This window comes from Streptomyces achromogenes (genome assembly GCF_030816715.1).
Lineage (GTDB): Bacteria > Actinomycetota > Actinomycetes > Streptomycetales > Streptomycetaceae > Streptomyces > Streptomyces achromogenes_A.
This window is the reverse complement of the sequence record NZ_JAUSYH010000001.1, coordinates 2,973,912-3,204,597: the sequence shown is the minus strand read 5'-3', so window position 1 is coordinate 3,204,597 and position 230,686 is coordinate 2,973,912. Positions and strand designations below refer to the sequence as shown.

The 230,686-nt window shown below is 71.4% G+C and carries 189 protein-coding genes, 4 tRNA genes and 4 pseudogenes (2 of these 197 only partly in view); 129 read left to right on the top strand and 68 right to left on the bottom strand.

Annotated features, from left to right (window positions below; translation table 11 throughout):
- Positions 1 to 101, top strand: partial view of a hypothetical protein gene (locus QF032_RS40890; RefSeq protein ID WP_444875848.1) — the 3' end only. Its footprint begins 259 nt before the window's first position; the window shows 101 of its 360 coding nt (coding positions 260-360); its start codon lies off the left edge, out of view; its stop codon occupies positions 99 to 101.
- A 25-nt stretch (positions 102 to 126) separates the two neighbouring features.
- Here QF032_RS40890 and QF032_RS14385 read toward each other — a convergent pair.
- From QF032_RS14385 to QF032_RS14340, 10 genes and pseudogenes are all read right to left on the bottom strand, one after another.
- Positions 127 to 1,465 (bottom strand): annotated as a pseudogene (locus tag QF032_RS14385) (hypothetical protein).
- Between the two features lie 155 nt (positions 1,466 to 1,620).
- Complete coding sequence (locus QF032_RS14380) at positions 1,621 to 2,655, bottom strand: glutamate ABC transporter substrate-binding protein (RefSeq protein ID WP_307043003.1); 1,035 nt, start codon at positions 2,653 to 2,655, stop codon at positions 1,621 to 1,623.
- Positions 2,656 to 2,669: 14 nt separating this feature from the next.
- Positions 2,670 to 4,064, bottom strand: coding sequence for a hypothetical protein (locus QF032_RS14375; protein ID WP_373430339.1), 1,395 nt, complete (start codon positions 4,062 to 4,064; stop codon positions 2,670 to 2,672).
- 382 nt (positions 4,065 to 4,446) lie between these two features.
- Positions 4,447 to 5,418 carry an N-acetylglucosamine kinase gene (locus QF032_RS14370; RefSeq protein ID WP_307056156.1) on the bottom strand — a complete coding sequence of 324 codons (972 nt, stop codon included), beginning with the start codon at positions 5,416 to 5,418 and terminating at the stop codon, positions 4,447 to 4,449.
- Complete coding sequence (locus tag QF032_RS14365) at positions 5,409 to 6,674, bottom strand: 6-phospho-beta-glucosidase (RefSeq protein WP_307056155.1); 1,266 nt, start codon at positions 6,672 to 6,674, stop codon at positions 5,409 to 5,411. The genes QF032_RS14370 and QF032_RS14365 overlap by 10 nt, the downstream gene beginning before the upstream one ends.
- An 89-nt stretch (positions 6,675 to 6,763) precedes the next feature.
- Positions 6,764 to 7,657 carry a carbohydrate ABC transporter permease gene (locus QF032_RS14360; protein WP_307056154.1) on the bottom strand — a complete coding sequence of 298 codons (894 nt, stop codon included), beginning with the start codon at positions 7,655 to 7,657 and terminating at the stop codon, positions 6,764 to 6,766.
- A gap of 4 nt (positions 7,658 to 7,661) precedes the next feature.
- Complete coding sequence (locus tag QF032_RS14355; RefSeq protein ID WP_307042995.1) at positions 7,662 to 8,606, bottom strand: carbohydrate ABC transporter permease; 945 nt, start codon at positions 8,604 to 8,606, stop codon at positions 7,662 to 7,664.
- A gap of 2 nt (positions 8,607 to 8,608) precedes the next feature.
- The gene (locus QF032_RS14350; RefSeq protein ID WP_307056153.1) at positions 8,609 to 9,958 is read right to left on the bottom strand and encodes an ABC transporter substrate-binding protein; all 1,350 of its coding nucleotides are present in this window, start codon (positions 9,956 to 9,958) and stop codon (positions 8,609 to 8,611) included.
- Between the two features lie 111 nt (positions 9,959 to 10,069).
- Positions 10,070 to 11,281, bottom strand: coding sequence for an ROK family transcriptional regulator (locus QF032_RS14345; RefSeq protein ID WP_307042991.1), 1,212 nt, complete (start codon positions 11,279 to 11,281; stop codon positions 10,070 to 10,072).
- A 215-nt stretch (positions 11,282 to 11,496) separates the two neighbouring features.
- Positions 11,497 to 12,609 carry a mechanosensitive ion channel family protein gene (locus tag QF032_RS14340; protein ID WP_307042989.1) on the bottom strand — a complete coding sequence of 371 codons (1,113 nt, stop codon included), beginning with the start codon at positions 12,607 to 12,609 and terminating at the stop codon, positions 11,497 to 11,499.
- A gap of 324 nt (positions 12,610 to 12,933) precedes the next feature.
- On the opposite strand from QF032_RS14340, the gene QF032_RS14335 reads away from it, so the two are divergent.
- Positions 12,934 to 13,470 (top strand): HNH endonuclease, encoded by a 537-nt coding sequence (locus tag QF032_RS14335; RefSeq protein ID WP_307042987.1) that lies wholly within the window; start codon positions 12,934 to 12,936, stop codon positions 13,468 to 13,470.
- A gap of 109 nt (positions 13,471 to 13,579) precedes the next feature.
- Here QF032_RS14335 and QF032_RS14330 read toward each other — a convergent pair whose 3' ends face one another.
- The 4 genes from QF032_RS14330 to QF032_RS14315 form a co-directional block, all read right to left on the bottom strand.
- Complete coding sequence (locus QF032_RS14330; protein WP_306952263.1) at positions 13,580 to 14,323, bottom strand: ABC transporter ATP-binding protein; 744 nt, start codon at positions 14,321 to 14,323, stop codon at positions 13,580 to 13,582.
- Positions 14,320 to 14,898: a hypothetical protein gene (locus QF032_RS14325; protein WP_307042986.1), complete on the bottom strand. Its 579-nt coding sequence runs from the start codon at positions 14,896 to 14,898 to the stop codon at positions 14,320 to 14,322. Before QF032_RS14325 ends, QF032_RS14330 begins: the two co-directional genes overlap by 4 nt.
- Positions 14,895 to 15,821, bottom strand: a complete 927-nt coding sequence (locus QF032_RS14320; protein WP_307042984.1) for a hypothetical protein — start codon at positions 15,819 to 15,821, stop codon at positions 14,895 to 14,897. The genes QF032_RS14325 and QF032_RS14320 overlap by 4 nt, the downstream gene beginning before the upstream one ends.
- 432 nt (positions 15,822 to 16,253) lie before the next feature.
- Complete coding sequence (locus QF032_RS14315; protein WP_307056152.1) at positions 16,254 to 16,673, bottom strand: hypothetical protein; 420 nt, start codon at positions 16,671 to 16,673, stop codon at positions 16,254 to 16,256.
- Positions 16,674 to 17,167: 494 nt separating this feature from the next.
- On the opposite strand from QF032_RS14315, the gene QF032_RS14310 reads away from it, so the two are divergent.
- The 4 genes from QF032_RS14310 (at position 17,168) to QF032_RS14295 (ending at position 22,066) form a co-directional block, all read left to right on the top strand.
- Complete coding sequence (locus QF032_RS14310) at positions 17,168 to 17,359, top strand: hypothetical protein (protein ID WP_307050089.1); 192 nt, start codon at positions 17,168 to 17,170, stop codon at positions 17,357 to 17,359.
- Positions 17,360 to 19,537, top strand: a complete 2,178-nt coding sequence (gene malQ, locus QF032_RS14305; protein ID WP_307056151.1) for a 4-alpha-glucanotransferase — start codon at positions 17,360 to 17,362, stop codon at positions 19,535 to 19,537.
- 112 nt (positions 19,538 to 19,649) lie between these two features.
- Entirely contained in the window at positions 19,650 to 19,934 is a 285-nt protein-coding gene (locus tag QF032_RS14300; RefSeq protein ID WP_306952268.1) for a hypothetical protein, read from the top strand.
- Positions 19,935 to 20,134: 200 nt separating this feature from the next.
- A complete protein-coding gene (locus QF032_RS14295; protein WP_307056150.1) occupies positions 20,135 to 22,066 on the top strand; it encodes a hypothetical protein in 1,932 nt (643 codons plus the stop codon).
- Positions 22,067 to 22,081: 15 nt separating this feature from the next.
- Here the strand turns inward: QF032_RS14295 and QF032_RS14290 are convergent, their stop codons facing one another.
- A complete protein-coding gene (locus QF032_RS14290) occupies positions 22,082 to 22,663 on the bottom strand; it encodes a MarR family winged helix-turn-helix transcriptional regulator (protein WP_307056149.1) in 582 nt (193 codons plus the stop codon).
- A 108-nt stretch (positions 22,664 to 22,771) separates the two neighbouring features.
- On the opposite strand from QF032_RS14290, the gene QF032_RS14285 reads away from it, so the two are divergent.
- A complete protein-coding gene (locus QF032_RS14285; protein ID WP_307056148.1) occupies positions 22,772 to 23,710 on the top strand; it encodes an EamA family transporter in 939 nt (312 codons plus the stop codon).
- A 158-nt stretch (positions 23,711 to 23,868) separates the two neighbouring features.
- Here QF032_RS14285 and pepN (QF032_RS14280) read toward each other — a convergent pair whose 3' ends face one another.
- Positions 23,869 to 26,436, bottom strand: coding sequence for an aminopeptidase N (gene pepN, locus QF032_RS14280; RefSeq protein ID WP_306952271.1), 2,568 nt, complete (start codon positions 26,434 to 26,436; stop codon positions 23,869 to 23,871).
- Positions 26,437 to 26,627: 191 nt separating this feature from the next.
- Here pepN (QF032_RS14280) and QF032_RS14275 point away from each other — a divergent pair, with 191 nt between their 5' ends.
- Positions 26,628 to 27,194 (top strand): DUF1203 domain-containing protein, encoded by a 567-nt coding sequence (locus QF032_RS14275; RefSeq protein ID WP_373430338.1) that lies wholly within the window; start codon positions 26,628 to 26,630, stop codon positions 27,192 to 27,194.
- Here the strand turns inward: QF032_RS14275 and QF032_RS14270 are convergent.
- The gene (locus QF032_RS14270; RefSeq protein WP_306952272.1) at positions 27,181 to 28,200 is read right to left on the bottom strand and encodes an aspartate-semialdehyde dehydrogenase; all 1,020 of its coding nucleotides are present in this window, start codon (positions 28,198 to 28,200) and stop codon (positions 27,181 to 27,183) included. The two genes, QF032_RS14275 and QF032_RS14270, sit on opposite strands and share 14 nt — an antisense overlap.
- Positions 28,201 to 28,515: 315 nt before the next feature.
- On the opposite strand from QF032_RS14270, the gene QF032_RS14265 reads away from it, so the two are divergent.
- The gene (locus QF032_RS14265) at positions 28,516 to 29,058 is read left to right on the top strand and encodes a sigma-70 family RNA polymerase sigma factor (protein ID WP_307042973.1); all 543 of its coding nucleotides are present in this window, start codon (positions 28,516 to 28,518) and stop codon (positions 29,056 to 29,058) included.
- Position 29,059: 1 nt separating this feature from the next.
- Positions 29,060 to 29,896, top strand: coding sequence for a hypothetical protein (locus QF032_RS14260; protein WP_307056147.1), 837 nt, complete (start codon positions 29,060 to 29,062; stop codon positions 29,894 to 29,896).
- Positions 29,897 to 30,128: 232 nt separating this feature from the next.
- Here the strand turns inward: QF032_RS14260 and QF032_RS14255 are convergent, their stop codons facing one another.
- Positions 30,129 to 33,443, bottom strand: a complete 3,315-nt coding sequence (locus QF032_RS14255) for a S8 family serine peptidase (protein WP_307056146.1) — start codon at positions 33,441 to 33,443, stop codon at positions 30,129 to 30,131.
- A gap of 250 nt (positions 33,444 to 33,693) precedes the next feature.
- On the opposite strand from QF032_RS14255, the pseudogene QF032_RS14250 reads away from it, so the two are divergent.
- Positions 33,694 to 34,147, top strand: a pseudogene (locus tag QF032_RS14250) (NUDIX hydrolase); the annotation flags it as partial.
- A gap of 310 nt (positions 34,148 to 34,457) precedes the next feature.
- Here the strand turns inward: QF032_RS14250 and QF032_RS14245 are convergent.
- Both QF032_RS14245 and pepN (QF032_RS14240) read right to left on the bottom strand, forming a co-directional pair.
- Positions 34,458 to 35,522 (bottom strand): hypothetical protein, encoded by a 1,065-nt coding sequence (locus QF032_RS14245; RefSeq protein ID WP_307056145.1) that lies wholly within the window; start codon positions 35,520 to 35,522, stop codon positions 34,458 to 34,460.
- A 265-nt stretch (positions 35,523 to 35,787) separates the two neighbouring features.
- A pseudogene (gene pepN / locus QF032_RS14240) lies at positions 35,788 to 38,380 on the bottom strand (aminopeptidase N).
- 150 nt (positions 38,381 to 38,530) lie between these two features.
- Between pepN (QF032_RS14240) and QF032_RS14235 the strand changes: the two are divergent.
- Positions 38,531 to 39,175 (top strand): DsbA family protein, encoded by a 645-nt coding sequence (locus QF032_RS14235; RefSeq protein WP_307042963.1) that lies wholly within the window; start codon positions 38,531 to 38,533, stop codon positions 39,173 to 39,175.
- A gap of 48 nt (positions 39,176 to 39,223) precedes the next feature.
- Here the strand turns inward: QF032_RS14235 and QF032_RS14230 are convergent, their stop codons facing one another.
- From QF032_RS14230 to QF032_RS40610, 7 genes are all read right to left on the bottom strand, one after another.
- Positions 39,224 to 39,457 (bottom strand): hypothetical protein, encoded by a 234-nt coding sequence (locus QF032_RS14230; RefSeq protein WP_307042961.1) that lies wholly within the window; start codon positions 39,455 to 39,457, stop codon positions 39,224 to 39,226.
- Between the two features lie 168 nt (positions 39,458 to 39,625).
- Positions 39,626 to 40,516, bottom strand: a complete 891-nt coding sequence (locus QF032_RS14225) for a TauD/TfdA dioxygenase family protein (protein ID WP_307042959.1) — start codon at positions 40,514 to 40,516, stop codon at positions 39,626 to 39,628.
- Positions 40,517 to 40,605: 89 nt separating this feature from the next.
- Positions 40,606 to 41,946, bottom strand: a complete 1,341-nt coding sequence (locus QF032_RS14220; protein ID WP_307042957.1) for an LLM class flavin-dependent oxidoreductase — start codon at positions 41,944 to 41,946, stop codon at positions 40,606 to 40,608.
- A 151-nt stretch (positions 41,947 to 42,097) separates the two neighbouring features.
- Positions 42,098 to 42,835, bottom strand: a complete 738-nt coding sequence (locus QF032_RS14215) for an ABC transporter ATP-binding protein (protein ID WP_307056144.1) — start codon at positions 42,833 to 42,835, stop codon at positions 42,098 to 42,100.
- Positions 42,811 to 43,653 carry an ABC transporter permease gene (locus QF032_RS14210; protein WP_307056143.1) on the bottom strand — a complete coding sequence of 281 codons (843 nt, stop codon included), beginning with the start codon at positions 43,651 to 43,653 and terminating at the stop codon, positions 42,811 to 42,813. Before QF032_RS14210 ends, QF032_RS14215 begins: the two co-directional genes overlap by 25 nt.
- Positions 43,654 to 43,658: 5 nt before the next feature.
- On the bottom strand, positions 43,659 to 44,714 hold the full coding sequence (locus QF032_RS14205) for an ABC transporter substrate-binding protein (RefSeq protein WP_307056142.1): 1,056 nt from the start codon (positions 44,712 to 44,714) through the stop codon (positions 43,659 to 43,661).
- Positions 44,715 to 44,974: 260 nt separating this feature from the next.
- Positions 44,975 to 45,067: a putative leader peptide gene (locus QF032_RS40610; protein WP_373430337.1), complete on the bottom strand. Its 93-nt coding sequence runs from the start codon at positions 45,065 to 45,067 to the stop codon at positions 44,975 to 44,977.
- 273 nt (positions 45,068 to 45,340) lie between these two features.
- On the opposite strand from QF032_RS40610, the gene QF032_RS14200 reads away from it, so the two are divergent.
- Positions 45,341 to 45,916 (top strand): biotin transporter BioY, encoded by a 576-nt coding sequence (locus QF032_RS14200; protein ID WP_307056141.1) that lies wholly within the window; start codon positions 45,341 to 45,343, stop codon positions 45,914 to 45,916.
- 113 nt (positions 45,917 to 46,029) lie between these two features.
- Here QF032_RS14200 and QF032_RS14195 read toward each other — a convergent pair whose 3' ends face one another.
- Positions 46,030 to 46,752, bottom strand: a complete 723-nt coding sequence (locus tag QF032_RS14195) for a hypothetical protein (RefSeq protein WP_307042948.1) — start codon at positions 46,750 to 46,752, stop codon at positions 46,030 to 46,032.
- 265 nt (positions 46,753 to 47,017) lie between these two features.
- Between QF032_RS14195 and QF032_RS14190 the strand changes: the two genes are divergently transcribed.
- Complete coding sequence (locus tag QF032_RS14190) at positions 47,018 to 48,832, top strand: serine/threonine-protein kinase (RefSeq protein ID WP_307056140.1); 1,815 nt, start codon at positions 47,018 to 47,020, stop codon at positions 48,830 to 48,832.
- Positions 48,833 to 48,971: 139 nt separating this feature from the next.
- Here QF032_RS14190 and QF032_RS14185 read toward each other — a convergent pair whose 3' ends face one another.
- Positions 48,972 to 50,510: an amino acid permease gene (locus tag QF032_RS14185; RefSeq protein ID WP_307056139.1), complete on the bottom strand. Its 1,539-nt coding sequence runs from the start codon at positions 50,508 to 50,510 to the stop codon at positions 48,972 to 48,974.
- A 217-nt stretch (positions 50,511 to 50,727) separates the two neighbouring features.
- On the opposite strand from QF032_RS14185, the gene QF032_RS14180 reads away from it, so the two are divergent.
- Together QF032_RS14180 and QF032_RS14175 are read left to right on the top strand one after the other, a co-directional pair.
- Positions 50,728 to 51,213: a ribose-5-phosphate isomerase gene (locus QF032_RS14180; RefSeq protein ID WP_307042942.1), complete on the top strand. Its 486-nt coding sequence runs from the start codon at positions 50,728 to 50,730 to the stop codon at positions 51,211 to 51,213.
- A 98-nt stretch (positions 51,214 to 51,311) separates the two neighbouring features.
- Positions 51,312 to 52,118 carry an Fpg/Nei family DNA glycosylase gene (locus QF032_RS14175; protein ID WP_306952288.1) on the top strand — a complete coding sequence of 269 codons (807 nt, stop codon included), beginning with the start codon at positions 51,312 to 51,314 and terminating at the stop codon, positions 52,116 to 52,118.
- A 60-nt stretch (positions 52,119 to 52,178) separates the two neighbouring features.
- Here the strand turns inward: QF032_RS14175 and QF032_RS14170 are convergent, their stop codons facing one another.
- Positions 52,179 to 53,447 (bottom strand): GNAT family N-acetyltransferase, encoded by a 1,269-nt coding sequence (locus QF032_RS14170; protein ID WP_307056138.1) that lies wholly within the window; start codon positions 53,445 to 53,447, stop codon positions 52,179 to 52,181.
- A gap of 162 nt (positions 53,448 to 53,609) precedes the next feature.
- Between QF032_RS14170 and QF032_RS14165 the strand changes: the two genes are divergently transcribed.
- Positions 53,610 to 54,794 (top strand): PP2C family protein-serine/threonine phosphatase, encoded by a 1,185-nt coding sequence (locus QF032_RS14165; RefSeq protein WP_306952290.1) that lies wholly within the window; start codon positions 53,610 to 53,612, stop codon positions 54,792 to 54,794.
- 49 nt (positions 54,795 to 54,843) lie between these two features.
- Positions 54,844 to 55,320 carry an HD domain-containing protein gene (locus QF032_RS14160; protein WP_307042937.1) on the top strand — a complete coding sequence of 159 codons (477 nt, stop codon included), beginning with the start codon at positions 54,844 to 54,846 and terminating at the stop codon, positions 55,318 to 55,320.
- Between the two features lie 147 nt (positions 55,321 to 55,467).
- On the opposite strand, the gene QF032_RS14155 is transcribed toward QF032_RS14160, so the two are convergent.
- A complete protein-coding gene (locus QF032_RS14155; RefSeq protein ID WP_307056137.1) occupies positions 55,468 to 56,700 on the bottom strand; it encodes an acyltransferase family protein in 1,233 nt (410 codons plus the stop codon).
- A 412-nt stretch (positions 56,701 to 57,112) separates the two neighbouring features.
- Here QF032_RS14155 and QF032_RS14150 point away from each other — a divergent pair, with 412 nt between their 5' ends.
- Entirely contained in the window at positions 57,113 to 57,307 is a 195-nt protein-coding gene (locus QF032_RS14150) for a hypothetical protein (RefSeq protein ID WP_030779494.1), read from the top strand.
- A 99-nt stretch (positions 57,308 to 57,406) separates the two neighbouring features.
- Here QF032_RS14150 and QF032_RS14145 read toward each other — a convergent pair.
- A tRNA-Gly gene (locus tag QF032_RS14145) sits at positions 57,407 to 57,477 on the bottom strand.
- Positions 57,478 to 57,644: 167 nt separating this feature from the next.
- Between QF032_RS14145 and QF032_RS14140 the strand changes: the two genes are divergently transcribed.
- The 5 genes from QF032_RS14140 (at position 57,645) to clpX (ending at position 62,623) form a co-directional block, all read left to right on the top strand.
- Positions 57,645 to 57,721: transfer RNA gene (locus tag QF032_RS14140), tRNA-Pro, on the top strand.
- 198 nt (positions 57,722 to 57,919) lie between these two features.
- Positions 57,920 to 59,308, top strand: coding sequence for a trigger factor (gene tig, locus QF032_RS14135; protein ID WP_307056136.1), 1,389 nt, complete (start codon positions 57,920 to 57,922; stop codon positions 59,306 to 59,308).
- A 317-nt stretch (positions 59,309 to 59,625) separates the two neighbouring features.
- Positions 59,626 to 60,237 carry an ATP-dependent Clp protease proteolytic subunit gene (locus tag QF032_RS14130; protein WP_307050085.1) on the top strand — a complete coding sequence of 204 codons (612 nt, stop codon included), beginning with the start codon at positions 59,626 to 59,628 and terminating at the stop codon, positions 60,235 to 60,237.
- A gap of 233 nt (positions 60,238 to 60,470) precedes the next feature.
- Positions 60,471 to 61,151 carry an ATP-dependent Clp protease proteolytic subunit gene (locus QF032_RS14125; RefSeq protein WP_057574660.1) on the top strand — a complete coding sequence of 227 codons (681 nt, stop codon included), beginning with the start codon at positions 60,471 to 60,473 and terminating at the stop codon, positions 61,149 to 61,151.
- Between the two features lie 182 nt (positions 61,152 to 61,333).
- Entirely contained in the window at positions 61,334 to 62,623 is a 1,290-nt protein-coding gene (clpX, locus tag QF032_RS14120; RefSeq protein ID WP_057574661.1) for an ATP-dependent Clp protease ATP-binding subunit ClpX, read from the top strand.
- A gap of 104 nt (positions 62,624 to 62,727) precedes the next feature.
- Here clpX and QF032_RS14115 read toward each other — a convergent pair whose 3' ends face one another.
- Complete coding sequence (locus tag QF032_RS14115; RefSeq protein WP_307056135.1) at positions 62,728 to 63,741, bottom strand: hypothetical protein; 1,014 nt, start codon at positions 63,739 to 63,741, stop codon at positions 62,728 to 62,730.
- Positions 63,742 to 63,877: 136 nt separating this feature from the next.
- Here QF032_RS14115 and QF032_RS14110 point away from each other — a divergent pair, with 136 nt between their 5' ends.
- The 11 genes from QF032_RS14110 (at position 63,878) to QF032_RS14060 (ending at position 79,623) form a co-directional block, all read left to right on the top strand.
- Entirely contained in the window at positions 63,878 to 66,529 is a 2,652-nt protein-coding gene (locus QF032_RS14110; protein ID WP_307056134.1) for a valine--tRNA ligase, read from the top strand.
- A 127-nt stretch (positions 66,530 to 66,656) separates the two neighbouring features.
- Entirely contained in the window at positions 66,657 to 68,189 is a 1,533-nt protein-coding gene (gene folC, locus QF032_RS14105; protein WP_307056133.1) for a bifunctional tetrahydrofolate synthase/dihydrofolate synthase, read from the top strand.
- 7 nt (positions 68,190 to 68,196) lie between these two features.
- The gene (locus QF032_RS14100) at positions 68,197 to 68,562 is read left to right on the top strand and encodes a DUF4233 domain-containing protein (RefSeq protein ID WP_307056132.1); all 366 of its coding nucleotides are present in this window, start codon (positions 68,197 to 68,199) and stop codon (positions 68,560 to 68,562) included.
- Between the two features lie 106 nt (positions 68,563 to 68,668).
- Positions 68,669 to 69,082, top strand: coding sequence for a nucleoside-diphosphate kinase (ndk, locus tag QF032_RS14095; protein WP_107443950.1), 414 nt, complete (start codon positions 68,669 to 68,671; stop codon positions 69,080 to 69,082).
- A 231-nt stretch (positions 69,083 to 69,313) separates the two neighbouring features.
- A complete protein-coding gene (locus QF032_RS14090; protein ID WP_054244925.1) occupies positions 69,314 to 70,333 on the top strand; it encodes a rod shape-determining protein in 1,020 nt (339 codons plus the stop codon).
- Positions 70,334 to 70,537: 204 nt separating this feature from the next.
- Positions 70,538 to 71,476 carry a rod shape-determining protein MreC gene (gene mreC / locus QF032_RS14085; RefSeq protein WP_307056131.1) on the top strand — a complete coding sequence of 313 codons (939 nt, stop codon included), beginning with the start codon at positions 70,538 to 70,540 and terminating at the stop codon, positions 71,474 to 71,476.
- A 15-nt stretch (positions 71,477 to 71,491) separates the two neighbouring features.
- A complete protein-coding gene (gene mreD, locus QF032_RS14080) occupies positions 71,492 to 72,163 on the top strand; it encodes a rod shape-determining protein MreD (protein WP_307042924.1) in 672 nt (223 codons plus the stop codon).
- 142 nt (positions 72,164 to 72,305) lie between these two features.
- The gene (mrdA, locus tag QF032_RS14075) at positions 72,306 to 74,555 is read left to right on the top strand and encodes a penicillin-binding protein 2 (RefSeq protein ID WP_307056130.1); all 2,250 of its coding nucleotides are present in this window, start codon (positions 72,306 to 72,308) and stop codon (positions 74,553 to 74,555) included.
- Positions 74,552 to 75,751, top strand: a complete 1,200-nt coding sequence (rodA, locus tag QF032_RS14070) for a rod shape-determining protein RodA (protein ID WP_306952300.1) — start codon at positions 74,552 to 74,554, stop codon at positions 75,749 to 75,751. Before mrdA ends, rodA begins: the two co-directional genes overlap by 4 nt.
- A gap of 92 nt (positions 75,752 to 75,843) precedes the next feature.
- Positions 75,844 to 77,538 (top strand): CYTH and CHAD domain-containing protein, encoded by a 1,695-nt coding sequence (locus tag QF032_RS14065; protein WP_307056129.1) that lies wholly within the window; start codon positions 75,844 to 75,846, stop codon positions 77,536 to 77,538.
- A 135-nt stretch (positions 77,539 to 77,673) separates the two neighbouring features.
- Positions 77,674 to 79,623 carry a TIGR03960 family B12-binding radical SAM protein gene (locus QF032_RS14060; protein ID WP_307042919.1) on the top strand — a complete coding sequence of 650 codons (1,950 nt, stop codon included), beginning with the start codon at positions 77,674 to 77,676 and terminating at the stop codon, positions 79,621 to 79,623.
- A gap of 50 nt (positions 79,624 to 79,673) precedes the next feature.
- Here the strand turns inward: QF032_RS14060 and QF032_RS14055 are convergent, their stop codons facing one another.
- Entirely contained in the window at positions 79,674 to 80,426 is a 753-nt protein-coding gene (locus QF032_RS14055) for a collagen-like triple helix repeat-containing protein (RefSeq protein ID WP_307056128.1), read from the bottom strand.
- Between the two features lie 200 nt (positions 80,427 to 80,626).
- Between QF032_RS14055 and QF032_RS14050 the strand changes: the two genes are divergently transcribed.
- From QF032_RS14050 to QF032_RS14000, 11 genes are all read left to right on the top strand, one after another.
- A complete protein-coding gene (locus QF032_RS14050; RefSeq protein WP_307056127.1) occupies positions 80,627 to 81,778 on the top strand; it encodes a glycosyltransferase in 1,152 nt (383 codons plus the stop codon).
- 129 nt (positions 81,779 to 81,907) lie between these two features.
- Positions 81,908 to 83,056 carry a hypothetical protein gene (locus QF032_RS14045; RefSeq protein ID WP_307056126.1) on the top strand — a complete coding sequence of 383 codons (1,149 nt, stop codon included), beginning with the start codon at positions 81,908 to 81,910 and terminating at the stop codon, positions 83,054 to 83,056.
- 48 nt (positions 83,057 to 83,104) lie between these two features.
- Complete coding sequence (locus QF032_RS14040) at positions 83,105 to 83,869, top strand: TIGR03936 family radical SAM-associated protein (RefSeq protein WP_307042911.1); 765 nt, start codon at positions 83,105 to 83,107, stop codon at positions 83,867 to 83,869.
- Positions 83,870 to 84,146: 277 nt separating this feature from the next.
- Entirely contained in the window at positions 84,147 to 88,355 is a 4,209-nt protein-coding gene (locus tag QF032_RS14035) for an Rne/Rng family ribonuclease (protein ID WP_307056125.1), read from the top strand.
- Positions 88,356 to 88,789: 434 nt separating this feature from the next.
- On the top strand, positions 88,790 to 89,905 hold the full coding sequence (locus QF032_RS14030) for a DegT/DnrJ/EryC1/StrS family aminotransferase (RefSeq protein ID WP_306956099.1): 1,116 nt from the start codon (positions 88,790 to 88,792) through the stop codon (positions 89,903 to 89,905).
- The gene (locus tag QF032_RS14025; RefSeq protein WP_079040904.1) at positions 89,902 to 90,921 is read left to right on the top strand and encodes a Gfo/Idh/MocA family protein; all 1,020 of its coding nucleotides are present in this window, start codon (positions 89,902 to 89,904) and stop codon (positions 90,919 to 90,921) included. Before QF032_RS14030 ends, QF032_RS14025 begins: the two co-directional genes overlap by 4 nt.
- A 103-nt stretch (positions 90,922 to 91,024) precedes the next feature.
- Positions 91,025 to 93,613, top strand: coding sequence for a glycosyltransferase family 4 protein (locus QF032_RS14020; RefSeq protein WP_307042907.1), 2,589 nt, complete (start codon positions 91,025 to 91,027; stop codon positions 93,611 to 93,613).
- 20 nt (positions 93,614 to 93,633) lie between these two features.
- A complete protein-coding gene (locus QF032_RS14015) occupies positions 93,634 to 95,217 on the top strand; it encodes a glycosyltransferase family 4 protein (RefSeq protein WP_307042905.1) in 1,584 nt (527 codons plus the stop codon).
- A complete protein-coding gene (locus QF032_RS14010) occupies positions 95,214 to 96,866 on the top strand; it encodes a glycosyltransferase family 2 protein (RefSeq protein ID WP_307042903.1) in 1,653 nt (550 codons plus the stop codon). The genes QF032_RS14015 and QF032_RS14010 overlap by 4 nt, the downstream gene beginning before the upstream one ends.
- A gap of 9 nt (positions 96,867 to 96,875) precedes the next feature.
- The gene (locus QF032_RS14005; protein WP_307042901.1) at positions 96,876 to 98,159 is read left to right on the top strand and encodes a nucleotide sugar dehydrogenase; all 1,284 of its coding nucleotides are present in this window, start codon (positions 96,876 to 96,878) and stop codon (positions 98,157 to 98,159) included.
- Between the two features lie 253 nt (positions 98,160 to 98,412).
- Entirely contained in the window at positions 98,413 to 99,564 is a 1,152-nt protein-coding gene (locus tag QF032_RS14000; RefSeq protein WP_307042898.1) for an acyltransferase family protein, read from the top strand.
- Between the two features lie 86 nt (positions 99,565 to 99,650).
- On the opposite strand, the gene QF032_RS13995 is transcribed toward QF032_RS14000, so the two are convergent.
- Complete coding sequence (locus QF032_RS13995; protein ID WP_306952315.1) at positions 99,651 to 100,250, bottom strand: acyltransferase; 600 nt, start codon at positions 100,248 to 100,250, stop codon at positions 99,651 to 99,653.
- Between the two features lie 441 nt (positions 100,251 to 100,691).
- Here QF032_RS13995 and rplU point away from each other — a divergent pair, with 441 nt between their 5' ends.
- The 6 genes from rplU to QF032_RS13965 all read left to right on the top strand — a co-directional run bounded on the left by rplU (position 100,692) and on the right by QF032_RS13965 (position 108,787).
- On the top strand, positions 100,692 to 101,012 hold the full coding sequence (rplU, locus tag QF032_RS13990; RefSeq protein ID WP_007381993.1) for a 50S ribosomal protein L21: 321 nt from the start codon (positions 100,692 to 100,694) through the stop codon (positions 101,010 to 101,012).
- A gap of 14 nt (positions 101,013 to 101,026) precedes the next feature.
- Complete coding sequence (rpmA, locus tag QF032_RS13985; RefSeq protein ID WP_003990207.1) at positions 101,027 to 101,281, top strand: 50S ribosomal protein L27; 255 nt, start codon at positions 101,027 to 101,029, stop codon at positions 101,279 to 101,281.
- Positions 101,282 to 101,401: 120 nt separating this feature from the next.
- The gene (obgE, locus tag QF032_RS13980) at positions 101,402 to 102,838 is read left to right on the top strand and encodes a GTPase ObgE (RefSeq protein WP_307042894.1); all 1,437 of its coding nucleotides are present in this window, start codon (positions 101,402 to 101,404) and stop codon (positions 102,836 to 102,838) included.
- Positions 102,839 to 103,617: 779 nt separating this feature from the next.
- Positions 103,618 to 105,117, top strand: coding sequence for a bifunctional cytidylyltransferase/SDR family oxidoreductase (locus QF032_RS13975; protein WP_307042892.1), 1,500 nt, complete (start codon positions 103,618 to 103,620; stop codon positions 105,115 to 105,117).
- 157 nt (positions 105,118 to 105,274) lie between these two features.
- Positions 105,275 to 107,362: a hypothetical protein gene (locus QF032_RS13970; protein WP_307042890.1), complete on the top strand. Its 2,088-nt coding sequence runs from the start codon at positions 105,275 to 105,277 to the stop codon at positions 107,360 to 107,362.
- 195 nt (positions 107,363 to 107,557) lie between these two features.
- On the top strand, positions 107,558 to 108,787 hold the full coding sequence (locus QF032_RS13965; protein ID WP_307042887.1) for a glycosyltransferase family 2 protein: 1,230 nt from the start codon (positions 107,558 to 107,560) through the stop codon (positions 108,785 to 108,787).
- 36 nt (positions 108,788 to 108,823) lie between these two features.
- Here QF032_RS13965 and QF032_RS13960 read toward each other — a convergent pair whose 3' ends face one another.
- The gene (locus QF032_RS13960; RefSeq protein ID WP_306952323.1) at positions 108,824 to 110,224 is read right to left on the bottom strand and encodes a polysaccharide pyruvyl transferase family protein; all 1,401 of its coding nucleotides are present in this window, start codon (positions 110,222 to 110,224) and stop codon (positions 108,824 to 108,826) included.
- A 256-nt stretch (positions 110,225 to 110,480) separates the two neighbouring features.
- Here QF032_RS13960 and proB point away from each other — a divergent pair, with 256 nt between their 5' ends.
- The 5 genes from proB to QF032_RS13935 all read left to right on the top strand — a co-directional run bounded on the left by proB (position 110,481) and on the right by QF032_RS13935 (position 115,541).
- Positions 110,481 to 111,587 (top strand): glutamate 5-kinase, encoded by a 1,107-nt coding sequence (gene proB, locus QF032_RS13955; RefSeq protein ID WP_306956100.1) that lies wholly within the window; start codon positions 110,481 to 110,483, stop codon positions 111,585 to 111,587.
- 153 nt (positions 111,588 to 111,740) lie between these two features.
- Positions 111,741 to 112,250 (top strand): hypothetical protein, encoded by a 510-nt coding sequence (locus QF032_RS13950; RefSeq protein WP_307042885.1) that lies wholly within the window; start codon positions 111,741 to 111,743, stop codon positions 112,248 to 112,250.
- A 96-nt stretch (positions 112,251 to 112,346) separates the two neighbouring features.
- Positions 112,347 to 113,633, top strand: a complete 1,287-nt coding sequence (locus QF032_RS13945) for a glutamate-5-semialdehyde dehydrogenase (RefSeq protein ID WP_307056124.1) — start codon at positions 112,347 to 112,349, stop codon at positions 113,631 to 113,633.
- Between the two features lie 131 nt (positions 113,634 to 113,764).
- Positions 113,765 to 114,337 (top strand): SCO2584 family spore wall biosynthesis protein, encoded by a 573-nt coding sequence (locus QF032_RS13940; protein ID WP_444875762.1) that lies wholly within the window; start codon positions 113,765 to 113,767, stop codon positions 114,335 to 114,337.
- A gap of 136 nt (positions 114,338 to 114,473) precedes the next feature.
- On the top strand, positions 114,474 to 115,541 hold the full coding sequence (locus tag QF032_RS13935) for an SCO2583 family membrane protein (RefSeq protein ID WP_307042883.1): 1,068 nt from the start codon (positions 114,474 to 114,476) through the stop codon (positions 115,539 to 115,541).
- A gap of 51 nt (positions 115,542 to 115,592) precedes the next feature.
- Here QF032_RS13935 and QF032_RS13930 read toward each other — a convergent pair whose 3' ends face one another.
- The gene (locus tag QF032_RS13930) at positions 115,593 to 116,750 is read right to left on the bottom strand and encodes a M48 family metallopeptidase (RefSeq protein WP_307042881.1); all 1,158 of its coding nucleotides are present in this window, start codon (positions 116,748 to 116,750) and stop codon (positions 115,593 to 115,595) included.
- Between the two features lie 127 nt (positions 116,751 to 116,877).
- Between QF032_RS13930 and QF032_RS13925 the strand changes: the two genes are divergently transcribed.
- The 7 genes from QF032_RS13925 (at position 116,878) to QF032_RS13895 (ending at position 121,378) form a co-directional block, all read left to right on the top strand.
- Positions 116,878 to 117,039 (top strand): hypothetical protein, encoded by a 162-nt coding sequence (locus QF032_RS13925; protein ID WP_266717635.1) that lies wholly within the window; start codon positions 116,878 to 116,880, stop codon positions 117,037 to 117,039.
- Positions 117,040 to 117,184: 145 nt separating this feature from the next.
- Positions 117,185 to 117,349 carry a hypothetical protein gene (locus tag QF032_RS13920; RefSeq protein WP_307042879.1) on the top strand — a complete coding sequence of 55 codons (165 nt, stop codon included), beginning with the start codon at positions 117,185 to 117,187 and terminating at the stop codon, positions 117,347 to 117,349.
- A 97-nt stretch (positions 117,350 to 117,446) separates the two neighbouring features.
- Positions 117,447 to 118,073: a nicotinate-nucleotide adenylyltransferase gene (gene nadD / locus QF032_RS13915; RefSeq protein WP_107443980.1), complete on the top strand. Its 627-nt coding sequence runs from the start codon at positions 117,447 to 117,449 to the stop codon at positions 118,071 to 118,073.
- A gap of 16 nt (positions 118,074 to 118,089) precedes the next feature.
- On the top strand, positions 118,090 to 119,922 hold the full coding sequence (locus QF032_RS13910) for an LCP family protein (RefSeq protein ID WP_307056123.1): 1,833 nt from the start codon (positions 118,090 to 118,092) through the stop codon (positions 119,920 to 119,922).
- Between the two features lie 149 nt (positions 119,923 to 120,071).
- On the top strand, positions 120,072 to 120,518 hold the full coding sequence (rsfS, locus tag QF032_RS13905; RefSeq protein WP_107443982.1) for a ribosome silencing factor: 447 nt from the start codon (positions 120,072 to 120,074) through the stop codon (positions 120,516 to 120,518).
- Positions 120,515 to 121,186, top strand: coding sequence for a histidine phosphatase family protein (locus tag QF032_RS13900; protein ID WP_307042875.1), 672 nt, complete (start codon positions 120,515 to 120,517; stop codon positions 121,184 to 121,186). The genes rsfS and QF032_RS13900 overlap by 4 nt, the downstream gene beginning before the upstream one ends.
- A gap of 119 nt (positions 121,187 to 121,305) precedes the next feature.
- Positions 121,306 to 121,378: transfer RNA gene (locus QF032_RS13895), tRNA-Ala, on the top strand.
- Between the two features lie 92 nt (positions 121,379 to 121,470).
- On the opposite strand, the gene QF032_RS13890 is transcribed toward QF032_RS13895, so the two are convergent.
- On the bottom strand, positions 121,471 to 122,262 hold the full coding sequence (locus QF032_RS13890) for a helix-turn-helix transcriptional regulator (RefSeq protein ID WP_307056122.1): 792 nt from the start codon (positions 122,260 to 122,262) through the stop codon (positions 121,471 to 121,473).
- Positions 122,263 to 122,764: 502 nt separating this feature from the next.
- On the opposite strand from QF032_RS13890, the gene QF032_RS13885 reads away from it, so the two are divergent.
- From QF032_RS13885 to QF032_RS13875, 3 genes are all read left to right on the top strand, one after another.
- On the top strand, positions 122,765 to 124,186 hold the full coding sequence (locus QF032_RS13885; RefSeq protein WP_307056121.1) for an MFS transporter: 1,422 nt from the start codon (positions 122,765 to 122,767) through the stop codon (positions 124,184 to 124,186).
- A 245-nt stretch (positions 124,187 to 124,431) separates the two neighbouring features.
- Positions 124,432 to 124,665, top strand: coding sequence for a hypothetical protein (locus QF032_RS13880; RefSeq protein WP_003976229.1), 234 nt, complete (start codon positions 124,432 to 124,434; stop codon positions 124,663 to 124,665).
- 132 nt (positions 124,666 to 124,797) lie between these two features.
- A tRNA-Ala gene (locus tag QF032_RS13875) sits at positions 124,798 to 124,870 on the top strand.
- Between the two features lie 143 nt (positions 124,871 to 125,013).
- Here the strand turns inward: QF032_RS13875 and QF032_RS13870 are convergent.
- Both QF032_RS13870 and QF032_RS13865 read right to left on the bottom strand, forming a co-directional pair.
- Positions 125,014 to 126,624: an NADH-quinone oxidoreductase subunit NuoF family protein gene (locus QF032_RS13870; RefSeq protein WP_306952331.1), complete on the bottom strand. Its 1,611-nt coding sequence runs from the start codon at positions 126,622 to 126,624 to the stop codon at positions 125,014 to 125,016.
- Positions 126,621 to 127,937, bottom strand: coding sequence for a cytochrome b/b6 domain-containing protein (locus QF032_RS13865; protein WP_307056120.1), 1,317 nt, complete (start codon positions 127,935 to 127,937; stop codon positions 126,621 to 126,623). Before QF032_RS13865 ends, QF032_RS13870 begins: the two co-directional genes overlap by 4 nt.
- Before the next feature lie 427 nt (positions 127,938 to 128,364).
- Here QF032_RS13865 and leuS point away from each other — a divergent pair, with 427 nt between their 5' ends.
- The 9 genes from leuS (at position 128,365) to QF032_RS13820 (ending at position 140,445) form a co-directional block, all read left to right on the top strand.
- The gene (gene leuS / locus QF032_RS13860; RefSeq protein ID WP_307056119.1) at positions 128,365 to 131,250 is read left to right on the top strand and encodes a leucine--tRNA ligase; all 2,886 of its coding nucleotides are present in this window, start codon (positions 128,365 to 128,367) and stop codon (positions 131,248 to 131,250) included.
- A 242-nt stretch (positions 131,251 to 131,492) separates the two neighbouring features.
- A complete protein-coding gene (locus tag QF032_RS13855; protein ID WP_307042868.1) occupies positions 131,493 to 132,227 on the top strand; it encodes a hypothetical protein in 735 nt (244 codons plus the stop codon).
- A 259-nt stretch (positions 132,228 to 132,486) separates the two neighbouring features.
- Positions 132,487 to 133,332, top strand: coding sequence for a DegV family protein (locus tag QF032_RS13850; protein ID WP_307042866.1), 846 nt, complete (start codon positions 132,487 to 132,489; stop codon positions 133,330 to 133,332).
- 560 nt (positions 133,333 to 133,892) lie between these two features.
- A complete protein-coding gene (locus QF032_RS13845) occupies positions 133,893 to 134,774 on the top strand; it encodes a helix-hairpin-helix domain-containing protein (protein ID WP_373430336.1) in 882 nt (293 codons plus the stop codon).
- A gap of 113 nt (positions 134,775 to 134,887) precedes the next feature.
- Positions 134,888 to 137,563 (top strand): ComEC/Rec2 family competence protein, encoded by a 2,676-nt coding sequence (locus QF032_RS13840; RefSeq protein WP_307060252.1) that lies wholly within the window; start codon positions 134,888 to 134,890, stop codon positions 137,561 to 137,563.
- Positions 137,564 to 137,567: 4 nt separating this feature from the next.
- A complete protein-coding gene (locus QF032_RS13835) occupies positions 137,568 to 138,500 on the top strand; it encodes an arylamine N-acetyltransferase family protein (protein WP_307056117.1) in 933 nt (310 codons plus the stop codon).
- Between the two features lie 72 nt (positions 138,501 to 138,572).
- Positions 138,573 to 138,818 (top strand): hypothetical protein, encoded by a 246-nt coding sequence (locus QF032_RS13830; protein ID WP_306952340.1) that lies wholly within the window; start codon positions 138,573 to 138,575, stop codon positions 138,816 to 138,818.
- A 45-nt stretch (positions 138,819 to 138,863) separates the two neighbouring features.
- Positions 138,864 to 139,853: a DNA polymerase III subunit delta gene (gene holA / locus QF032_RS13825; RefSeq protein WP_306952341.1), complete on the top strand. Its 990-nt coding sequence runs from the start codon at positions 138,864 to 138,866 to the stop codon at positions 139,851 to 139,853.
- 196 nt (positions 139,854 to 140,049) lie between these two features.
- Entirely contained in the window at positions 140,050 to 140,445 is a 396-nt protein-coding gene (locus tag QF032_RS13820) for a nuclear transport factor 2 family protein (RefSeq protein WP_307042861.1), read from the top strand.
- A gap of 194 nt (positions 140,446 to 140,639) precedes the next feature.
- On the opposite strand, the gene rpsT is transcribed toward QF032_RS13820, so the two are convergent.
- Complete coding sequence (gene rpsT, locus QF032_RS13815) at positions 140,640 to 140,906, bottom strand: 30S ribosomal protein S20 (protein WP_057574704.1); 267 nt, start codon at positions 140,904 to 140,906, stop codon at positions 140,640 to 140,642.
- Positions 140,907 to 141,125: 219 nt separating this feature from the next.
- Here rpsT and lepA point away from each other — a divergent pair, with 219 nt between their 5' ends.
- From lepA to hemW, 5 genes are all read left to right on the top strand, one after another.
- Positions 141,126 to 142,994, top strand: a complete 1,869-nt coding sequence (lepA, locus tag QF032_RS13810) for a translation elongation factor 4 (RefSeq protein WP_306952343.1) — start codon at positions 141,126 to 141,128, stop codon at positions 142,992 to 142,994.
- Positions 142,995 to 143,289: 295 nt separating this feature from the next.
- Positions 143,290 to 145,164, top strand: coding sequence for an AMP-dependent synthetase/ligase (locus tag QF032_RS13805; RefSeq protein ID WP_307056116.1), 1,875 nt, complete (start codon positions 143,290 to 143,292; stop codon positions 145,162 to 145,164).
- Between the two features lie 269 nt (positions 145,165 to 145,433).
- The gene (locus tag QF032_RS13800) at positions 145,434 to 147,506 is read left to right on the top strand and encodes a SpoIIE family protein phosphatase (RefSeq protein WP_307056115.1); all 2,073 of its coding nucleotides are present in this window, start codon (positions 145,434 to 145,436) and stop codon (positions 147,504 to 147,506) included.
- 241 nt (positions 147,507 to 147,747) lie between these two features.
- Positions 147,748 to 148,926 carry a Dyp-type peroxidase gene (locus QF032_RS13795; protein WP_307056114.1) on the top strand — a complete coding sequence of 393 codons (1,179 nt, stop codon included), beginning with the start codon at positions 147,748 to 147,750 and terminating at the stop codon, positions 148,924 to 148,926.
- A 154-nt stretch (positions 148,927 to 149,080) separates the two neighbouring features.
- On the top strand, positions 149,081 to 150,313 hold the full coding sequence (hemW, locus tag QF032_RS13790) for a radical SAM family heme chaperone HemW (protein WP_307056113.1): 1,233 nt from the start codon (positions 149,081 to 149,083) through the stop codon (positions 150,311 to 150,313).
- 48 nt (positions 150,314 to 150,361) lie between these two features.
- Here the strand turns inward: hemW and QF032_RS13785 are convergent, their stop codons facing one another.
- Positions 150,362 to 151,171, bottom strand: coding sequence for a DUF3097 domain-containing protein (locus tag QF032_RS13785; protein ID WP_306952348.1), 810 nt, complete (start codon positions 151,169 to 151,171; stop codon positions 150,362 to 150,364).
- A 33-nt stretch (positions 151,172 to 151,204) separates the two neighbouring features.
- The gene (locus QF032_RS13780) at positions 151,205 to 151,933 is read right to left on the bottom strand and encodes an MBL fold metallo-hydrolase (RefSeq protein ID WP_307056112.1); all 729 of its coding nucleotides are present in this window, start codon (positions 151,931 to 151,933) and stop codon (positions 151,205 to 151,207) included.
- A 160-nt stretch (positions 151,934 to 152,093) separates the two neighbouring features.
- On the opposite strand from QF032_RS13780, the gene hrcA reads away from it, so the two are divergent.
- From hrcA to QF032_RS13755, 5 genes are all read left to right on the top strand, one after another.
- On the top strand, positions 152,094 to 153,110 hold the full coding sequence (hrcA, locus tag QF032_RS13775) for a heat-inducible transcriptional repressor HrcA (RefSeq protein ID WP_306952350.1): 1,017 nt from the start codon (positions 152,094 to 152,096) through the stop codon (positions 153,108 to 153,110).
- A complete protein-coding gene (dnaJ, locus tag QF032_RS13770) occupies positions 153,111 to 154,247 on the top strand; it encodes a molecular chaperone DnaJ (RefSeq protein ID WP_307042848.1) in 1,137 nt (378 codons plus the stop codon).
- A gap of 196 nt (positions 154,248 to 154,443) precedes the next feature.
- On the top strand, positions 154,444 to 155,535 hold the full coding sequence (locus tag QF032_RS13765; protein ID WP_306952352.1) for a nitronate monooxygenase: 1,092 nt from the start codon (positions 154,444 to 154,446) through the stop codon (positions 155,533 to 155,535).
- Complete coding sequence (locus QF032_RS13760) at positions 155,532 to 156,278, top strand: 16S rRNA (uracil(1498)-N(3))-methyltransferase (RefSeq protein ID WP_307042846.1); 747 nt, start codon at positions 155,532 to 155,534, stop codon at positions 156,276 to 156,278. Before QF032_RS13765 ends, QF032_RS13760 begins: the two co-directional genes overlap by 4 nt.
- Before the next feature lie 66 nt (positions 156,279 to 156,344).
- A complete protein-coding gene (locus tag QF032_RS13755; protein WP_307042844.1) occupies positions 156,345 to 156,737 on the top strand; it encodes a VOC family protein in 393 nt (130 codons plus the stop codon).
- Here QF032_RS13755 and QF032_RS13750 read toward each other — a convergent pair.
- Complete coding sequence (locus QF032_RS13750) at positions 156,679 to 157,074, bottom strand: hypothetical protein (RefSeq protein WP_306952355.1); 396 nt, start codon at positions 157,072 to 157,074, stop codon at positions 156,679 to 156,681. The genes QF032_RS13755 and QF032_RS13750 overlap by 59 nt on opposite strands.
- A gap of 76 nt (positions 157,075 to 157,150) precedes the next feature.
- Between QF032_RS13750 and QF032_RS13745 the strand changes: the two genes are divergently transcribed.
- From QF032_RS13745 to QF032_RS13725, 5 genes are all read left to right on the top strand, one after another.
- Positions 157,151 to 157,636, top strand: a complete 486-nt coding sequence (locus QF032_RS13745; RefSeq protein ID WP_307056111.1) for a hypothetical protein — start codon at positions 157,151 to 157,153, stop codon at positions 157,634 to 157,636.
- Positions 157,637 to 157,681: 45 nt separating this feature from the next.
- Positions 157,682 to 160,882, top strand: a complete 3,201-nt coding sequence (locus QF032_RS13740; RefSeq protein ID WP_307056110.1) for a S41 family peptidase — start codon at positions 157,682 to 157,684, stop codon at positions 160,880 to 160,882.
- Positions 160,883 to 161,036: 154 nt separating this feature from the next.
- Positions 161,037 to 161,390, top strand: coding sequence for a histidine triad nucleotide-binding protein (locus QF032_RS13735; RefSeq protein ID WP_307042835.1), 354 nt, complete (start codon positions 161,037 to 161,039; stop codon positions 161,388 to 161,390).
- 6 nt (positions 161,391 to 161,396) lie between these two features.
- Positions 161,397 to 162,302: a ribonuclease Z gene (locus QF032_RS13730; protein ID WP_307056109.1), complete on the top strand. Its 906-nt coding sequence runs from the start codon at positions 161,397 to 161,399 to the stop codon at positions 162,300 to 162,302.
- A 20-nt stretch (positions 162,303 to 162,322) separates the two neighbouring features.
- A complete protein-coding gene (locus QF032_RS13725; RefSeq protein ID WP_306952360.1) occupies positions 162,323 to 163,312 on the top strand; it encodes an adenosine deaminase in 990 nt (329 codons plus the stop codon).
- A 160-nt stretch (positions 163,313 to 163,472) separates the two neighbouring features.
- Here QF032_RS13725 and QF032_RS13720 read toward each other — a convergent pair whose 3' ends face one another.
- A complete protein-coding gene (locus tag QF032_RS13720) occupies positions 163,473 to 164,255 on the bottom strand; it encodes an IclR family transcriptional regulator (protein ID WP_307042831.1) in 783 nt (260 codons plus the stop codon).
- Between the two features lie 105 nt (positions 164,256 to 164,360).
- Between QF032_RS13720 and QF032_RS13715 the strand changes: the two genes are divergently transcribed.
- The 11 genes from QF032_RS13715 to QF032_RS13665 all read left to right on the top strand — a co-directional run bounded on the left by QF032_RS13715 (position 164,361) and on the right by QF032_RS13665 (position 175,207).
- A complete protein-coding gene (locus QF032_RS13715; protein ID WP_307042829.1) occupies positions 164,361 to 165,308 on the top strand; it encodes a 5-dehydro-4-deoxyglucarate dehydratase in 948 nt (315 codons plus the stop codon).
- Positions 165,305 to 166,594 (top strand): glucarate dehydratase family protein, encoded by a 1,290-nt coding sequence (locus QF032_RS13710; RefSeq protein WP_306952363.1) that lies wholly within the window; start codon positions 165,305 to 165,307, stop codon positions 166,592 to 166,594. The genes QF032_RS13715 and QF032_RS13710 overlap by 4 nt, the downstream gene beginning before the upstream one ends.
- 341 nt (positions 166,595 to 166,935) lie before the next feature.
- Entirely contained in the window at positions 166,936 to 168,009 is a 1,074-nt protein-coding gene (locus tag QF032_RS13705; protein ID WP_306956103.1) for a carbohydrate kinase family protein, read from the top strand.
- A gap of 123 nt (positions 168,010 to 168,132) precedes the next feature.
- Entirely contained in the window at positions 168,133 to 169,191 is a 1,059-nt protein-coding gene (locus QF032_RS13700; protein WP_306952364.1) for a PhoH family protein, read from the top strand.
- A gap of 12 nt (positions 169,192 to 169,203) precedes the next feature.
- Positions 169,204 to 169,701 (top strand): rRNA maturation RNase YbeY, encoded by a 498-nt coding sequence (gene ybeY / locus QF032_RS13695; protein ID WP_057574725.1) that lies wholly within the window; start codon positions 169,204 to 169,206, stop codon positions 169,699 to 169,701.
- Entirely contained in the window at positions 169,698 to 171,002 is a 1,305-nt protein-coding gene (locus QF032_RS13690; RefSeq protein ID WP_307056108.1) for a hemolysin family protein, read from the top strand. Before ybeY ends, QF032_RS13690 begins: the two co-directional genes overlap by 4 nt.
- Positions 170,999 to 171,358, top strand: a complete 360-nt coding sequence (locus QF032_RS13685; protein WP_307056107.1) for an MmcQ/YjbR family DNA-binding protein — start codon at positions 170,999 to 171,001, stop codon at positions 171,356 to 171,358. Before QF032_RS13690 ends, QF032_RS13685 begins: the two co-directional genes overlap by 4 nt.
- A gap of 115 nt (positions 171,359 to 171,473) precedes the next feature.
- Positions 171,474 to 171,827 carry a cytidine deaminase gene (locus QF032_RS13680; protein WP_107444017.1) on the top strand — a complete coding sequence of 118 codons (354 nt, stop codon included), beginning with the start codon at positions 171,474 to 171,476 and terminating at the stop codon, positions 171,825 to 171,827.
- A 265-nt stretch (positions 171,828 to 172,092) separates the two neighbouring features.
- Positions 172,093 to 172,569: a hypothetical protein gene (locus tag QF032_RS13675; protein ID WP_306952367.1), complete on the top strand. Its 477-nt coding sequence runs from the start codon at positions 172,093 to 172,095 to the stop codon at positions 172,567 to 172,569.
- Between the two features lie 172 nt (positions 172,570 to 172,741).
- The gene (locus tag QF032_RS13670; protein ID WP_307056106.1) at positions 172,742 to 174,067 is read left to right on the top strand and encodes a beta-xylosidase; all 1,326 of its coding nucleotides are present in this window, start codon (positions 172,742 to 172,744) and stop codon (positions 174,065 to 174,067) included.
- A gap of 102 nt (positions 174,068 to 174,169) precedes the next feature.
- Positions 174,170 to 175,207, top strand: a complete 1,038-nt coding sequence (locus QF032_RS13665) for a WxL protein peptidoglycan domain-containing protein (RefSeq protein WP_307056105.1) — start codon at positions 174,170 to 174,172, stop codon at positions 175,205 to 175,207.
- A gap of 44 nt (positions 175,208 to 175,251) precedes the next feature.
- Here QF032_RS13665 and QF032_RS13660 read toward each other — a convergent pair whose 3' ends face one another.
- Both QF032_RS13660 and QF032_RS13655 read right to left on the bottom strand, forming a co-directional pair.
- Positions 175,252 to 175,590 (bottom strand): P-II family nitrogen regulator, encoded by a 339-nt coding sequence (locus QF032_RS13660; protein WP_057574732.1) that lies wholly within the window; start codon positions 175,588 to 175,590, stop codon positions 175,252 to 175,254.
- Positions 175,587 to 176,897, bottom strand: coding sequence for an ammonium transporter (locus QF032_RS13655; RefSeq protein WP_306952370.1), 1,311 nt, complete (start codon positions 176,895 to 176,897; stop codon positions 175,587 to 175,589). The genes QF032_RS13660 and QF032_RS13655 overlap by 4 nt, the downstream gene beginning before the upstream one ends.
- 173 nt (positions 176,898 to 177,070) lie before the next feature.
- Here QF032_RS13655 and era point away from each other — a divergent pair, with 173 nt between their 5' ends.
- The gene (gene era / locus QF032_RS13650; protein ID WP_306952371.1) at positions 177,071 to 178,024 is read left to right on the top strand and encodes a GTPase Era; all 954 of its coding nucleotides are present in this window, start codon (positions 177,071 to 177,073) and stop codon (positions 178,022 to 178,024) included.
- A gap of 78 nt (positions 178,025 to 178,102) precedes the next feature.
- On the opposite strand, the gene QF032_RS13645 is transcribed toward era, so the two are convergent.
- From QF032_RS13645 to QF032_RS13630, 4 genes are read right to left on the bottom strand one after another with little or no spacing between them, the layout of a single operon-like run.
- Positions 178,103 to 179,362, bottom strand: coding sequence for an MFS transporter (locus tag QF032_RS13645; RefSeq protein WP_307056104.1), 1,260 nt, complete (start codon positions 179,360 to 179,362; stop codon positions 178,103 to 178,105).
- Positions 179,359 to 180,681 carry a GH1 family beta-glucosidase gene (locus tag QF032_RS13640; RefSeq protein ID WP_307056103.1) on the bottom strand — a complete coding sequence of 441 codons (1,323 nt, stop codon included), beginning with the start codon at positions 180,679 to 180,681 and terminating at the stop codon, positions 179,359 to 179,361. Before QF032_RS13640 ends, QF032_RS13645 begins: the two co-directional genes overlap by 4 nt.
- Before the next feature lie 58 nt (positions 180,682 to 180,739).
- Entirely contained in the window at positions 180,740 to 181,006 is a 267-nt protein-coding gene (locus QF032_RS13635; protein WP_307042812.1) for a protealysin inhibitor emfourin, read from the bottom strand.
- Between the two features lie 21 nt (positions 181,007 to 181,027).
- Positions 181,028 to 182,098 (bottom strand): M4 family metallopeptidase, encoded by a 1,071-nt coding sequence (locus tag QF032_RS13630; RefSeq protein WP_306952375.1) that lies wholly within the window; start codon positions 182,096 to 182,098, stop codon positions 181,028 to 181,030.
- 344 nt (positions 182,099 to 182,442) lie between these two features.
- Between QF032_RS13630 and leuA the strand changes: the two genes are divergently transcribed.
- The 3 genes and pseudogenes from leuA to QF032_RS13615 form a co-directional block, all read left to right on the top strand.
- The gene (gene leuA / locus QF032_RS13625; protein ID WP_307056102.1) at positions 182,443 to 184,164 is read left to right on the top strand and encodes a 2-isopropylmalate synthase; all 1,722 of its coding nucleotides are present in this window, start codon (positions 182,443 to 182,445) and stop codon (positions 184,162 to 184,164) included.
- A gap of 184 nt (positions 184,165 to 184,348) precedes the next feature.
- The gene (locus QF032_RS13620; protein ID WP_306952377.1) at positions 184,349 to 185,044 is read left to right on the top strand and encodes a TerB family tellurite resistance protein; all 696 of its coding nucleotides are present in this window, start codon (positions 184,349 to 184,351) and stop codon (positions 185,042 to 185,044) included.
- 65 nt (positions 185,045 to 185,109) lie between these two features.
- A pseudogene (locus tag QF032_RS13615) lies at positions 185,110 to 185,511 on the top strand (LuxR C-terminal-related transcriptional regulator); the annotation flags it as partial.
- Between the two features lie 16 nt (positions 185,512 to 185,527).
- Here the strand turns inward: QF032_RS13615 and QF032_RS13610 are convergent.
- Together QF032_RS13610 and QF032_RS13605 are read right to left on the bottom strand one after the other, a co-directional pair.
- A complete protein-coding gene (locus QF032_RS13610; RefSeq protein WP_307056101.1) occupies positions 185,528 to 186,475 on the bottom strand; it encodes a hypothetical protein in 948 nt (315 codons plus the stop codon).
- Positions 186,423 to 187,025 (bottom strand): SigE family RNA polymerase sigma factor, encoded by a 603-nt coding sequence (locus QF032_RS13605; RefSeq protein ID WP_307042809.1) that lies wholly within the window; start codon positions 187,023 to 187,025, stop codon positions 186,423 to 186,425. The genes QF032_RS13610 and QF032_RS13605 overlap by 53 nt, the downstream gene beginning before the upstream one ends.
- An 80-nt stretch (positions 187,026 to 187,105) precedes the next feature.
- Here QF032_RS13605 and QF032_RS13600 point away from each other — a divergent pair, with 80 nt between their 5' ends.
- Positions 187,106 to 187,567: a protein-tyrosine phosphatase family protein gene (locus QF032_RS13600; protein ID WP_307056100.1), complete on the top strand. Its 462-nt coding sequence runs from the start codon at positions 187,106 to 187,108 to the stop codon at positions 187,565 to 187,567.
- Here QF032_RS13600 and QF032_RS13595 read toward each other — a convergent pair.
- Positions 187,548 to 188,012, bottom strand: coding sequence for a GNAT family N-acetyltransferase (locus QF032_RS13595; protein ID WP_307056099.1), 465 nt, complete (start codon positions 188,010 to 188,012; stop codon positions 187,548 to 187,550). The two genes, QF032_RS13600 and QF032_RS13595, sit on opposite strands and share 20 nt — an antisense overlap.
- 185 nt (positions 188,013 to 188,197) lie before the next feature.
- Between QF032_RS13595 and QF032_RS13590 the strand changes: the two genes are divergently transcribed.
- From QF032_RS13590 to QF032_RS13555, 8 genes are read left to right on the top strand one after another with little or no spacing between them, the layout of a single operon-like run.
- On the top strand, positions 188,198 to 188,944 hold the full coding sequence (locus QF032_RS13590) for an SCO2525 family SAM-dependent methyltransferase (RefSeq protein WP_307056098.1): 747 nt from the start codon (positions 188,198 to 188,200) through the stop codon (positions 188,942 to 188,944).
- A gap of 44 nt (positions 188,945 to 188,988) precedes the next feature.
- On the top strand, positions 188,989 to 190,833 hold the full coding sequence (locus QF032_RS13585; RefSeq protein WP_307056097.1) for an SCO2524 family protein: 1,845 nt from the start codon (positions 188,989 to 188,991) through the stop codon (positions 190,831 to 190,833).
- Between the two features lie 3 nt (positions 190,834 to 190,836).
- A complete protein-coding gene (locus QF032_RS13580; protein WP_307056096.1) occupies positions 190,837 to 191,757 on the top strand; it encodes an SCO2523 family variant P-loop protein in 921 nt (306 codons plus the stop codon).
- A complete protein-coding gene (locus QF032_RS13575; protein ID WP_307056095.1) occupies positions 191,754 to 192,740 on the top strand; it encodes an SCO2522 family protein in 987 nt (328 codons plus the stop codon). Before QF032_RS13580 ends, QF032_RS13575 begins: the two co-directional genes overlap by 4 nt.
- A gap of 1 nt (position 192,741) precedes the next feature.
- Positions 192,742 to 193,710, top strand: coding sequence for an SCO2521 family protein (locus QF032_RS13570; protein ID WP_307056094.1), 969 nt, complete (start codon positions 192,742 to 192,744; stop codon positions 193,708 to 193,710).
- A 41-nt stretch (positions 193,711 to 193,751) separates the two neighbouring features.
- Entirely contained in the window at positions 193,752 to 194,750 is a 999-nt protein-coding gene (locus QF032_RS13565) for a hypothetical protein (protein WP_307056093.1), read from the top strand.
- A gap of 49 nt (positions 194,751 to 194,799) precedes the next feature.
- Positions 194,800 to 195,549: a DNA repair protein RecO gene (gene recO / locus QF032_RS13560; protein ID WP_057574747.1), complete on the top strand. Its 750-nt coding sequence runs from the start codon at positions 194,800 to 194,802 to the stop codon at positions 195,547 to 195,549.
- A 31-nt stretch (positions 195,550 to 195,580) separates the two neighbouring features.
- A complete protein-coding gene (locus QF032_RS13555) occupies positions 195,581 to 196,417 on the top strand; it encodes an isoprenyl transferase (protein WP_307042800.1) in 837 nt (278 codons plus the stop codon).
- 102 nt (positions 196,418 to 196,519) lie between these two features.
- Here the strand turns inward: QF032_RS13555 and QF032_RS13550 are convergent, their stop codons facing one another.
- Genes QF032_RS13550 through QF032_RS13535 form a run of 4 tightly spaced genes read right to left on the bottom strand, consistent with a single transcriptional unit; the run spans position 196,520 to position 199,642 of the window.
- Positions 196,520 to 196,930, bottom strand: a complete 411-nt coding sequence (locus tag QF032_RS13550; protein ID WP_307042798.1) for a Fur family transcriptional regulator — start codon at positions 196,928 to 196,930, stop codon at positions 196,520 to 196,522.
- 59 nt (positions 196,931 to 196,989) lie between these two features.
- Positions 196,990 to 197,892 carry a metal ABC transporter permease gene (locus QF032_RS13545; protein WP_306952388.1) on the bottom strand — a complete coding sequence of 301 codons (903 nt, stop codon included), beginning with the start codon at positions 197,890 to 197,892 and terminating at the stop codon, positions 196,990 to 196,992.
- Positions 197,892 to 198,668: a metal ABC transporter ATP-binding protein gene (locus QF032_RS13540; protein ID WP_306952389.1), complete on the bottom strand. Its 777-nt coding sequence runs from the start codon at positions 198,666 to 198,668 to the stop codon at positions 197,892 to 197,894. The genes QF032_RS13545 and QF032_RS13540 overlap by 1 nt, the downstream gene beginning before the upstream one ends.
- Positions 198,669 to 198,685: 17 nt before the next feature.
- Positions 198,686 to 199,642, bottom strand: coding sequence for a metal ABC transporter substrate-binding protein (locus QF032_RS13535; RefSeq protein WP_307042797.1), 957 nt, complete (start codon positions 199,640 to 199,642; stop codon positions 198,686 to 198,688).
- A 218-nt stretch (positions 199,643 to 199,860) separates the two neighbouring features.
- On the opposite strand from QF032_RS13535, the gene QF032_RS13530 reads away from it, so the two are divergent.
- Positions 199,861 to 201,243 (top strand): glycine--tRNA ligase, encoded by a 1,383-nt coding sequence (locus tag QF032_RS13530; protein ID WP_306952391.1) that lies wholly within the window; start codon positions 199,861 to 199,863, stop codon positions 201,241 to 201,243.
- Between the two features lie 69 nt (positions 201,244 to 201,312).
- Here QF032_RS13530 and QF032_RS13525 read toward each other — a convergent pair whose 3' ends face one another.
- Positions 201,313 to 201,693 carry a hypothetical protein gene (locus QF032_RS13525; protein WP_306952392.1) on the bottom strand — a complete coding sequence of 127 codons (381 nt, stop codon included), beginning with the start codon at positions 201,691 to 201,693 and terminating at the stop codon, positions 201,313 to 201,315.
- Between the two features lie 175 nt (positions 201,694 to 201,868).
- Between QF032_RS13525 and QF032_RS13520 the strand changes: the two genes are divergently transcribed.
- Complete coding sequence (locus tag QF032_RS13520; RefSeq protein WP_307056092.1) at positions 201,869 to 202,711, top strand: helix-turn-helix domain-containing protein; 843 nt, start codon at positions 201,869 to 201,871, stop codon at positions 202,709 to 202,711.
- Complete coding sequence (locus QF032_RS13515; RefSeq protein WP_307056091.1) at positions 202,693 to 202,896, top strand: DUF397 domain-containing protein; 204 nt, start codon at positions 202,693 to 202,695, stop codon at positions 202,894 to 202,896. Before QF032_RS13520 ends, QF032_RS13515 begins: the two co-directional genes overlap by 19 nt.
- On the opposite strand, the gene QF032_RS13510 is transcribed toward QF032_RS13515, so the two are convergent.
- Complete coding sequence (locus QF032_RS13510) at positions 202,875 to 203,987, bottom strand: endonuclease/exonuclease/phosphatase family protein (protein WP_307056090.1); 1,113 nt, start codon at positions 203,985 to 203,987, stop codon at positions 202,875 to 202,877. The genes QF032_RS13515 and QF032_RS13510 overlap by 22 nt on opposite strands.
- A gap of 202 nt (positions 203,988 to 204,189) precedes the next feature.
- Between QF032_RS13510 and QF032_RS13505 the strand changes: the two genes are divergently transcribed.
- Together QF032_RS13505 and QF032_RS13500 are read left to right on the top strand one after the other, a co-directional pair.
- Positions 204,190 to 205,200 carry an aldo/keto reductase gene (locus QF032_RS13505; protein WP_307056089.1) on the top strand — a complete coding sequence of 337 codons (1,011 nt, stop codon included), beginning with the start codon at positions 204,190 to 204,192 and terminating at the stop codon, positions 205,198 to 205,200.
- Positions 205,201 to 205,225: 25 nt separating this feature from the next.
- Positions 205,226 to 205,822, top strand: coding sequence for a TetR family transcriptional regulator (locus QF032_RS13500; RefSeq protein WP_307056088.1), 597 nt, complete (start codon positions 205,226 to 205,228; stop codon positions 205,820 to 205,822).
- Positions 205,823 to 205,936: 114 nt separating this feature from the next.
- On the opposite strand, the gene QF032_RS13495 is transcribed toward QF032_RS13500, so the two are convergent.
- From QF032_RS13495 to QF032_RS13485, 3 genes are all read right to left on the bottom strand, one after another.
- Positions 205,937 to 206,959, bottom strand: a complete 1,023-nt coding sequence (locus QF032_RS13495) for an AraC family transcriptional regulator (protein WP_307042785.1) — start codon at positions 206,957 to 206,959, stop codon at positions 205,937 to 205,939.
- Positions 206,960 to 207,267: 308 nt separating this feature from the next.
- The gene (locus QF032_RS13490; protein WP_307056087.1) at positions 207,268 to 207,489 is read right to left on the bottom strand and encodes a hypothetical protein; all 222 of its coding nucleotides are present in this window, start codon (positions 207,487 to 207,489) and stop codon (positions 207,268 to 207,270) included.
- Positions 207,490 to 207,638: 149 nt separating this feature from the next.
- Positions 207,639 to 209,093, bottom strand: a complete 1,455-nt coding sequence (locus QF032_RS13485) for an MFS transporter (protein ID WP_373430335.1) — start codon at positions 209,091 to 209,093, stop codon at positions 207,639 to 207,641.
- A 212-nt stretch (positions 209,094 to 209,305) separates the two neighbouring features.
- On the opposite strand from QF032_RS13485, the gene QF032_RS13480 reads away from it, so the two are divergent.
- A complete protein-coding gene (locus QF032_RS13480; protein ID WP_307060248.1) occupies positions 209,306 to 210,187 on the top strand; it encodes a helix-turn-helix transcriptional regulator in 882 nt (293 codons plus the stop codon).
- A 76-nt stretch (positions 210,188 to 210,263) separates the two neighbouring features.
- Here QF032_RS13480 and QF032_RS13475 read toward each other — a convergent pair whose 3' ends face one another.
- Entirely contained in the window at positions 210,264 to 211,709 is a 1,446-nt protein-coding gene (locus QF032_RS13475) for an MFS transporter (protein WP_307056086.1), read from the bottom strand.
- Positions 211,710 to 211,818: 109 nt separating this feature from the next.
- Between QF032_RS13475 and dusB the strand changes: the two genes are divergently transcribed.
- Entirely contained in the window at positions 211,819 to 212,961 is a 1,143-nt protein-coding gene (gene dusB, locus QF032_RS13470; RefSeq protein WP_307042778.1) for a tRNA dihydrouridine synthase DusB, read from the top strand.
- Positions 212,962 to 213,107: 146 nt separating this feature from the next.
- On the opposite strand, the gene QF032_RS13465 is transcribed toward dusB, so the two are convergent.
- From QF032_RS13465 to QF032_RS13455, 3 genes are all read right to left on the bottom strand, one after another.
- Positions 213,108 to 215,153, bottom strand: coding sequence for a CDP-alcohol phosphatidyltransferase (locus QF032_RS13465; protein ID WP_307056085.1), 2,046 nt, complete (start codon positions 215,151 to 215,153; stop codon positions 213,108 to 213,110).
- Positions 215,154 to 215,355: 202 nt separating this feature from the next.
- Entirely contained in the window at positions 215,356 to 217,305 is a 1,950-nt protein-coding gene (locus tag QF032_RS13460; RefSeq protein WP_307056084.1) for an amylo-alpha-1,6-glucosidase, read from the bottom strand.
- Positions 217,302 to 218,867, bottom strand: coding sequence for an MGH1-like glycoside hydrolase domain-containing protein (locus tag QF032_RS13455; protein ID WP_373430334.1), 1,566 nt, complete (start codon positions 218,865 to 218,867; stop codon positions 217,302 to 217,304). Before QF032_RS13455 ends, QF032_RS13460 begins: the two co-directional genes overlap by 4 nt.
- 137 nt (positions 218,868 to 219,004) lie before the next feature.
- Here QF032_RS13455 and QF032_RS13450 point away from each other — a divergent pair, with 137 nt between their 5' ends.
- The 6 genes from QF032_RS13450 to QF032_RS13425 all read left to right on the top strand — a co-directional run bounded on the left by QF032_RS13450 (position 219,005) and on the right by QF032_RS13425 (position 228,723).
- The gene (locus QF032_RS13450; RefSeq protein WP_307056083.1) at positions 219,005 to 220,204 is read left to right on the top strand and encodes an ROK family protein; all 1,200 of its coding nucleotides are present in this window, start codon (positions 219,005 to 219,007) and stop codon (positions 220,202 to 220,204) included.
- A 434-nt stretch (positions 220,205 to 220,638) separates the two neighbouring features.
- On the top strand, positions 220,639 to 223,386 hold the full coding sequence (ppdK, locus tag QF032_RS13445; RefSeq protein WP_373430333.1) for a pyruvate, phosphate dikinase: 2,748 nt from the start codon (positions 220,639 to 220,641) through the stop codon (positions 223,384 to 223,386).
- A 404-nt stretch (positions 223,387 to 223,790) separates the two neighbouring features.
- The gene (locus QF032_RS13440; RefSeq protein ID WP_307056082.1) at positions 223,791 to 224,219 is read left to right on the top strand and encodes a hypothetical protein; all 429 of its coding nucleotides are present in this window, start codon (positions 223,791 to 223,793) and stop codon (positions 224,217 to 224,219) included.
- A 63-nt stretch (positions 224,220 to 224,282) separates the two neighbouring features.
- Positions 224,283 to 224,969 carry an ABC transporter ATP-binding protein gene (locus QF032_RS13435; RefSeq protein WP_373430470.1) on the top strand — a complete coding sequence of 229 codons (687 nt, stop codon included), beginning with the start codon at positions 224,283 to 224,285 and terminating at the stop codon, positions 224,967 to 224,969.
- Positions 224,966 to 227,263, top strand: a complete 2,298-nt coding sequence (locus QF032_RS13430) for an FtsX-like permease family protein (protein WP_307056081.1) — start codon at positions 224,966 to 224,968, stop codon at positions 227,261 to 227,263. Before QF032_RS13435 ends, QF032_RS13430 begins: the two co-directional genes overlap by 4 nt.
- 278 nt (positions 227,264 to 227,541) lie before the next feature.
- Positions 227,542 to 228,723 (top strand): serine hydrolase domain-containing protein, encoded by a 1,182-nt coding sequence (locus tag QF032_RS13425; protein WP_307056080.1) that lies wholly within the window; start codon positions 227,542 to 227,544, stop codon positions 228,721 to 228,723.
- Positions 228,724 to 228,757: 34 nt separating this feature from the next.
- Here the strand turns inward: QF032_RS13425 and QF032_RS13420 are convergent, their stop codons facing one another.
- The gene (locus QF032_RS13420) at positions 228,758 to 229,579 is read right to left on the bottom strand and encodes a MerR family transcriptional regulator (RefSeq protein ID WP_306952408.1); all 822 of its coding nucleotides are present in this window, start codon (positions 229,577 to 229,579) and stop codon (positions 228,758 to 228,760) included.
- 305 nt (positions 229,580 to 229,884) lie between these two features.
- On the opposite strand from QF032_RS13420, the gene QF032_RS13415 reads away from it, so the two are divergent.
- On the top strand, positions 229,885 to 230,686 hold the 5' portion of the coding sequence (locus QF032_RS13415) for an oxidoreductase (protein WP_307056079.1). The gene runs 137 nt beyond the window's last position; only the first 802 of its 939 coding nucleotides appear in the window; it begins with the start codon at positions 229,885 to 229,887; its stop codon lies off the right edge, out of view.

Here is a 230,686-nt window from a genome sequence, read left to right as displayed (position 1 = left end):
CGGGACCCCCGGCCGACACGACGGGGGCCAGACCGCAGGTGTCGCAGTACAGCTCGCCGCCGCCCACGTCCTCGTACGACCCCTCGCAGCCCGGCCGCTGACACGCCTGCCCTGCCTGACTCATGGCTACTGCTCCCCCCTGTGGTCCTGAGGCCCGCCCTGCTCCGGCACGCGTGGCGCGCTGAGCAGTTCGGCGGCCGCCTGCTGGAAGCGCAGGACGGCCTGTTCGGCGACGCGCAGATCGCAGGGTGCGCTCCACAGCATGCGGCGCGCCGCGTCGTAGCGCTCGATGAGGAACGGGTCCTCGGCGAGCCCGTGACGGGCGACCTTCGCCTTGTACGCGTCGAGGCGGCCGCGCAGCTCCGCGCGGACCGCCAGCGGCTGGGTGACCGCGCCCAACGACTCGCGGGCGCGCAGCAGTTCGTCCTCCGCCTTCTGCTCCAGGGACTCCAGGAGCGGGGACAGGCGGTGCCACTGGGCGTGCCGGCGGTACTCGGCGGCCGTCGCGAGCTGCTCCTGCAACGCGGTCGGCGGGCCGCTGACCACCGGCACCTCGGTGGCGGCGATCTTCGCCAGCACCTCGCCGCGTGCGGCGCGCGGCCTCGGCGAGGGTGCGGTCGGCGCGGCTGAGGACGTCCCGCAGCCGTACCAGCCGCTGCTCGGCGTCCTGCCGGACCGTCAGGACCGCGTCGATCTCCCGGCGCACGTCGTCCAGGGCGCGTGCCTCGCGGTCGTACACCGTGGTGTCGGGACGGCCGCCGCCGGGCGCCGAACTGCCCTGCGCCGGCGTCCAGTAGGCGAGCGGGTCCGACACCACCCGCTCGCGCAGGTCGGTCAGCGTGCGGGTGATGCGTTCCAGGTCGTCGCCCGCCGGGTGTTCGCCCGGGCGGACGCCTACGGAGTGCGCCAGTCGGCGGGTGCGCTGGAGCTCCGCGGCCAGGAGGTCTATCCGGGCGGGCAGCGCCGACCACACCGCGTCGGCGGCCACGACCATGTCCAGCGACGACGCGTACAGCTCGTTCATCCGGTCGACGAGCGTCGTCAGGGAGAAGCTCTGGCTGAGCCTGCCCGTGCCGTGCAGCGTGGGCGCGTTGGCCGTCGCGGCCGTGGGACCCGCGAGCGATCCGGCGACGGTGACGGACTCGCCGCGCAGCAGTTCCGTCAGCTCCGCCAGGTCCTCGCGGCTGGACCAGCGGCGGCGTGAGCGGATCTCGCGGGCGCCGCGCAGGGCGGCCGTGTACGCGTCGAAGTAGGCCCACAGCAGGGTGATCGACGTCTCCGCGGACGCCCAGCGCTCCTTGGTGACGCCGGTGAGCTCGGCGCCCTCGAGGAGCCTGCGGCCCGCGTGGTCCTGCAGGGCGAGGAGCGAGGTCTCGATCGCCTCGTGTTCCGCGCCGAGCCGCGCCAGCGCACGGTCGACCTCGTCCCGGTCCATGACCGGCCCGGGGGGTCCCGTGACGCCCATCGATCACCTCTCGCTGCTGTGTCGGTCCGCTGCTCTGTCCGTTGCCTGCCCTGCCCCGCCTGTCCCGCCCCGCCTGTCCTGCCCCGTCCGTCCCCGCCCGTCCTCCTCGGCCGTCCGCCGGCGGTGGCTCCGGCGTGCCGCCCGGTGGTGGTCCCTCAGCTCGTGCGCAGGTACTGCGGCGGTGCGGGCGGCCTCGACGTGGCCGCGTCACCGCCCAGTGTGGCCGACAGCCACTTGTCGTACGACGCCTGCCAGCCGTTCGCGCTGTACGCCACCAGGATCTGGTTGACCCGGCGTACCAGATCGCTCGCGTCGCTCTTCATCGCCACGCCGTAGTACTCGGTCGTGAACGGGGCCCCCTTGAGCTCCACCGTCGGGTCCTGCGCGGCCTGACTGGCCGCGAGCGCACCGTCGGTGACCACCGCGTCGGCCTCGCCGAGCTGCAACCGCACCAGACAGTCGAGCTGATTGGGGACGGTGGCGATGGTGGCGCCGGCCGCGAGCTTGCCGGCCTTCTGGTCGTCCGCCAGCCTGGTGTAGGCCGTCGAACCGGCCGCCGCGCAGATCTTCTTCTTCGCCAGCGTCGCGTCGTAGCCGTCCACGGACGAGGACTTGGGGGCGAGGACCTGCTGGCCGGTCTTGAAGTACGGCGCGGAGAACGCGACGTCGCCGAGCCGGGCGCAGGAGATCGTCATGGTGCGCACGACCATGTCGACCCGGCCCTCCTGGATGGCCGGGACGCGCTGGTTGGTCGGGATGGCCTTGAACTGGACCGCCTTCGGGTCGCCGAGGATGTCCTGCGCGATCCGGTGGACCAGGTCGATGTCGAAGCCCTCGAGTTCCGCGACGGAGTTGTTGGGATCGCGGTAACCCCAGCGGTAGCTGTTCTGGTCGACGCCGACGATCAGCTTGCGCTTCTCGCCCTGCCGGGCCTTGATCGCGGCGATCGTCGTGCCGTCCGCGCTCGAGGGCGCCAGCGTCTGCTTCTCCGGGTCCGTGCAGGTCGCGTCGGCCGCCGGGGTGCCCGAGGCGACGCCCCGTCCGCCCCGGCCGGCTCCCGCGCCGGCGGCCGGTCCAGAGCCGGTCCACGGCAGCAGCAGCACCAGGGCCAGCGCGAGGGCGCACAGGCCTGCCATCGCGCCGACTCCGCCCCAGCCCCTCAGACCCGCCCGCACACGTCGCACACGCATCGTCACGCCCCCCATCACCGGTACTCCGACAGCCTGCGGCCGATGCCGAGGACCGCGCCCGCCGCGCCCAGCACGGCGAGCACGGCGGCACCGATCGGCAGCCCCGTCATCGCGTTCAGACCGCCGCTCGCCGCCTTCCGGAACTCGTCCCGCTCGTGCCCCAGTGCCGTGGCGAGATTGTCGTCGACGCTGTCGAAGCACGCGCCGGTCGCGTTCTTCCCGCCGATCACGAGGGCCAGGGCCTGTTCGTAGTTGCCGTTGTCGTCCTGCGCGCGGGCCGCGGTGTGGCGCTCCTTCCACTCCGCCATGTTGCTCTCGGCCGACGCGACCGGCTTCTCGCCGGCCTCGTCGTCGGCGAGCTTCGCCGCCTGGGCGAGGCCCTTGCCGAGGTCGTTCATGTCGGTGGTGAAGTCGTGGTCGTACTTGTCGAGCGTCACGTCCTTGCCGTCGGCGGTCACCTTCACCGTCTCGGCGCCGCGCGCCACCAGGGTCAGGTTCTCGTTCCCCCGCGCCTTGAGGGAGGCGATCCGCGCGTCGTGCAGCACGTTCAGGGAGCGGACGCCGTGGTCGTAGGAGTCGTCGAGCCCGGCGCGGGCCACACTGTGACCGACCACCAGCCACAGCAGGACGACCGTCGTGGTGGCCGTCGCTGCGACCAGGCCGTGGTTCAGGACCCGGTTCGTACGGCGGTAGTTGCGGTGCTGCGCCCAGGCCAGGCCCGCCAGCGCGACCACGCCGAGCGCGATCGCCGCCCACGGGTAGGGGGTGGCGTCGCCGTAGTCGTCCTGGAGCCGCCGGTTCTCGCTGTCGTAGAGCTCCTGGGCCGCCGGGAGCATCTCGTCCTGCATCTTCTGGTTGGCGTAGCGCAGGTAGGCGCCGCCCACCGGGAAGCCCTGCCGGTTGTACGTCCGCGCCCGCTCCACCAGGCCCTTGTACTCGGGCAGCATCGTGTTCAGCTTGACGATGTACTCCGTGGAGGCGGAGTCGGCGTCGGCGCTGTTGGCGGCGTGGACGAGCTTCTCGGCCGCGTTGTCGATGTTGTCCTCATAGCGCTGCCGGGACGTCGCCGTCTCCTGGCCGCCCGCCAGGAAGCCGTCGGAGGCGGCCGTGTTGGCGCCGGCCAGCGAACGGTAGATGTCGGCCGCGTCCGAGCTCAGCGGCTGGCTCTTGTGCAGCACGTCGTCGGCGGCGGCCGCGCGGTCGGTGGTCTGCCACGCCGTCACCGCGCCGAAGGCGAGGACGAGCAGGGCGAGGACGGCGCCGATGACACGCAGCCGCCCGGGCTCGGTGGTCGCCGCGGCACGGGCCCGGTCGACGCCCTCGGCGAACGCCGTCCGGCGCGGGCCGGAAGGCGTCGGCACCGGCGCCTTGACCGGCTGTGGTGCCGTGCTGGTTGCCGGATCTGCCACTGTTCGACCTCCCCCATGGTCATCTCCCGCCGGTCAGTATCCCTGGCGGGAGCGGTACTGCACACCGGCCTTCACTGGATCTTGATCAGATCGCAGTCACCCCTGCCCATGAATACGCCTGGGGCGGGTGTTCGGTTCCTTCCCGGGGGCGTGCGTCGGTTTCGGTGCGCGGGGCGTCGTGGCTGGTCGCGCGCCCGGCGCCCGCGGCAGAGCCGCGAGCCCGGCGACACGGCCCGCGCCCCCGGCGGGGGAGGCTCGGCCTTCGCGTGGCGGGGGTGCCCGACTCCGCAGGGCGAGGGCGAGGGCGACGCGGCCTGCCGAGGACGGGGGCGACGCGGCCTGCCGAAGGCGGGGGCGACGCATTCTGCCGAGGGCGGAGAGCTCACCCTTCGAAGAAGGCGCGTGTTCGGTCCTGCGCCGCCACCTCCGCTCCCGTCCGGTCCAGGCCCAGCAGCGCCGCCCCCAGCACGGGCCGCGCCCGCACCACGTGCGCGACCGCCTTCGGGGCCCGCGCGGCGAGGAGCTCCCGGACCCGGTCGTCCAACTGCCGGTGTCCCGCGGTCAGGACGCCGCCGCCCAGCAGCACCGGCGTCTCCTCCTCCAGCAGCTCCAGACGGGACAGGGCCACCGCCGCCATCGTCACCACCTCCTGGGCCAGCCGGTCGACGATCGTGCGCGCCACCGGATCGCCCTCCGCGGCCGTCGCGAAGAGGACGGGGGTCAGCTCGTGGCGGCGGGACGGCGGGACGCGTTCCAGGTGCAGGGCCTCGATCAGCGCGTACATGGACGGGAGCCCGAAGTGGGCCGGGAGCGCACGCGCCAGGTCCGTCGGTCCGCCCCTGCCGTCCGCCGCCCGCGCCGCGTGCCAGAGGGCCTCCTCGGCCAGGCCCCAGCCGCCGCCCCAGTCGCCGGACACGCGGCCCAGGGCCGGGAAACGGGCGGTGCGGCCGTCGGGGCGCATGCCCACGCAGTTGATGCCGGCGCCGCAGACCACGGCCACGCCCCGGGGCTCGGCCACGCCCGCCCGCAGGATCGCGAACGTGTCGTTGCGGACGTCCACCGACGCGCCCCACGCGCGCGTGTGCAACGCCGCCGCCAGTCGCTCCTCCTCCACGGGCAGGTCCGCGTTGGCCAGACAGGCCGAGACGTGCGACGCCGCCGTCACCCCGGCCGCCCCGTACGCGCGCGTGACGGTGTCACCGAGGGCGTCCATCGCCGCCGTCACGCCCACCGCGGGAGGACGGAAGCCTTCGCCGCGGGCCGTGGCGAGGACCTCCCCGTCGGCCGCGACCACCGCGACGTCCGTCTTGCTGTTGCCCGCGTCGATCGCGAGGACGCTTGCCGTCAGGCCCACGCGAGGTGCTCCCGGTTGTGTGCGATCAGCCGGTCGGTCAACTGCTCGGCGTACGCGAACTGGCCGATCAGGGGGTGGGCGAGGAGCGCCTTGAACACCCGGTCGCGACCGCCGTGCAGGGCGGCCCGCAGGGCCAGGTCCTCGTAGGCCGTCACCTGGGCCGTCAGACCCGCGCAGAGCGGATCGAGCGGCGTCACCGGGAGTGGGGTCGGTCCCTTCCGGCTCACGGCCGCCTGGACCTCGATCACCGCGTCGTCCGGGAGGAAGGGCAGTGTGCCGTCGTTGCGGGTGTTCACCACCTGGTAGGGGCTGCCCGTGCCGGTCAGCAGCGCCGCGGCCAGGTCCACCGCGGCCTCCGAGTAGTAGGCGCCGCCACGCTTCGCGAGCAGCTCCGGCTTCTCGTCCAGCGCGGGATCGGCGTACAGCGACAGCAGCCGGCGTTCCATCTCCGCCACTTCGGACGCCCGCGAGGGCTTGGCGCGCAGTTCGCGGACGACCTCGTCGTGCGCGTAGAAGTAACGCAGGTAGTAGGACGGGACCAGCCCGAGACGGTCCAGGAGCGGGCGGGGCAGCCGCAGGTCGGCGGCGATCGTGTCGCCGTGGCCGGCCAGCAGGCGGGGCAGGACATCCTCGCCCTCGGGGCCGTGCAGCCGTACCCCGGTCTCCCAGGTGAGGTGGTTGAGGCCCACGTGGTCCAGGTGGACGTCCGCGGGGGCTACGCCGAGCAGCGCGGCGAACTTGCGTTGGAGGCCGATCGCCACGTTGCACAGGCCGACGGCCTTGTGGCCGGCCTGGAGCAGCGCGCGGGTGACGATGCCGACCGGGTTGGTGAAGTCGATGATCCAGGCGTCCGGGTTGGTCCGGCGCACCCGCTCGGCGACGTCCAGGACCACCGGGACCGTGCGCAGCGCCTTCGCCAGGCCGCCCGCGCCGGTCGTCTCCTGTCCGACGCAGCCGCACTCCAGGGGCCAGGTCTCGTCCTGCTCGCGGGCCGCCTGGCCGCCGACGCGGAGCTGGAGCAGCACGGCGTCGGCGCCCTCGACGGCCCGGTCGAGGTCGTTCGTCGTCACGATCGTGCCGGGGTGGCCCTGGCGGGCGAGGATGCGCCGCGCCAACCCGCCCACCAGCTCCAGGCGTTCTTCCGACGGGTCGACGAGGACCAGTTCCTCGACGGGCAGCGTGTCGCGCAACCGGGCGAAGCCGTCGATGAGTTCGGGGGTGTAGGTCGAGCCGCCGCCGACCACGGTGAGTCTCACTGGGAGTTGCCTCGCTTCGCTGTGCCGGGGTCGGAGATCATCGGCCGGGGGTACGGGGGTTGTCCCGTGGGAAGACATCGCATGCCTTGTCAACCCTTCACTCCGGTGAGGGTGACGCCTTCGACGAACGCCTTCTGGGCGAAGAAGAACACGAGGATCACGGGGGCCATGACCAGCACGGTGGCCGCCATGGTGAGGTTCCAGTCGGTGTGGTGCGCGCCCTTGAAGGACTCCAGGGCGTAGGAGAGGGTCCACGCGTCCGGGTTCTCCGAGGCGTAGATCTGCGGGCCGAAGTAGTCGTTCCAGGCGGTGAAGAACTGGAAGAGGGCCACGGCGGCGATGCCGGGCTTCGCCATCGGCAGGACGACCTTCAGCAGGGTGCGAAGGTCGCCGCAGCCGTCCACCTTCGCCGCGTCCAGGTACTCGCCGGGGATGGTCAGCAGGAACTGTCGCAGCAGGAAGATCGAGAAGGCGTCGCCGAACGCCAGCGGGACGATCAACGGCCACAGGGTGCCGGACAGGTCCAGCTGCTTGGCCCAGAACAGGTACATCGGGATGACGACCACCTGCGGGGGCAGCATCATCATCGAGATCACCAGCATGAGCGTCAGGTTGCGGCCCCGGAAGCGGAACTTGGCCAGCGCGTACGCGACCGGGAGCGACGACACCACGGTGAGGACGGTGCCGAGGCCGGCGTAGACCAGGGTGTTCCGCCACCAGGTGAGGAAGCCCGGGGTATCGAAGACCTTCCGGTAGTTGGCCCATTCCCAGGTGTGCGGGATCAGGTCCCGGCTGAGCGCCTGCGAGTCGCTCATCAGGGAGGTCAGGAACACGAACACGAAGGGGAGGGTGAAGAAGAGGGCGGCGGCCACGCCGAGGGAGTGCACCGCGATCCATTCCAGCAGCGCCCTGCGGCGGGCGGCGCGCTCGGCGGGCGTGGCGCGTGCCGTCAACTCCGCCGGACGGTCGAGTACTTGCGTCATGGGGTCAGTCACCTGCCTGGATGAGCCCGCCCCGGCGCCGCATCAGCAGCGCGGTGAACGCCATCGACAGGGCGAACAGGACCAGGGCCACGACGCACGCCGAGCCGTAGTCGAAGCGCTGGAAGCCGAGGTTGTAGACGAGCTGGGGGAGAGTGAGGGTGGAGTGCTCCGGGTAGCCGGGCTCGAACATGGTGCCCGCGCCCTGGATCACGCCCGAGGCGACCTTTCCGGCGACCAGGGGCTGGGTGTAGCACTGCATCGCCGCGATCACGCCGGTGACGACCGCGAACATGATGATCGGCGAGATGTTGGGGAGGGTGACGAACCGGAACCGCTGCCACGCCGAGGCGCCGTCCAGTTCGGCCGCTTCGTACTGCTCCTTCGGCACGTCGAGCAGCGCGGCCATGAAGATGACCATCAGGTCGCCGACCCCCCACAGGAACATCAGGGTGAGGGCGGGCTTGGACCAGTCCGGGTCGTTGAACCAGCCCGGAGCCGGGATGCCGACGCTCTCCAGCAGTGAGTTGACGGGTCCGGTGCCGGGGTTGAGCAGGAACGCGAAGGCCATGGTCGCCGCCACCGGCGGGGCGAGGTAGGGCAGGTAGAACAGCGTGCGGAAGACGCCGGTAGCGGTCTTGATCTTCGTGATCAGCATGCCGATCCCGAGTCCGAACAGCACGCGCAGGGTCACCATGATCACGACCAGCCACAGGGTGTTGCGCAGCGCCGGCCAGAAGAAGGGGTAGTGCGCGAAGACGTACGTCCAGTTCTTCGTGCCGCTCCAGGTCGGCGGCCGGAAGCCGTCGTAGTGCATGAACGAGAAGTAGACGGTCGAGATCATCGGGTACGCGAAGAAGACCGCGAAGCCGATCAGCCAGGGCGAGAGGAAGGCGAGGGTGCGCAGGGCCGAGCGCCGGTGCTTCGCCCTCAGCGTGTGGGTCGTCGCCATCGCTACTTCGCCTGCGCGATGTCCGTGTCGATCTGTGCGGCGGCCTTCTTCAGCCCGGCCGCCAGGTCGGTGACCTTGCCGCTCTCGTAGTCGTAGCCGAGTTGCTGGACGGTCGTCAGGTAGACGCCGCCGTTGACCGAGGCCGGGGCGGTGGTGGAGTTCGGGTTCGCGGCGATGTCCAGGAACGTCTTGAACCGCGGGTCGTACTTCAGGTCGGGGGACTTCAGGGCGGCCAGGGTGGAGGGCACGTTGTGGATGGCGTTGGAGAAGGCGACGACCGCGTCGGTGTCGGTGGTCATGTACTTCACCAGCTCCCAGGCCGCGTTCTGCTTCCTGCTGGTGGCGGCGATGCTGGCGATGGTTCCGGTGATGTAGCCCCTGCCGTACCGGTCCGCCTGGTCGTCCGGGACGGGCAGCGGGGCGACGCCGATCTCGAAGGCCGGCTCGGCCTCCAGCGCCATGCCCAGGCGCCACTCGCCGTCCAGCTGCATGGCCACCTGGCCGGTGTGGAAGGGGTGCTTGGGGCCCCACTCGTCGCCGAGTCCGGCGCGGAAGGTCTCCAGCTTCCTGAACCCGCCGAGCTCGTCGACCAGCTTCTTCTGGGTGGTGAAGGCCGCCGCTACGGCCGGGTCGGTGGCGATGGTCGACTTGCCGGACGCGTCGAAGTAGGTCGGGCCGAACTGGCCCATGTAGTGCTCGGTGGTCGTCTCCCAGCCGTGGTAGTCCGGCATGAAGCCGAGCTGCTTGTACGTGGCGCCCTGGGTGATCGTCAGCTTCTTGGCGTCGGCCTCGAACTCGGACCAGGTCTTCGGGGGAGCGGTGATGCCGGCCTTCTCGAACGCCGTCCGGTTGTAGTAGAGGCCGTAGGCGTCGCCCAGCAGCGGGACGGCGCAACGGTCGCCCTCGAACTGGGTGTACTGGTTCATCGCCTTCGGGAACGTCGTCTGCGGGTCGATGTTCGCCTTCTCGAAGAAGGGGTTGAGGTCGACCAGGGCGCCCGACGAGCAGAACGTGCCGACGTTGTTGGTGGTGAAGGACGAGATCACGTCGGGCGCTGTGCTGCCGCCGGCCCGCAGCGCCTGGTCGATCTTGTCGTCGGTCATGTTGCCGACGACCTTCACGTGGATGTTCGGGTGCGTCTTCTCGAACCCGGCGACCAGCGCCTGCACGGCCTTCACCTCGCTCGGCGCGCTCCAGGCGTGCCAGAAGGTCAGGGTCGTCTCCTTCGACGCGTCGTCGCTCGCGTCGGTGGCGGACTGGCCGGTACAGGCGGTCGTGCTCAGCAGCAGGGCGGTCGAAGCGGTCAGGGCGAAAGCCGCTTTTCGGACGACCTCGGGTATGCGTGTGGGCATGGCGGAGCCTTCCAGGGACAGGACGGGGCAGGACGGGGTGAGGTGCGGTGAGGACGCGGGACAGGGGTCTGCCGCGTCAGGTGCGGGTGCGGTGCGGGTTGCGGGTGTGGCTCAGCGCGAGGTGTCGAAGACCTCGTCGCGGGTGGCGGCCAGCGCGCTCTCCAGCGCGCCGCGCAGCACGGGCTGTTCGGTGACGTCGCCCATGACCAGCTTCGGCCGGGACGCGGCCAGCTCCTCCAGCTCGTCCTGGACGAGGGCGCGCAACACCTCGCCGCCGGCCGTCAGGGAGGCGCCGCTGAGGACGACGAGTTCGGGGTCGAGCACGGAGACCAGCGAGGCGAGACCGGTCGCGAGCCGGGTCGCGTAGGTCTGCAGCAGCAGCCGGTGCAGGGCGGTGTCCTCGGCGGCGGCCCGCCGCACGAGCGCGGCGGCGACCTCGGCGTACGGCCCCTCGGGGACGTCGTCGATGCCGAGCTCCCGGGCCAGCCGGGGAACGGCCTGCGAGCCCGCGAGCTCCTGGTAGCCGCCGCTGTTGGCCTTGGTCACCTGACGGACCAGGGGCGCGCCCGGAACCGGCAGGAAACCGACCTCGCCCGCGCCGCCGGTCCAGCCGCGGTGCAGCCGCCCGCCGAGGACCAGGGCGGCGCCGAGGCCGCCCTCGTTCCACAGCAGGACGAAGTCCTCGTGCCCGCGCGCCGCGCCGAGCCGCTGTTCGGCGACGGCGGCGAGGTTGACGTCGTTCTCGTACTCGACCGGCATCGGCAGGGCTGCGGCGAGGTCGTCGAGCAGCGCGGGGGAGTGCCAGCCGGGCAGGTGGGAGGCGTAGCGCAGGCGACCGGTGGTGGGGTCGAAGGCGCCGGGGGTGGCGACGACGAGCCGGCGCACGTCGTCCCGGGTGAGACCGGCGGCCTTGACGGCGCCGTCGAGGGCGTCGGTGACCTGCCGTACGACGGCTTGGGCGGTGTTCCTGCCGGGTGTGGGCACCTCGTGCGCGCCCACGGTCCGGCCGGTGACGTCGGCGACCGAGGCGAGGACGCGTTCGGGGGTGACGTCGAGCCCCGCGGCGTACCCGGCGGCCGGGTTGACCGCGTAGAGCTGGGCGTTGGGGCCGGGCCGCCCGGCGGTGGTGCCGGTCGCGAGGACCAGCCCCGCCGCCTCCAGGCGGGCCAGGAGCTGTGAGGCGGTGGGTTTGGACAGGCCGGTGAGCTTGCCGATGCGGGTGCGCGACAGCGGGCCGTGCGCCAACAGGAGGTCGAGCGCGGCGCGGTCGTTCATGGCGCGCAGGACGCGCGGGGTGCCCGGCGTGCCGGCGGTTCCTGCCATGGGATCGACACCTGCCTCTCTGAACTGCCCAGCTTCTCAAGTCCGCCGGACGCACGTCCACATCCGGTCACTGTTAGGAAAGTTTCCTATCGACTGGCAGGAACGTAGACCCGCCGAGAAGGGGACGTCAAGGGCCGAAACGGCAAACGCTCCCGGGGCGACGGAGTCGTTACCCGGGAGCGTCCTGCCTGGAAGGAAGGTGCCGAAGCGTTCCGCTACGTCGGCGACGGGGTGGTCGTCCCCGCGCGGGGCTGGGCGATCGGCGTCGCCGCCGCCGACTGCGGGGAGTCCGCGTTGGCCAACGCGGAGGGGGCCGCGACCGCCGCCGACGGGTCCGCCGGATCCTCCGTCGCGGGGGCGGTCGCGCCGCCCACGATGCGGATGTCGGCCGCGTCGAAGGCGCGCTTGACCCGCCAGCGCAGCTCCCGCTCGACCGCCAGGGACTTGCCCGGCATCGTCTTCGCGGAGACCCGGACCACCATCGAGTCGAGCAGGACGCTGTCCAGGCCGAGGACCTCGATCGGGCTCCACAGGAGCTCGTTCCAGGGCTCTTCCTTGCTCATCTTCTCGGCGACCTCGTCCAGGGTGGCCTTCACCCGGTCGAGGTCCTCGGACGCCTTGACGGTCACGTCGACGCCGGCCGTCGCCCAGCCCTGGGAGAGGTTGCCGATCCGTTTGACCTCGCCGTTGCGGACGTACCAGATCTCCCCGTTGTCGCCGCGCAGCTTGGTCACCCGCAGGCCCACCTCGATGACCTCGCCGGAGGCCACGCCCGCGTCGATCTGGTCGCCGACGCCGTACTGGTCCTCGAGGATCATGAACACGCCGGAGAGGAAGTCGGTGACCAGGTTGCGTGCGCCGAACCCGATCGCGACACCCGCGACACCGGCCGAGGCCAGCAGCGGGGCCAGGTTGATCTCGAAGGTGCCCAGCACCATCAGCGCGGCCGTGCCCAGGATCAGGAAGCTCGCCACCGAGCGCAGCACCGAGCCGATCGCCTGCGAGCGCTGACGCCGCCGCTCGTTGTTGACCAGCAGCCCGCCCAGCGCCGTGCCGTCGACCGTGGCGACGGTGCGGTTCATCCGGTCGATCAGCTTGGTGATCGCCCGCTGCACCACCACTCTCAGCACCACCGCGATCACCAGGATCAGCAGCACCCGCAGACCGATCGCCAGCCACGTCGACCAGTTCTGCTCGACCCAGCTGGCCGCGTTCGTCGCGCTCTCCTGGGCGTCCTGGAGTGACGGGACCGTCACCGCGGACGGCGACTCCGAGGGAGTCGGCGACGGCGACGCGTCGGCGGCCAGCAGGACGGCGGGCAAGGACACGGCAGGTACCTCCAGGCGCTGCACTGCTCCGTCCGGCGCGGCGGTCGAGGGCGACGCGCCCGGCCAGGTCACGGAAAGGTCACCGGACGGACAGAACCACCACACTAACGGGGCATCGTGCGTGGTTCTGCGCGATCGGTGAAGGAGAGACGGTCCTCACCCGTGCTTGAACAGGCCACGATCCTGGGGAGACAACAGGGTGTGGTCGAAAACACTCCCAGCCCGTTACCGGGACATGGTGGCGCGGTCAGCGGGCGAGAGGGGAGACTGACCACAGATCGTCCCGGCGCGAGCCACGCGCCGCCGACGCCCAAGGAGGCATCCGTGCCGCACGTCCTGGTCCTCAACGCGTCGTACGAACCACTCGGCGTCGTACCGCTCCGCCGCGCGCTCGTCCTCGTCCTGGAGAACAAAGCGGTCTCCCTCGAGGAATCCGGCGCCTTCCTGCACAGCGCGACCGTCACAGTCCCCGCACCCAGCGTGGTCCGGCTCAAGCGATTCGTCAGGGTTCCCTACCGTGGACCCGTCCCGCTGACCCGTCGGGCGCTGTTCGCCCGGGACGGGGGCCGGTGCATGTACTGCGGTGGCGTCGCAACCAGCGTCGACCACGTCGTCCCGCGCAGCCGCGGGGGCAAGCACGTGTGGGACAACGTCGTGGCGTCCTGCCGCCGCTGCAACCACACCAAGGCCGACCGGCACCTCGTCGAGATCGGCTGGCGCCTGCGTCACAAGCCCGCCCCGCCCTCCGGCCTCGCCTGGCGCATCATCGGCACGGGCCACCGGGATCCGCGCTGGCTGCCGTACCTGCAGCCCTACGGCGCGGACGACGCCCTGGCCAGGATCGACGGCGTCTCCGCCTAGCCGCTCCGGTACCCCGGTGCGGTTGTGAGCGCTGTCGGGGCCGCCCGCGGAGCCTGCCCGGGCCCCGGCGGTCGGCCCGGCAGGCGGTCCGGCGGTCGGGGCCCGGGCGTCAGGCGGCGACGTTGTGGCTTCTCAGCAGCGCGGTGTACGCCCCTTCGGCGGCGCGCCCCTCGAGGGTTCCCGGCGGAGTGTGGGCCAGGAACGTGTGGGTGGTTCCGTGGTGCAGGACGGAACCGCCGTACATGACCGTGACGTGGTCCGCCTCCTCCGCGAGGTCGGCGACGTCGTGCGTGGACAGCAGGACGCGCACGTCACCGGTGAGCCCGCGCAGGATGTCGCGGAACACGCGGCGCTGGTAGGGGTCCATTCCGGCGGTCGGCTCGTCCAGCAGCAGGACCCGGGCGCCGTGCACCAGCGCCCCGGCCACGCCGACGCGCCGCAGCTGGCCGCCGGAGAGCTGGCTCGTGCGGGCGTCGATCTTGTCGGTCAGCTCCACCCGGGCAAGGGCCTTGCGGGCCTGCTTCCAGGCGTCCGTGCGGTTCATGCCCTTGAGCCAGCCGATGTAGGCGACGTACTCGCGGGCCGTGAGCGTCGGCATGGGCACGATGTCCTGCGGCATCCAGGCCACGGCCTGCCGGTACGCCGCGGTGCCGGCCGGCGCCCCGTCCAGGGCGACGCGCCCCTTCTGGGGGGTGGTCACCGAGGCCGCGAGCTTCAGCAGCGTCGACTTGCCGGCCCCGTTGGGACCGAGCAGTACGGTGAGGCCTTCCGGCAGGCTGTAGGAGAAGTCCTGGAGGACGGGCTGCTTCCAGCGCCGGTAGCCGTAGGTGCAGTTGCGGAGTTCGAGTGTCACGCTGTTTTCCTCGACGAGCGGATCTGGGCGGCGAGTCCGAGGGCGAACACCACCAGGGAGGCGGCTGCTGCGAACAGGTCGTCCGCAGGGAGCGCGATGACGGTCCACGAGCGCGGGACGTTCCCGCGGAACCCGATGACGGCGACGGTGACCAACCATCCCACGGGGAGCATCACGGCTCCTTGGCCGACCCAGGCGCGGCCGAGCAGCATGAGGCCGGTCAGGAACAGGGCGTTGCGCCCTCCGGTCGTGGCCGTCCCCGTTCCCTGCAGGGCGGCGACGAAGACGCTGCACAGTACTGCGGTCGCCACGACCGCGGTGACGAGCAGGTTGTCGAGCCGGGTGACGGACCGTACTCCGGAGACCTCGGCCGCGGGCAGCCGGGACTCCAGCATCGCCATCAGGATGGCGAACAGGGGCACCGGGACGAACAGGGCCAGCGCGACCCTGGGACTGCCGGTGATGGCCGGCAGCAGCACCGTGGTGTCCTGGACGGCGTAGAGCGCGGCGGTGAAGACGACGAGGGCGAGCGGCAGCAGCGTGTGTCCCCGCCGGGCCTTGAACCACCACCTCACGACGGGTTCGCCTGGCAGGTGTCGAGCTGCTTCTTGATCCACTTGGTCTGCTCGGCCGCGGGTTCGGCCAGCACCCGGGTGACGTCGGCCTTGATCTGCTTCTCCAACTGCCGGTCCTCGGGGTTCATGCCCTCCTGCTCCCGGCGCATCTGGTAGGCCTCCGCCTGCCCGGTCTTCGTGGCGGCCCACAGCCAGGCCGAGTGCGCGGTACGGACGTCGACCTCCTTGCAGCGGAACTTCAGCGAGCGCACCACGACCTGGTACACCGCGTCGCCCCGCTGTATGGGCACGGTCAGCATCATGCGCCATTCGGTGTCCGTGGACGCCTTCTGGTGGCGGCCGTCGACGTAGCCGTCGGTGATCAGCTGGGGCCGGGCCGAGGTCGCCCCGGCGTCCCGCAGCACGCTCAGCGCCTTGGCGCTGCCGCTCTGCGCCTTGGAGAGATAACGCTCGTTGAACTCCGGCACGCACATGCGCGGCGCGCTGCCGGTGCACGCCATCGCCACGTTCCCGGTGGTGATCGGCGGAGTGGCCGACCAGTCGGCGGTGATGCGGTAGGCCCCGAAGACGCCGCCCACGGCGACCGCGGCCGCGAGGGCGACCCGGAGCAGGCGCCACCCGAAGGGCAGCCAGAGGAGGAGCAGTCCGACGGCGATGCCGCCGGCCAGCAGTATGGGGGCCGCCGCCGTGACGAACCGGGGCACCTCGCCGAAGCCGATCGTGTCGAACTGCCCGGACACATGGCGGGGCCAGTACGGCAGCATCGCCCGGGTGAAGGCGACGACGAGCCAGTCGGCCACGGCCAGGATCGGCGTGGCGATGATGCGGGGAACCCAGCAGCCCACGGCGAACCCCACGATCGCGTGTGCGACGCATATCACCATCGCCGCGAGTGGCAAGCGCAGGCTGTCGAGGCTGGGCATGGTCGCCGACCGTGCGAGTGAGACCGCAGGGGGAAGAAGGAGAACAAGCCACGAGAGCGCGATCACCGGGGCCAGGATGTTGGCCGCGATCCGATAGCGGGAACGGGCCGGAGCCAAGGCCCATATCCGTGCGCTTTTCAGACGGCCACTCTCCCAGCAGGCAAGTCCTGCGGCCGTCGCATAAGCCAGCGCGTAAAGCGTCGTAAGCGGCTCTGCGACAATGCTCGGCGCGTAATGGAAATAACTCGAGAGAGGGGCTGTCTGGCCTACGACATAGTAAAGGAATGTCAGTAGGAGAATAATGGGTGCAGCCCATCGCACACTACCGCTGCGCAGAGTGGTGCTGAATTTCATGCAGTCTCACCGAACCACTTGTCGGCCGGAGAGGGGCGCCCCGTGCGGGACGCCCCTCAGGGCTGGTCTGTCAGCCGTCTAGTCGGCCTTGGTGGTGTCCACCGACACCGTGCGCACGCTCAGCTGCGGGCCGAAGGTGGAGCCGCCGATCTTCATGATCTTGAAGTAGTAGTCACGCATGCCGGACGGCAGGTCGGTCCACTCGCCGTTGCTCGTACCGCCGTTGAAGCAGGCGGTAAAGGTCTTGCTGTCGTAGGCCGCGTCGGGCTGGAACGAGATGTCGTTCCAGATCTGCACGTCGGTGCTCTTCGAGCCGTCGGTGGTGCAGCCGGTGAACCTCACCTGCGAGTAGAGCTCGTCCGACCAGCGCCGGGACTCGAAGCTGGCGCTGGCACCGGTTATGGAGCTGCTCCAGTTGGCCTCGGCGATGGGGGCCATCGCCAGAGTGATCACGGCGGCCGTGCCGACGATCGTGGTGATGCGCGTACCGCGCTTCATGCTTTCCCCTGTTCTTTGTGCGTGAAGCACGGGGTCAGGCACTTGTGAAGTTGAGAACACACTTCCCCCACATCCCCCGTCCCCCGTGCGGCTGAGGGTTCTTCAGCCTGTGTCTGGAAAGTATCAGTCCACTTCGTGAAAGGTCAACTTCTTCCAAAGGGGGCGCTGTTGCTTTCCTCGCCGTCGTTCGAGTTGTCTAAAGTGGGGCGATTTTTCACCGTCTGGATTGTGTCGGGGTGTTCCGAATTTCCCCATTGATCTTGCCGAGTCGGCGGCGGCGTCGGACGCGGTTCGCCGCGTCGCAGATGTGAACCCGGCGCGTCCGCCGCCATGGCGCGGGGATGTGGCAGCGTGTGACGCGGCGCGTCGGCAGCGGACGTTCGGCACGACGTCCAGTGGGATGTTCAGCGGGGCGTTCGAGGGGACGTCTGGCCCGGCGTTCGCTGGGTAGGGCTGCGGTAACCGATGTCGTATCCGATGAGGAGGCCACCGTGATCGCGCCGCCCCGGTCCAAACGCCCGGCGGAGCTCTCCGCCGCCCCCGAAGACGTCCGTCTGTGCGCTTTCAGCGCCGAAGGAACCTGCGCCGAACCCCCACTGACCAGCGAACCCCCGCTGCCCGACGCCGAGCCCCTGACCAGCGAGCCGCCGCTCGCCGCCGCGGACTCCGACTCCACGAGGCCGTAGATGACCGCACCCCCCGGGGAAGAGCTCGCCCGGCTCGCCGCGCTGCACGGCGTGGCCACCTCCTACCAGCCCTCCGTGGACCGCACGGTCACGGCCTCCGCCGCCGCCGTCACCCGCGTCCTGGCCGCCCTGGGCGTGGACGTGGGCGCGCCGCGGGCCGTGCGCGCCGCGCTCGCGGCCCGGGAGGCGGAGTTGCGCGAGCGGCTGCTGCCGCCGACCGTGGTGTGCTGGAGCGGCAGCCCGCCCGAGGCGCTCGCGGCCCTCCCCGAGGGCAGTCGGCTGCACGTCGAGACCGAGCAGGGCGAGAGCCACGACGGCGTCGGGGAACTCCCGCTCGGGGTGCACCGGTTGACGGTCACCGCACCCGACGGGCGGACCGGCGCGTCCCACCTCGTCGTCGCCCCGGCCCGCCTGCCCACGCCCGCGGGACGGTCGTACGGGCTCCTGGTCCAGCTGTACTCGCTGCTCTCGCACCGCTCCTGGGGCATGGGCGACCTGGGTGACCTCGGGGAACTCACCGGCTGGGCCGGGCGGACGCTCGGCGCCGGATTCGTGCAGGTCAACCCCCTGCACGCGGCCGTGCCCGGCTCTCCGACCGATCCCTCCCCCTACCGGCCCTCCTCCCGGCGCTTCCCCGACCCGGTGCACCTGCGCGTCGAGGACGTCCCCGAATACGCGTACGTCCCGGACGACGCCCTGCGCGCCGCGCTGCTCGAGCGGGCCGGCCGACTGCGCGAGGCCGTCCTGGGCAAGGGCGAGCTGATCGACCGGGACGCGGTGTGGCGGGTCAAGCGGGAGGCCCTGGAACTCGTCGCCCGCGTGCCGCTCGGCCCCGGCCGGCGGGCCGCCTACTGTGACTTCCTCGCCGAGCAGGGCCGGGCGCTGGAGGACCACGCCACCTGGTGCGCCCTCGCCGAGGTGCACGGCTCGCAGTGGCGGCAGTGGCCGTCCGCACTGCGCGACCCCCGTTCGGCGGAGACCGCCCGCGCGCGGGGCGAGCTGATGGACCGCGTCGACTTCCACTCGCGGCTCGCCTGGCTCACCGACGAGCAGCTCACCGCCGCCCAGCGCGTCGCGCGCGAGGCCGGCATGCCCGTCGGGATCGTGCACGACCTGGCGGTCGGCGTGCATCCCGAGGGCGCCGACGCGTGGGCGCAGCAGGAGTACTTCGCCGCCGGCATGTCGGTGGGCGCCCCGCCGGACGCCTTCAACGCCCGCGGCCAGGACTGGGGTCTGCCGCCCTGGCGCCCCGACCGGCTGGCCGCCTCCGGCTACGCCCCCTACCGGCGGCTGCTGCGGGCGCTGTTCCGGTACGCCGGCGCGCTGCGCATCGACCACGTCATGGGCCTGTTCCGCCTGTGGTGGGTCCCGCAGGGCGAGCCGCCGACCGAGGGAGCCTACGTCCGCTACGACGCCGAGGCCATGCTCGCCGTCCTGGTGCTGGAGGCGTCCCGGGCCGGCGCGGCGGTGATCGGCGAGGACCTCGGCACCGTCGAGCCGGGGGTGCGGGAGGCACTGCGCGAGCGCGGGGTGCTCGGCACCTCCGTCCTGTGGTTCGAACGGGACTGGGAGGGCGACAGACGTCCGCTGTCCCCCGACCGCTGGCGGGCCGACTGCCTGGCCACCGCGACCACGCACGACCTGCCGTCCACGGCCGCCCGGCTCACCGGCGAGCACGTCGAACTCCGCGACCGGCTGGGCCTGCTGACCCGGCCGCTGGAGGAGGAGCGCACCGAGGCCGCCAACGACACCGCCGAATGGCTGGCCGAGCTCAGCCGCCTCGGGCTCCTGGCCGGCACCGGCGGCGGCAGCGACGCCTCCTCGGAGGAGGCCGAGGTCCAGGCCGTCCACCGCTTCCTGCTGCGCAGCCCGGCCCGCATGATCGGCGTCTGGCTGCCGGACGGCGTCGGCGACCGCCGCCCGCAGAACCTGCCCGGCACCTGGGACCAGTACCCGAACTGGCGACTGCCGATCGCGGACGCCGAGGGCCGCCCGGTCACGCTGGAACAACTGGCGGCCTCCCCGCGACTGCACGCGCTGATGGACGTCCTGCGGGCACCGGATCAGGAACGCCCGGCCGACGACACGGGCGGCGAGCCGTCCGGCGACACGGTGGAACAGCCGTTCGGCGGCCTGCGGGGCGAACCGTCCGGCGACGACGCCCGGGAGGGGACGTGACGACTGTCCCGCGCTTCCTCGGCGACGCCCGGGAGGGGACGTGACGGTCGCCCGCGCCTCGGACGGCACCCCGGACGCGCGCGCCCGGACGCCGTTCGCTAACTTGGGCACCGTGGACAAGAAGAACGCCCTGCGCGCCGGCGCCCTGGCTGCCGGTACGACGCTGATGATGCTGCTCATGTCGTCCCCCGCGCTCGCGGTGAGCCGCGACGACGGCGACGACCCCGGCCCGGGTCTCAGCGTCGTCGAGACGCTGGGCCTCTACGTCGTGGCCCCGCTCGCCCTGTTCGCGCTGATCGCCGGACTGGTGTGGGTCCTGGACAGGTCGAAGGACCGGGGCGACGACACCAGCTCCAACATCTCCGTCCGGGGGAAGGCCAAGGCCGCCAAGGCCTGAGGCTCCCGTTCTCGGCACGCTCCCCGAGGGCGCCGGTCCCACCGCACGTGCGCACAGACCGTGCACGGCGGGACCGGCGCTCTCGCTGTGCGTCCGGCCCGAAGGGCGGCGGGCCGCAGTGAGGAAATTCCGTCGACAGGCCGAGACCTGCCGGGCAGGCTGGTGCGCATGACCTACGGAATCGAGTTCCCCACCGCCCGGTGAGCCCCCCGGACGATCTCCCGCCCGCGCTGTACGAACAGGCGCTGAGCCTGCGGCGGCAGTCCCCGGAGGGCCTCCCGCCGGGCCGCGGTTTCGACCTCCCCGGCTCCCCGGCCGAAGCCCGTGCGGAGGATCCCACGCTGTCCCACAAGGAGGCGGCGGTCGTCGTCCCGGGAGCACTGGACCCGCTGCCGGCGGACGCGGTGGCCCTGCACCGCCGGTTCGCCGAACTCGGCGTCCGGGCCTGCCACCGCAGGGCGGTCCTGTACGCCGTCGCGGCGCTGCCGCTGCCGGCCGAGCACCGCCCGGCGGCCCGCTCGCTGGCCCGGCAGCTGACCAGGACCGGCACCACCGTCCCCGCCGTCACCGTCGGCCTCGCCCTGCTCGCCCGCGTGGGCGAACCCGAGGACGTCCCGCACGTCTTCGTGCTCGGTCTGGTGCGTTCCCTCACCGGCGCGGCGCTGCAGGCTCTGGACGTCCTCGACCGCCGGGCCGGCGCCGTCGTCAGCCTGCTGTCGTCGGCCGGTCGCCACGAACTCCGGCCGCTGGTGAGGGCGTTGGCGGCATCGGTATCGGTATCGGCATCGGTGGAGGCGGACGACGCGGCCGTCCGCCGGGAGCTGACGGCCTTCCCCGCCGGTCCGCGCTTCCTCGACGCCGGGACCGCCCGGCGCGTCGCGGAGGCCGCCCGGCTGCCCGACCTGCTCGCCGCGCATCCCGCCGACCCGGAGTTGCTCGCCCGGGCCGGTCTGCTGCTCGTCCGGATCGCGTGCGAGGGCGACGCGCCGGGCGAACTCCTCGGCTACCGGGACGCGCCGGGCGTGTACGAGACCGTCGTCGGCCGGGCCGGTCTGCTGACCCCGACCCTCGAACACCACGCCATGCTGCTTTCGCTCGCGCTGAGCCTGAGCAGCGGGACCGGAGCGCTGCTCGACTGGCCGCCCGGCCGTCGCGAGAGCCTGCTGGCAGCCCTCGGCCGGCTGCTGGCCCGACCGGCGTGGACCTCCCTGACGGACCCCGACGGCACGTGCGACCCAGCCGGCGGGTCTGCGGACGCCGCCCGGACCGGTGCGGCCGGCGTGGGCCCGGACACCGGCGTGGATCCGGACACCGCCGCTGCCTGGCGGCGGCGGGCCGGCTGGATCCGGCGTACCGGACGGCGGCCGTTCACCGGTGCGGCCACGGCCGGCGGCGGGCTGCGCATCGAGATCGTGGCCGGTGACCCGGAGGGCGGGCGGGCATCCCTGGAGACCCGTGTCCTCGTGGACGGGCGGCCGCTCGTCCCGGCGCTGTTCCCGTTCGGTCCGGCGCACGGTCCGGAGATCCTGCTGGACGAGGGGCTGCTCCGGGCGGACACCGAGCCTCGGCGGGTGCGGCTCGCGGAGGCCTGGTGCACCGAGGGGTGCTGCGGTGCGCTGCACGTCACCGTCCGCCGCGACGGCGACGAGGTGGTGTGGGAGGACTGGCGGCGTCCGGCCCTCCCCGGCAGCCGTGGGCCCGCGCCCGCGGTCCCCGCCCTCCGCTTCGACGCGGCCGCCTACGACGCCGAGGTCACCCGGGCCGAGACCGACGGCGACTGGTCCTGGCGGGCTCGCAGGACGGCCCGCCTGGTCAAGGCCGGGCTGACGGCACGTCCGGAGCTGCTCACCCGGTGGGACGCGCGCCGGGGCTGGATCGGCACCGGCTTCGACGACCCGGACACCGTCAAGGTGAACTTCTGGTACCAGCCGGGCCTCGCCGCCGGGCGCCCGGAAGGGGACCCGCTGGTGTTCCAGTGGGCCGTTCCGGACGACGGGGCGCCACCGCGGGAGCAGGCCGAGGCCGCCCTGCGGCGGCTGGCCGAGGAGGACCCGAAGCACTACAGCCGGGTCAGCGGCGGCACCCGCGAGCGGGCCGAGGAACTCGGCTTCGCCTGGCCCTTCGACAGCTGACCGGATCGGACGTCGTCAGCTTCGGGGGGTCTCCGTGGACAGCAGCAACTCCCGTAGCAGGTCGGCCAGTCGGCCGGCCTGTTCGGCGTTCAGGGCCGCGGCGAGGGCGTCCGTCTGGACGGCGAGGCCCGCGCCGACGGCACGGTCGGCGAGTTCCAGCCCGTGCTCGGTCAGCGTCACCTGGAGGCCGCGGCGGTCGTGCGGGTCGGGGGAGCGGCGCAGCAACCCGGCCCGTTCCAGCTTGTCGAGGCGGCCGGTCATACCGCCGGTGGTCAGCATCAGCGTCGCCGACAGCTGGCGCGGCGAGAGGGTGTAGGGCTCGCCGGAGCGGCGCAGAGTGGCGAGGACGTCGAACTCGCCGCGGGCGATGCCCAGTGCCGCGTACACCTGTTCCATGCGGTCGCCCATCGCGCGGGCGATCCGGCCGATGCGGCCGAACACCTCCATGGCGGAGGTGTCGAGATCCGGCCGCACCGTCGCCCACTGCTCCGCGATCGCGTCGACGGGGTCCCTGCGCGAGGGGTCCCTGCGCGAGGGGTCCTTGCGTGAGGGGTCCCTGCGCGAGGGGTCTGCGGGCGTGGGGCGCTGGCTGCTCATGGGCTGAGTATCCGCCCGTCCTCGGTGACCCGCAAGAAAGTGGCTTGCGAACTAGCGAATGACCGACAAGCGGCTTGCAAGTAAGTAGCTTAGTGCTAAGTTATTTGCATGAAGAGGTCAGCGACCGTCCTGCTCACCGCCCTCGCCCCGGTCTCCTGGGGCACCACCTACGCCGTCACCTCCGAGTTCCTCCCGGCCGACCGCCCCCTGTTCACCGGCCTGATGCGGGCGCTGCCCGCCGGGCTGCTGCTGCTCGCGCTCGGCAGGGTGCTGCCGCGCGGGGTCTGGTGGGGGAAGGCCGCGGTGCTCGGCGCGCTGAACATCGGCGCCTTCTTCCCCCTCCTCTTCCTCGCCGCCTACCGGCTGCCCGGCGGCATGGCGGCCATCGTCAGCTCGGTCGGCCCGCTGTTCGTGGTCGGCCTGTCGGCGGTGCTGCTGAGGCAGCGGCCCACCACGCGCACCCTGCTCACCGGCGTGGCGGCCGTGTTCGGCGTCAGCCTCGTCGTGCTGAAGGCGGCCGGGGCGCCGGACGCGCTCGGGGTGGTCGCCGCGCTCGCCTCCACGGCCTCGATGTCGGCCGGCACGGTGTTGACGAAGAAGTGGGGCCGTCCCGAGGGGGTCGGCCCGCTCGCCCTCACCGGCTGGCAGCTGACCGCGGGCGGTCTGCTCATCGCCCCGCTCGCCCTGTTCGTCGAGGGCGCCCCGCCCGCGCTGGACGGCCGTGCGGTCGCCGGCTATTTCTACCTCGCCCTGGCGAACACGGCCGTCTCGTACTGGCTCTGGTTCCGCGGCATCGGCCGCCTCAGCGCCACCCAGGTCACCTTCCTCGCCCCGCTCTCGCCGCTGACCGCGGCTGTCGTCGGCTGGGCCGCGCTCGGCCAGTCGCTGACCCCCGTGCAGCTGACGGGCATGGCGCTGGCGTTCTCCGCGACGGTGGCGGGACAGCTGACGCCGCGACGGCCGGCCGCGCCGGCCGCGACCCGCCCCCGCGAGGACCTCGGGACCGCCGCCGACCGCCCACCCGCGCGGACGGCCGCGGGGAAGTGAGATCCGCTGCGATGAGGTGAGCAAGCGGCGGGGGCGCCCGGTGATCTCACCGGGCGCCCCCGCCGTCGTCCGCGCGCCGTCGTCAGCGGCCGACGCGCGCGCTGCGTCCCGTACGCGCCGTGTTCGGCACGCGCCGCGGTCCGCCGTACCGCTGGCGGCTACCGCGCGTCGGCCGCCTGGGCCTTCAGCGCGCGCTCCACGCCGGAGCGGGACTCGGAGACGAGGCGGCGCAGGGCCGCGTTCGGCTCGGCCGAGGCCAGCCAGGCGTCCGTGCTGTCCAGGGTCTCCTGGGACACCTGGACCGCGGGGTAGAGGCCGACCGCGATCTGCTGGGCGATCTCGTGCGAACGGGACTCCCAGATGCCCTTGACGACCTCGAAGTAGCGGTCGGTGTACGGCGCGAGCAGCTCACGCTGGTCGGTCTGGACGAAGCCGCCGATGACCGCCTCCTGCAGGGCGTTGGGCAGCTTGTCGTCCTCGACGACCTGCGACCACGCCTCCGCCTTGGCCTCCGGCGTCGGACGCGCGGCCCGCGCGCTCGCCGCGTGCCGCTCGCCGGCCGCCGTGCGGTCGCGCTCGTACTCGGCGGCGATCTCCGCCTCGTCGAACCGGCCGACCGCCGCGAGCCGCTGCACGAAGGCCCAGCGCAACTCGGTGTCGACGGCCAGGCCCTCGATCGTCTGCGAACCGTCCAGCAGGGAATCCAGGAGGTCCAGCTGCTCGGGCGTGCGGGCGGTGGCCGCGAACGCGCGCGCCCACGCCAGCTGGTGGTCGCTGCCCGCGGCGGCGGACCGCAGATGGGCGAGCGTGGCGTCCGTCCAGCGGGTCAGCAGGGCCTCGCGGGCCGTCGGGTCGGCGTACAGGTCGACGGCGAGCTTGACCTGACGGTGCAGCGACTGGACCACGCCGATGTCCGACTCCTTGCCGATGCCGGACAGCACCAGGGACAGGTAGTCGCGGGCGGGCAGTTCGGCGTCCCGGGTCATGTCCCACGCCGACGCCCAGCACAGCGCGCGCGGCAGGGACGCCTCGAAGTCGCCGAGGTGCTCGGTGACGAAGGCGAGCGACTGCTCGTCCAGGCGGACCTTGGCGTACGACAGGTCGTCGTCGTTGAGCAGGACGACGTCCGGACGGCGCTTGCCGACCAGCTGCGGGACGGCCGTCAGCTCGCCGTCGATGTCCAGCTCCACGCGCTCGTCGCGCAGCAGCTTGCCGCTGTCGCCGTCGAGGCCGTACAGGCCGACGGCGATCCGGTGCGGACGCAGGGTCGGCTCGCCCTTCGCGCCGGCCGGGAGCGCCGGGGCCTCCTGACGGACGGCGAACGAGGTGATGACGCCCTCGGCGTCCGTCTCGATCTCGGGCCGCAGGACGTTGATGCCGGCCGTCTGCAGCCACTTCTGCGACCAGGTGGCGAGGTCGCGGCCGGAGGTCTCCTCCAGCGCGCCGAGCAGGTCGGACAGCCGCGTGTTGCCGAAGGCGTGCCGCTTGAAGTACGCCTGCACGCCCGCGAAGAACTCGTCCATGCCGACGTACGCCACGAGCTGCTTCAGGACGGACGCGCCCTTGGCGTAGGTGATGCCGTCGAAGTTGACCAGGACGTCGTCCAGGTCGCCGATCTCGGCCATGATCGGGTGCGTCGAGGGCAGCTGGTCCTGGCGGTAGGCCCAGGTCTTCATGGAGTTGGCGAACGTGGTCCACGAGTGCGGCCAGCGCGAGTCCGGCGCGTACGCCTGGCAGGCGATCGAGGTGTAGGTGGCGAACGACTCGTTCAGCCACAGGTCGTTCCACCACTCCATGGTGACCAGGTCGCCGAACCACATGTGGGCCAGCTCGTGCAGGATCGTCTCCGCGCGCAGCTCGTACGCGGCGTCGGTCACCTTGGACCGGAACACGTACTGGTCGCGGATGGTGACCGCGCCCGCGTTCTCCATCGCGCCCGCGTTGAACTCCGGCACGAACAGCTGGTCGTACTTCTGGAACGGGTACGCGTAGTCGAACTTCTCCTGGAACCAGTCGAAGCCCTGCCGGGTGACCTCGAAGATCGCGTCCGAGTCGAGGAACTCGGCGAGCGAGGGCCGGCAGTAGATGCCGAGCGGCACAGACTGCCCGTCCTTCTCGTACACGCTGTGGACGCTGTGGTACGGGCCGACGACGAGCGCGGTGATGTAACTGGAGATCCGCGGCGTCGGCTCGAACACCCAGACGTCGTCCTTGGGCTCCGGCGTCGGGGAGTTGGAGACGACGGTCCAGCCGGTCGGCGCCTTCACGGTGAACTGGAAGGTCGCCTTGAGGTCGGGCTGCTCGAAGGACGCGAAGACTCGACGGGCGTCCGGCACCTCGAACTGGGTGTAGAGATAGGTCTGTTCGTCGACCGGGTCGACGAACCGGTGCAGACCCTCACCGGTGTTCGTGTACGCGCAGTCCGCCACGACCCGCAGGACGTTGCGCCCCTCCAGCAGGCCCGGCAGCGCGATCCGGGAGTCCTGGAACACCTCTTCCGGGGCCAGCTCCTCCCCGTTGAGCGTCACCTCGTGGACGGCCGGGGCCACCAGGTCGATGAAGGACGCGGCACCCTTTTCGGCCACGTCGAAGCGCACGGTGGTCACGGACCGGTAAGTGCCGCCCTCCCGCGCGCCGGAGAGGTCGAGATCGACCTCGTACGAGTCAACGGTGAGCAGCTTCGCCCGCTGCTGCGCCTCTTCGCGAGTCAGGTTTGTGCCAGGCACGCGGTCATCTCCTCGATATGTGTCGGTCGCGTCATCCTTCCACGGGAGGGCCGCCCCGGGCGACGGCCTTCCGGGCGGGCGGCGCCCGCTTCCGCCGCCCGCCGCCGACGGCCCGTCTTCGCCGTTCCCGCCCCACTTCGACGTCCGAAATCCGCCGGTCCGGTTGCCCGCGCCGGAGGAGGGTGGGGGGCATGGTGAATGCGACGGGAACTCGGGCAGAGCAGGCGTTCGTGGTGCGGGCGATGTCCGCGAACGCACTGCGTGAGGTACGGGGACGGGACGACGCGGGGCGGCCGGTGGCGCCGTTCGTGGACGCCGAGGGCGATGCGCCGCTGCGGTGCTGTCTGCGGCGCAGTGCCGTGGGGGAGCGCATCGCGCTCGTGTCGTACGCGCCGCTGCGCCGCTGGGCGGCCGAGACGGGGGCCGAGCCCGGGGCCTACGACGAACAGGGGCCGGTGTTCGTCCACGCCGAGGCCTGCCCCGGCTTCACGGGAGACGGCGCCCCAGGGGGTGGCTTCACCGGAGCCGGGTCCACGGCAGCCGGGCCCTCGGGGGCCGGGGCCGGTCACCCCTTCGGGCAGGCTCACCGGGTCGTGCGGCGGTACTCCCCCGAGGGCCGCATCCTGGGCGGCGCGCTCGTCGGGGCAGGCGGGCTCGACACGGCGTTCCGGGAAGCGTTCGACGACCCGGCCGTGGCGTTCGTCCACGTCCGGGCCGTCGAGTACGGCTGTTTCCTCTACGAGGTCAGGCGGACCTGAGCTCGTCCGCCACCAGCTCCGCGATCTGCACCGCGTTCAGCGCGGCGCCCTTGCGCAGGTTGTCGTTGGAGATGAACAGGGCGAGGCCGTGCTCGACGGTCTCGTCCCGGCGGATGCGGCCCACGAAGGACGGGTCCTTGCCGGCCGCCTCGAGCGGCGTCGGGATGTCGGTGAGGACCACGCCGGCCGCCTCGGACAGCAGCTCCGTCGCGCGCTCCGCGGACAGCGGGCGGGCGAAGCGGGCGTTGACCTGCAGGGAGTGCCCGGAGAACACCGGGACCCGGACACAGGTGCCGGAGACCCTGAGGTCCGGGATCTCCAGGATCTTGCGGGACTCGTTGCGGAGCTTCTGCTCCTCGTCCGTCTCGCCCAGGCCGTCCTCGACGATCGAGCCGGCGAGCGGGACGACGTTGAAGGCGATGGGGCGCTTGTAGACCTGCGGCTCGGGGAAGTCGACCGAGCCGCCGTCGTGGGTCAGCTTGTCGGCCTCCGGCCCCACCTTCTGCGCCTGGCCGTGCAGCTCCGCCACGCCCGCCACGCCCGACCCGGACACCGCCTGGTACGTGGCGACCACCAGCGCCTCCAGTCCGGCCTCCGCGTGCAGCGGCTTCAGCACCGGCATCGCGGCCATCGTGGTGCAGTTCGGGTTGGCGATGATGCCCTTGGGGCGGTTCGCGATCGCGTGCGGGTTCACCTCGGAGACGACCAGCGGAACCTCGGGGTCCTTGCGCCAGGCGGAGGAGTTGTCGATCACGACCGCGCCCTGGGCGGCGACCTTCTCCGCGAGCGCCTTCGACGTCGCGCCGCCCGCCGAGAACAGGACGATGTCCAGGTCCGCGTAGTCGGCCGTCGCCGCGTCCTCCACCGTCACGCCGTCCAGGACCGTCCCCGCCGAGCGGGCCGACGCGAACAGGCGCAGCTGCGTGACCGGGAAGTCCCGCTCCTTGAGGATCCTGCGCATGACCGTGCCGACCTGACCGGTGGCTCCGACGATTCCGACCCTCACGGCGACTCCCTCTGTCCGTCCCATTTACGTGCGTGTTGCCTGGCCGAGGCCGTTCCATGATGCGGCCGACCCCGGCCCGCCTGTCCAATTCTTTGCCCCGCATGCCCGAGGGCTGGGACGCCCCGCCGGGCACGCCGGTTGCGGAACTCTCTCCCGCACCCCGCTGAACTGGAGGAATTCGCCCCGCGCCGACTCCGCACCGCAAGCTGTGCTGTCGCACGCGCCGGTGTGACGTACGCCTCTGCGAGATCCCCCAGGGCTCCGGCGAACGTTTCCGCGGCCCACGGCGTCGTAGAGGAAACGCGGTAGGGAGGGGTGGCTGTGCTGCGCAGAAGAGCCCACCGCGTCCAGGGGGACGGGACCGTGTCCGGCGACGACCCCCTGGACGCGGCGCAGGAACGCCGGGTGCGGGCGGTGCTCGCACTGGGCGGGGTGCCGCAGGCGGACCTGCCGGACGGGGTGCAGCAGGTCCGCCTGCGGTTGCTGGAACGCGCGGCGAAGGGTTACGAGGCGCCGCGCGACGTCTCCGCGTGGGCGGCGGTCGTGGCCTCCAACCTGGCCATGGACTGGCATCGCGCCAAGCGCCGTCAGGAACGGCTGGGGGAGCGGCTCGCCTCGCTGCGCCAGCACGAGCCGGCCTCGGGCGAGGACACCAGCGTGCTCTCCCTCGCCGTCGCCCAGGGTCTGGACGAGCTGCCCGACGCGCAGCGGCAGGTCCTCGTCCTCCGGTTCTACGCCGACCTGCCGGTGCGTTCGATAGCCCGGGAGCTGGGCGTTCCGGAGGGCACCGTCAAGAGCCGTCTGCACACGGCGGTCCGGGCCCTGCGCGCCCGCCTGCACGAGGACGAGGTGGTGTGACGTGACCGCGGAACACGACGGCCGCGCCGGTCTGGACGCGCTGATGGCCGCGATCGTCGACGAGCCGCTGCCGGAGGAGAGCCGCGCGGACGACGCATTCATGGCGGAGCACCGCTCGGCGACGGCCGACCTCGCGCTGCTGCGCGAACAGCTCGGCGTCCTCGCGGACGCCCTCACGGCGCAACCGGAGGTCCGGGCGGAGCAGCGGACCGCCCCGGCCCACCGGCCCGGGCCATTCCGGCGCCTCCGGCCGCCCCGTGCGTCCCGGTTCCCCTCGCCGGCCCGGCCCACGCCGGCGGCCCGGCTGCGGCCTCTCGTGCTGCGGGCCGCGGGCGTCGCCGCCGCCGGCGCGATGGTCTTCGGGGTCGGGTGGGCGGTCGTCCAGGTGGGGGACGGGGCGTCCGACGGCGCCGACTCGAAGGCGAGCGCCGCGAACGACGCGGGCGCGGGCGCCGACGGATCGGGGGCGAAGGGCACCGAGGACTCGGGCAGCCCCCTCGGCGACCCCGGGTACCTCGTCTGCACCCGGCTCGTGGTGGAGGGCGAGGTGACGGCCGTCCGCCCGCTGCCCGGCACGACCCGCGAGCGCGTCACGCTGCGCGTCACGCACGCGTACCGGCCGGCCGTGAGCGCGCCCGAGGCGGGCTTCGAGATGGAGCACGACATGGACCCGCTGCTGGCGGCGGGCGACCACGTGCTGGTCGCGCTGGGGTCGGGGTCGGCCACGCCCGACGTCTGGGCGGTCGGCGAGGCCGACATCGCGCCCGAGCGGACCGCGCTCGCCCGTGCACTGCCCGAGACGGAAGGCCTCACCTGCGACGGAACCCCGTCCGGGTGACCGGGTGACCGGACGGCCGGACGGACGGCCCGCCGGGAGGGGCGGGACGCGCAGCGCGTGCCCCGGCGGGGGCCGGTCGACGGCGGGCGGCATCCGCCGGACAGACGGGCCGCCGGACGGGCCCCGGGGTGTGGCGCGTGCCCCGGCGGAGGGCCGGTCGACGGGGAAAGGGCGGGAACGGCGAGGGGCGGGCGCCCTTTTCGGACGCCCGCCCCCACTGCCGTGCACGGTGTTACGGGGTGACCTTCTCGATCGCCACGCTGCCGGAGCCCGCGACGGTGCCCCGCGCGTTCACCAGCTGGACCTGGCCGAAGAAGGCCCGGCCCTCGGGCGCGGCGGCCGCGGCGGTGACGGTCGCCTTGACCGACGCCGAGGCGCCCGTGGCGAGCTTCACCGGCGTCGACGCGTCGACGGCGACGGTGCCCAGGGAGGACGAGAAGAACACGTCCAGGTAGTCGTACGCCGTCGTGCCGGCCGGGACGGAGTACCCGGCGACCTCGATGGTGTACGTGCCGGCGGCCGGCGACGGGATGGAGACCGCCTCCTCCGAGTCACCGTCGGCCTGCTGCGCGACCTGGTTGCCGGCCGCGTCGAAGACCGTGAGGTCCAGGTCGGCGGAGGCGTCCGAGACGTTGCCGATGGAGACGTCGAGCGACTTGGCGCCGGCCGGAACCTCGACCGTGGTGGTCTGGGTCGTGCCGTTCGCGATGGTCGGACGGGTCGCCTTGGACGAGCCGAGCGGGCCGCCGGCCAGCTTGCCGTCGATCGCGGCGAAGTTGTTCGTGACCTTCCAGGAGACGGCGGCCGGGGTGCCGACCTTCGCCTCGGGCACGGTCACGGTCGCCGGGTCGAAGGCGGCGCCGTAGACGGTCGCGTCCAGCTTGTACGGGTTGTCCAGCAGCGGCGAGGTGCGGCGCGACTCGACCTCGATCTCCCAGACCCCGGCCTGCGGGTTCTGGTACGAACGGGCGTCCGGCCGGCAGCCGTTGGTGTCGGGGTAGTTGCTGTAGCAGTAGATCGTGGAGCTGTCCTCGACCGCGACGCCGTACGGGTGGATCGAGATGAACCGGGTCTGGCTCTTGTCCTTCAGCCCGCCGATCGCGACCTCGAAGGACTTGGCGCCCTCGGGCACGGTCAGGAAGTACGACTGGAAGCTGTTGCGCTGCACGGTGTTCGACACGGAGAACGTGTGCTTCACCGGCGTCGAGACGACGACCGTGTTGAGGATCTGCTTGTCGACGCCCTCGGTCTTCGGGTCGTCGACCGTAAGGATGGCGCTGGCGATGCCCGCGGCCTTCGGCTTGGCCTGGATCCTGACGGTCACCGGCTTGTTCAGCGGCAGCTTCACGTCGTCGTCGCCGACGATCCGGAAGGTGCCGGCCGCGTTGTTCTCGAGCTCCAGCTCGTGGCGGACCGCCTTGTCGGGGCCGGACGTACGGGTGATGGTGACGTCGTACGTCTTCTTCTGCCCGGCCTTCAGACCGCTCTCGCGGTCGTAGACGCCGGTGCCGAAGCCCGGGGTCTTCAGGGCCTGATCGAGCGCGGTGTCGACCGGGGCCTTGACGGTGTAGTCGTGGGCGGTGGCGCCCTTCCTGATGGACTTCCAGGCGTCCACGATGTCGATGGCGCCCGCGCCCTCCTCGTACGCCTGCACACCCTTGATGTGGTGGGCGGTCGAGGTCAGCGCCGTGCGCAGGATCGCCGGGGTGAGCGCGACCTTGTGCTGCTTGGCGGCCGAGATCAGCAGCGCCGAGGCGCCCGCGGCCTGCGGGGAGGCCATCGAGGTGCCCTGCAGCATGGAGTAGCCGGCCGGCAGCGGGTAGCCCGCGTCGGCGACCGGGGAGCCCGGCAGCCAGGTCTGGGTGGTGTTGATCGAGGCGCCGGGCGCGACGAGCGTCGGCGTGAAGCCGCCGTCCTCACGCGGGCCGCGCGAGGAGAACGGCAGCAGCGCGTACTTCTTCGTCACCTGCGAGCCGTAGTTGGCGGCCCAGGTCTCCTTGGAGATGGCCGCGCCGACCGAGATCACCTTGTCGGCCAGACCGGGGTCGCCGATGGTGTTCGCGCCGGGGCCCTCGTTGCCCGCGGAGATCACGAGCTGGACGCCGTAGGTGTCGATGAGGCGCGTGTACAGCTCGGCGCGCGCGTTGTTGCCGTCGTTCAGACCCGGCAGACCGCCGATCGACATGTTGACGATGTCGACGCCGCGGTTGACGACCAGGTCGATCATGCCCTCGGTGAGGGCCACGTTGGTGCAGCCCGGGCCGAAGACGCAGGCGCGGGAGGAGACGAGCTTCGCGCCGGGCGCGGCGCCGTCCATGTTGCCGCCGAACAGGCCGTTCGCGGCGGTGATGCCGGCCACGTGGGTGCCGTGCTCGCTGGCGATGAGGCCGATGTTGGCGAAGTCGGCCTTCTTGCCGACCCAGTCGCCGCCGAACGGGTCCATCGGCACGTCCTTGCGGATCTGCACGACGAACGGCTGGCGCTCGACGACGTCGGTCGCCGGGTTGTCGGTGCCGAAGTAGCCGACCTGGTAACCGTCCTTGTACGGCTTCATCGCGGTGTCGTCGCCGAAGTCGCCGTTGTTGTTCACGTCGACGGTGACGGTGCCGGCGGCCGCGTCGTACAGGACACCCCACACGTCGGTGGTGTCGCCGTCGCGGTTGACGTCGCCCTTGGCGTCGCCGCCGGCGGTGGCGGACTCGCGGAACAGGTTGACCTGGTACGAGCCGGGCTTCGCGGTCCAGGTGCGGCCGCCGAAGGCGAAGCTGGGGCCGGACACGGAGGTCGTCATCGGGCGCCAGGAGGCGTCGCTGTCGAGGATCGGGTCGGTGGCCGTCACCCAGTCGACGATCTTGCGCTCGCCCGTGGTGGTCTTCTGCAGCGCGGGGTGGCCGAGGTCCACGCCGGAGTCGAGGATGCCGATGGTGACGCCGCGGCCGTCCGCCTTCGGGTTCTTCTTCACGAAGTCGACGGCGCCCGTCTCGAAGGACGGGTTGTACGGGTTCTCGGCGGGCGTCTTCCGGCTCGGCGCCGGGTAGGTCTTCGTCTTCGCGGCGGACCTGCCGGCCTTGGCGGTGTCCGCGCTGGGCGCCGGGTCGTCGAGGACGATGTCCTGGCGCAGGTCGATGGCGTGCACCGAGGACAGCTTGGCGGCCGCGGCGATCGCGGAGTCGGCCTTGCCGGTCGGGACGGTGGCGCGGACGTAGCCGAGCTTGTCGTAGGACTGGCCCACGGAGCCGCCCTTGACCGCGTCCAGCTCCTCGGCGACCTGCTCGGTCTGGCCGGGGGCGGTCGCGACCATCAGCGTGACGTTCTTGTCGCCGGCGGCCTTGGCCTCGGCGAGGAGGTCGGCGTCGTCGGAGCCGAGCTTGTCGTGGGCGGACTTCACGCCAGGGTCTGCCGCGGCGGGGGTCTGGCCGGCGTCGGCGGAGAAGGCCATGGGTATCGGTCCGGCCGCGGACAGCGCGGCCACGAGGCCCGCGGCCACGGCTATCCGGGCCACGCGTCTTGCGCCCGATATCGGTTCACGCTCGGGGGTGAGGGTCATCGGCATCCCTTGTAGGTAAAGGAACGAGCGACGCGTGATCAGGCCGTTCCTGCCTGATCACGGTCCTCCGGAATGCGCTCCCGGATGACCGCAAAGCTTTGCCTAAGAGTCAGTTGTTTGGGGAGAGTTGACCGAATCGATATGGATGCATGGGGAAAACCCTCTACGAGCCGACTGTGCGCTGGCTGTCCGGCGGCTGTGGGACCGGAAAACCCCTGCCCGGGCGGACGGGTCCGGCTACCGTCCCGGTATGCGCAAGAGGTTGAGGGTGGCGGCCTACGCCGTCTGCGTCCGCGACGGCCGGTTGCTGCTCGCCCGCTCGCCGGCTCCCGACGGCACCCCTGAGTGGGTGCTCCCCGGCGGCGGTATGGAACACGGCGAGGACCCCCTCGACACCGTCGTGCGCGAGCTCGACGAGGAGACCGGCTACCGCGTCGAGGTGACCGGCCTGCTCGGCATCGACTCCGCCCGCCACACCTTCCGCCGCGAGGGCCTGCGGGGCCCCGTGGACCATCACGCCGTCCGCGTCCTCTACGAGGGGCGGGTCGTCGGCGGGGAGCTGCGCCACGAGGTGAACGGCTCCACCGACATGGCCGCCTGGCACGACCTGGACGCCGTCGCCTCCCTCACCCGGGTCCGCCTGGTCGACACCGCGGCTGGCACTGTGGCGGCAACGCCCGGCGAACGGCCGGAGCGCCGCGCCGTCCGAGGAAGCCGCGCGGTCCGAGCAGGTCATCGCGCCCGGGGAGGGCGTGGCATCGGGGGAGGCTGTGGCGTCCGGGGAGGCAGTGCCGCCGAAGGAAGCCGTGCCGCCCGCGGAATGAGAGGGCGGCCGAGGGCCCGTCGCCGCTCCGGCCGGCGGCGACCCCGGGGTGCACCTCGAGCCGCTGCGCAGGGCGCACGGCGTCCGGGCCGGCCTCGACCCGGCTGGTTGCCGACACTGCGGGCAGCCTGGCGGAACGCTGTTCCGCCAGGCTGCCCGAACCAGGAATCCCCTCCTTCACCAGAGGGGCTTCAATGCCGGGGAAGCACCACGACATACGCGGCCGGGTCGCGGTCGCCCGATGCCATCAGGGCCGTGCGGATCACCGCCGCCTGCTGCTCGCTCGCGTCCCGCAGCTTCCTCGGCGTGACGTACACGACGGTGATGCCCAGACGCTCCAGGTGTTCCCGCTTGCGCGCGTACTCGGACCACAGCGCGTCGTCGTCCTGGCGCGGGGCCCGGGTGTCAAGCTCCACGGCCACCGCCTGGTCCGGCCAGTAGGCGTCCAGGCCTCCGAGGCGGGGGCCGCCGGGCAGGCGCAGGTCCACGTTCCACACCGGGTCGGGCAGGCCGTGCTCGCGCACCATCGCGTACAGGCGCTCCTCCGCGATCGCGCGTCCCTCCGCGAGCAACGCGTCGACGGCGTCCACCACATGCGGCCGGCTCAGCAGCTTGGCGTCGTTCAGCTCCCGCACCACGGACGCCGGTTCGCAGTGACCCCCGCGCACCGCCTCCGACAGCAGCCGCCGCACCAGGCCCGCGTCCGTCAGCCCGGCCACCGCGTCGGCCAGGGCGCGCGGCACCGGCGCCACCGGGACCCCGGTCGCCTGCTCGGGAGCCGGCAGCGAGGCCGTGCGGACGACGTGCGCGCAGCCCGTCGAGCGCAGCCGGCGCAGCCGCGGCACCAGGACGTCGACGTGCTCCAGCGACGTCAGCGGCGGGGCGGATGCCAGACCGTGCAGGTTCAGTGCCGCCAGACCCGTGATCATCGCGTCCCGGTACACCGGCCGGTGCGGGTCCCCCGAGGCGGGCTGGGACGGCACCCCGGGCGTGGAGGTCTGGCGGGCCGCGTACATCAGCACCGCGTGCAGCCGCTCCTCGCTGGTGGGCGGTCCCGGGTGGAGCAGGTACACGCCGGGCAGCACCTGCTGCCAGGGCCCGCCGGGACGGCACTGCTCGTCGGCCTCGGCGGCCGCCACACCCTGCGAGCGGAGGCGGGCGGCGGTGGCGACGCGGCGGTGGACGTCGGAGAGGCGGCGGCGGACGGGGCGGGGGGACGCCGAGGGGACGCGGGGGAGCGGGGTGTTGTGGTTCATGCAACGGGGATTCCGCACCGAGCAGGCCGATTAACCGCCGTTACACGCCTGTCGACAAATCGGGACAAGTTCGCCCTAAAGGACGGGTGTTCGGGTGCCGACTAGGGGCCGAAAACCCCTGGTCCCGAATGAAGGGGCCAGGGGTTACGGGTCGGATTGACTGAATTCCGTAACGGTGACCGTCGGCGGAATTCATGGCCAAAGGCAAGGCCCGTGGGGGGAAGCGCTCGGACCGGACGCACGGACGGGGCTCGCGGAACGCGCCCTAGTCGTCCGAGGATCCCGCTTCGGCCCGTGCGTCGCACGCCTGTCCGCGCAGGCCCCGTGCGTGGTCGTCCCACGCCTCGAGGACCAGCCGGCGCAGCGCCGGGGGCGCCGCGTCGTGCGCGGCCAGCCAGATGTCCGTCTCCACCAGCGTCTGCGGGGAGTCCTGCAAGGACGGGAACAGGCCCTTGACGATAGTCATCGCGATCTGGATGGAGCGCTCGGACCAGACCCGCTCGATCGCCGCGAAGTACTTGTCCCGGTACGGCGCCAGCAGCTCCCGCTGCGAGGGCTGGCCGAACCCGGCGATCGTCGCCTCCACCAGGGCGTTGGAGAGGGCGTCGGACTCCACCACCTGCGCCCACGCCTGCGCCTTCACCGCCGCCGAGGGGCGGGCGGCGAGGCAGCGGACCTGGTGGCGCTTGCCGGACGCGGTGTCGTCACGGGCCAGTTCGGCCGCCAGCGCCTTCTCGTCCGCGTACCCGTGTGCGGCCAGCGGCTCCAGGAACGTCCAGCGCAGTTCCTGGTCCACCTCCAGCCCCTCGATCGCCGACGTGCCGTCCAGCAGGCCCTGCAACAGCTCGAAGCCGGCCGGGCTCTCGGCCCTGCCGGCGAAGAAGCGCGCCCAGGCCAGCTGGTGCTCGCTGCCCGGCGCGGCGGCGTACAGCTCGCGCTCGGCGCCCTCGGCCAGCAGCCGCGCGCCGGTCTCCCGCAGCGGCGGAGCCACATAGTGCACCAGCGCCGACTCCGCCCACGCGTGCAGCATCTGCAGCACGCCGATGTCCGACTCGCGGCCCGCGAAGCGCAGCACCAGCCCGATGAAGTCCCGCGCGGGCAGCAGCGCGTCCCGCGTCATGTTCCACAGCGCCGACCAGCACAGCGCGCGGGCCAGCGGGTCGGTGATGTCGCCCAGGGAGGAGCGCAGGGCGTCCAACGAGGTCTCGTCGAAGCGGGTCTTGCAGTACGTCAGGTCGTCGTCGTTGACCAGGACCAGCTCCGGGGCCTCCTGGCCGGCCAGGTCCGGCACGGTCGTGCGCGGCCCGTCGACGTCCGCCTCGGCGCGCGCGTACCGCACCAGACGGCCCTCCTCCCGGCGGTAGAGACCGACGGCCACCCGGTGCGGCCGCAGCTCCGGATGGGACTCCGGGGCCTCCTGGAGCACCGCCAGCTCGGCGACCCGGCCCGCCGCGTCCAGCAGCACCTGCGGGGTCAGCGAGTTCACGCCCGCCGTCTGCAGCCAGGACCGCGCCCACGCGCCCATGTCCCGGCCGCTGGTCTCGCCGAGGACCGACAGCAGGTCGCCGAGGCCGGTTGTTGCCGTACGCGTGCCGCTTGAAGTAGCGGCGGGCGCCCTCCATGAACGCGTCCTGACCGACGTAGGCCACCAGCTGCTTGAGCACGCTGGCGCCCTTGGCGTAGGTGATGCCGTCGAAGTTGAGCTTGGCGTCCTGAAGGTCGCGGATGTCGGCGGTGATCGGGTGCGTGGAGGGCAGCTGGTCCGCGCGGTAGGCCCAGGCCTTGCGGCGGTTGGCGAAGGTGATCCAGGCGTCGGAGAAGCGCGTCGCGCCGACGCTGGCGAAGGTGCCCATGAAGTCGGCGAAGGACTCCTTCAGCCACAGGTCGTCCCACCACACCATGGTGACGAGGTCGCCGAACCACATGTGGGCCATCTCGTGCAGGATGACGTTCGCCCGCGCCTCGTAGGAGGTCTTCGTCACCTTCCCCCGGAAGATGTACTCCTCGCGGAAGGTCACCAGGCCCGGGTTCTCCATCGCGCCGAGGTTGTACTCGGGCACGAACGCCTGGTCGTACTTGCCGAAGGGGTACGGGTAGTCGAAGTGGTCGTGGAAGAAGTCCAGGCCCTGCCGCGTGATCAGGAAGACGTCGTCGGCGTCGAAGTAGGGGGCCAGCCCCTTGCGGCACATCGCGCCGAGGGGGATCTCCAGCGTCGTGCCGTCGCCCAGGTCGCGCGTGTACGTGTCCGTCACGTAGTGGTAGGGGCCGGCCACGACACAGGTGATGTACGTCGAGATCGGCTTCGTCTCCGCGAACCGCCAGACCCCGTCCGCGCGCTCGCCGGCGCCGTTGCTCCACACCGTCCATTCCTCGGGCGCGCGCACCTCGAAGCGGAAGGGGGCCTTGAGGTCGGGCTGCTCGAAGGTGACGAAGACCCGGCGCGCGTCGGCGGGCTCGTACTGCGTGTAGAGGTAGACCTCGCCGTCCTCCGGGTCGACGAAGCGGTGCAGGCCCTCGCCCGAGCGGGAGTACGCGCACCGGGCGTCCACCACCAGCTCGTTCTCCGCCGCCAGGTCCTCCAGCAGGATCCGGGCGCCGTCGAAGACCTCGCCGGGGTCGAGGTCGCGGCCGTTGAGGGAGACGGACGTCACACTCGGCGCGATCAGGTCGGCGAAGGTCGACGCGCCGGGCTCGTTGCAGCGGAACCGGATCGTGGTGACCGACCTGAAGGTGCGTGGCGCGTCCCCGGAGTGGTCGTCGACCGCCGAACGGACGTCGAGGGACACGTCGTATCCGTCGACGGACAGCAGGGCGGCCCGCTCCCGGGCCTCGTCGCGGGACAGGTTCTCACCGGGCACGGGCGGTACTCCCTCACTGCGTGGCGCATGGGTCTGCGGACAGGAGCGATCCTGCCATGCGCCCCTGACACGGGGCGGCAGGGAATGTGCGGCACGGGTCGCGGTGTTGAGAGGGAAAGCTGTGTCTGCTGAGGATCTCTAGGGAGAGACATGTCGGAGAAGACCCCCGTCGACTTCTGGTTCGACCCGCTGTGCCCGTGGGCCTGGATGACCTCCCGGTGGGTGCTGGAAGTCGAGAAGGTCCGTGACATCGAGGTCCGCTGGCATGTGATGAGCCTCGCCGTCCTCAACGAGAACAAGCTCGACGAGCTGCCCGAGGAGTACCGCGAGATGCTGGCGGTCAAGGCCTGGCAGCCGGTGCGCGTGGTCACCGCCGCCTGGCAGCTGCACGGCGAGGACGTCCTCGGCCCGCTGTACACCGCTCTCGGCACCCGCATACACAACAACGGCGAGGGCCCGACCGTGGAGGCCATCGCCGGCGCGCTGAAGGACGTCGGCCTGCCCGCCTCCCTGATCGACTACGCCGAGCAGTCGGACTTCGAGTTCGACGCCCAGCTGCGCGCCTCCCACAAGGAGGGCATCGAGAAGGTCGGCCAGGACGTCGGCACCCCCGTCATCGCCGTGCCCGGACCCGACGGCGAGCAGATCGCCTTCTTCGGCCCCGTCGTCACCCCCGCCCCCCAGGGCGAGGAGGCCGGCCGCCTGTGGGACGGCACCCTCGCGGTGGCCTCGGTCCCCGGTTTCTACGAGATCAAGCGCACCCGTACCAAGGGCCCCGACTTCAGCAACCTGTGAGGCCGTGACGCCCCGCGGGCGGAGGCGGGCACCCGGCCGGCACGGACGCTAGGTGGCCGCCGGCTGCGGAGGCGTCCGGAACTCCTCCGGGAGGTCGAAGCCGGCCCGCCAGTTGAAGTAGGACTGCACCCGCACGCAGCCCTGGCGGGTGCAGCGCCAGTACTTGTGGACGTCCGCGCTGTCCACCTGCCCGAGGGCGTAGACGCGCTCGGCGGCGTGCAGGCGCCGGAAGTGCTGCTCGGTGTCCCCGCAGTTGGGGCAACGCCTCTTCGGAAGACCCATGCGGGCCACTGTCGCCCGCGACGGCGTCCGCCGGGAACCCCCCGCGCCGTCCGGGCGTCGCGACTCGCCCGGTCGCCGTACGGGAGCGGCAGGGGGAACGGCACGGAAACGGCACGGGAGCGGCCCCGCGAGTCCTGTCCTCGCGGGGCCGCTCCCGGCACGGCGCGGTTACGCCGCGACGGACGTGTAGTGCGCCGCGTCCCCCTCGATCGAATAGCTCTCCTTGCCGTCGACGCCGACCGGGATGTCGCCGGCGGCGGTCACCCGGTGCAGCCGGCGCGGCTGCTTGTCGTAGTTGTCGACGGCGTAGTGCTGGGTGATGCGGTTGTCGAACAGCACCAGCTGGTGCTCCGACCAGCGGTGGCGCAGGACGTTCTCCGGCCGCACGACGTACGACTGGAGCAGGTCGAGGATCCGGCGCGACTCGCCCACCGACAGCCCCACGATCCGCTGCGCGAACCCGCCGATGAACAGGCCGCGTTCACCGGTCAGCGGGTGGACCCGGACCACGGGGTGGGCGGTGCGGAACGTGATGGACGTGAACTGGGCGCGCTGGGCGTCCCGTTCCTCGTCGATCTCCTCCGCGGGAACCGCGTAGTCGTAGTCGTTGGTGTGCTCGGCCCACAGTGTGTCGGCCAGCGCGCGCAGCGGTTCGGGCAGCTGACGGTAGGCGGCGGCCGAGCTGGCGATCAGGGTCTCGCCTCCGTACGGCGGGATCGTGATGCTGCGCAGGGTGCTGGCCTGCGGCGGGTTGAGGACGAACGTGACGTCGGTGTGCCAGTGGTTGGCGACGCCCCGCTCGCTGTCGACGGGCAGCACGTTCGGAGCGCCGTCGACGGCGGGCACGGTGGGGTGGGCGGTGGTGACGTCGCCGAACTGACGGACGAAGGCCTGCTGGCTGTCGTCGTCGAGGTCCACGTCGTCGAAGACCAGCGCCTTGTGGACGTTGAGCGCCTCGCGCAGGGCGGCACGGGTGTCCCCGTCGAGAGGTCCGGAGACGTCGACGCCGCTGACATGGGCGCCGATGTTCGCGGAGAGCTTGCGCAGGTGGAGGGACATGGAAGGGGGTCCTTTCAGACGGTGGCGAGTCGGACGGCGACGAATCGGGCGGCGACGAATCGGGGGGCGACGAGTCAGACGGTGGCGAGTCAGACGGTGGCGAGTGCGGGGGCGACGTGCTGGTTGGCGGGACGCGGCAGGCCGTACCGCTCGCGCAGGGTGGTGCGCGCGCCGTACCCGGTGCGCAGCAGTCCGCGGGCGCGCAGGATCGGGACGACGTGGTCGACGAAGGCGTCGAGGCCGGAGGGAAGGACGGCGGGCATGATGTTGAAACCGTCGGCGGCGCCCTGCCGGAACCAGGTCTCGATCGTGTCGGCGACCTGCTCCGGCGTCCCCGCGAAGGTGAGATGCCCGCGGCCGCCGCCGAGCCGCCCGATCAGCTGCCGCACGGTGAGGCGCTCGCGCCGGGCCAGCTCCACCACCAGCGTGTAGCGGCTCTTCGCGCCCTCGATGGCCTCCTCGGGCGGCAGGACGGCAGGCAGCTCGGCGTCCAACTCCAGTGTGCCGGGCTCCAGTTGCAGCAGCGATTCCAGCCGCCCGACACCGTGCGCGTACACGATGTGGTCCTCGAGGACGCGTTCGTGCGCCCGCGCCTCCGCCTCCGTGGAGCCGATCACCGGCACGATCCCGGGCAGCACCTTGATGTGGTCCGGATCGCGGCCGCCCGCCGCCGTGCGGGCCTTCAGGTCGGCGTAGAAGGCCTGCGCGTCGGCGAGGGTCTGCTGGGCCGTGAACACCGCCTCCGCGTACCGGGCGGCGAACACCTTGCCGTCCTCGCTCGAGCCCGCCTGCACCAGCAGGGGGTAACCCTGCGGCGAACGCGGGACGTTGAGCGCTCCCTCGACGCTGAAGTAGGTCCCCCGGTGCCGGGGCGGGTGGATCTTGCGGTCGTCGCCCCAGACGCCGGCCGCCTTGTCGGCGACGATCGCGTCGTCCTCCCAGCTGTCCCAGAGCTTCAGCGCCACGTCGAGGAATTCGGCGGCCCGGGCGTACCGCTCGGCGTGCGCGGGCTCGGCGTCGAGACCGAAGTTGCGGGCGGCCTCCGCGCCTGCCGTGGTGACGATGTTCCAGCCGGCCCGGCCGCCGCTGATGATGTCCAGCGAGGCGAACTTGCGGGCCAGGTTGTAGGGGGAGTTGTAGGAGGTCGACGCGGTGGCGATGAGACCGATGTGCTCGGTCGCCGTCGCCAGCGCGGTGAGCAGCGTGAGCGGCTCCAGCGAGCCGGCCGGCCGCTGCGCCAGGTCGCCCCACAACTGGGGTCCGTCGGCGAGGAACAGCGAGTCGAAGGCCCCGCGTTCGGCGGTCCGGGCCAGATGGACGTAGTGGCTCAGCTCGACGTGGGCGTACGGATCGCTCTCGGGCAGCCGCCACGAGGCCTCGTGATGACCGGTGTTCATGAGAAACGCGTTGAGGTGAAGCTGGCGGGGCATGACGTGTCCTTCGGACGGTGGAGGAGGAAATGAACGCCGGGAAGACTCGGCCGTCCGGCGTTCGGGGACGAGGCCCCTTCAGGGCCGAAGCGGGGGTCCGGGGGCGGCAGCCCCCCAGGAGGCGGACCGGCCGGCCGGGTGCCGGCCGGAGTCAGCCGACGTCCGCGGTCACACCCAGCGCCGCAAGCAGCCGCTCGCGGTACTCGCCGAGCAGCGGATCCCGGTACGAGCGGGGATGCGGCCGCTCGACGGTCAGGTCGAGCCCGATCCGGCCGTGCTCCAGGACGAGGACACGGTCGGCGAGCACGATCGCCTCGTCCACGTCGTGCGTGACGAGCAGCACGGAGGGCCGGTGGCGCTCCCACAGTTCGCGCAGCAGGGTGTGCATCCTGATCCGGGTGAGTGCGTCCAGTGCCCCGAACGGCTCGTCGGCCAGCAGGAGTTCGGGCTCGCGGACCAGGGAGCGGGCCAGTGCGGCGCGCTGCGCCTCACCGCCGGACAGCTCGTTGGGCCAGGCCCGCTCGCGTCCCTCCAGCCCGACCTCGGCGAGCGCCTCCCGCCCCTTGCGCTCGGCCTCCCTGCCGTCGAGGCCCAGCAGGACGTTCTCCAGCACCCGCCGCCAGGGCAGCAGCCGCGAGTCCTGGAAGACGACCGAGACCCGCTCCGGAGCCGTCAGCTCTCCGCTGCCGGCGACCGCGTGGTCCAGGCCCGCGACCGCCCGCAGCAGGGTGCTCTTGCCGGAGCCGCTGTGCCCGAGCAGGGCCACGAACTGTCCGGCGGGGATGTCCAGGTCGACGGCGTCGAGGACCGTGCGGCCGTCGAACGACCGGGTCAGACCGCGCAGCCGGACGGCGGCGGTGGGGGTCAGCTGCTCAGTGTGCGGCGCCATGACAGCACCCTCCGTTCGACGACACGGACCGCGCTGTCGGAGATCAGACCGAAGACGCCGTAGATGAGGAGGCCGACCAGGATGACGTCCGACTGGCCGTAGTTCTGGGCCTGGAACATCATGTAGCCGAGGCCGCTGGTGGCGTTGATCTGCTCCAGGACGACCAGACCGAGCCAGGAGCCGGTGACGCCGAGCCGCAGTCCCACGAAGAAGCCGGGCAGTGCGCCGGGGATCACGATCTCCCGGATGAACCGCACCCTCGACAGCCCCTGCACCTCGGCGAGTTCGACGAACCGGTGGTCGATGCCGGACAGCGCGGCATGCGTGTTGAGGTAGATCGGGATGTAGACGACGATCGCGATGATCGCGATCTTGAAGGTCTCGCCGATGCCCAGCCACAGGATGAACAGCGGGATCAGGCCGAGGGTCGGGATCGCCCGGTTGAGCTGCACGGTCCCGTCGATCAGCGCCTCCCCGGTCCGGGACAGCCCGGAGGCCAGGGCGAGTGCCACGCCGGCGGTCAGGCCGATCGCGAAGCCGTATCCGGCGCGCTCCAGCGAGGTGAGGACGTCGGTGGTGAGCGTGCCGTCGCTCCACAGCCGGGCGCCGGTCTCCAGCACCGTCCAGGGTGCGGGGATCGCCGCGGGGTCGAGCCGTCCGGCGGCGGAGGCGGCGGCCCACAGGGCGAGGACGACGAGCGGTCCCGCCATGCGGGCGGCGGGCAGGCGCTTGCCGGGGGAGAGGCTGCGGCGGCGCCGTCGTCGGGGCGCCGGTTCGGCGGCGGCGAGGGGGGCCGTGCTCAGGGTGGTGGTGGTCATGGCGGTCACTTCCGGTACTCGGCGGCCACGGACTTCGCGGCGATGCCCTCGAAGCGGTGGTCGAAGAGCGAGGAGACGTCGAACTTCTTCACGAAGCCGCCCTCCGCGAGCAGATCGGCGGTCTCCTGCTCCCACCGGACGGCCTCGGCCCAACTGGGCGGGAACAGAGGCTTGTTGGCCAGCGCGGTGATCGCCCGGGCCTGGTCGAGGTTCAGGTTCTGCGTCTTGACGTAGAACTCCTCGTTCCACACGTCCGGGTGCTCGTACTGCCACACCTGGCCCTGCGCCCACTGCGGGATGTACGCGGCGACCGCGGCCGCCTTCGCCCTGTCGTTCAGCACGGACGCCGGCGCCCACAACAGGTTGAGCAGGTCGACGACGTCGGTGGTGACGGTGCGGGCGCCCTTGGAGGCGTACTGCTGGAGGTAGGCGGGCGCCTGGGTGTTGCCGAGCGGGGCGACGTCGACCTGGCCGGACTGCAGTGCGGTGAGGAACTGGTTGCTGGTCAGCGGGACGAGCTTCACGTCGTCGTAGGCCAGGCCGGCCTTCTTCAGCGCCCGCAGGAGGACCACGCCCTGTGCCTGGCCCTGCGAGAACGCCAGTTTCCTGCCGCGGAAGTCCGCCACGGTGCGGATGTCGCTGCCGGGCTTGGTGGCGAAGAGGTAGTTCGGCTTGCGCGTGATGTTGATCGCGACGATCTTCGCGTCGAAACCCTGGAAATGCGCCTGGATCGGCGGGATTCCCGCGTTGTTGGCGAGGTCCAGGGACTTGGCGCGGAACGCGTTGATGACATCGGGGCCGGCCCCGATGTTGAGCCAGTCCGACACCTTGAACGGCAACGCGGGCAGGTTCGCCAGCTTGAACTGCAGCTGCTGGACGTTCTGGAAGGAGGAGATCTTCAGGCTCGTGCCGGCCGGCACCTCGGACGCGAGCGGGGCGGTGGAGGCGCCCTTCGCGGTCGCGGCGGCGCTGCTCTCGGCGCAACCGCTGAGACCGGCGACACCGGCGGCGGCGCCGAGCAGGGAGGTGAGGAAGACGCGTCGGTCATAGGTGGCAGGCACAGCGGGACCCCCAAGGGGAAAGCGGCGGAAAAAAACGCAGACGGAATGCGGGAGCCGTCACGGAAGGACGGTCCAGGCCAGGGGAACGCACGCGCGGAGGACCCCGCGCGTCAGCGGCACAGAGGGCGGCGGTTCAGGAAACGAGGTTCGCGTCCCCGGAGCGGCGGATCGACGCCCGGAGTTCTGAACCGGGCAGCCCGGGACGGGGTCGGTCCACGTCCGGGCGCGGCCCGCAAGCCGAGGCGCGCGGTGACCGCGCCTCAGATCGGCCGGCGACAGGTGGCCGAGCCCTGGCGTCGCAGGTCGACATGGCGACGCGACGTGAGGTTCCTGGACTGGGCGAGGGCTGACATGGCTGAGAGCGTAGGACGGCAAACCCGAATCCCACCAGACCACTAGGATTTAGTTGGCGGGAGTTCACAATCCCGTCGCAGACGGAAAGGTGAGCGAAACATCCCCACCTCAGTGATCGGCGTCACGCCACGCCCGGTGTAACCGGCATCTTTTGTGTGGAGCCCACCACGCCGCGGTCACCGCCTTTGTCGATCGTTGACGGTGAGCGGCTCGACCGCGCTGGGATAGCGTCGCCGTGTCCCGAACCGCCCCCGATCCTCGCGGAGTCCCCCATGAGCACCGCCGCCACCGCCGCACGCCCCGGACAGGTCCTCGCCGACCTGCTCCCGGCCTCCCGCGTCCGGGACCTCGCGCTCGTACTCGGCGGCGCCGCGCTGACCGGACTCGCCGCCCAGATCTCGGTTCCGGTCCCCGGCAGCCCCGTTCCGGTGACCGGCCAGACCTTCGCCGCGCTGCTCGTCGGCACGACCCTCGGCGCGCGTCGCGGAGTCTCCTCGCTCGCCGTCTACGCGCTGGCCGGCCTGGCCGGCGTGCCGTGGTTCGCCGACGGCGCCTCCGGCATCGGCGTCTCCTTCGGCTACATCCTCGGCATGATCCTCGCGACGGCCGTCGTGGGCGCGCTCGCCCGCCGCGGTGCCGACCGCTCCGTGCCGCGCACCGCCGGCGCGATGCTGCTGGGCGAGGCCGTCATCTACGCCGTCGGCGTCCCGTACCTGGCCTACGCGGCCGACCTCTCGGCCTCCCAGGCGATCGCGGTGGGCCTCACCCCCTTCCTGATCGGGGACGCGGTCAAGGCGGCCCTGGCGATGGGCCTGCTGCCGACGGCGTGGAAGCTCGTCAAGCGGTAGGCGCGAGCAACGTATTCCGGCCGACGGGTCCGGCCGGTGCGGAAGAGGTCCGCCCGGGTCGTCCAGCGACGCGCCCCGGCGGACCTCTTCCGCGTTCTGCAATCCTTCCGCGTTCAGCTCGCCTTCGGCCCGGCCGGCCGCCGGGACCACCACAGTCCGGCCGCGCCCGCCACGAGCAGCGCCGCCCCGGCCGCGCCGAGCGGCAGCAGGTCCCGTCCGACGCCGGTCCTGGGCAGTTCGTCGCCTCCCGGGCCCACGGGCGCGTTGTCGGTGCCGAGGAGCAGCGGGGTGGCGGGCGCGTTCGGCGACGGGTTCGTCGTGCCGAACGGCACCGGGCCCTGCTGCCAGTACGTCTTCTTGCCGTCGGCGGTCTGCACGGGAAGACAGATCTTTCCGGTCTTCCCGAGGTCGAAGGTCGCGTCGACCGCATAGGACCTCGACGCGCCGGCCGCGAGATGGCGGATGGGGCAGGAGAAACCGCTGTTGGACCCTTCCGGCAGGTCTTTCGCCGCGATCGCGTCACAGTCCTGAACGCTTTTGACCGTAAGGCCGTCGAAACCTACGACCAAAAGCCTTATTTGTTCAGTGTCCTGGGTCCCCTCGTTCCTCACCGTGGCGGTGAGGGACGTTTTACCTGAATTGTTGTCGACCGAGATCCTCTCCGGCAGCAGGGTCGTCGTCCGCACGCCTGCCGGCGCCATCTCGACGACCTTTCCCCCTTTGCTGCTCCCCGGCCCGTGGTCGTCCGCCCCGGCGGGGAAGGGCAGGGTCAGTACGGCCGAGACGGATGCCACGACCAGCGACCCGACGGCGATCGCCGCACGACGAGAACTCATGTTCGCCCCCTTGGCTGCGTCTGAATTCGCAGTACTTGAAGAGGTACCACAAGATTTCTCCGCACTATGCTGGTACGGCACTAAGTGTGACTATTGCGTTTCGGGGGCCGGGCCAGGGAGGGGGTGCAGCGGATTGCCGGGTAATTCGGGAAGCGCGGGAATTCCGGGAAGCGCGGGGGATCCGGGGAATTCGGGGAACGCGAGGATTCCGGAGGGTGGGGAGAACTCCGGGGGGCCGGGGAGCGGTGGTTTCCCGGAGTTGCTGGTGGCGGGGCGTTATCGGCTGGCCGAGAGTATCGGCCAGGGGGGCATGGGGCGGGTGTGGCGGGCCGTCGACGCAGTGCTCGACCGGCAGGTCGCGGTGAAGGAGATGCGCATCGACGGCCTCGGCTCGGAGGACACCCGCACCCGCCGCGAACGCACCCTGCGCGAGGCCAGAGCCACCGCCCGCATCGACCACCCCAACGTGGTCCGCGTCTACGACGTCGTGGACGAAGGCGACCGGCTGTGGATCGTCATGGAACTGGTCGCGGGGCGCTCCCTCGAAGGGATCATGGCCGAGGACGGCCCGCTGAGCCCGCTCGACACCGCCCGCATCGGCCTGGGGCTGGTCACGGCCCTGCGCGAGGTGCACAGCCGGGGTGTCCTGCACCGGGACATCAAACCGGGCAACGTCCTGGTGGAGAGCCGGGCGCCGGCCGGGAGCGGGCAGGGGCCGGAGCGGAGGGGACCCGGCGGCCGGCGGATCGTCCTCACGGACTTCGGCATCGCCGCGATCCAGGACACGAAGGCGCTGACCATGGTCGGCATGCTGGTCGGCTCCCCTGACTACATGGCGCCGGAGCGCGTCTCCGGCCGCCCGCAGGGCCCGCCCTCCGACGTCTGGTCCCTGGGCGCGACCCTCTGCGCCGCGCTGACCGGCCACTCCCCCTTCGCCCGCGACACCACACTGGCCACCCTGCACGCGGTGCTCTACGAGGAACCCGAACTCCCCGTCGGCGCGGGACCGTTGAGAGCCGTCCTCGCCGTCCTGCTGGAGAAGGACCCCGCGGCCCGTCCCACCCTCCCCGCCCTGGAATCCCTCCTCGCCCCCATCGCCTTCCCCCGTCCCACGCCGACGCTGGCGGCCGGCGCCCCGCCCCCGCCTTCCGGGACCTCCCTCGCCCGCGCCCAGGCCGTCACGGAACGCAGGTCGGTCCCGGACGGGCACACCGCCCCGGCGTCCGACGCCCCTCGCGCGGAACGAGCGGCGGAGCGGACGCGGGGGCGGACCCGGCAGCCACACGAACCCGCACAGGCGCAGCGGCACGGGCAGGGACAGGGGGGCGGGCAGGACCATGAGCAGGGGCAGACGCCCGGACGGGCGGGCCGTCGGCGTACCGGCCTGTTCGCCGCCCTCGGCGTCGCCGCCGTCGGTGCGGTCGTCGCGGTCGTGCTGGCGACGATCCCCGGCGCACGGGACGGCGCGGACAGGGCCGGCGGCGGAGCGTCCGGCCCGTCCGCCGCCACCCCCACCCCTACCGCCGCCACCCCCACCCCTACCGCCGCCACCGCCACCGCCGCCGCCACCGCCAACGGCTCCGGCTCCGCGGCCCACTCACCGCCCGGCTCGGGCTCGGCGTCCCCCACGGTGCAGGGGACGTTCCGGCCGCCGAGTCCGCCGCCGGGCGCCCACCGGGAGGCGGGCGGCTACGCATGGGTGACGCCGAAGGGCTGGCGGCGGGACGTGAAGACGGGCTCGGAGGTGCACTACACGTCCCCCGACGGCGCCCAGGAACTGGTCGCGAAGTCCTCCCTGGCCCACGGCGACCTGATGGACGCCTGGCGCACCTCAGAGGAGAACGCCCGCCAGGGCCGGGACTACCGCAAGATCCGTCTGGCGGAGACGACGTTCCGCGGCCGGCCGGCGGTGGTCTGGGAGTACACCTTCACCCTCCGCGGCGACCCGTGGCACGCCCGGCTGCTGGGCTTCGACGAGAGCGGGAAGTCCTACCAGGTCAACACCTGGTACCGGCCCGGCAGGGAGGCGGAGGCCCTGCAGACGTACGAGGCGGTGAAGGGCAGCTTCACGGTGATGTGAGAACGGAGGGGGAGGGGACGGAGGGAGAGGAAGGGGAGGGGAGCAGAGCAGAAGGGACGGCGTCGGACGCAGCCCGGACACGACGAACAGGGGGCCCGCCGAAGCGAACCCCCTGCCACTCACCGGCCGTTCCGGCCCGCTAGCCCTTGTCGGCCTGGGAGCCGGCGCCTGCGGAGGATGCGGCGGCGGAGGCGGCGGAGGCGGCGGAGCCGACCGCGGGGTCGGCGGGACCGGCGGGGGAGTGGCCGATCCGCGCCCCCGCGCCCCGCTCCTTCACCACGGCGATGGCGACCACGATCGCGGCGACGAGCAACGACAGCAGCACCGTCGTCCGCCCGCTGCTCTCCCCCTCGGTGTCGGTCAGCATGTAGCCGAGCACGAAGACGATGAGTGCCGCGGTCGCCCAGGTCAGGTACGGGTACAGCCACATCTTCACGACCAGCTTCTCGGGCGCCTCGGCCTGGATGATCTTCCGCATCCGCAGCTGCGAGAAGCAGATCACCAGCCAGACGAACAGCGCCACGGCGCCGCTGGAGTTCACCAGGAAGAGGAAGACGGAGTCCGGGAACCGGTAGTTGAAGAAGACGGCGACGAACCCGAAGACCACGGAGGAGACGATCGCCGCGAGGGGGACGCCACGGCGCGTCGTCCGGGCGAAGACCTTCGGCGCGTCGCCCCGCTCGCCGAGCGAGAAGGCCATGCGGGAAGCCGTGTAGAGCCCGGAGTTGAGGCAGGACAGGACAGACGTCAGCACGATGAAGTTCATGATCTGACCGGCGTGTGCGATGCCGAGCGAGTCGAGGGCGGCGACGTAGGAGCCCTGCTCCTTGATGGACGGGTCGTCCCAGGGCAGCAGCGTGACGACGACGAAGATCGAGCCGAGGTAGAAGACGCCGATCCGCCAGATGATGCTGTTGGTGGACTTTGTCACGGCCCGCTGCGGGTTCTCGGACTCGCCGGCCGCGAGGGTGGCGATCTCACTGCCCATGAAGGAGAACACGACGAGCAGGACGCCGGTGAGGATCGCGCCGGGTCCGTTGGGCAGGAAGCCGCCGTGCCCGGTGAGGTTGCCCAGCCCGGCCTTGTCGCTGTCGGCGCCCGGGAGCACGCCGAACACGGCGAGGCCGCCCACCACGATGAACGCGCCGATGGCGACGACCTTGATGCCGGCGAACCAGAACTCGAACTCGCCGTAGGAGCCGACGGAGACGAGGTTGGTGGCGGTCAGCACGACCATCACGATGAGCGCCCACCCCCACTGGGGAACGGCGGGCATCCACCCCTCGAGGATCTTGGCCCCGGCGGTCGCCTCCACGGCCAGCACCACGACCCAGAAGAACCAGTACAGCCAGCCGATGGAGAACCCGGCCCAGCGTCCGAGCGCGCGGTCCGCGTGCGCGGAGAAGGAGCCGGAGGTCGGATTGGCCGCGGACATCTCACCCAGCATGCGCATCACCAGCACCACGAGCGTGCCGACGAGCGCGTAGGAGAGCAGGATGCCCGGCCCGGCGGTGGCGATGCCGGAGCTGGAACCGACGAACAGCCCGGCGCCGATGACGCCGCCGATGGCGATCATCGACAGATGCCGGTTCTTGAGACCTGCCTGAAGTCCGGAACCGGGTTCTCCGGTGCCTCCGGGGCCTGGGTCGGCCTTGGTGAGGGTCGGCTGCGAAGTCATGGGGATGTCTTTCCTTTGCGCCGCGTGAGGGGAATCAGGGGGATCGTGCGGTGGGGGGCGTACGAGCCGGTCCAGTGAATCCGAGGCAAATGAATTCAGGAACCTTTGATTCCAGATTGTTACTTGAGGTTTTCCTGAGCTTCCACGGCATTGTTGAGCGTTTCCAGACGCGGCACCCGGGGCTGCTACCCCACGGCCCCCATGTCACACTCGTCCCATGCGCGTGTATCTCGGCTCGGACCATGCCGGCTTCGAACTCAAGAACCACCTCGTCGAATGGCTCAAGGCGGCGGGTCACGACCCGGTCGACTGCGGGCCCCACATCTACGACGCCCAGGACGACTACCCGCCCTTCTGCCTCCGCGCGGCGGAGAAGACGGCCGCTGACCCCGACTCCCTCGGCATCGTGATCGGCGGCTCCGGCAACGGCGAGCAGATCGCCGCGAACAAGGTCAAGGGCGTCCGTGCGGCGCTGGCCTGGAGCGAGGAGACCGCGTCCCTCGGCCGCCAGCACAACAACGCCAACGTCGTCGCGGTCGGCGCCCGCATGCACGCCGAGGACGAGGTGACGAAGTTCGTCGAGACCTTCCTGGCCACCCCGTTCTCCCAGGACGAGCGTCACATCCGCCGCATCGACATGCTGGCGGACTACGAGACGACCGGCGACCTGCCCCCCGTCCCGCCCCACCACCCCCAGCAGTAACCCTCCGGCCGCAGGCGGAAGGCGCCGCCCACCCGACCGGACCCGGCGGGTGGGCGAGACGGGTCCCGGGCGGCCCGGGGCGGGGAAGGAACACACCGGTGCCGGAAGGCCACACGATCCACCGACTGGCGCAGGACTACGCCCGCTTCACCGGCGGGCCCCTGCGAGTGAGCAGCCCCCAGGGCAAGTTCGCCGCGGCGGCTGCCCTCCTCGCCGACGCCGCCCTGACCCGCACCGAGGCACACGGCAAGCACCTCTTCCTCGGCTTCACCGCCGACCGCTGGATCCACATACACCTGGGCCTCTTCGGCAAGGTCACCTTCGGTCCGGCCCCCGCACCGCCGCCCACGGACACCGTCCGGCTCCGCCTCGCCGCCCCGGCCTCCTACGTCGACCTGCGGGGCCCCACGACCTGCGCCCTCATCGGCGACGAGGAGAAGCAGGCCGTACACGCCCGCCTCGGCCCCGACCCGCTGCGCGCCGACGCCGACCCGCAGGCCGCGTACGCCCGCGTCTCCCGCAGCCGTACGACGATCGCCGCACTCCTCATGGACCAGAAGATCATCGCCGGCGTGGGCAACGTCTACCGCGCCGAGGTCCTCTTCCGGCACCGCGTCGACCCCTACCGCGCGGGCCGGACGGTCACCCCCGCCGAATGGGACGCGATCTGGTCCGACCTGGTCGCCCTCATGCGCCAGGGCGTCCGCGACAACCGCATCGACACGGTCCGCCCGGAGCACACCCCGGAGGCGATGGGCCGCCCGCCGCGGGTCGACGACCACGGCGGCGAGGTGTACGTCTACCGCCGTGCGCACCAGCCCTGCCATCTGTGCGGCGACGCCGTCCGCACCGCCGACCTCGCCGCCCGCAACCTCTTCTGGTGCCCGACCTGCCAGAAGAACTGACCAGTGCCTTTCGAAAGTGGCGTCGCATGCCCGAAGGGCGGACGGGACTCTCGAAACGCCCTAGAAACCGTGCGGCAGCCAGGGCGCCGTGGCCGACCCGAACCCCGACGCCGCCTCCGTCAGCGCTCCCCGCCTGACCTCCCGCACCCGTCCGGCCGCGCCCAGCGCCGCCAGGCTCACCCCGCCGAGGTAGGCCGCCCCCAACTCCCGTACGGACAGGGCGAGGTCGGCCGCGTCGGAGGTCCGCGAGCACACCGCGCCCTTGGCGTCCCCGGAGAGCCGCCAACGCCCGGAGTTCCAGGGGCAGAAGGCGTCCTCGACATCGAACACCACGTCCACCGGCGCCTGGTACGTCCGCGCCTCCAGCGCCGTGCCGACCTCCACGAGCCGCACGTACAACGCGTCCCGCACCCGCAGTTCGCACCGCCGGACGTCGGACACGAGATGCTGCCACCCCTCGTCCACCGGCCGCCCCCGCACCTCGAGCGAGGTGGTGAGGTCGATCCCGAACAGGAACCGCCACAACGCGGCCTGCGACGGCGCGTCGACCGCGGTCAGATCCCGGAGCAGCACCCGCCCGTTCTGCCCGCTGTGCCCCCACTCGGGGCGCACCCGGAACCGGGCGTAACCGGTGACCTCGCCGTCCCGTTCGGTGAGCACGCACTGCAGCGGCGACGCCCCGCCCCGCTCGCTCTCCGGATCGAGCAGCGCCGGCCGTTCCCAGCCGGGCCGCCGCGCGAGCATTCCGGGCCGGCCGGGCACCGTCCGCGCGTACACCGCCTCGCACACGGCGAGTTCCGCGCCGGGGTCGGCGTACCGCAGCCGGACCTCGTCCGTCCCGTCCGGGACGGCCAGCCGCACCCGGCTGGTGTCGATCTCCGCATGCAGCCCGAAGGTCGCCACGCCATACCCGAACCGTCCGTAGATGTCCGGCTCGGAGGCGGTGAGAACGGCGAGCGACCGCCCTTCCGCGCGCGTGTCGTCCAGCAGTCGCCGCATCATCGAGGTCAGAATCCCGCGCCGCCGGTGCGTCGCGCTCACCCCGACCATCGTCACGCCCGCCGCCGGCGTCGACGCCCCGCCGGGCACGGTCAGCCGGAAGTCGTACGCCCCCGCCGTCGCCACGCACATGTCGCCGTCCCACACGCCGAGGCAGCGGTCGTACGGGGTGAGCGACCGGTAAAGCTCCCGCTCCTCGACCGACTCGGGGACCCCGCCGAAGGCGCGCACCAGAGTGTCGTACCAGGTGTCCCACTCCTCCTCCCGCAGCACCCGCATGTCGGTCGTCGCCGCCCGCGCCGTCCCGCCGTGACCCGCCTCACTCGTCATGGGCTCATGCGTAGCAGGCCGACGGGGGTCGGGCCAGGGAATTTCGCCCTCTTGCGGCGCGAGCGCTTTCCGTGGCGTTCACTGTGAAGTCGAACCTCGGAGGGGGGACAAGTGGGACCTCCCGTGCCAAGCGGCGGGTTGGATGGATAGGGTCCCGAACTAATGGCAGCAGGACGACAGCGGCGCGCGGAAGCCGAGACGTCGACGGCCCGGTTGAAGCACTTGATGCACCGGGTCCGCACCGGCGTGCGCCGAAGCGCCGTCGACTACTTCCGCGGTGACGGCTCGGACTGGATCGCGCTCGCCTTCCTGCTGCTCACCGTCCCGCTGATCGCCGCCACGACGCTCGCCAACTCGGTGTGGTGCTCCCCGGCCGCCCTCGTCCTGCCGATCGTCACCGGCGGCCTGGTGCTGCGCCCGTCGAGTCTGCTCGGGCTGTACGCGGCGGCCGCGACGGCCCTCATCGTGGAGTCGGTGCGGTTGGGCCCGTACACGGAGGGCCCCTCCCGGGTCACGCCCGGCGTGGTGCTCGTGGTCGCCGCATGCGGTTTCTTCGGGCTGCTCATCGCCCAGTTCCGCAGCCGGGTCGGCGTCCCCTGGCGGCGCGGCGGCACGATGCTCTTCGACCTGCGCGAACGCATCCGCGTGCAGAGCAAGCTGCCGAGTCTGCCGCCGGGCTGGCACCACGAGATGGCGCTGCGGCCCGCGGGCGGCCAGTCGTTCTCCGGGGACTTCGTCGTCGCGGCCCGCACCAACGGCGGCCGCACGCTGGAGGTCGTCCTCACCGACGTCTCCGGCAAGGGCATGGACGCCGGTTCGCGCGCGCTGCTGCTGTCGGGCGCCTTCGGCGGCCTGCTCGGCTCGCTGCCCCCGCACGCCTTCCTCCCGGCCGCCAACGGCTATCTGCTGCGCCAGGACTGGGACGAGGGCTTCGCGACCTCCATCCACCTCGTCCTCGACCTCGACTCCGGCGACTACGAGCTCTACTCGGCCGGTCACCCGCCGGGCCTCCAGCTCAGCGCGGGCAGCGGCCGCTGGGAGGAGAAGGCCGCCGAGGGTCCCCTCCTCGGCGTGTACGACGGCGCCCAGTTCGACCCGGTGAAGGGCTCGCTGCGCCCCGGTGACGTCCTGATGCTCTTCACCGACGGCCTGGTGGAGACCTCCGACCGGGACATCGTCGAGGGCATCGACCGCCTCACCGGCGCGGCCGACCGCTATGTCGCCGGCGGTTTCCAGGGCGCCGCCTGGCACCTGATCGAGGCCGTCGCGAAGGACGTCAACGACGACCGTGCTCTGCTGCTGATCTGCCACGAGGGCCCGACGACCCAGTCGGCGGCGCTGTCCTGAACCGTGAGCTCACCCGAACCGTGAGCTCCCCCGACGAGAGGGGACCGTTTTGCTGACCCTGTCCGAGGTCGAGGCCCTCGCCCGCGCCGCCCACGAGGGGCAGACCGACAAGGCGGGCCGTCCCTACGCGGAACACCTCCGGGCGGTCGCGGAGGGGGTACGCGCGCGGGGCGGCGACGACGAGCAGATCGCGGCCGCCTGGCTGCACGACGCCGTCGAGGACGACGCCCTCACCGAGGCCTGGCTGGCGGCGGCCGCGCTGAGCGACCGAACGAAGGCCGTCGTCCTCGCCGTGACCAAGCGGGCGGGGGAGACGCCCGAGGCGTACGCGGCCCGTGTCCTGGCCACGCCGGGCGCCCTGCTGGTGAAGGAGGCGGACCTGGCCCACAACGCGGACCCCGCTCGGCTGGCGGTCCTGGACGCGCCCACCCGCGCACGGCTGACGGAGAAGTACGCGCGCATGCGCGCACTCCTCGGCCTCGCCGCACCGGCCGAACGACCTCCCCGGAACATCACCCGGGGATGAGCCGCCGGGTCCGAGCCGTCGGGCCGCAGTCCCCTGGGGCCGCAGTCCCCTGGGGTCACAGCCCCCTGGGGCCGGAGTCTCCTCGGGCAGGAATCCCTCGGTGGAGTCCCACGGGCCACGGGCAGGAGCCCCCGGCGGTACGGGTGTTCAGGCCCCGACCCCGCCCGCGACCTTCTCGTCCGTCCCGCGCCTCCCGCTCTCCTCGGGCCGGGCGCCCTTCTCGCGCTCGCGGGCGAGCTGGGCGGCGTCCCGCTTGAAGACCCACTCCATCTTCGGCTCCATCACGAACCGGAAGACGCGTCGTACCGGCGGGGTGCACAACAGGGTGACGGCCACGGCCACGGCGACGCTGACGGCGATCTCCCCGAGCGGCCGGTGCAGCGCGGGGTGCTCGAACCAGCCGCGGTAGTCGGCGGTCTTGATGAGGAAGCCGTGCAGCAGATAGCCGTACAGCGTGCCCGCGCCGAGGACCGTGAACCACATCGTGCGGCCCGGCACCCAGGAGAAGAAGCAGGCCGTCAGCACCAGTGAGCAGCCGAACAGGGCGAGCTGCATGACGGGCCCCGCCCACCAGGGGGCGCCCAGCTCCTGCGCGGAGTCGCGGTGGTAGAGCCAGGAGACGTTCATCCGCGGCACCGCCCAGTAGGCGAAGGCGAGCGCCAGCGCGAACACCGGCACGGCCGCGATCCGCACCGTGCGCCGGCGCACCAGCCGGAAGTGCTCGGGCCGCAGGCACAGGCCCAGCACGAAGAAGGGCAGGAACTGCAGGACCCGCTGGAGGTCCAGGTCGTCGCCGATGGCGGGGGTGACGGTCGCCAGCATGGCGAGGCCCAGCGCCACCGGCAGCGGATGCCGGACGAGCTTCCAGACCGGCGTGGTGAGCCGCCAGACGAACAGCGCGCACAGGAACCAGGTGAGGTACCAGGGGTCGAGAAGGCTGATCTCCTGGGCGGGGTTGTGGTCGACGTAGCGCCGGAAGACGGGATAGGCGGTCTCGAAGACGACGTACGGCACGGCGACGCCCGTGATCAGGCGCTTGAGCCGGGCCGGGCTGCCGTCGAAACTCCGGGAGAAGAAGCCGGAGATGACGATGAACGCCGGCATGTGGAACGAGTACACGAACATGTACGCCGCCTGCAGCACCCGGCTGTCGCCCTTGAGCGGCTCCCAGGAGTGCCCCACGGCCACCAGCACGATCGCCAGGTACTTGGCGTTGTCGAAGAACGCGTCCCGCTGCGCGGCGGGCCGTGGGGCCGCACGCTCGGCGGATCTGTCCCGGGACCGGTTGCGCCGATCGTCGTGACCGTGCTGGTCGTCCTGGTCGTTCTGGTTCGGGGAAGAGCGCGTGCTCGGAACGAGAGACGAGGCGGCGTGGAACATTTGAGGCACCCTAGCGTCGTGCGCGGCTATTCGTAAAACGCCCCTGGTCATTCCTCTCTATTGCTCTTCGGTGGGGCGGCGGGCGGGACGGGAGGGGCCACGGAACCGTCCGTGATGTCACACTTCATCCCGACTAAAAGGTGCATAACGCCGGTTGTGAGCCGGTAGTTGACGCAAGGTGTCGCACCCGGGGCCGTAATTCGAAATAACTGCGCAGGCATTGTGTGGACACGGAAACGGAGTTCCCCAATTCCCGCTGCCGACACGCGAACCGGCGTGTGATCCGAATAACCCGCGGCGCGTCGGCGGCCGACCGGGCCGCGCGATGATGCGTCACGGTCCGCATAGGTGGGCCGGGTTGGTGGCACGATGGTCTCGGGAGTGCGGACCGACCGAGGGTGTGTGATCAGTTGTGGCCATCTCACTGTCAGTGGTGCTGCTGTTGGCGATCATCCTGGTGGTGCTGATCCGGGGCGGGTCGATCAAGGCGGGCCCGGCGATCGTCGCCATCCTGTTCGGCTTCTTCCTCGCCTCGACCGGCATGGCCCCGTCGATCAACCGCTTCCTCGACTCCCTCGCCGACACGATCAACTCGATCAGCTTCTGAGTCCGGCGACCGGGGTGCGAAGGGCGGGGAAGAGCCTCCAGGAACGCCGAAGGCCCGGGGAGAGGAAACCGTCCTCTCACCCGGGCCTTCGTCGTACAGAGCGGGCGACGGGAATCGAACCCGCGTAGCTAGTTTGGAAGACTAGTGCTCTACCATTGAGCTACGCCCGCACACGACGCGCCGCAGGTCAGCCGACCGCGGCACTGCAGGCATCGTAGCGGGTCGGCGCCCCCTGTCGCACACCGCCTTTCCGCGCCCCCCTCGCGGGCCACCCCGGCGCTCGGCAAATGCGGCGGTCAGGCGGCCTGCGGGCATGTACCCTACGTGTCGCACCAGACGGGGTGTGGCGCAGCTTGGTAGCGCGTCCGCTTTGGGAGCGGAAGGCCGTGGGTTCAAATCCCGCCACCCCGACCAGTACCGCGGTTCTCACCCGCGTCACCGGCCTCTCCGCGGCCACGTCGCTTGATCGCCTTTGGGGCGTGTCCCTGCTGCCGTTACTATGCAAGCTGCACGCCCGTGTGTCTCTTCCTGAAGTCCTCCGGGCGGCGAATTTGCGGGAGCCGGTCTGGCTCCGGCGGAAACCAAGATGTCAGCCCCCAAGGAGACCGAACCGTGAAGAGCGCCGTGGAGACCCTGAACCCGACTCGGGTTCGGCTCAGCATCGAGGTGCCCTTCGAGGAGCTCAAGGACAGCCTCGACGCGGCGTACAAGAAGATCAACCAGCAGGTCACGGTGAAGGGCTTCCGCAAGGGCAAGATTCCCGCCCGGGTCATCGACCAGCGCTTCGGCCGTGGCGCCGTGCTGGAGGAGGCCGTCAACGACGCGCTTCCGAAGTTCTACACCGAGGCGGTCAACGAGGCGGAGATCGACGTCCTCGGCCAGCCCGAGGTCGACATCACGGAGCTGAAGGACGGCGAGACGCTGAACTTCACCGCCGAGGTCGACGTCCGTCCCGCCCTCGAGCTCCCCGAGGACTTCTCCTCCATCGAGGTCGAGGTCGACGCCGTCGAGGTGACGGACGAGGACATCGACAAGTCGGTCGAGCAGCTCCGCGAGCGCTTCGCCTCGACCTCCCCGGTCGAGCGTGCCGCCGAGGACGGCGACGTCGTGACCGTCGACCTGGAGGCCAAGGTCGACGGCGAGGTCCTCGAGGACGGCGTCGCCAGCGGCGTCTCCTACACCATCGGCTCGGGCGAGCTGCTGGAAGGCATCGACGAGGCCGTCAAGGGCCTGGAGGCCGGTGGCGAGACCACCTTCACCTCCGAGCTGAAGGGCGGCTCGGCGGCCGGCAAGGAGGCCGAGGTCACCGTCAAGGTCACCCAGGTCGCCGCCCGCGAGCTCCCCGAGCTGGACGACGAGTTCGCGCAGCTCGCCTCCGAGTTCGACACCCTCGACGAGCTCAAGGCGGACAGCCGCAAGCGCCTCGAGAACATGAAGCAGTACGACCAGGCCACGCAGGCCCAGGAGCGCGTCCTCGAGAAGCTGCTGGAGCTCGTCGAGGTGCCCGTCCCCGAGAAGCTGCTCGAGGACGAGGTCAACACCCGCAAGCACAACCTGGAGCACCACCAGCTCGGCCAGATGGGCCTCGACCTCGACAAGTACCTGGAGATCCAGGGCAAGACCGCCGAGGAGTTCGAGACCGAGACCCGCGAGGCCGCGGTCAAGGGCATCAAGACCCAGTTCGTGCTCGACGAGCTCGTCAAGCGCGAGAAGCTGAACGTCAACCAGGAGGAGCTCACCGAGCACCTCATGCGCCGTGCCGCCTCCTCCGGCATGTCCCCCGACCAGTTCGCCCAGGCGGTCGTCGAGGGCGGCCAGGTTCCGCTCCTGGTCGGCGAGGTCGCCCGCGGCAAGGCGCTGGCCACGGTCGTCGAGTCCGCCACGGTGAAGGACACCAACGGCGAGGTCATCGACCTGGACGACGACGAGGCCGAGGACGCCCCGGGGACGGCGGAGGCCGCCGAGGCCGCTGCCGAGACCGAGGAGAAGCCCGAGGCCTGAGCCTCGCGCAGTTCCTGAAGCAGGTGCGACGGGCCCCGGGACTTCTGTCCCGGGGCCCGTCGTCCTCCCCGGGGACGCGGAAGCGCGTGAGCGGCCGACGCCCGCCCGTGGCCGGAACACGACCGGTCCCTCCCGTCGCCCGAGCCCCCGGGCTACGCCCCCGGCGAACACCCAGCTCTCCGGGATTCCCCGAAGGGACCCGCGCGTTAGGGTCCATGAGTACGAGGGCAGGGGAGTCCCCGTTGCCCCCGGCAGTACACGTGAGACGGCCCGGCGCCGTCGTAAGACGAGCAGGTGGATACGACGTGACGAATCTGATGCCTTCCGCCGCCGGCGAGCCTTCCATCGGCGGTGGCCTCGGCGACCAGGTCTACAACCGGCTGCTCAACGAGCGGATCATCTTCCTCGGCCAGCCGGTCGACGACGACATCGCGAACAAGATCACCGCGCAGCTGCTGCTCCTTGCCGCAGCCGACCCCGACAAGGACATCAACCTCTACATCAACAGCCCGGGCGGCTCGATCACGGCCGGCATGGCGATCTACGACACGATGCAGTTCATCAAGAACGACGTGATGACCATCGCCATGGGCCTCGCCGCCTCCATGGGCCAGTTCCTGCTCAGTGCGGGCACCCCCGGCAAGCGCTTCGCGCTGCCGAACGCGGAGATCCTGATCCACCAGCCCTCCGCAGGCCTCGCCGGTTCGGCGTCGGACATCAAGATCCACGCCGAGCGTCTGCTGCACACCAAGAAGCGCATGGCCGAGCTCACCGCGCAGCACACCGGCCAGACGGTCGAGCAGGTCACCCGGGACTCGGACCGCGACCGCTGGTTCGACCCCGAGGAGGCCAAGGCGTACGGCCTCATCGACGACGTCATCGCCACGGCCGCAGGCATCCCGGGCGGCGGCGGTACCGGGGCGGCCTGAGGGTCGCCGCTGACGGCGGCAGGGCCGCTCAGGGCGCTCCCCGGAGCCCCTTGAGCCCCTGACCCCTCCGAGGCTCCAGGAGCCCGCTGAGGCCTCCCGGAGGCCCGGGAGGCCCTCCCGGGCCCCCGGGTCACCCGGAGCCTCCCAGCGGGGGCCAGGGGCCCCTCGGAAGCCGTCAGTGCCCCTCTCCACCCCTTCACTCCACCGCCCCAGCCCCCTCTCCAGGAGACACCGTGAACGACTTCCCCGGCAGCGGCATCTACGCCCGCACCGAGGCCGAGTACACCGGCCCCCGCGCCGAGTCCCGTTACGTCATCCCGCGCTTCGTCGAGCGCACCTCCCAGGGCATCCGCGAGTACGACCCCTACGCGAAGCTCTTCGAGGAGCGCGTGATCTTCCTCGGCGTGCAGATCGACGACGCCTCCGCCAACGACGTCATGGCGCAGCTGCTGTGCCTGGAGTCGATGGACCCGGACCGGGACATCTCCGTCTACATCAACAGCCCCGGCGGCTCCTTCACGGCGCTGACCGCGATCTACGACACCATGCAGTTCGTGAAGCCCGACATCCAGACGGTCTGCATGGGCCAGGCCGCCTCCGCCGCCGCGATCCTGCTGGCCGCCGGCACGCCGGGCAAGCGCATGGCGCTGCCGAACGCGCGCGTGCTGATCCACCAGCCGTACAGCGAGACCGGCCGCGGCCAGGTCTCCGACCTGGAGATCGCGGCCAACGAGATCCTCCGGATGCGCGGTCAGCTGGAGGACATGCTGGCCAAGCACTCGACCACGCCGATCGAGAAGATCCGCGAGGACATCGAGCGCGACAAGATCCTCACGGCCGAGGACGCGCTGTCGTACGGCCTGATCGACCAGATCATCTCCACCCGGAAGATGAACAACGACAACCTGCGTTGACGCCCACGGTCCTCCGGTGCGGACCCCCCTCGGTACGGTGTGACACGGTCCACGTCGCAGTGAACCGTGCCAAGGGGGGCCCGAACGGGGGGCCAGGCAAGGTACCGTCGGAATAAGGCAGCACCAGGAGCCGCTGGATTCGTAAGCGTCCAGTCGTCTCCCAGGCGAAGGGGAAGCACACCGTGGCACGCATCGGTGACGGCGGCGATCTGCTCAAGTGCTCGTTCTGCGGCAAGAGCCAGAAGCAGGTCAAGAAGCTCATCGCAGGGCCCGGTGTGTACATCTGCGACGAGTGCATCGACCTCTGCAACGAGATCATCGAGGAGGAGCTCGCCGAGACGAGCGAGGTCCGCTGGGAGGAACTCCCCAAGCCTCGCGAGATCTACGAGTTCCTCGAGGGCTACGTGGTGGGCCAGGAGCCCGCGAAGAAGGCCCTGTCGGTCGCGGTGTACAACCACTACAAGCGCGTCCAGGCCGGCGAGAACGGCGGCGGCCAAGGCCGTGAGGACGCCATCGAGTTGGCGAAGTCCAACATCCTCCTGCTCGGCCCCACCGGCTCGGGCAAGACGCTCCTCGCACAGACCCTCGCCCGCATGTTGAACGTCCCGTTCGCCATCGCCGACGCGACGGCGCTGACCGAGGCGGGATACGTCGGCGAGGACGTCGAGAACATCCTGCTCAAGCTGATCCAGGCGGCCGACTACGACGTCAAGAAGGCCGAGACCGGGATCATCTACATCGACGAGATCGACAAGGTCGCCCGCAAGAGTGAGAACCCCTCCATCACGCGCGACGTGTCGGGCGAGGGCGTGCAGCAGGCCCTGCTGAAGATCCTGGAGGGCACCACCGCCTCGGTGCCGCCGCAGGGCGGCCGCAAGCACCCGCACCAGGAGTTCATCCAGATCGACACCACGAACGTGCTGTTCATCGTGGGCGGCGCGTTCTCCGGCCTGGAGAAGATCATCGAGACGCGGGCCGGCGCCAAGGGCATCGGCTTCGGGGCGACGATCCGCTCCAAGCGCGAGCTGGAGTCCAAGGACCAGTTCGAGGCCGTCATGCCCGAGGACCTGGTCAAGTTCGGCATGATCCCGGAGTTCATCGGCCGGCTGCCCGTGATCACCTCGGTCCACAACCTGGACCGTGAGGCGCTCCTGCAGATCCTGATCGAGCCGCGCAACGCCCTGGTGAAGCAGTACCAGCGGCTCTTCGAACTCGACGGCGTGGAGCTGGACTTCGAGCGCGAGGCGCTGGAGGCCATCGCCGACCAGGCCATCCTGCGCCAGACCGGCGCCCGCGGCCTGCGCGCCATCATGGAGGAAGTCCTCCAGGCGGTCATGTACGAGGTCCCCTCCCGCAAGGACGTGGCCCGCGTCGTCATCACGGCGGACGTCGTCCTCTCCAACGTCAACCCGACCCTGATCCCGCGCGACGCCCGCGGCGGCCGCGGCCCGGGCGAGCAGAAGACCGCCTGATCCGCACCCGTACGACGGACCCGTACGACGCACCCGTACGACGGAGGGGCCCCCGGTCGACCGACCGGGGGCCCCTCCGTCGTCGGAGCGGTGCGCCAGGGGCGTCAGGCCTTGACGCGGACCAGGTCTCGCAGCTTCGTGGTGATGTCGATCGCCACGTCCTTGCTGATGCTCTTGGTGTTGTCGCCCGGGGACACCATGGCGATCGTGCTGTAGTCGGCCCAGATGCAGAACCAGTCGGTGGAGTCCTTCTTGGTCAGCGAGTTGACGCTCTTCAGCGACTGGCACTTCATGACCGCGCCGTCGATGTCGGCCTTCTCGGGCTGACCGATCAGCTCGGTCTTGCCCTGGGGGCTGCTCGACGAACCGGAGGAGTTGCTGCTCTGCAGTTCCTTCTGGATGGCAGCGAAGTAGGTGTCCAGCGACGACTCGGGGTCCGCGATCTTGCCGTAGCCGCCGAGCATCGAGAACCCTCTGGCCGTCAGGAGTTCGGTTTGGCTGGGCAGGTCGGCGGGGTCGGGGTTCTGCGGGTCGTAGTCGCCGAAGTCGGCCGTCGACCACTGCCCGATGACGGCCTTGCCGTCCTTGACGCCGCTGGCCGTCAGGTACTTGGTGGTGTCCCCGTCGGTGGTCTCGCCGCCCTTGCCGACCCGCTTGTAGTCGGTGAGCGCCGTCGCCGGGGTGTCCAGCTTGTGCGGGCCGTCGTCCTTGAGGCCGTCGGCGCCGCCGCCTCCGCCGATCACGAAGTAGGCGCCCACGCCGATCGCCGCCACGACCGCGACCGCGCCGATGACGATGCCCGCCTTCTTGCCGCCGCCGCTCGGCGGCGGGGGCTGCGGGACGCCGTAGGGAGGCTGACCGTAGGGCGGCTGCTGGCCGTAGGGCGGGGTCGGCGGCTGGCCGTACGCCGGCTGCTGGCCGTAGGGCGGGGTCTGCGGGGGGACGCCCTGCGGGGGCTGGGCCGGATAGCCGTAGCCGGGCTGCGGAGCGGGGGGCTGCTGGGGGTAGCCGTAACCGGGCTGGGGCGCCTGCGGCGGCTGGCCGTACGGACCGGGCTGTCCGTACGGTCCGGGCTGCTGGGGCTGCCCGCCGTACGGGCCCGGCTGGTTGTGACTCATTCCTGGGTTCCCCTCCAGATACTTATGTGATTTTCACATCCTGGCTCAAAGCCATCACCTGCACGTCGGTGGGGGCCCCGCCGTTACACGGCAAACACGTTTCGGGACGGCGCGGTGACACCCCTAAACTGGGCCCGTGACCGAGAACGCTCAGCAGCAGCCATCAGCGCCCCACACCGAACTGCCGACCCAGTACGCGCCGGCCGATGTAGAGGGGCCGCTGTACGAGCGCTGGGTGGAGCGGGGCTATTTCGAGGCGGACGCCAAGAGCGAGAAGCCTCCGTACACCATCGTCATCCCCCCGCCGAACGTCACGGGCAGCCTGCACCTCGGGCACGCCTTCGAGCACACGCTCATCGACGCCCTCACCCGCCGCAAGCGCATGCAGGGCTTCGAGACGCTCTGGCAGCCCGGTATGGACCACGCCGGCATCGCCACCCAGAACGTCGTCGAGCGTGAACTGGGCAAGGAGGGCAAGTCCCGTCACGACCTCGGCCGGGAGGCGTTCGTCGAGCGCGTCTGGCAGTGGAAGGGCGAGTCCGGCGGCCAGATCAGCGGCCAGATGCGCCGCCTGGGAGACGGCGTCGCGTGGTCGCGTGAGCGGTTCACCATGGACGAAGGCCTGTCCCAGGCCGTCCAGACCATCTTCAAGCGGCTCTACGACGACGAGCTCATCTACCGCGCCGAGCGCATCATCAACTGGTGCCCGCGCTGTCTGACGGCGATCTCGGACATCGAGGTCGAGTACCAGGACGACGACGGCGAGCTCGTCTCCATGAAGTACGGCGAGGGGGACGACACGATCGTCGTCGCCACCACGCGCGCGGAGACGATGCTCGGCGACACCGCCGTCGCCGTTCACCCCGACGACGAGCGCTACAAGCACCTGATCGGCAAGCTGATCCGGCTGCCGCTGACGGACCGTTCCATCCCGGTCGTCGCCGACACCCACGTCGACCCCGAGTTCGGCACCGGCGCGGTCAAGGTGACCCCGGCGCACGACCCGAACGACTTCGAGATCGGCCAGCGCCACGACCTGCCGTCGCTGACCGTCATGGACGAGCACGCGATCATCACCGCCCACGGCCCCTTCCAGGGCCTGGACAGGCTCGAGGCCCGCTCCGCCATCGTCGCCGCGCTGCGCGCCGAGGGCCGGATCGTCGCCGAGAAGCGCCCGTACGTCCACTCCGTCGGCCACTGCTCGCGCTGCAAGACCACCATCGAGCCGCGCCTGTCCATGCAGTGGTGGGTCAAGGTCGGCCCGCTGGCCAAGGCCGCCGGAGACGCCGTCCGCGACGGCCGCGTCAAGATCCACCCGCAGGAGATGGAGAAGCGCTACTTCGACTGGGTCGACAACCTCCACGACTGGTGCATCTCACGGCAGTTGTGGTGGGGCCACCGCATCCCGGTCTGGTACGGCCCGAACGGCGAGGTCGTCTGCGTCGGCCCCGACGACGAGACGCCGACCGGCGAGGGATGGCGTCAGGACACCGACGTCCTCGACACCTGGTTCTCCTCGGGCCTGTGGCCGTTCTCGACGCTCGGCTGGCCCGAACAGACCGAGTCGCTCGCGAAGTTCTACCCGAACTCCGTCCTGGTCACCGGCTACGACATCCTCTTCTTCTGGGTCGCCCGGATGATGATGTTCGGCCTGTACGCGATGGACGGCACCCCGCCGTTCCACACCATCGCCCTGCACGGCATGGTCCGCGACCAGTTCGGCAAGAAGATGTCGAAGTCCTTCGGCAACGCCGTCAACCCGCTGGACTGGATGGACGAGTACGGCTCCGACGCGCTCCGGTTCACCCTCGCGCGCGGCGCCAACCCCGGCGTCGACGTCCCGATCGGCGAGGCCTGGGTCCAGGGCTCGCGCAACTTCGCCAACAAGATCTGGAACGCCACGCGCTTCGCGCTGATGAACGGCGCCACGGTCGACGGGCCGCTGCCGGACGCCTCGCAGATGTCGGCGGCCGACCGCTGGATCCTCTCCCGGCTCAACTCCGTCGTCGCCGAAGTCGACGCGCTCTACGAGGACTACCAGTTCGCGAAGCTCTCCGACGCGCTGTTCCACTTCGCCTGGGACGAGGTCTTCGACTGGTACGTCGAGCTGTCCAAGACGACGTTCATGGCCGGCGGTGAGCCCGCCAAGGTCTCCGGCCGCGTCCTCGGCGAGGTCCTCGACGTCACGCTGAAGCTGCTGCACCCGATCGTCCCGTTCGTCACGGAGACCCTCTGGACGACGCTGACCGGCGGCGAGTCCGTCGTCATCGCCGAGTGGCCGACCGCGGTGTTCGTTCCTGGGGCTGACGCCCCGGGGGGCTTCCGGGACGCCGCCGCGGAGCGTGAGATCGAGAGCCTCCAGTCGGTCATCACCGAGGTCCGACGCTTCCGTGCCGACCAGGGCCTCCAGCCGGGCCAGCGGGTCCCCGCCCGCCTGACGCTCGACGGCACGGCGCTGGCGTCCCACGAGGCCGCCATCCGGCAGCTGCTGCGCCTGCAGCCCGAGGGCGAGAGCTTCTCCGCCACGGCGACCCTGCCGGTCGCGGGCGCCACGGTCGCGCTGGACCTCTCCGGCACGATCGACGTGGCCGCGGAGCGCAAGCGCCTCGCCAAGGACCTGGCCGCCGCCGAGAAGGAGAAGGCCCAGGCCCATGCCAAGCTCGGCAACGAGGCGTTCCTGGCGAAGGCCCCGGACAATGTGGTCGACAAGATCCGCACCCGCCTCGCCAAGGCGGACGAGGACATCGCCCGCATCCAGGCCCAGCTGGAGCGCCTGCCCCAGGCGTAGGACACCGCGACGGACGAAGGCCCCCGGGACCGGCACCGCCGGCACGATTCCGGGGGCCTTCGCCCACCTCCGCCCGTCTCCGCCACCTCCGCCCACCTCTGTCACCGCCCGTCCGTAGACTGGGCCCGTGAGCGAGCTCCCCCCGAACGGCAACCCAGACGACCTGCCCGCCCCCTTCGACCCCCTCGATCCCTTCGACGAGATCATCGCCGAGGAGACCGACCGCGACCCGGATCTCGCGGTCATCGAAGCCGGCAGCCGCACCCTGCGCACCCAGGGCGGCGCCCCGCAGTCCGACACGCCCGCGCGCCCCGCGGACCCGGAGGTCGACAAGGCCCTGCGCGAGGTCGAGGCCGAGCTGGCCACCCGCTGGGGCGAGACCAAGCTGGAGCCCTCCGTCGACCGCATCGCCGCGCTGATGGAGGTGCTGGGGGAGCCGCAGCGCTCGTACCCCTCCATCCACATCACGGGCACGAACGGCAAGACGTCGACGGCCCGCATGATCGAGGCGCTGCTCGGCGCCTTCGAACTGCGCACCGGCCGCTACACGAGCCCCCACGTCCAGTCGATCACCGAGCGGATCAGCCTCGACGGCGCACCCGTCTCCGCCGAGCGGTTCATCGAGACGTACGACGACATCAAGGCGTACGTCGAGATGGTCGACGGCATGCAGGAGTACCGGCTGTCGTTCTTCGAGGTGCTGACCGGCATGGCCTACGCGGCCTTCGCCGACGCGCCCGTCGACGTCGCCGTGGTGGAGGTCGGCATGGGCGGCTCGTGGGACGCCACGAACGTGATCGACGCCGACGTGGCCGTCGTCACGCCCATCGACCTCGACCACACCGACCGGCTCGGCGAGACGCCCGGGGCGATCGCCGCCGAGAAGGGCGGGATCATCAAGCAGGACGCCACGGTCATCCTCGCCCAGCAGCCCGTCGACGCGGCGCAGGTGCTGCTGCGCAAGGCCGTCGAGGTCGACGCCACGGTCGCCCGGGAAGGGCTGGAGTTCGGGGTCGTCGCCCGCCAGGTCGCCGTCGGCGGACAGCTCGTCACCCTGCGCGGCCTGGGCGGCGAGTACCCCGAGGTGTACCTGCCGCTGCACGGCCCCTATCAGGCGCACAACGCGGCCGTCGCGCTCGCCGCCGTCGAGGCGTTCTTCGGCGTCGGCTCCCAGCGGCCCGAACCGCTCGACATCGACACCGTCCGCAAGGCGTTCGCGGCGGTGTCCTCGCCGGGCCGCCTCGAGGTCGTCCGGCGCTCCCCGACCGTCGTCCTGGACGCCGCGCACAACCCGGCCGGCGCCCGCGCCACCGCCGAGGCCGTCGGCGAGGCCTTCGACTTCTCCCGTCTGATCGGCGTGGTCGGGGCCAGCGCCGACAAGAACGTCCGGGGACTCCTGGAGGCCTTCGAGCCGATCTTCGCCGAGGTCGTGATCACCCAGAACACCAGCCATCGCGCGATGGACGCCGACGAGCTCGCCGCGATCGCCGTCGAGGTGTTCGGCGACGACCGCGTCCAGGTCGAGCCTCGGCTGCCGGACGCCCTCGAGGCGGCCATCACGCTCGCCGAGGAGGAGGGCGAGTTCGCCGGCGGGGGCGTGCTCGTCACCGGTTCCGTCATTACCGTCGGCGAGGCCCGACTGCTCCTCGGGAAGGGCTGAGGACACCATGCGCACGCTCTGTTCCTCGACCCTGATCGGCGAGTTCTTCGTCATCGGCTTCGCCGGCCTGGTCGCCATGAAGGACGCCGACCTCTCCACGTCCACGGTGTGGACGGTCTGCGGCGTCGCCATGCTCCTCAGCGTGCTGCTGTGCGGCGTGGTCACCCGGCCCGGGGGCGTCGCCCTCGGCTGGGCGCTGCAGATCGCCCTCGTCGCGTCCGGGTTCTTCGTCCCGATCATGTTCTTCCTGGGCGTGCTCTTCGGGGCCCTGTGGTGGGCGTCGGTGCACTACGGCAGAAAGGTCGACGAGGCGAAGGCCCGCTTCGCCGCGCAGGCCGCCGGCCCCTCCCCGGACCCTGCTGACGCTGTGTGACAAACGCCGGGACACGCCCTGTAACCTCATCCCACCGCACACGCCGGCGCCGTCGTCCGGCGTCGGCCCATCGGCACAGCACGCCGGTAGTAGAAGGAGTCACCTCGTGAGCCAGCGCACCCTCGTCCTGCTCAAGCCCGACGCCGTCCGTCGTGGCCTGACCGGCGAGATCATCAGCCGTATCGAGCGCAAGGCCGGCTGGCGGATCACGGCGCTGGAGCTGCGCACCCTGGACCAGGACACGCTGGAACAGCACTACGGCGAGCACAAGGGCAAGCCCTTCTACGAGCCGCTGGTGCAGTTCATGGCCTCCGGCCCGGTGGTCGCGCTGATCGTCGAGGGCGAGCGGGTCATCGAGGGCGTGCGCGCGCTGGCCGGCCCGACCGACCCGATCGCCGCCGCGCCCGGCTCCATCCGCGGCGACTACGGGGTGATCGTCCGCGAGAACCTGATCCACGCCTCCGACTCCGAGGAGTCCGCCGAGCGCGAGGTGAAGATCTTCTTCCCCGGTCGCGCCTGACCCGAAGGGCCTTCGCGGCGACCGAGCGGGCGATCGAGGGAACGTGAGCCCCCGAACGCCCGTCTCCGGAAGCGAACCCACACAGCATCTGCAAACAATGGCGGAGACCGCTCCGCAGTGTTCGTGCAGGCGCGTTTACGATGGAAGCCTTCACGTCACAGCACCCACCTCGCCGACCTGAAAAGCCCTCAAAGCTCAAGGAAGGCCAGTCGAATCCTGATGGGGAACTCAATGTCGTTCATCGGCCGTGACATGGCTGTCGACCTCGGGACCGCCAACACGCTGGTGTACGTCAGGGGTCGCGGGATCGTACTCAACGAGCCGTCCGTCGTCGCGATCAACACCAACACCGGTGGCATCCTCGCGGTCGGCGCCGAAGCGAAGAAGATGATCGGGCGCACCCCCGGCAACATCGTTGCCGTGCGCCCGCTGAAGGACGGCGTGATCGCCGACTTCGAGATCACCGAGCGGATGCTCCGTTACTTCATCCTGAAGATCCACAAGCGGCGGTATCTTGCTCGGCCGCGGGTCGTCGTCTGCGTGCCCTCGGGCATCACGGGCGTCGAGCGCCGTGCCGTCATCGAGGCGTCGACCCAGGCCGGCGCCCGTCAGGTGCACATCATCGAGGAGCCCATGGCCGCGGCCATCGGCTCCGGCCTGCCGGTCCACGAGGCCACGGGCAACATGGTGGTGGACATCGGCGGCGGCACCACGGAGGTCGCGGTCATCTCGCTCGGCGGCATCGTCACCGCCCAGTCCATCCGCGTCGCGGGTGACGAGCTGGACAGCTCGATCATCCAGCACATCAAGAAGGAGTACTCGCTCCTCCTCGGTGAGCGGACCGCTGAGCAGATCAAGATCACGATCGGTTCCGCCTACGACCTCGACGACGACCAGCACACCGAAATCCGCGGCCGGGACCTCGTCTCCGGGCTGCCCAAGACCGTCGTCATCTCGGCCGCCGAGGTGCGCAAGGCGATCGAGGAACCGGTCAACGCGATCGTGGACGCCGTGAAGACCACGCTCGACAAGTGTCCGCCGGAGCTGTCCGGCGACATCATGGACCGCGGAATCGTTCTGACCGGCGGCGGAGCCCTGCTGCGCGGGCTGGACGAGCGGCTGCGCCGGGAGACCGGCATGCCCATCCACATCGCGGAGGACCCGCTGGACAGCGTGGCGCTCGGCTCCGGCAAGTGCGTCGAGGAGTTCGAGGCGCTCCAGCAGGTTCTGGACGCCGCGCCGCGCAGATGACGTAACGCTTCGATTCCGCCGTACGGGATGATCTCCTCTCGTGCGGCGGATCGTTGATCCAGAGGCATAAGCTCCGACCAAAGCGCCCTTGGCCACCCTGGCCCGGGGCTACCCGAATTACCGATTCCGCTTCCCGGAACCCGACACCTGCTTCCTGATTCCTGTTCTTGGTTTTTCTCTCGAGGAAGGGCACGGCCGCCGCACGTGAGGGACACACGAGAGAGCCGGCTGCTCCTGGTGCTGCTGATCGCCGTCGCGTTCGCGCTGATCACGGTGGACATCCGCGGCGGGGAGGACTCCCCGGTCGACGGCGCCCGGCAGGCCGCGGCCGCGGCCTTCGGCCCGATCGAGAACGGCGTGGCGTCGGCGGTGGACCCCGTCGGCAACGCCGTCTCCGCCGTCCGCGACTCCGGCGAACGCCATGACCGGCTCACCGGTCTGGAGCAGGAGAACGCCGCTCTCAAGGCGAAGCTCGGCAGCGACGACCGCAACCGCAGCCGGCTGGCGCAGCTCGACAAGATGCTGAAGATCGCCGGCGCCGGCCAGTACGGCATCAAGGGCGCGGAGGTCATCGCGATAGGAGCGGCCCAGGGCTTCTCCTGGACCATCACCATCGACATCGGCGCACGCGACGGCGTCAAGCGCGACATGACGGTCCTCAACGGGGACGGGCTGGTCGGCCGGGTCACCACCGTCGGCCCGAACACCGCGACCGTCCTGCTGGCCAGCGACCCCGACTTCACCGTTGGCACCCGGATGGAGGCGTCCGACGAGCTCGGCTTCGCCTCCGGTCAGGGCGACCGGCCGCTGCGCGTCGAACTCCTCAACGGCAAGGCCGACGTGAAGAGGGGCGACCGGCTGGTCACCTTCGGCTCGCAGGCCGACAAGCCCTTCGTGCCCGGCGTCCCCGTCGGCGTCGTCTCCCGCGTCGACCCCTCCGGCGGCGACCTCACCCGCACCCTCTACGTCACGCCGTACGTCAGCTTCACCAAGCTCGACATCGTGGGCGTCGTCGTCGAGGCCCCCAAGAAGGATCCGCGCGACACCGTGCTCCCCTCGAAGCCCAAACCGGTCCCCACGCCGACGGTGACCGTCACGGTCACGCCGAGCGCGAACGCACCCGAAGACGGCCAGCAGCAGTAGGAGCTGACAACCCCCATGCGCGTCAACCGGATCCTGCTCTCCGTTCCGCTGGTCGTGGTCGCCCTGGTGATCCAGGTGAGCGTCCTCGCCCGGCTCCACCTCCCGGGAGCCGTCCCCGACCTCCTCCTGCTCACCGTCCTGGGCCTCGCCATGGTGTACGGCCATGTCGGCGGCGCCCTCATCGGCTTCGGCGCCGGACTGCTCGCCGACCTGGCGCCTCCCGCCGACCACGCCGCCGGCCGCTACGCCCTCGTGCTGTGCGTGATCGGCTACCTCGCCGGGCTCGTCAAGCCCGAGACCGGGCAGATCAAGTCGGCCACCGGCCCGATGGTCGTGGTGGTCGGCGCCGCCATCGGCTCCACCCTGCTGTACGCCGGGGTCGGCGCCCTCGTCGGGGACACCGCCGCCCGCCATGTCGGCCTCACCGGGCTGCTGTTCACGGCCGCCCTGTACGACCTGCTGCTCGCGCCGTTCGTCGTCCCCGCGGTCATGTTCCTGGCGCGGCGCGCCGACAACGACCCCCTCGCGGAGACCAACTCCGCAGCCAACAGCCCCGACATCTCCTCCGGCTGGCTCTCCTCCGGGACGGGGCTGCGGATCGGCGGGCAGCGCGGCGGACTCAAGCTGAAGGCGGCCAGGTCGCGGGCGACCCGGGCGGGCCGCATCAAGGGGGTCAAGCGGCTGTGAGCGCCGGCGGCGGCGCGCGGGGCGCGTCCGTGGAGGAATCACCCGAACGGGGCAAGGCCAGACGGAACGAGGCCTCACAGGCTGATCGTTCATCATTCGTCAGCGCACACACGTTCGCGCACCGAGAGGGGGAGCAGCCGCAGTGACCAACATCCCCGAGACCGGTCGGAGCCCACGGGTCCAGATCCGGCTCGTCGTCATCCAGATCCTGGTCCTCTCCCTGCTCGGCACCCTCGGCGGCCGCCTGTGGTACCTCCAGATCCGGGAGGGCGCGGCGTACGCCAAGGAGGCCTCCGGCAACCACGTCCAGCAGGTCGTCGAGCCCGCCGTGCGCGGCTCGATCCTGGACGCGCGCGGGGTGCCCCTCGCCGACAACGAGACACGGCTCGTGGTCTCCGCCTCCCGGACCGACCTGCTGAAGCAGAAGGACGACGGCAAGGCGGTCCTGGCCAAGCTGGCGGGCGTCCTCGGCATGAAGCCCGAGGACGTCGCGCAGAAGGTCCGGCTGTGCGACGCGAAGACCCCCCAGCCCTGCTGGAACGGCTCGCCGTACCAGCCGATCCCCATCACCGACGAGGCGACCGCCAAGCAGGCCCTCCAGATCCGCGAGCGCGCGGAGGACTTCCCCGGCATCACCGCCGAGCCCGAGGCCGTGCGTCGTTACGCGGCCCCCGGCAACGCCAACACCGCCCAGGTCCTCGGCTACCTCTCGCCGGTCACCGACGACGAGATCACCAAGGCCCAGGACAGCGACTCGCCCTACCTGCGCTCCGACCAGGTCGGCCGCTCCGGCCTGGAGCGCCAGTACGACAAGCAGCTGCGCGGCAAGGCCGGCGTCACCCGCTACGAGGTCGACAACCTCGGCCGCGTCATCGGCGAGGCCGAGGCGGACGAGGCGCAGCCCGGCGCCAACCTCGTCACCAGCATCGACGCCCGCGTCCAGCGGGTCGCCGAGTACGAGCTGAGCAACGCCATGAAGGTGGCCCGCCAGTCCTTCGACAAGATCACCGGCGAGAACTACAAGGCCGACTCCGGGGCGGTCGTGGTGATGGAGGCCAAGACCGGCCGCGTCGTCGCCATGGCGTCCGCCCCCGCCTACGACCCCAACGTCTGGGTCGGCGGGATCTCCGCCAAGGACTACAAGAAGCTCACCGGCAAGAACTCCGACTACCCGCTGCTCAACCGGGCCATACAGGGTCAGTCGGCGCCCGGTTCGACGTTCAAGGTGGTCTCCACGGCCGCCGCGGTCGAGGCGGGCTACGAGTGGGACGGCGGCTACCCGTGCACCAGCTCGTACTCGGTGGGCGGCCAGGTCTTCAAGAACTTCGAGGGGGAGAGCTTCGGCCCCATCTCGCTCGGCCGGGCCCTCGAGGTCTCCTGCGACACCGTCTTCTACGGCCTCGCGGACCGGGAGTGGAAGAAGGACGGCGGCATCAACCCGGAGAAGGGTGAGCCCAAGGACTACTTCTACAAGGCGGCCCACCAGTTCGGCCTCGGCAAGGAGACCGGCGTCGACCTGCCCAACGAGGTCACCGGCCGCGTCCCGGACCGTCAGTGGAAGGAGTCCTACTGGAAGGCCAACAAGGACTCCTGGTGCAAGTACGGCAAGAAGGGCGGCAGTTACGTCGAGATGATCGCGTACGAGAACTGCCTCGAGGGCAACAAGATGCGCGAGGGCGACTCGATCAACTACTCTATCGGCCAGGGCGACACCCTCGTCACCCCGATCCAGGAGGCCGTGATCTACGGGGCGCTCGCCAACGGCGGCACGATGTACACCCCGACCATCGGCAAGGCCATCGTCAGCGCCGACGGCAAGACCGTCCAGGAGATCAAGCCCAAGCCCAAGGGCAGGCTGCCGGTCGACAAGGCCACGATCAAGGGCATGGACGCCGCCCTGGAGGGCGTGGTCACCCGCGGTACCGCCGCCTGGAAGTTCGGCGGCTGGCCGCAGAAGGAGATCCCGCTGCACGCCAAGACCGGTACCGCGGAGGTCTACGGCAAGCAGACGACGTCCTGGCTCGCCACGTACAGCAAGGACTACACGGTCGTCATGACGATCGCTCAGGCCGGTACCGGTTCGGGCGCCTCCGGTGAGGCCGTGCGGCACATCTACAACGCGATGTACGGCGTCTCCGACGACGGCAAGATCGACAAGAAGAACGCCCTGCTGCCCACCCCGCAGGCCGGTCTGCCGAAGGTTCAGGCGGACGGCACGATCAAGTCCCCGAAGGTCTCGAAGGACCCCGCCAAGGAGCAGCGCGCCAGCCAGCAGACCGCTCCGAAGCCGGACGAGACGCAGACCGCGGCCACCGTCCAGCAGAACACCGATCCCAACCGCGACACCCGCAGGCGACGGCGGAAGAGGGGAAGCCGGAGGATGTGCACATGAGCGGCGCGAACGGTTTCTCCGTCTCCGGATACGGTCCCGAGCGGGCCGGCTGGACCCGGGTCTTCGCCCGTGACTCGCTGGCCCGGCGGCTGGACTGGCCGATTCTGACGTCGGCGATCGCCCTGTCCCTGATCGGCTCGCTCCTGGTCTTCTCGGCGACCCGCAACCGCACCGAGATCAACCAGGGCGACCCGTACTACTTCCTCATCCGGCACCTCATGAACACCGGCATCGGGATCTGCCTGATGATCGGCACGCTCTGGCTCGGCCACCGCTCCCTGCGCAACGCGGTACCGATCCTCTACGGCCTCTCGCTCATGGGGATCCTGGCGGTGCTGACCCCGCTGGGCTCGACGGTCAACGGCGCGCACTCCTGGATCGTGGTCGGCGGCGGCTTCTCGCTCCAGCCCTCCGAGTTCGTGAAGATCACGATCATCCTGGGCATGGCGATGCTGCTCGCGGCCCGGGTCGACGCGGGCGACAAGCTCTACCCCGACCACCGCACGGTGCTCCAGGCCCTCGGGCTCGCAGCCGTCCCCATGCTGATCGTGATGCTGATGCCCGACCTCGGGTCCGTCATGGTCATGGTGATGATCGTGCTGGGTGTGCTGCTGGCCTCCGGAGCATCCAACCGCTGGGTCTTCGGACTGCTCGGCGCGGGCGCGGCCGGCGCCGTCGCCGTATGGCAGCTGCACATCCTGGACGACTACCAGATCGCCCGCTTCGCCGCCTTCGCCAACCCCAGCCTCGACCCCGCGGGCGTCGGCTACAACACCAACCAGGCCCGCATCGCGATCGGCTCCGGCGGTCTCTCCGGCGCCGGTCTGTTCCACGGCTCGCAGACGACGGGCCAGTTCGTCCCGGAACAGCAGACGGACTTCGTCTTCACCGTCGCAGGCGAGGAGCTGGGTTTCCTGGGCGCGGGCCTGATCATCGTCCTGCTCGGTGTGGTGCTCTGGCGCGCCTGCCGCATAGCGCGTGAGACCACCGAGCTGTACGGCACGATCGTCGCCGCGGGCATCGTGGCCTGGTTCGCCTTCCAGTCCTTCGAGAACATCGGGATGACCCTGGGGATCATGCCCGTGACGGGTCTTCCGCTGCCCTTCGTCTCCTACGGGGGCACGTCGATGTTCGCCGTCTGGGTGGCGGTGGGGCTGCTGCAGTCCATCCGGGTGCAGCGCCCGATGTCCGCGTAAGCACGCGCAGACCTCGCGGTTTCCCCGGGACCGGCCGGTATCCGGGCCCGTACGCCCTGCCGTACGGGCCCGACTCCGACTAGATTCAATTCATGGCGGAGACGAAACGCGAGATCGAGCGCAAGTACGAATCCGATGACAGCGGTCTGCCCGACCTCACCGGCGTGGCCGGGGTCGCGTCCGTCCTCGACCAAGGCGTCGCCGAGCTGGACGCGACCTACTACGACACCTCCGACCTGCGACTGGCAGCGGCGTCCATCACCCTGCGCCGCCGCACCGGGGGCTCCGACGCCGGCTGGCACCTGAAACTCCCCGTCGCCGCCGGCATCCGGGACGAGATCCGGGCCCCGCTCTCCGACGCCGTGCCCGACGAGCTCGCCGGGCTGGTCCGCTCCCGCGTCCGCGAGGGACAGCTGGTGCCCGTGGTGCGACTGCGCTCGGCGCGTGACATCCGCCTTCTCCTCGACGCCGAGGGCCGGCTGCTCGCCGAGGCCAGCGTGGACGCCGTCCGGGCGGACCGGCTGTTCGGCGGCGAGGGCAGCGCCCAGTGGACCGAGATCGAGGTGGAGCTCGCCGACGGCGGCGATCCCGCCCTGCTCGACAAGCTGGACAAGGGGTTGCGGAAGGCGGGCGTGCGGCCCTCGAAGTCGGCGTCGAAGCTGGCGCGGGCCCTCGCGGAGACGGCGCCCAGGAAGAAGCGGGCCAAGGCGAAGGCGGCGGCCGAGGGCGGCGGGGCGAAGCCGGTGGCGGAGGGGAAGGACGACGCCAAAGGCAAAGGCAAGGGCGACGCCAAAGGCAAAAGCAAAGGCAAGGGGAAGGGCAAGGGCAAGGGCGAGGCCAAGGGCAAGGGCCGCGCCGAGGGACAGCCGGCGGTCGAGGCGGCAGCGGCGGGGCGTGAGGCCCCGGACCGGGAGCCCGTGACCGCCGGTGATCATGTGCTGGCGTACGTCCGTGCGCAGCGGGACGCGATCCTCGCGCTGGACCCGGCCGTCCGCCAGGAAACCGAGGACGCCGTGCACGACATGCGCGTCGCCACCCGCCGGCTGCGCAGCACCCTCCGCTCCTTCCGCAAGGTCCTCGACCGGGGTGTCACCGACCCGATCGGCGTCGAGCTGAAGTGGCTGGCCGGCGAGCTCGGCGTGGGCCGCGACCAGGAGGTGCTGGCCGAACGCCTCGCGGAGGGTCTCGACGACCTGCCGCACACCCTCGTCTCCGGACCGATGGGCGAACGGCTCCAGACCTGGGCCAAGGCACAGCACCGCGGCTCCCGCCGCCGACTGCTGGGCGTCCTCGACTCGGGGCGCTACCTCACCCTGCTGGACACGCTGGACGCGTTCGTCGCCGACCCGCCGCTGCGGACGGCGGCCGAGGGCAAGCCGGCCAAGGTGCTCGCCAAGGCCGTGCGCAAGGACCTCGGGAAGGTGTCCGACCTCGTCGAGCAGGCCCTGGGGGAGCCGCCCGGCCACGAACGCGACGAGGGCCTGCACGAGGCGCGCAAGAAGGCCAAGCGGACCCGTTACGCGGCGGAGACGGCCACCCCGGCGATCGGCGGTCCGGCCAAGGCGCTGGTCAAGTCCATGAAGTCGCTGCAGAGCCTCCTCGGCGAGCACCAGGACAGCGTCATGGCCCGGCAGGCCCTGCGCGAGCTGTCCGCCGTGGCGCACGCCGCGGGGGAGAGCGCGTTCACGTACGGGCTGCTGTACGGACGGGAGGAACGGCGGGCCGAGCTGGTGGAGAAGGAGCTGCCGACGGCCTGGGACAGGATCCGCGGGGCGGCGGAGGTCTAGCGGCAGCGGCGACCGCGGCGGGCCGCGGCGGTTCTCTCGCGGGTGGGGGAGGCCTTCGGCCGGGTTAGGCTAGATGGTCACCCCCCAGCCTCCGTCCGGGGGGACCCCCAGTCCGCTCACGAAGGTGCCCCCGCGATGTCTGTCGAGTCGGTCTTCCCGCAGCTCGAAGCACTGCTCCCGCATGTGCAGAAGCCGATCCAGTACGTGGGCGGCGAGCTCAACTCCACGGTCAAGCCCTGGGAGTCCTGCGACGTCCGCTGGGCGCTGATGTACCCGGACGCGTACGAGGTCGGCCTGCCCAACCAGGGCGTCATGATCCTCTACGAGGTGCTGAACGAGCAGGAGGGCGTCCTCGCCGAGCGCACCTACAGCGTGTGGCCGGACCTGGAGGCGCTGATGCGGGAGCACGCCGTCCCGCAGTTCACCGTGGACAGCCACCGCCCGGTGGGCGCTTTCGACGTGTTCGGCCTGTCCTTCTCCACGGAGCTGGGCTACACGAACATGCTGACCGCCCTCGACCTGGCCGGTATCCCTCTGGAGTCCAGGGACCGCACGATCGACGACCCGATCGTCCTCGCGGGCGGCCACGCGGCCTTCAATCCCGAGCCGATCGCCGACTTCATCGACGCGGCGGTCATCGGCGACGGCGAGCAGGCCGTCCTCGACATGACGAAGATCATCCGCGAGTGGAAGGCGGAGGGCCGCCCCGGCGGCCGCGAGGAGGTCCTCCTCCGCCTCGCGAAGACGGGCGCGGTGTACATCCCGCGGTTCTACGACGTCGAGTACCTGCCGGACGGCCGGATCGCGCGTGTCGTGCCGAACAGGTCGGGCGTGCCGTGGCGCGTGTCCAAGCACACGGTGATGGACCTCGACGAGTGGCCCTACCCCAAGCAGCCGCTGGTCCCGCTCGCCGAGACGGTCCACGAGCGCATGTCGGTGGAGATCTTCCGCGGCTGCACCCGCGGCTGCCGTTTCTGCCAGGCCGGCATGATCACCCGGCCGGTGCGCGAGCGGTCCATCACGGGCATCGGCGAGATGGTGGAGAAGGGCCTGAAGGCCACCGGCTTCGAGGAGGTCGGCCTGCTCTCGCTGTCGAGCGCCGACCACAGCGAGATCGGCGAGGTCGCCAAGGGACTCGCGGACCGCTACGAGGAGGACAAGATCGGCCTGTCCCTCCCCTCCACCCGCGTGGACGCCTTCAACGTCGACCTGGCGAACGAGCTGACGCGCAACGGCCGCCGCTCCGGCCTGACCTTCGCGCCCGAGGGCGGCTCGGAGCGCATGCGCAAGGTCATCAACAAGATGGTCTCCGAAGAGGACCTGATCAGGACGGTCTCCACCGCGTACGGCAACGGCTGGCGTCAGGTGAAGCTGTACTTCATGTGCGGCCTTCCCACGGAGACGGACGAGGACGTCCTGCAGATCGCCGACATGGCGATGAACGTGATCGCCGAGGGCCGCAAGGTCTCCGGCCAGAACGACATCCGCTGCACGGTCTCCATCGGCGGGTTCGTGCCCAAGCCGCACACCCCCTTCCAGTGGGCCCCCCAGCTCTCCGCCGAGGAGACGGACGCGCGCCTGCAGAAGCTCCGGGACAAGATCCGCGGCGACAAGAAGTACGGCCGCTCCATCGGCTTCCGCTACCACGACGGCAAGCCCGGCATCGTCGAGGGCCTCCTCTCCCGCGGCGACCGCCGCATCGGCGCGGTCATCCGGGCCGTCTACGAGGACGGCGGCCGCTTCGACGGCTGGCGCGAACACTTCTCCTACGACCGCTGGATGAGCTGCGCCGACAAGACGCTGCCCGCCTTCGGCGTGGACGTCGACTGGTACACGACCCGCGAGAAGACGTACGAGGAGGTCCTGCCCTGGGACCACCTGGACTCGGGCCTCGACAAGGACTGGCTCTGGGAGGACTGGCAGGACGCCCTCGACGAGACCGAGGTCGAGGACTGCCGCTGGACCCCCTGCTTCGACTGCGGGGTCTGCCCGGCGATGGACACCCACATCCAGATCGGCCCGACCGGCCAGAAGCTGCTGCCGCTGACCGTGAAGCAGCCGGCGGGCAGTGGGCACACGCACTGAGTCGGGCGACGGCCCCCCTTTTCCCGGCGGAAAAAGGGGGGCCGTCGTCGTCAGGTGGCGCGGCGGAGGCTGTCGTTGTTCCCCGGTTCCGGGGAGTTCAACGGCTGCCAGGCCAGGGTGGGGAATGCGGGGTCGGGACAGGTCAGGGTCGCCCGGCCGGCGACCTGGCTCGCCGTGCAGATGATCTCGAAGACCTGGCCGGTGGTGGTCAGGACGTCGATCTTGATTCCGGCCAGGTCCTGGTTGCCCTGACTGTGCTCGTTGATCGACACCCCGCAGGCGAATCCCGCCGCGCCCCCGTTCGGATACCCGGTCCTGGTGCTGAGGTCGGTCCACCGCAGGGTGTGGTCGGCGTTCGGGCGGACGTCGCGGATGCCCGCGTAGGTGAAACCGCCGGTCACCGCACCGCGGACCTCGTACACCTGCTGGTCCTGGTAGGCGTCGATGTCGACGCACGGTCCCGTCGGGCCGGTACTGCCCGGCTGACCAGGCTGGCCCGGCTCGCCCGGGGCACCGGTCGGGCCCGTCGGACCGGTGGCGCCCCGGGGGCCCCTCGGGCCGTGGCACCTGTCCATACCGCCGGCCTCACTCACCCGGTGCGGCTTCGGTTTCGGCTTGCACTTGTCGCCGCCGGCGACGGCCGCCGTCCGTGCTCTCTCGGCGGCGCCGCCCGCCGCCGCGGCCGCCGGGCTGATCATGCCGGCCGCCAGGATCACGGCGAGCGAGGCCAGCATGCCGGCCTGCTTGCACCTGTACCGGGCCACCGGCCCGAGGGGGGAGTCTGGTCCGAACTCATGCCGCATGCGCGTGCTCCTCGTGATCGACCGGTCCGGGCGCATCCCGGCCATGAGAGCGAGCTTGGACGAAGCGGAGCGGTTCGATCGGCATACGAGGCCCGCATCATCATTTTTATCGACGTATCGGACTAATCGATGCGCACTGATGGGGGCATCGCGCGCGTGGGACGGGCGGCCGGCGAGCGGGCCTGTGCCACGTTGACGCCGTGAAACACCAGACCCTCTGCCTGTGCATGATCGTCAAGAACGAATCGCAGGTGATCGCCCGCTGCCTGGAGTCCGTCCGCCCCCTCATCGACTACTGGGTGATCTCCGACACCGGGTCGACGGACGGAACGCGGGACGTGATCCGCGCGGTGCTCGACGGCATTCCGGGCGAGCTCCACGAGGAACCCTGGGTCGACTTCGGGCACAACCGGACACAGAACATCCGGCACGCGCTCGGCAAGGCCGACTACCTGCTCACGCTGGACGCCGATCACGTCGTACGGCAGGACGCCCCGCTGCCCCGGCTGACGGCGGACTCGTACATGCTGCGCTACGACACCCCAGGCTCCCAGCACCGCTTCAAGCACCTCATGCGGGGCGACCGCGCGTGGCGGTACGAGGGCGTCACCCACGAGTACCCCTGCACCGACGGCCCCGACCGGCAGGAGAACCTGAACGCCCTCGTCATCGAGGACCACGCGGACGGCGGCTGCCGCGGCGACAAGTTCGAGCGCGACGCGAGGCTGCTGCGCGCCGAGTTCGAGCGCGACCCCGCCAACCCGCGCACCGTCTTCTACCTCGCCAACACCGAACGCGACCTGGGGCACGCGCACGAGGCGATCGCGCTGTACGAACGGCGGGCCGAACTGGGCGGCTGGGGGGAGGAGGTGTACTGCTCGCTCCTCGAGGCAGGGATCCTCCGGGCGCAGGAGGCCGACGACTGGCCCGGGGCCATGGACGCGTTCTCCCGTGCCTGGGAGTCCCGGCCCACCCGGCTCGAGGCCGTCTACGAACTGGCCTCGCGACTGCGCCTGCGAAGCCGCTACCACACCGCGTACTCCCTGCTCGGCGGGGTCGTCGGCCGCAGCGAGCCGGACGATCTGCTCTTCACCAGGTCCTGGGTGTACCGGTGGGGACTCTTCTTCGAGTTCGCCATCTGCGCCTACTGGGTCGGCGACCACGCGACCGCCGTCCGGGCCTGCGACGTGCTGCTGGCCATGCCGGACCTGCCCGATGCCATCCGCCGCCAGACGGAGACCAACCGGGAGTTCTCCGTCCCCCACGTCAAGGCCGGGGCCTCCACGATCACCCCGGTACGCCGTCCGAAGGCGTCCCGGGCCGGGAAGGCGGCGCGGGTCCGCAAGCGGTAGCCGGCCCTGACGCTCCCTCACGACCCGCCCGCACGGCCGGCACCCGCCCGCGCCCGTCCGCGTAGGGCCGTTCGGGTCGGCGCACCCGCCTCGTGCATCCGGCGAGCCTGTTGTGGCGTCTACGTCCACATGGACCTGCAGAAACCGACCGCCGAACCGACCGCCGAACCGTCCGTGCAGCCGTCCGCGTCAGGCGGCCGGGCTCCCGAGGGGTGTCTGGTCGTCGCGATCCGGCTGCCCGTGCGGATCGTCGTGCTCGTGCTGGTCGTGCCCGTGCGGATGGCGTGGGACCTGCTCGTCGTCGCGGCGCGGTTCCTCCGGGACACCGTGCTGCGGCCGTTCGGGCGGGCCCTGCTCCGGCTGGGGAAGGTGCTGTTCGTCCTGCCGCTGATCGGGCTGTGGCGGTACGTCCTGACGCCCGCGGGCAAGGCGCTCGCCTGGCTCGGACACGTGCTGCTGGTCGTGCCGGCGCTCTGGCTGTACCGGTACGTCCTGACGCCGCTGGGGCAGGGCGTCGCCTGGTTGGCACGGACGGCCGGGGCCGGGCTCGGGTGGGTGTACGCGCGCGTGCTGACGCCCGTGGGGCACGCGCTCGCGTGGCTCGCGAGGGGGATCGGGGCCGTCCTCGCCGCCGTCGGGACCGGCTCGTACACGGCCGTCACCTGGCTGCTGCGGTACCTCGTCGTCGTCCCCGCCCGATGGCTCCAGACGTGGATCCTCGCGCCCGTCGGCCGGGCCGTCGCCTGGTGCGCGCTCGGGGTGGGTCGCTTCCTCGCGCTGCTGGTCAGCGGGGTCGGGGCCCTGTACTGGACCGCCAGGATCCTGGTCGTGCTGCCCGCGGTCGCCCTGTGGCGCTGGGTGCTCGCCCCCGTCGGCCGCGTCCTCGCGGTCGTCGCCCGGGAGGTGGGGGACGCGCTCGGGCATGCCTGGCGGATCGCCGGACGCCTCTCGCTGACGGTCGGACGGTTCCTCGGGACCCTCCTGCGGTGGATCTTCGTCGAGCCGGTGCGCTGGGTGTACCGGACCGTCCTCACCCCGGTCGGCCACGTCGTCCGCGACGTGGTGCTGCGGCCCGCCGCCCGCGCCGCGCGCAGCGTGGGCCGCACCACCCGGCAGGCGCTGGCCGCCGCCCGGGAGACGGCCCGGCAGGCTCGCGCCGACGTGCGGCAGCTGCTCTTCGGGAAGCCGCCGCAGCCGGCGGCGGTCGGCCGGCGGGAACCATCGACGGGCGAGGCACGTACTCTTGGTAGCAGTACGACCGCTCTCACGAAGGACTGAACGACACTGGGCAAGCGACAGCCCGAAGGCCCGCCGCCCGCACCCGCGGTGCAGCGCATCCGACTGCGCTACACCAAGCGCGGCCGCCTCCGGTTCACCAGCCACCGTGACTTCCAGCGCGCCTTCGAGCGTGCGTTGCGCCGTGCCGAGGTGCCGATGGCGTACTCGGCGGGGTTCACACCGCACCCGAAGGTGTCGTACGCCAATGCCGCACCCACCGGCACGGGCAGTGAGGCCGAGTACCTGGAGATCGCGCTCACCGCGGCGCGTGACCCGGAGAAACTGAGAGTCCTCCTCGACGAGTCGCTGCCCACCGGGCTCGACGTCGTCGACGCGGTCGAGGCCCGGACCTCGGGACTCGCCGACCGGCTGACGGCCTCCGTGTGGGAGCTGCGGCTGGACGGCGTGGACCCGGCTGACGCCGATCGCGCGGTGGACGCCTTCAACGAGGCCGACGCCGTCGAGGTCCAGCGCATGACCAAGAACGGCGTCCGGACCTTCGACGCCCGTGCCGCGGTCGCCCGGCTGGAGACGCACAGTGAACCCGCTGATAGGCCGACCGACCAGCCCTGTGCGATACTGCGGCTGGTTGTTCGGCACGTGACGCCTGCCGTACGACCCGACGACGTCCTGTCCGGTCTCCGCGCCGTGGCCGACCTGGCGCCGCCGGTCCCCGCTGCGGTGACCAGGCTGGCGCAGGGGCTGTTCGATGCAGAGACCGGCACGGTGACCGACCCGCTCGCGCCCGACCGCGAGGCAGTTCAGGCCCTGACAACGGCCGAACCCGCTGCCGCCGCGAAGGCGCCCGCGTAGGGAAGGTTCCGCGAAGGAACGTACGCCGTAGCGCCGCCCTCGTACTCGGGAGCCACCTGGGTCGGGCGGCGAACCGACCAGAAGACTTTCGCCAGGCCGTGCGCATTCGGCGTACGGAACCGGCGAGACAGGACACAGAGAGCTCCCGTGCGGCGCCCGCGCCCCGGACGGCGGCACCGCGCATCGCGCGAGCCGCGGACGTCAACGACGGTCGATCCTTCGTGATCGCCGCCGGACCAGGCGCGGCGCCCGGGAGCCTGACGGGAGAAACGCCCGCATGCTCGAGCCAACCGAATCCACAGAGTCCGTTCCGGACCCCGACGCGAACACCCCCAGCGACACCCTGCCGCCGCGTCGTCGGCGCCGTGCCGCTTCCCGGCCGGCGGGTCCGCCGGTCGCCGCCGCCGACGCCTCGGCCGAGATCACCACGCCGGCCATACCGGCGGTGGAGTCCGCCGAGCAGCTGGCGGAGGAGGACCTCCAGGACGTGACCGTCCCACAGGAGAAGGTCTCCGGGGACGCCGAGGCGCAGGAGCCCGAGGCCGCGCCCCGTACGCGCCGCCGGGCCACCCGCCGTGCCTCCGCGCCCGCCGGTGCGCCGGCCGCCGTTGAGGCCGCCGAGACCGTGGTGCCCGTGGCCGCGGCGGAGGAAGCCCCCGCCGAGCAGGCCGCGGCCGAGGCCGAAGAGACCCCTGCCGAGGACGCCGCTCCTCGCCGTGCCCGCCGCCGGGCCACGCGCCGTGTGTCCGCGCCGGCCGAGGAGGCCGCGGCCGAGGCCGTCGAGCCCGCCTCCGGGACGGCCCTCGCACAGCCCGAGCCCGAGCCGGAGCCCGAGGCGCCCGTCGAGGCCCCGCGTAGCCGCCGTCGGGCCACCCGCCGGGCGACCGCCCCCGCCGGAGCCCCGGAAGCCGAGACGCCCGCCGCCGTCGTCGCCGAGGCCGAGACGCCCGCCGTCGCCGACGAGGCGCCCGCCGAGCCCGCGCCCCGCACGCGCCGCCGTGCGACCCGCCGCGCCGCCACGCCCGCAGGCGCGGAGGCCCCCGAGGCGCCCGAGGACGTGAAGACCCCCGAGGCCGTGAAGGTCTCCGAGGCCGTGAAGGTCTCCGAACCGGTCTCCGAGCCCGCCCAGGCCCCCGCCGCCGAGAAGAAGGCGACGGCGCCCGAGGCCGCCGACGAGGCCGCCGCCGCCGACGAGGACGCCGGTTCCCGGCGTGGGCGCCGGCGTGTGGTCCGTCGCGCCGCAGGCGGCTTCACCGCGCCCGCCCAGGAGCGCGCCGAGTCCGACGCGCCGAGCCGTCCCGCGCGGCCCGCGGTCGCCGTGTTCCAGGCGCCCGTGTTCGCCGAGCCGCAGTTCCAGACCCCGCAGCGAGCCGCCGCCGAGGCTGCCGCCGCGGAGGCCGACGCCGGCGAGGCGGAGGCCGAGGAGCACGAAGAGGTCCAGGAGCCGGTGGAGGAGCCGACCGGTTCGCGCCGCCGCCGTCGTCGCCGGGCCGCAGGAGCAGGCGACGAGACCGAGACCGACCGCCCCGCCGCGCCCGCCGCCCGGGCCGCCGCCGCCCCCGTCGTCGAGGACGAGCCGGAGACCGAGCCGGAGGACGCCGACGAGGCCGCCGAGGACGTCGCCGACGGCGACGACGAGACCGAGGAGACCGGTTCGCGACGCCGTCGCCGCCGGGGCGGCCGTCGCCGTCGCCGTGGCGACGCCGCCGACGGCGAGGGAGACTCCGGGGACGCCGACGCAGACGAGTTCGCCGCCGAGCAGTCCGCGCAGGACGCCGAGGACACCGCCGAGCAGGAGGACGAGGACACGGAGGACGACGAGGCGGGCGGTTCCACCGCCGGAAGCCGCCGTCGCCGCCGCCGTCGTCGTCGCGCCGGCGACTCGTCCACCGAGGCCGAGCCCGGCGACGGGGACCCGGAGCGCACCGTCGTCAAGGTCCGCGAGCCGCGCAAGCCCTCCGAGCCGTCCGACGAGGTGCAGTCCATCAAGGGCTCGACCCGCCTGGAGGCCAAGAAGCAGCGCCGCCGGGAAGGCCGCGAGCAGGGCCGCCGCCGGGTGCCGATCATCACCGAGGCCGAGTTCCTGGCCCGCCGCGAGGCCGTCGAGCGGGTGATGGTCGTCCGCCAGAGCGGCGAGCGCACCCAGATCGGCGTCCTCGAGGACAACGTGCTCGTCGAGCACTACGTCAACAAGGAGCAGGCCACCTCGTACGTCGGCAACGTGTACCTGGGCAAGGTCCAGAACGTGCTCCCGTCGATGGAGGCCGCCTTCATCGACATCGGCAAGGGGCGCAACGCCGTCCTGTACGCCGGCGAGGTGAACTTCGAGGCGCTCGGCATGGCCAACGGGCCGCGCCGCATCGAGGCCGCCCTGAAGTCGGGCCAGTCGGTCCTCGTGCAGGTCACCAAGGACCCGATCGGCCACAAGGGCGCCCGTCTGACCAGCCAGGTCTCCCTGCCGGGCCGTTACCTCGTGTACGTGCCCGAGGGCTCGATGACCGGCATCAGCCGCAAGCTGCCCGACACCGAGCGGGCCCGGCTGAAGACGATCCTCAAGAAGATCGTCCCCGAGGACGCGGGCGTCATCGTGCGCACCGCCGCCGAGGGCGCGAGCGAGGACGAGCTGCGCCGTGACGTCGAGCGGCTGCAGGGCCAGTGGGAGGACATCCAGAAGAAGGCGAAGAACGGCGGCAACGCCCCGACGCTGCTGTACGGCGAGCCGGACATGACCGTCCGGGTCGTGCGCGACATCTTCAACGAGGACTTCACCAAGGTCATCGTCAGCGGTGACGAGGCCTGGTCGACGATCCACGGGTACGTCTCGCACGTCGCCCCCGACCTCGCCGAGCGGCTGTCGAAGTGGACCTCCGAGGTCGACGTCTTCGCCACCTACCGGATCGACGAGCAGCTCGCCAAGGCGCTGGACCGCAAGGTCTGGCTGCCCAGCGGCGGCTCGCTGGTGATCGACCGGACCGAGGCGATGGTCGTGGTCGACGTCAACACCGGCAAGTTCACCGGGCAGGGCGGCAACCTCGAGGAGACGGTTACCAGGAACAACCTGGAGGCGGCCGAGGAGATCGTGCGCCAGCTGCGGCTGCGCGACCTCGGCGGCATCATCGTCATCGACTTCATCGACATGGTGCTGGAGTCCAACCGGGACCTGGTGCTGCGCCGGCTGCTGGAGTGCCTGGGCCGCGACCGCACCAAGCACCAGGTGGCGGAGGTCACCTCGCTGGGTCTGGTCCAGATGACCCGCAAGCGGGTGGGCCAGGGTCTGCTGGAGTCCTTCTCCGAGACCTGTGTGCACTGCAACGGGCGCGGTGTCATCGTCCACATGGAGCAGCCGACCGCGGTCGGCGGCGGCGGGAAGCGCAAGAAGCGCGGCCGTGGCGGTGACGGACACGCCCACGAGCACGAGGCGGCGGTCGACGTCGTCGAGCCGCTGGGCGCCGAGCAGGAGGCGGAGAGCGAGGCCGAGGTCGCCGCGGAGGTGGCCGAGCCGGTCGCGCTCGCCGCTCCGGAGTTCGCGCCGGACGAGGAGCTGTACAGCAGCATCGCCGAGGCGGAGGCCTCCGCAACCCGGGGCCGTGGCCGACGCCGGGCGAGCCGCAGGGCGTCCGCCCCGGCGGGCACGCCGCGAGGCGGCGCGTCGCGCAGGACGGGCGGCTCCGAGGCGTTCGACGCGGCGGAGACCGTCGAGGCGGCTCCCGCGTCGCCCGCGGCCCCCGAGGCGCTCGTCGACGCGCCCACCGCACAGGAGGTCACCGCCGAGGCGGAGGCCGAGCGTCCGGTGCGGCCCGCCGAGGCGGCCGTGGCGCACGCCGAGCCGGTCGCCGTCGAGGACCCGGTGGTCGAGGCCGCGGAGACGCCGGCCGACACGCCGGCCGTCGACGAGGCCGCGCCCAAGGGCCGTACGCGTCGTCGCGCCACCCGCAAGGTGTCCGCGCCGGCCGGTTCGCCGGCGGGCGCCGAGGCCGCCGTGGTCACGGTCACCGAGCCGGCGGTCGCGCCGGCCCCGGTCGCCGAGACCGCCGCGACGCAGGCCGAGGCCGCGCAGCCGGAGGCCGCCCCGGGCGACGAGCCCGTCGTCGAGAGCGCGGCTCCGGCCCGCCCGCGCCGCCGCGCCGTGCGCAAGGCCACCGCGCCGACCGCGTCCGAGGAGACGGCCGTGGTGGTCGTCCCGTCGGCCGCGCCGGAGGCCGCTGTCGCGCAGGTCACCGCCGAGGAGCCGGCCGTCGCCGAGGCCGGGGCGCCCGCCGCCGAGGAGGCGGAGGCCGTTCCGGCGAAGAAGACGGCCGCCCGCAAGACGGCGAAGAAGGCCACGGCGAAGAAGGCCGCCACGAAGACGGCGGTGGCCAAGAAGACGGCCGCGAAGAAGACCGTCGCCAAGAAGACGACGGCCAAGAAGGCGGCGAAGACGGTGTCCAAGAAGACGGTGGCGGCGCAGCAGAGCGCGCCGTCGGTCACGGCCCCGACGGAGGACTGACGTCCCGTGAGGCAGTCTTCGTGAACGCGCGGCGACGCGGCCGCCCGGCACCCCGGGTGTCCGCGTCGCCGTCCGTTCACCCGCGGGTTACTCTGTGTTCTGCTTGTGACAGAGCGCACCCACGCACTGGGTTTCACTGCGATAACCCTGGAGAAAATCGCCGTCCGCGGGCTGGTAACGTGCACTGTGGTCCCGGTGGCCGATGACATGCACACCGTGACCACAGCCGATGGAGCACATCCGGTCTTCCAGCCGGACACGGCTGACTTCCCGCCAGGAACCCTATGAGGCGGGTCCTGTGTACAAGCCGTTCGCCCGCCCACAGGCATCGGCGGACAACCAGGGATGCGGCCGTGCTGAGCATCGACACGGCTCCTTCCCGACCAGGCAAGACGTGGTGCGCCTTCGAGGTCGCCGTAGAGGAGGGGATGTCGATGACCGACGCCCATGTGTTCATACCGGCCGCCAAGCCTGTGATCGGCGAGGAGGAGATCGACGCCGCGGTACGCGTACTGCGCAGCGGCATGGTCGTCCAAGGACCCGAGGTCGCCGCCTTCGAGGAGGAGTTCTCGGAGCTGGTCGACGGGCGCCACTGTGTCGCGGTCAACTCCGGCACCTCGGCGCTTCACCTGTCGCTCCTCGCCCTCGGCCTCGGCCCGGGCGACGAGGTCATCGTGCCGTCGTTCTCGTTCGCCGCCTCCGCCAACGCGGTCCGGCTGGTCGGCGCCGACGTGGTGTTCGCCGACATCGACCCGGAGACGTTCTGTCTGTCCCCGGCCGCGGTCGAGGCTGCCCTGTCGCCGCGTACCGCCGCGATCATGCCGGTGCACCTGTACGGCCACCCGGCCGCCATGGACCAGATCATGGCGATCGCGGAGCAGCACGGGCTCGCCGTGGTCGAGGACGCCTGCCAGGCGCACGCGGCCGCGCTGAACGGCACCCCGGTCGGCGCGTTCGGCGCCGCGGGCACGTTCAGCTTCTACCCGACGAAGAACATGCACAGCCTCGAGGGCGGCATGATCTCCACCGGGGACGCGGAGACCGCGCGGACCCTGCGCCTGCTGCGCAACCAGGGCATGGAGCAGCGCTACGCCAACGAGATCGTCGGTGCCAACGTGCGTATGACGGACGTGTCCGCGGCCATCGGCCGTGTCCAGCGGCGCAAGCTGGACGGCTGGACCGAGCAGCGCATCGCCAACGCCGCGTTCCTCACCGAGCACATCACCGCGCCCAACGTGCTCACGCCGAAGGTCGCCGAGGGCGCGCGGCACATCTACCACCAGTACACGGTGCGCATCCAGGGTGACCGCGACGCCGCCATGGCCAAGCTGACCGAGGCCGGCATCGGCAACGCCGTGTACTACCCGACGCCCATCCACCGGCTGAAGCCGTACTGGGAGCCGGACCAGAAGGCGGGTCGTGTCTGGGACCTGCCCGAGACGGACCGTGCGGCCGCCGAGGTCGTGTCGCTGCCCGTGCACCCGGCCCTGTCCACGCAGGACCTTGAGCGCATCGTCACCGCTGTCAATGCTCTGGGGGAGCAACTGTGAGTACCGGGAAGTCGCTGCGAGCAGGACTCGTCGGCCTCGGTTCCATGGGGCGTCACCACGCCCGCGTCCTGTCCGGTCTGGACGGCGTCGAACTCGTCGGCGTCGTCGACCCGATGGGTGACAAGTTCGGCGCCGCCCAGGGGGCGCCGATCCTGAACACCGTCGAGGAGCTCATCGCACTCGGTGTGGACTACGCCGTCGTGGCCTGCCCCACCGCCCTGCACGAGCCGGTCGGTCTGGCGCTCGCCGAGGCCGGGGTCTGCGCGCTGGTCGAGAAGCCGGTCGCCGACACCGTCGAGGGCGCCCGTCGTCTCGTCGACGCGTTCGAGTCGCGCGGTCTGGTGGCGGGCGTCGGTCACATCGAGCGGTGCAACCCGGCGCTGATGTCGCTGCGGACGCGGCTGGAGGCCGGCGAGCTGGGCGACGTCTACCAGGTCGTCACCCGCCGTCAGGGCCCCTTCCCGCACCGCATCGCGGACGTCGGCGTCGTCAAGGACCTCGCCACCCACGACATCGACCTCACCGGCTGGGTGACGGGGCGGCAGTACGTGTCCATCGCCGCGCACACCGTGTCCAAGAGCGGTCGTGAGCACGAGGACATGGTCTCCGCGGTCGGTCGTCTCGACGACGGCACCATGGTCAACCACCTGGTGAACTGGCTGAGCCCGCTCAAGGAGCGGTTCACCTCGGTCACCGGTGAGCGGGGCTGTTTCATAGCCGACACCCTCACCGCCGATCTGACGTTCCACTCCAACGCCGCGGTGACCACCGAGTGGGAGGCCCTGCGGGCCTTCCGCGGTGTCTCCGAGGGCGACATGATCCGGTACGCGATCGCGAAGCGTGAGCCGCTCCTGGTGGAGCACGAGCTCTTCCGGGACGCGGTGCTCGGCAAGCCCGCCGACATCTGCACCCTGCGTCAGGGCATGCGCACCGTCGAGGTGGCGGCCGCGGTGCTGGAATCGGCGGCCGAAGGCAAGACCCTGCGGTTCGACGACAGCCGCAGCGGAGCGGCCTGACTCACCCGCATGGCGGGTCGCCGACAACGCCCGTCCCCGGTTCCCACCAGATCGTGGAACCGGGGACGCCGAACTTCTGTCTTCCACTCGGAGGAACTCACACATGGAATCCCCTGCCCGCCGGCCGCGCCTTGCCGTGATTGTCGCCAACGGCATCACAGGCGACTCTCGCGTACAGAAGACCGCTGTCGCCGCGGCCCGGGACGGCTGGGACGTCACCCTCATCGGCCGGAGCGACAACAAGCGCGTCCAGCGGTCGAAGATGGGTCCGATCGAGGTGATCCGCGTCCCGGTGGGCGTGGACTACCTGCGTGAGGTGAACACCCGCAAGGCGCGCCCCCTGCGGGCGGCCGCCACCCAGTTCAACCTGCAGGACCAGGCGGCCCTGAACCGCTACACCGCGGCCTACAAGGCGTGGGTCCGGCAGAAGTCCGCCGAGACCGCGTACGCGGGCACCCCGCGCCGGGCGTCGATCAAGGCCGCGCTGCGGGCCCGCCGGTCGGTGCACCGGCTGCGGGTCAAGGCGTTCAAGTGGGAGCAGCGGCGCAAGTCCAAGGACCCGGCGCCGGTCGGCGACTGGCGCCGTGACTGGCCGCAGGTGGTCGACCTCGACCTCGCCTTCGGGCCGGTCATCGAAGAGGTCGAGCCGGACGTCATCCACGCCAACGACGTGACGATGATCGCCACGGCGGCGCTCAGCGCGGCCCGGCTGCGCGCCCGCGGCCGGACCTGCGTCTGGCTGTACGACGCGCACGAGTACATCAAGGGCGTGGAGTGGCCCAACGCCCGCCAGGCATCCGCGCTGCCCGCGGTGGAGGCCGAGTTCATCGGCCGCGCCGACGCGGTCGTCACCGTGTCCCCGCAGATGGCGGAACTGCTGAAGAACGACCACAAGCTGACGAAGTCGCCGCTGGTCGTGGGCAACTCGCCGGTCCGTGAGGTGATCGGCGGCGGCCGGTCCACCTCGTCGGTGCGCAAGGCCTGCGGTCTCGGCCCCGAGACGCCGTTGATGGTCTATGCCGGCTGGATCGGCCCGGAGCGCGGTGTGGACGCGGTCATCGACGGCATGCCGGACCTTCCGGGCTTCCATCTCGCCCTGGTCCACGGCCGGATGACGCCCCTGCTCGAGCAGCTGTTCGCCCGGGCCGAGGCCCTCGGCGTCCGCGACCGCGTGCACCTGGTGCCGTACGTGCCGCAGCACGAGGTCGCCGACTACCTCTCCTCCGCCGACCTCGGCCTCACCCCCTTCCGGCGGGTCCCCAACTGCGAGGTCTCGCTGCCGACGAAGGTCTCCGAGTACCTGCAGGCCGGACTGCCGCTGGTCACCAGCGACGTGAAGGTCATCAAGGCGTACGTCGAGGAGCGCGGCCTGGGCGAGGTGTGGACCTGGGACGACCCGAAGACGTTCGCCACGGCCGCCGCACGGGCCATGGAGCGCCGCGCCGAGCTCGCCGAGGCGATCACCGAGGAGGTCCGCTCGGACCTGTCCTGGGAGACGCAGAGCGCCAAGCTGCTGAAGCTGTACCGCGAGCTGTCGAAGAAGACCCCGCCCGGCCCGCGACCCGAGCTGTCCTGGACGGTGCAGGAGACCCCGGACGCCGTACGGACCGTGGAGATCACGGACGGCGACGGGCAGCCGACCTGGAAGAAGCTCGGCGAGACCCGCGTCCGGCTGGGCCTCGGCCCGGCCAACTACGCGGGCCAGGGCGCCGCGTACGCCCAGGCGATCACGCGCGTCAACCCGGACGTGTCGGTCGAGGTCGTCATGAACAAGCAGCCGGAGTCCTTCGACTACCCGGCCGACGTCTACGTCGACGCGACCGCGCTCGGTGAGCTGCCCGTCCAGTTCCAGCAGGTGGAACGGATCGTCGGACGTTATACGCATCTGCTGGTCGACGCGTTCATGCCGGTCTTCGGCAATCTCAACGGCTCCTCGATCGCCGGTGACCTCGACGCGCTGAAGCAGGCCCGTATCAAGGTGGCGCTCCTCGCCCACGGCAGCGAGATCCGGCACCCCGGCAACCACATGGCGCGCCACCCGTTCTCGCTCTTCCACGACGCCCCCAAGGGCATCGCGAAGAAGCTCCAGGCCAAGGCCGAGCGGAACAAGCGGATCGCCACCGAGGCCGGTCTGCCGCTGTACGTCACCACGCCTGACCTGCTGGAGGACCTGCCGACCGCGAAGTGGGCGCCGCTGGTCGTGGACGTCCTCGCCTGGGCCACGGACCGCCCGGTGATGGAGCGCGAGCGGCCGCTGGTGCTGCACGCCCCCTCGAAGCGGTGGACCAAGGGAACCGACCGGATCATCCCCGTGATGACCGAGCTCCACGACCAGGGACTCATCGAGTTCAGGCTCGCCGAGGGCATCCCGTGGGCCGAGATGCGCGAGCTGGTGCAGAGCTGCGACCTGGTGCTCGACCAGTTCACCACGGGCAGTTATGGCACGTTCGCCGTCGAGGCGATGGCTGCCGGTAAGCCTGTCGTCGCCTACATCAGCGATGGTGTGAAGGCCGCGACGGACGGCGCCCTGCCCATCGTCTCCGCCACCCCCGACACCCTCGGCGAGGTCGTGAAGGCCCTCGTCGACGACCGCGAGGGCACGGCCAGGATCGGCCGGGAGTCCGCCGCGTTCGCCCGTATGTACCACGACGGGACCTGGACCGTGCAGGTCCTCAGCGATTTTCTCAAGTGACCGGTTTAGAGAGGCTGTCAATGGAAGCGCAGAGTGCCGGCGCACCCCGCCCCGTCAAGGGGCGCGTCGTCATGCTGGTCGACAACAAGGTCGACGGCGACTCGCGGGTGCAGAAGGCAGCCGAGTCCGCCGCGGCCGCCGGCTGGGACGTGGTGCTGCTCGGTCTCGTCCGCTCCGGCAACGGCCGCAGCTGGAAGCTCGGCGACGCCGAGGTCCGGCTGCTGCCGCTGAAGACCCCGCTGGCCAAGCGGCACGCCGAACGTCACCGCTCGCCGCTGCGCCGTCCGCTCGCCTACCCGCCGGGTCCGATGGCCGCCTACCGCCGTCAGTGGATCAAGGCCTGGCGCGTGGACGTGGCCACCCGCCGCGCCGCGCTGAAGGTCGCGCCGAAGGCGGTCGGCTCCCCGTTGTTCCGCAAGGCCGAGAAGGCCCGCCTCACGGTGGCCGGACCGGTGTCGAAGTTCATGCAGAAGTGGGTCGGGTTCCGCGCCCGGCAGAGCAGCCAGGCCCAGAAGGCCGGCCGTGGCCTGCACGGCCCGGTCGACCGCGCCTTCACCGCGACCTGGAAGGCCGTCAAGGGCAAGCGCGCCTGGCGCCGCCTCGAACCGGTGCTGTGGGACTACGAGTTGACGTACGGCGCGGAGATCGACGCCCTCAAGCCCGATCTCATCCACGCCAACGACTTCCGCATGCTGGGCGTCGGCGCCCGCGCCGCCGTCCGCGCCCGCGCCAAGGGCCGCACGGTCAAGCTGGTGTGGGACGCCCACGAGTTCCTGCCGGGCGTGCGCCCGTGGGAGGACAACGCCCACTGGATCCCCGGCAACACCGCGCACGAGAGCGAGTACGCCCCGTTCGCCGACGCCGTGGTCACGGTCTCCGAGGGCCTGGCCGACCTGCTGCGCGAGCGCCACGGCCTCGACGAGCAGCCGACCGTCGTCCTCAACGCCCCCGACCGCCCCGTCGAGCGTGACCCGGCGATCGAGGACACCGAGCCGGAGCCGGACCTGCGCGAGCTGTGCGGGATCGGACCGGACGTCCCGCTGGTCGTCTACAGCGGCTCGCCCGGCGCGCAGCGCGGCCTCGGCGACATGGTCGAGGCCCTGCCGAAGCTGGACGGCGTGCACATGGCGTTCGTCGTGCCCGCGCCGGCGGCCGGCTACATCCAGGGCCTGCTCGCCCGCGCCCGGGAGCTCGGCGTCGGCGACCGGCTGCACGCGGTGCCGTACGTCAAGCACTGGCAGGTGGTCCGCTTCCTGTCCGCGGCGAACGTCGGCTGCATCCCGATCCACCACTGGCCGAACCACGAGATCGCCCTGATCACGAAGTTCTTCGAGTACTCGCACGCCCGGCTGCCGCTGGTGGTGAGCGACGTGAAGACCATGTCCGAGGTCACCCGTGCCACGGGCCAGGGCGAGGTCTGCCGGGCCGAGGACATCGACGACCTGGCGCGCGCGATCAAGGCCGTGCTGGCCGACCCCGAGAAGTACCGGGCGGCCTACGACAAGCCCGGTCTGCTGGACACCTGGACCTGGGAGGCGCAGGCCGAGGTCCTCGACGGGCTGTACACCCGTCTCGTCCCCGGAAACCCGAAGGCGGGATCATGAGGGCGGCTCCGGCTCCCGACGTCACCGTCGTCATCGCCGTGTACAACACCATGCCCTACCTGACGGAGTGCCTGAACTCGCTCCTCGGGCAGAGCATAGGCCGCGAACGGCTCGAGATCGTCGCGGTCGACGACGGCTCCACCGACGACAGCGGCCCCGAACTGGACCGGTTCGCGGCGCTGTACCCGGACACCGTGAAGGTGCTCCACCAGCCCAACTCCGGCGGCCCGGCCGCGCCCAGCAACCGCGCGCTCGAGGTGGCCACCGGCCGCTACGTGTACTTCATCGGCTCCGACGACTACCTGGGCGAGGAAGCCCTGGAGCGCATGGTGAAGTACGGCGACAAGCACGGCTCCGACGTCGTCGTCGGCAAGATGGTCGGCACCAACGGCCGCTACGTGCACCAGGCGCTGTACAAGAAGAACGACGCGGACGTCAGCCTGTACGACTCGGCGCTGCCGTTCACCCTCGCCAACACCAAGCTGTTCCGGCGGGAGCTGGTCGAGAAGTACAAGCTGCGCTTCCCCGAGCACCTGCCGGTGGGCAGCGACCAGCCGTTCACCATCGAGGCGTGCGTGCGCGCGGCGAAGATCTCGGTGGTGGCCGACTACGTCTGCTACTACGCGGTCAAGCGGGGCGACGCCAGCAACATCACCTACCGTGCCGACCATCTGGCCCGGCTGCGTGCCACCGCGGAGATCATGGACTTCACGGCCGGCCTCATCGAGGCGGGCCCGCAGCGTGACGCGGTCCTGCGGCGGCACTTCACCTGGGAGCTGGCCAAGCTCGTCCAGGACGACTTCCCGGCCCTCGACCGCGAGCTGCGGCGGCAGATCTGCGCGGGCATAGCGCGACTGGCCGACACGTACTTCACCGACGGCATCCGCGACGCGATGGACGTCAAGCGCCGGGTGCGGATCGCCCTCGCGCAGGCCGGCGCGATCGACGAGCTGGCCGAGGCGATCTCGTCGGAGAAGAAGCGCGGAGCGACCCCGTTCGTCCTCGAGGGCGGCCGCGCCTTCGCCCGCTACCCCGGCTTCCGCGACCCGCGTATCGGCCTGGCCGACCGGGTGTACGAGCTGCTCGGGGAGTCCGTGCCGGCCCCGCTCGCCGAGGGCACCGAGCTGCTGGCCTCCGCCTGGGAGCAGCAGGGCGAGGCGCTCACCTACACGGCGTCCGTGCGGGTGCCGGTGGTCGGCGACGTCGACACCGACGGCGTCGCGCTGCGGCTCGTCAAGGGGGCCATGCCGAAGTCCGCGGACAAGGCGGGTGCCCGGCGGCTGAAGCCCGACCACGCCCTGCCCGCGCCGACGGGCGAGATCACGGTGGAGCCCACCGAGGACGGCGCGGCCACGGCGCTGCACGTCCGGGTCCCGCTGGACCTCGTCACCGCCGGGCGGGGTGTGCGGGTATACCTGGACGTGGCAGGGTTCACCTACGAGATACCCGTGCGCGGCGAGGGGCTGCCCATGCCGCTGGCCCGGTTGTGGGGTCCGGAGAAGGACCCGTACCGGGCGTCGGCGCTCGTCAACCCGAAGGGACGCGTCGTCGTCGACACGGCCCAGCTCCACCCCCCGAAGAGGACGGTCATCCGGCGGGCGCTGGGGGGCGCTGCCAGGAAACTGAAGTCCCGTTTGAGAAGGAAGTAGCGACCCTCCATGAACATCTGTGTAGTAGCGCTCGGCAAGATCGGGCTCCCGCTGGCGGTTCAGTTCGCCGCCAAGGGCCACCGGGTCATCGGCGCGGACGTCAACGAGAAGGTCGTCGAGCTGGTCAACGCCGGCGTCGAGCCGTTCCCCGGTGAGCACGACCTGGACGTCAAGCTGAAGCAGGCGGTCGACGCCGGTCTGCTGAGCGCGACCACGGACACCGCCTCCGCGGTGGCCGAGTCCGAGGCCGTCGTCGTGGTCGTGCCGCTGTTCGTCGACGCCGAGGGCGTCCCGGACTTCGGCTGGATGGACGCGGCGACCAAGGCGATAGCCCAAGGCCTCAAGCCCGGCACGCTCGTCTCCTACGAGACGACCCTCCCGGTCGGCACCACCCGTACCCGCTGGGCGCCCATGCTGGCGGAGGGCTCGGGCCTCACCGCGGGCGAGGACTTCCACCTGGTGTTCTCCCCGGAGCGCGTCCTGACCGGCCGGGTCTTCGCCGACCTGCGCCGCTACCCCAAGCTGGTCGGCGGCATCGACGAGGCGTCCGGCGCCCGCGGCGTGGAGTTCTACGAGCAGGTCCTCGACTTCGACGAGCGCACCGACCTGCCGCAGCCCAACGGCGTGTGGGACCTGGGCACCGCCGAGGCCTCCGAGCTGGCCAAGCTCGCCGAGACGACCTACCGGGACGTCAACATCGGCCTCGCGAACCAGTTCGCGCGCTTCGCCGACAGCAACGGCATCGACGTCAAGAAGGTCATCGAGGCCTGCAACTCGCAGCCCTACAGCCACATCCACCAGCCGGGCATCGCGGTCGGCGGCCACTGCATCCCGATCTACCCGCGGATGTACCTGTGGAACGACCCGGCCGCCACCGTCGTGCGCTCCGCCCGTGAGGCGAACGCCGCGATGCCGGACTACGCGGTGGACCTGCTGGCGGCCGCCTACGGTGACCTGAACGGCGTGAACGTGCTGGTGCTGGGCGCCGCCTACCGCGGCGGCGTGAAGGAGACGGCCTTCTCGGGCGTCTTCCCGACCGTCGCGGCCCTCAAGGCGCGCGGCGCGGTCCCGTTCGTCTCGGACCCGATGTACACGAGCGAGGAGCTCACCGCGCACGGCCTCACCCCGCACGCGGGCGAGAAGGTCACCGCGGCGATCCTGCAGGCCGACCACGCCGAGTACCGCAGCCTGACCCCGGCCGACCTGCCGGACGTCACGGTCCTCGTCGACGGCCGCCGCACCACCGACCCGGAGGCCTGGAAGGGCGTCCGCAGGGTCGTCATCGGAGGCTGACACAGCCCGCCGTCGTGCCACGGCCCCGGTCCCTGCGGCCGGGGCCGTACGCGTGCGTGGGGCCGTCCGGACCGCCGGCTCCGGGCGGCCGTCTGCGCGGGGTTGCCCCTGTGCGGTCACGGTGTCTCCCGTATGCTCGCCGGGCGGGAGCCGGGCGCGCCGAAGGCGAGGCAGCGGGGCTCCGCAAGGGGGCAGACGCGGAATTCCGAGCGGTCGGTCCCCCCTCCGTACGGACACACAGCGAGGACGACGAATGTCCCAGACCGACGTCAAGGTCTCGGCCCTGCCGGACGCGCCCGACGCACCCGGAACCGTGCCGCCACGGCAATCCCGGGGCAATCGGCTCTACGCACTGGACGCGCTGCGCGTCATAGCCGCGCTCTCGGTGCTGATATTCCACTTCACCGGCGTGGACGCGGCGACCAAGGCGAACTGGGGCGTCAACCCCAAGGCGCTGTTCCCGTCGATCTTCCCGTACACCTCGTACGGCTCCTACGGTGTGCAGCTTTTCTTCATCATCAGCGGATTCGTCATCTGCCTGTCCGCCTGGAACCGCACTCCCGGCCAGTTCGTGCAGGCCCGGTTCCTGCGGCTCTTCCCCGCGTACTGGTTCTCGGTCGTCGTCGCCGTCGTCGTCTGGCGGGCGCTGCCCGACGGCGCCCGCAAGGCCCCGAGCGTCAGCGACTCCCTCACCAACCTCACGATGTTCCAGGTGCCGCTCTCGGCCCGGCACCTCGTCGGTGCCTACTGGACGCTGTGGGTGGAGCTGACCTTCTACCTGATCTTCCTCGTCGTGCTCTGGAAGGGGCTCGACTACGTCCGCGTCTCGGTCTTCTGCTGGCTGTGGCTGCTCGCGAGCGTCCTGGTACAGGAGGAGAAGTTCCCGCTGCTCGGGATCTTCGCGCAGCCGCTCAACACCGCGCTGTTCGTGTCCGGCATCGCGATGTACCTGATGTACCGGTTCGGTCCGGACCTCAAGCTGTGGGGGCTGCTGGGCGCGAGCTGGCTGGTGATGCAGAGCGACCTCGTGCAGCACGCGGACCATCTGCGCCACGACAAGGGCATGGACCGCTCCCCGTACGTCGCCCTCGCCCTGGTCACCGTCTTCTACCTGCTGGTTCTCGCGGTCGCCCTGCACAAGCTCGACCGGATCGGCTGGAAGTGGCTGTCCACGGCGGGCGCCCTGGTCTACCCGCTGTACCTGCTCCACGAGGAGCTGGGCTGGGCGATGATCCGCACGCTGTACGGGCACGTCGGGGCGTGGGCCACGCTGGCCATCACCACGGTGTCGCTGATCGTGCTGGCGTGGCTGGTCCACCGGTTCGTCGAGAAGCCGTCCCAGCGCTGGCTGCGCGCCCGCCTGGACAAGGAGTCCCGGGGGCGCGCCGCGGCGGCGGAGGCCTGACCCGAGGTCCGAAAGGCCCCGTGGGGAGCAGGAGGGGGCGGCCGGTCGCACACCGGCCGCCCCTCGGGCTCTGGACGTGTGGAGCCTCAGACGCGCTCGGTGAGGACGCCGTCCTTCTCGTCGTACAGTTCGCCGGTCCGCGGGCACTCCCAGACGTCCGCCTCGCCCGCGCGCTCGACCAGCTTGACGCCGGCCCGGCCGACCCAGCCGATCCGCCGTGCGGGAACGCCGACGACCAGGCCGAAGTCCGGGACGTCCTTGGTGACGACCGCGCCGGCGGCGATCATGGCCCAGCGGCCGATGGTGATCGGCGCGACGCACACGGCGCGGGCCCCGATCGACGCGCCGTCGGCGATCTTCACACCGACGGCCTCCCAGTCGCCGCCGCGCTTCTGCTTGCCGTCGGGGTCCACGGAACGGGGGTTGTGGTCGTTGGTGAGGACCACGGCCGGGCCGATGAAGACACCGTCGCCGAGCTCCGCGGGCTCGTAGACGAGCGCGTAGTTCTGCAGCTTGCAGTTGTCGCCCATCCGCACACCCGAGCCGACGTACGCGCCACGGCCGACCACGCAACCCTCACCGAGGCGCGCGCCCTCACGGATCTGCGCGAGGTCCCAGACACTGCTGCCGGCGCCGATCTCGGCACGCTCGTCGACCTGCGCGCTCGGCTGGACCCTGTAGTTCACTTCTGCTGCCTTCCGGTGTGCGGCTTGATCCGGCGAGCATACGGGGCCTGCGACAGCCCGGCGGGGCGGGGTTCGAGCCGTGGTGACCGACTGCACTCTCCGGCGCGATCACCTACCTGGACGCCCCCGTTCCCTTCGGGCGGCCCGTGCGGATTCCCGCCCCGTTCGACTTCGAGCTCGACCCGTCCGGGTTCGGTGTCCCGGCGGAGCAGAGCGCCGAGGACGAACAGAGGTGACGTTCAGGGGCGACCGGCCCGGTTTGACCCCTGAACGGCCGCCCCGTAGCCTTGACCCTCGGCGTGTCGGTTGACGTGCCACATCTCCGTAAACCTCTTCCTCCCGGGTACCGGTTGCCTAGGTGGCCGGGAGAGGCCGTCCGTGTTCGTTCCCGGACGGCTGGACTGCGGGGATGCCGTCCCAGAGCGAGAGAGTGAGATCCGCGTGTACGCCATCGTGCGCAGCGGTGGTCGCCAGCACAAGGTTGCTGTCGGCGACATCGTTGAGGTTGACAAGATTTCCACTGCCAAGGTTGGCGACACGGTCGAGCTCTCGACCCTGCTCGTTGTCGACGGCGACGCTGTGACCAGCGACCCGTGGGTGCTGGCCGGCATCAAGGTCCAGGCCGAGGTCGTGGACCACCACAAGGGTGTGAAGATCGACATCCTTCGCTACAAGAACAAGACCGGCTACCGCCGTCGTCAGGGCCACCGCCAGCAGTACACGGCGATCAAGGTCACTGAGATCCCCGCGGCTGCGAAGTAAGGGACTGAGGAGACATGGCACACAAGAAGGGCGCATCGTCCACCCGGAACGGTCGCGACTCCAATGCCCAGCGGCTCGGCGTGAAGCGCTTCGGCGGTCAGGTCGTCAACGCGGGTGAGATCCTGGTCCGCCAGCGCGGCACGCACTTCCACCCCGGCGCGGGCGTCGGCCGTGGCGGCGACGACACGCTGTTCGCCCTGGAGGCCGGTTCGGTGCAGTTCGGCACCCACCGTGGCCGCAAGGTCGTGAACATCGTTCCGGTCGCCTGACCGGAAGCTTTCGCGAGGCGGACCTCACTTCCCGTGCGGGAAGGCGGGTCCGCCTTTCGCGTGTTACGCAGTAGACAGATACGTACATTCGTTTTGTAGCCAGTGCTGGAGGCACCCACCATGACCACCTTCGTGGACCGCGTCGAACTGCATGTCGCCGCGGGTAACGGAGGCCACGGCTGTGCCTCCGTCCACCGTGAGAAGTTCAAGCCGCTCGGCGGCCCCGACGGGGGCAACGGCGGCCGGGGCGGCGATGTGATCCTGGTCGTCGACCAGTCGGTCACCACGCTCCTCGACTACCACCACAAGCCCCACCGCAGCGCCACCAACGGCAAGCCCGGCGAGGGCGGCAACCGCTCCGGCAAGGACGGTCAGGACCTGATCCTGCCGGTCCCGGACGGCACGGTGATCCAGGACAAGGCCGGCAACGTGCTGGCCGACCTGGTCGGCCACGGCACCTCGTACATCGCCGCCCAGGGCGGTCGCGGCGGCCTCGGCAACGCGGCACTGGCCTCGGCGCGCCGCAAGGCGCCCGGCTTCGCGCTGCTCGGCGAGCCCGGCGACCTCCAGGACATCGTCCTGGAGCTGAAGACGGTCGCGGACGTGGCCCTCGTCGGCTACCCGAGCGCCGGCAAGTCGTCGCTGATCTCCGTGCTGTCCGCCGCGAAGCCGAAGATCGCCGACTACCCGTTCACCACGCTCGTCCCGAACCTCGGCGTGGTCACCGCCGGATCCACCGTCTACACCATCGCCGACGTGCCGGGACTCATCCCGGGCGCCAGCCAGGGCAAGGGGCTCGGCCTCGAGTTCCTGCGCCACGTCGAGCGCTGCAGCGTCCTCGTGCACGTGCTGGACACGGCGACCCTGGAGTCCGAGCGCGACCCGGTCTCCGACCTCGACATCATCGAGGAGGAGCTCAAGCAGTACGGCGGGCTCGGCAACCGGCCGCGGCTGGTGGTGCTGAACAAGATCGACGTACCGGACGGCAAGGACCTCGCCGAGATGGTCCGCCCGGATCTCGAAGCGCGCGGCTACCGCGTCTTCGAGGTGTCCGCGGTCGCCCACATGGGACTGAAGGAACTGTCGTTCGCCCTCGCCGAGATGGTGGGCGCGGCGCGCGCCGCCAAGCCCAAGGAGGAGGCCACGCGCATCGTCATCCGGCCCAAGGCCGTGGACGACGCCGGCTTCACCGTCTCGCTGGAGGAGGACGGCCTGTTCCGCGTCCGGGGCGAGAAGCCCGAACGCTGGGTGCGGCAGACCGACTTCAACAACGACGAGGCCGTCGGCTACCTCGCCGACCGGCTCAACCGCCTCGGTGTGGAGGCCGCGTTGATGAAGGCGGGCGCCCGCGGCGGCGACGGCGTCGCCATCGGCCCCGAGGACAACGCGGTCGTCTTCGACTGGGAGCCGTCCGTGACGGCCGGCGCCGAGATGCTCGGCCGCCGGGGTGAGGACCACCGCTTCGAGGAGCCGCGTCCCGCGACCCAGCGCCGCCGCGACAAGCAGGCCGAACGCGACGAGGCGGCCCAGGAGTTCGAGGGTTTCGAGCCTTTCTAGGACCTCGAGCCCGACCCACGAAGGCCCCGGTGGCTGTTTCCCGCCTCCGGGGCCTTCGTGTGCCGTCACCGCGGCGCCCGGTCCGGCCTCATCCGTGGCCCAGGCTTCTCTCGGCGTCCCCTGGGCGGACTCTCTTACCGTTCCCGACACGGCGAATGGTTCTCCCGCGCACGCCTTCGCCCCCGCGCTCGCTCTTGCTTGCGCTCTCGCTCTCGCGGGACGAAATCGCGCGGTCGCGGAGGTGAATTCAGAGAAATGTTCTCCCGGCGATCTCTATTTCCGGTGTTTGCGCAACGGCACGGTCGGCATATGAAGAACCCGTGCGGTCCCGCCTCACGGAACGTGAAGATCCCGGCGTTCCGGCAGGGCGGTGGAGACGCCTGCCGGGAGGGCGCGGACCCGCCCGGTGGATCACGGGCACGGGTGTGCGGATGATCGGGTGATCGGGCCGCCGTGCTGTCCCTCGGTCCGAGCCCGCGCCGGTAGGGCGCGCCGGCGCCCGCGATCACGGCGGCGCGGACACCCGCCGGGAACCGTTAGAGTCACACTGCCGTCCGCGCCGCTCTCGTCACTCAGGGCAATGCCCGCTCGTTGTGGAGTTACTCACAGGATTTCCTGGGAGCATCCCGGGAAGGAGCGCCGCCGTATCGCCATTCGTCAGTGACGGAAGGTGAATGCCAGGTTGCGTGCACATTTGCAGCGAACGGCGCTCACCTTGCATCGAGGTAACCGCAAGTGGGACCATTTTCCCGTCCCTGTCGCCCCAAGGTAGGTCCTCTGTGTCTCAGCACATAGCCAAGCCCCGTACCACCGCAGTGATCCTGGCCGGTGGCACCGGCCAGCGCGTGGGTCTGTCGATTCCCAAGCAGCTGCTGAAGATCGCCGGCAAGGCAGTCATCGAGCACACGCTGGCCACCTTCGAGAAGGCGGACTCGATCGACGAGATCATCGTGCTGATGGCGCCGGGCTACGTGCCCGACGTCGAGAAGATCGTCGCCAAGGCCGGGTTCAAGAAGGTCCGGGCGATCCTCGAGGGCGGTTCCACGCGCAACGAGACCACCGAGCGCGCCATCGCCGCCCTGGGCGAGGGCCTGGCCGACGGCGAGGACGTCAACGTCCTCTTCCACGACGCCGTCCGCCCACTGCTCTCGCAGCGCGTCATCGACGACTGCGTCACCGCGCTGGAGCGCTACCAGGCCGTCGACGTCGCCATCCCGTCCGCGGACACCATCATCGTCACGCGCACGCACGGCGAGGACGGCGAGTTCATCACCGAGATCCCGGACCGCTCCCGGCTGCGTCGCGGACAGACCCCGCAGGCGTTCAAGCTGTCCACCATCCGCCGGGCCTACGAGGTGGCGGCGGGCGACCCCAACTTCCAGGCCACGGACGACTGCACCGTCGTGCTGCGCTACCTGCCGGACGTGCCGATCCACGTCGTCGCGGGCGACGAGTACAACATGAAAGTGACGCAGCCCGTCGACGTCTTCATCGCCGACAAGCTCTTCCAGCTGGCCTCCTCGGCCACGCCGGAGCAGAACGGCGAGGAGGTCTACCGAGAACTGCTCACCGGCAAGACCCTGGTCGTCTTCGGCGGTTCGTACGGCATCGGCAAGGACATCGCCGAACTCGCCGAGTCGTACGGCGCCAAGGTCTACGCCCTCGGCCGCTCCACCACCGGCACCCACGTGGAGAACCCGGAGGAGGTCGACGACGCCCTGTCCAAGGCCTACAGCGAGACCGGGCGCATCGACTACGTCGTCAACACGGCCGGCGTGCTGCGCATCGGAAAGCTCGCCGAGACCGACAACGCGACCATCGAGGAAGCGCTGAAGGTCAACTATCTGGCACCCGTGCAGATCGCCCGTTCGGCTTACAAGTACCTCGCCGAGACGAAGGGGCAGTTGCTGCTCTACACCTCCAGCAGCTACACCCGCGGGCGGGCCGAGTACAGCCTCTACTCCTCGACCAAGGCCGCCATGGTGAACCTCACCCAGGCGCTGTCCGACGAGTGGGCCGGTGACGGCATTCGGGTGAACTGCGTGAACCCGGAGCGTACCGCCACGCCCATGCGCACCAAGGCCTTCGGACAGGAGCCGACGGGTTCCCTGCTCTCCTCCGAAGCGGTCGCCCGCACCTCCCTCGACGTGCTCCTGTCCGAGCTCACCGGACATGTCGTGGACGTCCGTCAGCAGGACCCGACGGCGGCCGCGGGCAAGGCTTCCGACTTCGAGCAGGCGCTGGCCGAGGTGCTCGACCGACAGAACGGCGTGGCATAATCGAGCACTATTAGTCATTGATTTTTCAGGCCTCTGTGGATCCCTGTTTACGGAGAATTCACAGAGGCCTGTATCCGTAAAGCTTCCGAAATCTTCACAATGGATTTTCCGGACTTTTTGCACCTCTGACCGGCCCCCTCCCAGAGCAGGTTTCTCCGTGATATCCACTGCTATTCGCGTCGCCCGCGTGGGCAGCGTGGCCGAGCTGGCCGCGGCGGTCCTCATGATGCTGGGCTATCCCGGCCTCATGGCGTCCGCGCTCGTCCCGAGCGCCCCCGCCTTCGCCGCCGCGGCCGCCGTGACGTACCTGGCGGACCTCTATCTCCATCGCAAGCGCAGTCGCCTCATCGACCTTCTGGTCAAGGTGCGGGCCGGCATGGCCACCCGCTTCCTGGTCCGTGAGCTGCTGCTGATCCTGCTCCTGGCCAGGCTCGACCTCTCCGAGGATCCGGTCTTCTACGCGGCGATCGCGTGCTTCACGGTGTTCTTCGGGCTCCAGGCTCCGCACAGCGCGCTGGTCACCCTGATCGACAAGCGCCGTCAGATGCCGGTCGCCACCAGGAACGTCGACCTGGCCTCCCGGCTGCGGATCCCGGACGCCCCGCCGCGCCTCCTGCTCGCCGACGCCACCGTGAAGATGCTCCACCTCGACCTCGCCGCCGTCGTGGGCCTGCTCGTCGGCGCGGTCACCGGCTCGCAGCGCGCGGGCTTCGCCGGCATCGGCGTCACCCTGGGCCTCGGCGCGCTGTACGTCCTCGTGCTCGTGCCGCACCTGCGGGCGAGGCGGCTTCCGCCGAAGGCCGACAAGGTCCTGGGCGCGCTCAGCGCCTGGCTGCGCGAGTACCGGCCCGAGACGGTGCTGTACTTCTCCGGCTCCGACGACTCCGCCTACCAGGTCAACATGTGGCTGGAGACCATGGAGCAGATGGAGTCCCGGCCCCTGGTCATCCTGCGTGAGCGCGTCATCCTGGAGAAGATGGCGCCCACGTCGGTCCCTGTCGTCTGCGTGCCCGGGGGGGTGCACCTGATGAACATGGACCTGTCCATGGTGCGGGTCGCGTTGTACTGCGCGAACGTCGGCAAGAACATCCACCTGCTGCGCGTGCCGACGATGAAGCACGTCTTCATCGGCCACGGCGACAGCGACAAGGCCGCCAGCGTCAACCCGTTCAGCAAGGTCTACGACGAGGTGTGGACCGCCGGCCGGGCGGGCCGCGACCGCTACGCCATCGCCGACGTCGGCATCCGCGACGAGGACATCGTCGAGGTCGGGCGTCCGCAGCTGGCCCCGATCCGGGCGGTCGCCCCCGAGGGCGACGTCCCCACCGTGCTGTACGCGCCCACCTGGGAGGGCTGGGACGACAACCCGGGCAACACCTCGCTGCTGCTGGCCGGCGAGAACATCGTGAAGAAGCTGATCGCGGCCGAGCCCCCGGTCCGCGTCCTGTACAAGCCGCACCCCTTCACCGGCACCCGCAGCGCCAAGGCGGCCACCGCGCACCGGAGGATCACGGCCCTGATCAAGAAGGCCGCCGCCGAGCGCGCCGGCGACCCGCGGTTCACCGCGGACCCGGCTGCGCAGGCCGCCGCCAAGTCCGAGCTGACCCGCCTCAAGGCCCGGCTGGACGGTCTCGCGCTCGCCTTCGACGCGCGGGCCGACGAGGCCGTGACGAGCCGCGACGGCATCGTCGACGTCCGTAAGCACGAGGAGGCCGCGCGGCTGCGCGCCGACTGGGACGACGCCTACTGGCGTTCCTTCCCGTCCTTCGAGCACCGGGTGATCACGGGCGCGGAACCGCGGCTGTACGACTGCTTCAACGCCTCCGCGGCGATGGTCTCCGACATCTCGAGCGTGGTCTCCGACTTCATCGCGAGCGGCAAGCCGTACGCGGTCACGGACTCCGCGGAGCTGGGGGCCGAGGACTTCCGGCGGCAGAACACCGCGGTGCGCGCGGCCGTCATCCTCGGAAACGGGGCGGCCGAGCTGGACCAGCTGCTGGACGCGGTGCGCGACCCGGCCGCCGATCCGCTGGCCAAGGACCGCAAGGAACTCAAGGAGTACCTGCTCGGGCCCGACCAGCCGACGTCGTTGCAGCGCTTCGACGCCGCCGTCACCCGTCTGGCCCTGAAGGCCGAGGCGCGCAACGTCAGCCAGCAGTCCCTCGGGGCAGCGGCGGCGGAGGCCTCGGTGGGCGCCGCGCCGGACGACGGAGCGGCGCTGCCCAAGGGAGTCGCGACCGCCTGAGGCCGCCCAGCCCGCGGCGCCGCCGCGATGCACGACGAGCCGGGCCCCCGGAGACCACTCTCCGGGGGCCCGGCTCGTCGTGCATCCTGTGATGTGGAACACGTACCCGTGTGCGAGCAACCCGGCCCGTCTGTTCGTCGTCTATCGGGTATCCAAAGCAGTCTTGTCGGAACGTTGTGGTGGTGAGAGGGAAAAGTGGCCGTTGCGCAGCCTGACGTCACGGTGGTCATAGGGGCGTACGAGGCGATGCCGTACCTGGTCGAGTGCCTTGCCTCGGTCGAGGCGCAGACCATGGCCCCCGGCCTCATCGAGGTCATAGCCATAGACGACGGCTCGCGCGACGGCACGGGGGAGTGCCTGGAGGAGTTCGCCGCCCGCGCTCCCATGGCCGTCACCGTGATCCGGCAGGAGAACTCCGGCGGCCCCAGCGGCCCGCGCAACGTCGGCCTCGCCAAGGCGACCGGGCGTTACGTCTTCTTCCTCGACGCGGACGACCGGCTCGGCGCCGAAGCCCTGGAGCGCATGGTCGCCATGGCCGACCGCAACGGCACTGACGTGGTCCTCGGGCGCGTCGAGGGCATCAACCGCAACCCCCCGAAGTCGATGTGGGCCAAGACGCTCGAGCGTACGGACGTCTTCTCCTCCAACATCAAGTTCACCCTCAGCGCGCAGAAGCTCTTCCGCCGGGAGTTCCTGCAGCGCCACGACATACGCTTCGACGAGTCCCTGTGGACCGGCGAGGACGCGCTGTTCACCATGGAGGCCTATCTGCGGGCCGACGGCGTCTCCGTGGTCGCCGACTACACCTGCTACTACCTGGTGGGCCGCAGCGACGGCAAGCACGTGACCAAGAGCGGGAGTTACACCCTGCGCTTCGACTCCGCGCGCGCCCTGATGGGCCTGCTGGAGCGGCTGCTACCGGCGGGCCCCAAGCGGGACGTGCTCATGGTCCGCCCGTTCCTCGTCACCGTGCTGCCGCAGTTCGGGCCCGTCTTCCTCAGGAACGACGAGGAGATCCGGCGCACCAAGATGGAGCTGGCCCGGCCGCTGATGGACGCCTACTGGAACGAGGGCGTCGCCCAGCGGCTCAAGGTCCACGAGCGGCTGCGCCTGGAACTGGTGGCCCGGCAGCGCCCCGACCTGCTCGTGGACGTCCTGGAGTTCATCAAGGCCAAGAGCGAGCCGACGCCCGTTCTGAAGAAGCGCAACACCCAGCTCTACCTGGCCTACCCGCACTACGGCTCGCGAGACGCCGGCCTGCCCGACCGGATCTACCTCGCCGAGCCCCGCGAGGCCTCGGCCTACCCGGGCTGGCGCAAGGACACCGCCGAGACGTTCCTGCGCGGCTTCGCCCGCAAGGTCCGCAGGCGGCTGCGCAGATTCCGCCGGCCCCCGACGCGCCCGGGCGGCACCGCGGCGGCCTGAGCCGGAGCCTCGTCCCCCGGGGGAGCGGGGACCGGGCTACTTGCCCGGCTTGAGGGCGCGACGCAGGGGACCGCCCACCGCACGCCTCGCACGGCGGTAGATCGAGGGGGCCGGGATGACCGCGGCGGCCCTGGCCGCGCCTCTCGCGCCGGACCGGCTCTTTGCCAGGTCTCGCCTCAACTGGGCGTTGGTGGAGTCCAGTTCGCTGATCCGCTGCTGGAGCCAGCCGAACCGGCTGGTCAGCGAGGCGAGGTCGGCGTCGTTCCAGGGACGCACACCCGCCGGGAAGGACAGCGAGCGCAGCTTCTCGTCGAAGGCCCGGCCGCCGTCGCCGTGGGTGAAGGTGTTCCGCAGCCCGTTCTTGTCCAGGAACGCGGTGAACCGGTCGAACCGCTCCTTGTGGTTGCCGGTCAGCCCGCTGAAGTCGGCCTCCTCGTAGAGGTCGGCCGGGTCGAGGTCCGCGGGCGTCTCGCTGAGGAGCCGGTGCGGAATCTCGAAGTAGCGGCACAGCTCCAGCGTCCGCGAGTCGAAGGCGAGCACCGTCGCGGGGGTGCCGGCCAGCAGCGCCGCGATGTTGCCGTGGATGCGTGAACCGAACGAGTAGTCGAACTCGCGCAGGTCGTCCAGCCAGGTGACCGGGTCGATGTAGACCCGCGCCTTGCCCGCCCGGTACATCGGGTGGTCCGGATGGGTGGGCATCTCGGTGACCCTGCCGCCCACGGAGTCCGTGTCCCGCCAGTACAGCTGCCTGGCGTCGGTGAGGTTCTGGCCTATGTAGAGCAGGTTCGGATAGCGCTCGTTCGTCCGGGTGATGATCCGGTGCAGTCCGCCGCCGCGCACCGCGGCGTGCGAGCCGTTGACGGCGATCCGCGACTCGGCGGTGAGCGCCGCCGTCCTCTTCTCCACCGGCAGCCGGTCGCCGTGCAGGAACATCGAGGGGCAGCCGATGACCTCGACGTCCCGGAAGCCCATGTCGTTGAGGTACTGCTCGGTGAACTCGCCCCGCACGCCGATCGTCGCGCTGCGGTCCAGCACCGCCGCACAGAAGGCGCGCACCGTGGCCTCGATGGGCTTCAGCCGCGCGGCCTCGTAGGCCACCCCGGTCTGCGCGCCGACGCCCAGCACCACGACCGGGATCCGCAGCTTCCCGATGAGCCGGGTCAGCCGTTGCAGAGACTGCTCGAAGGTGGGCCGGAAGGCGTTCGCCAGCGGGACGACGAAGGCGTCGTACTCCTCGTTGATCCGGGCCGCCGCGTTGGCGTCCGTCCGCATGCCGTTCGAGACGACCTCGGTGTCCGGCGCCATGAGGATCTTGTGCGCTGCGTCACTGAAGATCAGGTTGCCGGAGTTGGTGGCCATGACGTCGCGGTGGAGGGCTTCCTCGACGGGGACGACGTCGAAGGGGCTCTTCCCCGACCTGAGGAGTATGCGCTTCACACCGCGAACTGTAGGTGACCCAAACTTGAAAATAAATTTGTGTTCTCTTCAAATTCTACGAGGAACCAACACAACCTTTTTGCCGTATGCAAATGGTGAGCAAACGGTGACGTTGTGTGCTCGCCGCGCTTCGCCGCACTGTCCGCGAAATGAAACCCCGAAGCGCTCCCGGGCCCCGTTCGCGTAGATTGCCGGGCAGGGCAGCCGTGGACCTACACAAGGGGCGAAGAACAAGGTGGCAGGGGCAAGGCAGGCCGTGGGCGAGGCCCGCAGGATCGTCGTCAAGGTCGGCTCCTCGTCGCTGACCACCGCCTCGGGCGGCCTCGACGCCGACCGGGTCGACGCGCTCGTCGACGTCCTGGCCAAGAGCCGCAGCGGGGGAGAGAAGGAGATCGTCCTCGTCTCCTCCGGGGCCATCGCCGCCGGGCTCGCCCCGCTGGGACTGCGCCGCCGCCCCAAGGACCTCGCCCGACAGCAGGCCGCCGCCAGCGTCGGCCAGGGACTGCTCGTCGCCCGCTACACCGCCTCGTTCGCCCGCTACGCCGTCCGTGTCGGACAAGTGCTGCTGACCAGCGACGACATGAGCCGCCGCGCCCACCACCGCAACGCCTCCCGCACCCTGGACAAGCTGCTCGCGATGGGCGCCTTCCCGATCGTCAACGAGAACGACACCGTCGCCACCGACGAGATCCGCTTCGGCGACAACGACCGGCTCGCGGCCCTCGTCGCCCACCTCGTCCACGCCGACCTGCTGGTGCTGTTGTCGGACGTCGACGGCGTCTACGACGGCGACCCGAGCACACCGGGCACCTCGCGGATCGCCGAGGTGCGCGGGCCCGACGACCTCGCGCACGTGGAGATCGGCAGCGCCGGCAAGGCGGGCGTCGGCACCGGCGGCATGGTCACCAAGGTCGAGGCCGCCCGGATCGCGGCCGCCGCCGGCATCCCCGTGGTGCTCACCAGCGCCGTCCACGCGGCGGACGCCCTGAGTGGCGGGGACACCGGCACCTACTTCCGCCCCACCGGCAAGCGCTCCGCCGACCGGCTGCTGTGGCTTCAGCACGCCTCCACCCCCCAGGGCTCCCTGACCCTGGACGACGGCGCGGTACGCGCGGTCGTCGAGCGGCGCACGTCCCTGCTGCCGGCCGGGATCGCGTCCGTCGAGGGCGAGTTCAGCGCGGGCGACCCCGTCGAGCTGCGGGACGCCCGGGGGCGGGCGGTCGCCCGCGGTCTCGTCAACTTCGACGCCAAGGAGATCCCCCAGCTGATCGGACGGTCGACCCGGGACCTGGCACGCGAACTGGGAGCGGAGTACGAGCGTGAGGTCGTCCACCGGGACGACCTGGTGATCCTCCACCCGTAAACGCGCTCGAACGATCCGTACCGGTGGGGGACGTTCCGTGAAACCGCCCCGCGGAGGCGTGCGGCCTGCTCAACTTTGTCTCAGGGACACGGCCGCGGGTGACCGCGGCGAAACGCGGGACATCCGCACGAGCGCTGCGTAAAGGAGGCCGTCGTGAGACGAGTGCGCCCTGGGGTGGCAGCGGCTCGTGGGAGCACCGGCGGGGCCGGTTCGGCGGCGCCGCGCACGTCCGGCGAGGAGCGCGCCCTGACCAGCGTGGCCGCCGGTGAGCGCTTCCGGGCGCAGACGGTCGCCGAGTCGAAGGGCGGGCAGCCCGTGGAGATCGCCCGGCTGTGGCACGTCACCCTCAGCGTCTCCGGCGAGGAGGCCCCGGTGCAGGAGGTCCGGCGGGCTCTGGAACAGCTCGCCCACGATCATCCGTTCCTCCTGACCAGCAGATACGCGGGCGATCACGCCGAGATCCGGTACTGGGAGGAGGCCCGCGACCTGCATGACGCGGCCGCCGTCGCCCTGCGCCTGTGGGGCGAGCACCGCCAGACGGCCGGCCTGCCGCCCTGGGAGATCGTCGGCCTCGAGGTCATCGACCGCCAGACGTACCACCAGCGCATCGCCGAGGGCTACGGCCCGGCCCCGGCGACGCCCGTGGGGGTCCACCCCTACTGACGCCGCTCGCCGCCGCGCCCGGAGAAGTCCCCCCGGGGAATCTCGGGGTGTGGAACGAGCGGTGAACGGGCCGGTGCGGCGCACTACCCTTCCCTTATGACCACGCTCTCGCCGTACGACTCCATGTCCCCGGTCACCCGGGCCGCCTACCGTGCGAAGGGGGCCGCCGCCGACCTCGCGCCGCTGCCCCGGGCCGCCAAGGACGACGCGCTGCTCGCCATCGCGGACGCGCTGGAGGTCCGTACGAGTGACATCGTCGAGGCCAACGCCAAGGACATCGCCAAGGCCCGCGAGGCCGGCACCAGCGAAGCGATCGTCGACCGGCTGACCCTCACCCCGGAGCGGGTCCGGGCCATCGCCTCCGACGTGCGGGACGTCGTCGCACTGCCCGACCCGGTCGGCGAGGTCGTGCGCGGCTCCACTCTGCCCAACGGCATCGACCTGCGCCAGGTGCGCGTCCCGCTGGGCGTCGTCGGCATCATCTACGAAGCCCGTCCGAACGTCACGGTGGACGCCGCCGCGCTCTGCCTGAAGTCGGGCAACGCCGTCCTGCTGCGCGGCTCCTCCTCCGCCTACGAGTCGAACAGCGCCCTCGTCCGGGTGATCCGTGACGCCGTGGGCGGGGCCGGGCTGCCCGCCGACGCCGTGCAGCTGGTGCCCGGCGAGGGCCGGGACAGCGTGCGCGAGCTGATGCGCGCCCGCGGACTGGTCGACGTCCTCATCCCGCGCGGCGGCGCCTCGCTCATCCGGACCGTGGTCACCGAGTCCACCGTCCCGGTCATCGAGACCGGCACCGGCAACTGCCACGTCTACGTCGACGCCCACGCCGACCTCGACATGGCGATCGACATCCTGATCAACTCCAAGGCCCACCGGGTCAGCGTCTGCAACGCCGCCGAGACCCTCCTCGTCCACCAGGACATCGCCCCCACGTTCCTGCCCCGCGCCCTCGACGCCCTCGCCGAGGCGGGCGTGACCGTGCACGCCGACGAGCGCGTGCTGGCATACGCCGAGGACTCCAAGGCGACCGTCGTCGAGGCGACCCCGGAGGACTGGGAGACCGAGTACCTCTCCTACGACATCGCCGCCGCCGTCGTCGACTCGCTGGACCGGGCCGTCGAGCACATCCGGCTGTGGACCTCCGGCCACACCGAGGCCATCGTCACCACGTCACAGCAGGCGGCCCGACGTTTCACCCAGCTGGTCGACTCCACCACGGTGGCCGTCAACGCCTCCACCCGCTTCACCGACGGGGGCCAGTTCGGCTTCGGCGCGGAAATCGGCATCTCCACCCAGAAGCTGCACGCCCGCGGTCCCATGGGTCTGCCGGAGCTGACCAGCACGAAGTACATCGTCACGGGCGACGGACACGTACGGCGCTGACCCGGGCGGCGGGAACGCCCCGAACGGCCGGGTGCGCCGCCGCGCGGCGAACGCCGTGAAAGGCGTCTCGTCCTGCGCATGAATTTTCCGTCCGCCTGCCCAAAATGACCCTCCAGGTCTACTCTGGACACGTGCCGGAGGACGTGGGGGGTACGCCGTTCCCTGACGGCTGGGAGCCCGACGACGACCACGACCGCGGGGTGTCGGACGAAGAGTTCGCCTCCGTGGTCTTCGACGAGGCCTTCGTACGGGCGGCCGTGGTGCACGAGCCGACCGCCGTCGAACGTCTCCTTGCCGCCGCCGAGGCGAGAGCCGAGGCCTCGGAGGCCGAGGCCCGCAGAGCCCGCGCCAGAGGCGACCGCTTCGAGGACGTCTACGGTGCGGACGATTTCGGCCACGATCCGGACCTCGACGACCCGGACGCCGACCTGACCGAAGCCTGGGAGCGTCACTACGGCGCCCACGGGCCGTACGGCAGACAGGTCCGCTGGCATCGTCCCGTGGCCTGGATGCTCGCCCTGGTCATGGGCGTCGGCATGGTTGCGCTGGCTTTCGCCGCGGTCTACCGGGGCACCTCCTCGGGCAGCCGTGACCAGCTGCCGTCGCCCGCCACGACCGGACTCGAGCAGGGGAGCGTGCCACCGCCCTCCGCATCCGCCGACCAGTCCCGGCCACCCGTCTCGGCGGTCCCGCGGACTCCCTGAACGTCTGCACGAACGCCTGTACGACGCAAAGCGGTACGAGCCCGTACGCGCGCGGGCGCCCAGCTGATGAGCCCCTGTCAGAACTTGTCGTACAGCGGGGCGTTTACCCGAGGTCCGTGCGACCTACCCTGAAAGTATGGCCGGCCCTGGAGACCCACCGGAGGGGACACCCGAGGGCACTTCCGGAGGTGAGGACGAGTACCGATCCGTCGTCTTCGACGAGTCGTTCATCCGCGCTGCCCGCATCCAGGAGTACTCCGCGCACGAGCGCCTGACCGACCACGCCCCCGCCGTCCGCCGCCGCCCCGCGCGACGACGCGGCGGCCTGTCCCGGCAGGCCCTGGCCCTGGTACTGCTGATCGCCATTGCCTTCGGCACCGCCGTCTACATGGGCTTGCGCAACCCCTACCAGACCCAGACGGCCCGCCGCACCGCCGAACCACTGCGGATGACCGTCATCCCGCTCTCCCCGCAGGGAGCCGTGCCCGGGGCGGCCGCCCCCGAATCGCTCTTCGCGCACAGCCCCGCCGCGCAGTTCCGCATCGGCGCCGAGGGCGTGCCGCTGCCCGCCTCCCGGCGCACCGCGCACTTCTCCGACAGCCAGGTCGTGGCCGCGCTGACCACGGCCAAGGAGTACATCGTGCACTCCTCCCTCTATCCGGAGGTGCTCACCGGGCAGCAGGTGCGGCCCGTGCGGGCGCTCATCGACGCCGACCAGCTCGACCAGTTCGACGAGAGCTTCAGCCATCCCGCCGCCGACGGCCGGCACGCGCCGACCGGCTGGCTGGTCCGCTTCGACCCCGCCCTGGCCCAGTTGGCCGACCGCAAGGTCCGGGTCCAGGGGACCTTGCAGGCCGCCGAGACCGACTCCTCGACCCTCGAGGTCACCGCGGACCACACCCTCGTGTACGCACTGCGGCCCGCGGGCGCCGCCGCCGCCCCGGCCTCCCTGTTCACCGTCCGCCGTGAGCTGCAGTTCCGCTTCGACCGCGAGGACCTGCGCACCCACCAGCTCCAGCTGATCGTGTCCTACGTCCAGGCGGGGCCGCTCTCCTGCGCCGAGGACTCCACGAACCACCTGCGGCCACTGCTCGCCGGCCAGACCGCGAAGTCGGGCGGCCCGGCCGGTACGGACCCCTATGCGACCGGCGGCGCGACGGCCCTGTGCGGGGCCCTGGCGACGAGCGCGCAGCCCAGGGTGTGAGGCCGGGGCCGAGAGGGACGGGGTGTGAGGCCGGGGCGGTGGAGCGGAGCTTTACTTGTCGCCGTGCGGGGGCGTGTCCTTCGGGCCCTGCGCCCCGCCCTCTCCGTCCGCCTCGTCCGAGCCGTCGCGCGGCCGGTCCTGCGACGGAGTCGGGCCGGTGAAGCCGTCGAAACCGCGCCGGACGCGCCCGCCCAGGCCGCCCGCACCGCCCGCTATGTCGCTGACCAGCTTCATCAGCGGGTCCTTGGAGCTCTTGACGCTTGTCGCGTAGTGGGCGGCGGACTCCCGGAAGGAGTCCGTGACCGAGGTGTCCTTGTCCTCGCTGCGTCGGGGGTAGTGGCCGTCCATGATCCGCTGGTGGTCGCGGGACTCCGCCCACTTCTTCAGCTCGGCCGCACGAACCGTGGTGAAGGGGTGGGTCCGGGGCAGCACATTGAGGATCTTCAGTACGGAGTCGCGCAGGTCGCCGCCGGCCTCGTACTCCTCGGCCTGCTTCAGGAACGCGTCCACGTTCATCTCGTGCAGGTGGTTGCCGCCGGCGATCTTCATGAGACCCCGCATCGAGGCCTTCACGTCCTGGCCGACGAGGAGGCCGGCCCGGTCGGCGGACAGCTCCGACTTGCGGAACCACTCGCGCAGCGCCGTCACGATCGCCATGATCGCGAGGTTGCCCAGCGGGATCCAGGCAACCCGGACCGCCAGGTTCGTCAGGAACAGCAGGATCGTGCGGTACACGGCGTGCCCGGACAGCGCGTGACCCACCTCGTGCCCGACGACCGCCCGCATCTCCTCCTCGTCGAGCAGTTCGACGAGGCCGGTGGTGACCACGATGACCGGCTCGTCCAGGCCGATGCACATGGCGTTGGGCTGCGGGTCCTGGTTGACGTACATCGGCGGGACCTTCTCCAGATCCAGGATGTAACAGGCGTCCCGCAGCATGTCGTTGAGGTGCGCGAACTGCTGGTCGGAGACCCGCACGGAGTCGGACAGGAACAGCAGCCTGAGGCTGCGCTCCGGCAGCAGCCCGCTGAGCGCCTTGAACACCGTGTCGAAGCCGCTCAGCTTGCGCAGCGCCACCAGGGCGGAACGGTCGGCGGGGTGCTCGTACGCACGCGAGGAGATTCCCGGGAAGCGCCTGCGCTGCCTGCTCGGCACGTTGTCGTGGCCGCCGTTGTGCTTGTGGCCGTCGTCGGACATGTCTTCCCCCATGTGCGTCTGTGTGGCCCCTGTGCATGACCCTTTACGGACCCTTGTGCGGCCCTTTGCGCCCCCGAAGCAGAGGCCAGCCTAGGCGGAGTTACCGTGGACGGGCACTACACCGAAGGAGTCCCGCCCCATGGAGCACCATCCCGCAGCCGCCTGGCTCTCCGAGGCCGTCGGCGCCGCCCAGCAGCAGGGGCCGGGGAATCTGCTCCGCGTCGTACTGATCGTGATGATCCTGGGCTGTGCACTCACCGCGTGGTTCCTGTTGCGGGGATACAAGCGGAAAGACGACTGAGCCGACGGGAAGGTTCCCAATGGCGCAGTCGGCGTGATCGCCGCCGAGCCGCCCGTCTACGATGGGCCGACGTCTTTATCCCGCCCTCCCCCACTCTCGACCTCGCTCGAGCGGGGGGACCTCCATCGGATAGGTCCTGCCGAAGATGAGCCTTCACAGCGCCGCTGCCCAGTTGGTCACCCTCGCCGCCGGGGGCGAGGAGCACGGCGGCAACCACCAGAGCCTCGACCCGTTGGTCACGGGCGGTGGCGCCTTCATCATCCTGCTGCTCCTGCTGTGGATCACCACCCGCTTCAACCGCGACCGCTGAGCCCCCGGGTGTTCGGCGACGGGCAGTCCGGCATAGCGGGGCGCTCCGGACATCTGCCGGCCGGGGCCCCGCGACCGGGCCGGTAGGGTCTGCACGCATGGGAGAGCAGGACATGGCTACCGGCCCGTCGAACCCCGGCAGGCGCCGCCTCGGCGTCATGGGCGGAACGTTCGATCCGATCCACCATGGACACCTCGTGGCGGCCAGTGAGGTCGCAGCGCAGTTCCACCTGGACGAGGTCGTGTTCGTCCCCACGGGCCAGCCCTGGCAGAAGAGCCACCGCAGCGTCTCCCCGGCGGAGGACCGCTACCTGATGACGGTCATCGCGACCGCCGAGAACCCGCAGTTCTCGGTCAGCCGCATCGACATCGACCGCGGCGGCCCCACCTACACCGTGGACACCCTGCGCGACCTGCGGGCTCTCAACCCCGAGTCCGACCTCTTCTTCATCACCGGCGCCGACGCCCTGGGCCAGATCCTGACCTGGCGGGACAGCGCCGAACTGTTCTCGCTCGCGCATTTCATCGGCGTCACCCGGCCGGGGCACAACCTCATGGATCCCGGCCTGCCCGAAGGCGGCGTCTCGCTCGTCGAGGTGCCCGCGCTCGCCATCTCCTCCACCGACTGCCGTGCGAGAGTCGCCAAGGGCGACCCCGTCTGGTACCTGGTGCCGGACGGCGTCGTGCGCTACATCGACAAGCGCGAGCTGTACCGCGGCGAGTGAGCCGAGAGGGGTACCGGTGAACGACCGACACGACGCGGGGTACGGCGGCGACCAGTACGAACTCGTCGGCTACGACGAGTACGGCCAGCCCGTCTACCGGCAGGTCCCGCCCCAGCAGGCCGCACAGCAGTCCTACGACCCGTACGGGCAGCAGCAGTACCAGGGGCAGCAGGGCCAGACCCAGGGCCAGGGGCAGCAGGGCCAGACCCAGGGCCAGGGCCACGGGCAGCAGGGGTACGGCTACGACCCATACGCCACGGGCGGGCAGCAGACACCCGCCTACGACCCGTACGACACCGGCTCCCAGGCGCCCACCCCGGCCTACGACCCGTACGGCACCGCGACGCAGGCCCCCTACGACCCCTACGGGCAGACCGCCGCCGGGCAGCAGCCCCGGGCCGAGCAGTCACGCACCGCCGAGCAGACCGCCTACATCCCGCAGCAGGCCGGCCCGGCCGAGTCACCCGTCAGGGCAGGCGTGGACGGCGACACGAGGCCCGGTGGCGGCGCCGGTGACGCCGCGGCGGACGCCCGGGAGGGCGCCGGCGACGTCGGGCAGGAGCAACGGGAGTACCACACCGAGCAGTTCGCGTTCGTGGAGGAGCCCGACGGTGACTCCGAGGACGTCATCGACTGGCTGAACTTCACCGAGAACCGCACCGAGCGCCGCGAGGAGGCCAAGCGGCGCGCCCGCAGCCGGCTCGTCGCTCTCGTCGTGGTCCTGGCGCTGGTCGCGGTCGGCGGGGTGGGCTACCTCTGGTATGCGGGGAAGCTGCCCGGTCTGTCGTCGTCCTCGGACTCCGGCGCCGGCGGCACGACCGCGGCTGCCGCCCAGAAGCGCGACGTGGTCGTCGTCCACCTGCACGACACGGCCGGGGGCGGCACCTCCACGGCGCTGCTCGTCGACAACACCACGACCAAGCAGGGCACCACGGTCCTGCTGCCCAACTCCCTCGTGCTCACGCAGGACGACGGCACCACGACGACCCTCGCCAAATCCGTCGACGACGACGGCTCCGACGGGACGCGCGGCGCGCTGGACACCGTGCTCGGTACCAGCATCCAGGGCACCTGGCGTCTGGACACCCCGTACCTGCAGAACCTCGTCGACCTCGTCGGCGGCATCGAGGTCGACACCGACACGGCCGTGCCCGGCCCGAACGCCAAGAAGGGCGAGGCTCCCCTCGTCGCCAAGGGCGAGAAGCAGACCCTCAGCGGCAAGATGGCGGTCGCCTACGCCACCCACCGCGCCGAGGGCGAGGCCCAGAACGCTCAGCTGCAGCGGTTCGGCCAGGTCATGCAGGGCGTGCTGCGCAAGGTGTCCTCCGACGCGCAGGGCGCCACCGTCACCGTGCAGACCCTCGCGCAGATCCTCGACCCCTCCCTGACCGACAAGGATCTCGGCGCCTTCCTGGCCAAGCTCGCCGATCTCGCCAAGGGTGGGGACTACAAGACCGCCCTGCTGCCCGTCCAGGCCGACGGCACGCTCAGCGCCCAGGCCAGTGCGGGCGTCGTCAAGGACGTCCTCGGCGGGACCGCGAAGAGCCCCGACAAGGACGCGGCGGTCAGCGTCTTCGTCCAGAACGCCAGTGGCGCCAAGGCCAACACCGAGGACGCGCGCGTGGTCCTCCTCAACGGCGGTTTCACCTTCGTGGAGGGCGGGGCCCCGTCCGGCACGAAGGCGGCCTCCCAGGTCCTGTACGGGGACGCCGCCGACAAGGCCAACGCCGTCGAGGTCGCCAAGACCCTGGGGCTGGACGCCGACGCCGTGAAGAAGGGCGCCGTCTCCGGGAACGCCGACGTGGCGGTCGTCCTCGGCAAGGACTACAAACGCTCCTCGACCGGATGACCCCATGGGAGGGAAGCGCGGGAGGTCCGGGAGCGGCGGCCCCCCGGCGCGTGATCCCTCGATCACATGGGGTGCCGTAAGCACGTGGGGTGCCGTCGGCGGTCCGTGAGACCCTTGGGGACAAGTGTCCGCCGACGGAAAGCCGCGTAGTGACCGCCACCGACCGCTCCATCGATCTCATCAACACCGCCGCCCAGGCGGCAGCCGACAAGCTCGCGCACGACATCATCGCCTACGACGTCAGCGACGTGCTGTCCATCACGGACGCCTTCCTGCTGGCCTCCGCACCCAACGACCGCCAGGTCAAGTCGATTGTCGACGAGATCGAGGAGCGCCTTCAGAAGGAACTGGGCGTCAAGCCGGTGCGCCGTGAGGGCGACCGCGACGCCCGTTGGATCCTGCTCGACTACGTCGACATCGTCGTCCACGTCCAGCACAGCGAGGAGCGCGTCTTCTACGCCCTGGAGCGGCTGTGGAAGGACTGCCCCGAGCTGGCACTGCCCGCCGACGCCCTCGCGACCCGCGGCAAGGCCCAGGAGCACGCCAAGCTGCAGGCCGAGGAGGACGAGACAGCCGGATTCGAGGAGCTGCGGTGACACCCCCGGAGCAGACGGCGACCCGTCAGCCACGCCGTGGCCGCCGGGTCATCCTCTGGCGGCACGGCCAGACCGCCTGGAACGTGGAGCGCCGCTTCCAGGGCACGACGGACGTCGAGCTGACCGAGACCGGGGCGGCGCAGGCCCGCCGCGCCGCCCGGCTGCTCGCCTCCCTCAGGCCCGACGCCATCGTCGCCTCGGACCTCGCGCGGGCCGCCCGCACGGCCGCCGAGCTCGCCACGCTCACCGGCCTCGAGGTCACCCACGACGAGTCCCTGCGCGAGACGTACGCGGGCGCGTGGCAGGGGCTGACGCACGAGGAGATCATCGCCCGCCACGGTGCGGAGTACGCCGCTTGGAAGCGCGGCGAGCCCGTGCGCCGCGGCGGCGGCGAGCTGGAGACCGAGGTGGCCGACCGCGCCGCCCCCGTCGTCGTACGGCACGCCGAGAAGCTGCCCGAGGACGGGACGCTCGTCGTCGTCAGCCACGGCGGCACCATCCGCACCACCATCGGCCGTCTTCTCGGTCTGGAGGCGCACAGCTGGGAGAGCCTCGGCGGCCTCTCCAACTGCTGCTGGTCCGTCCTCGGCGAGGGCGCCCGGGGCTGGCGTCTGCTCGAGCACAACGCCGGCACCCTGCCCGAGCCGGTGCTCGGCGACGACGACTGAACGACCGGTCGGGACGGCGGACCTCGGATTTCACTTTCCGGCAGGTCGCAGGCTAGAGTTCTTCTTGTTCGCACCGCCGAGCGGGGCGAAACACCATGCGGCTCCGCCGCGTGGCACGAGGGGCTATAGCTCAGTTGGTAGAGCGCCTGCATGGCATGCAGGAGGTCAGGAGTTCAATTCTCCTTAGCTCCACGGATTGGCCGGTCGGCCAGTAGGTCGACACTCTGTTGAGTTGTCAAAGATCGAAGAGACCGGTCGATGTCGCTTCAGAAGGATCCCGCCCCTCAGGGGGCGGGATTTTTTGTCGTCCCGCCGCGTAGCAGAGCCGCGCGCCGCTCCGTCTGCTCGTCGTCAGGCGTGTAGACGACGATCCTGCACTCCGGCATCCCGTTGATCGTCAGCGAGGTGGAGGTCATCCGCAGCTCGCCCACCGTCGCGTGCCGGAAGACCTTCACACGACGGCCGGGCTCCGCCACGTCACCGGTCTCCCACAACCGCGCGAACAGCGGACTCGCCGCGGACAACCTGCGTATGAACTCCTCCCAGACGGGCTCGCCGGCATGCAGTCCGTAGGCCGCCCGCAGGGTTGCCACCATCAGCGGGAGTTCCTTGTCGCGGAACATCAGCGGGCAGTCCTCCTCCCGCACCGTGAACAGCCGCCACAGGGCGTTGTCCGGACCCGGTGCGCAGGCTTCGACCGGGGTGATGAACAGGTCACGGTAGACGGGGTTGGCGGCGAGGATGTCGTAGCGCGAGTTGTAGACCACGGCCGGCCGGGGCACCAGCGCGTCGATGATGCCCTGGATCTCCGGGCCCACGCTCTGCACCAGGGCCTCCGGAGCGGCCGCGAACGGTACCTCCGCCAGGTGGTAGAGATGCTCCCGCTCCGGCTGGTCCAGCCGCAGTGTGCGCGCGACGGCGTCGAGGACCTGTGCGGAGGCGTTGATCGGCCGCCCCTGCTCCAGCCAGGTGTACCAGGTGACTCCCACGCCCGAGAGCTGGGCCACCTCCTCGCGTCGCAGCCCCGGTGTGCGGCGCCGCAGCCCGGGCGGCATTCCGACGTCGCCCGGTGTCACCCGGGCGCGCCTGCTGCGCAGGAAGACGGCCAGCTCGGGCCGGCGCCGTGCCGCCGTCCCCGCCTTCGGGCGCCCCGGCTCCGCCCCCGGCCGCAGAACCGTCCGCGGTCCCGCCTCCGGTCCGCTCCCCGGCCCGGGTCCCGCCTCCGGCCCGGATCCTGCCGCCGGTCCGCTCCCCGGCCCGGGTCCCGCCGCGGCCCGTGTCCGGTGCTCCGCCCGCTGTTCCGCCCGTGCGCGCGTCTGTGTGCCTGTCCGCGTCCCCATCGTCACGCCCCCCATCGTCACGTCCCCCATGGTCGGCCTCCCGCCCGTGCTCTGCCAGGTGCTGTCAGTACCAGCATCGGCGGGCTCTCGGCACCCTTACCGGATCCTCGTCACGCTCGACGGCATGACGACGAGACCCCGGACGAGCCCGGTTCCCCCGGTTGTCCCACCCGCTTCACGTCCTGCTGCCAGTAAAGACCCCGGCACTGACAATCAGCCGCGGCGGCTGCTGGCGGTGGTGCTGGCAGCCCAGTTCATGGCACTGCTCGACGTGTTCATCGTGAACGTCGCGGCCCCCACGATCGGTTCCGACCTCGACGCCTCCGGCGCCGACCTCCAGCTGGTCGTCGCCGGCTACGCGATCACGTACTCCGTGCTGCTGATCACCGGTGCGCGGCTCGGCGACCGGTTCGGGCCCGGCCGCGTCCATCTCGTCGGGCTCGCCCTCTTCACGGCCGCCTCGCTGGCCTGCGGTCTGGCGCGGGGCAGCACCGAGCTGATCGTGTTCCGGCTGGTGCAGGGCGCGGGATCGGCGGTGATGATCCCGCAGGTGCTCAGTCTGATCCAGCGCACGTTCAGCGGGGAGGCGCGGGTCCGGGCGCTCGGCGTCTACTCCGCGGTCCTCGCGGTCGGCGCGGCCGCCGGACAGGTCGCGGGCGGTGTGCTGGTGGACGCCGATCTGCTGGGCGCCGGCTGGCGTCCGGTGTTCCTCGTGAACGTGCCGGTGGGCCTGGTCCTGCTGGTCGTGGGCGGACGCGTGCTGCCGCGGGGCGGGGGGCTGCCGGGGCGCTCGACGGCGGACGTGGGGGCGGTGAAGGAGCGGACGTCGGGCGCAGCGGCGCGGAAGGGGGCGCGCAGGATGGACTGGCCCGGTCTGGTGCTTCTGGGCGCTGCCGTGTCGCTGGTCACGGTTCCGCTCGTGCTCGGGCGGGAGAAAGGCTGGCCCCTGTGGTCCTGGTGCTCATTGGCCGCCGGAGCCCTGGTGTTCCTGCTGTTCTGCGGTGCGGAGACCCGGCTCGCCCGGCGTGGCGGCGACCCGCTGATCGCGCCCCGGGTGCTGGGTCACCCAGGGATGGCGCTCGCCGTCCTGCGGGTGACGGCCGTCATGGCGGTCAACGGGGGCTTCCTTTTCGTGCTGACCTTGCACGTCCAGGGCGGCCTGGGTTTCAGCGCGTTGCGCGCCGGTCTCACCTTCGCGCCGACGGCGGTCGTCTTCGGCGCGGTCGGGCTGACCTGGCGCAGGTGGCCTGCCTCCTGGCAACGGGCCCTGATCCCGTCGGGGTTCGCGCTTCTCGCGCTGTCCGTGGTCGCGGTGGGGCTGCTCTTCCGGGGCGGTGCCGACGGGGGCGCGTGGCTCTACGCGGCGTACGCCGGAGTGGGCGCCGGGCTCGCGCTCGCCTTCAGCCCGGCGCTGGCCGGGGCGCTGGCTGCCGTGCTGCCCGAGGACGCGGCGGACGCCGGCGGGCTGCTGGCCACGGTCACCCAGCTCGGGCAGCTGATCGGTGTGGCCGTCTTCGGCACACTGTTCTTCAACCGCCTTGAGTCACTTGGGGCCCTGGAGGCGTATAGCTCTTCGGAAGCGCTTCTCACATGCATGTTCGCGCTCGCTACGACAGCTGCCCTCGGTGCCGTGTCCGGACTGGTACTGAGGCGTCGCTGACCGTATTGGTCCGGCCGTGGCAGAATCAAACGACCGGAGGGGGCGCGGCCCGACGGGAGGGAGTAGCGATGCCTGCGAGCATCCGCGGAGAGGTCGGTCGTCTCTCCGAAGCAGCGGTGGGACGGGGCAAGGCCACCCGTCTCGGTTGCCCCTCCTGCGGTTCGGCCCATGTGGCTCAGGTTCTCGGCGACAACGGAGGGGTTTCCTACGTGTGCACGGCCTGCGGCCACAGCTGGAGCTGATCGATGGGTGCACACAGGCGGAAGTGCGACTGGTGCGGCAGCGGCACTCCGATCGTCCGTGACATGGAGCCGGTCAACCCCGACTACCAGTACTGGTGCGAGGAATGCGCGCGGGCGCTGATCATAAAGGGCGACCCGATCGAGACGTACCGCGAGCTGGAGGGGGAGCCGATCTACGGCCGGCTCCTCGAGGAGCACTGCACGCTCAAGCGGTTCTATTCGTTCGTCACCGCTTGACCTCGCAAAAGGGTCGAAATCGGACGGGGCGGAAAGGATTTGGTGGTCCGCCGCCGGACCGGTAAAGTTGGCGTCGCCGCCGGGGAAACCGGGCGGCACGGTCAAGATCGCGGCTCTGCCGCTTGGCCACGAGGGGCTATAGCTCAGTTGGTAGAGCGCCTGCATGGCATGCAGGAGGTCAGGAGTTCAATTCTCCTTAGCTCCACAGCAGATCCCGCCGGATCGAATGCGGTCCGGCGGGATCTTTTTTGCGTTCGGGCACCTCGGTCCCGGGTGTGCCGCGAGGATCGAGGCATCGGGGCCGCCTGAGAACAGGCGGCCCCGATCCGTGTGCCGTCGGCGTGCTCCTCAGCGGCCGAGGGCGCGTCGGCCGCGGCCCTGGGAGAGGACCGGGAGATTGCGGGCAGGCGCCTGCGCGCGCGTGTCCTCCTCGATGCGCAGGGCGAGCGCCGGACACCGACGCACCGCGCGTAGAGCTTTTGCCTCGGCGTACTCCGGTACCTTCGCCTGCGCCACCGTCGGGAAGCCGTCGGCGCCGAGCTGGAAGACCTCGGGGAGGATGTCGGCGCACAGGCCGTGGCCGCGGCAGAGCGTCCAGTCGACGAAGATCTTCTGGCGGCTCGAGCCGCTCTCCTCCGGCGCTCTGCCGCTCGTGATGGCCGCGGGTGCCATGCCCGCCTCGAAGAGCGGCAGAACGCCCTCCACGGGCCGTCCGCAGCCGTTGCCGAGGACGTGGGCGGCGAGGTCGTCGGTGAACGCCTTGATGGTCGACTCCAGGAACATCGCGGAGCCGTCCGGGTGCGAGCAGGCGCCGCGCCGCTTGACGTTCTTCGCGACCTGCTTGAGCGCCTCCAGGGCGGCCGGGCCGCCGCCGTTGATGATGTCCTCCAGGCCGCGCGCGGCGGCCGGCAGGCCGAGGTAGCAGGGGCCGCACTGCCCCGCGCTCTCGTCGGCCAGCCATTGCGCCACGCGCAGGGACTCACCCAGCGGGCACGTCTCCTGGCTGATCGGCAGGATCGCGCCGGCGCCGAGCGCCCCGCCCACCGCGTCGAGCGAGTTGCGGGAGACGACCGCCTCGTTGACCGTCGCCGCGTCGATCCACTTGCCGTGGTAGCCGCCGGTCAGCACGCCCTGGGGCACCGGCGGGGCGCCCGCGAGCTGGAGGACGTAGCGCAGCGGCACGCCGGTGGGGACCTCGATCACCATCGGGCGGGCGACCGCGCCGGAGACCGTCAACATGACGGTGCCCGGCTCGTCGTACAGGCCGGTGTTGCCGTACCGCTCCGGGCCGATGCGGGCGGCGATGGCCAGCTGGGCGAACGTCTCGGCGTTGGAGAGGAGGGTGGGCGCGCCGCCGACGCCGTTCTGCGAGGCGCTGACCTTGCGGCCGGGCGGGATCGGCGGACCGCCGTCGATGGAGCGGATCAGCGACGCGGCGGCACCGGTGACCATGCGGATCGGGTTGCGCTGGACGAATGCCTTCAGAGCCGACCTGCGGCCGTTGCTGAGCCCGCGTTCGGAGAGCGCGGCCTCCATGGAGCGCTGAGTGGATTCGCGGGTGACCCCCACCACGAGCGTGCGGGCACCCAGCGCCTCCGCTACGAGCAGCGCGCCGTCCAGGATGAGGTGCGGGGCACGGTTGATGAGCACCGTGTCCTTGCGGCAGGCCGGTTCGTCCTCGCTGCCGTTGACGACGACGACCGGTCGTACGCCGCGTTTGATCGCGGCCTCGGCGACCGAGCGCAGCTTCTTGTGGAAGGGGAAGCCCGCGCCGCCGCGACCCTTCAGGTTGATGTTCTCGGAGAGCTTCGCGAGGGCTTCTCCGCCCAGGGGTTCCAGCGGCCCGTGCACCTTCAGGTGCATGGGCAGGTCAAGTCTCTCGACAAGGTCGAAACCCGACGTGAGTTGAGGAAGACCGACCACGCGGACTTCTGGGACGTCGGGCAGGGCCTCGTTCACCTATAGCCTCCGGAAGGCGTGTTCCAAGGTTCGCCCGAACCCGGAGCGTCGTACGACGCACCGGGCGATGGTTCGTTGGCGGGACCGCTGTTGTACGTGTCGTTCTGGTTGTACGTGCCGTACCCGGGGTTCGTCTCACCTGTGTCGTACACGTCACGTCCGCCGGATCCCGGAGTGCCCGGATTGCCATAGACGGGGATGGTGAATCCCGTGTCCTGGAGCGGGTCGTAGACGGACTGGGGCGCCTCCCCGACCGGCGGCGGGGACGGGATCGGCCAGTTGCCCGAGGTGCTGCCGCCGTTGTCGACCCGCGGGATCGCCTCGGTGGCCTGCTGAAGGTCGAACGGCATGCCCATGCGGGCCGTCTGATCGGCGATGTAGGGCGGCTGCTGGCCGCGCGGCGGGGTGTTGACGGCGCGGTAGGCGGCCGCGAAGCCGTTCGCCGGCTCCGGGGTGGCGGGGGTGTCGTACAGCGGAGACGCCGACGGCGGGGTCATCCGGGTTGAGCTCATCGTGTCCGTCAGCGGCGAACGGCCGGAGCGGCCCTCGTACCCGGGCAGCGCCGACGAACCGGTCTCCGACACGCGCGCGCGTGACGCCTCGAGGCCGTCCATGGCGGAGCGGTCCGGCGCCCCCAGGAACGCGGTGATCCGGTCGGCGACCCTGCGCTTGAACGGGCGCGGAGCGGCGCGCAGTGCGAGGGCGGCCATGACGCCGGCCAGGCAGAGCTCGTACGAGATCATGAAGAACGGCTTCGCCGCACGCCCCGCGTACAGGCCGTGGATGAGGGCGGCGCACAGGGCCGGGTAGGCCAGCATGTGCATCGCGCGCCAGCGGGCGGCGACCTCCGCCGGCGCGGCGAACTGGTTGCGCAGCGCACCGGTGATGCCCACGAAGATCATCAGCAGGGCGGCGAGGGAGCCGAGGCCGATGAGCCCGGCACTGCCCTTGACGCCCAGGCTGAAGGGGATCAGCGCGGCGATCAGGACGGTGTGCTCCAGCGCCAGCTTGACGGTGATGTGCACCACGAGGAACGCGATGGAGCCGACGGCGGTCACGCGGTGGACGCCCTGCGCGAGGATCCGCTGACGTGTGTTGAGGATGAGCCGGTCCTGGGCGACGAGGCCCCAGATGACCGAGCAGGTGAGGCACACCAGCGACAGGACACCCGCACCGAAGTTGAGGAATGCCTGCAACTGGTCGCCGCCGACCAGCACGACCACAGGTATGAGGACCAGGACGACAGCCGTCGCCAACCCGTAGGCCGACCGGCCGGGCTTGGGGAGCGTGCTGTTACTGGAACGAGGGTTCATGGGGGCAACTCCGAGCAGTTTCGGGAAAGCGGTCCCGCTGCCGAACTCTAAGTGGCTCCATACCGATGGGTACGAGGTTTGAGTTATTGCGTTGTTATGAAACGACGATGTGGCTGTTGTGATGTCCTTTAGTGGCTGTTACGCGAAGTAACCATGACCCTGGATGCAGCTCCGACCCCCCGTTCTCGGCACAGCAACGTTGTCTCGACCATGCATACGTAAGCGCGTGGCCTCGTGCTCAAGGCCTGCGGTACCCTAACGCCATGCGTGCTGTACGCCTTCTGCTTAGCGAGCCGCGCTGATCAGTCCCGACCGCCGGTGATCGGACGGTTCGGAATCGGCGCGGCGTCCCCTCCTGTGCGAGGGGATTTTTCGTTTCCTGGACGACAACCCGCTGGCAGAGACGATCGATGGAGCTTTGAGGACCATGAGCGAGACGAACCCCGCTGCCGCCGCTGTCCCGGCAGAGGCCGCGCCGCACCGCTACACGGCGGCCATGGCCGCCGAGATCGAGGCACGCTGGCAGGACTTCTGGGACGCCGAGGGCACCTATGCCGCGCCCAACCCGCAGGGTGACCTGGCCGGTGACCCCGGGACGGTGGCCCGGCCCAAGAAGTTCATCATGGACATGTTCCCGTACCCCTCCGGTGCGGGCCTGCACGTCGGCCACCCGCTGGGTTACATCGCGACCGACGTCTTCGCGCGCTTCCAGCGCATGACCGGCCACAACGTCCTGCACACCCTGGGCTTCGACGCCTTCGGCCTGCCCGCCGAGCAGTACGCCGTGCAGACCGGCACGCACCCGCGCGTGTCCACCGAGGCCAACATCGAGAACATGAAGTCCCAGCTGCGCCGGCTGGGCCTGGGCCACGACAGGCGCCGGTCGTTCGCCACGATCGACCCCGAGTACTACAAGTGGACCCAGTGGATCTTCCTGCAGATCTTCAACTCCTGGTACGACGAGGACGCGGACAGGGCCCGCCCGATCGACGAGCTGGTCGCCCGGTTCGAGTCCGGTGAGCGTCCCGTGCCGGGGCACACGCGCGCGTGGGGCGAGCTGACCGCCGCCGAGCGCGCCGACGTCCTGGGGGAGTTCCGTCTGGCCTACGCCTCCGACGCGCCGGTCAACTGGTGTCCCGGCCTGGGCACCGTGCTGGCCAACGAGGAGGTCACGGCCGACGGCCGCTCCGAGCGCGGCAACTTCCCCGTCTTCAAGGCCAAGCTGCGCCAGTGGAACATGCGTATCACCGCCTACGCGGACCGCCTGCTGAACGACCTGGACGCGCTGGACTGGCCCGAGGCCATCAAGCTGCAGCAGCGCAACTGGATCGGCCGCTCCGAAGGCGCACGCGTCGACTTCCCCGTGGACGGGGAGCGGATCGCGGTCTTCACCACGCGCCCGGACACCCTGTTCGGCGCGACCTACATGGTCTTGGCCCCCGAGCACCCGCTGGTGGACAAGTTCACCCCGGAAACCTGGCCCGAGGGCACGCACGACGTCTGGACGGGCGGCCACGCCACCCCGGTCGACGCCGTCGCCGCGTACCGCGCGCAGGCGGCCGCGAAGTCCGACGTCGAGCGTCAGGCCGAGGCCAAGGACAAGACCGGTGTCTTCACCGGCGTGTACGCGACCAACCCGGTCAACGGCGAGCAGGTCCCCGTCTTCATCGCCGACTACGTCCTGATGGGCTACGGCACCGGCGCGATCATGGCCGTCCCGGCGGGCGACCAGCGCGACTTCGAGTTCGCGCGCGCCTTCGAGCTGCCGATCCACTGCATCGTCGAGCCGACCGACGGCCGCGGCACCGACACGTCGACCTGGGAGAACGCCTTCGCGTCGTACGACGCGAAGATCATCAACTCGGCGAACGACGAGATCAGCCTGAACGGCCTGGGCGTCGTCGAGGCCAAGGCGCGCATCACCGAGTGGCTCGAAGGCCGGGGCATCGGCGAGGGCACCGTCAACTTCCGCCTGCGCGACTGGCTGTTCAGCCGCCAGCGCTACTGGGGCGAGCCCTTCCCGATCGTCTACGACGAGGACGGCGTCGCCCACCCGCTGCCCGAGTCGATGCTGCCCCTGGAGCTGCCGGAGGTCGAGGACTACTCGCCCCGCACCTTCGACCCGGACGACGCGAACACGTCCCCGGAGACGCCGCTGTCCCGCAACGCGGACTGGGTGAACGTCACGCTGGACCTGGGCGACGGCGCCGGTCCGCGACGCTACCGCCGCGAGACCAACACCATGCCCAACTGGGCCGGTTCGTGCTGGTACGAGCTGCGTTACCTGGACCCGCACAACAGCGAGCAGCTGGTCGACCCGGCCGTCGAGCAGTACTGGATGGGCCCTCGCGAGGGGCAGCCGCACGGCGGCGTCGACCTGTACGTCGGCGGCGCCGAGCACGCCGTGCTGCACCTGCTGTACGCGCGCTTCTGGTCCAAGGTCCTGTTCGACCTGGGGCACGTCTCCTCCGCGGAGCCGTTCCACAAGCTGTTCAACCAGGGCATGATCCAGGCCTACGCGTACACCGACGCCCGCGGCGTGTACGTCCCGGCCGCCGAGGTCGAGGAGCGGGACGGCACGTTCCTGTACCAGGGCACCCCCGTGAAGCGTGAGTACGGGAAGATGGGCAAGTCCCTGAAGAACGCCGTCACTCCGGACGAGATCTGCGCCGAGTACGGCGCCGACACGCTGCGCCTGTACGAGATGGCGATGGGCCCGCTGGACGTCTCGCGCCCCTGGGACACCCGCGCGGTGGTCGGTCAGTACCGCCTGCTGCAGCGGCTGTGGCGCAACATCGTCGACGAGTCCACCGGCGAGGTGACCGTCGTCGACGCCGAGGCCGACGAGCCGACCCTGCGAGCCCTGCACAAGGCGATCGACGGGGTGCGCCAGGACCTGGAGGGCCTGCGCTTCAACACCGCCATCGCCAAGATCACCGAGCTGAACAACCACCTGACCAAGGCGGGCGGCGCGCTGCCGCGCACGGTCGCCGAGGACCTGGTGCTGCTGGCAGCCCCGCTGGCCCCGCACATCGCCGAGGAACTGTGGCGCAAGCTGGGCCACACCGACTCGGTGGTCCACCAGGACCTGCCCGTCGCCGACCCGGCGTACGTCGTGGACGAGAGCGTGACCTGCGTCGTGCAGATCAAGGGCAAGGTCAAGGCGCGCCTGGAGGTCTCCCCGGCCATCTCCGACGACGAGCTGGAGAAGATCGCGCTGGCCGACGAGGCGGTCGTCAAGGCGCTGGGCGGGGCCGGTATCCGCAAGGTGATCGTGCGAGCGCCGAAGCTGGTGAACATCGTTCCGGCGTAGGGCTTCGCTCGCCGACCGGGGGGCGTCCAGGGGTTTCGACCGGGGGCGTCCACTGGCTCCGGTGGTTCCGGCGGGGGCGTCCACTGGTTTCGGCCGCCCCCTAGGGGTTCCGTGCGGGCAGGTTCGGGGTTCTTCTGGAACTCCGGGCCTGCCCGTCTCGTTTACCGTTTGAAGGGCGGGGCGCCGGCTGCGGTGTGCCGTCTGCGGGGCCGGACGCGTCGTGCAGGTCGAAGGAGGAGCTCGTGGAAGCTGTGATCGCCGTCATCGTCCTGCTCTTCGTGCTTTGCCTGGCGCTCGGCGCCTACGCCACGGTGAAGGTGATCGGGGCCGCCAAGCGGGGCGTCGACCGCACCATCACGCAGGCCCGCCGCACGGTCGAGGACCACACCCTGCGGGCCAAGTCCTTCGCCCAGCTCGGACCGGCCGGCGAAATCGCCAAGCTGCGGCTCGCTCTGCGCACGTCGATGCGGGCCACTCAGGAGGCACTGCACGCGGGCGTCGTGGCGGACGAGTCCCTCAAGGAGTCCCTCGGCCTCTTCCAGCGGCTCAGCGGGCATGGCCACGAACTGGACGGCGAGCTCAAGCGCCTGGAGTCGGAGCCGGACCGTGCGACGCTCGTCGAGCGTCTGCCGTCACTGAGGGAGCGCACCGAGCGCATCACGGGATCGGCCGACTCGCTGCGCTGGGCGGCCCGTGACCGTGCCCGCCACTTCGCGGAGGACGACCTCGATTCCCTCAGCGCCCAGATCGGCGTCGAGGCCGGCGCCCTGCGGCACTGGACCACCCCGGAAACCGACAAGACGCCGCCCCCGTGGCCCGAAGCGCCGGCCGCCGACGGCCCGACGGCTGGTCAGACCTGGTCGGAGGCCCCCGGCGCACGCACCGCGGACGAGCCGGCCCCGCCCGCCATCACCCCGCCCGGACCGCGCCCGACCTACCCCTGGCAGAAGAAGCCGCGTCCGGAGAGCACTACCTGAGCGGCACCCGGTACCCGGAATCCGGAATCCGGCACCCGGTACCCGGAATCCGGGATTCGGCGCGCTGCCGGAATGGCGGCCGGGGCGGCACGGTGATGCTGCCGTCGTCACGCGCCGAGGGGTCGCGAGAGCCGGGTTCGATGCCTCACGGGATCCCGGCCCGGGCACTGTTCGGCGTGGTATCTGATTCGGTCAAGGGCGGACCGGCTGCCAGGGGCCGGGCTGCCGCACAGCGGCTACGCCAGGTAACCTCCAGGTCATGTCCCGCCATGTCGCGATCGTCACGGATTCAACGGCCTACCTGCCGCAGCGGACGATGGAGCGTCATGGCATCACCGCGGTGCCCCTGACCGTCGTCCTCGGCGACCAGGCACTCGAAGAGGGCAGCGAGATCTCCACCCGCTCGCTGGCCCAGGCGCTGCAGAAGCGACGCCCCGTCACCACCTCGCGCCCCAGCCCCCAGTACTTCGCCGAGACCTACCGCAGGGTCGCCGAGTCCGGTGCCACCGGCATCGTCTCCCTCCACCTCTCCGCCGAACTGTCCGGCACCTACGACGCGGCGGTGGTCGCGGCGCGAGAGGCGCCGGTGCCGGTGCGGGTGGTGGACACCGGCATGGTCGCCATGGCGCTCGGCTTCTGCGCGGTCGCGGCGGCCGAGATCGCGGAGACGGGCGGGACGGTGGACGAGGCGGTCACGGCGGCGGAGAAGCGAGCCGCCGGCACGTCCGCCTACTTCTACGTCGACACCCTGGAGTATCTGCGTCGTGGCGGCCGGATCGGCACTGCCCAGGCCCTGTTGGGCTCGGCGCTCGCCGTGAAGCCGCTCCTCCAGCTGGACGCGGGGCGCATCGACCTCCTCGAGAAGGTGCGGACGGCCTCGAAGGCGATCGCACGTCTGGAAGAGCTCGGCGCCGACCGGGCGGGGAGTGCTCCGGTGGACATCGCCGTGCATCATCTCGCCGCTCCCGACCGGGCGTCGGCCCTCGCGGACCGGCTGCGGTCCCGGGTGCCCGGACTCGTCGACCTGTATGTCAGCGAGGTCGGAGCGGTGATCGGCGCCCATACCGGACCAGGGCTGCTGGGAGTCGTGGTCTCGCCACGCTGAGGGGTTCCCTCACCCCTGAGAGTGGTGAAGTTATCCACAACTGGGCGGTGGTCCACGGAAATTGAGCAAGATCATCGCGATGTGGCGAAGTGTCCGATCCTCGTCGCATGGCACTTCGATCACGCTCACGCAGCACGTATGCGACCAGTGGCCCCGGCCGGGCCCGCGGCTCCGACGGCCGTTCCCGCCGCCTCCGTCCCCCCGGCGGCCGGGCGGGACACCGCCATGCCTCGGCGGAGGAGAACCGCCGTCGAGCGCAGGCGTTGTTCACCGCACGGGCCCGGGAGACGAGCGCGCCGGAGAAGTCGGGTGTCGGACCGCCGGGCGGAGGCGGCGCGGGCGACAGGGGCGGTGGAGGCAGCGGCCGGCCCGACCCCCGTGGGCGTGGGGGAGGCAGCAGCCGGCCGGAGCCGCACGGGGGTGGCGCTGTCGGCGGCACGGGGACCGCGGCCGGCGCTGGAGAGGAATGCCCGGCGGACCGTGCGGGAGACCCGGGTCCAGAGGGTGCGGCACCGGGCGGTCCCGAAGGCGATGGTGCTGACGCGGGCGTCGTCGCCGCAGTGGGTGGCGCGCCCGAGGGCATCGTCGCGGCGGAGGGCGGCGCGCCCGAGGGGTCGGGCCAGGCGGCACAGGCGGCATGGGCGGCCCGGGCGGTGTGGTGGGAGCGGGCGGGGCTCGCGCTGCGGGAGCGGATGCCGGTCTGGTTGCAGGCGCGGTGCGGACTGGAGCGCAGGAGCGTGCTGGCGCTGGCCGTGCTGCTGGTCGCCGCCGCGGGCTTCGCCGTGCAGCACTTCTGGACCGGACGGGTCCAGCCGGTGAAGGCGCCGGAGGTGGTGCGAGCCGCGGCCCCCTTCGGGGCGGCGGGCGAGCGCGAGTCGGCGGCCGGACTCGGGGCGTCCGCAGACCCACCAGGGCGGGGGGTAGCGGGGAGCGCCGGCAGCGCGGCCGGAGGCGAGATCGTGGTGGACGTCAGCGGAAAGGTGCGCAAGCCCGGAATCCACCGTCTGCCGGCCGGGTCGCGGGTCATCGACGCGTTGGGCGCGGCCGGTGGGGTGCGACCGGGCACCGACACCGACGGTCTCAACCGCGCACGGTACCTCGTGGACGGTGAGCAGATCGTCGTCGGCGGCCCGTTGGCAGCCGGGGCCGGGGCCGGGGCCGGGGCCGGGGCTGGGTCTGGGGCCGGAGCGGGTACGGGTACGGGATCGGCGGGGTCCAGCGGAGCGGGTGGCTCGGGCGGGGGGCCCGCGGTGCCCGTGTCCCTCAACACGGCGACGCTCGACCAGCTCGAGGCCCTGCCCGGCGTGGGACCGGTACTGGCGCAGCACATCATCGACCACCGGGTGCGGCACGGCGGATTCCGGTCGGTGAACGAGCTGCGTGACGTCAACGGTATCGGCGAGCGGCGCTTCGCCGACCTGCGGAATCTGGTGCGGCCATGAGGCGGGCGAATGCCGGGCGGAGGATTTCCGGCCCTGGGGGCCGGGTCAGGGAGGAGGACGAGGCCGCTGTGAGCGGTGCCCGGCCGGTGCCGGGCCGGCGCGGTCGGCAGGCCGTGCACGCCGACTCCGGGAAGCGGCTGGGTGAGGCCCACCCGCGTCAGGAGGGGCCGGTGGATCTCCGGCTCGTACCGCCCGCGCTCGCCGCCTGGGCCACGGCCGCGCTCACGTTGGACGCGGCCCCCGGGCTGGTGGGCGGTCTCGTGGCCGGCTGTCTGGCGGCCGCCGTGATCCTGCTCGTCGTGAGGCGGGACAGGGCGAGGAACGCCCCGGTCATGCCAGGCCGCCCCTGGAGTGCCGGGCCGCGCGTCGCCCTCGGGGCGGTGGATGGGGCGGGCACGACGGGTCGTCGGAGGGTCTGGCCGCGGGTGACCGTCGCCGCCTCGCTCCTCTGTGCGGCCGCGGCCGCGGCGTCTGCGGGGCTGCACGGCGCCGATCTGCGCCGCGGGCCGGTGCCGACGCTGGCGGGCAGGTACGCGAGCGTCACCGCGGAGGTCGAGCTCACCTCCGACCCACGGCTCACGCGCCCTCGCGTCAGAGGGGACCACGTGATGCCGGACTCGGTGATGATCGAGGCGGAGGTGCGCAGGGTCGAGACCGCGGACCGGACGGTGGTGGCGACGCGGACGCCGGTCCTGCTGATCGTGGACGCCGGATCGCGCGGCGGAGGCGGCGGTCGCCGCGCGGAGCCCCACGTCCGGGAAGAGCCCGGCGGCGGGCGAGGTCCTGGAGGGGGTGAGGGGTCCGGTGGCGCGAAAGGTCCCGAAGGGCGGCCGGAGGCGCTGTGGCTCGCGTTGCTGCCGTCCACCCGGCTGCGGGTGGCCGGGCGGCTCGCGCCCGCCCTGGCCCGAGGGGATCGGTTCGCGGCGGTGCTGCGGGTGCGGGACGGGGCGGCGCCGTCGGCCGTGGGACGCCCCTCTGCCGCGCAGCGGGCTGCGGGGCGGCTGCGGGAGGGCCTGCGGGTGGCCACCGACGGCTTGCCGGCGGACGCCAGGGCGCTGCTTCCGGGGCTGGTGGTCGGGGACACCTCGAGGATCACGCCGGAACTGGACGAGGCCTTCAGGGAGACGGACCTGGCACACACCCTGGCCGTCTCCGGAAGCAACCTCACCGTCATCCTCGCGCTGCTCCTCGGACCGCCCGGTCTCGCCCAGCAGGTCGAGCGGCGCGGTCTGGCGCCCAGGCTGGGCGTCCCGCTGCGGGCGACCGCTGTGCTCGGGGGAGCGCTCACGCTCGGATTCGTGGTGGTGTGCCGGCCCGACCCCAGCGTGCTGCGCGCCGCGGCCTGCGGAGCGATCGTGCTCCTGGCCCTGGCGACCGGCCGACGCCGGTCCCTCGTCCCGGCACTGGCGACGGCCGTGTTGCTTCTGGTGCTGTACGACCCGTGGCTGGCCCGGAGCTACGGCTTCCTGCTGTCCGTCCTCGCCACCGGGGCCCTGTTGACCCTGGCGCCGCGTTGGAGTGCCGCACTGCGCAGGCGGCGGGTGCCGCCGAGGCTCGCGGAGGCGCTGGCGGCAGCCGGAGCCGCGCAGGTCCTGTGCGCACCGGTCGTCGCCGTGCTGTCGGCGCGGGTGAGTCTGGTGGCGGTGCCCTGCAATCTCCTCGTGGAGTTCGCGGTCGCGCCCGCGACGGTGCTGGGCTTCGCGGTGCTGGCGACCGCGCCGGTGGCGATGCCGGTGGCCGAGGCGCTGGCCTGGTGCGCCGGATGGCCCGCCAGGTGGATCGCGGGCGTGGCCCGGACGGGCGCCGCGCTGCCGGGTGCGGCAATCGACTGGCCGGGCAGTTGGGCCGGTGCCCTGTTGCTGGCGGTCGTGACGGTCGTGGCGGTGATGTTCGGGCGGCGGTTGTCGCGGCATCCGTGGCTGTGCGCGGTCTGCGGGGTGTTGCTCCTGCTCGTGGTGGTACGGCCGCCGCCGCTGACGAGGGTGCTCACGGGTTGGCCGCCGCCGGGCTGGCGGCTGGCGATGTGTGACGTGGGGCAGGGTGACGCGACCGTCCTCGCGGCGGGCGACGGCGCCGGCGTGGTCGTGGACGCCGGTCCGGATCCGGCGCTGGTCGACCGGTGCCTGCACAGGCTCGGCATCACCAAGGTGCCGCTCGTCGTCCTGACCCACTTCCACGCGGACCACGTGGCCGGGCTGCCGGGGGTGCTGCGGGGCCGGGAGGTGGGGGCCGTCGAGACCACGGGCTTCGAGGAACCCGTGGAGCAGGCGAGGTTCGTACGGAAGGAGGCGAGGGCCCGGAACGTTCCCGTGGTGCGGGCGGTGGCCGGGGAGCGGCGGCGGGTCGGCGCCCTGGAATGGGAGGTGCTGTGGCCTCCGCCGCTCCCGGCGCCCGAACCGGAGGGTCCGAACGACGCGAGTGTGACCCTGCTCGTGCGATCGGCGGGGCTGCGCATGTTGTTGCTGGGTGACCTCGAACCCCCGGCGCAGCGGGCGCTGTCGAGATCGCCGGCGGCCGCGCTGGTAAGCGGGGTGGACGTGCTGAAGGTGGCGCATCACGGCTCGGCCTACCAGGACCCGGACCTGATACGGGCAGTGGCGCCCCGGCTGGCGCTGATCAGTTGCGGCGCGGACAACCCGTACGGGCACCCCGCGCCCAGCACGGTCGCGGCACTGCGCGCGGGTGGGGCGGTGGTGCTGCGGACGGACCGGGACGGGTCACTGGCAGTCGTCGGGGGCGGAGGCGAGGGCGGGGGCGGAGGTGGGGAGTTGCGGGTGACGCGAGACTGAGGGCATGAATCCCGCACAGTCGAAGGACGAACCGCTCCCGCCTTCCGTCCCCCAGGACGCCGCCCGTCCCTCCGACGGCCGGCACCAGGACGTCCGCTTCCCCGACGCTCGTCCGGTCGAGGCCTATCTCCACCGCCTCGGCCTCGAGCCCCCGCTCCCGCCCCCGACCGTCGGCACTCTTCGTGAGCTTCATCTGAGGCATCTGCGGGCCGTGCCCTTCGAGAACCTGTCGGTGCACCGCGGTGAGGAGATCGTGCTGGAGGAGAGGCGGCTGGTCGAGAAGGTCGTCCAGGCGCGGAGGGGAGGGTTCTGTTACGAGTTGAACGGGGCGTTCGGGGCACTGCTGACGGCGCTGGGCTTCGAGGTGACCCTGCTGGCGGCGCGGGTGTACGGCGAGGAGGGCCGGCTCGGTATCCCGTACGACCATCTCGCGCTGCTGGTCCGGACGGCGGACGACGGGCAGTGGCTGGCCGATGTCGGGTTCGGGGCGCACAGCCACCACCCGCTCCGCTGGGGGCAGGACGACGAACAGACCGATCCCGGTGGGACGTTCAGGATCGTCGAGGCCGGTCCGGACCCGGCCGGAGCGGGGGCGGGAGCCGGCGGGGCGATGCGGGCGCGGGACATGGACGTCGTGCGGGACGGCGCGCGGGTGTACCGGCTGGAGGTGCGGCCCCGGGTGCTGGGGGACTTCGCGGCGGGAGCCTGGTGGCACAGCACCTCACCGGAGTCACACTTCACGCGGTCGCTGATCTGCTCGCGGCTCACGGAGGACGGAGGGAGGATCACGCTCAGCGGACGCCGGTTCAAGACGACGTCCGCGGACGGAACGAGCGCGGAACACGAACTGGAGGCCGACGACGAGGTGTTGGGGGTGTATCGGGAGCGGTTCGGGATCGAGCTGGAGCGGGTGCCGACGGTCCGCGCGCACGGGTAGTCCCCGCCGCGGGGACATCACCGGCGGACAGGCAGGTGCACGGGTCGTGTGCGCGTGCCCGAAAATGGCCCGGTGAGCGATGTGAGACATGTGCTGGTGCTGCCCGACCGCGATGCGGCGGAGGAGGTGGCCCGGGCGCTCGGGGAGCGGTTCGGCGTCGGCGAGGAGCCGAGGATCGTCCGCGACGCCCTGGCCGGGGAGGACGACGCGGAGGACGCGCAGTGGCTCGTCCTGCTGCACGACGAGGACGGACGGCTCGACGCGGCGGCGCTGGACGAGTTCGCGGCGGAGTGGGAGGGCTGGCGGGAGGAGCCGTAGGGTGCGTCGGCCGCGTTGTCAGTGGCTCGTGGGATGCTTTCGGTGATGGCCAGGAAGACTGCGAATGACGACCCTCTCGCCCCGCTGACGCTCGCCGTGGGCCAGGAGGACCTCCTGCTCGACCGTGCCGTGCAGGAAGTGGTGGCCGCCGCCCGGGCCGCCGACGCCGACACCGACGTACGCGACCTGGCCCCGGAGCAGCTGCAGCCCGGCACGCTGGCCGAGCTGACCAGCCCGTCGCTCTTCGCGGAGCGCAAGGTCGTGGTCGTGCGCAACGCACAGGACCTGTCCGCCGACACGGTCAAGGACGTCAAGGGGTACCTCGGATCGCCCGCCGAGGAGATCACGCTCGTCCTGCTGCACGCCGGTGGCGCCAAGGGCAAGGCGTTGCTGGACGCCGCGCGCAAGGCGGGCGCCCGCGAGGTGGCCTGCCCGAAGATGACCAAGCCGGCGGACCGGCTGGCCTTCGTCAGACAGGAGTTCCGGGCGACCGGCAGATCGGCCACGTCCGAGGCCTGCCAGGCGCTTGTCGACGCCATCGGCAGCGATCTGCGGGAGCTGGCGTCGGCCGTGTCCCAGCTGGTCGCCGATGTCGAGGGCACCATCGACGAGGCCGTCGTCGGCCGGTACTACACCGGGCGGGCCGAGGCGTCGAGCTTCACCGTCGCCGACCGGGCGGTGGAGGGGCGGGCCGCCGAGGCGCTGGAGGCGCTGCGCTGGTCGCTGGCCACCGGCGTCGCGCCCGTGCTGATCACCAGCGCGCTCGCCCAGGGCGTGCGGGCCATCGGCAAGCTGTCCTCGGCGCGCGGCGGCCGTCCGGCCGACCTGGCGCGGGAGCTCGGCATGCCGCCCTGGAAGATCGACCGGGTGCGGCAGCAGATGCGTGGCTGGACGCCGGACGGGGTGGCCCTCGCGTTGCGCGCGGTCGCCGAGGCGGACGCGGGAGTGAAGGGCGGCGGCGACGATCCCGAGTACGCCCTGGAGAAGGCGGTCGTGGCCATCGCGCGTGCGGCGCGGTCCGGGGGACGCGGATAGCCGCCCCTCCCGCGCACCTCCTGCCTCATGCGCCCTGCGTCATGCCGCGTGCCCCGGGGCAGTGCCAGGGGTGTGCCCTCGGTGTGGCCGTCCTGGGGCCGTCCCCGGGGTGATCCAGTCGCCGTTCGCCTGTCGGGGAGGAGAATCGGATGTACCAGCCGCACATCGCCGGCGCATGCGAAAGGTGGCGATCGACATGGCTGAACACCCGCACGCGGCACTCGTGCGTCAGGGATACGAGGCCTTCACCCGCGGAGACATGGACACCCTGCGCGGGTTGATGACGGGGGACTGTACGCACCACGTGCCCGGATCCCACATGCTCTCCGGGGACTTCAAGGGCCTCGACGCGATCATGGACATGTACGGCAGGCTCTTCTCGGAGACGGCCGGGTCGCTGCGTGTCGAGTTGCGTAACGTGATGGTCGACGGCCGTGGGCACGCCGTCGCCGCGCACCGCTTCATCGCCGACCGCAACGGCAAGCACCTCGAGGACGACGGGTGCATCGTCTTCCGGATCGTCGGCGACAAGATCACGGATCTCGACGAGTGCATCTCGGACATCGACGCGAGCAACGCCTTCTGGTCGTGAGAGCCATGCCGAAGGCCCCGGCCACCGCCCTGGGGAAGGGCGGAGCGCCGGGGCCTCCGGGAAAAACCGATCAAGCTGGTGAGCCCGTACCCGCGTGGCGAACGCAGGCCGCGTACAGGCTCGGGGGTGCCGGACGGGAGCGGATGAGAGGGCCCGCTGAGGTCCCTTTCCGGCGATCAGATCAGTGAAGCGGTTCAGCCCTTGAGGGACTCGACCTTGGAAGCAAGCGCCGACTTCTTGTTGGCGGCCTGGTTCTTGTGGATGACGCCCTTGGAGACGGCCTTGTCGAGCTGACGCGCGGCAGCGCGCTGGTACTCGGTGGCCTTCTCGGCGTCACCCGCGGCAGCGGCCTCGCGGGCCTTGCGGATCGCGGTCTTCAGGGAGGACTTGACGGCCTTGTTGCGCAGCCGAGCCTTCTCGTTGGTCTTGTTCCGCTTGATCTGGGACTTGATGTTCGCCACGAATGAGCCTTTTCAGGTTCAGGCACGGAGCCGCACGGGCTCGTACCAGGTGATTTCTTGGGCGTGTCTCGCGCTGAGAGGGCATGAGACACAGCTGCCCAGACTACCAGTGGCTGTGCGAGTGGCCCAAACCGGTCCCCGGTCGCCACCCGTGGGACCATGGAGCCTACGTATCGATCCGACCCGAGGCACAAGGCGCCTCAAGAGACAGGACCCTGCGTGCCCGCGACCCCTAACAATGTGCCCGAGCCGAGCCGTACCGACCCGGCTCTGATCCGCAACTTCTGCATCATCGCGCACATCGACCACGGCAAGTCCACGCTCGCCGACCGCATGCTCCAGCTGACCGGAGTCGTCGATCAGCGGCAGATGCGTGCTCAGTACCTCGACCGCATGGACATCGAGCGTGAGCGCGGCATCACGATCAAGTCCCAGGCCGTGCGCCTGCCCTGGGCCCCGACACAGGATCCGGGGCACACCCACATCCTGAACATGATCGACACCCCCGGGCACGTGGACTTCACGTACGAGGTGTCCCGGTCGCTGGCCGCGTGTGAGGGCACCGTCCTCCTCGTCGACGCCGCCCAGGGCATCGAGGCCCAGACTCTCGCCAACCTCTACCTGGCGATGGAGAACGACCTCAAGATCATCCCGGTGCTGAACAAGATCGACCTGCCGGCCGCCCAGCCCGAGAAGTTCTCCGAGGAGCTCGCCAACCTCATCGGCTGCGACCCCGAGGACGTGCTCAAGGTCTCCGCCAAGACCGGTCTGGGCGTCGAGGCGCTGCTGGACCGGGTCGTCGCCGACGTCCCGGCTCCGGTCGGCGTCCAGGACGCCCCCGCCCGCGCGATGATCTTCGACTCGGTCTACGACTCCTACCGCGGTGTCGTGACGTACGTGCGTGTCATCGACGGCCAGCTCAACAAGCGCGAGCGGATCCGGATGATGTCCACCGGCGCCACGCACGAGCTACTCGAGATCGGCGTCTCGGCGCCGGAGATGAAGTCGGCCGACGGCCTCGGCGTCGGCGAGGTCGGCTATCTGATCACCGGCGTGAAGGACGTCCGTCAGTCCAAGGTCGGTGACACCATCACCACCCTGCACAAGGGCGCGACCGAGGCCCTCGGCGGGTACAAGGACCCCAAGCCGATGGTGTTCTCGGGCCTGTACCCCCTCGACGGCTCGGACTACCCGGAGCTGCGCGACGCGCTCGACAAGCTCCAGCTCAACGATGCCGCGCTGGTCTACGAGCCGGAGACGTCCGCCGCCCTCGGCTTCGGATTCCGTGTCGGCTTCCTCGGCCTGCTGCACCTCGACGTGATCCGCGAGCGGCTGGAGCGCGAGTTCGGGCTCGACCTCATCGCCACCGCGCCGAACGTGGTCTACCGCGTGGTGATGGAGGACGGCAGCGAGCACACGGTCACCAACCCGAGCGAGTTCCCCGAGGGGAAGATCAGCGACGTCTACGAGCCCGTCGTACGCGCCACGATCCTCGCGCCCTCCGAGTTCATCGGGTCGATCATGGAGCTGTGCCAGACCCGGCGCGGCACCCTGCTCGGCATGGACTACCTCTCCGAGGACCGGGTCGAGATCCGTTACACGCTCCCGCTCGCGGAGATCGTCTTCGACTTCTTCGACCAGCTGAAGTCCAAGACGCGCGGTTACGCGTCACTGGATTACGAGCCCACCGGCGAGCAGGCCTCCAGCCTGGTCAAGGTGGACATCCTGCTGCACGGCGACAAGGTGGACGCCTTCTCGGCGGTCACCCACAAGGACGCCGCGTACGCCTACGGTGTGCGGCTCGTCGCCAAGCTGCGCGAGCTCATCCCGCGGCAGGCCTTCGAGGTGCCGATCCAGGCGGCCGTCGGCTCCCGGGTCATCGCCCGCGAGACCATCCGCGCCATCCGCAAGGACGTCCTCGCCAAGTGCTACGGCGGCGACATCTCCCGTAAGCGCAAGCTGCTGGAGAAGCAGAAGGAAGGCAAGAAGCGGATGAAGATGGTGGGTTCCGTGGAGGTTCCGCAGGAGGCCTTCATCGCCGTCCTGAGCAGCGACGACAGCGCGGGATCCGGCAAGGGCAAGAAGTAGCCGCGCCTCAGGGCCGGTGTTCAGGGCGTACCCGGGGCCCGTCGTGCTGTCGCGCGACGGGCCCTTTGGCTGTACTCAGGAGAAAGTGACCGCCCGGAGCCCCTTACGCGCTGGCCAGTCGCCCTTTACTCTGATGCCTGCTCGGTAGTTACTCGTGAGTTAAACAACAGCCGTCGTCAGCACAGCCGTCGTCAGCACAGCCGTCGTCAACAAGAGCCGCCGTCAACAGCAGCCGCGCGTCGAACGACGCCGCAACGAGCCAGCCGCCGCACCGTCGCGGGCCCCGGAGGATGTCGTGAGCGACACACAGACACTGATCGAGAACCGTCCGCCGTCGGTCGCGGGCCTCTTCCTGGAGCGCGTGGCGGCCACGCCCGACGCGGAGGCGTACCGCCATCCGGTGCCCGCCGCGTCCGGCGAGGGCCCCGACGCCTGGAAGGCGCTGAGCTGGGCGCAGGCCGCCGAGCGGGTCTACGCGATCGCGGCCGGGCTCATCGAACTCGGCGTGCAGCCCGAGCAGCGCGTCGCGCTCGCCTGCTCCACACGCCTCGAGTGGATCCTCGCCGACCTCGGCATCATGTGCGCCGGGGCCGCCACGACCACCGTCTACCCGCAGACCAACGCCGACGAGTCGGCGTTCATCCTCTCGGACTCCGAGAGCCGGGTGCTGATCGCCGAGGACGCGGCCCAGCTCGCCAAGGCGGTCGAGAAGCGCGCCGAGCTGCCCGACCTCACCCATGTGGTCGTGATCGACCCGGCCGGCGTGGAGACCGCCGACTGGATTCTCACCCTGGACGAGCTGGAGAAGCGCGGCGCGGCCCGGCTGGAGAAGGAGGCCGGGCTGATCAAGGAGCGGGTCGCCGCGATCACCTCCGACCAGCTCGCCACCCTCATCTACACCTCCGGCACCACCGGCCGTCCCAAGGGCGTGCGTCTGCCGCACGACAACTGGTCGTACATGGCGAAGGCGATCGCGGCGACCGGCCTGGTCGGACCGGACGACGTGCAGTACCTGTGGCTGCCGCTCGCGCACGTCTTCGGCAAGGTGCTCACCTCCGGCCAGATCGAGGTCGGGCACGTCACGGCCGTCGACGGCCGCGTGGACAAGATCATCGAGAACCTGCCGGTGGTCCGGCCTACGTACATGGCCGCCGTGCCGCGCATCTTCGAGAAGGTCTACAACGGCGTCGCCGCCAAGGCCCGCGCGGGCGGGGGGGCCAAGTACAAGATCTTCCAGTGGGCCGCCGAGGTCTCCCGCGAGTACGCCAAGGCCGCCCAGGACAACTTCCGGCGCACCGGCAGCGCGTCCGTCCCCTTCGGACTCGGCGCCAGGCACAAGGTCGCCGACGCGCTCGTCTTCGCCAAGATCCGTGAGGCCTTCGGCGGCAACCTGCGCGCCTGTGTCTCGGGGTCGGCGGCCCTCGCGCCGGAGATCGGTTACTTCTTCGCCGGCGCCGGCATCCACATCCTCGAGGGTTACGGCCTGACGGAGTCCTCCGCCGCCTCCTTCGTGAACCCCGGCGAGGCCTACCGCACCGGCACGGTCGGCAAGCCGCTGCCCGGCACCGAGGTGCGGATCGCCGACGACGGCGAGATCCTGCTGCGCGGCCCCGGCATCATGGAGGGCTATCACGGGCTCCCCGAGAAGACCGCCGAGGTCCTGGAGGCGGACGGCTGGTTCCACACCGGCGACATCGGCGAGCTGTCGCCCGACGGGTACCTGCGGATCACCGACCGCAAGAAGGACCTCATCAAGACGTCCGGCGGCAAGTACATCGCGCCCGCCGAGGTCGAGGGCCAGTTCAAGGCGGTCTGCCCGTACGTCTCCAACATCCTCGTGCACGGCGCCGACCGGAACTTCTGCACCGCGCTCATCGCCCTCGACGAGCCGTCCCTGCTCGACTGGGCGAAGGACAACGGGCTGGCCGGAAAGTCGTACGCCGAGGTCGTGGCCGCGCCCGTCACCGTGGAGCTCATCGACGGCTACGTCAAGCAGCTCAACGAGGGCCTCCAGCGCTGGCAGACCATCAAGAAGTTCCGGCTGCTGCCCCGCGACCTGGACGTCGAGCACGGCGAGATCACGCCGAGCCTGAAGCTCAAGCGGCCGGTCGTGGAGCGGGAGTACAAGCACCTCATCGACGAGATGTACGCCGGATCGCGCGAGGCGTAGAGCGGGCGTAGCTCCGGCGTCGCGCGGGGCACGAGGCACGGGGGTGGCGCGGATCCCGGTCGGCGGTACCCCGGCGCGAATCGGAGGGGCGGAGTCCGGATGGTCGGATTCCGCCCCTCAACGGTGCGTCATCGGGCGTCATCGGGCACGCGCGTGCCCTCGCATAGCACGCTTCTCGCCCCGGACGGCCCACTTCGGTGACCCAGCGCTCATGGACGGAACCGGTCTGTCACCCTGATGGTGCAATTCGACCGTCCGGGGAGCTGCGCATGGGAGCCATTCCGACGCAACGGGAGACCTTCTCCCGGGCCGGCGGCGCGCCCGCGCGTGCGAGTGGGCTCTCGCACACGCGCGCGATCCTGGCCGGCAGCTCCCTCGCGCCCGGAACCGCCCGCGATCTGGTCCGCGCCGCCCTGTCGGAGTGGGCCGGGACCGGTCTGCCCGGCGCCGTGAAGCTGCGCGAGCGCCTCGCCGAGGACGCGATACTCGTCGTCAGCGAGCTGGTCACGAACGCCGTGGTCCACGCCGGCACCGAGGTCGAGCTGGTGTGCCGGCTGGAGGCGGAGTCCGGACCGTCCGACGGCGGCCTCGCGGTCGTCGTGGAGGTCTGTGACCGGCACCCCTCCCGCACCCCGCGCGACCACGCTCCCGACCCGCTCCAGGGCACGCCGGAGCACGGCCGTGGCCTGCGCCTGGTCGCCACGCTGGCGGACGCCTGGGGCGTGACGTACCGCAGGGGGGCGAAGACGGTCTGGGCGCGGCTGCTGCCGGCCGCCGAGTCCGCCGAGCCGGGCTTCGCGGGCGTCGGCGCGGCCCCGGCCGCCGAGGAAGTGGGCCTGCCCGGCGACGGGGTGGGCCGTACCGGCGATGCCGACGGCGTCCTCGGCCCCGAGTGCGACGACGGCCACGGTCACGTCGGCGATCACAGTCCCCACCATGACCACGACGACGACCACGACGACGGCCACGGTCACGGCTATGGCTACGGCCACGCCGACTTCACCGGCCTCCTCGACGCCTTCGCGCCCGAACCGGAGTCCAACGGCCGGGGCGATCCCAACTGGCTCAACCGCGGGGCCCTCTCCTTCCTTGCCGAGGCGTCCGACCTGCTCGCCGGCCAGCTCGACGAGGACCTCGTCGCCGCGCTGACCGGCCAGCTGCTGGTGCCGCGGCTCGCCGACTGGTGCGCCGTGTGGCTGGAGGACGAGGTCAGCGGCCGCGGCGACTGGACCGGCGGGCCGGGGCCGCGGCTGGCCCGGGTCTGGCACGGCAGCGAGAACCGCATCGAGGAGCTGCGCCGCGCCCTGGAGAAGGACCCGCCGTGCCCGCCCGACGGCGGCCCCCGCTCGGGACCGGAGCCCTATCCCTGGCCCGCGACGGCGCTCGGCCCGCACGGCGCCTCGCTCGCCTACCGGCTGATCGCAGGCGGCCGGCCCCTGGGCACCCTGGTCCTCGGACGGGCCGGACCGGGCGTCTTCCCCGACGAGGTCACCGGGCTCGTGGAGGATCTCGGCCGCCGGGTGGCGCTCGCCATCGGGGCGGCCCGTCAGTACGCCCGCCAGGCCACCATCAGCGCCGTGCTGCAGCGCGGGCTGCTGCCCGGCGCGGTCGCCCAGATCCCCGGCGTGTGCAGCGCCCTCGTCTACGAGCCGCGCGAGCAGGGCGGGCCAAGCGGCGACTTCTACGACCTGTTCCCGGCCGGCGACGGCCGCTGGTGCTTCGCCGTGGGGGACGTCCAGGGGAAGGGCCCGGAGGCGGCCGTCGTCATCGGCCTGGCCCGGCCCTGGCTGCGGCTGCTGGCCCGTGAGGGCTACGGCGTCGCCGACGTCCTGGACCGCCTCAACCAGCTCCTCCTCGACGACGCGACCGAGGCCGCCGACGCCGCCGCCCGCGCCTTCGTCGGCCCCGCCGGGCCCGGAGACGGCCCGCAGACCCGCTTCCTGTCGCTCCTGTACGGCGAGCTGGCGCCCTTCGAGGGCGGCATCCGCTGCACCCTCGCCTCCGCCGGGCATCCGCTGCCGCTGCTGCTCGGTCCGGACGGCGCGGTCGCCACCGCCGGACGCCCGCAGACCCTTCTCGGTGTCGTCGAGGATGTCGTCTACACCTGCGACAGCCTGGAACTGCGCCCCGGCGACAGCCTGCTGTGCGTCACCGACGGCGTGACGGAACGGCGCTCGGGACCGCGCCAGTTCGACGACGAGGACGGTCTCGCGACGGCGCTGGCGGGCTGCGCCGGACTGGACGCGGAGCTGATCGCGGAGCGGATCCGGCACCTGGTGCACGAGTTCGGCGAGGAGCCGCCGGACGACGACCTCGCCCTGCTGGTGCTCCAGGCGGAGTAGCGGTCCGCACAGCGCCGTCGGGCGTCGAAGCGGCGAAGGAGCCGGTACGGCGGCGTAGGAGCCGGTGAGGCGGCGAGGACGCCGACGGCGGTCCGGCGACACCGCCCGACCGCCGCCGCGACGGAGCTGCGGGGCGGCGGACCGGGTGGCGTGGCGGGTCGGTGGCGGTGCCGCGAAGGCCACGGGCCGGGCGGCGAGGGACGCGGTCCGGGCGCACTCCGCGCATGTATGGTCCAGTTTTGTGCCGAAGGCGAAGAATGCCGTAGATGACACGCCCACCCGCCGCAGCGTCCTGATCGCCGGCGCGGGAATCGGGCTGACCGCGACCGCGTGCACCCGCGAGGCCCGTCCGCCGGCGGGCGCGCCCGGGCCCGGAGCCCACGCGGCGCGCCGCCGCCAAGCCGGGGTGACGACCCCGCAACAGGCCACCGCGCTGATCCTGGCGTACGACCTCGATCCAGCCCTGCGCGGTACGGCGGGCGCGCGGGAGCTGAAGGCGGTGCTCGAGAGGTGGACTCGCGCCCTTGCGGAGACCCAGGAGACCGCGGAGACCCAGCAGAACGGGGACACCGGGGACACCGGGGAGGCCCAGGAGGCCGGCGGTGGCCGCGTGGCCCGTCTCACGGCCACGCTCGGCGTCGGACCCCGGCTGCCCGACCGCCTCGGCCTGCGCGCCCCCGATGCCCTGCGCGACCTGCCCTCCTTCCCCGGCGACCGGCTCGACCCCGCCCGCTGCGACGGCGACGTGCTGGTGCAGTTGTGCGCCGACTCGGCCGACGCCGCCGAGGCCACCGCGGCCACCCTGACCCGGCTGGCGGGGGACGCGCTGAGCCCCCGCTGGCGTCAGGGGGGCTTTCTGCCGCCCTCCCCGGACGGCGGCGGCACCCCGCGCGACCTTCTCGGATTCAAGAACGGCAGCGCCAATCCCACCGCCGAGGAGTGCGAGCGCTGGGTGTGGGCGGGCGACGCGACCTACCTCGTCGTCCGGCGCGTCCACCTGCGCGTCGAGGACTTCGCGCGGCTCGCCGTGCACCGCCAGGAGGAGATCGTCGGCCGCCGCCGCGCGACCGGCGCCCCGCTCGACGGCGGCTCGGAGCACGACGACGTCGACCCGCTCGCCAAGGACGCTCAGGGCCGGTACACCACGCCGCCGCGTTCGCACGTGCGCGCCGCGAGCCCCCGCCTCGACGACGGCGCCCGCATGCTGCGCCGCAGCTACTCCTACGCAGACGGCCCCACCGACCAGGGCCTGCTGTTCCTCGCCTTCATGCGGGACCCGGCGCTGTTCGCCCGGGTCCAGCGCCGTATGGCCGCACAGGACGACCTGGCCGCGTTCACCCAGGCGCGGGGCTCGGCGGTGGCGTACGTCCTGCCGGGCGCCGGTCCGGGCCGTCCGCTGGGGGCCGAGCTGCTGGGCTGACGGAGGCCCGGCTTTGCCGCGGTCCCGGGCCGGTGCCGAGGGCGCGGCGCGGGCGAGGGCGCGTGCCGACGAGAGCCGACGCGGCGAAGCGGGTCGAGGCAGCGGCGAAGCGGGCCGACGAGGGGCGGTGCGGACGTGCGGGACAATGGGCCGTATGCCTTCCGCACTCCCCGACGGCGAGCCGGTTCCCGGCGACGGCGCGCTCCCGGCGTCCGCGCTCGCCGGCGCCGCCGACCGCCCTCTCGGGTTCTACCTGCACGTTCCGTACTGCGCGACCCGCTGCGGGTACTGCGACTTCAACACCTACACCGCGACCGAGCTGCGCGGCACCGGCGGAGTCCTCGCCTCCCGCGACAACTACGCGGACACCCTGATCGACGAGATCAGGCTGGCTCGCAAGGTCCTCGGCGACGACCCGCGCGAGGTCCGCACGGTCTTCGTCGGCGGTGGCACGCCGACCCTGCTGGCCGCGTCCGACCTGGTACGGATGCTGGGCGCGGTCCGCGAGGAGTTCGGCCTCGCGGCGGACGCCGAGGTGACGACGGAGGCCAACCCGGAGTCCGTCGACCCCGCCTATCTGACGGCCCTGCGCGAGGGCGGCTTCAACCGGGTCTCGTTCGGCATGCAGAGCGCGCGGCAGCACGTGCTGAAGGTCCTCGACCGCACCCACACGCCCGGCCGGCCCGAGCGGTGTGTGGCGGAGGCGCGGGCGGCGGGCTTCGACCACGTCAACCTGGACCTGATCTACGGCACCCCGGGGGAGTCGGACGACGACTGGCGGGCCTCGCTGGAGGCGGCCCTGGGCGCCGGACCCGACCACGTCAGCGCGTACGCCCTGATCGTCGAGGAGGGCACGCAACTGGCCCGCCGGATCCGCCGCGGCGAGGTCCCGATGACCGACGACGACGTGCACGCCGACCGCTATCTGATCGCGGACGAGGTGCTGTCGGCGGCGGGCTTCGACTGGTACGAGGTCTCCAACTGGGCCACGTCGCGGGCGGCGCGCTGCCTGCACAACGAGCTGTACTGGCGCGGCGCCGACTGGTGGGGCGCCGGGCCGGGCGCGCACTCGCACGTCGGCGGGGTGCGCTGGTGGAACGTCAAGCATCCGGGGGCGTACGCGGCGGCGCTGGCGGCGGGCCGCTCCCCGGGCGCGGGCCGGGAGCTGCTGTCCGACGAGGACCGCCGGGTGGAGCGCATCCTGCTGGAGCTGCGGCTGCGCGAGGGGGCGCCGCTCGACCTGCTCCGGCCGGCCGGGCTCACGGCGTCCCGCCGGGCGCTGGGGGAGGGGCTGCTGGAAGGCGGACCGTACGACGAGGGACGCGCGGTGCTCACGCTGCGCGGCCGTCTGCTGGCGGACGCGGTGGTGCGGGATCTCGTGGACTGATCACCCCGGGGCCCCTGCACGGCACGGCGGAGCCCGTGCGGACGGACGTCAGGCCCCGCCGTCCGTGACGAAGTCGATCAGTTCCTCCACGCGGCCCAGCAACTCCGGCTCCAGGTCCTTGTAGGAGCCGACCCGCTTCAGGATCGCCTGCCACACCGCCCCGGTGTTCTCCGACGGCCAGCCCAGTGCCCGGCACACGCCCGTCTTCCAGTCCTGGCCGTGCGGGACCCGGGGCCACCCCGCGATCCCCAGGGACGCCGGTTTCACGGCCTCCCAGATGTCGATGTACGGGTGGCCGACGACCAGCGCGTGCTCGCTGGTCACCGCCTGCGCGATGCGCCACTCCTTCGTCCCCGGCACCAGGTGGTCCACCAGGACGCCCAGCTTCGCGTCCGGGCCGGGGCCGAACTCGGCGACGATCGACGGCAGGTCGTCGACCCCCTCCAGGTACTCCACGACCACGCCCTCGACGCGCAGGTCGTCGCCCCACACCTTCTCGACCAGCTCGGCGTCGTGCCGGCCCTCGACGTAGATCCGGCCGGCGCGGGCGACCCGCGCGCGGGCACCGGGGACGGCGACCGAACCCGAGGCGGTGCGGGCGGGACGTGCGGGACCCGCGGCGGGTCGCACCAGGGTCACCACCCTGCCCTCCAGGAGGAAACCGCGCGGCTCCAGCGGGAACACCCGGTGCTTGCCGAAGCGGTCCTCCAGGGTCACCGTGCCCGCCTCGCAGCGGATCACCGCGCCGCAGAAACCGGTGCCGGGCTCCTCCACCACCAGGCCGGGCTCCGCCGCGACCTCGGGAACCGGCGTCGGCTTCTTCCAGGGAGGGGTCAGGTCGGCGGAGTACTGGCGCATTCGGATGACGATAGGAGAATCCCCGGAACGGGATTACGGCGACACGCCGAATCGCTCCGCGAGCGCGTCCCGCTGCGCCCGCACGAACGCCGCGTCCGCCACGGCCCCGTGACCGGGCACGTACCGCGCGTCCTCGCCGCCGAGGTCGAGGAGCCGGTCGAGGGCGGCGGGCCAGCGCGACGGCACCGCGTCCGGGCCGGCCTGCGGATCACCGGACTCCTCGACCAGATCGCCGCAGAAGACCGTCTCGGGCTCGCCGGCCTCCGCACCCGGGACGAGGACCACCAGATCGTGGGCGGAGTGCGCGGGGCCCACGTTCGCCAGCAGGACCTGACGGCCCTCGCCCAGGTCGAGCGTCCACTCCCCGGAGACGAAGTGGCGGGGCCGCACGAGCGTGTCCGCGGCCTCCGTCGCCGCCGCCTCGTCCACCCCCTGCCGGACCGCGTCCTCCCGCAGCTCGCCGGCCGTCACGGAGTCGATGCCCACCGCCCCGAACACCTCCGCGCCGGCGAACGCCGCCGCCCCCAGCACATGGTCGAAATGGGGGTGTGTGAGCGCGAGATGAGTCACACGCCCGCCGGCGAGCTCCTCGGCCTGCGCCCGCAGCAGCGCCCCCTCCGCCAGCGTCGATCCGGCGTCGATCACCAGTGCCGCGCCCGCCCCGACGACCAGCCCCACCGTGCAGTCCCAGCCCGGCAGCCGGCACCGGCCCACCCCGGCCGCGACCCGCTCCCATCCCAGCTCTTCCCAAGTCATCGTCATACCGCGACGCTAACCGCAGGCGCCCGTGCCGGGGCCGACCTTGCCCCGGGTGTACCCCACAGCCGTACACTGGCCGGGGAGCGCTGGCACTCGAATGTGAAGAGTGCCAAACGCGAAGGCCCAGGGGACTGGGGGACGAGATTCTGGAGGTGTGCGCGCGATGCTGAGTGAACGCAGGCTCCAGGTGCTGCGCGCCATCGTCCAGGACTACGTCGGCACCGAGGAGCCCGTGGGGTCCAAGGCGCTCACCGAGCGCCACAACCTCGGCGTCTCCCCGGCGACGGTCCGCAACGACATGGCCGCCCTGGAGGACGAGGGGTACATCGCCCAGCCGCACACCAGCGCCGGGCGGATCCCCACCGACAAGGGCTACCGGCTCTTCGTGGACAAACTGGCCGGCGTCAAACCGATGACCGGCCCCGAGCGGCGCGCCATCCAGAACTTCCTGGACGGCGCGGTCGACCTCGACGACGTCGTGGCGCGGACGGTTCGGCTGCTCGCGCAGCTCACCCGGCAGGTCGCCGTGGTGCAGTACCCGTCCCTGACCCGTTCGACCGTGCGGCACGTGGAGCTCCTCTCGCTCGCGCCCGCCCGCCTGATGCTGGTGCTGATCACGGACACCGGGCGGGTCGAGCAGCGGCTGGTGGACTGCCCGGCGCCCTTCGGGGAGTCCTCGCTGGCGGATCTGCGCGCACGGCTCAACAGCCGCGTGGCCGGCCGCCGGTTCTCGGACGTGCCGCGGCTGGTGGAGGACCTGCCGGAGGCCTTCGAGGCCGAGGACCGCGGGACCGTCACGACGGTGCTCTCCACCCTCCTGGAGACGCTCGTCGAGGAGAACGAGGAGCGGCTGATGATCGGCGGAACCGCCAATCTCACCCGCTTCGGACATGACTTTCCCCTCACCATCCGGCCCGTCCTGGAGGCCCTCGAGGAGCAGGTCGTGCTCCTCAAGCTCCTTGGCGAGGCGGGGGATTCGGGCATGACCGTACGCATCGGTCACGAGAACGCCTACGAGGGGCTCAACTCCACTTCGGTGGTGTCGGTCGGCTACGGTTCGGGCGGCGAGGCAGTCGCCAAACTCGGCGTGGTCGGACCGACCCGCATGGATTATCCGGGAACGATGGGAGCGGTACGAGCGGTGGCACGGTACGTCGGACAGATCCTGGCGGAGTCGTAAGTGGCCACGGACTACTACGCCGTCCTCGGCGTGCGCCGCGACGCGTCGCAGGAAGAGATCAAGAAGGCATTCCGGAGGCTCGCGCGCGAGCTGCACCCGGACGTCAACCCGGATCCGAAGACCCAGGAGCGGTTCAAGGAGATCAACGCCGCCTACGAGGTGCTGTCGGACCCGCAGAAGAAGCAGGTCTACGACCTCGGCGGCGACCCGCTGTCCCAGGCGGGCGGCGGTGGCGCAGGCGGCTTCGGGGCGGGTGGCTTCGGCAACTTCTCCGACATCATGGACGCGTTCTTCGGCACGGCGTCGCAGCGCGGGCCGCGCTCGCGCACCCGGCGCGGCCAGGACGCGATGATCCGGCTGGAGATCGACCTCGAGGAGGCGGCCTTCGGCACCACGAAGGACCTCCAGGTCGACACGGCGATCGTCTGCACGACGTGCAGCGGCGAGGGCGCGGCCCCCGGCACCAGCGCCCAGACCTGTGACATGTGCCGCGGCCGCGGCGAGGTGTCGCAGGTGACCCGGTCCTTCCTGGGCCAGGTCATGACGTCGCGGCCGTGTCCGCAGTGCCAGGGCTTCGGCACCGTCGTGCCGACCCCGTGCCCGGAGTGCGCGGGCGACGGGCGCGTGCGCTCGCGCCGCACCCTGACGGTGAAGATCCCGGCCGGCGTCGACAACGGCACCCGGATCCAGCTCGCGGGCGAGGGCGAGGTCGGCCCCGGCGGCGGCCCCGCCGGCGACCTGTACGTGGAGATCCACGAGCTGCCGCACGCCCAGTTCCAGCGGCGCGGCGACGACCTGCACTGCACGGTGACCCTGCCGATGACGGCGGCGTCCCTCGGCACGAAGGTGCCCCTGGAGACGCTGGACGGCCTGGAGGAGGTCGACATCCGGCCCGGCACGCAGTCCGGCCAGTCGATCCCGCTGCACGGCCGGGGCGTCACGCATCTGCGCGGCGGCGGGCGCGGCGACCTCATCGTGCACGTCGAGGTGCAGACGCCGACGAAGCTGGATCCCGAGCAGGAGCGGCTGCTGCGGGAGCTCGCGAAGCTGCGGGGCGAGGAGCGACCCACGGGGCAGTTCCAGCCCGGGCAGCAGGGCCTGTTCTCGCGGCTGAAGGACGCGTTCAACGGGCGGTGACGGGTGAGGGTGCGGCGGGCTGTTTCCGCCCCCGCCGCCCCGTCCCTTCCCGTCCTCGGGGGCTGCGCCCCCGGACCCCCGCTTTCCGGCCCCCGAAGGGCCTCGTCCTCAAGCGCCGGACGGGCTGACGGTGACACCGGACGCCTGGGGGAAGGGTCGATTCGGACTTGTTCTGAGGACGTGACAACATGCCGCCATGTCCTCCGCGCTGACCGATCTCCTCCCTCACCCGATCGTGCAGGCCCCCATGGCGGGCGGTGTCTCCGTCCCGCAGCTCGCGGCCGCCGTGTCCGAGGCGGGCGGACTCGGATTCCTCGCGGCCGGGTACAAGACGGCCGACGGCATGTACCAGGACATCAAGCAGCTGCGCAGCCTCACCGGCCGCCCCTTCGGCGTCAACCTCTTCATGCCGCAGCCCGAGTATGCGGAGACCGGCGCCGTCGACGTCTACGCCCACCAGCTGGCCGGTGAGGCCGTCTGGTACGACACGGAGCTCGGCGATCCGGACAGCGGCCGCGACGACGGGTACGACGCCAAACTCGCGGTGCTGCTGGACAACCCCGCGCCCGTCGTGTCCTTCCACTTCGGCGTCCCGAGCGGCGAGGCGCTGGAGGCGCTGCGCCGCGCGGGAACGTTCACGCTGGTCACGGCGACCACCGCCGAGGAGGCCCTCGCGGTGGAGCGGGCCGGCGCGGACGCGGTCGTCGTACAGGGTGTGGAGGCCGGCGGACACCAGGGCAGCCACCGGGACAACCCCGAGAACGACGGCTGCGGCATCGGTCTGCTCTCCCTGGTCGCCCAGGTCCGCGAGTCCGTGAGCCTGCCGATCGTCGCCGCCGGCGGCATCATGCGCGGCAGCCAGATCGCCGCGGTCCTCGCGGCCGGCGCGAGCGCGGCCCAGCTGGGCACGGCGTTCCTCGCCACGCCCGAGTCCGGCGCGCACGCCGTGCACAAGCAGGCGCTGACCAACCCCCTCTTCGTGCGCACCGAGCTGACCCGCGCCTTCTCCGGCCGCCCGGCCCGCGGCCTGGTCAACCGTTTCCTGCGCGAGCACGGCCCGTACGCGCCCGCCGCCTACCCGGAGGTGCACCACCTCACCGTGCCGCTGCGCAAGGCGGCGGCCAAGGCGGGGGACGCCCAGGGGATGGCGCTGTGGGCGGGGCAGGGCCACCGGATGGCCCGCGAACTGCCCGCCGGACGACTGGTGGAGGTACTGGTGACCGAACTCGCCGCGGCACGGACAGCGTTGTCACAGGGCTTTCCGGCCGGAGAGGGCGGTGCCCGATGACCGCCCCCGTCTTCGTCGTCGACGCACTCCCGGGCGGCCGGACCGAGTTCGTGCTGGACGGGCCGGAGGGCCGGCACGCCGTCTCGGTGAAGCGGCTGCGGGCCGGCGAGGAGGTCGTCCTCACCGACGGCGCCGGACGCTGGGCGCGGGCCGGGGTCGTGGCCGCCGAGGGCAAGGACCGGCTGGTCGTGCGGCTGGGCGAGACGGTCGAGGAGCCTGTCGAGACGCCCCGGATCACCGTCGTGCAGGCCCTTCCCAAGGGCGACCGGGGCGAGCTGGCCGTCGAGACGATGACCGAGACCGGCGTCGACGCGATCGTGCCGTGGGCGGCCGCGCGCTGCATCACCCAGTGGAAGGGCGAGCGCGGCGCCAAGGCGCTCGCCAAGTGGCGGGCCACCGCCCGCGAGGCCGGCAAGCAGTCCCGCCGGGTCCGCTTCCCCGAGGTCGCGGAGGCCTCGACCGCCCGCCAGGTGGCCGCGCTCCTCGCCCGGGCCGACTTCGCCGCCGTCCTGCACGAGGACCGCGACTACGGCAGCGAGCCGCTGGCCGCCGCCGAACTCCCAGCCGAGGGCGAGATCGTGCTCGTCGTGGGCCCCGAAGGGGGCGTGTCGCCCGAGGAGTTGGCGCTCTTCGAGGAGGCGGGCGCGAAGGCGTACCGGCTCGGCCGGAGCGTGCTGCGCACCTCGACCGCCGGCACGGCCGCCGCGGCCCTCGTCCTCGGCCGCACCGGCCGCTGGTCCTGACCCCGTTCGCCTGTCCCGCCCGCTCGTGCGGCGGCCCGTCCGGCCGCCCGTCCTCCGGAGGTTTTCGTGGAACTCGTCCAAGTCAGGCTGCTGGTCGAGGACTTCGCCGTCTGCTACCGGTTCTACGCCGACGTCCTCGGGCTGAAGCCGCAGTCGGGCGCGGAGCAGGGGCCGTACGAGAAGTTCAGCCCCGCCTCCGGGTCGGCGGGCATCGCGATCCAGGACCGCGCGATGATGGCGGAGGTGCTCGGCGAGCTGGGCGACGCCGCGAACGGGCACCGCTCCCTGGTGGTGCTGCGCGTCGACGACCTGGACGCCTACTGCGCGGACGTCTTGGCCCGCGGCGCCGACCTGATCCACGGCCCCGCCCCGATGACCGACCGCATGCGCGTCGCCCACCTCAGGGACCCGGAGGGGAACCTGGTGGAGCTTCAGGAGTGGCTCCTGCTGCGCGGCTGAGCACGACCGCGGTGAACAGCTCCCAGCCGTCCAACTCCCCGTCCAGGGGCAGCAGTCCCCGCCGGACTGCCTCGTCGACGAAGGCGCGCACCACACCGGGTTCGTGGAGGTTGAGATGATGGCGGCGATCGCCCACCCCGCCGCTGTGCGCCCCGTATCCGCCGCCGCCCGAATAGCGCCCCTCGCCGTCCCGGAACACGATGCGGGTGCGCAGGCCGTCCCGGTGCAGGGTGAGGATCTCCCGGCACGGCTGCCCGTCCCCGTGGCGGTGCCGGACCGTCCACCCGTACACGGTCGTCTCGTCCACGACGAGGGTTCTGTGACGCCTGCCGCTCATGCGCCCACGGTAACCGCGCGGAACGTGACCGCATACGGGCTACCGCCGCGAGCGCCCGAGTGGCACGCTGCCGTCCATGGGGGTATTGAGGCGTGATCGGCTGTTTCCGGCGATGGCGTTCGCGATCGCGGCGGTCGGCGTGGTGGCGTGCGAGCCGGGCGGGTTGAGCGCCCTGTCCGTGGCGCACACCACCGACGTGGCCGCCACGGCCGAGATCCAGCGGCGGCACGTGGACGTGCGCTGGCTGACCTGCACGGCGCAGTACAAGGACGAGAAGAAGGCGGGCGCCGTCGCCGCCGTGGACTGCCGGGGCAAGACCACCGACGGACGCGACATCACGGTCGACGGCCGGATCGCGCGGGCGGTCGACGGGGCCTGCGTACGGGGGGATCTCACCGCGGTCGTCGGCGGCAAGCAGCTGTTCCGGGTGAGCGGGCTCGGCGACTGCAAGTCCGCGACGCCGTCGCCGGTCAAGCCGTCCGGCTCCGCCGCACCCGGCGTCCGGCCGACCGTCACCGTGACCGTCACCGAGACCGTCGGTGCGGGCGGCGCGGGGAAGTGACGGAAACCCCTGACCAGCGGGCCCGGCGATGCATACAGTGATCCGGTGACCCAGTTCGCGACGCCTGCCGCCTATCTCAGATTCCCGCACCTGCACGGCGAATTGGCGGCCTTCGTCGCCGAGGACGACGTGTGGCTCGCGCCCCTCGACGGCGGCCGCGCCTGGCGGGTCAGCTCCGACAACATGCCGGTCTCCTCGCCGCGCATCTCGCCCGACGGCGCCACCGTCGCCTGGACGTCCACCCGTGACGGCGCGCCCGAGGTGCACATCGCCCCCGTCGACGGCGGGCCCTCGACCCGGCTGACGTACTGGGGCAACGCGCAGACCCGGGTGCGCGGCTGGACCCCGGACGGCCGGGTCCTCGCCGTCAGCACCTACGACCAGGCGACTTTGCGCCGTAGCTGGGCCCGCGCCGTCCCCGTCGACGGCGGACCGGCGACGACCCTGCCGTACGGGCCGGTCGGCACGGTCGCCCACGGCCCGCACACCGTGCTGCTGTCCGCGCCGATGGGCCGCGAGGCCGCCCACTGGAAGCGCTACCGGGGCGGCACCGCGGGCAAGCTGTGGATCGACCGGGAAGGCGACGGGGAGTTCGTCCGGCTGCACGAGGAGCTGGACGGCAACATCGAGTGCCCGGTGTGGGCCGGGGACCGTATCGCGTTCCTCTCCGACCACGAGGGCACGGGCGCCCTGTACTCCTCCCTCGCCGACGGCTCCGACCTGCGCCGGCACACGCCCCTCGACAGCTTCTACGCACGCCAGGCCGCCGGCGACGGCACCCGGATCGTGTACATGTCCGCGGGCGAGCTGTGGCTGCTCGACGACCTCGACGGCGCCGAACCGCGCCGCCTCGACGTCCGGCTCGGCGGCCAGCGCGCCGACCGCCGTCCCTACCCGGTCGCCGCCTCCCGGTGGCTGGGCGGGGCCGCGCCCGACCACACCGCGCGCGGCAGCGTCGTCGAGGTGCGCGGAGCCGTCCACTGGGTCACCCACCGTTCCGGGCCCGCCCGGGCGCTCGCCGCCGAACCCGGCGTGCGGGCCCGGCTGCCGCGCACCTTCCGCACGGAGGGGGAGGAGTGGGCGGTGTGGGTGACCGACGCCGAGGGCGAGGACGCGCTGGAGTTCGCCCCGGCGACCGGACCGGCCCCAGGCGCCACCCCGCGCCGGCTCGCCGCCGGACGGCTCGGCCGGGTCCTCGAGCTCGCCATGGCGCCCGACGGCAGCCGGGCCGCGGTCGCCGCGCACGACGGACGGCTGCTGCTCGTCGAGCGGGAGACCGGAGAGGTCCGCGAGGTCGACAGCAGCCCCGACGGCGACGTGTCCGACCTGGTCTTCTCACCGGACTCGGCCTGGCTGGCCTGGTCGCACCCCGGTCCGCGCCCGCTCAGCCAGCTCAAGCTCGCCAACGTCACCGACCTGTCGGTCACCGAGGCGACCCCGCTGCGCTTCCGCGACTACGCGCCCGCCTTCACCCTCGACGGCAAGCACCTCGCGTTCCTGTCCACGCGCGCCTTCGACCCGGTCTACGACGAGCACGTCTTCGACCTCTCCTTCGTGGCCGGCGCCCGCCCGCACCTCATCACGCTCGCGGCGACCACCCCCTCGCCGTTCGGACCGCAGCGGCACGGCAAGCCGTTCGAGGCTCCCGACAAGGAGGAGACGCCCGACAGCGAGGGCACCCCCACCACCCGCATCGACCTCGAGGGCCTCGCCGACCGGATAGTGCCCTTCCCGGTCGAGGCCGGCCGCTACTCCGGGCTCGCCGCGGCGAAGGACGGCGTGCTGTGGCTGCGGCATCCCGTGCACGGCGTCCTCGGGGCCTCCCGCGCCACCCCGGACGACCCCGGCCCGGACACCGAGCTGGAGCGCTACGACCTCGCCCACCTGCGCATCGAGCACCTCGCGACGGATGCCGACCGCTTCGAGGTCAGCGGCGACGGCAAGCGGCTGCTGCTGTGGACCGACGGCAAGCTCAAGGTCGTCCCCAGCGACCGGCGCGCCTCCGGCGACGAGGACAGCGACAGCAACGTCACCGTCGACCTCGGCCGGATCCGCCGTGTCGTGGACCCGTCCGCGGAGTGGCGGCAGATGTACGACGAGACCGGCCGGATCATGCGGGACAACTTCTGGCGGCCCGACCTCGGCGGCGTCGACTGGGACGGCGTACTCGACCGCTACCGGCCCGTGCTGGAGCGGGTCGCGACCCACGACGACCTCGTCGACCTGCTGTGGGAGGTGCACGGCGAGCTAGGCACCTCGCACGCCTATGTCTCACCGCGCGGCGGCCGCGGCGGCGGCGCCCGGCAGGGCCTGCTCGGCGCGGACATCTCCCTTCACGCGGACGGCAGTTGGCGCATCGACCGGGTGCTGCCCTCGGAGACGTCCGACCCCGACGCCCGTTCCCCGCTCGCCGCGCCCGGCGTCGCGGTGCGGGCCGGGGACGCGATCGTCGCCGTCGGCGGGCAGCCGGTGGACCCGGTCACCGGGCCCGGGCCGCTGCTGATCGGGACGGCCGGCAAGGTCGTCGAGCTGACCATCTCACCGTCCGGCGGGGGCGAGCCGCGGCACGCCGTCGTCGTTCCCGTCGCCGACGAGGAGGCGCTGCGCTACCACGCGTGGGTCGCGGACCGGCGGGCGTACGTGCACGAGGCCTCCGGCGGCCGGCTGGGCTACCTGCACGTGCCCGACATGCAGGCGCCCGGCTGGGCGCAGATCCACCGTGACCTGCGGATCGAGGTCGCCCGGGAGGGGCTGATCGTGGACGTCCGGGAGAACCGGGGCGGGCACACCTCCCAGCTGGTCGTCGAGAAGCTCGCCCGGCGCATCGTCGGCTGGGACCTGCCGCGCGGGATGCGGGCCTACAGCTATCCCGAGGACGCGCCGCGGGGACCGGTGGTCGCCGTCGCCAACGAGTTCTCCGGGTCGGACGGGGACATCGTCAACGCGGCGATCAAGGCGCTCGGCATCGGGCCGGTGATCGGGACCCGCACCTGGGGCGGGACGATCGGGATCGACAGCCGCTACCGGCTGGTCGACGGGACGCTCGTCACGCAGCCCAAGTACGCCATCTGGCTGGAGGGTTACGGGTGGGACGTGGAGAACCACGGCGTCGACCCCGACGTCGAGGTGGTGTGCGCCCCGCAGGACTACGCGGCCGCCCGCGACGTCCAGCTCGACGCGGCGGTGTCGTCGGCACTGGCCTCGCTGGAGTCCACGCCGGCGAAGACACCGCCCGTTCTGCCCTGACCGGGACTGCCGCCGGTCCTGCCCTGACCGGGATCGCCGCCCGTCCGGCCCCGACCGGAGCCGCGGCCCGCGGCCGAGCGCCCGGACGGGCCGGGGCGACGCGGTCCCCCCGCTACCATGCCCCGTACTGATCACCGTCCGAGGAGGAAACCGCATGACAGGGGAAGCGCGGGACGACTGTCTGTTCTGCAAGATCGTCGCGGGGACCATTCCGGCGACGATCGTGCGGGAGACCGAGACGACCGTCGCCTTCCGGGACATCAACCCCCAGGCGCCCACCCACGTCCTGGTGATCCCGAAAGCGCACCACGAGAGCGCCGCCGCCCTCGCCTCCGCCGACCCGGCCCTCACCGCCGACCTGCTGCGCGAGGCCCAGGCCGTGGCCGACGAGGACAAGCTGGACAGCTACCGCGTCGTCTTCAACACCGGCGCGGGCGCCGGCCAGACCGTGTTCCACGTGCACGCGCACGTCCTGGGCGGCCGCGGTCTGCACTGGCCCCCCGGGTAGGCCGCCGTGTCCGTACGCGAACTGGTGGTTCTCGGCACCGCCAGCCAGGTGCCCACCCGGCACCGCAACCACAACGGCTACCTCCTGCGCTGGGACGGCGAGGGCCTCCTCTTCGACCCGGGCGAGGGCACCCAGCGCCAGATGCTGCGCGCCGGGGTCGCCGCGCACGACATCCACCGGATCTGCGTCACCCACTTCCACGGAGACCACTCCCTGGGCCTGGCGGGCGTCATCCAGCGCATCAACCTGGACCAGGTGCCGCATCCGGTCACCGCCCACTACCCGCGCTCCGGGCAGCGGTTCTTCGAGCGGCTGCGCTACTCCACCGCCTATCGCGAGACGGTCGGCATCACCGAGGCGCCGGTCGACGCGGACGGGCCGCTCGCCACCGCCGCCTCCTACCGGCTGGAGACCGCCAGGCTCTCGCACCCGGTGGAGTCCTACGGCTACCGCCTCGTCGAACCCGACGGCCGCCGCATGCTGCCCGAACGGCTCGCCGCGCACGGCATCGGCGGGCCCGACGTCGGCCGGATCCAGCGGGAGGGGGCCATCGGCGGGGTCTCGCTCGGCGACGTCAGCGAGGTCCGCCGCGGGCAGCGGTTCGCGTTCGTCATGGACACCCGGCTGTGCGAGGGCGTGCACGCGCTCGCCGAGGGCGCCGACCTGCTCGTCATCGAGTCGACCTTCCTCGACGAGGACGAGCGGCTCGCCGTGGACCACGGTCATCTGACCGCCGGTCAGGCCGCCCGGGTCGCCCGGGACGCCGGGGTGCGGCACCTGGTCCTCACCCACTTCAGCCAGCGCTACTCCGAGCCGCAGGAGTTCGAGCGGCAGGCGCGGGCCGCCGGGTTCGACGGCGAGCTGACCGTCGCCCACGACCTTCTGCGGATCCCGGTTCCGAAACGGCGGTGAAGCAGCCGTACGATGCTTTGATGCCCCTCCCCAAAGCCGAACTGCACCTGCACATCGAAGGAACCCTGGAGCCGGAGCTGGCGTTCGCGCTGGCCGCCCGCAACGGGGTCGCGCTGCCCTACGCCGACACCGACGAGCTCCGCGAGGCGTACCGGTTCGAGGACCTGCAGTCCTTCCTGAACCTGTACTACGAGCTCATGACGGTCCTGCGCACCGAGCGGGACTTCGAGGACCTGGCCGAGGCCTATCTCGCCCGGGCGGCCGCGCAGGGCGTGCGGCACGCGGAGATCTTCTTCGACCCGCAGGCGCACCTCGCCCGCGGGGTCGACATGGGCACGGTGGTGGAGGGGCTGTGGCGGGCGCTGGGCCGCAGCGAGGCCCGGCACGGCGTCTCCACCCGGCTGATCCTGTGCTTCCTGCGCGACGAGTCCGCCGAGTCGGCCCTCGAGACGCTGGACGCGGCCAAGCCCCACCTCGACCGGATCACCGGCGTGGGACTGGACTCCGCCGAGGTCGGGCACCCGCCGGTGAAGTTCCGCGAGGTCTACGAGGCCGCCGCCGCGCTCGGGCTGCGGCGGGTGGCGCACGCCGGTGAGGAGGGCCCGCCGGAGTACATCACGCAGGCCCTCGACGTCCTCGGCGTCGAGCGCGTCGACCACGGGCTGCGCTGCATGGAGGACCCGGCGCTGGTGGAGCGGCTGGTGCGGGAGCGGATCCCGCTGACGCTGTGCCCGTTGTCCAACGTACGGCTGCGGACCGTCGACGTGCTGGCGGAGCACCCGCTGCCGGCCATGCTCGACGCGGGGCTCCTGTGCACGGTCAACTCCGACGACCCCGCCTACTTCGGCGGCTACGCCGGCGACAACTTCGACGCCGTGCGCACCGCCCTGGGCCTGGACGAGGAGCGGCTGCGGGAGCTGGCCCGCAACTCCTTCGTCGCCTCGTTCCTGGAGGACGACGAGGAGCGGCGGGCGCGCTACCTGGCCGAGGTGGACGCCTACGTCTTCTGACCCGGCCTCCGCCGTTCCGGATCCGGCGTCCGCCCTTCCGGGTCGGGCGTCCGCCGTTCCGGATCCGGCGTCCGCCGTTCCGGGTCGGGCGTCATCCGTTCCGGATCCGGCGTCCTCCGTGCGCTGACGCCGGCCGGCCGGCCACGGCGTCGTCCGTGCGTCAACGCCAGTCGGCCGCGCCCGCGGAGCCCGGCGCGGTCGCCTCGATCTTCGCCCTGATCTCCCGCATCACCGTCACGATCCGCTCCTCGTGCTCCGGCGTCAGCCGGGCCACCGGCACCGAGCAGCTGATCGCGTCCTGCGCGGGAGCGTCGTAGCGCAGGGCGAAGCCGAAGCCGACGATGCCGAGGACGCTCTCCTCGCGGTCCACGGAGTGACCGCGCGCCCGGGTCCGCGCGAGGTCCGCCAGCAGTGACCGCCTGCTGGTGTGCGAGTGCGGGGTGAGCGCCTCGTAGGGCCCCTCGGGCAGCTCCTCGTCGGGCCGCTGGGCCAGCAGCGCCTTGCCGAGCGCGCCGACGTGCGCGGGGAGCCGTCGGCCGACCCGGCTGATCGTGCGCAGGTATTCGTGCGACTCGCGCGTGGCCAGATAGGCGACCCCCCGGCCGTCCAGCCGCCCCAGGTGGATCGTCTCGCCCAGCGCCTCGGAGGCCTCGTCGAGATAGGGGCGCACCAGCCGCACCCGCGGGTCGGAGTCGAGGTAGCTCGTGCCCGTCAGCAGGGCGTGGATGCCGATTCCGTACAGGGACCCGGTGACGTCGGTGCGCACCCAGCCGCGGCTGATCAGGGTCTGCAGCAGCGCGTACATCGAGCTGCGCGGCACGCCCAGCTCGTCCGCGAGCTCCTGCAGCCGCGCGGGCCGGTCGCCGCGCGCCGCGAGCAGTTCCAGCAGCTCGACCGTGCGCGCCGCGGACTTCACCTCCCGGACGCCCCCTGTCTCCGACATGAGCCGATCCTAAGCGCGGGCCCCGCTCCATTGACGCCCGGCGTTCGTGTATCTACCCTCCATCTGCATACATGGATGACGTCTACATAGGGAGATGGCAGGGAGATGGTGACGGTGAACCCCGGCCACGACACGGTCCGGCGACTGCGGGACGGCATGGCGCGGGGAGTGCTGTCGTTCCCGCTCACGAGCTTCCACGACGACGGTTCCCTCGACCCGGACGGTTTCCGTTCGCACGTCGCCGACCGGCTCGCCGCCGACCCCGGCGCGCTCTTCCCGGCCTGCGGCACCGGCGAGTTCTTCTCCCTCGACGAGGACGAGTACCGGCAGGTGGTGACGATCGCCGTCGAGGAGGCGGCCGGCCGGGTGCCCGTCGTCGCCGGCACCGGCTACGGCTGGGCCCAGGCCGTCCGCTTCGCGCGCATCGCCGAGGAGGCCGGCGCCGACGCCCTCCTCGTCCTCCCGCACTACCTCGTCGCCGCCCCGCAGGACGGCCTCGTCGCCCAGCTGGAGCAGATCGCCGCCCGCACCCCGCTGCCCCTCATCGCCTACCAGCGCGGCCAGGTCGCGTTCACCGTCGCCTCCCTGAGACGCCTCGCCGCCCTCCCGACCGTCGTCGGCCTCAAGGACGGCCACAGCGACCTCGACCGCCTCCAGCGGCTCACTCTCGCCGCCCCCGACGACTTCCTCTTCTTCAACGGCGCGGCCACCGCCGAGATCCAGGCCCGTGCCTACGCCGCCGTCGGCGTCCCCGCCTACTCCTCCGCCGTCCACGCCTTCGCCCCGGAGATCGCGAACGCCTTCTTCGCGGCCGTGCGCGACCGGGACGACAAGACGACGGACCGGCTGCTGCGCGACTTCTACGTCCCGCTCGTCGAACTGCGCGACCGGGTGCCCGGATACGCCGTGTCGCTGGTGAAGGCCGCCGCCCGGCTGCGCGGCAGCCGCGTCGGCCCGGTCCGCGCCCCGCTCACCGACCCCTCGCCCGCCGACCTCGACGCGCTCCGGGCCCTCCTGACCGCCGGCCTCGACCTCGTGGGAGCCGCTCTGTGAACCTCACGATCACCGACGTCCGCCTCACCCCGATCCTGGTCGCCGACCCGCCCCTGCTCAACACCCAGGGCGTGCACCAGCCGTACACCCCGCGGCTGATCGTCGAGGTCGTCACCGCCGACGGGACCACCGGCGTCGGCGAGACGTACGGCGACACCAAGTACCTGGAACTGGCCCGCCCGTACGCCGCGAAACTGATCGGCCGTCAAGCCGGCGATCTGAACGGCCTGTTCACGCTCGCCGACGAGGTGGACGTGGACGGCTCCCGGATCCTGGGGCAGGTCGACGTCGGCGGGCTGCGCGGCGTCCAGACCGCCGACAAGCTGCGCCTGTCCGTCGTCTCCGCCTTCGAGGTGGCCTGCCTCGACGCCCTCGGCAAGGCGCTCGGCCTGCCCGTGCACGCCCTGCTCGGCGGCAAGGTGCGCGACGCCGTGGAGTACAGCGCCTACCTCTTCTACAAATGGGCCGGCCACCCCGACGGCGTGCCCGCGGAGAAGGACGACTGGGGCGCCGCCGTCGACCCGGCGGGAGTCGTCGAGCAGGCCCGCCGCTTCACCGAGCGGTACGGCTTCACCTCCTTCAAGCTCAAGGGCGGCGTCTTCCCGCCGCAGGAGGAGATCGCCGCCGTCCGCGCCCTGGCCGAGGCCTTCCCCGGGCACCCGCTGCGCCTCGACCCCAACGGCGCCTGGTCCGTCGAGACCTCGCTGAAGGTGGCCGAGGAGATCGGCGGGCTCCTCGAGTACCTGGAGGACCCCGCGCTCGGCACCCCGGCGATGGCCGAGGTCGCCGCGCGGACCGGCGTGCCGCTCGCCACCAACATGTGCGTGACGACGTTCGCCGAGATCAAGGAGGCCTTCGCCCGGGACGCCGTCCAGGTCGTCCTCTCCGACCACCACTACTGGGGCGGACTGCGCAACACCCAGCAACTCGCCGCGATCTGCCGGACGTTCGGCGTCGGCGTCTCCATGCACTCCAACACCCATCTGGGCATCTCGCTGGCCGCCATGACCCACGTGGCGTCCACCGTCGCGAACCTCCACCACGCCTGCGACTCCCACTACCCCTGGCAGTCGGAGGACGTCCTCACCGAACGGCTGACCTTCGACGACGGCAAGGTCGCGGTCTCCGACGCGCCCGGCCTCGGCGTGGAACTCGACCGCGACCGGCTCGCGTTCCTCCACCGGCGCTGGCTCGACGACGACGGCGCCCTGCGCGACCGCGACGACGCGGCGGCGATGCGCGTGGCCGACCCGGGCTGGGTGACGCCCGCCGTGCCCCGCTGGTGACCGGCGCCCCCGCGCGGGAGACGGGGCGCGTCGCGGGAGCGGCTGCCGCGCGAGGCGGCCCCACGACGCGCCGGAGGAGCCGGCCGAGGGCGTCGCGTACCGGCGGGTAGGCGTTGCCGCCCCGGGCGTGACGGACCCCGGAGTGCCCGCACCGTGGTGCACACTGGCCAGATCGGCACCACGTCAGGGAGCGCACCGTGACCGCGTCCAACGCGTCCACCGGAGAGGGACGCCACCGCCACACCGGCCAGAACGGCCACACCGGCCGCGCCGGGCAGGACCGCCCCACCGGGCAGAACGGCCACCCGGGCCCGGGGCGGCGGGCCGCCCGGGTCGACCCGCTGGGGGAGCGGCGCGCCGCGGGTGACCCGCCGTGGGACGTCTACCTCACCGGGACGGTCTTCCTCGACATCATCTTCACCGGGCTCGACTCCGCCCCGGTGCGCGGGACCGAGTCCTGGGCGCGCGGCATGGGATCGAGCCCCGGCGGCGTCGCCAACATGGCCACCGCGCTCGCCCGCCTCGGCCTGCGCACCTCCCTCGCGGCGGCCTTCGGCGACGACCACTACGGCGAGTACTGCTGGGACGCCCTGGAACAGGGCGAGGGCATCGACCTGACCCCCTCCCGCTCGGTCCCCGGCTGGCACTCCCCGGTCACCGTCTCCATGGCCTACGAGGGCGAACGCACCATGGTCTCGCACGGACACGAGCCGCCGCCCGAGGAGCCGGCGCCCGAGTGCCCGCCGCACGCCCGCGCCGCCGTCGCCTCCCTCACCCCCGGGGTCCGCGCCCCCTGGATCGAACAGGCCGCCCGCCGCGGCACCCGCGTCTTCGCCGACGTCGGATGGGACGACACCGGCGCCTGGGACCTGGCCGGCCTCGCCGACCTGGAGCACTGCGAGGCGTTCCTGCCCAACGCGCAGGAGGCCATGCGCTACACCCGCGCCGACTGCCCCCGCGCCGCCGCGCACGCCCTCACCGCACACGTCCCGCTCGCGGTCGTCACCCTCGGTGCGGAGGGCGCGTACGCGGTGGACGGTGCCACGGGCGAGAGCGCCGAGGTCCCCGCCATCGCCGTCGAGGCCCTCGACCCCACCGGCGCCGGGGACGTCTTCGTGGCCGGGTTCGTGACCGGCACCCTGGCGGGGTGGCCGCTGGCCGACCGGCTGGCCTTCGCGGGCCTCACGGCGGCCCTCTCGGTGCAGGAGTTCGGCGGCTCGCTCTCCGCCCCCGGCTGGTCCGAGATCGCGGCCTGGTGGCGCAGGGTCCAGTCGGTCGAGGGCCAGGACCCCGAGGCGCTGCGGCGGTACGCGTTCCTGGACGGTCTGCTCCCGGCACTGCTCGCGGCGGAGGAGGCCGCCCCGTGGCCGCTGCGCAGGGCGGTGCCGACGATCGGTTTCGGCCGTTCGGCATAGTCGCCGGCGCAAGACAAAACCCCTGGGGCGTTGTCACCCCCCTGACGTACCCTTGAATCGCCAGGCCGCCCTTGTGGCAGGCGAGACGCATCCGGGAGGACGTAGAGGCCTTCGGGCCGGCCTATGACTCAGACACCGACAGCTCACACGCCCGCGCAGGGCAAGGCGAGAGCACAGTTCACCGTTCCCGCCCAGCACCCCATGGTGACCGTGCTGGGATCCGGAGACTCCCTCCTGCGCGTGATCGAGACGGCTTTCCCGGCGGCCGACATCCACGTCCGGGGCAACGAGATCAGCGCGGTCGGCGAACCACGGGAAGTCGCCCTTGTCCAGCGCCTGTTCGACGAGATGATGCTGGTGCTCCGCACCGGGCAGCCGATGACGGAGGACGCAGTGGAACGCTCGATCGCCATGCTGCGGGCGAGTGAGAACGGGACGAACGACGGCCAGGAGACCCCGGCCGAGGTTCTGACGCAGAACATCCTGTCCTCGCGCGGCCGCACCATCAGACCCAAGACCCTCAACCAGAAGCGGTACGTCGACGCGATCGACAAGCACACGGTCGTCTTCGGCATCGGCCCCGCGGGCACCGGCAAGACCTACCTGGCCATGGCCAAGGCGGTCCAGGCCCTACAGTCCAAGCAGGTCAACCGCATCATCCTGACCCGCCCCGCGGTCGAGGCCGGCGAACGCCTCGGCTTCCTCCCGGGCACCCTCTACGAGAAGATCGACCCCTACCTGCGCCCGCTCTACGACGCGCTGCACGACATGCTGGACCCGGACTCGATCCCGAAGCTGATGGCCTCGGGCACGATCGAGGTGGCCCCGCTGGCATACATGAGGGGAAGAACCCTGAACGACGCCTTCATCATCCTGGACGAGGCGCAGAACACCTCGCCCGAGCAGATGAAGATGTTCCTGACCCGGCTCGGGTTCGACTCGAAGATCGTGATCACGGGCGACGTGACGCAGGTCGACCTGCCGAACGGCACCAAGTCGGGCCTGCGGCAGGTCCAGGAGATCCTCGAGGGCGTCGACGACGTGCACTTCTCCCGCCTGTCGTCCCAGGACGTCGTCCGGCACAAGCTGGTCGGCCGTATCGTCGACGCGTACGAGAAGTACGACAGCCACAACGGTACGGAGAACGGCACCCACCAGGGCGGCCGTAACAAGCGGAAGTAGACGAGCAGCGCCATGTCGATCGACGTCAACAACGAGTCCGGAACCGAGGTCGACGAGCAGGCGGTCCTCGACATCGCCCGCTACGCGCTCGCGCGGATGCGCATCCACCCGCTCTCCGAGCTCTCGGTGATCGTCGTGGACGCCGACGCCATGGAGCAGCTGCACATCCAGTGGATGGACCTGCCGGGGCCGACCGACGTCATGTCCTTCCCGATGGACGAGCTGCGTCCGCCGTCGAAGGACGACGACGAACCCCCGCAGGGCCTCCTCGGCGACATCGTGCTGTGTCCCGAGGTCGCCGAGCGCCAGGGCAAGGAAGCGCCCACCGAGCACTCCATGGACGAGGAGCTGCAGCTGCTCACGGTCCATGGAGTGCTGCACCTGCTGGGCTACGACCACGAGGAGCCGGACGAGAAGGCCGAGATGTTCGGCCTCCAGGCGGCCATCGTGGACGGCTGGCGGGCCGAGAAGGGCCTGACCGGGCCGTCGCCGGCGCCGACCGTCTCATGAGCCCCACCCTCATCGCCGGCGCGATCGCCCTGGTCGTCGTCGCGTGGCTCGCCGCCTGCGCGGAGGCGGGCCTCGCGCGCGTCTCCAGCTTCCGCGCCGAGGAGGCCGTGCGCTCCGGCCGGCGCGGCAGCGCCAAGCTCGCGCAGATCGCCGCCGACCCCACCCGCTACCTCAACGTGGCGCTGCTGGTCCGGGTGGCGTGCGAGATGGCGGCCGCCGCGCTGGTCACCTACGAGTGCCTCCAGGAGATCGACGGCACGGCCCCGGCGCTGCTCGCCGCGATCGGCGTGATGGTGCTGGTGTCCTACGTGGCCGTCGGCGTCTCCCCGCGCACCATCGGCCGTCAGCACCCGCTGAACACGGCGACGGCGGCCGCGTACGTGCTGCTGCCGCTGGCCAGGATCATGGGCCCGATCCCGTCGCTGCTGATCCTCATCGGCAACGCGCTCACCCCCGGCAAGGGCTTCCGCCGCGGTCCGTTCGCCTCCGAGGCGGAGCTGCGGGCGCTGGTCGACCTGGCGGAGAAGGAGTCGCTGATCGAGGACGAGGAGCGCCGCATGGTGCACTCGGTCTTCGAGCTCGGCGACACCCTGGTGCGGGAGGTCATGGTGCCGCGGACCGACCTCGTCGTCATCGAGCGCTACAAGACCATCCGGCAGGCCCTCACCCTCGCCCTGCGCTCCGGGTTCTCCCGGATACCGGTCACCGGGGAGAGCGAGGACGACATCGTCGGCATCGTGTATCTGAAGGACCTGGTCCGCAAGACGCACATCAGCCGGGACGCCGAGGGCGAGCTGGTGTCGACGGCGATGCGGCCGGCGGCCTTCGTCCCCGACACCAAGAACGCGGGCGACCTGCTGCGGGAGATGCAGCAGGACCGCAACCACGTGGCCGTCGTCATCGACGAGTACGGCGGCACGGCGGGCATCGTGACCATCGAGGACATCCTCGAGGAGATCGTCGGCGAGATCACCGACGAGTACGACCGCGAGCTCCCGCCGGTGCAGGAGCTCGGCGACGACCGTCACCGGGTCACCGCCCGCCTCGACATCACCGACCTGGGCGAGCTGTACGGCCTGGAGGAGTACGACGACGAGGACGTGGAGACCGTCGGCGGCCTGCTGGCGAAGGCCCTCGGCCGGGTGCCCATCGCCGGCGCCTCCTCCGAGGTCGAGCTGCCCGACGGGCGGAAGCTGCGGCTGACGGCGGAGGCCGCGGCCGGCCGCCGGAACAAGATCGTGACGGTGCTGGTGGAGCCGGTGGAGCCCGCCGTGCCGTCGGAGGAGAGCGAGGCCGGGTGACCCCCGAGGAGCTGCGCGCCCTCTGTCTGTCCTTCGAGGCGGCGCAGGAGGACTTCCCGTTCCGGCCGGAGATCTCCGTCTTCAAGGTGCTGGGGAAGATGTTCGCGCTGAGCTGGACGGCCGGCCGGCCGCTGAAGGTCAACCTCAAGTGCGACCCCGAGGACGCGGTGCGGCTGCGCGGCGAGCATCCGGGCCTGATCACGCCCGGGTACCACATGAACAAACGGCACTGGAACACGGTGACGGTCGACGGCGATCTCCCCGTCGCCCTGGTCCGGGAGCTCGTCGAGGACTCGTACGACCTGGTGGTCGCCGGTCTGCCGCGCGCCGAACGGCTGCGCCTCGACCGTTCCTGAGGCCGCTCCGGCATGCCCGGGACCGTCCGCGCGCGGCCGCGCGGACGACGGCGTACCCCCGTGTCTCGCCGGGGGCCGCCGCCGTCGGCACGCCGGTCCTTCGTATGCTCAAGGCATGACCGACAGCACCGCGCTCGACCCCGAGGACCGCAAGATCGTCACCCTGGCCCGATCCGCGCGGGCCCGCAACGGTGTGCCCGAGGGGGCCGCCGTCCGTGACGACACCGGACGCACGTATGTCGCGGGGACGGTGGACCTGCCGTCGCTGCGGCTGAGCGCGCTGCGGACGGCGGTGGCGATGGCCGTGGCGTCCGGCGCGCGGTCGCTGGAGGCGGCGGCGGTGGTGACGTCGTCGGAGGAGGCCGCCGGGGACGACCTCGCCGCCGTACGGGATCTCGGCGGACCGGGGACGCCGGTGCTGCTGGCTTCGCCGGACGGAACGGTCCGGCGCACCGTCTCCGCCGGCTGACGTCCCGGAGGGCCGCCCCGCGGCCGGGGTGATCCCGGTGTGTCCCGGGGTTCCCCGGCACCGCACCCGTCCCGTGCCGGACGCCGACGGCGCCGGATTCAACTCGGCCGGATTTCGGCCTTGCCGTGCCCCGTCCCTCCCGAGTCAATGAGACCGTAAGTTCCGACGGACCGTCAGATTCACCCCCACCGGCACCGGTGTCCGCACCCACCGTCCCGTTTTCGGCCGTCCGTCTCCCCACATCCGGGAAGGAGCCGGAAACCCCATGAGAGGCAAGCGAATCGGATCAGGTGCGGCCATGCTGGCCGGGACCCTCGCGGTCACCGGACTGGCGTTCGCGCCCTCAGCCGCCGCCGTCACCCCGGCGACGGCCACGTTCACCGCGAGCTGCGGTCTCTTCGGCGGTGGGGCGGCCACCCTCACGGCCACCCAGAGCGGCAGCTCCGCCACCCTCACCCTCACCTCCAGCGCGATCACCGCGCCCATCCCGATCAGCGCCAACAGCATCAACTCCACGCTCACGATGGCGAACTCGACCGGAGCCGCGAGGGTCTTCTCCGGCGCGGTGAACCCCGCCATGGCGACCGGCGCACCGATCACGGTCGGACCGCTCAACGGGACCGTGGCCTCGGGAGACAGTCTCGACATCAACGGCGGCTCGCTGAAGATGGTCATCTTCGGGATCACCGTCACCTGCAAGGCGACCGGCCCGCAGGCGCCGGGGCCGTTCCTGTACGACTGATAGCGGTCGGAAACTGTACGTGCGGGCCGTCAGTTCTCCTGCTGCAGCAGGAAGCTGACGGTCCATCAGTTCATTGGCCCGTCTCCATTGACTTCTTGCGCGATCCGCACCTCAATGCCCCCTGTCGGCGCAGAAGAGCCGCTGCGCCCGCACCCTGGAGGAGGGGGCACCAATGGGTTCGACACCCCGCAGTTCCCGAAGACGGCACTGGGCGTCACTGCTCGGGGCCACCGCGCTCGCGGTCACCGCGGGCGGGGCGCTGGCGTGTCCGGCCGGCGCCGCGACCGACGTCAGCTTCCCGACGCACTGTGTTCCGCCGCCCATCGCCGGCATCCCGCCGATCGACGGCACCACCACCGCGAGGCTCGCGGTGAACGACACCACGCCCGAGGTCGGTGACACCGTCACCGTGACGTACACGGTCGTCTCGCCCGCCGCGAGCAACCCCACCGACCTGGCCCTGCCGGCCGACATCATGACGCCGACGGGCAAGGTCACCCTCGGCGGCGCGCAGACCGGCAGCATCACCCTGACCGGCCCGAAGAAGAACGACCCGGTGCCCGGCAAGGGCGTCTTCCCGTCGTTCTCGATGACCGGCACCTTCACCGTCACCAGTCCCGGCGCGATCACCCTCTCGCCCGGCGACTACAACATCCACACCAGCTACATCCTCGAGCTGGACACCCCCTGCACGGTGACCAACCCGCCGGCCCCGGTGTCGGAGACGGTCACCGCGGCGGACAACCCGCCAGCCAACACCCGTGCCATCCAGCTGGGTTCGGCCTCCGGCAGCCCGGGGGCGAGCGTCGCGGTCACCGGCAGCGGATTCACGCCGGGCGTGTCGGTCACCCTGGCCGGCCGGTCCGGATCCAGCCAGACGGCGGACACCGCGACCGTGACCGCGAACGGGCAGGGGAACATCTCCGGCTCGCTCGTCGTCAGCGACCTCACCACGAACGGCGTGGTGGCGTACGAGGGGAGCGCCTGGAGCGCCGACCTCGGCGCCGGACCGGTCGCGTACGTCGTCATCGACGACCAGCCCGTGCCGGACGGCAGCCAGAAGGTGACCACCACGGTCCGCGCGGGCACGCTGTCGATGTCCCAGGCCGGGGACGCCGTCCAGCTGTCCGGGGTCGAGTTCGGCCAGGGCGGCGCCTCCACCGGAGCCCTGCAGACGGTCACCGTCAAGGACTTCCGCGGCGGACCCGCCGGGTGGTCCCTGACCGGCAAGGTCACCGACTTCAGCGGCTCCGGAGCCAAGATCGACGCCGGCAAGCTGAGCTGGACGCCCGCGTGCGGCACCAAGGCGGGCAGCCCGAGCACCTGTCAGGCCGGTTCGCCGGGCACGGTCGGCGCCTCGGGGGCGACCCTGGCATCCACGCCCGACGGCACGGCCACCGGCGGCGAGTTCACCGCCAACGCGCAACTGTCCCTCGACGTACCGTCGTTCACGCCTCCGGGCACCTACGCCGGCGTCCTGACCCTCACGCTCAGCTGAGTTCACGCACCCTGTCCACCGGTGGCCGGGGCGCCCGCCCCACAGGTCCGCACCCGCCCGTCCACCCAGCCGTCGCAGCCCGTACGTGGGGGGTCCGCACCCATGCGCAAGCCGTACGTCCTCCTCCTGCCGTTCCTGCTGGGCCTGCTGTTCGCCGCGCCCACGCCCGCACGGGCCGCCGACAACGGCAGCTGGTCCGTGTACCCCGTCGCCTCGGCCGTCGCCGCGCGGCCCTATTTCTACGTCTCCGCCGATCCCGGCCAGACGATCGAGGACAAGGTCGTCGTCGCCAACAAGACCGACGCGCCCCTCACCTTCCGGCTGTACGCGGCCGACGCCTACAACACCGCACGCGACGGCGGGTTCGCCGTCAGGTCGCCGGGCGAGCGGATGCGGGGCGTGGGCGCGTGGGCCGAGCTGCCGCGGGACCGGATCACCGTGCCCGGCCGCAGTTCCGTCACCGTGCCGTTCACCGTCCGGGTGCCCGAGGGCGCCGAGCCGGGCGATCATCCGGGGGCCGTCGTCGCCCTCGACGAACGCGTCGAGCGGGGCGACGGCTCGGTCGCGCTCGGCGTGCAGCGGGCGGTCGCCGCCCGCGTCTACCTCCAGGTCGGCGGACCCACCCTGCCCGCGCTCGCCGTGGAGGACGTGGAGATCAGCCACCACCAGCCGCTGGTCCCGGGCTTCGGCGACAGCACCGCGACGATCTCCTACACCCTGCACAACACCGGCAACGTGACCCTCGATCCGAAGGTGCGGCTGACGGCGCGGGGCCTGTTCGGCCGCACGCTCCTCGACCGCCGTCTGACGAAGGTCCCCTCCCAGCTGCTGCCCGGCCAGCGCGTCCGCCTCACCGAACACTGGACCGACGCCCCCCACCTCGACCGGACGGACGTGAAGCTGACGGCGACGGCCACGAGGACGCAGGAGTCGGCGACCGCGTCGTTCGTGGCGGCGCCGTGGCTGGTCCTCGCGGTCGTGGCAGCCGGCGTCGCCGCCGGGGTGTGGCTCCTGATCCGACGGCGCCGGCGAAGGCACCCCGACGGGGGGCGGCGCGCCGGCGTCATACGGCTCCGCCGTGGGGCGCGACCGGCCCCCGCTCACCCGCGGACGGGAATCGGCCAGACCGCCGGACGCTAGGGCGTGACCGGAACGGTCACCGGCACGCGACGCCCGGCACCGAACTACAGCGCGTCCGGGCCGCGCTCGCCCGTGCGGACCCGGACGACCGTCTCCACCGGGAGCGCCCACACCTTGCCGTCGCCGATCTTGCCGGTGTGCGCGGCGCGCACGATCGCGTCGATGACGGCCTCGGACTCCGCGTCCTCGACGACGACCTCGATGCGGACCTTGGGCACGAGGTCGACCTGGTACTCGGCGCCCCGGTACACCTCGGTGTGGCCGCGCTGACGGCCGTAACCGCTGGCCTCGGTCACGGTCAGACCGTGCACGCCGAGCTCCTGCAGGGCCGTCTTGACCTCGTCGAGGCGGTAGGGCTTGACGATCGCGGTGATGAGCTTCATGCCTGTGGCTTGACCTTCTGGGCGGAGGGGACGGAGTGCGCGGAGACCGGGGCGCCGTGGCCCAGGACGCCGTGATCGTATGCCGTCTCGGCGTGCACCGTAAGGTCCAGGCCGGTGTGCTCGTGGTCCTCGTCCGCGCGCAGGCCGATCGTGCGGTCGAGCAGCTTGCCGATGCCGTAGGTCACGGTGAAGGCGTAGGCGGCGACCGCGATCACCGCGACCAGCTGCCTGCCGAGCTGCCCGAACCCGCCGCCGTACAGCAGGCCCTCGGGGCCGCCGGTCATGGTGTCCACGGCGAAGACGCCGATCAGGAGCGTGCCGATGACGCCGCCGACCAGGTGGACGCCCACGACGTCGAGGGAGTCGTCGTAGTTCAGCCTGAACTTCCAGCTCACGGCGTAGGAGCAGACGACGCCGGCGGCGAGGCCCACGACCAGGGCGCCGAGGAGGGAGACGGAGCCGCAGGACGGCGTGATCGCCACCAGTCCGGCGACCGCGCCGGAGGCCGCGCCCAGCGTCGTCGGGTGGCCGTCGCGCCGCTGCTCGACGAAGAGCCAGCCCAGCAGGCCCGTGCAGCCGGCCGCGAGCGTGTTGAGGAAGGCCGCCGCCGCCAGCCCGTTCGCGCCCAGCGCGGAACCGGCGTTGAAGCCGAACCAGCCGAACCACAGCAGGCCCGCGCCCAGCATCACCATGGGCAGGTTGTGCGGACGCATCGCGTCCTTCTTGAAGCCCAGCCGCGGGCCCAGGACCAGGCACAACGCCAGACCGGAGGCCCCGGACGTGATCTCGACGGGGAGGCCGCCCGCGAAGTCCAGCGCACCGAGCCGGTCGAAGATCCAGCCGCCCGGGCCCCAGACCCAGTGCGCGACGGGAACGTATACGAGCAGTGCCCAGACCGGCACGAAGACCAGCCAGGCCGCGAACTTCGCCCGGTCCGCGATCGCGCCGCTGATCAGCGCGGCGGTGATGATCGCGAAGGTGAGCTGGAAGGTGGCGAACAGCAGGGTCGGGACCGTGCCCTGGACGCTGTCCGGGCCGAGGCCGGCCATCCCGGCGTGCTCGAGCCCGCCGATCAGGCCGCCGCCGGCGTCCTTCCCGAAGGCGAGGGAGTAGCCGGCCGCCAGCCACACCACCGTGACCAGGGCGATCGACACGAAGCTCATCATCAGCATGTTGAGGACGCTCTTCGTGCGGACCATGCCGCCGTAGAAGAGGGCCAGTCCCGGGGTCATCAGCAGGACGAGGGCGGTGGCGGCGAGCAACCAGGCGGTGTCGCCGGTGTTCGCGTGGGCGGCGGCCAGAGTCACGATGTCTCCAACGATGCGGGGGCTCGTCAGAGGGTCACCGCATTGCGTTTCCTCCAGTGCACACACGTGTTTCCGTGACGTTTCGTTGCGTGGAGGTTTCCGGGAGCTCACCACCCGGAGCCCGACCGCTCGTGTGTACGGCGGTGCTTTGCGGATCAGGGAGAATGGGGGCCATGAGCGTTCGCAACCAGTCATCCGAGCAGCCGGCCGAGTCCGTACACCGTGCCGGCTTCGCCTGCTTCGTGGGCCGCCCCAACGCCGGCAAGTCCACCCTCACGAACGCTCTGGTCGGGAAGAAGGTGGCGATCACCTCGAACCGTCCGCAGACCACGCGGCACACCGTGCGGGGCATCGTGCACCGCCCCGAGGCCCAGCTGATCCTGGTGGACACTCCGGGGCTGCACAAGCCGCGCACCCTGCTCGGCGAGCGGCTGAACGACGTCGTGCGCGCCACCTGGGCCGAGGTCGACGTCATCGGCTTCTGCCTGCCGGCCAACGAGAAGCTGGGCCCCGGCGACCGGTTCATCGCCAAGGAGCTGGCCGGCATCAAGCGCACCCCGAAGGTCGCGGTCGTCACCAAGACCGACCTGGTGGACTCCAAGACGCTGGCCGAACAGCTCATCGCGATCGACCAGCTCGGCAAGGAGCTGGGGTTCGAGTGGGCGGAGATCGTGCCGGTCTCGGCCGTCGGCGACCAGCAGGTCGAGCTGCTGGCCGACCTGCTCGTGCCGATGCTCCCCGAGAGCCCGCCGCTCTACCCCGAGGGCGACCTGACCGACGAGCCCGAGCAGGTGATGGTCGCCGAGCTGATCCGCGAGGCCGCGCTGGAGGGCGTCCGCGACGAGCTGCCGCACTCCATCGCGGTCGTCGTCGAGGAGATGCTCCCGCGGGAGGACCGCCCGGCCGAGAAGCCGCTGCTCGACATCCACGCCAACATCTACATCGAGCGCCCCAGCCAGAAGGGCATCATCATCGGCCCCAAGGGCAAGCGCCTGAAGGACGTCGGCATCAAGTCCCGCAAGCAGATCGAGGCGCTGCTGGGCACTCCGGTCTTCCTGGACCTGCACGTGAAGGTGGCCAAGGACTGGCAGCGCGACCCCAAGCAGCTGCGCAAACTGGGCTTCTGAGGGCGCGAGCGGGCGGCTCGGCCGTCGTCGTCACGCGGTGGCGGCGGCAAGCCACCGGCGGGCCGGTCGGCCGGTGGCTCAGTCCACCCCCCGGATCCGTCCCACCAGGACCGCTCCCGCCAGGCAGATCACGGCGGACACCAGGTACAGCACCCGGTAGCCGCCCAGGTACGTCACGATCGGGGCGGCCAGGGCGGGCGCGGCGACCTGGGGCAGGGCGTTGGCCACGTTGATGATGCCCAGGTCCTTGCCCCGGTCCCCGGCCTGCGGCAGCACGTCCGTCATCAGCGCGAAGTCGACCGAGGTGAAGACGCCGAAGCCGACGCCCAGCACCGCCGACGCCACGATCGCCCCCGGCCAGGTCTGCCAGGCCGCCAGCATCGCCGTGGCCACCGCCATCAGCACGCCGGACCAGATGACGAACGGCTTGCGCCGGCCGATCCGGTCCGACCAGACGCCGCCGACGACGACCGTGGCGAGCAGCGTCAGCCCGTTCACCGCCGTCAGGATCAGCACGCCGCCCTCGGGGTCGGCGTGGTGCAGGCGGTCGCGCAGGTAGTACAGGAGGTAGAGCAGCACCAGCGCGTTGCTCAGGTTCATCAGGAAGCGGGTCAGCCACGCCCACCCGAGGTCCGGGTACCGGCGCGGACTCAGCCAGAAGCCGGCCGCGAAGCCCCGCCAGGACCAGGCCGGCCGGTCCTCCTCCGCCAGCCGCAGGTCCTCGTAGCGCAGCACGTACGGCAGCACGCCCAGCGCCGTGAAGACCGCGCACGCCACATAGCCCGCCCCGATGCCCCCGGCGGCCGTCGCGAGCCCCGTGCCGCCGACCACGCCGAGGATCTGCGCGACCCCCAGCCAGCCGCCCACCGAGCCACGCTGGAACCGGGGGACCCGGTCGGGGACGGCCGCCGTCACCGCTGCGAAGGCCGCGTTCAGCGTCAGCTGCACCAGGCACCAGCCCAGCGCCATCGTCCACACCCCGCGCGCGCCCGCGAGCAGCAGCAGTGACAGGACGCCGCCCGCCGTCCCGGCCACGATCCACGGGGTGCGGCGCCCCCGGCGGGACGTCGTACGGTCCGACAGCGCGCCGAAGAGCGGGTTCGCCGCCAGCGAGACGACCGCGCCGACGCCCGTCACCCACGCCAGCATCGCCTCCTTCGACATGCCGGAGCCGGGCGCGAAGTCCTCGGCCTGGGAGGCCAGCAGGATCTGCAGGGGGCCGTACCAGCCCACCCAGATCGCCCCGTTGGCGAGGGACAGGGCCGAGGTCCAGCCGCGGCCCACCCGTTCGACGGGCTCGGCCAGCGCGGTCGTCGCGGCCCTGTCCGCCGTCGTCATCCCTGCGCCTGGAGGACGTCCCGCAGCCAGGCGTAGGAGGCCTTCGGGGTGCGGACCTGCGTCGCGAAGTCCACGTGGACGAGGCCGAAGCGCCGCGCGTAGCCCTCCGCCCACTCGAAGTTGTCCAGCAGCGACCAGACGAAGTAGCCGCGCACGTCCACGCCCTCCTCCAGGGCCCGGTGCAGGGCGCGGAGGTGGCCGTCCAGGTAGGCGATCCGGGCCTGGTCGTCGAGGCCCTCGTAGGAGCAGCCGTTCTCGGTGATGACGACCGGCGGGAGGCGGTCGCCGTAGCGGTCCTTGAAGGTCGTCAGGAGCTCGGTCAGACCTTCGGGGACCACCGGCCAGCCGAAGTCGGTCACCGGGACGCCCTCGATCTCCTGGACGGAGAAGGGGAGTTCGGCCGGCATGGTGATCCCGCCGAACTCGATTTCGGTGCCCTGCGGGGCGCCCACCCGGGTCGGGGCGTAGTAGTTGACGCCGTACCAGTCGAGCGGCTCGCCGATGATCTTCAGGTCGGCCGCGACGTCGCCCGGCATCAGCTCGCCGAGGCCCTCCGGGTACGCGCCGAGCAGCAGCGGCTCGGCGAACAGGCGGTTGAGCAGGACGTCGTAGAACGCCGCCGCCTCCAGGTCGGCGGGCTCCTGCGAGGCCGGCCAGGTCGGGCCGTGCGAGTTGGCGATGCCGATGTCCGCGGCGCCGGCCGCGCGCAGCGCCTGCACGGCGAGACCGTGACCGAGCAGCTGGTGGTGGGCGGCCGGCAGCGCGTCGAAGAGGAGCTGCTTGCCGGGGGCGTGGGTGCCGAGCGCGTGCCCCAGCAGGGTGTGCTCGGCGGGCTCGTTGAGGGTGATCCACTTCGTGACGCGGTCCCCGAGCCGGTCCACCACCACCGACGCGTACTCCGCGAACCGGGACGCCGTGTCCCGCTCCATCCAGTCCAGGTCCGCCGGCAGGTCCCAGTGGAAGAGGGTGGGGACCGGGCGGACGCCCGCCGCCAGCAGCTCGTCCACGAGACGGTCGTAGAAGTCGAGACCGCCGGGGGCGTTGACCCGCGGCCAGGAGACGGAGAAGCGGTAGGCGTTGACGCCGAGGCCCGCCAGGAGGGCCACGTCCTCGCCGTGGCGGCGGACGTGGTCGCACGCCACGGCGGCCGTGGAGCCGTCCTTCACCCGTCCCGGCTCGGCCGTGAAGACGTCCCACACGGACGGTTCGCGCTCCGCCACCGCGCCTTCGATCTGGTGTGCGGACGTGGACACGCCCCACAGGAAGTCCGCCGGGAACCGGGGGATCGGATGCGCCGCCGCGCGCTGATCGTTCGCCATGGTCGGGATCATCCTTACCGATGGGTAAGGAAGTCAACGCCCTTACGGGAACTGCCGATCAGGCGCCTTCCTTGAGCACTCTCGTGATCAGCTCGCGCTGCTGCGACGTCAGTCGCGGGTCGGCCGCGTGGACGGTCCTGCCGTCCACCGTGATCTCGTAGCGGAAGCCGTCCGGCACACCCTGCGGGGGCGTGCCCCGGCCGGCGGCGACCGCCTCCTCGGCCAGGGCGTGCCACTCGCCTGCGTCGGACCGCCCCGCCGTGTCCACCTCGGCCTGCCGCTCGATGCCCGCGAACCCGCCCGTGCGCCTCACCTGAATACGCATGGGTCCCTGTGTAGTACGGAACTACAGGATCCGCACCCCGACCTGCTCCCACGCCTTCTGCACGGCCTGGAACTCGTCGCCGCCGTCGCCGAACCGCTCGCGCGCCGCCTTCACCGTCAGCGCGGCGAAGTCGGTGAAGAAGGCCCGGTCCCCGAGCTCGCCGCCGGTCAGGACGTCGTACCAGATCTGGCCCGCCTTCTCCCAGGCGTACCCGCCGAGAGCGGCGGCGGCCAGGTAGAACGCGTGGTTGGGGATGCCCGAGTTGATGTGCACGCCGCCGTTGTCGCGGCCGGTGCGGACGTATTCGTCCATGGTCGCGGGCTGCGGGTCCTTGCCGAGGACGTCGTCGTCGTACGCGGTGCCCGGGGCCTTCATCGAGCGCAGCGCGGTGCCGGTGACGTCCGGGGCGAGCAGGCCCGCGCCGATCAGCCAGTCGGCCTCGGCGGCGGTCTGGCCGAGCGAGTACTGCTTGATGAGCGAGCCGAAGACGTCGGACATCGACTCGTTGAGGGCGCCGGGCTGCCCGTAGTAGGTCAGGTTCGCCGTGTACTGGGTGACGCCGTGGGTGAGCTCGTGCCCGATGACGTCGATGGAGTTGGTGAAGTCGAGGAAGATCTCGCCGTCGCCGTCGCCGAACACCATCTGCTCGCCGTTCCAGAAGGCGTTGTTGTAGCCCTCGTCGTAGTGGACGCTGGCGTCCAGCGGCAGGCCGTCGTCGTCGATGGAGTGCCGCCGGTAGGCCTTCAGATAGAGGTCGAAGGTGGCGCCGAGCCCGGAGTACGCGCGGTTGACGGTCGCGTCCCTGCCGGGGTCCTGGCCCTCGGAGCGGACCTTCGCGCCGGGCAGGTCGGTGCCGTGCCCGCAGTCGTAGATCGTGCGCAGCGGCTGGTCGGAGGGCGCCTTCACGGCCGGGGCGGCGGCCAGGCGGAACTCGGTGGTCACCTGGCGCAGGGCGCGCAGTTCGCTGTCGCGCAGGAGGGTGCGCCGGGCGGGACCGGAGAGCGCGGGGTCGTCGTTGCGCGCCAGCCGGTGGAGGAGGTGCGGCGGTACGACGGTGCAGAAGACGGGCTCGAAGCCCCCGTGAGTCGTCATGACCGGCACCTTCGCACTGTGTGACCCACCTGTCACTACGGGCAACCATGATCGGTGAAAAACGGTGACAAACGCGGCAGATTCATGGCTTCAAGTGGTATGGCGCATGTTTCGTCCCTTTTCTCTTCAGTTGCTCCCGGTGGTCCCGCATACTGATACGCACCACCGCGACAGATGCGGCTCGGCTAGGCTGCGGAGCACTATGCGTTTCGGGCTGCTTCTCCTTAGCTGCCGCGGCGAGGGCCTGTAGTCGAGGCCGACCCCCTCCCCGCGGAGCTTGGTGTTGCGTGTCGGCCGTCCTTCCGTCCGGACATTCTCCGGTCACCCCGAGGAGCCAACGCCCCATGGCGAACCGCCAGCAGCCCAGCCAGATGCCGATCCACAAGTACGGGCAGTACGACCAGGTCGACATCCCCGACCGCACCTGGCCGGACAACCGGATCACCGCCGCCCCCCGCTGGCTCTCCACCGACCTGCGCGACGGCAACCAGGCCCTGATCGACCCCATGTCGCCCGAGCGCAAGCGCCGGATGTTCGACCAGCTGGTCAAGATGGGCTACAAGGAGATCGAGGTCGGCTTCCCGGCCTCCGGACAGACCGACTTCGACTTCGTGCGCTCGATCATCGAGGAAGAGGGCGCGATCCCGGACGACGTCACGATCTCCGTACTGACCCAGGCCCGTGAGGACCTGATCGAGCGGACCGTGGAGTCCCTGAAGGGCGCCCGCCGCGCCACCGTCCACCTGTACAACGCCACCGCGCCCGTCTTCCGCCGGGTCGTCTTCCGCGGCTCCAAGGACGACATCAAGCAGATCGCCGTCGACGGCACCCGCCTGGTCATGGAGTACGCGGAGAAGCTGCTGGGCCCGGAGACCGAGTTCGGATACCAGTACAGCCCCGAGATCTTCACCGACACCGAGCTGGACTTCGCCCTGCAGGTCTGCGAGGCGGTGATGGACGTCTACCAGCCCGGACCGGGCCGCGAGATCATCCTGAACCTGCCGGCCACCGTCGAGCGCTCCACGCCCTCCACCCACGCCGACCGCTTCGAGTGGATGAGCCGCAACATCTCCCGCCGTGAGCACGTCGTCATCTCCGTCCACCCGCACAACGACCGCGGCACCGCCGTCGCCGCCGCCGAGCTGGCGCTGATGGCCGGCGCCGACCGCGTCGAGGGCTGTCTGTTCGGGCAGGGCGAGCGCACCGGCAACGTCGACCTGGTCACCCTGGGCATGAACCTCTTCTCCCAGGGCGTCGACCCGCAGATCGACTTCTCCGACATCGACGAGATCCGTCGCACGTGGGAGTACTGCAACCAGATGGAGGTCCACCCGCGCCACCCGTACGTGGGCGACCTGGTCTACACGTCCTTCTCCGGCTCCCACCAGGACGCCATCAAGAAGGGCTTCGACGCCTTGGAGGCCGACGCGGCCGCCAAGGGCGTCACCGTCGACGACATCGAGTGGGCCGTCCCGTACCTGCCGATCGACCCGAAGGACGTCGGCCGCTCCTACGAGGCGGTCATCCGCGTCAACTCGCAGTCCGGCAAGGGCGGTATCGCGTACGTCCTGAAGAACGACCACAAGCTGGACCTGCCCCGCCGCATGCAGATCGAGTTCTCCAAGCTCATCCAGGCCAAGACGGACGCCGAGGGCGGCGAGGTCACCGGCAGCGCCATCTGGTCCGTCTTCCAGGACGAGTACCTGCCGAACCCCGAGAACCCCTGGGGCCGCATCCAGGTCCGCACCGGGCAGTCGACCACCGACACCGACGGCGTGGACACCCTGACCGTCGAGGCCACCGTCGACGGCGAGGACACCGTCCTGACCGGTACCGGCAACGGTCCGATCTCGGCCTTCTTCGACGCCCTGCAGTCCGTCGGCGTCGACGTACGCCTGCTGGACTACCAGGAGCACACGATGAGCGAGGGCGCCTCCGCGCAGGCCGCCTCCTACATCGAGTGCGCGATCGGCGACAAGGTCCTGTGGGGCATCGGCATCGACGCGAACACGACGCGTGCCTCGCTGAAGGCGGTCGTCTCGGCCGTCAACCGCGCGAGCCGCTGACCATCCTCATCGGTGGTCCGAGGCCCCGGTCGCCGTACTCGGCGGCCGGGGCCCCGTCGTATATCGGCCATCCGACCGTGAAGGTCACGGAGAGGTCTCGTCCCGGGTGCTGACTACACCTCAATGATGTGGCTAACATCACGGGGGCATGCGGCGATGTTGCCGCGGCTGATGGAGGTGCGACGTGCTGCCAGAACGGGGACGAGACGGCCGTGTCACCAGGCGTGCCCGCATCCTGGGCACCCGCACCGCGTGGACACCCGTCGGCGATGGCGAGTTCTTCTGCCCGGGCTGCGGCGGAGACCGCAACTACCAGCGGCTGACCGGCCAGCGCCGCTTCACCGTGCTCGGCGTGCCCGTCCTGCCGCGCGGCGAGACCGGCCCCGTCGTCGAGTGCGCGGCCTGCCACCGGCACTTCGGCGCCGACGCCCTCGACCACCCCACCACCGTCCGCTTCTCGGCGATGCTCCGCGACGCCGTCCACACCGTCGCCCTCGCGGTGCTGTCCGCGGGCGGCGGCTGCGCCCGCACCGCCCTCGAGACGGCGGCCGGAGCGGTGCGCGCGGCCGGCTTCGCCGACTGCACGGAGGAACAGCTCGCCGCCCTCGTCGACGCGCTGGCCGCCGACACCGGCCGCAGCTACGGCGAGTCCTACGGACCCGGGCTGGCCATAGAGCTCCACGAGGCCCTCGACCCGCTCGCACCCCACCTCGCACCGGTCGGCCGCGAATCGATCCTGCTGCAGGGCGCCCGCATCGCCCTCGCGGACGGCCCCTACACCCCGGCCGAACGCGAGGTCCTCGCGACGGTGGGCGCGGCGCTGACGATCTGCGCGGACGACGTGACCCGCCTCCTGGCCGCGGCTCGCACACCGTCCTGACCCACCCGCCCACACCGTCCTGACGCGCCCGGGGTACTCCCCGGGGAGCAATCCCCGCGCCCGGCACCGACGTGAACATCGTCGAGGCGTTTCGCGCGGGCGCCTCCGGCTTCCTGGTGAAGGACACCCGGCCCGCCGAACTCCTGGATGCCATCCGCACGGTCGCCGCCGGCGAGGCGCTGCTGTCGCCCGGGCTCGACCGCCCGGCTGATCGCCCGGTTCCTGCGCGGCCCCTCCGGCCCACCCGCCGTCGGCGGACCGGAGGGACTCTCCGAGCGGGAACGCGAGGTGCTGGCCCTCGTCGCCCGCGGGCTGACCAACACCGAGATCGGCGAGACGCTGAGCCTCAGCCCGCTCACCGCCAAGACCCACCCCAGCCGCATCATGGGCGAGCTGGGCGCCCGGGACCGGGCTCAACCGGTCATCGTGCCTACGAGTCGGGACTGGTGACCCCGGGCAGGACGTGACCGCGGCCGCAGGCCGCTACGGCAGCGTGCGTTGGTATGTGCGGTCCGTGTCGGAATCGTAGACGAGCTTGCCCGCGCCGTCGTAACCCTCCACGTGCGGGGCCAGGGTGACCTGCTGGTCCAGCATCCCCGCGGCCACGAACCAGCCGTGGTCGAGGACGGCGGCGACCGGGCCGGCGTCGCCGTAGGAGACGGTCACCTTGGCCACCGACGGCTCGACGGTGCCGATGGCCGCCCAGCGGAACGGCAGCTTCCAGCGCCCCTTGTCGATGAACGACTGCTGGTACAGGGCACCGCCGTTGACATCGGGCACGACCACGCCCGCGTCCGCCGAGTTCGCGTCGCTCGAACTGACGCTGATGCCGGAGCCCACGCCGTCCTCGATGTCGCACACCACCCGGAAGCCGGCCGGCTGCTCCTTCACGCCGACGACGTGGAAGCCGTCACCGGGGGCGTTGGAGTCGCCCGTGCTCTTCGCGGCCAGGATGATCCGGTAGTCCTCGGCCTTGCCCAGACGGGCCTTCGTCCCGCCCTCCGCCTTCAGGCAGGCCGCCAGCCCGTCCGCCGCCTGCGCGAAGGTGATCCCGTCCAGCAGCTGACCGGCCGTGGCCGGCCGCGCGGGCCCGGAGACGTCGCGGCCCGCCGTCGTGCCCGGCGTCGTGCCCGGCGTCGTGCCCGGGGTCGCCGTCGTGCCGCCCCGGACGCTCGCCGACGCCTGCGGCGCCGCCGTGGAGCTCCGCCCCCCGCTCCCGCCGGCCACGGCGTACGCCCCCACCGGCACGGCGGCCAGCGTCGCCAGCACCGCTCCGGTCAGCGCCACGCGCCGCCGCCGTTCGGCCAGTCCCCGCTGCCGGATCGCCGGGTACGGCGCCGGGGACGGGCTGATGGTGTACGCGTCCTCCGCGAGCAGCTCACGCATCCGCGCCTCGAACCCGAAGTCCTCGTGCCCGCCTGTCTCGTTCACCGCTGTCTCCCCGCTCTCCTTGCTCTGCCTGCCCCCGACCGCCCGTCGGCGTGCGGCCCGCGGACAGTCCCGGATACGTGCGCAACTTCGCCAGGCCCTTCGACGCCTGGCTCTTGACCGTGCCGGTCGAGCAGCCGAGCACCTCGGCCACCTCCGCCTCGGAGAGGTCCTCCCAGTACCGGAGCACCACCACCGCTCGTTGCCTGGGCGGCAGTTGGGCGAGTCCGGCGAGCAGCGAGCCACGCTCCTCCACCTGCCCCGCGCCCTCGTCGAGCCCTGCCCGGTCCGGCGGAGCCGCGGTCAGCGCCTCGGTGACCCGCCGCTTGCGGAACCGGTCGCTGTTGCACGTGACCAGCATCCGCCGCACGTACGCCTCCGGGCTGTCGCTGCGCGATATCCGCCGCCACGACCGGTACGCCTTGGCCAGCGCGGTCTGCGTCAGATCCTCCGCGTGGTGGACGTCGCCCGTGAGCAGATACGCGGTTCGCACGAGCCGGGACCACCGCGCTCTGACGAACTCGTGGAACCGGTCCTCTTGTTCGGCCTGCATCAAGCACCCTCCTCGCCCCCCAGACCACCGGCGGACCCGAATCGGTTGCCCGGTCCCGGCCAACGCGTTGGAATGGAGTGATGCAGAAGGACACATGGGCCTGGAGTGAGGACGCCCCCGGAGTGCTCGCCCTGCCCTCCGGCCGGCTGATCCGGGGCCGCGGCCTGCGCCGCCCCCTCGACCCGGCGGCGCCCGTCCCCGCCTACGCCCTCTACCTCCTGGGCCGGCGCCCTCCGGTGACGTCCTGGGAGTCCCGCTGGGTCCGCTGGCCCGACTTCCGCCTCCCCGCCGACCGTGCGGACGCCCGCGCGGCCCTCACCGAGGCGTGGCGCCGGGCGGCCGGCGAACGCGTGGAGATCGCCTGCGCGGGCGGCCGCGGCCGCACCGGCACCGCCCTCGCCTGCCTGGCCGTCCTGGACGGCGTCCCCCCGAAGGCGGCGGTCGACTTCGTCCGCCACCACTACGACCGCCATGCGGTGGAAACGCCGTGGCAACGCCGCTACGTACGGCGGTTCGGCGCTCTCACAGAGCCAACGTCATGAGCAGCCGGTCCTCGCCGGGGCCGAAGTAGTCGGAGCGGGGGCCGCCTGGGTCGGGGGCGAACCCCAGGGAGATGTAGAGCCTGATGGCGGTGACGTTCTCCGGTCTCACCCCGAGACGGGCGGTGCGCGCGCCTTCGGCCCGCAGACGGTCCAGCGCCTCCCTCATCAGCTGCCGGCCCAGCCCGCGATGGCGCATGCCGGGTGCGACGCCCAGGGTCAGGATCCAGCTCTGCCCCTCGCTCGGCGGTGTGGCCAGCACGTATCCACACAGGCGGTCGCCGTCGTGGACCACGAACATGTGTTCCTTGAAGGCGTCGAGGAGCTGGCGCAGGACGAAGTAGGGGTAGGGCAGGTCGGGAAAGACCTCACGGTCCAGTAGGACGATGTCGGACATGTCCTGCTCGAGGGCTGTGCGTACCCGTAGGGACGGGCGAGTCGCTGGCATCGAACCAGAATTGCCCAGTGATCCGGGCCGTTCAAGTACCGGGATCAACCCGGTCACATCGAGTGCTGCCATGCGCCCCCTGTGCCTCCGCTCTCATAAAGCGATCGGGATTCAACAGAGGTCAGAGATCGACCCTGTTGATACCGTGGGGCATGTCTTTCGGATCATCGGGAAAACCGGCGCAGTTGAACGCGGAGGCGCAATGGGACGCCTTCGACCCCGTGGACTACGTCCGGAAGAACTATCGCACCGTGCTCCCGGTCGACGCGGAGATCATGTCGATCGTCCGCACCCACTTCAGTGATCATTTCCGCGGATTCCCGGGACTGCGGGTCCGGGGCGTGGATGTCGGCGCCGGCGCCAATCTCTATCCGACGTTCACGATGCTCCCCTGGTGTGACGAGATCACCTTGCTCGACCGGTCGACGCCGAACCTGCACTATCTGAAGCAGCAGTTCGACCGGCACGACCACGGCTGGGACGCCTTCTGGCGGGAGTTGTGCCTGGACGACGCCTATGCCGAGATGGCCGACGGGCCGTGGGAACGGTTCGGTGAGGTCGCCCGGGTCGAACAGGGCGACATCTTCGCGCTGGTCGACCGGCCGGGGCAGTGGCAGATCGGGACCATGTTCTTCGTTGCGGAATCCCTCTCCTCCTCCTACGAGGAGTTTTACGAGGGTGTCGAGTGTTTTTTGCGATCCCTCACCCCGGGCGCGCCCTTCGCGGCGGCGTTCATGGAACACTCCGAGGGCTACTGGGTGGGAGAAACCCCCTTTCCCGCGTGCGACGTCGGAGAATCCGACATCCGGGAGAGCATCAATGGGTACGCCGAGAGTCTGCGGATATACCGGGTCGGCGAGCCGGGGGAGGTGCGACCGGGTTACACGTCCATGATCCTTGCTTGCGGTTTCCGTCGAACGGGTAAATCCTGAGCGGCCCTTCCGGCGGGACGAAGAGATCTGTGAGGGGGCACAGAGTGCAGATCAAGCCACGTCAGCATCTGCTGGACATGTGGCAGGCCGTCGCCCGGCACTCCTTCGACGGCGGGGAGTGGTCGTGGGGGGAGTGGGGCGGCTGTAGCAGTGTGGCCGACGCGGAGCGGCTGCTCTGCCTTCTCTACCCCGCCACCGAGATCCAGGCGTTCCGCCTCGACACCCCGGACGTCACGGAGCCGGATGTGGCGAAGGCACTGAAGAACGTGGGCGACGTCGGCGACATCCCCGCACGACTCGTCGAGATCCTCGGCGACTTCATGGACAGGCATCGCGACGAGAACGGGCCCGTCTTCGCCGGCGGCCACTACTTCGCCCCGGCCGATCCCCGACAGCAGCTGTCCGCGGAACAGCGGAAGGCGGACGTCGTCGACTCCTACTCCATGTCGGTGAGTCTGTGCCTGGCCACCCTCGCCTTCTGCCAGGTCTACCGGGCCGGGACCAGGAGGGGGTCCACGCTGGCCCGTATCGACCGGCTCAGGGAGGACGCCGGCGTGCGACTCACCGCCGCCATGGTGGGCCTGCTGCGCTCCTTCACCGTCGACGTCGTCGACATCGCCTCCGACCAGGGGCAGGCACTCGCCCGACTGCTCGGCCGGGGCCGACTCTCCGACCGTCAGGTCCTGCAGCGCTTCCAGCGCCGCTTCACCTCGCTGCGCGCGGTGATCACCGAGAGCCTCAGGCTCGGCCTCGACGCCGACGTCCGAGACCAACTACGCGACGAACGGCGTCTGTTCGAGTGCGGCTGGGCGTGGAGCGTGGTGAAAGGCGCACCCGAGATCGACCTGGCGCCGGAGACCGCCCGGGCCGTCGGCGGACAACCCCAGGGCGTCGCCCGCCCCGTGCCCTACCTCCACTTCACCGTCGTCGCCCTCGACGGCATCATCGACCTCTTCTCCGAACGCACCCTCGTCCTCGGCCTGCTCACCGCCGAACAGCAGAAACTGAGCGACGCCCTGCGGTTGCGGTGGGAACTCACCCAGCAGTACTGGTCCGCCATCGCCCGCTTCGACGACGACGTCTGGCCGCTGGAGGACATCCCCTGGCGCACCACGCTCCAGCAGTTGGAGTCGGAGTACTTCTCGCTCACCGTCGTCTCCGTCCTCGTTCACGACCGGATGCGCGGCCCCACCAGCGACCACGATCTCCGCCGCATCATCGGCGTCGTGGAACGCCTCGCCGAACGCGGCGGGATCACCGGCGGCGCCAGCCGGGCCGCCCCGGCGATCGGCCTGCACAGCCCCGGGGTCACCATGCCGCTGCTCGGCAGCGAATCCCTGGGGCCGGCCATGACGTGGACGATGAACGACTTCTCCACCCAGCTGCTCAAACGGACCGTCCAACTGTGTGCCCTGTCACGGGACATCCCCTCAGTGGACCGCCTGCACAGACTCGCCGAGACGATCCTCGACCACGTCTGGGCGCGTCGTATCAAGGAGGGTGAAGGCGTCGGCCTCTGGGACGACGTGCCGGCGGCCCATCCTCCGGCACCCGTTCGCCAGGGACCCTTGTCCTGGAACCTCACCGAGCGCGTCACCGAGTGCATGGTCGCCGCCCACAAGCTCTACGACCAGCCTGCGAACCCCAGCGTCCAGCTGTCCCAGCTGGCACGGGACACGATCAGCGAGGCGGCCCACCTCCTCGGCAGGGAACAGGAGGAACATCCCGCCCCCGCCCCCAGGAGCCCTCAGGGGGAGGAGATCAGGAGCATCGAGGCAGACCTCCGCCGGGCCCGCCAGTTGGTCGAGGTACAGCCCGGCACCGCCTTCGCGCTGGTACTCGGAGTCCTCGAGCGGCTCGACAGCCTCGCCCGCGCCCGGGGGGTGTGAGCCGTGCTCCTCTTCGCCGCCTCCGACAAGGGAGGCACCGGCCGCTCGGTGACCAGTGCCAACCTCGCCTACCACCGCGCACTGAGCGGGGACGACGTCTGCTTCCTGGACTTCGACTTCGGATCGCCCACCGCCGCCGCTGTGTTCCACGTGCCCGACGCCCTGGCCGAGGCCGAAGGGCGCGGACTGCACGCCTATCTGCGGGGCGCCGTCGGGGAGCCCCTGCGTTTCGACGTCTGGGCCCGCACCGAACACCCCGCCCTGCGTTCCCGGCCCGGCGCATCCGGCCGGCTTGTCCTGATCCCAGGCGACCGCACCGGCGGGGAATTCGTCACCGACGAGGAGAACCTCCAACGCTGCGTCGACCTCCTGCTGAGACTGAAACGCGAATTCGACATCGTCGTGGTGGACTTGAGCGCCGGGCGCAGCTATGCGATGGAGCTCGCGCTCACCGCCACCTCGCCTCGCGGCGGGCTCGGAAGGCTGAAGCACCGCTGGCTCGTCTACCACCGCTGGACCCACCAGCATGTGACGGCGGCGGCCGAACTCGTCTACGGCAGACAGGGCATCCTGGAGACGGGCAGGGCCATGGGCCACCCGATCGACGAGCTCACCGGCTCGATCCGTTTCGTCCGGGCGGCCGTCCCCGTGCTGGAGGCGCCCATGTGGTCGCAGGTGTCGCCCGCGCAGTACGCCTGGATGCGGTACTGCGACAGGGAGCTCGAGGAGCTCGCCGCCGCCCAGCGTGTCGGCAGGACCAGAGTGCTGGCGTCCATTCCGCTGGAACCCGTCCTGCAGTGGCAGGAGCGCCTCATCACCGACGAGGACGTGTACGACAGCAGGATCGCCAACCTCGAGACCTGGCAGGCCATGGGAGACCTCTCGCAGAAGGTGACCGACGACACGTGCTGGGGGCAGGCGTGAAGCAGCCCGAATCCGTCTTCCGGGAGACCAGTGCCGATCCGCGCACGGAATCCGTGCCCTTCTCCCATCTCTCCCTCGAACTGGGCCACCTGTACATGGAGGACTTCCTCGAGGGCCCCGACCGGCTGCGCCGCCACTTCCGGACCGTACGGCCCTGGGCGGAGGCCGCCCGGGCCGGAGTCGGCCCGCTGCCCGCGGACAGGCGCCCCAGAATCAGCACCTGCTTCCTGATCGACGACTACTTCTCCCGGCTCTCCACCCCGGCCGCACTCATCCCACCGCTCCTGGAGTCCGCCGCGGAGGCCGGGCTGACCATCGACTACCTGGCGCTCGAATCGGGATGCGCCTCGCCCGGTCCGGGACACCAGGACCGGGCCGCACTCGCCGAGTCCGTCCTGCACCGGCTGGTGGAGTCCCCACCGCCCGGCAGCCAGGGCTTCCGGCCGCCCGTCAGCCGCACCGGCTGGCTCAGCAACGGCAGCCGCGCCCCCGCCCAGCGCACCTCCGCAGCCCTGGACCCGACCGGCTCGGTCTGGCAGCCGCCCAGCGAGACCGGCGCGCGCGGCCACTCCGTCTTCCTGGACGTCGAACTGTGGAACGGCCCCGAGGAGGAACGCACCTGGTCCTGCGCCTTCCTCGCCTCAGTCTGGCAGCTGGTCCGCCTCGGGCTGCTGCGCGACAGGGGCCGGGCGGTGCTCACCCCCACCCCCTGGGACCACCAGGGGTTCCCGGCCGAGTGGGACGCCCTGCCGCCCCTACTGCGCCTCAACCCGCGGGCGGCGCCCTTCACTGCGTACGCCACCTGCAGTGTGCTTCCCGCCCGCTTCCTGGCGGTCGAGCACGCCGTGCGCGTGATCCTCGAGCAGGTCCTCGTCGACGCCGACGCGCTCCGGCAGGTCGCCGAGCGGTCCGCGGCGGAGGGGTTCGCCGTGCACCCCGAACCGGTGGAGCGCACCTCCTACGTGTTCCCGTCCGGGCTGTGACATGAGCGGCCTGGGCGCCACCGACGGTCCGGTGCTGGTCTGCGGAGAGGTCCGCACCTGTCTGCTGCCCACCCGCCACGCCGTGGACGAGCGGACCGCCGTGCGACTGCTCCGGCTGCGGGCCGACGAACGCGTACGGGTCTCCCGGCACCCCAACCGGCACGCCCTCTCCCCGGACGTCCTCACCGGCGTCGACTGCCGGCTGCCCACCGCCACGGGCGTCCGCAGCCGCGCGGTGGGCACGGTGACGGCCCGCGCGGCACTCACCGAGGGCCGGGTCCTGCAGTCCACGGCCTACTTCTGCGCACCGGCCGCCGGGCCCGACCGCCGCCGGCCCTGGGGCTACTACCTCGTCCGGCCCGGATGGCTGGTTCCGGTCGGCCCGTTGCCCGAGAAGCAGGTCGCCGAAGGCTTCCTCGCGGAGATCCGGCCGGACGGGCTGGACGTCGGCTCCATCGCCGAGAGCCTCCTCGCGAGGATCTCCCGGCAGCACCGGATTCTCGACCACGACAGCCCGCTCACCACCACCGACACCAGTCTGCGCTGGACAGCCGCGGCCGCCGAGGACGGCGAGGAGGCGTCCCTGGTGTTCACCATGGTCGACGACAGCCTGCGTACCGTCGCCCTGCGGCTGCCGAGGGGCGCCGCGCCCGCGGCGGTCGCCGGTCTGTGCGAGGACCTCGCCCTGCACGACTGGCTGCTGACGACCGTCGCGAACAAGCTCGACGGACTGCGGGTGGGCTCCGGGGACGACCGGACCGCCCTGCGGGTGCTGCGCCCGCTCGTCGACCACCTGCTGCACCTGTGGATGCCGAAGGCCCGCGTCGACCGAACCGTGCACGGCGCATGGCAGGAGCTGGAGAGAAGCCCGGGCCACAGCAGGCAGTGGAACACCCTCACGCAGCGCATCCGCGACCAACTGGCGCTCCACGCAATTGCCTTGCGGAATGAGGTGCCGACCTCGCACTGACCGGGCACCATCTACGCACACCTGGGCGGGGAGGGGCGGGCATGGACGGAGAGCCGGGCACACCGGGGCCGGGCACGAGGAGCGGGGTGCAGATAGCGCCCGTCCTGCTCAAGACACTGGTCACCGTGGTGGTGGGCACGGTCGCCTATGTGATCACCAACCTGATCGACCAGTCCCAGGACGAACTGTGGAAGCTCGCGATGTCGATCGTGATCGGCGGCTCGGCGCTGATCGTGCAGTACATGGTCGACTTCGAGAAGCGCCTGGACTCCGTGGAGACGGGCCAGCACGCCCAGACGCGAGAGCTGCACGACCACTACACCCGGCTCAGCGACGCCGCCGGTCTGCTGCACGAGCTCGACCAGGTGGGCATGAGCACCGATGACGCCAAGCGGCTCATCAGGGGCGCGACCCAGGTGGGACTGCACGGCGGCACGGACATCGTGAAGGACTTCGTCCGCGCCGAGATCAAGAGCCTCGGCTCGGTCGTCACGGATCTCACCGGCGGCACGGCCCACTGGCCTCGCGACAACAACGAGTGGCTGATCAGCCTCACCAAGATCGCCCGGCACACCATCGACGCCACGAGCAGCTCTGTCGACCGTCCCTTCTGGGACACCGACCCGGCGGGGCCCTACCTGGTCGCGCAGATCGAGGCGATGCGGCGCCGCCAGGTGAGCGTCCGCCGCCTCTTCATGATCAAGGCGAGCGAGGCGCGCGAAGAACCGTTCATGGCCAGGTTCATGGAGCTCTGCCAGGAACAGCGTGACCTGGAGATCGATGTGCGCTTCATGGTGCTGCCCGAGCAACGCCGGCGGACCGGGCCGCCGACGAGGGACGTGGTGATCTTCGACAGCGCCCTGTGCCTGGAGTACACCACCGACCACCAGGGGAGCAACGTGCGCAGCAGGCTGGACGCGATCGCCGACAGCGTCCGTGACGAGGCGAGCCGCTTCGACACCCTGTGGGGGGCCGCCACCGAGCCGAGCCCCCGCCCCGACCTCAGCCCGAATCCCTCCCCGCCGGCCCCTCGTTCCTGATCCCCGCTGCCCGGCGCACCGCCCTCTCGGCGTAGGCGAGAATGGGGCCATGAGTCTGTTCCGCGATGACGGGATCGTGCTGCGCACCCAGAAGCTGGGTGAGGCGGATCGCATCATCACGCTGCTCACGCGCGGGCACGGGCGGGTGCGGGCGGTGGCGCGGGGGGTGCGGCGGACGAAGTCGAAGTTCGGGGCGCGGCTCGAGCCGTTCTCCCACGTCGACGTGCAGTTCTTCGCGCGGGGCAGCAGCGAGCTGGTCGGACGCGGACTCCCGCTGTGCACGCAGAGCGAGATCATCGCCCCCTACGGCGGCGGCATCGTGACCGACTACGCCCGCTACACCGCCGGGACGGCCATGCTGGAGACCGCCGAGCGGTTCACCGACCACGAGGGCGAGCCGGCCGTGCAGCAGTACCTGCTGCTCGTGGGCGCGCTGCGGACGCTGGCCCGCGGCGAGCACGCCCCGCACCTGGTGCTGGACGCGTTCCTGCTCCGGTCGCTGGCCGTGAACGGGTACGCCCCCAGCTTCGGGGACTGCGCGAGGTGCGGGATGCCGGGGCCCAACCGGTTCTTCTCGGTCGCCGCCGGCGGCTCCGTCTGCGCGGACTGCCGGGTGGCCGGCAGCGTCGTACCCTCGCCGCAGACCCTGGTCCTCCTGGGCGCGCTGCTCACGGGAGACTGGGAGACGGCCGACGCGTGCGAGCCGCGGCACGTCCGGGAGGGCAGCGGGCTGGTGTCCGCCTATCTGCACTGGCACCTGGAGCGCGGACTGCGCTCCCTTCGGTACGTCGAGAAATAAGCAAGCGAAAGTCTAAGGAGACGAGAGGCACATGGTCGTACGCGGGTTCCTGGGGCGGCAGCGTCGGGAGTACAGGACTCCACAGCCGCACCCGTCCGGCGCTCGGCCGCCGAAGCTCCCCGGTGAGCTGGTTCCCGAGCATGTGGCGATCGTCATGGACGGCAACGGGCGCTGGGCCAAGGAGCGCGGGCTGCCGCGCACCGAGGGGCACAAGGTCGGCGCCGAGCAGGTCCTCGACGTGCTGCAGGGCGCCGTCGAGATGGGTGTGCGCAACATCTCGCTGTACGCCTTCTCCACCGAGAACTGGAAGCGCTCGCCCGACGAGGTCCGCTTCCTGATGAACTTCAACCGCGACTTCATCCGCAAGACCCGCGACACCCTCGACGAGCTCGGCATCCGGGTGCGCTGGGTGGGCCGGATGCCCAAGCTGTGGAAGTCGGTCGCCAAGGAGCTCCAGGTCGCCCAGGAGCAGACCAAGGACAACGACCGGCTCACCCTGTACTTCTGCATGAACTACGGCGGCCGGGCCGAGATCGCGGACGCGGCGCAGGCGCTCGCGGAGGATGTGAAGGCGGGGCGTCTCGACCCGTCCAAGGTCACCGAGAAGACCCTCGCGAAGTACCTGTACTACCCGGACATGCCGGACGTCGACCTGTTCCTGCGGCCGAGCGGCGAGCAGCGCACCTCCAACTACCTGATCTGGCAGAGCGCGTACGCGGAGATGGTCTTCCAGGACGTCCTGTGGCCCGACTTCGACCGCCGCGACCTGTGGCGGGCCTGCGTCGAGTTCGCCTCCCGCGACCGCCGTTTCGGCGGCGCCACCCCGAACGAGGTCCTGCTGTCCCTGGAGGGCGAGCAGAAGGGCTAGGCCCGGCCAGGCCCTTCCCCGCGCGTCACCAGGGCGAGGCGCGTGGGGGCCGTGCGGCTTCCGAGGAGCGTCCACGGCGGCCGCCCGCGGCAGGCACGGCGGTCACTTGCCCGCGCACTCCGCGCACGTGCCGAAGATCTCCACGGTGTGGGCCACGCTGACGTAGCCGTGCTCCGCCGCGATCGCCTCGGCCCACTTCTCGACCGCCGGGCCCTCCACCTCCACGGCCTTGCCGCAGACGCGGCAGACGAGGTGGTGGTGGTGCTCGCCGGTGGAGCAGCGGCGGTACACCGACTCACCGTCCGAGGTGCGCAGGACGTCGACCTCGCCGGCGTCGGCGAGGGACTGGAGCGTGCGGTACACCGTGGTCAGGCCCACCGAGTCGCCCTTGTGCTTGAGCATGTCGTGCAGGTCCTGAGCGCTGCGGAACTCCTCGACCTCGTCGAGCGCCGCCGCCACCGCGGCACGCTGCCGGGTGGAGCGGCCCCTCACAGGCGGTCCAGCGGTCGTCACCGTCGTCTCCTCACGTCTGCGGCTTGCCGGGCCATTGTGCCAGCCGCGGCTGTGCGTGGTCAGACGCCGACCCCGTCCCCCGCGTCCCGGGTGGCCGGAATCGTGCACTCGGCCGGGTCGCCGGCGGGTCCCTGCGCGGCCAGGGCACGGGCGCGGCGGCGGGCCAGCGGGGCGGCCAGCACGCTCAGCGCGACGAACGCGGCGATGGTCAGCAGGACGATCGTCGCACCGGGCGGCACGTCCTGGTAGTAGGAGGTGACCGTGCCGCCGAGGGTCACCGTCACGCCGATCGCGACGGCGATCGCGAAGGTGGCGGCGAAGCTGCGGCTGAGCTGCTGGGCGGCGGCCACCGGGACCACCATCAGCGCGCTGACCAGCAGCAGGCCCACCACCCGCATGGCGACGGTCACGGTCACCGCGGCGGTGACGGCGGTCAGCAGGTTCAGCGCCCGCACGGGCAGGCCCGTCACGCGGGCGAACTCCTCGTCCTGGCTGACCGCGAAGAGCTGGCGGCGCAGACCCAGGGTGACCGCGACGACGAAGCCCGCGAGCAGGCAGATCGCGGTGACGTCCGACTCGGAGACGGTCGACAGCGATCCGAAGAGGTACGACGTCAGGTTGGCGTTGGAGCCGCCGGGCGCGAGGTTGATGAACATCACGCCGCCGGCCATGCCGCCGTAGAAGAGCATGGCGAGGGCGATGTCGCCGCGGGTCCTGCCGTACCAGCGGATCAGTTCCATCGCCACCGCGCCCAGCACGGACACGGCGGTCGCCATCCACACCGGGGAGGCGTTGAGGAGGAAGCCGAGGCCGACGCCGGTCATCGCGACGTGGCCGATGCCGTCGCCCATGAGGGCCTGGCGGCGCTGGACGAGGTAGATGCCGACCGCGGGCGCGGTGATGCCGACGAGGACGGCGGCGAGCAGGGCCCGCTGCATGAAGGCGTAGTCGAGGATGTCCATCAGCTCAGCAGTCCCGTGCGGATCGGTTCCACGCCCGCGGGCGCGTGCGGGTGTACGTGGTCGTGGCCGGGGAGGGCGTGCTGCCCGACGGCCGGGGTGGGCGGGCCGTCGTGCAGGACGCAGCCGTCGCGCAGGACGACCGCCCGGTCGATGAGGGGCTCCAGCGGGCCCAGCTCGTGCAGGACGAGCAGGACGGTCGTGCCCGCCGCGACCTGGTCCTTCAGGGTGCGGGCCAGGACCTCCTGGCTGGCGAGGTCGACGCCGGCCATCGGCTCGTCCATGATCAGCAGTTCGGGTTCGGCGGCGAGCGCGCGGGCGATGAGCACGCGCTGGTGCTGGCCGCCGGAGAGGGCGTCCACGTTGTCCTTGGCGCGGTCGGCCATGCCGACGAGGTCCAGGGCCCGGCGGACGGCCGTGTGGTCGGCCTTGCGGAAGACGCCGAAGCGCGTGCGGGAGAGCCGGCCCGAGGAGACGATCTCCGTCACCGTGGCCGGGACGCCGCCCGCGGCCGTGGTGCGCTGCGGCACGTAGCCGATCCGCGACCAGTCCCGGAACCGGCGGTGCGCGGTGCCGAACAGCTCGATCTCGCCCGCGTCGATCGCCACCTGGCCGATGACGCTGCGCACGGCCGTCGACTTCCCGGAGCCGTTCGCGCCGAGCAGGGCGACGACCTCACCGCGCCGCACGGTGAGGTCGACGCCCCGCAGCACGGGGCGCGAGCCCAGTTGGGCGCTGACTGCGCGCATCGCGATCACGGGCTCGGCCTTCGCGTCCATGACGCCCTCCGTAGAGATCACTTGGTTCCCAGGGCCGTCTGCAGCGCCTTGAGGTTCGCCTGCTGGACCGAGAAGTAGTCCTTGCCGCGGGACTTGTCCGTGATGCCCTCGATCGGGTCGAGGACGTCCGTCTTCAGTCCGGCGTCGCCGGCGATGGTCTTCGCGGTCTTGTCGCTGACGAGCGTCTCGTAGAACACGGTGGTGACGCCGTCTGCCTTGGCCATCTTCTCAAGTTCCTTCACGCGCGCGGCGCTGGGCTCCGACTCGGGGTCGAGGCCGTTGATGGCCTCCTCGGTCAGGCCGTAGCGCTCGGCGAGGTAGCCGAAGGCGGCGTGGGTGGTGACGAACACCTTGGTCTTCGTGTTCGCGAGCCCGTCCTTGAACTCGGTGTTGAGGTCGCCGAGCTTCTTCACCAGGGTCGCGGTGTTGGTCCTGTAGTCGGCCGCGTGGTCCGGGTCGGCCTTCTCGAAGGCCTTGCCGACGCCCTCGGCGACCTGGGCGTAGCGCACCGGGTCGAGCCAGATGTGCGGGTCGAGGCCGGCCAGCTCCTCGTTCTCGTGGTCGTCGTGCTCGGCCGCGTGGCCGCCGACCTCGTTGCCGTGCTTCTCCAGCGAGGTGAGGGAGGCGGCGTCGATCTTGGTCTTGACCTGGGACTGGGCCACCGCGTCGTCGACGGAGGGCTGGAGGTTCTTCAGGTAGAGCACCGCGTCGGATTCCTGGAGCGCGGCGGTCTGCTTGGCGCTGATCTCCAGGTCGTGCGGTTCCTGGCCGGGCTCGGTGAGGCTGGTGACGTGCACGTGGCCCCCGCCGATCTGCTCGGCGAGGAAGGCCATCGGGTAGAACGACGCGACGACGTCGAACTTGTCCGTGTTGGCCGCGGCCGCGCTGTCGGAGGAGCAGGCGGAGAGGGTGCCGAGGCCGAGGGCGGTGGCCGCCGCGACGGCCGTGCCGGATATGAGTCGTCGTACGTTCATGACAGTCATTTTCAACAAATATGGAAACCGTTGTCAACAAGCAGTCGGGCAAGGGTGCGGCAAGGGACCGGTAACGGCCCGGTAAGCCCCGAAGGGCTGCGGTATGGCCGCCGGGGACGGGGTCCCGATTTGGTCGAGGGGGAGTCCCCGCCGGTACCCTGAAGTCTTCGCTGGAAGCACCTCGCTTCGTCGCCCGTCGTCGTTATGAAGAGAGCACCGTGGCCGCCGACAAGATCGACACCATCGTCAGCCTGAGCAAGCGCCGTGGCTTCGTATTCCCCTGCAGTGAGATCTACGGCGGTCAGCGTGCCGCCTGGGACTACGGACCGCTCGGTGTCGAACTCAAGGAGAACCTGAAGCGCCAGTGGTGGCGCTACATGGTGACGTCGCGCGAGGACGTGGTCGGCATCGACTCGTCCGTCATCCTGGCCTCCGAGGTCTGGGTGGCCTCCGGTCACGTCGCCACCTTCTCCGACCCGCTCACCGAGTGCACCTCCTGCCACAAGAGGTTCCGCGCGGACCACCTGGAAGAGGCGTACGAGGCCAAGCACAAGCGCGCCCCGGAGAACGGCCTGGCGGACGTGAACTGCCCCAACTGCGGCAACAAGGGCCAGTTCACCGAGCCCAAGCAGTTCTCGGGCCTGCTCTCCACCCACCTCGGCCCCACCCAGGACACCGGCTCCATCGCCTACCTGCGCCCCGAGACCGCCCAGGGCATCTTCACCAACTTCGCCCAGGTGCAGACCACTTCGCGCCGCAAGCCGCCGTTCGGCATCGCGCAGATGGGCAAGTCCTTCCGCAACGAGATCACGCCCGGCAACTTCATCTTCCGCACCCGCGAGTTCGAGCAGATGGAGATGGAGTTCTTCGTCAAGCCGGGCGAGGACGAGAAGTGGCAGGAGTACTGGATGGAGCAGCGCTGGAACTGGTACACCGGCCTGGGCATGCGGGAAGAGAACATGCGGTGGTACGAGCACCCGAAGGAGAAGCTCTCCCACTACTCCAAGCGCACCGCCGACATCGAGTACCGCTTCCAGTTCGGCGGCAACGAGTGGGGTGAGCTGGAGGGCGTCGCGAACCGTACCGACTACGACCTCAACGCCCACTCCAAGGCCTCCGGCCAGGACCTCTCCTTCTTCGACCAGGAAGCGGGCGAGCGCTGGACGCCTTACGTCATCGAGCCCGCGGCCGGTGTCGGCCGCGCGATGCTGGCGTTCCTGCTCGACGCCTACGTCGAGGACGAGGCCCCCAACGCCAAGGGCAAGCTGGAGAAGCGCACGGTCCTGCGTCTCGACCACCGCCTCGCCCCGGTGAAGGTCGCGGTCCTTCCGCTCTCCCGCAACCCCGAGCTGTCGCCGAAGGCCAAGGGCCTCGCCGCCGCGCTGCGCCAGAACTGGAACATCGAGTTCGACGACGCCGGCGCGATCGGCCGCCGCTACCGCCGCCAGGACGAGATCGGCACGCCGTTCTGCGTGACGGTCGACTTCGACACCCTCGAGGACAACGCGGTCACCGTCCGCGAGCGGGACTCGATGAAGCAGGAGCGCGTCTCCCTCGACCAGATCGAGGGCTACCTCGCCGCCCGCCTGATCGGCGCGTAACCGCCCCGGCGTTCAGCGCCACGAGGCCGGCCCCGACGGGACTCCCGCCGGGCCCGGCCTCGTGCTGTGTCATGCCGGGCAGTTCCGCTCACGCTGGTGGCCGCGGAGCAGGACGTCGGCGTCGGTCTCCGCGCTGTAGTCGTACGCGGCGCGGGCCTCGGCGCGGCGCGTCGCGAGCTCGACGCACTCCGGGCAGTCCGGCACCGGCTCGGGCGGGCGGCGCAGGCCCAGCATGAACGGGCCGTCCGTGCGCGCCCGTTCGTTCGCCGCGCGCACGCCCGCGCGCAGCCGCTCACGCTCGGTCGCCGGCCGCAGCGCCGTCGGATCGGCCTGCCACTCCCGGCCGCCGCCGACCGGCCGCAGCATCGCGTAGGGGCCGGAACGGTCCTGGTACTCGCCGAACCTGTCCGTTGCCGGGTCGTAGAGGAGGGTGCCGGGTTCGTGCTGCATGTCGTCCGCTCCTTATGGCCAGGATACCCAACTTCCGTACGGAATGTGAGGGTTGGGATACTCTGGGTGGTGGGGGTCGTCGTCAGGATGACCCCCGGGCGGGGCCGACATGCCGTCGACGAGGCCTTCGTGGGCGTTCAGCCGCGCAAATTCCACAAATGCGGAAGGAGCGGGGATGCCGGCGAGGAGAGTGGTCACGGGGCGCAGCCAGGAGCCCCGGCGACGGTTCGCGGAGGAGCTGCGCCTGCTGCGCGCGGGCAGGGGGGACAGCCTGCGGCAGTTGGAGGAGGTGCTGGGCTGGACCGCGTCGACCTTCGGGAAGATGGAGGGCGGGCAGAGCCTCGGCAGCCCGGAGGTCGTCGAGGCGCTGGACCAGCACTACGGGACGGCGCCGATGCTGCTGACGCTGTGGGAGCTGGCGGTCGCGGACCCTTCGCAGTTCAAGGAGCAGTACCGGCGGTACATGGCCCTGGAGGCGGAGGCGGTGAGCCTGTGGCAGTACTCGGTGAGTAGGCCACCAGGATTGCTTCAGACGCCCGGGTACGCGCGTGAGGCACTCGCGGCGGGTGGTCTTCAGGGGGACGAATTGGAGCAGCAGGTCGACGCTCGCGTGGGACGACGGAAGTTGCTGGACGAGGCCGAAGCGCCACCGTTCCGCGTGATCCTCTCCGAGATGGTGCTGCGCAACGCGCTGCGTAACCGCAGGGAATGGCGTGGACAGTTGGAACATCTGCTGGAGGCTGCGGAGCGCCCGAACGTCGCCCTGCACGTGTTGCCGTTCGGCGCCGGGCTGCACGGCTTGGACAGCACTGACTCCATGTTCCTGAGGCTTCTGGATGGCCGTACCGTGGCCTATACAGAAAACGACGTGCGCGGTGAACTGGTAGAGGAAGCAGGCAAGGTGGAGCGTTTGCACCGCACATATGATGCGGTGCGTGACCTGGCGCTCAGCCCTGCCGAGTCACGGATGTTCATCTTGCGAGTGCTGGAGGAAGTGCCGTGCGAGCCATCGACCTGACCGGTGTGACGTGGCGCAAGAGCAGCTACAGCAACTCGGACGGCGGCAACTGTGTCGAGGTCGCCGCAGGCGTCCCCACCCTCGTCCCGGTTCGGGACAGCAAGGATCCGGACCGGGGTGTGCTCCTCTTCGGCGCGGACGCCTGGAGCTGCTTCGTGCGCGCCTACAGGTCGACGTCCGTGTAGAGGGCGGCGTGGTCGGAGGCCGCGTCGACCTTCGAGGTGACGGTGTCGAAGGACTTGATGCCGTCCGCGAAGATGCCACGGGTCTCCAGGCCGACCTGCTGGACCTCCTGCCACACCTCGGGCGACAGCAGCAGGTAGTCGATCTTGTCCCGCTCGCTCTTGCACTCACCGAACGTGCCGGGCAGTCCGTGGTAGGAGCGGTGACTCATCACGTCCCGCAGCCCGGTCCCCTCCAGTACCGCGGCCGTGTCGCTCGTCGGGTGGTCGTTGAGGTCCCCGGCGACGATGACGTGCGGGGTGCGCTCCAGCGCGGCCCGGTAGATCTCCGCGACCCGCTTCCCCTGGGCCAGCCGCAGTTCCGGGTCGTCCTGGGACTTGCTCTTCAGGTGGTTGCCGAGGATCACCAGGGGCGTGCCGTTGAGCTGGATCTCGAACTCGGGGCAGTCGCGGCTGAAGAGGCGCTGGTTGGGACGGTCCGGGTTGGTCTCGGAGAGATGGGACCGGACGGACGTGATGGGATGCCGGCTGAAGATCCCGATGTCGATGCCCCGGCTGTCGTTGCCGTCGATCAGCATGACGTAGGGGTACGGCCGCCGGTCGAGCGCTCCGGCGAGCACCTGCGTGTTGAAGCGCTCCAGGGTGAGCCGGTCCTCGACCTCCACGGTGAGCAGGATGTCGGCGTCGACCTCCGAAACCACCCGGCCGGTGTTGCGCACGGTGTCCAGGTCGAGGTCGTCCTGCCCCAGTTCGGCCCAACCGGCCCACGCGAAACGGCCCTTGGCGGTGACCTCGATGCGGGGGTGCTTACCCGGCCCCGGCGGCTTGAACAGCCCGGAGTCCTTGCCCGGCCGTGACTGGTTCACGTAGATCGGCGGCGGGTCCTTCGGGTCGATCGCGTACGCCCGGTGCTTCTCGACGAGCCCGGCGATCTTCTTCTTGTCGTCGTCCGTGTACACCGGCAGGTCGAGGAGGGAGACCAGCGTGGCGAAGTCGTCCAGGATCTCCTTGCGCTTCGCCGGGTCCTCGATGCGGAACGCGGTGGGCCGGCGGAAGAGGTTCTCCATGTTGAACGTGGCGATGCGGATGCTCATGGCAGCCTCCATGGCGGCGCGAAGGGCCGCTCGTCGGCGGCAGGCGCCGCCGAGGTGACTGCGCACCGACATATCCCATTGTCCTCGCGTCTCGCGCCCCGTCGACCGGACGGACCGCGGTGGGGGCCGAGCCGGCGACTCCGTGACAAGTGACGGATGACAGATATTGAAATCTGTCATCCGTCATGTAAGGCTGATGCGCATGACGATGCGAACCCGCTCCCTCGGCCTCACCGGTCCCCAGGTCTCCGCCCTCGGCCTCGGCTGCATGGGCATGTCCGCGCTGTACGGCGGCGGGGACCGGGCCGAGGGGATCGCGACCATCCACGCCGCCCTCGAGGCCGGCGTGACGCTGCTGGACACCGGCGACTTCTACGGCATGGGCCACAACGAGCTGCTGATCGGCGAAGCGCTGCGCACCGCGCCCGCCGCCCGTCGCCAACAGGCCCTGACCAGTGTGAAGTTCGGCGCCCTGCGCGGGCCGGACGGCGCCTGGTCCGGCTACGACGGCCGGCCCGCCGCCGTGAAGAACTTCGCCGCCTACTCCCTCCAGCGCCTGGGCGTCGACCACATCGACGTCTACCGCCTCGCCCGGCTCGACCCCGACGTGCCGATCGAGGAGACGGTCGGCGCGATCGCCGAACTCGTCGAGAAGGGGTACGTCCGGCACATCGGCCTCAGCGAGGTCGGCGCCGAGACCATCCGCAGGGCCGCCGCCACCGCCCCGATCGCCGACCTCCAGATCGAGTACGGGCTGATCTCCCGCGGCATCGAGAAGTCGATCCTGCCGGCCACCCGTGAACTGGGAATCTCGATCACCGCGTACGGCGTGCTGTCGCGCGGACTGATCTCCGGGCACTTCACCGCCGACCGCAAGCTCGCAGCCGACGACTTCCGGGCCCACTCGCCCCGTTTCCAGGGCGACAACCTCCAGCACAACCTGAACCTGGTGGAGGCCCTGCGGAAGATCGCCGGGCAGAAGGGCGTCTCCGTCGCCCAGATCGCGATCGCCTGGGTGCTGGCCCAGGGCGAGGACATCGTGCCGCTGATCGGCGCCCGGTCCAGGGAGCGGCTCGCGGAGTCGCTGGGCGCGCTGGACGTCGTCCTGGACGCCGCCGACCTCACCGCGATCGAGGAGGCCGTCCCGGCCGACGCGGCCGCAGGCGAGCGCTACGCGGCCGCCGCGATGGCCCACCTCGACAGCGAGCGCTGACCCGCCCTGCGGGTACGGTCTGAGCATGCCACCGAGCACCGAGACCCTGACCGCCGAGCGCATCCTCGAGGCGACCGAGGAGGTGCTGCGCCGGCACGGCCCGGCCAAGGCGACCGTGGTCGACGTGGCCCGCGCGCTCGGAGTCAGCCACGGCAGTGTCTACCGGCACTTCCGCACGAAGGCGGCGCTGCGGGCGGCGGTCACGAAGCGGTGGCTGGACCGTACGTCGCAGACCCTGTCCGCCATCGCCGCCGACGCGACACGAGCTCCGCAGACCCGGCTGCGCGACTGGCTCGCGGCGCTGTTCGAGGCCAAGCGCCGCAAGGCGGACGACGACCCCGAACTGTTCGCCACGTACATGGTGCTGACCGGGGAGACCGGTGACGTGGTCGACGAACACCTCGCCGACCTGACCGGCCAGCTGACCCGGATCATCGAGGCGGGAGTCGCGTCCGGCGCGTTCACCGCCCCCGACCCGCGGGCCACCGCCCGCGCCGTCTTCCACGCCACCGGCCGCTTCCACGACCCCGGCTACCACCGGGTGTGGCAACGGCAGGGCGTCGAGGACGACTTCACGGCCGTGGTCGACCTGCTGCTACGGGGACTGCGCGCCCCCTCCTGAGGACCTGAGGACCTGAGGGCCTGAGGACCTCGACGGTTCTGAGGGGCGTGGCCCGGACGTTCCTGACGCTCGCGGCCCGAACGGGCTGTCACCGGCGCGGCCGGACGGAGACGACTACTCGACTTCCTCGTCCCCCGGAGGAGCCGTCAGCGCCAGGAACCGGTACTCCGTGGGCGACATCCCGTACGTGGCGCGGAAGGCCCGGGTGAAGTCGGAGGCGCGGAGGATGCCCCAGCGGGCGGCGATGACGTGGACCGGCGTGGTGAGCAGCGCGGGGTTCGCCAGATCGCGGCGGGCGCCCGCCAGCCGTTGGCCCCGGATCCAGGCCGCGACCGTCTCGCCCGTCCCCTCCTCCTGGAAGAGCCGGTGCAGATAGCTGAGGGAGATGTGGTGCGCGGCGGCGACGACGGGCGGCCGCAGCTCCGGGTCGTGCAGATGCTGGCGGATGAACGCCCGGATCCGGGTGATCGTGATTCTGCGGTGGGCCTCCGGCGTCAGGGCGGCCTCCGCCTCCAGCTCATGGGCGAGCCACGCCGCCAGCAGGTCGACCAGGACCATGCCCAGGCGGGGCGCGTCAGCCGGCTGGAGGAAGGCGGCCTGCTGGTCGAGGCCGGTGAGGAACCCCGTCAGCAGAGCGCCCGGTCCCTCCCGTCCCGACAGCCGCCTGCCCAGGAGCTCCCGGACCCGGGCCGGCGGCAGCGGCAACAGCGACCTGGGGACCTCCACGCCCACCCCGGTGACGAACGGGACCTCCCGGCCGGGCGACGGCTGCATGCCGTAGGGCTCGACGACGTACGGGCGTGAGCTGTCGGACAGCCACAGGTCCTGCGGGCCGTACGTCTCGGACCGCCCCACGTGGTCGAAGCCGAGCCCACCGCCCAGCACCAGCGACAGGTGGTACTCCTCGGGGTCGGACTGGCGCACCAACCGCGCGTTGCGCCGGTAACGCGTCGGCAGCACCCGGACGGGCCACACCCGCACCGCCCCCAGTTCGAGCAGCCGCTGCTCCGCCCGGAAGTCGGCGGCGTAGTCACTGCTCATGTCGCTGGGCGCGATCGTGCGGTCCATCAACTGACGCCAGTACTCGAACCTGTCCGCCACCGGCACGTCCGCGGTGCGGAACGCCGTCCCGATCATCGCGCCCCTGCTCTCCGTCCGTGTTCCGGGGCCCCTGTCCGTCCCCGTCTCTCTCGGTCTGACCGTTCCTGCTTCTGCGGAGGGTACTTCAGCTTTCAGGAAGCGGATTCAGGGCCCCGGTCGACGCCAACTCGCCGCCGCGCACCGCCAGAAGGCCCGCGTCGGCGGCGTCGGGACCGGGTCCGTCCTCGCGGTCCGGGTGAGGAGGACGGCGACCGGTTGATCGAGGCGACGCGGAGCAGGAAGTCCCCCAAATCTCTTCCTTATCTCTTCCTTCGCCACCGACACGACCCCGGAACTCCCGGAAGTCATCGCGGCTCGCCGCCGCCTCCCGAGGGATCCACGGTCGCCTGGTGCTCCTTGGCGAGATGCTCCTCCGCCTTCAGCCAGGGCAGGAACTGCGCCCCTGTGCGCCAGCCGCACGTCTCGCAGCTGATGGTGCGCTGCACACCCGCACGCCGCACCCGGACGACGTGCCGCCGGCCGTGCTGGTCGAAGCGGCTCACCTTGCTCGTGTTGCTCTCCGGCATGACGTCTCCCAGTGTCCGAGGGACAGCGCGGCCGCCCCTGCAAGGGCCACTCGGAGTGTGCAGCACGACCGACATCAACAGGGACTCCGGGGTGACGACTTGACCAAGCCGTTCCCCGACCTCTCCACGGCGGTCACGCCCGGCCGGCCTCAGCCCACCTTGCGGGGCAGCCGCAGGCTCAGCAGCCCGGTCACGGCCACCCCGGCCAACTGCACGGCCAGCGTGGTCAGCAGGGCGTCCCGCATGCCCATCCCCGGGACCAGGGAGAGGAACAGGGTGCCGAGGGTGGCCACACCCAGGGCCAGCGAGGCCTGTTGGGTGGTCACCATCACTCCGCTGCCGACGCCCGCCCGGGCCGGCGGCACCTCGGACATCACGATCCGCATCACGACGGGCAGCTGGAGCGCCTGCCCCGCACCGGCGACCGCCGCGCCCGGCAGCAGCTCGGCGAAACCGACGTCCGGCCAGTCGGCGCGCACCGCGAGCACGATCAGCACGACGCCCACGCCCTGCAACACCGCGCCCGCGGTCACCACCCGCGCCCCGAACCGTGCCACCAGGCGCGGCCCGGCCAGTGAGGCGAGGAAGAACGTCAGCGCCATCGGTGCGAGCGCGAGACCGGCCCGCACCGGACCCAGCCCCGCCCCGCTCTGCAACGCCACGGCGATCACGAACATGAATCCGCTGAAGCCGACCGCTAGGGGCGCCATGATCGTCAGGCCGCGCCGCAGGGTGGTCAGGGCGAACAGGCTCGGCGGCACCAGCGGTGTGCGGCCCCGCCGGTCGGCCCGCCGTTCCACGGCATAGAACGCGCCGGTGACCAGGGGGAACGCGGCCAGCGACAGCCAGGTCCACAGCGGCCAGCCTGCCGCCCTGCCCTCGGTGAGCGGGGCGAGCAGGGTGAGGAGCGCGGCGGCGAGGAGAACGGTGCCGGCTCCGTCCACGGGCTCGGGGCGCTGCGAGCGGGTCTCCGGGACGGTACGGACGGCCAGCAGCAGCCCGACGATCACGAACGGCACGTTGACCAGGAACACGGACCGCCAGCCGCTGCCGGCGATGTCCGCGGCGACCAGCACGCCGCCGAGGATCTGGCCGGCCACCATGGACAGCCCGGCGGTCGCGCCGTACAGGCTCATCGCCCTGGCGCGGCGCGGGCCCGCGGTGGCCGACTGGATGGTGGCGAGCACCTGCGGCACCATCGCGGCGGCCGACGCGCCCTGCGCGACCCGGGCCGCGACCAGCGACCACGCGTCGGGAGCGAGCCCGCAGGCCAGCGAGGTCAGGCCGAAGGCGGCCATGCCGCCCAGGAAGAGCCGCCGCCGGCCGAACAGGTCGCCGAGCCGCCCGCCGAGCACGAGCAGCACCGCGTACGCGAGTCCGTACCCGGCGACGACGAGTTCGAGGACGGACTCGCTCGCGGCGAGGTCCCGGCCCATGGTGGGCAGGGCGACGTTGACGATGAAGAAGTCGATGAGGGGGAGCGCCGCGCCGAGCAGCACCGTGAACAGCCCGAGCGGGCCGAGGGCGTGGTCCGGCGCCAGGGCGCCGGCGCCCCGGGATGCGGAGGCGGGGACGGTTGCGGGGGTCGAGGTTGTCTGGGTCACGCCGCCGAGCCTGCGCCGTCCCACAGACGGGTACCAGAGTCTCCTTATCCTGGTAGAAGGAGTACCTGGCAACAGGATCCGCGCGGCGGCAGGCTGGAGACATGACGACCATGGCCCAGGAGACGACGAGCACCACGACCACCGCAACGGCGGGTGCGGCCGGAGCGGCCGGGACGGCGAGTCCGGTCGGGCCGATGGGTTCGGCCGGGACGATGAGCGCGGCCGAGACCATGAGCGCGACCGGAGCGGCGGGCGGCTCGGAGACCCGGCGCCACGAACTGGCCGCCTTCCTGCGCAGCCGCCGCGAACGCATCACGCCCGAGCAGGTCGGCCTCCCGCGCGGTGCGCGCCGCCGCACGCCCGGTCTGCGCCGCGAGGAGGTCGCCCATCTCTCGGCCGTCGGCGTCACCTGGTACACCTGGCTCGAGCAGTCCCGGGACATCCACGTCTCGGTCCAGGTGCTGGACGCCCTCGCCCGCACGCTGCTGCTCGACCCGAGCGAACGGGCCCACCTCTTCCAGCTGGCCGGCGCGACGGACCCGACGCCCGCCTCCTCCTGCGCCGGCGTCACCGACGCGGTGCGTCTGCTGCTCGACCAGCTCGACCCGCTCCCCGCCTGCGTCCAGAACAGCCGCTACGACATCCTGGCCTACAACCGCACCTACGCCCATCTGCTGTGCGACCTCGACGCGATCCCGCCGCAGGACCGCAACTGCATGGTCCTCATCCACACCCATCCGCAGTGGCGCGAGTCGGTCGTCCACCTCGACGCGTCCATGCGCCTGATGGCGGCGAAACTGCGCGCCTCGATGGCCGGTCACCTCTCCGAGCCCGCGTGGAAGATGCTGGTCAAGCGACTGCAGGCGGAGTCACCGGAGTTCCGCGAGAACTGGGAGCGTTACGAGGTGGTGGTCGGCCGCAGCAAGACCAAGGAGTTCCGCAACCCCCACGTCGGCCTCCTCACCCTCACCCACACCGACCTCTGGCTGAGCCCGGACCACGGGGCGCGCATGGTGACGTACACGCCGGTGGACGAGGAGAGCCGGGAACGTCTGGAGAAGCTGCATGCGTACGCCCAGGGCGCGGCGCGGTGACGGTCCTCCGGTCGATCAGGCCGGGACGCGCGGCCATGCTCGGCCGCCGCTCCGCGATCCCGCGGCCTTGCGCGGGTCAGGCGGTGACGCCCGCCGCCTCGCGGACGTCCGGGGCCTCCAGCTGCTCCGCGGTGCGCTCGGCCGTGCGTCGGGCCCACGGGCCGGTGGTCAGGACACCGAGGGCGAGGACGACCGCGCCGCAGCCGGTGAGGATCCACCAGCCGGGGACGGCGGCCTCGGTGAAGGTGGCGCGGTACGACGAGGCGCTCACGCCCGCCGCCAGAACGGCGCCGATCACCGCGACGCCGAGGGTCTGGCCCAGCTGGCGGCTGGTGGAGGCGACCGCCGCCGCAACCCCCGCCTGACTGCGCGGCATGCCCGACACCGCCGTGTTGGTGATGGGCGCGTTCACGAACCCGAAGCCCACCCCGAACAGCACGTACCCGAGGAACAGCGTCGCGTCGGACGTCTCCGCGTCGAACAGGGCGAACAGCAGCCCGCTGAGCGTCATCGCCGTCCCCGCGACCACCAGCGGCAGCCGCGGGCCGCGGGCGCCCACCAGCCGGCCCGACAGCGGGGCGCACAGGAACGTCGGCACCGCCATGGGGAGCATCCACAGCCCCGCGTGCAGGGCGTCGAGGCCCCGCACGTTCTGCAGGTACAGCGTCGACAGGAACAGGAACCCGCCCAGCGCGGCGAACGCGCTGATCGCGACGACGGTCGCCCCGCTGAACGGCGCCGAGCGGAAGAAACGCAGGTCGATGAGGGGTTCGGCGCGGCGGGGCTCGTACCGCAGCAGGCCCAGCAGGGCGGCGACCGCGACGGCGGCGAAGGGACCGCTGGTGGTCGCGCCCGCCTCGGGAGCCTCGATGATCGCGTACGTCAGACTGCCGAAGAGGACGATGACCAGCAGCTGGCCGACCGGATCGGGGCGGCGGGCCTTCGGCGCACGCGACTCGGGGACGTACCGCAGGGTGGCCAGCAGGGCCGCCAGGCCGACCGGCAGGTTGATCCAGAAGATGGAGCGCCAGCCCACCGACTCCACGAGCAGTCCGCCCAGCAGCGGGCCCGCGGCCATCGAGATGCCCACCACCGCACCCCACACGCCGATCGCCCGGGCGCGCTCGCGCGGATCGGTGAAGGTGTTGGTGATGATCGACATGGCGACCGGGTTCAGCATCGAGCCGCCGACCGCCTGCACCGTCCGCGCCGCGACCAGCAGCTCCAGGTTCGGGGCGAGCGAGCACAGCAGGGAGCCGGCGGCGAACACGACCAGGCCGGCCATGAACACCTTCTTGCGGCCGACGCGGTCGGCGGTCGACCCGGCCAGCATCAGCAGCGCCGCCAGGACCAGGGTGTAGGCGTCGATCGTCCACTGGAGGCCGGCGGTCGTCGCGTGCAGGTCGCGCTGCATCGCGGGCAGGGCGACGTTCAGGACCGTGACGTCCAGGCTCACGATCAGCAGGCTCATACAGCAGATCGCGAGAACCAGGAGACGTCGGCGAGGGCTGAGCTCGGGCATGCGTTCCATCGTACGCCGATATCGATAGTGCGTCTAACTAATGAGTCCTGCACGATCTCGCGGGCAACCGGGAAGCGGACTACCCCTTCGCATACGCGACAATGGAGCAATGTCCACGCCCGTGTCCCCCCTGCAGATCGGCCCGCACACCGTCCGGCCGCCCGTCGTCCTGGCCCCCATGGCCGGGATCACGAACGCGCCCTTCCGCACCCTGTGCAGGGAGTTCAGTGGCGGCAAGGGCCTGTTCGTCAGCGAGATGATCACGACCCGGGCGCTGGTCGAACGCAACGAGAAGACCATGCAGCTGATCCGCTTCGACGCGACCGAGAAGCCGCGTTCGATCCAGCTGTACGGCGTCGACCCGGCCACCGTCGGCAAGGCCGTCCGCATGATCGCGGAGGAGGACCTCGCCGACCACATCGACCTCAACTTCGGCTGCCCGGTCCCCAAGGTGACCCGCAAGGGCGGCGGCTCCGCGCTCCCGTACAAGCGCCACCTGCTGCGCGCGATCCTGCGCGAGGCCGTCAGCGGCGCCGGCGACCTGCCCGTCACCATGAAGATGCGTAAGGGCATCGACGACGACCACATCACCTATCTCGACGCGGGCCGCATCGCCGTCGAGGAGGGCGTGACGGCCATCGCCCTGCACGGCCGCACGGCCGCCCAGCACTACGGCGGCACGGCCGACTGGGAGGCGATCGCGCGCCTGAAGGAACACGTCCCGGAGATCCCCGTCCTCGGCAACGGCGACATCTGGTCGGCGCGGGACGCGCTGCGGATGGTCCGCGAGACCGGCTGCGACGGGGTCGTCGTCGGACGCGGCTGCCTGGGCCGCCCGTGGCTGTTCGCCGACCTCGTGGCCGCCTTCGAGGGCCGCCCGGACGACATCGCCGAGCCGTCGCTGCGTGAGGTCGCCGACGTCATGGTCCGCCACGCGACCCTCCTCGGCGAGTGGATCGGCGACGAGTCCAAGGGCGTCGTCGACTTCCGCAAGCACGTCGCCTGGTACCTCAAGGGCTTCGCGGTCGGCAGCGAGATGCGCAAACGCCTCGCGATCACCTCCTCCCTCGCCGACCTGCGGGCCGGACTCGACGAACTGGACCTCGACCAGCCCTGGCCCGCCGGCGCCGACGGCCCCCGCGGCCGTACCTCCGGCAACAACAGGGTCGTCCTCCCGGACGGCTGGCTGAAGGACCCGTACGACTGCGCGGGCATCAGCGAGGAGGCGGAACTCGACACCTCGGGCGGCTGAACCCGGGTTGCTGAACCCGGGTTGCTGAACCTCGGGCGGCTGAGGGGCCCGGCGGCCCCCGGCCCGCCGCCTCCGGCCCGAGGCCCCCGGCCCGCCGCCTCCGGCCCGAGGCCCCCGGCCCGCGGGCACCGCCCGCCGCCGGCCGGTCAGCCTGTCGGGTGGGGGGTCGAGCCGTAGGCGGTGAGGAACTTGTCGCGGAACGCGCTCATCTTCCAGACCGGGGCGTTGTGGGCCGGCTTGAGGCCGTCCGTCCAGTTCCATCCGGCGATCTTGTCGAGGACCTTGGGGTCCTTGGCGACCAGGGAGATCGGCACGTCCCGGCTGGCGTTGTCGCCGCTGACCCGGGCGATCGGCTGGTGGTCGCCGAGGACGACCAGGACCGTGTCGTCGGTGCCGTAACGCTCGAGCCACTGGGTGAGCGCGGTCACCGAGTACTGGATCGACTTGCCGTACTCCTCCTTGGACGCGGTGCCGTCGGCGATGACGTCCGACGCCTTCTTGCCGTCCTTCTCGATGCCCTCGAACACCGAGCCGTCACCGAGGGAGTCCCAGTCCACCATCTTCGGGATCGGGGCCCACGGCTGGTGGCTGGAGGTCAGGATGATCTCCGACATCAGCGGCTTGTCGCGGTCGGTACGGCCGTGCTCCAGCCGCTGGAACGCCTCCAGGGCGTACTGGTCGGGCATCGTCGACCAGCTGAACTTCGGTCCCTGGTAACCCATCTCGAAGGCGTTGTAGACCTTGTCCAGTCCGTAGTACTTGGCCTCCGGCCAGCCCTTCTGGATGCCCGGCATCACGCCGACGGTGTCCCAGGCACCGGTCTTCCTGAACGCCTTCGTCAAGGACAGGTGGTCGCTGGCCATCACCGAGCGATAGCGCTGCTGGTTGTCGACCCACAGGCCGGACAGCGTGGTGGAGTGGCCGAGCCAGCTGCTCCCGCCGTACGTGGCCGACGTCAGCCAGCCGCTCTTGGCGTGGAAGCCGGCCTTCGCCAGGGCCTGTGTGCTCGCGCCCAGCGTCTTGTCGACGCCCGGCGCCATGACCGGGTCCTCGATGGCGCTGCGGCCGTAGCTCTCGATGAACGTGAAGATCATGTCCTTGCCGCGCAGGTCCGGCACGAGCTGGTCGGCCGGGGTGGCGCCGAACGTGTCGTGGCGGACCTCCTTGCCGAAGGTGGCCTCGTCCTTGATGGTCTGCCGCACCTGCCGGGCCTTCTTCACGAGCGTGTCCGCGCTGCGGTGCGAGGCGACGGGCATCCCGGCGATCTGCAGGCCCACGACGGAGCAGGTGACCCACGCCGTGGCGGCGATCAGGGTCGCCCGGGTCGCCCGCCGGGTGTCGCGCGCCATCAGATCGCTGATCCGGACGGCCGCCAGGGCCATCAGCGCGGACAGCAGCACGACGAGCAGGACGAGGCCGACCGCGGCGCCCACCGCCGTCGCCCGGCCCATCGAGTCCGCCACGTAGGACTGGGCGTCGTCCAGCAGGCCCCAGTCCAGGACGAGGTCGAAGTCACGCCCCAGGTACTCCGTGAACTCCATGTCGAGCACGTTCAGCACGGTCAGCGCGCCGAGAAGCACCCCGCCCAGCGCCGCGACCACCGTCCGCGGCCGCCGGGGCAGCGCCAGCAGCAAGGCCGCCCCGATGATGGCCTCCCCGGGCAGCCGCGTGAACCTGTTGACCTCGAGCCCGGCGATCCGGTTGGGCAGCAGCAGCGCCCCGAGCACGAGCCCGAACGCGAGGACGGTCACCGTCCACCACACCACCCGGGCCGCCCGCGGATGCCGGCTCCGCCAGCGCCACCAGCGGGCCTCCGCGACGACACCCGCCCCGCCGGCGGCGTCCGTTGCGCCCTCCGCCGCGTCGTCCTCTGCGGGTTCCGCCGCGTCCCCTGCGGTCTCAGCCGCGGCTTCCCCTACGGCTTCTGCCGCGTCCCCCGATATCTCAACTGCGGCTTCCCCCGCGTCCCCCGCAGCCACGTCCGCGTCCCCCGCGGGTTCCACGGCGTCCCCTGCCGCTTCCCCCGCTTCCCCCGTGGCCTCCGCCGGGCCGGGGTCGGCCGTGTTCGCGGTCCTCGCCGCCTCCTCCGCAGGTTCCGCCTGGGCGGTCGGGGCCGCCGGGGCCGCCGGGGCCTCCTCGGGGTCTGTCGAGTCGGGCAGCGGGGATGAGGGGGTGGAGGTGGAGACAGGCACCCGAGGGTCCTTCCGTACGAAGCCTGGCGATCGGCGGATCCGAGGCGGGCCGGATCCGCCACAGTTTCGTACGGCCTGCTCCCGGCCCGCGTTCAGCCCCCTGGGCCAGCGCTCGGCAAACACCGCGCAAACGCCACGCCAAACACCCCGCCCCCATCCCCATCCCCATTTCCACTGCCGCCACCGCCACCGCCACTTCCGGCTACGCGCCGCCGACCGCCGTCAGCAGGGCCAGCGGCGCCGCGGCCGACCGTGACTCCCGTGCGCACGCGTGCGGGTACGGCACCGGCTCCGCGTGGGTGTCGCGGCCGTAGCCCGCAAGGACCTCGGGGAGCCGGTGCCCCGTCGCGGCCGCCGCGTCGACCAGTGCGTGCGCGACCGTCCGGGCCTCGTCGTGCAGGCCGTAGCGGGCGAGCCCCAGCGCGATCAGCGCGTTGTCGTGCGGCCAGACCGACCCGCGGTGGTAGGAGAGCGGGTGGTACGCCGGCTGCCCGGCCGCCAGCGTGCGCACGCCCCAGCCGGAGAAGAAGTCCGGCTCGAGCAGGCGCCGGCCGACCACTTCCCCGTACTCCTTGTCCAGCAGCCCGGACCACAGCAGATGCCCGGCGTCCGAGGCCAGTGCGTCCACCTGGCGGCCCGCGCCGTCCAGGGCGAGCGCCGGGAAGGAGCGGTCCGGCATCCAGAAGTCCCGCTGGAAACGGTCGCGCAGATCGGCGGCCGCCTGTTCCAGCAGGGCCGCGTACGACGCGTCGCCCCACACCGTGCGCGCCGTCCACGCCGTGCGGCGCAGCGCGTCGTAGGCGTACCCCTGGGCCCCGGCCGCCGTCACGGCCCCGGTCGCGCGGACGCCGTCGGCGGAGCAGATGGAACCGGGGGAGTCCTTCCAGTTCTGGTTGGCCAGACCGCCCTGGTCGGCCCGGTAGACGAGGTAGCCGCGGGTGGTGAGCCCGCCGTGGTCCAGCATCCAGCCGACCGCCGCCCGGGCGTGCGGCTCCAGACGCCGGGCCAGCGCGGTGTCCGCGGTCCGTTCGACGTACGCGCCGAGCAGGACGAGGAACAGCGGGGTGGCGTCGACCGAGCCGTAGTAGCGGCCGAACGGCACCTGCCCGAAGTGCGCGAGCTCGCCGTGCCGTACCTCGTGCACGATCTTGCCGGGCTGGGACACCGTCCGCGGCGACGCCTCGGTGGCCTGGGCCGCGGCCAGCGCCAGCAGCGTGGCGGCGGCCGTGCGGGGGCGGTAGGGGAGCGTGAAGAGGGAGGTGAGGAGGGCGTCGCGGCCCAGCAGGGTCAGGAACCAGGGGGCGCCCGCCGCCGGCACGCGCAGTTCCTCGCCGTCCGGACCGGCCGCGAGGACCTGGAGCGCGGCCAGGTCCGCGAGACCGCGGGCGCAGGCGGCGGCCAGGGCGGGCCAACCGGTGGGGAACGCCACCCCCTCGGTGAACTCGTCCTCCAGCGCCTGGAGTTGACCGGCGACGGAGGCCGGCGAGCGGGGCACGCGCAGGGCCCGCCGCTCGCCGTGCGGCCGGGCCATCACCCGCAGGACCAGCTCGGCCGCGCCGTGCGGTTCCAGTTCCAGCCTCCACACCAGACGGCGGGCCCCGGTGCCGGTCTCCTCCACACCGTCCGGCGCGGGCTCGGCCGTCACCGTCGTGCAGGACGCCCACGCGCCGCGCCGGTAGCCGAACTCCACCCCGTCGTCGAGGACCTGGCGGCCGCGGACGGCCCCGGTCTTCGCGTAGGTGCGGTGGTCGGCGCGCAGCTCGAACTGGTCGGCGAAGTCGGCGTCCGCGGTCACCGCGAGACGTACCGTCGTCGCCACCGGACGGTTGCTGACCACCCGCAGCGACTCCACGAACGAGCTGTCCCCGACGGCCTGTTCGCGGAAGACCGTGCAGGCCGGCGGTTCGTTTCGTCCGCCGCGCGGGACCAGCACGCACCGCGCGGCCTCCCCGTCCGTCACCGGCGAGAGCGTCTCCGGCACGGCGCCGTCGACGGTCAGCTGCCACCGGCTGAGGTGCCGGGCGTCCCGGACGAACAGTCCCTCCGGGGACCCGGCGGCCGTGCCGGTCCCCCTCACTCCGCTGATGTCCCCGCGGTCGTCCACGGCGGCGAATGTCCCGCCGAACACGAGCAGATGATGCCGGTCCGTCATGCCAGGTCCCCTCCCTTGGTACCGGTGCCCGGCCCGTCCCGGTGGACGAGGTCGAGCGTGAGCGCGGCCGTCCAGCTGAAGCCGGTCGTTCCGCAGGCCTCGCCCGTGTACGGGTCCACGTACTCGGCGAAGTCCGAGGAGCCCGCGAGGTCGAGCACCGCCCGGCGCAGCGCCTGCGCCCCGGCGTGCTCGCCGTGCAGCGCGAGACCCCGCTCCAGCAGCCAGCTCGTGTTGAACCAGGCCGGGCCGCGCCAGTAGCGGTGCGGGTCGAAGGCCTCGCCGAGCAGGTCGTAGCTGGGCACGAGGCGGGTGGTGGACCCCAGCCCGAAGTGCGGGCCGCGCAGGGTCCGCACGAGGGCGGCGGCGATCTCGTGCGGCAGCCCCGGCAGCAGGAGCGGGACGAGACCGGAGACGCCGCGCTCCGGCACGAGGCCCCCGCCGTTCAGGTCCCGGCAGAAGAACATGCCCTCCGCCGGATCCCACAGCCGCTCGACGAGCGCCGCCGTCAGCCGCTCCGCGCGCGCGTGGCGGGCCGCGCCCGTCGCCCCCAGCTCGTCCGCGATGTGCGCGAGGGCGTGCTCGGAGGCGATGAGCAGCGCGTTGAACGCGGGGTCCTCGACGGCGAAACCGTCGGCGCGGCCCGTGTGGCTCGTGCGGCCCACGTGATCCGTGTGGGCGCGGCCCGCGCGGGTGCGGCCCGTGTCGGCGTAGCCCGCGTCCCGGTACTCCGCCGCGAGCCGGACGTACCGCCCGTAGTCCAGGTCCGTCGGACGGTCCTCGGCCGCCCCGTGGTCGAGGTCGGCGCGGCGGAAGGAGCGGGCGGGAGCGGGCGTGATCCGGGCGAGCGGGGCGTCCCAGCTCGGGGAGTTGTCCATGCCCTGCTCCCACGGGTGGACGACCGACGCCAGCCCGCCGCCCCCCAGGTCGCGCCGGTGCACCAGATAGCGGTGCCAGGCGGCCAGCCGCGGGTACACCCGGGCGAGGAAGCCGCGGGCCCGCGAGAGCCCCGGATCGGCGCGGTGCACCAGCCAGGCCGCGAGCGCGTGCACCGGTGGCTGCACGATGCCGGAGGTCTGTACGGTGCGCGGGGCGCCCGCAGCGCGGCCCGCGGTCGAGGAGCGCCAGAAGTCGGGGCTCGGGAAGTACGCGTCGAGCGGCACGGAGGGGTTGAAGACGATGTGCGGGATGCGCCCGTCGCCCCATTGGGCCTTCAGCAGCGTCTCCAGCTCGGTCTGCGCCCGGCGCGGCGAGACGTGCCGCAGTCCCATGGCGACGAACGCCGAGTCCCAGGACCACTGGTGCGGGTACAGGCCGCGCGAGGGGACCGTGGACGCGCCCGTCCAGTTGGCGTCCAGCACCGCCACCGCTCCCCTGTGCAGCGCACGGAGGGAGGCGGAGCCGCCGATCGCGTGTGGGACGCCTGCGGCGTCTGCGGCGTCTGCGACGTCTGCGATGTTTGCTATGTCTGTGACACCTGTTACGTCCGCTACTTCTGTGACGCCTGAGAGGCTTGCGACGGTGGGCTCGGCCGCGCGGCCGACGAGCTGGGCGGTGCGATCCACGCGGGGCTCCCCGAAGACGACGAGACCACCGCGCGCGGCAGGGGCTCGGCAGTGGCCGTAGGGTTATATCAGTTACGTCTATTTAACACGCAGAACCCAATATGTAATGCAGGCTTGATGAACACAAGGGGGTGCGCATGACGGGACGAGGTCAGGGCAGCGCCGGGGATCTGCTCGAACTGGTGCGCACGGGCCGCGCGACGACCCGTGGCGCCCTCCAGCAGGCCACCGGACTCTCCCGCGCCACCGTGGGCCAGCGCCTGGACCGGCTGTTCCGCGCGGGCTGGCTGCGCGAGGGCGCCGGCGGCCCGGTGGACTCCCCGCTGGGCGGCCGCCCCTCGATCACCCTCGAGTTCGACGACGCCCACGCGGTCGTCCTCGCGGCGGACCTGGACACCCGACACGCGCGCGCCGCCGTACTGACGCTGACCGGGGAGATCCTGGCGGAGCGCGGCGGCACGCTGGTCGTCGAGGACGGCCCGGACGCCGTGCTCGACGCGCTCGGCGGCTGGTTCGCCGGACTGCTGGAGAAGGCGGGCCACCGGCCGCAGGAGGTCTGCGGCATCGGACTCGGCGTCCCCGGCCCCGTGGACTCCGGGACCGGGCGGGTGGTCCAGCCGCCGATCATGCCGGGATGGGACGGCTACGACATACGGGGCCGGCTGTCCCGCGCCTTCACGGAGCGGACCGGCGCGCCCGCCGCGGTCCCGGTCCTCGTCGACAACGACGCGAACCTCATGGCGTACGGCGAACAGCGCACCGGTCACCCCGACTGCTCGGCGTTCGTGCTGGTCAAGGTATCGACCGGCATCGGCGCCGGAGTGGTGGTCGACGGCGCGATCTTCCGGGGCGTGGACGGCGGGGCCGGCGACATCGGGCACATCCGGGTGGGCGCGGACGCGCTGTGCCGCTGCGGTTCGCACGGCTGCCTCGCGGCCGTCGCCAGCGGCGGCGCCGTGGCCCGCCGGCTGGCGGAGGCGGGGGTGCCGGCGGCATCCGGCTCGGATGTGCGCGACCTGCTCGCCGCCGGGCACCCCGAGGCGGCCGCACTGGCCCGTGAGGCGGGCCGCAGCGTCGGGGACGTGCTCGCGACGGTCGTGACGCTGCTCAACCCCGGGGTGCTGATGATCGCCGGGGATCTGGCCGGAACCGCCTTCCTCACCGGCGTGCGCGAGCTGCTCTACCAGCGCGCGCTGCCCCGCTCCACGGCCCGGCTGGACGTCGTGACCTCACGGCTGGGGGAGCGGGCGGGCCTGGTCGGGGCGGGCGCGCTGGTCGTGGAGCACCTGTACGCGCCCGAACGGGCCGAGGCGCGGTTGCTGGCCCTGGGGGTCTGAGGCACGCTCGTGTGACGGACGGGTTTCCTTCGCCCGGCTCCATCCGCGGAGGCGTCCGCATGGTGACATCGGGAGGTCCGAGGCAGCGTGATTCTCGCCACCCCTGAGGGGGGCAGTGCTCAGATGAGCGAATCGGGAGCGACTGCACTTCTCCAAGGGGTGGCACTGAGTGCCACCTCTTGATCGTTCATCGATCGAAAACAATCGCGCCACTCGACGCTCATCTGAGCGCAAAGGGCGACGGATGGGAGGTGCTTGCGTTCAAGAGGTGAAAACACCGACTGCTCTGCGCTTGCCAAGCCTTGACTTTCGATCCGCTGGCGGACGGCTGGTTACGCGCGCATGACGCGCAAGTGGACGTACCCAGAAGCCTTTGATCTGGGTATGTTCCTGCCCGTCAGGGCAGCCACCGCGTCCTCGAGGAGTCGAGACCCGTGTCGGAAAACAAAGATCTTCATGGTGCCGAGCAGGCCGCGAGCGTTGAGGGCGTGAAGTTCGTCTACGACTTCACCGAGGGCAACAAGGAACTCAAGGACCTCCTCGGCGGCAAGGGCGCGAACCTCGCCGAGATGACCAACCTGGGCCTCCCCGTCCCTCCCGGCTTCACCATCACCACCGAGGCCTGCAAGGTCTACCTCGACAGCGGCGAAGAGCCGGCGGCACTGCGTGACGAGGTGAGCGCACACCTCGTCGCCCTCGAGGACCGGATGGGCAAGAAACTCGGCCAGGCCGACGACCCGCTGCTGGTGTCCGTACGCTCCGGCGCGAAGTTCTCCATGCCGGGTATGATGGACACCGTCCTGAACATCGGCCTCTCCGACAAGTCGGTCCAGGGCCTGGCCGAGCAGTCCGGCGACGCCCGCTTCGCCTGGGACTCCTACCGCCGGCTGATCCAGATGTTCGGCAAGACGGTCCTCGGCGTGGACGGCGAGCTCTTCGAGGACGCCCTGGAGGCGGCGAAGAAGGCGAAGAAGGTCGCCGTCGACACCGAGCTGGAGGCGGCCGACCTCAAGAAGCTGGTCACCCGCTTCAAGAAGATCGTCAAGACCGAGGCCGGCCGGGACTTCCCGCAGGACCCGCGCGAGCAGATGGACCTCGCCGTCAAGGCCGTCTTCGAGTCCTGGAACGGCGACCGCGCCAAGCTCTACCGCCGCCAGGAGCGCATCCCCGGCGACCTCGGCACCGCCGTCAACGTCTGCTCGATGGTCTTCGGCAACCTCGGCCCCGACTCGGGCACCGGCGTCGCCTTCACCCGCGACCCCGCCTCCGGCCACCAGGGCGTCTACGGCGACTACCTCCAGAACGCCCAGGGCGAGGACGTCGTCGCCGGCATCCGCAACACCGTCCCGCTCGCCGAACTGGAACAGATCGACAAGAAGTCCTACGACCAGCTGCTCGGCATCATGGAGACGCTGGAGAACCACTACAAGGACCTCTGCGACATCGAGTTCACCATCGAGCGCGGCCATCTGTGGATGCTCCAGACGCGCGTGGGCAAGCGCACCGCCGGCGCCGCGTTCCGCATCGCCACCCAGCTCGTCGACCAGGGCCTGATCGACGAGACGGAGGCGCTGCAGCGCGTCAACGGCGCGCAGCTCGCCCAGCTGATGTTCCCCCGCTTCGACGAGGACGCCAAGGTCGAGAAGGTCGGCCGGGGCATCGCGGCGTCGCCCGGCGCGGCCGTCGGCAAGGCGGTCTTCGACTCCTACACCGCCGTCAAGTGGTCCCGCTCGGGCGAGAAGGTCATCCTCGTCCGCCGCGAGACCAACCCCGACGACCTCGACGGCATGATCGCCGCCGAGGGCATCCTGACCAGCCGCGGCGGCAAGACCTCCCACGCGGCGGTCGTGGCCCGCGGCATGGGCAAGACCTGCGTCTGCGGCGCGGAGGAACTCGAGGTCGACACCAAGCGCCGCCGGATGACCGTGCCCGGCGGCCACGTGGTGGAGGAGGGCGACGTCATCTCCATCGACGGCTCCTCCGGCAAGGTCTACCTGGGCGAGGTACCCGTCGTCCCGTCCCCGGTCGTCGAGTACTTCGAGGGCCGGATGCACGCGGGCGCCGACGACGCCGACGAGCTCGTCGAAGCCGTCCACCGCATCATGGCCTTCGCCGACCGCAAGCGCCGGCTGCGCGTCCGCGCCAACGCCGACAACGCCGAGGACGCGCTGCGCGCCCGCCGCTTCGGCGCCCAGGGCATCGGCCTGTGCCGCACCGAGCACATGTTCCTCGGCGACCGCCGCGAGCAGGTGGAGCGCCTGATCCTGGCGGACACCCAGGAGGAACGCGAGGAGTCGCTGAAGCAGCTGCTCCCGCTACAGAAGAAGGACTTCGTCGAGCTCTTCGAGGCCATGGACGGCCTTCCGGTGACGGTCCGCCTCCTGGACCCCCCGCTCCACGAGTTCCTGCCCGACATCACCGAGCTGTCCGTACGCGTGGCGCTGGCCGAGTCCCGCCAGGAGTCCCACGAGAACGACCTGCGGCTGCTCCAGGCGGTGCACCGGCTGCACGAGCAGAACCCGATGCTGGGCCTTCGCGGCGTGCGCCTGGGCCTGGTCATCCCCGGCCTGTTCACGATGCAGGTCCGCGCCATCGCCGAGGCGGCCGCGGAGCGCCGCAACGCCAAGGGCGACCCGCGCGCCGAGATCATGATTCCGCTGGTCGGCACGGTCCAGGAACTGGAGATCGTCCGCGAGGAGGCCGACCAGGTCATCGCCGAGGTCGAGGCGGCCACCGGCGTCGAGCTGAAGCTGGCGATCGGCACGATGATCGAACTCCCGCGGGCGGCCCTCACCGCCGGCCAGATCGCCGAGGCCGCCGAGTTCTTCTCCTTCGGCACGAACGACCTCACGCAGACGGTGTGGGGCTTCAGCCGCGACGACGTCGAGGCCTCCTTCTTCACGGCCTACCTGGAGAAGGGCATCTTCGGCGTCAGCCCCTTCGAGACCATCGACAGGGACGGCGTCGGCTCGCTCGTCAAGTCCGCGGCGGAAGCGGGCCGCGCCACCCGCCCCGACCTGAAGCTCGGCGTCTGCGGCGAACACGGCGGCGACCCGGAGTCCGTGCACTTCTTCCACGAGGTGGGCCTGGACTACGTCTCCTGCTCCCCGTTCCGCATCCCGGTCGCCCGCCTGGAGGCAGGCCGCGCGGCGACCCAGTCGACAGGCAGCGACCACCGCTGACCCCGCCGGGCACCGAACCCCGGGACCGCCGCCGGTCCCCGACCCTCACCGATCGACGGCGGCCCCGGCCCACAAAAAGACGGCACCCTGTGCGGGGGTGCCGTCTTCTTTTGCGCCGAGCAGACCTTCGCCCTGCTCCACCAGTAGATACGCCACGCAGTCCGCTGGGAACGCCGAACCCAACTCCCCGATGCATGAAGACGGCAGACCTCCCAGGCAGGGAAGCCGGCCGCACATCTGCGCGAGGGTGCCCTCTCACCTTCCTGTTTCAGGCGGTGTGGCTGGAAGTCGATCACCTGATGTGGTGGTTACGCGGTGATAGATCGTTTCTGTCAACATACGCACCGCTACAGTCCGTTACTCAAGGCGATGGATGGTGTCGCTGGCGGTGATGGAGGTATGGCGTGAAGAGGACAGTGCTCGGCGTGGCTTCAGTGGCCCTGGTGCTCAGCGCGGCGGTGGCAGCGTTCGCCTCGCCGGTGAAGGGGGAGATCCCATACCTTCGGTCGGCGGGGGTGGAGTTCGCTGACGGTCAGTACAAGTTCAATCGACCGGGCGTTAACCACGGTGCTTTTGAATGGTCGGGGCGTCTCTTGGATGCGGGTGCCACTGATCGGCACAACGTGTATGTCGAAGTCAAGATCGAGGGCTACGGCTGGAAACGCTACTACGGCAAGCAGAATCGTGCTGTCGCCCTGCATAAGTCCATGTGGGCCGGAGCTCAACGCTACACGGGCAAGGCAAGGTTCCGCGTGTGTCGGGATCGGGGCAGCCTGCGCCCTGATAACTGTGCTGAAGAGCAGGTTTACTCGCACAATTGGGACCGCGGCTAGTCCCTGTCCGCTCGCGAGCCCAGTCGGTTGCGCCTGGGCTCGCTTTCTTGCGAGGAGAGCAAGATCAACACGTCGGAAGTCCTGTCTGCCAGGCAAGTTGACCTCTTCTACGGAGAAACGCTGGCTGTTCGAAGTGCGGAGATCTCTCTTGGGCGAGGAGAGGTCGTGGCTATCACCGGACAAAGTGGGTCTGGGAAGTCGTCACTGTTGTATTGCCTGGCCGGAGTGCTGCCAGTGGCTCGCGGTGAGGTCGCCTTTGAGGGGCGGGCACTCGCGGCACTCACTGACGAAGAGCTAAGTGCACTTCGTCGCGAAAGGTTCGGTTTCGTCTTTCAATACGGCGAACTGTTGCCTGAGCTGACCGTGGAAGAAAACACCGCGTTGCCACTTCGGCTGGCCGGCCAACGAAAAGATGAAGCCATCATGGCAGCTGTTGACATTCTCGGACGGCTCGGCCTGTCAGAATTGCGTTCTCGACGTCCGTCGCAAGTGTCCGGCGGACAGAGTCAGCGCGTCGCGGTGGCTCGTGCTTTGGTCCACAGGCCTGCCGTTGTATTCGCGGATGAGCCGACTGGGTCACTTGATACGAGCAACGCAACCGCGGTACTGGATGAATTTCTCACCCTCGCCCGGGATCAAGGGACGGCTGTGGTTCTCGTGACTCACGATGCGAAAGTGGCAGCTCGAGCAGACAGTCGCTACAACATGTGCGACGGATTGCTCACAGCTCAGGTGTGGGAGGCGTCGTGAGTGAGCTCCTTCTGGGGCTGCGGTTGCTGCTGGGCAGTGGGCGCGGGAGCCGTGTGCGCTTCCTGCTCATGGTCGCTGGAAGTGCAATTGGTATCTGTTGCCTCGCAGTTGTCCTCGCGATTCCTGGGATTCTGGCTGCTCAAGACGCTCGCAAGGCAGCCCGTGACCCTGATTGCTCGAACGGAGGTGGTGTCTGTTTCTCCAGTAAGGGAGATGGGCGCGCACTAACCAGAATGGACCCCTACGGTTCGGAACCCCTTGCTCGGATCTTCGTGGCGTCTGGGCGAGAGCGAATCGATCCGCCGCCAGGTATCCCGCGCCTTCCCGGTCCCGGAGAAGTTTTCGTTTCTCCAAGAGTGCATGAGCTTCTCAAGAAAGACGCAGGCCTTGGTCAGCTCCTGCCAGGCAGTGAGATCGGTGTAATTTCCGCCCAAGGGCTCGCGCATCCAGACGAGTTGTATGCGTACGTCGGCACCAGCCTTGATCAGCTGAAGAGCGGCGCGCGTCTGTCTTCTTTTGGCGCGCGCTATCCGCGCTTTCCGACCGTCGAACCCTCGACGCTCGACATCCTCCGCTTCACTCTCGCAGGCGTCGTCCTGCTTCCGCTGGCGGTGTTCCTTTCCGTCTGCGCTCGACTGTCGGCTGCCTCTCGTGTGAGGCGGCTGGCCGCGTTGCGTCTGCTCGGTCTGAGCCGAAAGGGCACGCAGCGCGTCAACGCCGCGGAGACTGTCGCCGCAGCCCTGCTGGGTGCCGTTCTCGGTCTGGGCGCGTACTGGGTCGTCAACCAGTTGGTGTCACGAGTGGGGCTGCCTGGATTCAAGTGGTACCCGAATGATGGCGCGCTGTCTGGGAGTACGGTCCTGGTTTGCCTGGTGGGCTGCCCGGCACTTGCCTGGTTCGTGGGCAGGGCCGGTGCGAAGAAGGCTGCCGCCAACCCACTAGCCGTGCGGCGCAGCGCGGTGGAGAAGCCACCCCGTCTGTGGGGCCTGCTCCCGCTCGTTCCGGGCATGGGCATCGTCATCGGATATTGCGTGGCTGGAGCGACAGGGCATGCACCCAGTGAGACGTCGCTTTCCGCGATCCTGATGCCCCTCGCCGTCGTGCTGGTCGGTGCTGGCCTCGTGTTGACGCTTCCGATTCTCTCGCGTGTTCTTGCTCGCAGAGTGGCCCGAGTGACGAGTTCACTGTCCCTCGGTCTGGCCATGCGTCGCAACGAGATGGAACCGGGCGGAGCTTTGCGTGTGGCGACGGGTCTGGTGCTTCTAGTGTACGCCGCCTCCCTTACTCAGGGGGTGCTCATCGAGCTGGACCAAGTGTCGAAGAACACCGCACGGGTTCAGCTCTACACGATGCCACTCGGCGGCATGAGTCCTCGTGAGGAGCAGGCCATGAAACGGGTGTCAGGAGTGCGAGGGCACGCTGTCCTCGCGAGCTCATGGACCGATCCCAACAGTGAGAAGTGGCCGGAGAGTATTAGTGCGGTGATCGCCACCTGCGACCAGTTGCGCAGAATGGCGTCGGTAGTTGAGAACTGCGTGGAAGGGCGTTCTGCACGGCTCGCCATTCCGGACTACGCCAACAATGAGTTCAGTAAGGCTGGGAGGCGTTTCCCCTTTCAGTTGCAGAACGCGGAGGGCAAGAGTCGCTTCGAGACGATTCAAGTGCCGTCCCGGACGATTCGCTACCACGACGACACAGCAACGCAGCTGGCCGGCAGCGGAGCAGTCTTGATCCCGCCTTCCGCTCTTCCTTCGGGCTTCCGTCCGCAGACGAGGGCCACGCTTGCCCTCATCAGCAGTTCGGATCCAGACACCGTGCGCTCCGTGCTCGAGGGCGTCGCGAGGGTCGACCCCACGATCGAGGTTGAGTTGGACGGCGTCGACGCCGCCGCTCTCCAGCAGATCACCGTCATCAAGACCCTCTTGGCCGTGGGCATGATCCTCGGGCTGATCATCGGTGTGGCGGCCTATCTCGTGGCCGCCACGGACAGGGCCGTAGAGCGTCGTCCGCAGGTCACCGCCTTGACGTTGCTGGGGGCCAGGCCCCGTACGCTGAAGGCCGTTCAAGTGGCTCAGGTTGTTCTGCCGTTGACGGTCGGCCTCGTGCTGGCCGTGGTGATCGGGAAGATGGCTGAGTCGAGTTACCTGGTCACTGGCGGCGGAGCCGTCTTCTGGGACGGCGACGGGTTGCCGTTGTTGTTGGGGGCGGCCCTTGGGGTCGTTGTCGTCGCCGCTCTCGGGTCCTTGCCGTTGGTGGGGCGGCGGATTGATCCGGAGTTGATTCGTCGGGACTGATGACGGGGTTGAGAGGGGCGGTGCCTGGTTGGGCGCCGCCCCTCTTTCCGTTGTGCCGTGGGAACGGTGGGCGGGAGCCGACTGAGTACCAGGGTTGGATCGGGGTCGGATCAGGGGCGTCCCTGATGGGCTGGGGTGTCGGTGCGGATGAGACTGGTGGTGGGCCGGTCGAATGCCGGTCCCATCACCCCTCACCCATCACCATCATGGAGCGCCCCACAGTGAACAGCTCTGCGCGTCGAACCTGTTGGATCACCCTGGCCGCCTGCGGAAGCCTGTTGGCCACGGCGTTGGCCTCGCCCGCCTCCGCCGCCCCTTCGGGTCCGGCCCGCGCTGTCGTCACCGCGCCGTTGCCCGGGCTTGATCCGGTCGAGCTCGAGGCCGCAATCGGCCGTCTGCCGAATGCGGACGTCACCGGAGCGCTGTTACGGATCACCGGGCGTGCGGGCCACTGGTCGGGCACCTCGGGTGTGGGCGACCTGATGACCGGTCAAGGCGTGCCGTCCAATGCGCACATCCGGATCGGCAGCATCTCCAAGGTGTTCACCGCCACGATCGTTCTCCAGCTCGCCGCCGAGCACCGGATCGAGCTGGACGAGCCTGTCCAGCGGTACCTGCCGGGCGTTCTGCCTGCCCACCTGCCCTCCGTCACTGTCGGTCAGCTGCTCAACCACACCAGCGGGCTTCCGCGCGGCGCCGGCAACCCCGACTTCGGCGACGGCAGTGCCGAATGGTTCGCCGCCAACCGCTTCAAGAGCTTCACACCGCAGCAGGTGATCGACCTGATGGCGGGCCAGCCCGTGCAGTTCGCGCCGGGTACCGCGCAGCAGTACAACGGGATGAACTACTACGTCGCCGGCCTGCTGGTCGAGAAGATCACCGGACACGGCTTCGCCGAGGAGGTGCGGTCCCGCATCACCCGGCCCCTGGCCCTGCGCGATACGTACGTTCCCGACGCCCACGATCCGCGGCTGCCCGGCCCGCACTCCCATGGCTATCTGACGGTCACGTCTTCGGACGGCACCACGCATCCGGTGGACGTCACGGAGCAGAGTCCCTGGCCCTGGGCCGAGGGCGGCATGATCTCCACCCCCGCCGACCTCGACCGTTTCATATCCGCGCTCTTCCGTGGCCGCTTCCTTCCGCCGGCCCAGCAGGCCGAGCTCTTCGCGGTCCCGGACGTTCCCAGTTTCCGCAGCAGCCAGTGCCGTACCGAGGCCGACGCCGGCCGGGCCTGTATGGCCATGGGCCTGATGCGGGTCAAGGCATCCAACGGCGTCGTGGTCTGGGGCAAGACCGGCTCCCGTCCCGGCTACACCAGTGGTGTGTTCTCCACCCGCGACCTCGCCCGCAAGATCGTCTATTCGGTCAACCCCACCGGTGTGAACGGCGCCGAGATCCGCTACGTCCAGCGGATAGCCGCGGCCTCCTTCGGCCCTGTGGTCCCGGCCACGGGCTGACTTCCGAAGACGAGAGTGTCCGGGGCGTGAGCCGTCAGGTCCGGGTCACCGGTGCCTGCAGCTCCGTCACCCAGTCGTCGCGGTTCTCGGGGCATTCCAGGTTGATCTCACGGGGGTACCCGATCGGCCGGTAGCCGTTGGCGTCGACCCAGCGGGCCAGGGCCTGGGCGGTGGGGAGCACGGTGTCCATCGAGCCGCGGTGCACGATGGTCGCCGCCTGGTCGAGGGGCGGCAGGTCGAGGACGCGGAAGGCACCGTCCAGGAGAGGGGCGGAGACCTGGACGGCGGCGTGGACGCTGATCCTGCCGCCGCCCTCCGGGGCGTCCTCGTAGTAGGCGACGCCGGGGCCCGTGGGGGTGATGCCCGCGGACTCCAGGCATCGGAACAGCTCGTCGTAGAGCGGCCCGATGACCGGGCCGATGTCCTCGGGCCCGTAGCTCGCGGCGGTCGCGGACAGCTCCGCCACCCTCATGGGAGAGACGCTCTTGATGACGACATCGTTCGTGGGCATGTGCCCCTCGCTCTCGATGGCTCGGAGCCTCGCCTCGACCTGGACCAGCCGTGCTCCCGCGGCGGCCATCGCGGTCTCCAGTTCGGCCTGCCGCAGCCGCAGCATGCCGCGCAGTTCCTCGAGGCCGACCTTGTCGTCCACGATGTCCCGGACCTGCTGGAGGGTGAATCCGAGATCCTTGAGCGCGATGATCCTGTTGAGACGGGCGAGCTGGGCAGCGGTGTAGTGGCGATAGCCGCTGGCGGGGTCGACGTGGGCCGGGCGCAGCAGTCCGGTCGCGTCGTAGTGACGCAGCATGCGGACCGAGACGCGGCCGTGCCGGGCGAAGTCTCCGATGGTGAACATGATGTCTCCGAGCTGACCGCCTCACACGGTGTGAGAGTCAAGAAGCTACTCGGCGGCAAGTGAAGGAGGGAGAGAGGGCGGACAGCGGGAACGTGGGGCTTCGTCGCCCACGACAGCCGTACCGGGTACCTGCCTGCGCGTGATCCGGGCAGTCGTGCGAGCGTCCGGTGGAGCCGCGGTTCGAGAGCACGCTGATCGGCTACGCGGACGGCTGTCGGCTGGCCGGGGGCTGAGACTCTCGCGAGGTCCCGGTCGCGGTCGCCTACGCTTCGGTTGCGGGAACGGGGTGTGGAGGGAGGACGGTCATGGGTGCCTGGGATGTGCGCGACATGCCTGATCAGGGCGGTCGCACCGCTGTGGTCACCGGGGCCAACAGCGGGCTCGGGTACGTCACCGCGCGGGAGCTCGCACGGCGGGGTGCGCGCGTCGTGCTCGCCTGTCGGAGTGAGGCGCGGGGGAGGGACGCCATCGAGCGGTTGCGTGCGGAAGTGCCGGGGGCCGACGTGGAGTTGCGGTCGCTCGACCTCGGGGATCTCACCTCGGTGCGGGCGTTCGCCGTGTCGCTGCCGTACGAGCGGCTCGACCTGCTCGTCAACAACGCCGGGGTGATGGCGATGCCGTACGGCGTCACCGCGGACGGGTTCGAGACGCAGTTCGGGGTGAACCACCTCGGGCACTTCGCCCTCACCGGGCTGCTGCTGCCCACGTTGCTCGCCGCGGGGGACCGGACCCCCGGGCCTCGGGTCGTGACCGTGTCCAGCATGGCGCACCTGCTCGGCACGGTCGATCTCCGTGATCTCAACTCCGAGAGGCGGTACCGCCGTTGGGTCGCCTACGGGCGCTCCAAGACCGCCAACCTGCTCTTCACGCACGAGTTGGCGCGCAGGCTCGCGGCGACCGGCGCCGACCTGGTGGCGGCGGCCGCGCACCCGGGGTACGCGTCGACCAACCTCCAGACGGCCGGCCCGCGCGCGGAGGGACGCCGGGCCGCCGAGCGGATGATGGCGCTCGGCAACCGGGTGCTCGCCCAGCCCGCCGAGGCCGGCGCGCTGCCCGCCCTGTACGCGGCGACCGCGCCCGGCGTGTGCCCGGACTCGTTCACCGGCC

What these genes read in the sequence shown, in the direction of transcription:
- QF032_RS14380 (WP_307043003.1), bottom strand. Translation starts at nt 2,655, where the DNA reads ATGCGTGTGCGACGTGTGCGGGCGGGTCTGAGGGGCTGGGGCGGAGTC.
- QF032_RS14360 (WP_307056154.1), bottom strand. Translation starts at nt 7,657, where the DNA reads ATGACGCAAGTACTCGACCGTCCGGCGGAGTTGACGGCACGCGCCACG.
- QF032_RS14355 (WP_307042995.1), bottom strand. Translation starts at nt 8,606, where the DNA reads ATGGCGACGACCCACACGCTGAGGGCGAAGCACCGGCGCTCGGCCCTG.
- QF032_RS14350 (WP_307056153.1), bottom strand. Translation starts at nt 9,958, where the DNA reads ATGCCCACACGCATACCCGAGGTCGTCCGAAAAGCGGCTTTCGCCCTG.
- QF032_RS14345 (WP_307042991.1), bottom strand. Translation starts at nt 11,281, where the DNA reads ATGGCAGGAACCGCCGGCACGCCGGGCACCCCGCGCGTCCTGCGCGCC.
- QF032_RS14320 (WP_307042984.1), bottom strand. Translation starts at nt 15,821, where the DNA reads ATGCCCAGCCTCGACAGCCTGCGCTTGCCACTCGCGGCGATGGTGATA.
- QF032_RS14315 (WP_307056152.1), bottom strand. Translation starts at nt 16,673, where the DNA reads ATGAAGCGCGGTACGCGCATCACCACGATCGTCGGCACGGCCGCCGTG.
- malQ (WP_307056151.1), top strand. Translation starts at nt 17,360, where the DNA reads ATGACCGCACCCCCCGGGGAAGAGCTCGCCCGGCTCGCCGCGCTGCAC.
- QF032_RS14290 (WP_307056149.1), bottom strand. Translation starts at nt 22,663, where the DNA reads ATGAGCAGCCAGCGCCCCACGCCCGCAGACCCCTCGCGCAGGGACCCC.
- QF032_RS14285 (WP_307056148.1), top strand. Translation starts at nt 22,772, where the DNA reads ATGAAGAGGTCAGCGACCGTCCTGCTCACCGCCCTCGCCCCGGTCTCC.
- QF032_RS14275 (WP_373430338.1), top strand. Translation starts at nt 26,628, where the DNA reads ATGGTGAATGCGACGGGAACTCGGGCAGAGCAGGCGTTCGTGGTGCGG.
- QF032_RS14255 (WP_307056146.1), bottom strand. Translation starts at nt 33,443, where the DNA reads ATGACCCTCACCCCCGAGCGTGAACCGATATCGGGCGCAAGACGCGTG.
- QF032_RS14245 (WP_307056145.1), bottom strand. Translation starts at nt 35,522, where the DNA reads ATGAACCACAACACCCCGCTCCCCCGCGTCCCCTCGGCGTCCCCCCGC.
- QF032_RS14235 (WP_307042963.1), top strand. Translation starts at nt 38,531, where the DNA reads ATGTCGGAGAAGACCCCCGTCGACTTCTGGTTCGACCCGCTGTGCCCG.
- QF032_RS14230 (WP_307042961.1), bottom strand. Translation starts at nt 39,457, where the DNA reads ATGGGTCTTCCGAAGAGGCGTTGCCCCAACTGCGGGGACACCGAGCAG.
- QF032_RS14225 (WP_307042959.1), bottom strand. Translation starts at nt 40,516, where the DNA reads ATGTCCCTCCACCTGCGCAAGCTCTCCGCGAACATCGGCGCCCATGTC.
- QF032_RS14220 (WP_307042957.1), bottom strand. Translation starts at nt 41,946, where the DNA reads ATGCCCCGCCAGCTTCACCTCAACGCGTTTCTCATGAACACCGGTCAT.
- QF032_RS14215 (WP_307056144.1), bottom strand. Translation starts at nt 42,835, where the DNA reads ATGGCGCCGCACACTGAGCAGCTGACCCCCACCGCCGCCGTCCGGCTG.
- QF032_RS14210 (WP_307056143.1), bottom strand. Translation starts at nt 43,653, where the DNA reads ATGACCACCACCACCCTGAGCACGGCCCCCCTCGCCGCCGCCGAACCG.
- QF032_RS40610 (WP_373430337.1), bottom strand. Translation starts at nt 45,067, where the DNA reads ATGTCAGCCCTCGCCCAGTCCAGGAACCTCACGTCGCGTCGCCATGTC.
- QF032_RS14200 (WP_307056141.1), top strand. Translation starts at nt 45,341, where the DNA reads ATGAGCACCGCCGCCACCGCCGCACGCCCCGGACAGGTCCTCGCCGAC.
- QF032_RS14195 (WP_307042948.1), bottom strand. Translation starts at nt 46,752, where the DNA reads ATGAGTTCTCGTCGTGCGGCGATCGCCGTCGGGTCGCTGGTCGTGGCA.
- QF032_RS14185 (WP_307056139.1), bottom strand. Translation starts at nt 50,510, where the DNA reads ATGACTTCGCAGCCGACCCTCACCAAGGCCGACCCAGGCCCCGGAGGC.
- QF032_RS14180 (WP_307042942.1), top strand. Translation starts at nt 50,728, where the DNA reads ATGCGCGTGTATCTCGGCTCGGACCATGCCGGCTTCGAACTCAAGAAC.
- QF032_RS14170 (WP_307056138.1), bottom strand. Translation starts at nt 53,447, where the DNA reads ATGACGAGTGAGGCGGGTCACGGCGGGACGGCGCGGGCGGCGACGACC.
- QF032_RS14165 (WP_306952290.1), top strand. Translation starts at nt 53,610, where the DNA reads ATGGCAGCAGGACGACAGCGGCGCGCGGAAGCCGAGACGTCGACGGCC.
- QF032_RS14155 (WP_307056137.1), bottom strand. Translation starts at nt 56,700, where the DNA reads ATGTTCCACGCCGCCTCGTCTCTCGTTCCGAGCACGCGCTCTTCCCCG.
- QF032_RS14130 (WP_307050085.1), top strand. Translation starts at nt 59,626, where the DNA reads ATGCCTTCCGCCGCCGGCGAGCCTTCCATCGGCGGTGGCCTCGGCGAC.
- QF032_RS14115 (WP_307056135.1), bottom strand. Translation starts at nt 63,741, where the DNA reads ATGAGTCACAACCAGCCGGGCCCGTACGGCGGGCAGCCCCAGCAGCCC.
- QF032_RS14100 (WP_307056132.1), top strand. Translation starts at nt 68,197, where the DNA reads ATGCGCACGCTCTGTTCCTCGACCCTGATCGGCGAGTTCTTCGTCATC.
- QF032_RS14090 (WP_054244925.1), top strand. Translation starts at nt 69,314, where the DNA reads ATGTCGTTCATCGGCCGTGACATGGCTGTCGACCTCGGGACCGCCAAC.
- mreD (WP_307042924.1), top strand. Translation starts at nt 71,492, where the DNA reads ATGCGCGTCAACCGGATCCTGCTCTCCGTTCCGCTGGTCGTGGTCGCC.
- rodA (WP_306952300.1), top strand. Translation starts at nt 74,552, where the DNA reads ATGAGCGGCGCGAACGGTTTCTCCGTCTCCGGATACGGTCCCGAGCGG.
- QF032_RS14065 (WP_307056129.1), top strand. Translation starts at nt 75,844, where the DNA reads ATGGCGGAGACGAAACGCGAGATCGAGCGCAAGTACGAATCCGATGAC.
- QF032_RS14060 (WP_307042919.1), top strand. Translation starts at nt 77,674, where the DNA reads ATGTCTGTCGAGTCGGTCTTCCCGCAGCTCGAAGCACTGCTCCCGCAT.
- QF032_RS14055 (WP_307056128.1), bottom strand. Translation starts at nt 80,426, where the DNA reads ATGCGGCATGAGTTCGGACCAGACTCCCCCCTCGGGCCGGTGGCCCGG.
- QF032_RS14045 (WP_307056126.1), top strand. Translation starts at nt 81,908, where the DNA reads ATGGACCTGCAGAAACCGACCGCCGAACCGACCGCCGAACCGTCCGTG.
- QF032_RS14035 (WP_307056125.1), top strand. Translation starts at nt 84,147, where the DNA reads ATGCTCGAGCCAACCGAATCCACAGAGTCCGTTCCGGACCCCGACGCG.
- QF032_RS14030 (WP_306956099.1), top strand. Translation starts at nt 88,790, where the DNA reads ATGACCGACGCCCATGTGTTCATACCGGCCGCCAAGCCTGTGATCGGC.
- QF032_RS14020 (WP_307042907.1), top strand. Translation starts at nt 91,025, where the DNA reads ATGGAATCCCCTGCCCGCCGGCCGCGCCTTGCCGTGATTGTCGCCAAC.
- QF032_RS14015 (WP_307042905.1), top strand. Translation starts at nt 93,634, where the DNA reads ATGGAAGCGCAGAGTGCCGGCGCACCCCGCCCCGTCAAGGGGCGCGTC.
- QF032_RS14010 (WP_307042903.1), top strand. Translation starts at nt 95,214, where the DNA reads ATGAGGGCGGCTCCGGCTCCCGACGTCACCGTCGTCATCGCCGTGTAC.
- QF032_RS14005 (WP_307042901.1), top strand. Translation starts at nt 96,876, where the DNA reads ATGAACATCTGTGTAGTAGCGCTCGGCAAGATCGGGCTCCCGCTGGCG.
- QF032_RS14000 (WP_307042898.1), top strand. Translation starts at nt 98,413, where the DNA reads ATGTCCCAGACCGACGTCAAGGTCTCGGCCCTGCCGGACGCGCCCGAC.
- rpmA (WP_003990207.1), top strand. Translation starts at nt 101,027, where the DNA reads ATGGCACACAAGAAGGGCGCATCGTCCACCCGGAACGGTCGCGACTCC.
- obgE (WP_307042894.1), top strand. Translation starts at nt 101,402, where the DNA reads ATGACCACCTTCGTGGACCGCGTCGAACTGCATGTCGCCGCGGGTAAC.
- QF032_RS13945 (WP_307056124.1), top strand. Translation starts at nt 112,347, where the DNA reads ATGACCACGCTCTCGCCGTACGACTCCATGTCCCCGGTCACCCGGGCC.
- QF032_RS13935 (WP_307042883.1), top strand. Translation starts at nt 114,474, where the DNA reads ATGGCCGGCCCTGGAGACCCACCGGAGGGGACACCCGAGGGCACTTCC.
- QF032_RS13930 (WP_307042881.1), bottom strand. Translation starts at nt 116,750, where the DNA reads ATGGGGGAAGACATGTCCGACGACGGCCACAAGCACAACGGCGGCCAC.
- QF032_RS13925 (WP_266717635.1), top strand. Translation starts at nt 116,878, where the DNA reads ATGGAGCACCATCCCGCAGCCGCCTGGCTCTCCGAGGCCGTCGGCGCC.
- QF032_RS13920 (WP_307042879.1), top strand. Translation starts at nt 117,185, where the DNA reads ATGAGCCTTCACAGCGCCGCTGCCCAGTTGGTCACCCTCGCCGCCGGG.
- nadD (WP_107443980.1), top strand. Translation starts at nt 117,447, where the DNA reads ATGGGAGAGCAGGACATGGCTACCGGCCCGTCGAACCCCGGCAGGCGC.
- QF032_RS13880 (WP_003976229.1), top strand. Translation starts at nt 124,432, where the DNA reads ATGGGTGCACACAGGCGGAAGTGCGACTGGTGCGGCAGCGGCACTCCG.
- QF032_RS13865 (WP_307056120.1), bottom strand. Translation starts at nt 127,937, where the DNA reads ATGAACCCTCGTTCCAGTAACAGCACGCTCCCCAAGCCCGGCCGGTCG.
- leuS (WP_307056119.1), top strand. Translation starts at nt 128,365, where the DNA reads ATGAGCGAGACGAACCCCGCTGCCGCCGCTGTCCCGGCAGAGGCCGCG.
- QF032_RS13850 (WP_307042866.1), top strand. Translation starts at nt 132,487, where the DNA reads ATGTCCCGCCATGTCGCGATCGTCACGGATTCAACGGCCTACCTGCCG.
- QF032_RS13835 (WP_307056117.1), top strand. Translation starts at nt 137,568, where the DNA reads ATGAATCCCGCACAGTCGAAGGACGAACCGCTCCCGCCTTCCGTCCCC.
- holA (WP_306952341.1), top strand. Translation starts at nt 138,864, where the DNA reads ATGGCCAGGAAGACTGCGAATGACGACCCTCTCGCCCCGCTGACGCTC.
- QF032_RS13820 (WP_307042861.1), top strand. Translation starts at nt 140,050, where the DNA reads ATGGCTGAACACCCGCACGCGGCACTCGTGCGTCAGGGATACGAGGCC.
- QF032_RS13800 (WP_307056115.1), top strand. Translation starts at nt 145,434, where the DNA reads ATGGGAGCCATTCCGACGCAACGGGAGACCTTCTCCCGGGCCGGCGGC.
- hemW (WP_307056113.1), top strand. Translation starts at nt 149,081, where the DNA reads ATGCCTTCCGCACTCCCCGACGGCGAGCCGGTTCCCGGCGACGGCGCG.
- QF032_RS13785 (WP_306952348.1), bottom strand. Translation starts at nt 151,171, where the DNA reads ATGCGCCAGTACTCCGCCGACCTGACCCCTCCCTGGAAGAAGCCGACG.
- QF032_RS13780 (WP_307056112.1), bottom strand. Translation starts at nt 151,933, where the DNA reads ATGACGATGACTTGGGAAGAGCTGGGATGGGAGCGGGTCGCGGCCGGG.
- hrcA (WP_306952350.1), top strand. Translation starts at nt 152,094, where the DNA reads ATGCTGAGTGAACGCAGGCTCCAGGTGCTGCGCGCCATCGTCCAGGAC.
- QF032_RS13765 (WP_306952352.1), top strand. Translation starts at nt 154,444, where the DNA reads ATGTCCTCCGCGCTGACCGATCTCCTCCCTCACCCGATCGTGCAGGCC.
- QF032_RS13760 (WP_307042846.1), top strand. Translation starts at nt 155,532, where the DNA reads ATGACCGCCCCCGTCTTCGTCGTCGACGCACTCCCGGGCGGCCGGACC.
- QF032_RS13750 (WP_306952355.1), bottom strand. Translation starts at nt 157,074, where the DNA reads ATGAGCGGCAGGCGTCACAGAACCCTCGTCGTGGACGAGACGACCGTG.
- QF032_RS13745 (WP_307056111.1), top strand. Translation starts at nt 157,151, where the DNA reads ATGGGGGTATTGAGGCGTGATCGGCTGTTTCCGGCGATGGCGTTCGCG.
- QF032_RS13735 (WP_307042835.1), top strand. Translation starts at nt 161,037, where the DNA reads ATGACAGGGGAAGCGCGGGACGACTGTCTGTTCTGCAAGATCGTCGCG.
- QF032_RS13725 (WP_306952360.1), top strand. Translation starts at nt 162,323, where the DNA reads ATGCCCCTCCCCAAAGCCGAACTGCACCTGCACATCGAAGGAACCCTG.
- QF032_RS13720 (WP_307042831.1), bottom strand. Translation starts at nt 164,255, where the DNA reads ATGTCGGAGACAGGGGGCGTCCGGGAGGTGAAGTCCGCGGCGCGCACG.
- QF032_RS13715 (WP_307042829.1), top strand. Translation starts at nt 164,361, where the DNA reads ATGGTGACGGTGAACCCCGGCCACGACACGGTCCGGCGACTGCGGGAC.
- QF032_RS13700 (WP_306952364.1), top strand. Translation starts at nt 168,133, where the DNA reads ATGACTCAGACACCGACAGCTCACACGCCCGCGCAGGGCAAGGCGAGA.
- ybeY (WP_057574725.1), top strand. Translation starts at nt 169,204, where the DNA reads ATGTCGATCGACGTCAACAACGAGTCCGGAACCGAGGTCGACGAGCAG.
- QF032_RS13690 (WP_307056108.1), top strand. Translation starts at nt 169,698, where the DNA reads ATGAGCCCCACCCTCATCGCCGGCGCGATCGCCCTGGTCGTCGTCGCG.
- QF032_RS13680 (WP_107444017.1), top strand. Translation starts at nt 171,474, where the DNA reads ATGACCGACAGCACCGCGCTCGACCCCGAGGACCGCAAGATCGTCACC.
- QF032_RS13675 (WP_306952367.1), top strand. Translation starts at nt 172,093, where the DNA reads ATGAGAGGCAAGCGAATCGGATCAGGTGCGGCCATGCTGGCCGGGACC.
- QF032_RS13670 (WP_307056106.1), top strand. Translation starts at nt 172,742, where the DNA reads ATGGGTTCGACACCCCGCAGTTCCCGAAGACGGCACTGGGCGTCACTG.
- QF032_RS13665 (WP_307056105.1), top strand. Translation starts at nt 174,170, where the DNA reads ATGCGCAAGCCGTACGTCCTCCTCCTGCCGTTCCTGCTGGGCCTGCTG.
- QF032_RS13660 (WP_057574732.1), bottom strand. Translation starts at nt 175,590, where the DNA reads ATGAAGCTCATCACCGCGATCGTCAAGCCCTACCGCCTCGACGAGGTC.
- era (WP_306952371.1), top strand. Translation starts at nt 177,071, where the DNA reads ATGAGCGTTCGCAACCAGTCATCCGAGCAGCCGGCCGAGTCCGTACAC.
- QF032_RS13645 (WP_307056104.1), bottom strand. Translation starts at nt 179,362, where the DNA reads ATGACGACGGCGGACAGGGCCGCGACGACCGCGCTGGCCGAGCCCGTC.
- QF032_RS13640 (WP_307056103.1), bottom strand. Translation starts at nt 180,681, where the DNA reads ATGGCGAACGATCAGCGCGCGGCGGCGCATCCGATCCCCCGGTTCCCG.
- QF032_RS13635 (WP_307042812.1), bottom strand. Translation starts at nt 181,006, where the DNA reads ATGCGTATTCAGGTGAGGCGCACGGGCGGGTTCGCGGGCATCGAGCGG.
- QF032_RS13630 (WP_306952375.1), bottom strand. Translation starts at nt 182,098, where the DNA reads ATGACGACTCACGGGGGCTTCGAGCCCGTCTTCTGCACCGTCGTACCG.
- leuA (WP_307056102.1), top strand. Translation starts at nt 182,443, where the DNA reads ATGGCGAACCGCCAGCAGCCCAGCCAGATGCCGATCCACAAGTACGGG.
- QF032_RS13605 (WP_307042809.1), bottom strand. Translation starts at nt 187,025, where the DNA reads ATGCAGGCCGAACAAGAGGACCGGTTCCACGAGTTCGTCAGAGCGCGG.
- QF032_RS13600 (WP_307056100.1), top strand. Translation starts at nt 187,106, where the DNA reads ATGCAGAAGGACACATGGGCCTGGAGTGAGGACGCCCCCGGAGTGCTC.
- QF032_RS13595 (WP_307056099.1), bottom strand. Translation starts at nt 188,012, where the DNA reads ATGCCAGCGACTCGCCCGTCCCTACGGGTACGCACAGCCCTCGAGCAG.
- QF032_RS13570 (WP_307056094.1), top strand. Translation starts at nt 192,742, where the DNA reads ATGAGCGGCCTGGGCGCCACCGACGGTCCGGTGCTGGTCTGCGGAGAG.
- QF032_RS13565 (WP_307056093.1), top strand. Translation starts at nt 193,752, where the DNA reads ATGGACGGAGAGCCGGGCACACCGGGGCCGGGCACGAGGAGCGGGGTG.
- recO (WP_057574747.1), top strand. Translation starts at nt 194,800, where the DNA reads ATGAGTCTGTTCCGCGATGACGGGATCGTGCTGCGCACCCAGAAGCTG.
- QF032_RS13555 (WP_307042800.1), top strand. Translation starts at nt 195,581, where the DNA reads ATGGTCGTACGCGGGTTCCTGGGGCGGCAGCGTCGGGAGTACAGGACT.
- QF032_RS13545 (WP_306952388.1), bottom strand. Translation starts at nt 197,892, where the DNA reads ATGGACATCCTCGACTACGCCTTCATGCAGCGGGCCCTGCTCGCCGCC.
- QF032_RS13540 (WP_306952389.1), bottom strand. Translation starts at nt 198,668, where the DNA reads ATGGACGCGAAGGCCGAGCCCGTGATCGCGATGCGCGCAGTCAGCGCC.
- QF032_RS13535 (WP_307042797.1), bottom strand. Translation starts at nt 199,642, where the DNA reads ATGAACGTACGACGACTCATATCCGGCACGGCCGTCGCGGCGGCCACC.
- QF032_RS13525 (WP_306952392.1), bottom strand. Translation starts at nt 201,693, where the DNA reads ATGCAGCACGAACCCGGCACCCTCCTCTACGACCCGGCAACGGACAGG.
- QF032_RS13520 (WP_307056092.1), top strand. Translation starts at nt 201,869, where the DNA reads ATGCCGGCGAGGAGAGTGGTCACGGGGCGCAGCCAGGAGCCCCGGCGA.
- QF032_RS13510 (WP_307056090.1), bottom strand. Translation starts at nt 203,987, where the DNA reads ATGAGCATCCGCATCGCCACGTTCAACATGGAGAACCTCTTCCGCCGG.
- QF032_RS13505 (WP_307056089.1), top strand. Translation starts at nt 204,190, where the DNA reads ATGACGATGCGAACCCGCTCCCTCGGCCTCACCGGTCCCCAGGTCTCC.
- QF032_RS13500 (WP_307056088.1), top strand. Translation starts at nt 205,226, where the DNA reads ATGCCACCGAGCACCGAGACCCTGACCGCCGAGCGCATCCTCGAGGCG.
- QF032_RS13495 (WP_307042785.1), bottom strand. Translation starts at nt 206,959, where the DNA reads ATGATCGGGACGGCGTTCCGCACCGCGGACGTGCCGGTGGCGGACAGG.
- QF032_RS13490 (WP_307056087.1), bottom strand. Translation starts at nt 207,489, where the DNA reads ATGCCGGAGAGCAACACGAGCAAGGTGAGCCGCTTCGACCAGCACGGC.
- QF032_RS13480 (WP_307060248.1), top strand. Translation starts at nt 209,306, where the DNA reads ATGAGCGCGGCCGAGACCATGAGCGCGACCGGAGCGGCGGGCGGCTCG.
- QF032_RS13475 (WP_307056086.1), bottom strand. Translation starts at nt 211,709, where the DNA reads ATGCCCGAGCTCAGCCCTCGCCGACGTCTCCTGGTTCTCGCGATCTGC.
- dusB (WP_307042778.1), top strand. Translation starts at nt 211,819, where the DNA reads ATGTCCACGCCCGTGTCCCCCCTGCAGATCGGCCCGCACACCGTCCGG.
- QF032_RS13460 (WP_307056084.1), bottom strand. Translation starts at nt 217,305, where the DNA reads ATGACGGACCGGCATCATCTGCTCGTGTTCGGCGGGACATTCGCCGCC.
- QF032_RS13450 (WP_307056083.1), top strand. Translation starts at nt 219,005, where the DNA reads ATGACGGGACGAGGTCAGGGCAGCGCCGGGGATCTGCTCGAACTGGTG.
- QF032_RS13420 (WP_306952408.1), bottom strand. Translation starts at nt 229,579, where the DNA reads ATGTTCACCATCGGAGACTTCGCCCGGCACGGCCGCGTCTCGGTCCGC.